The organism is Syntrophotaleaceae bacterium (assembly GCA_041390365.1).
GTDB lineage: Bacteria > Desulfobacterota > Desulfuromonadia > Desulfuromonadales > Syntrophotaleaceae > JAWKQB01.
This window is the reverse complement of the sequence record JAWKQB010000003.1, coordinates 806,556-1,037,241: the sequence shown is the minus strand read 5'-3', so window position 1 is coordinate 1,037,241 and position 230,686 is coordinate 806,556. Positions and strand designations below refer to the sequence as shown.

198 protein-coding genes, 5 tRNA genes and 1 riboswitch (1 of these 204 running past the window's edge) are annotated in these 230,686 nt (G+C 58.7%); of the genes, 78 read left to right on the top strand and 125 right to left on the bottom strand.

Annotation, left to right across the window (positions count from 1 at the left end; genetic code table 11):
- The 5 genes in view from R2940_16980 to R2940_16960 are tightly spaced (each overlapping or abutting the next) and all read left to right on the top strand, a layout consistent with a single transcriptional unit that may run on beyond the window.
- Nucleotides 1–1,160: the 3' portion of a DUF4350 domain-containing protein gene (locus R2940_16980; protein ID MEZ4601485.1), read on the top strand. Its footprint begins 49 nt before the window's first position; only the last 1,160 of its 1,209 coding nucleotides appear in the window; the start codon falls outside the window, past its left edge; it ends in the stop codon at nt 1,158–1,160.
- Nucleotides 1,151–2,110 carry a MoxR family ATPase gene (locus R2940_16975; protein MEZ4601484.1) on the top strand — a complete coding sequence of 320 codons (960 nt, stop codon included), beginning with the start codon at nt 1,151–1,153 and terminating at the stop codon, nt 2,108–2,110. Before R2940_16980 ends, R2940_16975 begins: the two co-directional genes overlap by 10 nt.
- A complete protein-coding gene (locus tag R2940_16970; GenBank protein MEZ4601483.1) occupies nt 2,107–3,432 on the top strand; it encodes a DUF58 domain-containing protein in 1,326 nt (441 codons plus the stop codon). The genes R2940_16975 and R2940_16970 overlap by 4 nt, the downstream gene beginning before the upstream one ends.
- Nucleotides 3,429–4,448, top strand: a complete 1,020-nt coding sequence (locus R2940_16965; protein ID MEZ4601482.1) for a stage II sporulation protein M — start codon at nt 3,429–3,431, stop codon at nt 4,446–4,448. Before R2940_16970 ends, R2940_16965 begins: the two co-directional genes overlap by 4 nt.
- The gene (locus tag R2940_16960; protein MEZ4601481.1) at nt 4,445–5,212 is read left to right on the top strand and encodes an RDD family protein; all 768 of its coding nucleotides are present in this window, start codon (nt 4,445–4,447) and stop codon (nt 5,210–5,212) included. Before R2940_16965 ends, R2940_16960 begins: the two co-directional genes overlap by 4 nt.
- A 236-nt stretch (nt 5,213–5,448) precedes the next feature.
- Here R2940_16960 and R2940_16955 read toward each other — a convergent pair whose 3' ends face one another.
- From R2940_16955 to proC, 3 genes are all read right to left on the bottom strand, one after another.
- Nucleotides 5,449–6,522, bottom strand: a complete 1,074-nt coding sequence (locus R2940_16955; GenBank protein ID MEZ4601480.1) for a phosphatase domain-containing protein — start codon at nt 6,520–6,522, stop codon at nt 5,449–5,451.
- Nucleotides 6,500–7,399 carry a diacylglycerol kinase family lipid kinase gene (locus tag R2940_16950; GenBank protein ID MEZ4601479.1) on the bottom strand — a complete coding sequence of 300 codons (900 nt, stop codon included), beginning with the start codon at nt 7,397–7,399 and terminating at the stop codon, nt 6,500–6,502. The genes R2940_16955 and R2940_16950 overlap by 23 nt, the downstream gene beginning before the upstream one ends.
- 158 nt (nt 7,400–7,557) lie before the next feature.
- On the bottom strand, nt 7,558–8,373 hold the full coding sequence (gene proC, locus R2940_16945; GenBank protein MEZ4601478.1) for a pyrroline-5-carboxylate reductase: 816 nt from the start codon (nt 8,371–8,373) through the stop codon (nt 7,558–7,560).
- A 255-nt stretch (nt 8,374–8,628) separates the two neighbouring features.
- On the opposite strand from proC, the gene R2940_16940 reads away from it, so the two are divergent.
- The 10 genes from R2940_16940 to R2940_16895 all read left to right on the top strand — a co-directional run bounded on the left by R2940_16940 (nt 8,629) and on the right by R2940_16895 (nt 22,076).
- The gene (locus R2940_16940; protein ID MEZ4601477.1) at nt 8,629–9,180 is read left to right on the top strand and encodes an XRE family transcriptional regulator; all 552 of its coding nucleotides are present in this window, start codon (nt 8,629–8,631) and stop codon (nt 9,178–9,180) included.
- Between the two features lie 22 nt (nt 9,181–9,202).
- On the top strand, nt 9,203–10,402 hold the full coding sequence (locus tag R2940_16935) for a saccharopine dehydrogenase family protein (protein MEZ4601476.1): 1,200 nt from the start codon (nt 9,203–9,205) through the stop codon (nt 10,400–10,402).
- Nucleotides 10,403–10,825: 423 nt separating this feature from the next.
- Nucleotides 10,826–11,980 (top strand): carboxynorspermidine decarboxylase, encoded by a 1,155-nt coding sequence (gene nspC, locus R2940_16930; GenBank protein ID MEZ4601475.1) that lies wholly within the window; start codon nt 10,826–10,828, stop codon nt 11,978–11,980.
- 106 nt (nt 11,981–12,086) lie between these two features.
- On the top strand, nt 12,087–13,994 hold the full coding sequence (gene speA, locus R2940_16925) for an arginine decarboxylase (GenBank protein MEZ4601474.1): 1,908 nt from the start codon (nt 12,087–12,089) through the stop codon (nt 13,992–13,994).
- A 135-nt stretch (nt 13,995–14,129) separates the two neighbouring features.
- Nucleotides 14,130–14,783 carry a four helix bundle suffix domain-containing protein gene (locus R2940_16920; GenBank protein MEZ4601473.1) on the top strand — a complete coding sequence of 218 codons (654 nt, stop codon included), beginning with the start codon at nt 14,130–14,132 and terminating at the stop codon, nt 14,781–14,783.
- Between the two features lie 60 nt (nt 14,784–14,843).
- A complete protein-coding gene (locus tag R2940_16915; protein MEZ4601472.1) occupies nt 14,844–16,811 on the top strand; it encodes a hypothetical protein in 1,968 nt (655 codons plus the stop codon).
- Nucleotides 16,812–16,841: 30 nt separating this feature from the next.
- A complete protein-coding gene (locus tag R2940_16910; GenBank protein ID MEZ4601471.1) occupies nt 16,842–18,089 on the top strand; it encodes a hypothetical protein in 1,248 nt (415 codons plus the stop codon).
- Between the two features lie 50 nt (nt 18,090–18,139).
- On the top strand, nt 18,140–18,799 hold the full coding sequence (locus R2940_16905) for a hypothetical protein (GenBank protein MEZ4601470.1): 660 nt from the start codon (nt 18,140–18,142) through the stop codon (nt 18,797–18,799).
- A gap of 13 nt (nt 18,800–18,812) precedes the next feature.
- Nucleotides 18,813–21,365, top strand: coding sequence for a CARDB domain-containing protein (locus tag R2940_16900; protein MEZ4601469.1), 2,553 nt, complete (start codon nt 18,813–18,815; stop codon nt 21,363–21,365).
- 81 nt (nt 21,366–21,446) lie between these two features.
- Complete coding sequence (locus R2940_16895) at nt 21,447–22,076, top strand: hypothetical protein (protein MEZ4601468.1); 630 nt, start codon at nt 21,447–21,449, stop codon at nt 22,074–22,076.
- Nucleotides 22,077–22,139: 63 nt separating this feature from the next.
- Here the strand turns inward: R2940_16895 and R2940_16890 are convergent, their stop codons facing one another.
- The 5 genes from R2940_16890 to aceE form a co-directional block, all read right to left on the bottom strand.
- Nucleotides 22,140–22,832, bottom strand: a complete 693-nt coding sequence (locus R2940_16890) for a hypothetical protein (protein MEZ4601467.1) — start codon at nt 22,830–22,832, stop codon at nt 22,140–22,142.
- Nucleotides 22,833–22,856: 24 nt separating this feature from the next.
- Nucleotides 22,857–23,819, bottom strand: coding sequence for an NADPH:quinone reductase (locus R2940_16885; GenBank protein ID MEZ4601466.1), 963 nt, complete (start codon nt 23,817–23,819; stop codon nt 22,857–22,859).
- Nucleotides 23,816–25,243 (bottom strand): dihydrolipoyl dehydrogenase, encoded by a 1,428-nt coding sequence (lpdA, locus tag R2940_16880; GenBank protein MEZ4601465.1) that lies wholly within the window; start codon nt 25,241–25,243, stop codon nt 23,816–23,818. The genes R2940_16885 and lpdA overlap by 4 nt, the downstream gene beginning before the upstream one ends.
- A gap of 72 nt (nt 25,244–25,315) precedes the next feature.
- Nucleotides 25,316–26,668, bottom strand: coding sequence for a 2-oxo acid dehydrogenase subunit E2 (locus tag R2940_16875; protein ID MEZ4601464.1), 1,353 nt, complete (start codon nt 26,666–26,668; stop codon nt 25,316–25,318).
- A gap of 76 nt (nt 26,669–26,744) precedes the next feature.
- Nucleotides 26,745–29,405, bottom strand: a complete 2,661-nt coding sequence (gene aceE, locus R2940_16870; protein MEZ4601463.1) for a pyruvate dehydrogenase (acetyl-transferring), homodimeric type — start codon at nt 29,403–29,405, stop codon at nt 26,745–26,747.
- A 252-nt stretch (nt 29,406–29,657) separates the two neighbouring features.
- Between aceE and R2940_16865 the strand changes: the two genes are divergently transcribed.
- The 6 genes from R2940_16865 to lipA all read left to right on the top strand — a co-directional run bounded on the left by R2940_16865 (nt 29,658) and on the right by lipA (nt 36,180).
- Complete coding sequence (locus R2940_16865) at nt 29,658–30,935, top strand: aminomethyltransferase family protein (protein ID MEZ4601462.1); 1,278 nt, start codon at nt 29,658–29,660, stop codon at nt 30,933–30,935.
- Nucleotides 30,936–31,017: 82 nt separating this feature from the next.
- The gene (gcvH, locus tag R2940_16860) at nt 31,018–31,413 is read left to right on the top strand and encodes a glycine cleavage system protein GcvH (GenBank protein MEZ4601461.1); all 396 of its coding nucleotides are present in this window, start codon (nt 31,018–31,020) and stop codon (nt 31,411–31,413) included.
- Between the two features lie 3 nt (nt 31,414–31,416).
- Nucleotides 31,417–32,751: an aminomethyl-transferring glycine dehydrogenase subunit GcvPA gene (gene gcvPA / locus R2940_16855; protein MEZ4601460.1), complete on the top strand. Its 1,335-nt coding sequence runs from the start codon at nt 31,417–31,419 to the stop codon at nt 32,749–32,751.
- Nucleotides 32,748–34,205: an aminomethyl-transferring glycine dehydrogenase subunit GcvPB gene (gene gcvPB, locus R2940_16850; protein MEZ4601459.1), complete on the top strand. Its 1,458-nt coding sequence runs from the start codon at nt 32,748–32,750 to the stop codon at nt 34,203–34,205. Before gcvPA ends, gcvPB begins: the two co-directional genes overlap by 4 nt.
- A gap of 273 nt (nt 34,206–34,478) precedes the next feature.
- Nucleotides 34,479–35,267, top strand: a complete 789-nt coding sequence (gene lipB / locus R2940_16845) for a lipoyl(octanoyl) transferase LipB (protein MEZ4601458.1) — start codon at nt 34,479–34,481, stop codon at nt 35,265–35,267.
- Between the two features lie 13 nt (nt 35,268–35,280).
- Complete coding sequence (gene lipA / locus R2940_16840; protein ID MEZ4601457.1) at nt 35,281–36,180, top strand: lipoyl synthase; 900 nt, start codon at nt 35,281–35,283, stop codon at nt 36,178–36,180.
- Here lipA and R2940_16835 read toward each other — a convergent pair.
- From R2940_16835 to R2940_16755, 17 genes are all read right to left on the bottom strand, one after another.
- Nucleotides 36,177–37,652 carry a penicillin-binding transpeptidase domain-containing protein gene (locus tag R2940_16835; protein MEZ4601456.1) on the bottom strand — a complete coding sequence of 492 codons (1,476 nt, stop codon included), beginning with the start codon at nt 37,650–37,652 and terminating at the stop codon, nt 36,177–36,179. The two genes, lipA and R2940_16835, sit on opposite strands and share 4 nt — an antisense overlap.
- Nucleotides 37,653–37,767: 115 nt before the next feature.
- Nucleotides 37,768–40,326 (bottom strand): DUF6701 domain-containing protein, encoded by a 2,559-nt coding sequence (locus R2940_16830; protein MEZ4601455.1) that lies wholly within the window; start codon nt 40,324–40,326, stop codon nt 37,768–37,770.
- A gap of 16 nt (nt 40,327–40,342) precedes the next feature.
- A complete protein-coding gene (locus R2940_16825; protein MEZ4601454.1) occupies nt 40,343–40,741 on the bottom strand; it encodes a pilus assembly protein MshP in 399 nt (132 codons plus the stop codon).
- Nucleotides 40,738–41,568, bottom strand: a complete 831-nt coding sequence (locus tag R2940_16820) for a type II secretion system protein (GenBank protein ID MEZ4601453.1) — start codon at nt 41,566–41,568, stop codon at nt 40,738–40,740. The genes R2940_16825 and R2940_16820 overlap by 4 nt, the downstream gene beginning before the upstream one ends.
- Nucleotides 41,569–41,654: 86 nt before the next feature.
- On the bottom strand, nt 41,655–42,110 hold the full coding sequence (locus tag R2940_16815) for a prepilin-type N-terminal cleavage/methylation domain-containing protein (protein ID MEZ4601452.1): 456 nt from the start codon (nt 42,108–42,110) through the stop codon (nt 41,655–41,657).
- A gap of 5 nt (nt 42,111–42,115) precedes the next feature.
- Nucleotides 42,116–42,586 carry a prepilin-type N-terminal cleavage/methylation domain-containing protein gene (locus R2940_16810; protein ID MEZ4601451.1) on the bottom strand — a complete coding sequence of 157 codons (471 nt, stop codon included), beginning with the start codon at nt 42,584–42,586 and terminating at the stop codon, nt 42,116–42,118.
- A gap of 120 nt (nt 42,587–42,706) precedes the next feature.
- Nucleotides 42,707–43,105 (bottom strand): prepilin-type N-terminal cleavage/methylation domain-containing protein, encoded by a 399-nt coding sequence (locus R2940_16805; GenBank protein MEZ4601450.1) that lies wholly within the window; start codon nt 43,103–43,105, stop codon nt 42,707–42,709.
- A 106-nt stretch (nt 43,106–43,211) separates the two neighbouring features.
- Nucleotides 43,212–43,721, bottom strand: a complete 510-nt coding sequence (locus R2940_16800; GenBank protein MEZ4601449.1) for a hypothetical protein — start codon at nt 43,719–43,721, stop codon at nt 43,212–43,214.
- A gap of 8 nt (nt 43,722–43,729) precedes the next feature.
- Nucleotides 43,730–44,956, bottom strand: coding sequence for a type II secretion system F family protein (locus R2940_16795; protein ID MEZ4601448.1), 1,227 nt, complete (start codon nt 44,954–44,956; stop codon nt 43,730–43,732).
- On the bottom strand, nt 44,928–46,712 hold the full coding sequence (locus R2940_16790) for an ATPase, T2SS/T4P/T4SS family (GenBank protein MEZ4601447.1): 1,785 nt from the start codon (nt 46,710–46,712) through the stop codon (nt 44,928–44,930). The genes R2940_16795 and R2940_16790 overlap by 29 nt, the downstream gene beginning before the upstream one ends.
- The gene (locus R2940_16785) at nt 46,709–48,097 is read right to left on the bottom strand and encodes a tetratricopeptide repeat protein (protein ID MEZ4601446.1); all 1,389 of its coding nucleotides are present in this window, start codon (nt 48,095–48,097) and stop codon (nt 46,709–46,711) included. The genes R2940_16790 and R2940_16785 overlap by 4 nt, the downstream gene beginning before the upstream one ends.
- The gene (locus R2940_16780) at nt 48,094–48,954 is read right to left on the bottom strand and encodes an AAA family ATPase (protein ID MEZ4601445.1); all 861 of its coding nucleotides are present in this window, start codon (nt 48,952–48,954) and stop codon (nt 48,094–48,096) included. Before R2940_16780 ends, R2940_16785 begins: the two co-directional genes overlap by 4 nt.
- A gap of 168 nt (nt 48,955–49,122) precedes the next feature.
- On the bottom strand, nt 49,123–50,826 hold the full coding sequence (mshL, locus tag R2940_16775) for a pilus (MSHA type) biogenesis protein MshL (GenBank protein ID MEZ4601444.1): 1,704 nt from the start codon (nt 50,824–50,826) through the stop codon (nt 49,123–49,125).
- Between the two features lie 24 nt (nt 50,827–50,850).
- The gene (locus R2940_16770; protein ID MEZ4601443.1) at nt 50,851–51,048 is read right to left on the bottom strand and encodes a hypothetical protein; all 198 of its coding nucleotides are present in this window, start codon (nt 51,046–51,048) and stop codon (nt 50,851–50,853) included.
- 160 nt (nt 51,049–51,208) lie between these two features.
- On the bottom strand, nt 51,209–51,883 hold the full coding sequence (gene gspM / locus R2940_16765) for a type II secretion system protein GspM (GenBank protein ID MEZ4601442.1): 675 nt from the start codon (nt 51,881–51,883) through the stop codon (nt 51,209–51,211).
- Nucleotides 51,880–52,485 (bottom strand): hypothetical protein, encoded by a 606-nt coding sequence (locus R2940_16760; GenBank protein ID MEZ4601441.1) that lies wholly within the window; start codon nt 52,483–52,485, stop codon nt 51,880–51,882. Before R2940_16760 ends, gspM begins: the two co-directional genes overlap by 4 nt.
- Nucleotides 52,482–53,270, bottom strand: a complete 789-nt coding sequence (locus tag R2940_16755; GenBank protein ID MEZ4601440.1) for a hypothetical protein — start codon at nt 53,268–53,270, stop codon at nt 52,482–52,484. Before R2940_16755 ends, R2940_16760 begins: the two co-directional genes overlap by 4 nt.
- A 705-nt stretch (nt 53,271–53,975) precedes the next feature.
- Here R2940_16755 and R2940_16750 point away from each other — a divergent pair.
- The 11 genes from R2940_16750 (at nt 53,976) to R2940_16700 (ending at nt 65,744) form a co-directional block, all read left to right on the top strand.
- A complete protein-coding gene (locus R2940_16750; GenBank protein ID MEZ4601439.1) occupies nt 53,976–54,536 on the top strand; it encodes a DUF882 domain-containing protein in 561 nt (186 codons plus the stop codon).
- 403 nt (nt 54,537–54,939) lie between these two features.
- Entirely contained in the window at nt 54,940–56,199 is a 1,260-nt protein-coding gene (locus R2940_16745; protein ID MEZ4601438.1) for a site-specific integrase, read from the top strand.
- Between the two features lie 77 nt (nt 56,200–56,276).
- On the top strand, nt 56,277–56,573 hold the full coding sequence (locus R2940_16740; protein MEZ4601437.1) for a hypothetical protein: 297 nt from the start codon (nt 56,277–56,279) through the stop codon (nt 56,571–56,573).
- A 105-nt stretch (nt 56,574–56,678) separates the two neighbouring features.
- Nucleotides 56,679–57,008: a hypothetical protein gene (locus R2940_16735; GenBank protein ID MEZ4601436.1), complete on the top strand. Its 330-nt coding sequence runs from the start codon at nt 56,679–56,681 to the stop codon at nt 57,006–57,008.
- Nucleotides 57,009–57,290: 282 nt separating this feature from the next.
- Nucleotides 57,291–58,064 carry a hypothetical protein gene (locus R2940_16730; protein MEZ4601435.1) on the top strand — a complete coding sequence of 258 codons (774 nt, stop codon included), beginning with the start codon at nt 57,291–57,293 and terminating at the stop codon, nt 58,062–58,064.
- 138 nt (nt 58,065–58,202) lie between these two features.
- Nucleotides 58,203–58,433 carry a hypothetical protein gene (locus R2940_16725; protein MEZ4601434.1) on the top strand — a complete coding sequence of 77 codons (231 nt, stop codon included), beginning with the start codon at nt 58,203–58,205 and terminating at the stop codon, nt 58,431–58,433.
- Nucleotides 58,434–58,444: 11 nt separating this feature from the next.
- Complete coding sequence (locus R2940_16720) at nt 58,445–58,720, top strand: hypothetical protein (GenBank protein MEZ4601433.1); 276 nt, start codon at nt 58,445–58,447, stop codon at nt 58,718–58,720.
- Nucleotides 58,710–61,154 carry a DUF3987 domain-containing protein gene (locus R2940_16715; GenBank protein ID MEZ4601432.1) on the top strand — a complete coding sequence of 815 codons (2,445 nt, stop codon included), beginning with the start codon at nt 58,710–58,712 and terminating at the stop codon, nt 61,152–61,154. Before R2940_16720 ends, R2940_16715 begins: the two co-directional genes overlap by 11 nt.
- Nucleotides 61,155–61,408: 254 nt before the next feature.
- Entirely contained in the window at nt 61,409–61,567 is a 159-nt protein-coding gene (locus R2940_16710; protein ID MEZ4601431.1) for a hypothetical protein, read from the top strand.
- Nucleotides 61,568–62,257: 690 nt separating this feature from the next.
- A complete protein-coding gene (locus R2940_16705; GenBank protein ID MEZ4601430.1) occupies nt 62,258–64,249 on the top strand; it encodes a hypothetical protein in 1,992 nt (663 codons plus the stop codon).
- Between the two features lie 346 nt (nt 64,250–64,595).
- Nucleotides 64,596–65,744 carry a Fic family protein gene (locus R2940_16700; GenBank protein MEZ4601429.1) on the top strand — a complete coding sequence of 383 codons (1,149 nt, stop codon included), beginning with the start codon at nt 64,596–64,598 and terminating at the stop codon, nt 65,742–65,744.
- A gap of 137 nt (nt 65,745–65,881) precedes the next feature.
- Here the strand turns inward: R2940_16700 and R2940_16695 are convergent.
- The 7 genes from R2940_16695 to radA form a co-directional block, all read right to left on the bottom strand.
- Nucleotides 65,882–65,957: transfer RNA gene (locus tag R2940_16695), tRNA-Ala, on the bottom strand.
- A 35-nt stretch (nt 65,958–65,992) separates the two neighbouring features.
- Nucleotides 65,993–68,314: an ATP-binding protein gene (locus R2940_16690; GenBank protein MEZ4601428.1), complete on the bottom strand. Its 2,322-nt coding sequence runs from the start codon at nt 68,312–68,314 to the stop codon at nt 65,993–65,995.
- Nucleotides 68,315–68,360: 46 nt separating this feature from the next.
- Nucleotides 68,361–68,717 (bottom strand): RNA polymerase-binding protein DksA, encoded by a 357-nt coding sequence (gene dksA / locus R2940_16685; protein ID MEZ4601427.1) that lies wholly within the window; start codon nt 68,715–68,717, stop codon nt 68,361–68,363.
- Between the two features lie 85 nt (nt 68,718–68,802).
- Entirely contained in the window at nt 68,803–69,327 is a 525-nt protein-coding gene (locus R2940_16680) for a hypothetical protein (protein MEZ4601426.1), read from the bottom strand.
- A 67-nt stretch (nt 69,328–69,394) separates the two neighbouring features.
- Nucleotides 69,395–69,877: a cyclic pyranopterin monophosphate synthase MoaC gene (gene moaC / locus R2940_16675; protein MEZ4601425.1), complete on the bottom strand. Its 483-nt coding sequence runs from the start codon at nt 69,875–69,877 to the stop codon at nt 69,395–69,397.
- Between the two features lie 179 nt (nt 69,878–70,056).
- Nucleotides 70,057–71,184 (bottom strand): poly-beta-1,6-N-acetyl-D-glucosamine N-deacetylase PgaB, encoded by a 1,128-nt coding sequence (locus R2940_16670; protein MEZ4601424.1) that lies wholly within the window; start codon nt 71,182–71,184, stop codon nt 70,057–70,059.
- On the bottom strand, nt 71,181–72,533 hold the full coding sequence (radA, locus tag R2940_16665) for a DNA repair protein RadA (GenBank protein ID MEZ4601423.1): 1,353 nt from the start codon (nt 72,531–72,533) through the stop codon (nt 71,181–71,183). The genes R2940_16670 and radA overlap by 4 nt, the downstream gene beginning before the upstream one ends.
- Before the next feature lie 309 nt (nt 72,534–72,842).
- On the opposite strand from radA, the gene R2940_16660 reads away from it, so the two are divergent.
- The 3 genes from R2940_16660 (at nt 72,843) to R2940_16650 (ending at nt 75,979) form a co-directional block, all read left to right on the top strand.
- The gene (locus R2940_16660; GenBank protein ID MEZ4601422.1) at nt 72,843–74,225 is read left to right on the top strand and encodes an FAD-linked oxidase C-terminal domain-containing protein; all 1,383 of its coding nucleotides are present in this window, start codon (nt 72,843–72,845) and stop codon (nt 74,223–74,225) included.
- Between the two features lie 140 nt (nt 74,226–74,365).
- Nucleotides 74,366–75,634, top strand: a complete 1,269-nt coding sequence (locus R2940_16655; protein ID MEZ4601421.1) for a (Fe-S)-binding protein — start codon at nt 74,366–74,368, stop codon at nt 75,632–75,634.
- Nucleotides 75,635–75,664: 30 nt separating this feature from the next.
- Nucleotides 75,665–75,979, top strand: a complete 315-nt coding sequence (locus R2940_16650; protein MEZ4601420.1) for a cytochrome c3 family protein — start codon at nt 75,665–75,667, stop codon at nt 75,977–75,979.
- A gap of 72 nt (nt 75,980–76,051) precedes the next feature.
- Here the strand turns inward: R2940_16650 and moaA are convergent, their stop codons facing one another.
- Nucleotides 76,052–77,032, bottom strand: coding sequence for a GTP 3',8-cyclase MoaA (gene moaA, locus R2940_16645; protein MEZ4601419.1), 981 nt, complete (start codon nt 77,030–77,032; stop codon nt 76,052–76,054).
- Between the two features lie 339 nt (nt 77,033–77,371).
- Between moaA and R2940_16640 the strand changes: the two genes are divergently transcribed.
- Nucleotides 77,372–78,349, top strand: coding sequence for a thiamine biosynthesis protein (locus R2940_16640; protein ID MEZ4601418.1), 978 nt, complete (start codon nt 77,372–77,374; stop codon nt 78,347–78,349).
- Between the two features lie 210 nt (nt 78,350–78,559).
- Here R2940_16640 and groL read toward each other — a convergent pair whose 3' ends face one another.
- Together groL and groES are read right to left on the bottom strand one after the other, a co-directional pair.
- A complete protein-coding gene (gene groL / locus R2940_16635; protein ID MEZ4601417.1) occupies nt 78,560–80,212 on the bottom strand; it encodes a chaperonin GroEL in 1,653 nt (550 codons plus the stop codon).
- A gap of 42 nt (nt 80,213–80,254) precedes the next feature.
- On the bottom strand, nt 80,255–80,542 hold the full coding sequence (groES, locus tag R2940_16630) for a co-chaperone GroES (GenBank protein MEZ4601416.1): 288 nt from the start codon (nt 80,540–80,542) through the stop codon (nt 80,255–80,257).
- 325 nt (nt 80,543–80,867) lie between these two features.
- A riboswitch (ZMP/ZTP riboswitch) is annotated at nt 80,868–80,954 on the top strand.
- A 93-nt stretch (nt 80,955–81,047) separates the two neighbouring features.
- On the opposite strand from groES, the gene R2940_16625 reads away from it, so the two are divergent.
- Together R2940_16625 and R2940_16620 are read left to right on the top strand one after the other, a co-directional pair.
- On the top strand, nt 81,048–82,124 hold the full coding sequence (locus tag R2940_16625) for an alanine--glyoxylate aminotransferase family protein (protein ID MEZ4601415.1): 1,077 nt from the start codon (nt 81,048–81,050) through the stop codon (nt 82,122–82,124).
- A 143-nt stretch (nt 82,125–82,267) separates the two neighbouring features.
- Complete coding sequence (locus R2940_16620; protein ID MEZ4601414.1) at nt 82,268–84,019, top strand: histone deacetylase family protein; 1,752 nt, start codon at nt 82,268–82,270, stop codon at nt 84,017–84,019.
- Between the two features lie 84 nt (nt 84,020–84,103).
- Here R2940_16620 and R2940_16615 read toward each other — a convergent pair whose 3' ends face one another.
- Nucleotides 84,104–85,045 carry a diguanylate cyclase gene (locus R2940_16615; GenBank protein ID MEZ4601413.1) on the bottom strand — a complete coding sequence of 314 codons (942 nt, stop codon included), beginning with the start codon at nt 85,043–85,045 and terminating at the stop codon, nt 84,104–84,106.
- 244 nt (nt 85,046–85,289) lie between these two features.
- Between R2940_16615 and R2940_16610 the strand changes: the two genes are divergently transcribed.
- On the top strand, nt 85,290–85,691 hold the full coding sequence (locus R2940_16610) for a DoxX family protein (protein ID MEZ4601412.1): 402 nt from the start codon (nt 85,290–85,292) through the stop codon (nt 85,689–85,691).
- 293 nt (nt 85,692–85,984) lie between these two features.
- Here the strand turns inward: R2940_16610 and R2940_16605 are convergent, their stop codons facing one another.
- The gene (locus R2940_16605) at nt 85,985–87,448 is read right to left on the bottom strand and encodes a sigma 54-interacting transcriptional regulator (protein MEZ4601411.1); all 1,464 of its coding nucleotides are present in this window, start codon (nt 87,446–87,448) and stop codon (nt 85,985–85,987) included.
- A gap of 267 nt (nt 87,449–87,715) precedes the next feature.
- Here R2940_16605 and R2940_16600 point away from each other — a divergent pair, with 267 nt between their 5' ends.
- The 7 genes from R2940_16600 (at nt 87,716) to R2940_16570 (ending at nt 98,170) form a co-directional block, all read left to right on the top strand.
- Nucleotides 87,716–88,711: an amidohydrolase family protein gene (locus tag R2940_16600; protein ID MEZ4601410.1), complete on the top strand. Its 996-nt coding sequence runs from the start codon at nt 87,716–87,718 to the stop codon at nt 88,709–88,711.
- Between the two features lie 35 nt (nt 88,712–88,746).
- On the top strand, nt 88,747–92,136 hold the full coding sequence (locus R2940_16595) for an acyl-[ACP]--phospholipid O-acyltransferase (protein ID MEZ4601409.1): 3,390 nt from the start codon (nt 88,747–88,749) through the stop codon (nt 92,134–92,136).
- Nucleotides 92,137–92,489: 353 nt separating this feature from the next.
- Nucleotides 92,490–93,095 carry a CDP-alcohol phosphatidyltransferase family protein gene (locus R2940_16590; protein ID MEZ4601408.1) on the top strand — a complete coding sequence of 202 codons (606 nt, stop codon included), beginning with the start codon at nt 92,490–92,492 and terminating at the stop codon, nt 93,093–93,095.
- Nucleotides 93,092–94,090 carry a phosphatidate cytidylyltransferase gene (locus tag R2940_16585; GenBank protein MEZ4601407.1) on the top strand — a complete coding sequence of 333 codons (999 nt, stop codon included), beginning with the start codon at nt 93,092–93,094 and terminating at the stop codon, nt 94,088–94,090. The genes R2940_16590 and R2940_16585 overlap by 4 nt, the downstream gene beginning before the upstream one ends.
- Before the next feature lie 253 nt (nt 94,091–94,343).
- Nucleotides 94,344–94,985, top strand: coding sequence for a lysophospholipid acyltransferase family protein (locus R2940_16580; protein ID MEZ4601406.1), 642 nt, complete (start codon nt 94,344–94,346; stop codon nt 94,983–94,985).
- A gap of 171 nt (nt 94,986–95,156) precedes the next feature.
- Nucleotides 95,157–96,899 carry a bifunctional alpha/beta hydrolase/class I SAM-dependent methyltransferase gene (locus R2940_16575; GenBank protein ID MEZ4601405.1) on the top strand — a complete coding sequence of 581 codons (1,743 nt, stop codon included), beginning with the start codon at nt 95,157–95,159 and terminating at the stop codon, nt 96,897–96,899.
- A complete protein-coding gene (locus R2940_16570; GenBank protein ID MEZ4601404.1) occupies nt 96,854–98,170 on the top strand; it encodes a phosphatase PAP2/dual specificity phosphatase family protein in 1,317 nt (438 codons plus the stop codon). Before R2940_16575 ends, R2940_16570 begins: the two co-directional genes overlap by 46 nt.
- A 141-nt stretch (nt 98,171–98,311) precedes the next feature.
- Here the strand turns inward: R2940_16570 and R2940_16565 are convergent, their stop codons facing one another.
- From R2940_16565 to R2940_16550, 4 genes are all read right to left on the bottom strand, one after another.
- Entirely contained in the window at nt 98,312–98,644 is a 333-nt protein-coding gene (locus R2940_16565; GenBank protein MEZ4601403.1) for a DUF4282 domain-containing protein, read from the bottom strand.
- Between the two features lie 166 nt (nt 98,645–98,810).
- The gene (locus R2940_16560) at nt 98,811–100,262 is read right to left on the bottom strand and encodes a DUF4139 domain-containing protein (GenBank protein ID MEZ4601402.1); all 1,452 of its coding nucleotides are present in this window, start codon (nt 100,260–100,262) and stop codon (nt 98,811–98,813) included.
- A 233-nt stretch (nt 100,263–100,495) separates the two neighbouring features.
- Nucleotides 100,496–102,715 carry a UvrD-helicase domain-containing protein gene (locus R2940_16555; protein MEZ4601401.1) on the bottom strand — a complete coding sequence of 740 codons (2,220 nt, stop codon included), beginning with the start codon at nt 102,713–102,715 and terminating at the stop codon, nt 100,496–100,498.
- A complete protein-coding gene (locus R2940_16550) occupies nt 102,708–104,522 on the bottom strand; it encodes a chloride channel protein (GenBank protein ID MEZ4601400.1) in 1,815 nt (604 codons plus the stop codon). Before R2940_16550 ends, R2940_16555 begins: the two co-directional genes overlap by 8 nt.
- On the opposite strand from R2940_16550, the gene R2940_16545 reads away from it, so the two are divergent.
- Nucleotides 104,503–104,733, top strand: coding sequence for a hypothetical protein (locus tag R2940_16545; GenBank protein ID MEZ4601399.1), 231 nt, complete (start codon nt 104,503–104,505; stop codon nt 104,731–104,733). The genes R2940_16550 and R2940_16545 overlap by 20 nt on opposite strands.
- The gene (locus R2940_16540) at nt 104,730–105,530 is read left to right on the top strand and encodes an NlpC/P60 family protein (protein MEZ4601398.1); all 801 of its coding nucleotides are present in this window, start codon (nt 104,730–104,732) and stop codon (nt 105,528–105,530) included. The genes R2940_16545 and R2940_16540 overlap by 4 nt, the downstream gene beginning before the upstream one ends.
- A gap of 140 nt (nt 105,531–105,670) precedes the next feature.
- Here R2940_16540 and R2940_16535 read toward each other — a convergent pair whose 3' ends face one another.
- The 8 genes from R2940_16535 to R2940_16500 are packed head-to-tail and all read right to left on the bottom strand — an operon-like array spanning nt 105,671 to nt 115,641.
- Nucleotides 105,671–106,426: a hydrogenase gene (locus tag R2940_16535; protein ID MEZ4601397.1), complete on the bottom strand. Its 756-nt coding sequence runs from the start codon at nt 106,424–106,426 to the stop codon at nt 105,671–105,673.
- 13 nt (nt 106,427–106,439) lie between these two features.
- The gene (locus R2940_16530; GenBank protein MEZ4601396.1) at nt 106,440–107,963 is read right to left on the bottom strand and encodes an NADH-quinone oxidoreductase subunit C; all 1,524 of its coding nucleotides are present in this window, start codon (nt 107,961–107,963) and stop codon (nt 106,440–106,442) included.
- Nucleotides 107,960–109,390, bottom strand: coding sequence for a proton-conducting transporter membrane subunit (locus R2940_16525; protein ID MEZ4601395.1), 1,431 nt, complete (start codon nt 109,388–109,390; stop codon nt 107,960–107,962). Before R2940_16525 ends, R2940_16530 begins: the two co-directional genes overlap by 4 nt.
- A gap of 4 nt (nt 109,391–109,394) precedes the next feature.
- Nucleotides 109,395–110,033, bottom strand: coding sequence for a hydrogenase (locus tag R2940_16520; protein MEZ4601394.1), 639 nt, complete (start codon nt 110,031–110,033; stop codon nt 109,395–109,397).
- 34 nt (nt 110,034–110,067) lie between these two features.
- Nucleotides 110,068–110,979, bottom strand: coding sequence for an NADH-quinone oxidoreductase subunit H (locus R2940_16515; GenBank protein ID MEZ4601393.1), 912 nt, complete (start codon nt 110,977–110,979; stop codon nt 110,068–110,070).
- Nucleotides 110,980–110,992: 13 nt separating this feature from the next.
- The gene (locus R2940_16510) at nt 110,993–112,957 is read right to left on the bottom strand and encodes a proton-conducting transporter membrane subunit (GenBank protein ID MEZ4601392.1); all 1,965 of its coding nucleotides are present in this window, start codon (nt 112,955–112,957) and stop codon (nt 110,993–110,995) included.
- Nucleotides 112,954–114,963 (bottom strand): proton-conducting transporter membrane subunit, encoded by a 2,010-nt coding sequence (locus tag R2940_16505; protein MEZ4601391.1) that lies wholly within the window; start codon nt 114,961–114,963, stop codon nt 112,954–112,956. The genes R2940_16510 and R2940_16505 overlap by 4 nt, the downstream gene beginning before the upstream one ends.
- A complete protein-coding gene (locus R2940_16500) occupies nt 114,964–115,641 on the bottom strand; it encodes a PTS sugar transporter subunit IIA (protein ID MEZ4601390.1) in 678 nt (225 codons plus the stop codon). It abuts the gene before it with no gap.
- A gap of 91 nt (nt 115,642–115,732) precedes the next feature.
- Between R2940_16500 and R2940_16495 the strand changes: the two genes are divergently transcribed.
- Nucleotides 115,733–116,800: a septal ring lytic transglycosylase RlpA family protein gene (locus R2940_16495; protein MEZ4601389.1), complete on the top strand. Its 1,068-nt coding sequence runs from the start codon at nt 115,733–115,735 to the stop codon at nt 116,798–116,800.
- A gap of 77 nt (nt 116,801–116,877) precedes the next feature.
- On the opposite strand, the gene R2940_16490 is transcribed toward R2940_16495, so the two are convergent.
- Nucleotides 116,878–118,203 carry a DEAD/DEAH box helicase gene (locus tag R2940_16490; protein MEZ4601388.1) on the bottom strand — a complete coding sequence of 442 codons (1,326 nt, stop codon included), beginning with the start codon at nt 118,201–118,203 and terminating at the stop codon, nt 116,878–116,880.
- A gap of 404 nt (nt 118,204–118,607) precedes the next feature.
- Here R2940_16490 and R2940_16485 point away from each other — a divergent pair, with 404 nt between their 5' ends.
- On the top strand, nt 118,608–119,213 hold the full coding sequence (locus R2940_16485; protein ID MEZ4601387.1) for an NUDIX domain-containing protein: 606 nt from the start codon (nt 118,608–118,610) through the stop codon (nt 119,211–119,213).
- Nucleotides 119,214–119,363: 150 nt separating this feature from the next.
- Here the strand turns inward: R2940_16485 and R2940_16480 are convergent, their stop codons facing one another.
- From R2940_16480 to glmU, 9 genes are all read right to left on the bottom strand, one after another.
- Nucleotides 119,364–119,540, bottom strand: a complete 177-nt coding sequence (locus R2940_16480) for a hypothetical protein (protein MEZ4601386.1) — start codon at nt 119,538–119,540, stop codon at nt 119,364–119,366.
- Between the two features lie 68 nt (nt 119,541–119,608).
- Nucleotides 119,609–120,517: a transporter gene (locus tag R2940_16475; GenBank protein ID MEZ4601385.1), complete on the bottom strand. Its 909-nt coding sequence runs from the start codon at nt 120,515–120,517 to the stop codon at nt 119,609–119,611.
- Between the two features lie 52 nt (nt 120,518–120,569).
- Nucleotides 120,570–121,733 (bottom strand): iron-containing alcohol dehydrogenase, encoded by a 1,164-nt coding sequence (locus tag R2940_16470; protein MEZ4601384.1) that lies wholly within the window; start codon nt 121,731–121,733, stop codon nt 120,570–120,572.
- 401 nt (nt 121,734–122,134) lie between these two features.
- Nucleotides 122,135–122,506: a hypothetical protein gene (locus R2940_16465; GenBank protein MEZ4601383.1), complete on the bottom strand. Its 372-nt coding sequence runs from the start codon at nt 122,504–122,506 to the stop codon at nt 122,135–122,137.
- Nucleotides 122,507–122,970: 464 nt separating this feature from the next.
- Nucleotides 122,971–125,844 (bottom strand): EAL domain-containing protein, encoded by a 2,874-nt coding sequence (locus R2940_16460; protein ID MEZ4601382.1) that lies wholly within the window; start codon nt 125,842–125,844, stop codon nt 122,971–122,973.
- A 407-nt stretch (nt 125,845–126,251) separates the two neighbouring features.
- Nucleotides 126,252–127,127: a hypothetical protein gene (locus tag R2940_16455; GenBank protein ID MEZ4601381.1), complete on the bottom strand. Its 876-nt coding sequence runs from the start codon at nt 127,125–127,127 to the stop codon at nt 126,252–126,254.
- A gap of 122 nt (nt 127,128–127,249) precedes the next feature.
- On the bottom strand, nt 127,250–128,464 hold the full coding sequence (locus tag R2940_16450) for an OmpA family protein (GenBank protein ID MEZ4601380.1): 1,215 nt from the start codon (nt 128,462–128,464) through the stop codon (nt 127,250–127,252).
- Between the two features lie 660 nt (nt 128,465–129,124).
- Nucleotides 129,125–130,954 carry a glutamine--fructose-6-phosphate transaminase (isomerizing) gene (gene glmS / locus R2940_16445; GenBank protein MEZ4601379.1) on the bottom strand — a complete coding sequence of 610 codons (1,830 nt, stop codon included), beginning with the start codon at nt 130,952–130,954 and terminating at the stop codon, nt 129,125–129,127.
- Nucleotides 130,955–131,008: 54 nt separating this feature from the next.
- Nucleotides 131,009–132,400, bottom strand: coding sequence for a bifunctional UDP-N-acetylglucosamine diphosphorylase/glucosamine-1-phosphate N-acetyltransferase GlmU (gene glmU, locus R2940_16440; GenBank protein MEZ4601378.1), 1,392 nt, complete (start codon nt 132,398–132,400; stop codon nt 131,009–131,011).
- A gap of 238 nt (nt 132,401–132,638) precedes the next feature.
- Between glmU and R2940_16435 the strand changes: the two genes are divergently transcribed.
- The gene (locus R2940_16435) at nt 132,639–133,190 is read left to right on the top strand and encodes an MXAN_5187 C-terminal domain-containing protein (protein MEZ4601377.1); all 552 of its coding nucleotides are present in this window, start codon (nt 132,639–132,641) and stop codon (nt 133,188–133,190) included.
- Between the two features lie 97 nt (nt 133,191–133,287).
- On the opposite strand, the gene R2940_16430 is transcribed toward R2940_16435, so the two are convergent.
- The 9 genes from R2940_16430 to R2940_16390 all read right to left on the bottom strand — a co-directional run bounded on the left by R2940_16430 (nt 133,288) and on the right by R2940_16390 (nt 143,799).
- The gene (locus R2940_16430) at nt 133,288–133,566 is read right to left on the bottom strand and encodes a thioredoxin family protein (protein ID MEZ4601376.1); all 279 of its coding nucleotides are present in this window, start codon (nt 133,564–133,566) and stop codon (nt 133,288–133,290) included.
- Between the two features lie 146 nt (nt 133,567–133,712).
- Nucleotides 133,713–134,573, bottom strand: a complete 861-nt coding sequence (locus R2940_16425) for a response regulator (GenBank protein ID MEZ4601375.1) — start codon at nt 134,571–134,573, stop codon at nt 133,713–133,715.
- A gap of 164 nt (nt 134,574–134,737) precedes the next feature.
- Nucleotides 134,738–137,365: an ATP-dependent chaperone ClpB gene (gene clpB / locus R2940_16420; protein ID MEZ4601374.1), complete on the bottom strand. Its 2,628-nt coding sequence runs from the start codon at nt 137,363–137,365 to the stop codon at nt 134,738–134,740.
- A gap of 146 nt (nt 137,366–137,511) precedes the next feature.
- A complete protein-coding gene (locus R2940_16415; GenBank protein MEZ4601373.1) occupies nt 137,512–137,913 on the bottom strand; it encodes an Hsp20/alpha crystallin family protein in 402 nt (133 codons plus the stop codon).
- A 43-nt stretch (nt 137,914–137,956) separates the two neighbouring features.
- On the bottom strand, nt 137,957–138,403 hold the full coding sequence (locus tag R2940_16410; protein ID MEZ4601372.1) for an Hsp20/alpha crystallin family protein: 447 nt from the start codon (nt 138,401–138,403) through the stop codon (nt 137,957–137,959).
- A 189-nt stretch (nt 138,404–138,592) separates the two neighbouring features.
- A complete protein-coding gene (locus R2940_16405) occupies nt 138,593–140,083 on the bottom strand; it encodes a sigma-54 dependent transcriptional regulator (protein ID MEZ4601371.1) in 1,491 nt (496 codons plus the stop codon).
- Nucleotides 140,084–140,240: 157 nt separating this feature from the next.
- A complete protein-coding gene (shc, locus tag R2940_16400) occupies nt 140,241–142,343 on the bottom strand; it encodes a squalene--hopene cyclase (GenBank protein ID MEZ4601370.1) in 2,103 nt (700 codons plus the stop codon).
- A gap of 380 nt (nt 142,344–142,723) precedes the next feature.
- Nucleotides 142,724–143,203: a DUF456 domain-containing protein gene (locus R2940_16395; protein MEZ4601369.1), complete on the bottom strand. Its 480-nt coding sequence runs from the start codon at nt 143,201–143,203 to the stop codon at nt 142,724–142,726.
- Between the two features lie 257 nt (nt 143,204–143,460).
- Nucleotides 143,461–143,799: a hypothetical protein gene (locus tag R2940_16390; GenBank protein ID MEZ4601368.1), complete on the bottom strand. Its 339-nt coding sequence runs from the start codon at nt 143,797–143,799 to the stop codon at nt 143,461–143,463.
- A gap of 401 nt (nt 143,800–144,200) precedes the next feature.
- On the opposite strand from R2940_16390, the gene R2940_16385 reads away from it, so the two are divergent.
- On the top strand, nt 144,201–144,860 hold the full coding sequence (locus R2940_16385) for a tyrosine-type recombinase/integrase (protein ID MEZ4601367.1): 660 nt from the start codon (nt 144,201–144,203) through the stop codon (nt 144,858–144,860).
- Nucleotides 144,861–145,010: 150 nt separating this feature from the next.
- On the opposite strand, the gene R2940_16380 is transcribed toward R2940_16385, so the two are convergent.
- From R2940_16380 to ltrA (R2940_16305), 16 genes are all read right to left on the bottom strand, one after another.
- Nucleotides 145,011–145,226, bottom strand: a complete 216-nt coding sequence (locus R2940_16380; protein MEZ4601366.1) for a hypothetical protein — start codon at nt 145,224–145,226, stop codon at nt 145,011–145,013.
- Nucleotides 145,219–145,419 carry a hypothetical protein gene (locus R2940_16375; protein ID MEZ4601365.1) on the bottom strand — a complete coding sequence of 67 codons (201 nt, stop codon included), beginning with the start codon at nt 145,417–145,419 and terminating at the stop codon, nt 145,219–145,221. Before R2940_16375 ends, R2940_16380 begins: the two co-directional genes overlap by 8 nt.
- Nucleotides 145,420–145,461: 42 nt before the next feature.
- A complete protein-coding gene (locus R2940_16370; GenBank protein MEZ4601364.1) occupies nt 145,462–147,135 on the bottom strand; it encodes an ATP-binding protein in 1,674 nt (557 codons plus the stop codon).
- Nucleotides 147,136–147,189: 54 nt separating this feature from the next.
- Nucleotides 147,190–147,684, bottom strand: a complete 495-nt coding sequence (locus tag R2940_16365) for an ATP-binding protein (GenBank protein ID MEZ4601363.1) — start codon at nt 147,682–147,684, stop codon at nt 147,190–147,192.
- A gap of 51 nt (nt 147,685–147,735) precedes the next feature.
- Nucleotides 147,736–148,032: a hypothetical protein gene (locus R2940_16360; GenBank protein ID MEZ4601362.1), complete on the bottom strand. Its 297-nt coding sequence runs from the start codon at nt 148,030–148,032 to the stop codon at nt 147,736–147,738.
- A gap of 31 nt (nt 148,033–148,063) precedes the next feature.
- The gene (locus R2940_16355) at nt 148,064–150,721 is read right to left on the bottom strand and encodes a DEAD/DEAH box helicase family protein (GenBank protein ID MEZ4601361.1); all 2,658 of its coding nucleotides are present in this window, start codon (nt 150,719–150,721) and stop codon (nt 148,064–148,066) included.
- 1 nt (nt 150,722) lies between these two features.
- Entirely contained in the window at nt 150,723–151,553 is an 831-nt protein-coding gene (locus tag R2940_16350; protein ID MEZ4601360.1) for a hypothetical protein, read from the bottom strand.
- Nucleotides 151,547–152,605: a type IV toxin-antitoxin system AbiEi family antitoxin gene (locus tag R2940_16345; GenBank protein ID MEZ4601359.1), complete on the bottom strand. Its 1,059-nt coding sequence runs from the start codon at nt 152,603–152,605 to the stop codon at nt 151,547–151,549. The genes R2940_16350 and R2940_16345 overlap by 7 nt, the downstream gene beginning before the upstream one ends.
- A gap of 130 nt (nt 152,606–152,735) precedes the next feature.
- Nucleotides 152,736–154,559, bottom strand: coding sequence for a site-specific DNA-methyltransferase (locus R2940_16340; GenBank protein ID MEZ4601358.1), 1,824 nt, complete (start codon nt 154,557–154,559; stop codon nt 152,736–152,738).
- 47 nt (nt 154,560–154,606) lie between these two features.
- The gene (locus R2940_16335; protein ID MEZ4601357.1) at nt 154,607–155,374 is read right to left on the bottom strand and encodes a DUF1829 domain-containing protein; all 768 of its coding nucleotides are present in this window, start codon (nt 155,372–155,374) and stop codon (nt 154,607–154,609) included.
- Nucleotides 155,371–155,814 carry a hypothetical protein gene (locus R2940_16330; GenBank protein ID MEZ4601356.1) on the bottom strand — a complete coding sequence of 148 codons (444 nt, stop codon included), beginning with the start codon at nt 155,812–155,814 and terminating at the stop codon, nt 155,371–155,373. Before R2940_16330 ends, R2940_16335 begins: the two co-directional genes overlap by 4 nt.
- Nucleotides 155,815–155,879: 65 nt before the next feature.
- Nucleotides 155,880–156,851, bottom strand: coding sequence for a toll/interleukin-1 receptor domain-containing protein (locus tag R2940_16325; GenBank protein MEZ4601355.1), 972 nt, complete (start codon nt 156,849–156,851; stop codon nt 155,880–155,882).
- Between the two features lie 49 nt (nt 156,852–156,900).
- The gene (locus R2940_16320) at nt 156,901–157,899 is read right to left on the bottom strand and encodes a DUF4268 domain-containing protein (GenBank protein MEZ4601354.1); all 999 of its coding nucleotides are present in this window, start codon (nt 157,897–157,899) and stop codon (nt 156,901–156,903) included.
- Nucleotides 157,900–157,915: 16 nt separating this feature from the next.
- The gene (locus R2940_16315; protein MEZ4601353.1) at nt 157,916–158,671 is read right to left on the bottom strand and encodes a phage Gp37/Gp68 family protein; all 756 of its coding nucleotides are present in this window, start codon (nt 158,669–158,671) and stop codon (nt 157,916–157,918) included.
- Between the two features lie 3 nt (nt 158,672–158,674).
- Nucleotides 158,675–159,532 (bottom strand): three-Cys-motif partner protein TcmP, encoded by an 858-nt coding sequence (gene tcmP, locus R2940_16310; protein ID MEZ4601352.1) that lies wholly within the window; start codon nt 159,530–159,532, stop codon nt 158,675–158,677.
- A gap of 279 nt (nt 159,533–159,811) precedes the next feature.
- On the bottom strand, nt 159,812–161,215 hold the full coding sequence (gene ltrA / locus R2940_16305; GenBank protein MEZ4601351.1) for a group II intron reverse transcriptase/maturase: 1,404 nt from the start codon (nt 161,213–161,215) through the stop codon (nt 159,812–159,814).
- A 740-nt stretch (nt 161,216–161,955) separates the two neighbouring features.
- Between ltrA (R2940_16305) and R2940_16300 the strand changes: the two genes are divergently transcribed.
- The 9 genes from R2940_16300 to R2940_16260 all read left to right on the top strand — a co-directional run bounded on the left by R2940_16300 (nt 161,956) and on the right by R2940_16260 (nt 168,558).
- Nucleotides 161,956–163,209, top strand: coding sequence for an integrase arm-type DNA-binding domain-containing protein (locus R2940_16300; protein ID MEZ4601350.1), 1,254 nt, complete (start codon nt 161,956–161,958; stop codon nt 163,207–163,209).
- 166 nt (nt 163,210–163,375) lie between these two features.
- A complete protein-coding gene (locus R2940_16295) occupies nt 163,376–164,065 on the top strand; it encodes a hypothetical protein (GenBank protein ID MEZ4601349.1) in 690 nt (229 codons plus the stop codon).
- Nucleotides 164,066–164,256: 191 nt separating this feature from the next.
- Nucleotides 164,257–164,463: a hypothetical protein gene (locus R2940_16290; GenBank protein MEZ4601348.1), complete on the top strand. Its 207-nt coding sequence runs from the start codon at nt 164,257–164,259 to the stop codon at nt 164,461–164,463.
- Complete coding sequence (locus tag R2940_16285; GenBank protein MEZ4601347.1) at nt 164,460–164,642, top strand: hypothetical protein; 183 nt, start codon at nt 164,460–164,462, stop codon at nt 164,640–164,642. Before R2940_16290 ends, R2940_16285 begins: the two co-directional genes overlap by 4 nt.
- Entirely contained in the window at nt 164,635–166,458 is a 1,824-nt protein-coding gene (locus tag R2940_16280; GenBank protein ID MEZ4601346.1) for an AAA family ATPase, read from the top strand. The genes R2940_16285 and R2940_16280 overlap by 8 nt, the downstream gene beginning before the upstream one ends.
- 222 nt (nt 166,459–166,680) lie before the next feature.
- Nucleotides 166,681–167,076: a hypothetical protein gene (locus R2940_16275; GenBank protein MEZ4601345.1), complete on the top strand. Its 396-nt coding sequence runs from the start codon at nt 166,681–166,683 to the stop codon at nt 167,074–167,076.
- Nucleotides 167,077–167,106: 30 nt separating this feature from the next.
- Nucleotides 167,107–167,373 carry a hypothetical protein gene (locus R2940_16270; GenBank protein MEZ4601344.1) on the top strand — a complete coding sequence of 89 codons (267 nt, stop codon included), beginning with the start codon at nt 167,107–167,109 and terminating at the stop codon, nt 167,371–167,373.
- Nucleotides 167,366–167,986, top strand: coding sequence for a hypothetical protein (locus tag R2940_16265; GenBank protein MEZ4601343.1), 621 nt, complete (start codon nt 167,366–167,368; stop codon nt 167,984–167,986). The genes R2940_16270 and R2940_16265 overlap by 8 nt, the downstream gene beginning before the upstream one ends.
- Nucleotides 167,983–168,558 (top strand): hypothetical protein, encoded by a 576-nt coding sequence (locus R2940_16260; protein MEZ4601342.1) that lies wholly within the window; start codon nt 167,983–167,985, stop codon nt 168,556–168,558. The genes R2940_16265 and R2940_16260 overlap by 4 nt, the downstream gene beginning before the upstream one ends.
- A 406-nt stretch (nt 168,559–168,964) precedes the next feature.
- On the opposite strand, the gene R2940_16255 is transcribed toward R2940_16260, so the two are convergent.
- Nucleotides 168,965–169,052: transfer RNA gene (locus R2940_16255), tRNA-Ser, on the bottom strand.
- Between the two features lie 20 nt (nt 169,053–169,072).
- On the bottom strand, nt 169,073–169,612 hold the full coding sequence (tadA, locus tag R2940_16250; protein ID MEZ4601341.1) for a tRNA adenosine(34) deaminase TadA: 540 nt from the start codon (nt 169,610–169,612) through the stop codon (nt 169,073–169,075).
- 196 nt (nt 169,613–169,808) lie between these two features.
- Here tadA and nifJ point away from each other — a divergent pair, with 196 nt between their 5' ends.
- Nucleotides 169,809–173,546 (top strand): pyruvate:ferredoxin (flavodoxin) oxidoreductase, encoded by a 3,738-nt coding sequence (nifJ, locus tag R2940_16245; GenBank protein ID MEZ4601340.1) that lies wholly within the window; start codon nt 169,809–169,811, stop codon nt 173,544–173,546.
- A gap of 41 nt (nt 173,547–173,587) precedes the next feature.
- Here nifJ and R2940_16240 read toward each other — a convergent pair whose 3' ends face one another.
- Complete coding sequence (locus R2940_16240; GenBank protein ID MEZ4601339.1) at nt 173,588–175,936, bottom strand: PAS domain S-box protein; 2,349 nt, start codon at nt 175,934–175,936, stop codon at nt 173,588–173,590.
- Nucleotides 175,937–176,131: 195 nt separating this feature from the next.
- Here R2940_16240 and R2940_16235 point away from each other — a divergent pair, with 195 nt between their 5' ends.
- Entirely contained in the window at nt 176,132–176,338 is a 207-nt protein-coding gene (locus tag R2940_16235) for a hypothetical protein (protein MEZ4601338.1), read from the top strand.
- Nucleotides 176,339–176,431: 93 nt separating this feature from the next.
- Here R2940_16235 and ltrA (R2940_16230) read toward each other — a convergent pair whose 3' ends face one another.
- The 6 genes from ltrA (R2940_16230) to R2940_16205 all read right to left on the bottom strand — a co-directional run bounded on the left by ltrA (R2940_16230) (nt 176,432) and on the right by R2940_16205 (nt 180,936).
- Entirely contained in the window at nt 176,432–177,835 is a 1,404-nt protein-coding gene (gene ltrA, locus R2940_16230) for a group II intron reverse transcriptase/maturase (protein ID MEZ4601337.1), read from the bottom strand.
- 504 nt (nt 177,836–178,339) lie between these two features.
- A tRNA-Arg gene (locus tag R2940_16225) sits at nt 178,340–178,416 on the bottom strand.
- Nucleotides 178,417–178,745: 329 nt separating this feature from the next.
- Nucleotides 178,746–178,839: transfer RNA gene (locus R2940_16220), tRNA-Ser, on the bottom strand.
- 67 nt (nt 178,840–178,906) lie between these two features.
- Nucleotides 178,907–178,992, bottom strand: a tRNA-Ser gene (locus R2940_16215).
- A gap of 15 nt (nt 178,993–179,007) precedes the next feature.
- Nucleotides 179,008–180,285, bottom strand: a complete 1,278-nt coding sequence (gene serS / locus R2940_16210) for a serine--tRNA ligase (protein MEZ4601336.1) — start codon at nt 180,283–180,285, stop codon at nt 179,008–179,010.
- A 78-nt stretch (nt 180,286–180,363) separates the two neighbouring features.
- On the bottom strand, nt 180,364–180,936 hold the full coding sequence (locus tag R2940_16205; protein ID MEZ4601335.1) for an HD domain-containing protein: 573 nt from the start codon (nt 180,934–180,936) through the stop codon (nt 180,364–180,366).
- 203 nt (nt 180,937–181,139) lie between these two features.
- On the opposite strand from R2940_16205, the gene R2940_16200 reads away from it, so the two are divergent.
- The gene (locus tag R2940_16200; GenBank protein ID MEZ4601334.1) at nt 181,140–182,546 is read left to right on the top strand and encodes a class II fumarate hydratase; all 1,407 of its coding nucleotides are present in this window, start codon (nt 181,140–181,142) and stop codon (nt 182,544–182,546) included.
- Between the two features lie 321 nt (nt 182,547–182,867).
- Here the strand turns inward: R2940_16200 and R2940_16195 are convergent, their stop codons facing one another.
- The 15 genes from R2940_16195 to pcnB form a co-directional block, all read right to left on the bottom strand.
- A complete protein-coding gene (locus tag R2940_16195; protein ID MEZ4601333.1) occupies nt 182,868–183,992 on the bottom strand; it encodes an HRDC domain-containing protein in 1,125 nt (374 codons plus the stop codon).
- Nucleotides 183,993–184,121: 129 nt separating this feature from the next.
- Nucleotides 184,122–185,198 (bottom strand): A/G-specific adenine glycosylase, encoded by a 1,077-nt coding sequence (gene mutY, locus R2940_16190; GenBank protein ID MEZ4601332.1) that lies wholly within the window; start codon nt 185,196–185,198, stop codon nt 184,122–184,124.
- Complete coding sequence (hisC, locus tag R2940_16185; protein MEZ4601331.1) at nt 185,195–186,238, bottom strand: histidinol-phosphate transaminase; 1,044 nt, start codon at nt 186,236–186,238, stop codon at nt 185,195–185,197. Before hisC ends, mutY begins: the two co-directional genes overlap by 4 nt.
- 415 nt (nt 186,239–186,653) lie before the next feature.
- On the bottom strand, nt 186,654–187,718 hold the full coding sequence (gene mqnC, locus R2940_16180; protein MEZ4601330.1) for a cyclic dehypoxanthinyl futalosine synthase: 1,065 nt from the start codon (nt 187,716–187,718) through the stop codon (nt 186,654–186,656).
- A 3-nt stretch (nt 187,719–187,721) separates the two neighbouring features.
- Complete coding sequence (gene mqnE / locus R2940_16175) at nt 187,722–188,801, bottom strand: aminofutalosine synthase MqnE (GenBank protein ID MEZ4601329.1); 1,080 nt, start codon at nt 188,799–188,801, stop codon at nt 187,722–187,724.
- A 113-nt stretch (nt 188,802–188,914) separates the two neighbouring features.
- On the bottom strand, nt 188,915–189,514 hold the full coding sequence (locus tag R2940_16170; protein MEZ4601328.1) for a flavin prenyltransferase UbiX: 600 nt from the start codon (nt 189,512–189,514) through the stop codon (nt 188,915–188,917).
- 14 nt (nt 189,515–189,528) lie between these two features.
- Nucleotides 189,529–190,407: a UbiA-like polyprenyltransferase gene (locus tag R2940_16165; protein MEZ4601327.1), complete on the bottom strand. Its 879-nt coding sequence runs from the start codon at nt 190,405–190,407 to the stop codon at nt 189,529–189,531.
- A gap of 171 nt (nt 190,408–190,578) precedes the next feature.
- Entirely contained in the window at nt 190,579–191,118 is a 540-nt protein-coding gene (locus R2940_16160) for a Slp family lipoprotein (protein ID MEZ4601326.1), read from the bottom strand.
- Nucleotides 191,119–191,171: 53 nt separating this feature from the next.
- The gene (locus R2940_16155) at nt 191,172–191,672 is read right to left on the bottom strand and encodes a Slp family lipoprotein (protein MEZ4601325.1); all 501 of its coding nucleotides are present in this window, start codon (nt 191,670–191,672) and stop codon (nt 191,172–191,174) included.
- Nucleotides 191,673–191,710: 38 nt separating this feature from the next.
- On the bottom strand, nt 191,711–192,304 hold the full coding sequence (locus R2940_16150) for a cob(I)yrinic acid a,c-diamide adenosyltransferase (protein MEZ4601324.1): 594 nt from the start codon (nt 192,302–192,304) through the stop codon (nt 191,711–191,713).
- A 96-nt stretch (nt 192,305–192,400) separates the two neighbouring features.
- Nucleotides 192,401–193,780: a UbiD family decarboxylase gene (locus tag R2940_16145; protein ID MEZ4601323.1), complete on the bottom strand. Its 1,380-nt coding sequence runs from the start codon at nt 193,778–193,780 to the stop codon at nt 192,401–192,403.
- Nucleotides 193,781–193,859: 79 nt separating this feature from the next.
- Nucleotides 193,860–195,440, bottom strand: a complete 1,581-nt coding sequence (locus tag R2940_16140) for a hydantoinase B/oxoprolinase family protein (protein MEZ4601322.1) — start codon at nt 195,438–195,440, stop codon at nt 193,860–193,862.
- Nucleotides 195,437–197,419 (bottom strand): hydantoinase/oxoprolinase family protein, encoded by a 1,983-nt coding sequence (locus R2940_16135; protein MEZ4601321.1) that lies wholly within the window; start codon nt 197,417–197,419, stop codon nt 195,437–195,439. Before R2940_16135 ends, R2940_16140 begins: the two co-directional genes overlap by 4 nt.
- A gap of 64 nt (nt 197,420–197,483) precedes the next feature.
- Nucleotides 197,484–198,446: a tetratricopeptide repeat protein gene (locus tag R2940_16130; GenBank protein MEZ4601320.1), complete on the bottom strand. Its 963-nt coding sequence runs from the start codon at nt 198,444–198,446 to the stop codon at nt 197,484–197,486.
- A 79-nt stretch (nt 198,447–198,525) separates the two neighbouring features.
- Nucleotides 198,526–199,809, bottom strand: coding sequence for a polynucleotide adenylyltransferase PcnB (gene pcnB / locus R2940_16125; GenBank protein MEZ4601319.1), 1,284 nt, complete (start codon nt 199,807–199,809; stop codon nt 198,526–198,528).
- On the opposite strand from pcnB, the gene R2940_16120 reads away from it, so the two are divergent.
- The 5 genes from R2940_16120 (at nt 199,810) to R2940_16100 (ending at nt 203,866) form a co-directional block, all read left to right on the top strand.
- On the top strand, nt 199,810–200,049 hold the full coding sequence (locus R2940_16120) for a hypothetical protein (protein ID MEZ4601318.1): 240 nt from the start codon (nt 199,810–199,812) through the stop codon (nt 200,047–200,049).
- A 34-nt stretch (nt 200,050–200,083) separates the two neighbouring features.
- Entirely contained in the window at nt 200,084–201,097 is a 1,014-nt protein-coding gene (locus tag R2940_16115) for an IS1595 family transposase (GenBank protein ID MEZ4601317.1), read from the top strand.
- Between the two features lie 114 nt (nt 201,098–201,211).
- A complete protein-coding gene (miaA, locus tag R2940_16110; protein ID MEZ4601316.1) occupies nt 201,212–202,129 on the top strand; it encodes a tRNA (adenosine(37)-N6)-dimethylallyltransferase MiaA in 918 nt (305 codons plus the stop codon).
- On the top strand, nt 202,126–203,448 hold the full coding sequence (locus R2940_16105; protein MEZ4601315.1) for a glycosyltransferase family 2 protein: 1,323 nt from the start codon (nt 202,126–202,128) through the stop codon (nt 203,446–203,448). The genes miaA and R2940_16105 overlap by 4 nt, the downstream gene beginning before the upstream one ends.
- A 55-nt stretch (nt 203,449–203,503) precedes the next feature.
- Complete coding sequence (locus R2940_16100) at nt 203,504–203,866, top strand: PilZ domain-containing protein (GenBank protein MEZ4601314.1); 363 nt, start codon at nt 203,504–203,506, stop codon at nt 203,864–203,866.
- 10 nt (nt 203,867–203,876) lie between these two features.
- Here R2940_16100 and R2940_16095 read toward each other — a convergent pair whose 3' ends face one another.
- The 16 genes from R2940_16095 to R2940_16020 all read right to left on the bottom strand — a co-directional run bounded on the left by R2940_16095 (nt 203,877) and on the right by R2940_16020 (nt 220,342).
- On the bottom strand, nt 203,877–204,488 hold the full coding sequence (locus R2940_16095) for a TetR family transcriptional regulator (GenBank protein ID MEZ4601313.1): 612 nt from the start codon (nt 204,486–204,488) through the stop codon (nt 203,877–203,879).
- A 74-nt stretch (nt 204,489–204,562) separates the two neighbouring features.
- Nucleotides 204,563–207,697, bottom strand: a complete 3,135-nt coding sequence (locus tag R2940_16090) for a multidrug efflux RND transporter permease subunit (GenBank protein MEZ4601312.1) — start codon at nt 207,695–207,697, stop codon at nt 204,563–204,565.
- A gap of 12 nt (nt 207,698–207,709) precedes the next feature.
- The gene (locus R2940_16085; protein MEZ4601311.1) at nt 207,710–208,864 is read right to left on the bottom strand and encodes an efflux RND transporter periplasmic adaptor subunit; all 1,155 of its coding nucleotides are present in this window, start codon (nt 208,862–208,864) and stop codon (nt 207,710–207,712) included.
- A complete protein-coding gene (locus R2940_16080; protein ID MEZ4601310.1) occupies nt 208,861–210,360 on the bottom strand; it encodes an efflux transporter outer membrane subunit in 1,500 nt (499 codons plus the stop codon). Before R2940_16080 ends, R2940_16085 begins: the two co-directional genes overlap by 4 nt.
- Nucleotides 210,361–210,548: 188 nt before the next feature.
- Nucleotides 210,549–211,577: a cytochrome d ubiquinol oxidase subunit II gene (gene cydB / locus R2940_16075; protein ID MEZ4601309.1), complete on the bottom strand. Its 1,029-nt coding sequence runs from the start codon at nt 211,575–211,577 to the stop codon at nt 210,549–210,551.
- A gap of 1 nt (nt 211,578) precedes the next feature.
- Nucleotides 211,579–212,958, bottom strand: coding sequence for a cytochrome ubiquinol oxidase subunit I (locus tag R2940_16070; protein MEZ4601308.1), 1,380 nt, complete (start codon nt 212,956–212,958; stop codon nt 211,579–211,581).
- Between the two features lie 169 nt (nt 212,959–213,127).
- Entirely contained in the window at nt 213,128–214,105 is a 978-nt protein-coding gene (locus tag R2940_16065; GenBank protein MEZ4601307.1) for a queuosine salvage family protein, read from the bottom strand.
- Nucleotides 214,102–214,266: a zinc ribbon domain-containing protein gene (locus R2940_16060; protein ID MEZ4601306.1), complete on the bottom strand. Its 165-nt coding sequence runs from the start codon at nt 214,264–214,266 to the stop codon at nt 214,102–214,104. Before R2940_16060 ends, R2940_16065 begins: the two co-directional genes overlap by 4 nt.
- Before the next feature lie 154 nt (nt 214,267–214,420).
- Nucleotides 214,421–214,732, bottom strand: coding sequence for a pyrimidine/purine nucleoside phosphorylase (locus tag R2940_16055; GenBank protein ID MEZ4601305.1), 312 nt, complete (start codon nt 214,730–214,732; stop codon nt 214,421–214,423).
- Complete coding sequence (locus R2940_16050; protein ID MEZ4601304.1) at nt 214,729–215,238, bottom strand: CBS domain-containing protein; 510 nt, start codon at nt 215,236–215,238, stop codon at nt 214,729–214,731. Before R2940_16050 ends, R2940_16055 begins: the two co-directional genes overlap by 4 nt.
- 41 nt (nt 215,239–215,279) lie before the next feature.
- Nucleotides 215,280–215,636: a DMT family protein gene (locus tag R2940_16045; protein MEZ4601303.1), complete on the bottom strand. Its 357-nt coding sequence runs from the start codon at nt 215,634–215,636 to the stop codon at nt 215,280–215,282.
- Nucleotides 215,637–215,670: 34 nt separating this feature from the next.
- Nucleotides 215,671–216,093 (bottom strand): universal stress protein, encoded by a 423-nt coding sequence (locus tag R2940_16040; protein ID MEZ4601302.1) that lies wholly within the window; start codon nt 216,091–216,093, stop codon nt 215,671–215,673.
- 28 nt (nt 216,094–216,121) lie between these two features.
- Complete coding sequence (locus R2940_16035; GenBank protein ID MEZ4601301.1) at nt 216,122–217,405, bottom strand: TRAP transporter large permease; 1,284 nt, start codon at nt 217,403–217,405, stop codon at nt 216,122–216,124.
- A 25-nt stretch (nt 217,406–217,430) separates the two neighbouring features.
- On the bottom strand, nt 217,431–217,925 hold the full coding sequence (locus R2940_16030; protein ID MEZ4601300.1) for a TRAP transporter small permease: 495 nt from the start codon (nt 217,923–217,925) through the stop codon (nt 217,431–217,433).
- A gap of 95 nt (nt 217,926–218,020) precedes the next feature.
- Complete coding sequence (locus R2940_16025) at nt 218,021–219,106, bottom strand: TRAP transporter substrate-binding protein (GenBank protein MEZ4601299.1); 1,086 nt, start codon at nt 219,104–219,106, stop codon at nt 218,021–218,023.
- Nucleotides 219,107–219,232: 126 nt separating this feature from the next.
- Nucleotides 219,233–220,342: a TRAP transporter substrate-binding protein gene (locus R2940_16020; GenBank protein ID MEZ4601298.1), complete on the bottom strand. Its 1,110-nt coding sequence runs from the start codon at nt 220,340–220,342 to the stop codon at nt 219,233–219,235.
- A 168-nt stretch (nt 220,343–220,510) separates the two neighbouring features.
- On the opposite strand from R2940_16020, the gene R2940_16015 reads away from it, so the two are divergent.
- The 3 genes from R2940_16015 (at nt 220,511) to R2940_16005 (ending at nt 222,884) form a co-directional block, all read left to right on the top strand.
- Nucleotides 220,511–221,302 carry a TatD family hydrolase gene (locus tag R2940_16015; protein MEZ4601297.1) on the top strand — a complete coding sequence of 264 codons (792 nt, stop codon included), beginning with the start codon at nt 220,511–220,513 and terminating at the stop codon, nt 221,300–221,302.
- A gap of 71 nt (nt 221,303–221,373) precedes the next feature.
- Nucleotides 221,374–222,129, top strand: coding sequence for a tRNA threonylcarbamoyladenosine dehydratase (locus R2940_16010; GenBank protein ID MEZ4601296.1), 756 nt, complete (start codon nt 221,374–221,376; stop codon nt 222,127–222,129).
- Complete coding sequence (locus R2940_16005) at nt 222,126–222,884, top strand: sulfite exporter TauE/SafE family protein (GenBank protein ID MEZ4601295.1); 759 nt, start codon at nt 222,126–222,128, stop codon at nt 222,882–222,884. Before R2940_16010 ends, R2940_16005 begins: the two co-directional genes overlap by 4 nt.
- 44 nt (nt 222,885–222,928) lie before the next feature.
- Here R2940_16005 and R2940_16000 read toward each other — a convergent pair whose 3' ends face one another.
- Nucleotides 222,929–223,147 carry a dodecin family protein gene (locus R2940_16000; GenBank protein ID MEZ4601294.1) on the bottom strand — a complete coding sequence of 73 codons (219 nt, stop codon included), beginning with the start codon at nt 223,145–223,147 and terminating at the stop codon, nt 222,929–222,931.
- Between the two features lie 1,023 nt (nt 223,148–224,170).
- On the opposite strand from R2940_16000, the gene R2940_15995 reads away from it, so the two are divergent.
- The 6 genes from R2940_15995 to R2940_15970 all read left to right on the top strand — a co-directional run bounded on the left by R2940_15995 (nt 224,171) and on the right by R2940_15970 (nt 230,540).
- Nucleotides 224,171–225,406, top strand: coding sequence for a histidine kinase (locus tag R2940_15995; protein MEZ4601293.1), 1,236 nt, complete (start codon nt 224,171–224,173; stop codon nt 225,404–225,406).
- 123 nt (nt 225,407–225,529) lie between these two features.
- Nucleotides 225,530–225,700: a hypothetical protein gene (locus R2940_15990; GenBank protein MEZ4601292.1), complete on the top strand. Its 171-nt coding sequence runs from the start codon at nt 225,530–225,532 to the stop codon at nt 225,698–225,700.
- 171 nt (nt 225,701–225,871) lie between these two features.
- On the top strand, nt 225,872–226,903 hold the full coding sequence (locus R2940_15985; GenBank protein ID MEZ4601291.1) for an SHOCT domain-containing protein: 1,032 nt from the start codon (nt 225,872–225,874) through the stop codon (nt 226,901–226,903).
- 162 nt (nt 226,904–227,065) lie between these two features.
- Complete coding sequence (locus tag R2940_15980; GenBank protein ID MEZ4601290.1) at nt 227,066–228,904, top strand: UbiD family decarboxylase; 1,839 nt, start codon at nt 227,066–227,068, stop codon at nt 228,902–228,904.
- A 188-nt stretch (nt 228,905–229,092) separates the two neighbouring features.
- Nucleotides 229,093–230,022 carry a cysteine synthase family protein gene (locus R2940_15975; protein MEZ4601289.1) on the top strand — a complete coding sequence of 310 codons (930 nt, stop codon included), beginning with the start codon at nt 229,093–229,095 and terminating at the stop codon, nt 230,020–230,022.
- A 98-nt stretch (nt 230,023–230,120) separates the two neighbouring features.
- Nucleotides 230,121–230,540, top strand: coding sequence for a MarR family transcriptional regulator (locus tag R2940_15970; protein ID MEZ4601288.1), 420 nt, complete (start codon nt 230,121–230,123; stop codon nt 230,538–230,540).
- Nucleotides 230,541–230,686: the final 146 nt, after the last annotated feature.

The window sequence follows — 230,686 nt, the reverse complement described above, 5'->3', positions numbered from 1 at the left end:
TCTGCTTCTGCCTCGGGCTCTACAGGCTGATGGCACTGCGGTTCGATGCGGGCGATGTCTTTCCCCCCTATTCGACCCTGCGCAGCGACCCGCTGGGAAGCAAGGTCTTCTATCGCTCCCTGGAACGCTTGGAAGGGGTGACGGTACAACGCCATTACCGGAAACTGAAAGACCTGGAAGGCACGGAACCCTCGACCATCTTTTTTCTCGGACTCAGCCCCGAAGAACTTGAAATCCTTCCCGATACGATTCACGGTCTTCTCGCCAAGGGGCACCGGATCGTCCTCTCGCTCCACCCGGTTCGCCGCCGGCCCGGAGTGGACAAAGAGAATCCGGCCGAGTCAAGCCAACCGGACGGGGATGGAAATGTTCCCGACCGTAAACCGGTGGAGGAGAAAGGTCCGGCCCGACTGGGGGTCCGTCTGGGATTCGCCCCTCTCGCAGAGAAGGGTGGAATGGGAAAGGTTCGAGCTTCCCTCGCGGCGGATGAATACCGGTCCGACCTTCCCGAACATATCCCTGTTCACAGTGAGGTTCGTTTCACCGGGATCGATCGGGATTGGCAGGTTCTCTACCGGGTCGAGGGGGAGGCGGTTCTCATGGAGCGCCACGAGACCGGAGGAGGCAGACTGGTGCTGGTTGCCGACTCCTACCTGTTCAGCAACGAGGCGATGCTTCGTGACCGCCATGCCGCCCTTCTCGCCTGGATCGCCGGGAACGGGCCCTTCGTCTTCGACGAAACCCACCATGGTGTCCGCAGACAACCGGGAGTGATGCTTCTGTTGCGGCAGTATCGCCTGGCTCCTTTTCTCGGCGTATTGCTGGTGCTGGCCGCTCTCTACGTCTGGAAGCGTTCCGTTCCCTTTGCTCCCCGGCTGGCGGCGGTAAAGACGGATGACGATGAGGCTTCGGCAATGGACTATCATGCGGGGCTGACCAACCTTTTGCGCCGCAACCTCACCGACAGGAACATGCTGGCGACCTGCGTCGATGAATGGCAGCACTCCCTGGGGAGGCAGCATCTGAGTGAAACGGAGAAGGATCGCATCCGGTCTGTGGTGGAAAGCGGAAACACTCCGCCGGCTCGGGGACAGGCCGTGGCCGAAGGCTACAGAAAAATCGCCGCAATTCTGGCAGAGAGGAAATGGTTATGGAAATAGAGAAGCTTCAGGAGATTCTGGGGCGCATCAGGGAAGAAACGGCCAAGGTCATCATCGGGCAGGAGGAGGTCGTCGAGCTGGCTTTGGCAACCATCCTTGCGGGACAGCATGCTCTGTTCGAGGGGGTGCCCGGCATCGGCAAGACCCTGCTGGTTCGCACTTTGGCGAGGATTCTCGGCGACGGATTCGGCCGCATTCAGTTCACCCCCGACCTGATGCCGGCCGATATTACCGGAACCCATGTATTCAACCTGAAAACCCAGGAGTTCAGCCTGGTCCAGGGTCCTGTTTTTACCGGATTCCTCCTGGCCGACGAAATCAATCGCGCCCCGGCGAAGACCCAGTCGGCCCTGCTGCAGTCGATGCAGGAGCGCACCGTCAGCATCGACCGCAAAACCTATCGCCTGTCGCCCAACTTCACGGTTTTCGCAACCCAGAACCCGATCGAGTTCGAAGGGACCTACCCCCTGCCCGAAGCGCAGAAGGACAGGTTCATGGTGAAGATCGCCATGCAGGGACCCAGCCTTGAGGAAGAACAACGCCTGGCGCGCTCCATGCTCGGGGAAAAGACTCCCGAGCAGGTTCTGAGCAGCGGAGATGTGCAGCGGCTGATCGATGCCGAGACCCTTCCGGCCATGCGCGCAGCCCTGCGGCAGGTACACATCAAAGACGAACTGGTTGATTACATCGTCAACATCGTTCGCGCCACCCGGAATGATCCCCGCATCCTGGTAGGCGGAGGTCCCCGCGCCACCCAATCCCTGATCCTCGGGGCACGGGCCATGGCGGTTATCGCCGGACGCGATTTCAGCACCCCGGAGGATATCAAGAGGCTGGCGGTCCCCGTTTTGGAACATCGGTTGGTGCTGCGTCCCGAGTACGAGATCGAGGGGCTGACTCCGGACGAAGTTGTCTCTTCGTTGCTGGAGGGGGTCACTGTCCCGCGATGATGGTTCCAGCCAACAGGCTCCTGGCGGTTTTCTCGCTTTCTGCCGTACCCTGCAGTCTGGCCTGGGCCCTGCTGCCTGTTGCCGCCCCCTTTGCCGTGATGATTTGGGGGGGGCTTCTGGCGCTCGCGCTGGTCGATGCCAGGCTGGCCGGCAAATCCCTGAGAGGGGTCGGCGCGGAGATGCCCGAAGAGATCACTCTCACCCACGGCCGGGAGGGTGAATGCCTGTTGGTTTTGACGGGCGGCAGCACCGGAAAGAAGGAGGTGCGCGTCGGTCTCGAGCTGCCGGAACAGATCCACTCATCGTGGGACGACTTTTGGACCATTCTGCCGGAAGAAGGTGCCAGTCGAGCTATCCCGTGGCCGGTGCTGCCGCAGCGAAGGGGACGTTTTTCCGTCGAAAAATGCCATCTCCAGATCCGTTCTTCCCTCGGCTTCTGGCATTGGCAGGAGGTCCGGCACCTGAAGTCGGAGATCAAGGTTTATCCGAACCTGTTCCCGGAGAAGAAACGGCTGGCTGCCCTTTTCCTGAATCGCGGTTCCCTCGGTTTGCACCTGCACCGCCAGGTCGGCAAGGGGCGCGAATTCGAGAAGCTGCGGGAATACCTGCCGGGTGACAGCCTCAACGACATTCATTGGCGGGGGACAGCCAAGCGTGGTCACCTGGTGACTAAGCAGTACCAGATCGAGCGCACCCAGGAGATCTATGTCGTCATCGACTCCTCCCGGCTGAATGCACGCGACAGCGGCAACGGCCAGTCAATGCTCGAGCGCTATATCACTGCCGCCCTGATGCTGAACCTGGTGGCCCGGCAGCAGGGCGATCTTTTCGGGCTGGCTGCCTTCAGCGACCGGGTGCATCAGTTCGTCACGGCCCGATCCGGCCTGGAACATTTTCGAACCTGTCAGGACGCATTGATAAACCTGCAGGCCCGGAGCCACAATCCGGACTATGGTGAACTGGCCGGATTTCTCAGCCTGCGCCTGCGCCGGAGAGCTTTGCTCCTCTTCCTCACCTGTCTCGACGAACCGGCCCTGGCCGAGCGCTTCGAAAAAGAGATGGCCCTGGTCAGCAGGCGTCATCTGCTCCTGGTCAACATGATCAAGCCGTCCGCCGCCACTCCCCTGTTCAGCACTGACGACGTCGACTCCAGCGAGGGTGTCTGCCGGCATCTGGCCGGTCACCTGGTCTGGCAGAGCCTGAGAGAACTCGGCCGCAACCTCAAAATGCAGGGGGTCGACTTCCATCTCCTGGATGAAGAACGGCTCAGTACCGATCTGGTCTCGCAATACATCAATGTCAAGCGGAGGCAGCTGCTTTGATTATCGATCTTGAACGCTTCGTCGGCGAAGAGCGCCCCTTCTGGCGGGAGTTTGAAACCATGCTTGACCTTATCGACAAGGACCCGGGGCAGAAAAGAAGCCTTGAGGAGGTCAAGCGTTTCCACTACCTCTATCAGCGCACCTCTTCAGGGCTGGCGCGTCTGCAGGGCCTCGCCCGGGACGATGAGATCAGGCGCTATCTGGACTCCCTGGTGGCGCGCGCTTTCGGCGAAATCCATGAGGTCAGACACCGTCGGCACCGGCTTTATCCCTTAAAATGGTTTTTCCGCAGTTTCCCGAGCACCTTCCGTCGTCATCGCCATGGTTTCCAGGCTGCGCTGCTGATCACCCTGATCGGCTGCGCATTCGGCGTTTTTGCCCTGGCAATCGATCCGGCCAGCAAAGAGGTGCTGCTCCCCTTCGATCATCTGCTGGGCAACCCTTCGGAGCGGGTTGCCGCCGAGGAGACCAGACTGCCGATACAGATCGGCGAGGGGAAATCGGCCTTTGCCAGCCAGTTGATGACCCACAATACAAGGGTCGCCATCTTCGCCATGTCGCTGGGCATCACTTGGGGCATCGGCACAATGGTCCTCTTGTTCTACAACGGGGTGATACTCGGAGCCGTTTTTTTCGACTATATCCGTGCCGGGGAAACGGAGTTTCTGCTTGGCTGGCTTCTGCCCCACGGTGTCGTGGAGATTCCCGCCATTCTCATTGCCGGCCAGGCCGGACTGGTATTGGCCAGGACTCTATTCGACCGCCAGAGCGGCCTGCCCCTCGGTGAGAGGCTGCGTGGACAAACGCATGATCTGATGACCCTGATCGGGGGAGTGGCGGTATTGCTCGTTTTTGCCGGCCTGGTCGAAAGCTTTTTCTCCCAATACCATGAGCCTGTTCTGCCCTATCCGCTCAAAATCGGTTTCGGCCTGGTCGAGCTGACCGCCCTGTGTCTCCTTTTAGCCCGGGGAGGCAAATCGGCGGACAGAATACAGCTGGGAGGGAACTCTCAATGACCGGAAGCAGGGACACGATCCAGGTTATTCGCACGCCGGAGGGGGTGGCCTTTTCCCTGGTCCTGGCCGGACCGATGGTGCGCTTTCTTGCCTGGCTTATCGACGGCCTTTGCATATGGGGACTGCTCAGTATCGCCGGCGGCTTGCTCAGGGTCCTTTCGGCATTCAGTTCGGAAGCCGGCATGGCCTTCTACATCCTCATCAGCTTCGTCGTTTCGATCGGGTACGCCATCCTCCTGGAGTGGTTCAACCATGGCCAGACTTTCGGGAAAAAAATACTTCGCCTGCGGGTCATGGACCGCAGCGGACTCAAGCTTCAGTTTGGACAGGTGGTGGTTCGCAATCTGTTGCGCACGGTGGACAGCCTGCCCTATTGTTATCTCCTCGGCGGTATCGCCTGCCTGCTAAATCCCAAATTTCAACGCCTCGGGGATCTTGCAGCCCACACCATCGTCGTTCGCAATCCAAAGGTCAGCGTACCCGATATAGACCGGCTGTTCCCCGACAAGTACAATTCCTTTCGCGCCTACCCCCATCTGGTTGCCCGGTTTCGCCAGCAGGTCTCCCCCTCGGACGCCGCCCTCGGACTCGAGGCGCTGATACGCCGCGACCAGCTGGATCCAAAGGCGCGCATCGATCTTTTCGAACAGGTGGCCGGTTTCTACCGAACCATAGTCGCTTTTCCTGCCGAGGCGACCAACGGCCTCAGTGACGAAAGGTATGTGCGCAACCTGGTGGACGTCGTTTATCGTCCCAACCCATAAGTCGATCGGATTTGCACCTTGTTCTCATTGGGTTAGCGCTTAAGGGGAAAGGCCAACCCCCGATTTCGATTTCGATTTGGATCACCCACCCAATAAACCAGCCAGGTGGCAAAATAAGCTTGGTGAATGCATCATTGGGCCAGACTGGTTTTTGCCCTTTCCAAATCGAAATCGCTATCGAAATCGGGATCGGGTTTTTGCCTTTTGCATGCGCCGCGGGCGATTCATGAATCACCCTATCCAGCAATCAATCCCTTCGCCACCAGTTTTTCCCGCAGTGAAAAACCGTTCTCGAACTCGAAATAGGGCACCCCGATACTTGCGTAGTCGGCCGTAAAGGGTTTCGCCTTTTCCCGGGCGACCCGGATGCAGACGGCGGCGACCCGGTGAGGATGACGGCTGGCGATGTCGAAGTAGATCTGCCGGTCGGCCTGCCCGTTGTCGCCGATGAGAAAAAAGGGAAGATCCTTCGTCATCCGAAGGACGGTTTCGATCTTTTCGATCTTGTGGTGGTGTCCCTTACGGATCAGTTTGTTGTTGGCCAGGCCGATTTTCTGCATCAGCAGCGGCCCCTGCGGAAATTTCTGCAGATCCAGAAACTCCGTCCAGAGATGGTAAAGACTCCAACTCGAACTGGTGATGTAGAATACGGGAGAAAGGGCAGAGGTCGAACGGATGATGGCATTGTACAGCTCTGCCATACCGTCCACGGCTGTGCGGGTGGTCGAATTGTTGATGAAGGTGAGCCTGGCGGTCATGAGCAGATCGGTGGCGAAAGTCTCCACGATGGTATCGTCGATATCGCTGATAATGCCCGGAGATCGTCGAGTGGAGGTGGGGATGCTCAGAATTTTGCCGCCCTGCCTGGAAATCTCTCTGTAGCCCGGGATTCGCTGAAGATCGAAATGGACATCCACCCATCCCGGACGGTCGAGTTTTTCCCGTAGCGGGACCTCTTTGCGGAAGTAGCCTATCTCATCGGTAGTTATTGCCACTGACTGGCCCTGAATGGTCGCGGTGAGTAATGCCTTTTCGGCCCGGGCCCGGAGGAAGACCCGGATCATGTTGCGCAGGTTTCTCCACCAGGGATCATCCTTTTTGGATGAACCGATTTCCAGACGTTCGACCACCCGGCCCTGCAGAATGATGGAATCGTCGCAGCCGTAACCGTGAAATGCCGATACATAAAAAGGCCGCAGAACGCCGAAAGCCTGTTTCAGCCGGCGAATGGTTCGGGCCAGGAGCACATCTGCGAAAGGCGGATGCTGAGGGCGGCCATTATAATTTTCATCCGATAAAATTTCTGCCAACGATAACCCTCAAGCGTCTGGAATGAATCGAGTAGCGGATATCTTCAACGTCCCTGTCATGGAGTTCGCCGTCATAATTTATTGCGAGGGGCCGGGAAAATTTCAGGTCAAAGGTCTCGGAGCGAAGCGTCAGCACTGTATCGGAACGGTCCTGTTCACCCTTCAGAATCAGCCTGGAATTTAAAATCTGATCGCCCAAACCCTCCCCCAGATAAAGCACCAGATCGAGTTTTCCATCGGTCAAAAGAGCCCGGGGAGCGACCGGAATTCCTGCAGCCGCATATCTGCCGTTGCCGAGGACCACGTTCAGAGCCAGGGCACTGATTTTGTCCTCGTCGTTCTGCACTTCAACCTGGAAGGCTTCGATCTTTGTGAGGGCCGCAAGCCCGGATTTGAGGTAGGAAAGGGTTTTCCAGCTTTTTTTTTCGTCCTCCTCCAGATTTTTATCGACCTCGCCGCCAAAACCGCAGGCGGATACATTGAAAAACAGGTGTTCCTCACCGCCGGTTCTCAACCGGCCGACGTCGATATCCACCTCCCGCCCGGCATCGATCACTTGAAGGGCAGCATCGATGTCGTTATCGATTCCGAGACTGCGACACAGGTCGTTGCCCGTGCCCAGAGGGAGGATGCCAAGGGTTGCGGAATTTCCCGATTTGAGGATTCCGCTGGCGACCTCGTGGATGGTGCCGTCTCCGCCCGCCGCCAGAATCAACGACCTTCCCTCGGAAGCCGCCTGGCAGGCGAGCTCCGTCCCATGTCCTGCATGATCGGTTTCGGCCAACTGAAAGCCGCGACGTGTCACGGCCTGCATGAGCAGCTCATGTTTTCCGCTGCCGGCAGAAAGGTTGCAAACAACCAGGGGAGCGGCTGTCATATTCTTATCCGAAGTTATTGTCGTTCAACTTCTGTTTTTCGTGATGACTCCTGATTGTCAGTATACGCCATTCGAACAACTCATGGCCTGCTGTCGAAAAAATCCTCCATACCCGGCAGGGACGCCGCAACAAGTCCTCGATCCTTCAACATCTGCAACTATTTCTTCCCCAACTCCCGGGACCGTCTGGCGGCGTTCGAAACGGCACTCATCAGGGCCGAGCGCAGGCCGTTCTCCTCCAGGGCCTTCATGCCGGCGATGGTCGTCCCCCCCGGGGAGCAGACTTTGTCCCGCAAAACCGCCGGATGTTCGCCGCTTTCAATGACCATGCGGGCGGCGCCCAGTACCGTCTGGGCGGCGAGAGCCAGGGCCGCATCCTGGGGCAGGCCTTCCAGAATACCTCCGGCGGCCATGGCTTCGATAACGGTGTAGACATAGGCCGGGCCGGAGCCGGAAAGACCGGTGACCGCATCCATCTGCTCCTCGGCCACCACCCGCACCATGCCGACCGGCTCGAACAGGCGGCGGGCGGCGTCAAGATCGTCCGGGGAGGCGAAGCGTCCGGGGCAGAGGGCGGTGGCACCGCCGGCGACCAGGGCCGGGGTGTTGGGCATGGCCCGCACGATCCGCGGGCTGCCGGAAAAGTGCTTTTCCAGAATCTCGGTCGTTACCCCTGCGGCAATGGAAATCAGCAGCTTGGCATCATTGAAAACGTTGGCCACCTGCGGCAGGACCTGGCCGACAATCTGCGGCTTGATGGCCAGCACCACGAGATCGCAGCGACCGACCACTGCCGAGGCTTCCGATTCGGTCCGCACCCCATACTTTTCTTTCAGCACGTTCCGCCGCGACTCGACGGGTTCGGCAACCAGAATGTTTTCGGCCGGAACCACCCCTTCCCTGGTAAGCCCTTTAATCAGGGCTTCACCCATATTGCCTCCACCGAGGAAACCGATCTTGCTGATGGGCGTCATGAAATAGAGATCCTTTCCCTGAGTTGAAAAGTTTGAACAAGAATTGCTATCATTTGTGTTCATGGAATTCCTATCGGAATTGCCCGCCGATGTCAAGCAGTCAGCGGCCTGGGCGGGAGCGGAATTTTCAGTTGACACCAGCCATTTATGGGAGTATAAACCGGCCCCGTTGACTGAATTTGTTAAACGGATAGTTTAGTTTTGGTAAACATAGCTTCTGACAAAATGTTTACCATTCCTAAACAGGGAGCTAACGTGAAGATAGGTGAAAGACTGAGAAAACTGCGCATGGCCAATTCCCTCACCCAGGAGGAGCTGGCCAGCCGGGCAGACCTGACTAAAGGTTATATTTCTCAGCTGGAAAATGACGGCACCTCCCCCTCCATCAATACCTTGAGGGATATTCTGGATGTTCTGGGGGTTTCCATTTCGGAGTTTTTTGCCGAAACGCGCGAAACCCAGGTCGTATTCGGCAAGGACTCTTTGGTGATTGCCAACGATGAAAACGGCATCCGGGTGGAACTTCTGGTTCCCGGAGCTCAGAACCGGACCATGGACCCGGCACTGGTCACATTGCAGGCCGGGGAAAAAATGGAGGAGCAGTCCTTTCACGAAGGGGAGGAGTTCGGCTTTGTCATCAGCGGAAAGATTGGACTGACCCTTGACGACAAGGATTACATCGTCCGCAGGAATGAGTGCTTTTTCTTTACCTCCGACCGTCGCCACGCGGTCAGAAATGCCGGCAGGGTGCCGGCGAAAATACTCTGGGTGGTGACTCCGCCCACATTCGAATACAAAGGAAAGTGAATCTGAGAAAGGACAGGAGACCATGAGCAAGGTGCTGATCATCGGAGCAGGCGGCGTCGGCCGTGTTGTGGTACATAAATGCGCTCAGGCGAAAGAGGTGTTTACGGACATCACCCTGGCCTCCCGAACCAAGTCCAAATGCGACGCCATCGCCGCGGAGATTCCCGATTTCCCCATCAGGACCGCCCGCGTGGACGCCGACAATGTTCCCGAGCTGGTGGCCCTGATCCGCCAGGAGCAGCCCTCCCTGGTCATTAACGTCGCCCTGCCCTACCAGGACCTGACCATCATGGACGCCTGCCTGGAGACCGGCGTCGACTACCTCGACACCGCCAATTACGAGCCGCTGGACACCGCCAAGTTCGAATACAGCTGGCAGTGGGCCTATCATGACCGGTTCAAGGAAAAGGGTCTGATGGCCCTGCTGGGCAGCGGCTTCGATCCGGGCGTAACCAACGTCTATACCGCCCTGGCGGCGAAAAAGTACCTCGACGAGGTGCAGGAGATCGACATCATCGACGCCAACGCCGGCAGCCACGGCCAGCCCTTCGCCACCAACTTCAACCCGGAGATCAATATCCGCGAGGTGACCGCCCCCTGCCGTCACTGGGAAAACGGCCAGTGGGTCGAGACTGCTCCGCTCAGCACCAAACAGAGCTTCGATTTTCCGGAAGGGATCGGGTCGATGAACATCTACCGCATGTACCACGAGGAGATGGAATCGCTGGTCAAGCACATCCCGACCATCAAGAAGGCCCAGTTCTGGATGACTTTTTCCGACAACTACCTGAAGCATCTGGAGGTGCTGCAGAACGTCGGCATGACCCGCATCGACGAGGTCGAATTCCAGGGACAGAAGATTGTCCCCCTGCAGTTCCTGAAGGCGGTCCTGCCCGACCCCGGCAGCCTCGGCCCCCTCACCAAGGGCCGCACCTGCATCGGCGTCATCGCCCGGGGCATCAAGGACGGCAAGCGCAAGCAGGTCTACATCTACAACATCTGCGACCACGAAGCCTGCTTCCGGGAGGTCAACTCCCAGGCCATCAGCTACACCACCGGCGTTCCGGCCGTGGTCGGCGCGATGATGATGTTGACCGGCCAATGGCGCGGCGAAGGGGTCTACAACATGGAGCAGTTCGATCCCGAACCCTTCCTCGAAACCCTCGGCAAGATGGGCCTGCCGACGGAAGTCATTGACGGCGGGGAGTGGCCGGAGTTGTGAAAAGCAGGGGCTAGGGGCTGGGGGTTAGGGGCTAGTTGAAAACCTGGTTGCTGGTTGCTGGTTGCTGGTTGCTGGTTGCTGGTTGCTGGGAAGGATAGTACAAAACTAGATTGGCTTTAAAGACTTTACTAGCCCCTAGCTACCAACCACTAGCAACTGCCTTTCTCCCCCTGTGACGCAGCCGGAGCGGAGCGGTCGGCGGGCGAAAAAGGCGGAAAAACTGTCTGAGGGAGCGAAGCGACCGAGTTTTTTTCCGCCCGCCCGACGGCTGCTCCGTGGAGGGTACCCGCCGCAGGCGGGCCAGAAGCCGGGGCGCGTTTTTCTGCCCACTCTTTTGACGCGCATCAAAAGAGTGGGTCGTCGTGCGGGGACGAAACCCCGCGATTAAGGTTCAAGGTTTTACAGGTTTAAAGAGGCCAACAGATGACCGGTATCGACATTCCGAAAATCCTGGAGCTCGCCCCCTCCCCATCCTACGTGGTCGACCTCGGCCGCATCCGCCACAACCTGGCGATCCTGGACGAGGTGCAAAAACGGAGCGGGGCGAAGATCCTGATGGCGCTCAAGGCCTTCGCGATGTGGCCGATCTTCCCGCTGATCGGCGAAACCCTGCTTGGGGTCTGCGCCAGTTCGCCCTGGGAGGCACGCCTGGGCCGGGAGGAGTTCCGCCGCGAGGTGCACAGCTTCGCCGCCGCCTTCAAAGAGAGCGATATCGTCGAGTTGCTGGCCATCTCCAACCATCTGGTTTTCAACTCCTTCGCCCAACTGGAGCGCTTCCGGCCTCTCTGGGAAAAGGAACAGGGACGGGTCTCCATCGGCCTGCGGATCAACCCGGAACATTCGGAAGGCCACACTCCCCTCTACGACCCCTGCGCGCCCTGCTCCCGGCTCGGCATTCCCCGCCGGGAGTTCGATGGAAAATCTCTGGCCGGGATCGAGGGCCTGCATTTTCACACCCTGTGCGAGCAGCTTTTCGAACCGCTGGCGCGGACGGCCAAGGTGGTCGAGGAAAAGTTCGGGGAATTTCTGCCGCGCATGAAGTGGCTCAATCTCGGCGGCGGCCATCACATCACACGGGCAGGATACGACATCGACGGCCTGGTGGAACTGATCCGCTACTTCCAGGAGAAATACGGCGTGCAGGTCTACCTCGAGCCGGGCGAAGCCATCGTCATCGGCACCGGCCTGCTGATCGGCGAAGTGCTGGACGTGGTTCACAATCAGATCCCCACCGCCATCCTCGACGTTTCGGCCACCTGTCACATGCCGGATGTGCTGGAAATGCCCTATCGACCGGAGATCTACGGCGGATTCGATCCAGGGGAAAAAGGTTACACCTATCGCCTCGGCGGGCCCTCCTGTCTGGCCGGAGACATCATCGGCGATTGGTCTTTCGAGCAGCCCCTCGCCGCCGGCGACCGGCTGGCCTTTCTTGACATGGCCCACTACACCATGGTCAAGACCACGACCTTCAACGGCATCCAGCACCCCGCCATCTGCACCTTCGAGCCGGAGACGGGGGAGCTCGAGGTGCTGAGAAGGTTTGGTTACGAGGACTTTAAACAGCGGTTGGGATAATTCAATGGGACGCTGATTAACGCAGATGAACGCTGATCAGGCCCAAAGGCAAAGAATGATTCAAGTTCGCTGAACGTTAAACAACCATCCGGAAGTGGTGACATCTATGAAACGTTGGTCGATCAAGGACTCCGCCAAGATATACAACCTGCCCAACTGGGGGGACGATTTCTTCTCCATCAACAAGAAGGGGAACATGTGCGTCCATCCCTCGCCGAGTTCCAAGTACGCCATCGACCTGCGGGCTCTGGTAGACGATTTGATCAAACGCAACATCAAGCCGCCGATCCTGCTCCGTTTCATGGATGTGCTTCAGGGGCGCATCGGCGCCATCAACCGCGCCTTCAAGAATGCCATCGCCGAATACCAGTATCCGGCCGGTTACCAGACCTTCTTCCCGATCAAGGTCAACCAGCAGCGGCAGGTGGTGGAGGCCATCGCCAATTTCGGCAAGAAACATAAAATGGGACTGGAAGTCGGGTCCAAACCGGAACTGGTGGCGGCCATCTCCTTCGCTACCGGAGAAAATCTGCCGATTATCTGCAACGGCTACAAGGACAACGATTTCATCGAAATGGTCCTCTATGCCACCCGCATCGACTACGACATCACCATCGTGGTCGAAAAGCTGTTCGAGCTGGAAAAAATCATCGCCCTTTCAAAAAAATCGGGCATCGTCCCCAAACTCGGCTTCAGGGTCAAGCTTTCCTCAAAAGGGACCGGCAAATGGGCGACCTCCGGCGGCGAGGAGGCCAAATTCGGCCTGAAGATTTCGGAGATTCTGGCTGCAGTCGAGATCCTCAAGGAAAATAATATGCTCGATACGGTGAAGCTGCTGCACTTCCATATCGGCAGCCAAATCACCAAGATCGACAAAATCAAGAACGCCCTGATCGAAGGGACCCGCATCTACGTGGAAATGCGCAAGATGGGGGTCAACCTGCAATTCCTCGACATCGGCGGTGGCATGGGGGTCGACTACGACGGGTCCAAATCGAGCGACTTCTCCAGCGCCAACTACACTATTGACGAATATGCCAACGACGTGGTCTACCAGGTCAAGAACATCTGCGACGAAGCCGGCGTGCCCTGCCCGAACATCATTTCCGAATCAGGACGAGCCACCGTTGCCCACTACTCGGTGCTGGTGACCAACATTCTCAATACCAATACCCAGAACGACCTGCCCGATTTCGACGAAGCCCTGGAGAAAACCGAGAATCTGTCACCGACAGTACAGAAGCTGGTCGACATTTACCAGAGTCTCGATCGCCACTCGCTGCGAGTCGACTACCACGACACCATCCAGCTGATCCAGGAAGCGGTCAGCCTGTTCAACCTCGGTTACCTGAACTTGCACGACCGGGCCCTCGCCGAATGGCTCTGCAGCAGGATCTTCATAAAGATCACCGGCATCGTCGAACGCCTTAAACACGTTCCGGACGAGTTCCAGGAATTCCAGCTGAGCCTGCGTCAGACCTACTTCGCCAACTTCTCGCTGTTCCAGTCGCTACCCGACTCCTGGGCCATCGACCAGCTGTTCCCCATCGTGCCGATCCAGCGCCTTCACCAGAAGCCCGAGGTCATGGCCTCCATCGCCGACATCACATGCGATTCGGACGGCGAAATCACCAGCTTCGTCGGCGAAAACGGCCGCACCGAGTATCTGCCTATTCACACTATTGAGGCGGGCGAGGACTACTACATCGGCTTTTTCCTGATCGGCGCATACCAGGAGATACTCGGCGACATGCACAACCTGTTCGGCGACACCAACGCCGTGCACGTCTCCTTCAACCGCAAGACCAACTACAAGATCGACACCGTCATCAGCGGCGACGCCACTTGGGAAAGCCTCAAGTACGTTCAGTACAAAGGCCCCGAAATCCTCAAGCATGTCCGCGACACACTGGAAAAGGGGGTCGCCTCCCGCAAAATCTCCTTCGAGGAGACGAGCCATTTTCTGGAGTTGCTGGACAAGACCCTGGTCTCCTACACCTACCTAGGGGAATAAAAAGACCTTCAATATTGCCGGAAAAAATGGCCCCGTCTCGCAAGAGGCGGGGTTTTTCATTTAGAAGCCGTTATTTAGGACTTGTTATTGCATAGAAATTTCATTAACCTCGGCATCGCGAAAAAAGGAGGGCAAATGACCGAGCATGAAGAACTGATTCCCAGTCATGGCGGCTACCGTAACCTGAAAAGCTTTCAGATCGCGCAGCTCGTCCATGACGTCACGGTGCGCTTCTGCGACCGCTACATCGACAGATTCAGCCGTACCCGGGACCAGATGGTGCAGGCGGCGCGTAGCGGCGTGCAGAACATCGCCGAAGGGAGTCAGGCCTCGGGCACTTCGAAGAAAACCGAGCTGAAACTAACCAACGTGGCCAGGGCCAGTCTGGAAGAGCTCAAGTTGGATTACGAGGATTTTCTGCGGCAGCGGGGATTGTCGATCTGGCCACGGGAAGACCCGCGACGCAAGGAGCTGATAGCCCGGCGGTGCGCCACTGCCGATGACGTGGCGCAATGGGTGTGGGAAACCAGGAATGGACATGGTGGACAAAGTGGACTTTGTGGACCTGATGGACAGAACGGACAAACCGAGGCGTCCACAACGTCCACAACGTCCACCCAGTCCAACCAGTCCACCTACCCCGAAATCGCCGCCAATGCCGCCCTGACCCTGATAGCCGTTGCCTGCAGCCTGCTCGACCGCCAGATCGCCGCCCAGGCTGCCGCTTTTGAGCAGGAAGGCGGTTTTACCGAAAGGCTCTACCGGGTTCGGAGCAGAGCCCGAAAATAAACTTGCGAGACTTTGCGGAAGTTGTCTGCAATTTTGTTATTCCATGGAGGGTTTGTCTGCATGAAGTATTCAGGGAGAGGTTTTTTCTCAAGCGCCCTGGCTGCGATCCTCATCACGTTGGCGGCGTCAACCTTCGCCACCGCTGAAGAGAATCTGGTCCAGATTTCTCCGCCACAAGGGGTTCCTTCCCGCCTGGTGCTGCCCCTGATGGACGGCACCCGGATTGCCGAGCCGCCAACCACCATCGTCATCGATTTCACCAAGATCGAGGGATCGGCCCAGTGGTCCTCCATGCGCCTTCTGGTGGACGATGTCGATGTCTCGCCGCTGGCGAGCATCGAGTCGGGGGAGATCCGCTACACGCCCCAAACCCCGCTCGATTTCGGCACCCATACTGTCACCCTCGAAAGCATGGACGCCGATGGAGTGATCCTCCCCCCGCGCGTCTGGACCTTCGTCGTTCCCCAGTCGGACTACTTCGACAAGGCTTCCGCCACCATGGTCATCGATGCCGATATCGGCGGCAAGGTGTTCGGCAAGAACGGCAGCGCCGAGCCGGACTGGAAGGTCGGCTCCAGCGTCACTCTGACCTCGCTGGTCGAAAGCGGGGACGTCAAGGTCGCATTCGATGCCAACGGCTGGCTGACCGAGCAGGAGGGGGAAGAGGAGACGGACGACACCTTCAACCTCAACAATTACCTGCTGCGGATCGAATACCTGGGCCAGCGCCTTTCCCTTGGCGATCTGGTGGTGGCGGGCACCGAATTGACCGGCGAAAGCATCGCCCGACGGGGGGCCATGCTGGAACTCAATGCCGACGGCACCCACGCTCAGGCCTTCATGGTGAGCAGCATCCCGGTGACCGGGTTCGACGACATGACCGGCCTGGATCGTTCCGACCAGCGGCTAGTCGGCGGCTCCCTGGGGCAGGATCTGCTCGACAACGGCCGCCTGATCGCCAGGGGAACCGTCATCACCGGCAAGAACGGAGCGCCGGGGGGATACAATACCGCCACCCTGGCCGCCCCTTCCAAAGGCCAGATCTACAGCCTCGCCCTCGCCTCCGCATTGTGGGGAGAGGGTCTGCGCATGAACGGCGAATACAGCTACAGCCGCTATGACGAGGATACGGGCGACGGGGAAGGGTCCGACAGCGGACGGGCATGGACCGTCCGTTTCTCCGGCCGGGCAGGCAGCTACGACTACGGGGGAGGCTACAAATACCTGGGACAGGACTTTCGCAGCATCGCCGATGTCACCGGGGTCAACGACCGCGAGGAATACCTCCTCTACGGCACCAGGACCTTCCGGGAGTCGAGTCTGACAGCCAGCCTGCTGCACAATCGCGATAACGTTGAGAACGACTCCGACCTGCCGGTCGTGCGCAATACCTCTTTGGACCTGTCCTACAATCTGTACCCGGCCGACTGGCCCAGTGTCTTCCTCAACGGCAACTTCACCTTCCAGGACAGTTCGGACGAGCCGGACGAGATCGATCCGATCGAAAACCAGAGCCAATCGCTCACCGCCGGAATTTCCATCGTTCGGGAAAAATGGAATTTGATGCCCAGCTACACCTATACCCGCTTTGCCGACGACTCGCCTGCCGACGCCGACGGCCGCACCCATCAGGCGATCCTCAATTTCGGCTGGCAGCCCGACTACCGGCTTTCGCTGAACCCTTCGGTGTCCTACGGCCGCACCGATACCGGCAGCGACACGGTCACCGAGACGTGGCAGGGCACCCTGGCCGGCACCTATATCATCGGGGAAACCCAGGATCTCTATCTGACCTTTTCCATTCTCGATTCCCGCACCGACGACCACTCGGTGGAGTCGATCAGTTACGACGGCATCTGCCAATACAACTGGCGGCTGGAGCTCCCCTTCCTGGAAAAGGCCCGGAAGGTTCTGTCGCTGCGGGGCCGGTACCATCGCATCGACGATCGGGCCGGCGACGATCTGGAGGAGGATTATTCCCTTTTCCTGCTGCTCAGTGTGGGCGGCCTGTCCCTGTCGCTGATCTGATCGGCTGATACTCATTTTTTGGAGATACCCATGATAGATAAAGGCTCTCTTTCCCTTCAACTGAAGTGCTCGGCAGCTGCTCTTTTCCGCCGCCTGGCCGGCCTGCTGCTTATCCCGCTGCTGCCTGCCGTCGCGGCAGCCCTGACGGTGACCGCCACTCCGCCCTCTGCCAATATCGTTCCCGAAGCAAACAGTTCCGTCCCGGTCTTCTACCGCGCCTTTCAGCTCGATTCACCGCCTTTTCAGGCCACTTCCCCGGCGGGCCGATTCGAAACCGGCGAAGGGACCCTCCTCGGCACCTGGAACCGGAGCCTGACCATCAATCTGGTGAACAATCAGGGGAGTTCGACGGAAAACATCATCGTCCCAGCCAGGGTGATGACCGCCGCCCTTGAACTCGGCCAGAGCCGTATTTTCTTCCGGCGAACCTTCACCCCGTCGATCGTGGACCTGCTCCCGGCCGATTCGGAAGTCGAACTGCAGATCGTGCCTTCTTCCGCGGGGCAGTTCTCCCTGGTGAATATGCTGCTGGAGTTCACCAATCCCCCCGGACAGGACCCGACACGCCCCTCCTCGGGCGGGAGGATCACCGTCCCCCGCAACAGCCGGGGGCTGGGAGCCGTCGCCACCCTGACCTACAACGGAGGCGGCACCCTGCGGGGGCAATGGAAAGTCGACGGTCAGGTTCTCGCCCATGTCACCCGCTACCTGCCGGCCGGAAAGCGGGACATCGCCCTGGCAAGTCCGACCACTCCGGTTTTCCCCACCTATGCCGGCGGACTGCACCGGGTCGAATTCGAGGTGCTCGAGCCCCTTACGGGATTCGACGAGCCGGTCATTTTCTACTATGTGGCCGAGGCGCCCCCGGGCCCGCCCCTCGGCACCCTCGAACTGCTCGATCCCCCGAATCTGACCCGGGTCGAACTGTCTTCGGAAGATTTGCCGACCTTCTCCTGGCAATCGGCGGGAGACGACGTGATCTACCATCTGCAGCTTTACGGACTGGAAAGCGGAATGACTCCCCAGGAGCTCTCCCGCGAGGATTTCAGCGGCCGCAAACCTCTGCTTGCATCGATGACCAGGGAAAATTCCTATACCCTGAGCATTTTCGATGTCGGCCGGATCGTTCCCGGAATGCCTTACGTCTGGCAGGTGCAGGCGTACCGGGGCCAAACGGGAATCGGTGCGAGCCATTACCGCCAAATTTTTTTCCACCCCCCTCAAACCCAACCGGACGAGGAAAAAGCGATGCCGGTCCTTGAGGCACCGACTCAATAAGTCAGGACATCAACAGGTCCAAGGAAAGAGCAGCATCAATGGGAGGTACCATGGGAAAATTTTCTTTGTCTGCAGCGGCAGTTGCAATCTCGATCATGGCGATCATGACGATTCCTCTCGCAACAGAGGCGGCCGACCTGGGTGTCCAACCAGCCGGGCCCCATGTCGTCCCTATCAGTCCCGACCTGCGCCTGTCCTCACTTGCAAGCCGGCCTGACAGCGATCAGGTGGAGCTGAGCGACGGAAAAAGGGTTCGTCTGGGTGAACTGCGGCGCATGGACCAGGCTGCCCGGCGCTTGCGGAGCGCTCCGGCCACGGCCATCGTGCCTGCGCCACTGCGTCACAAGCCTGCTGCCACCGGCAAGCGGGTCGACAGCCCCACCGCCCTTGCCGAGGCGCTCAAATACCCCGACAACGAGACGATAGAGCTGCCCTCCGGGCACAGGCTGACGGTGGGCCAGCTGCGGTTTCTCCAACCCCAGATCGAAAAGCGTCTGGGCCGCTCAATAAATAATCTGAACCAGCGACCCGATCTGTCGGGGCGGGCCACCAGGGTCACCGGGAAGAGTGACTGGAAAGCCTTGCTCAACCAGCCTGATCATACGGTGCTGGAATCGCCCGGCGGCAAACGAATCACTGTCGGCGAGCTGAAGCATGCCATCCGGACCGGAGTGGTGCCCGTTGGTACCAAGCCGGCGAAACGGCGCTGAGGAGGAGGGCGAAATGAAACAGTTCTTCCTGTTCCGATTGTTGCCCCTGTTCCTCGGCCTGGCCGCCCTGAGTGCGGCCGCACCGATCGCCAGGGCCGATGCACTGGACACCTTCATCGGCCTGTACCAGGATATCGAGGATGAGGTCGGGGCCGGCAATCTGCCGATCAGCTCCGCCTATCTTTCGGATTCAAGGGATTACATCCGCTGCATCGCCAGCGGCTCCGACGTCCTGGTCTGCAGCGACCAGTACCACGACACGGGGGCGGGCAAATCCCTCGCCGAAGGGGGACAGATTCCAAGCGGATTCTGGCAGGCACTCGACGCCTATGTCGCCTATAAGCAGGGCGACTACTGGAGCGCCGCCTACCACCTGGGTGCGGCGGCCGTCTGCGCGGCGGTGCAGATCCTGGCCGGCGGCGGCGACGTATGCGCTCTCCTGGAGGAGTTGTACGAGGTCGCCAAGGGTCTCTATGAAGGGGCGGGAGCCGTGCTGTCCTTCCTGGCTGACGTTGGCGAAGCCGCATGGGACGCCATCAGCGGCGCCGGCGAGGCCATCTGCGAGGGCATCGGCTTTTGCGATGACGACGACGGCCCGCCGCTGCACGCCATCCTGCTCAAGATGTTCTACGTCCAGCAGGTAAAAGCCGGAGTGGATGCGCGCGAGAACACTTATGCCCCCAAGGCTTTCGATAACCTGCGCTGGGCAATCGGGGTCCAGGCCAAGGCCTGGGCGAGCGAGATCTATTCGAGCATGCCGGGGGGACTGGCGACCTGGCAATCGCATATAGACAACTCCGTCGCCACCGCGGCCGGGGCCTATACCCAGGCGGTGGATGCCGCCTGGACCGCCGACATCACCAATAAAGTCTGGCCGGAACTGCTGGCGGCGCGGGCCGATTACAAGGTCGATGCGGTAGCCCGTCTGGCCGCGAACAGCTATATTCAGTCCGGCACTTCCCCGCGGGACACCGCTTTCGACCGCTGCAAATCCCACTTTTCCACCTTCGACGAGGTCGATGGCTGGATCTCCCATTTCCCGGAAACGGCGGCCGAACTCCAGATCGGCTCCAATCAGGAGTGGTGCGGCGAGCATTTCGACAGCAACAAGTACAAGTTCGTCGAGGGGTTCACCGACGTCATCAAAGCGAACCTTTGCGTTTCCTCGGGCCAGTCCATCGTCTGCGATGCGCTCGACAAGTTTCGCAAATGCACCGGCCTGCTGGATTATGTCGGCCAGAAGCAGCAGTGCCAGGTCAGCCGGGTCAAGGTAGGCCAGGAGGTGGCGGCCCTGATTCAGGCCTACTTCACTTCCCACGGCTCGACCATTCCCTGTCAGACGATTTCTCCGGCGCTGTCCTTCGCCTTTGGCCCGGGCACCCCGGTCAAGATGGAATGCACCCGACCGACCCAGCAGGTCGCCTGCGACCGCGAATACCAGAAGAGCTTTGCCGACCTTCCCACCAAGGTACTTGAATGTACCCTCAAAAAGACGGCGGATTACGTCGCACTCGAAGGGAAGGTCGCTGACGCGGTCGAGGTTCTGAACAAGGATTCAGAAATCGGCGGTTTGTTTGGTATACCGAGCCCCGATCCGCTTTTGGTCGTGGCCGGCACGGCTGTTGAGGTGCCCCAGCGGGACTGGGGGTTCGGCCCGCCCAGCACGCAGCCAGGTTTCCATGTTTACCCGATCTTCTCCTCCCCGCCAGGCGGCATCGACGGTTTGAGCACGCCCGGGATCTGGTTCGACATGGAATTGCCCAATGCAGCCGACAAACCCGTGCAGAGCAAATTCTCCCGCATCCAGGAGTTGACTGATCCGAGCGGGCCGATCACCAATCCAATAGACGAGATGGCACGTATCTCCCAAGCGGAGAGGATTGCCGTGCAGGCCGACAAGTTGGCTGTCGTCTCAGCGAAGGTGCAGGTCACCAATGGGCTGCAGCAACACCAGCAGCAACAGCAGCAACAGCAACAGGTCATGAGCGGAACACTGCCCCCGAATCAGCAACCTCCCACTTCTCCGGCCCTCGCCGATACCGCCCGGAAACTTACGGCGACGAAGGAGGCCTCCCTTGCGGTAACCCAACAGGGCAGCGCCGACCTGCAGATGGACAACAGACCGGAGATCAACGGCAAAAAAGTGCCGTGGACAGGAACGACGATCCTGGATGCGGCAACTCTGAAACCTGCCGCAGGGGGCCGCTGCCAGGTTCCCATCCGGATGACGGTGAAGAATGCCGGCAGCGCGGCAAGTCCCGCCAGCCAGATCGGTTGGCCTGGTGTGAAAGGGATGACAGCTTTGCCGCCCCTGGCTCCCGGCCAGTCCCACCAAGTGGAGGCCATTCTCGAACTTGATCCCGGGACACACTCCCTGCAGTGGCAACTCGACAGTCTTCAGCAGGTCGGGGAGAGCAACGAGAGCAACAACCGGGCCGCCTTGACGGTCCGGATGACCGGCAGCTGCAGCGCCACCGCCCCGGCCACTCTGCCGACCCGGTCCCCGACCCTTCCGCATCGAACCGGGGCGAAACCTGAGACGAAACCTCTGCTTATTCCAAAATAAACGATTCATGCAGCGCTTTTTTCCCGGTCGGATCATTCCGCCGGCAATGATTCAAACAAACAGGAACCAAGGAGGAAAATAATGAAAAAAATCGTTTCTCTGCTCGGCATGATCACCCTCACCTGCCTGACCGTTCATCCTTCGCTGGCGGAAACTCCCCAGATGCAGGTGAAAGAAAAACCCCAGCTGAATCAGACTTTGAAAAAGCCCCAGGCGGTCAACGAACTCAAGCCGATGCAGAAACCGATCAAGCTCGACCAGGCCGCAAAAATGCGCACAGTCGCCCCCAAACTGGTGTTGCCCGTCCATTTCGAACAATTGGCCAGCCAGTATCATGAGTTGGCCGGCAAGGCCCAGGAGTATGAAGTGGGCGTGGCCATGATGCCCGAGATCCAGAAAGCCTGCGCCGAGAAGTCCTACAGTGTGCAGGATCAGGCGGCGGCAGGCTGCAACGGGAATGAAACGCTCAACCAGTGTATGGAAAAGCTGGTTCGGCACTGCATCGCCAATTACGCGGCCGGTGGAGGAATCAGTTGGGGAGGCATCAACATCGGCGGGACCGAGGTTGCCCCCGGTGGGAGCACGCCGTCCTTCTCGACGGAATCTTTTCGAAAGGCAGCTGAAGAGACCGCCGCCAAGGCTCGGGCTTTGAGTCAGAAACTGCAGCAGTACGCCTCGCAGGCCGATCGGAACGCGGCCGCCTGGAAATAATGGGAAGGACCAGTGTCAGCAAAGCCTCGCTATCAAAAAGCGGGGCTTATGTTCAGCAAATAATCATTCATTCTGAATGTTTGCAAAACCGAGCGAACTTAACTCTTCGGCGAATTCCCTGGATAGTTTCTCCGCACAAAAGTCCTGGGCCGCCCTGATCCCCTGGCGCAGCCGGGATCCATCAGCTGCGGCCCATTCTTCAAGGTTAAAGAATTCCCCGTCGAAAGCCTTGTAATGACATTTCCCCTCCCAGGCCGCCGTTTTAAAAGCTATGGGACCCTTGCCGGCCAGAACCTGTCCGAGGGGGATCATCTTTGCGATAACACCGACCTGAAGTTGGTTCTCAAAAAAATCGGGGGGAAGTCTTCTATAGATCAGCCACCAGTCGGAGTAGAAATACAGTACGAATTCCTCCTGACCAAGAGGCAGACCGCGTGCATCCGCGGACTCCACAATTCGGGTGCACGCCAAACCGGGTGTGAAAGACAGGAAGCTTTCCATCAGGCCGACGACCGGCCATCCCAGATGCAACTCTCTGCTGAAGGTTTCTCCGGCATCCTGCAATCCGAAGAACTTTAACTTATCTTCCGATTTAAGAGTTGTCGGTGAAAAGAGGGCGTAGCGGTCAGGCCGTTCGAGGAAGGCCATGATAATGCTGCCCCTCTGCTGTTCCGGCCCCAGGGTGGAACAGCCGACAGATAACAGAAGCAGCGGGACAAAAAAAAACAAGCCGACTTTACTCAATCTTTTCGCCACAAAAAAACTCCAGCAGATCGACACTCAGGGCACCAGCACGATCTTCCCGTAGGCGCCGGGTTCCATGATTCTTTCGTGGCCTCTGGCCGCTTCGGCGAGGGGCAGTTCCTGGCCGATGACCGGGTTGAGGGTGCCGGTTTCCAAACCTGCGATGAGGGCGGCGTGCATGCGGCGCTGCTCCTCGGGTGAAGCATTGAAAAGGACCATGCCGAGAATGCCGATATTGTTCCGCATGGCGTCGCGGGGATCGATGGTGATGGTGCCGCGGCAGCCGATGACGACCACCCGGCCGCGGGGGGCCATGATCCGGAGGTCGCTGCCGAGATTGACGTTGGCCAGCATTTCCAGCACCACGTCGATGCCATGACCGCAAGTCAGTTCGGTGAGCTGGTCGAGGTATCCCTTGCTGCCGTGATCGAGAACATGATGGGCCCCGTTTTCCAGCACCAGTCTGCGCCCCGGTTCGCTGCCGCCGGTGCCGATGACGATGAGTCCGGCAGCCCGGCCAATCTGGACCGCGGCGGTGCCGACGCCCCCGGTGGCGCCGTGGACCAGCAAAAAATCTCCAGGCCGGGCCTGGGCACGGACAAAGAGGGCATACCAGGCGGTGGCATAGGGGACCCCGAGGGCCGCCCCCTGGGAGAAAGAGATCTTTTCTGGCAGCGGGTGGACCTGCTCTTCCCGGCAGAGAGCGAATTCGGCGTAGGTGCCGCTGAGACTGCCGGCGACATAGACCCGTTCGCCGACCTCTCGGTGCCCGACCCCGGGGCCCACCGCCTCGATAACGCCGGCGGCGTCGAATCCCGGGGTATAGGGGAGATCCCCGGCCAGGGGATAATTGCCGGACCGGATGTAGGTATCGACCGGATTGATCCCGATCGCCTCGATCCGCACCAGAACCTCTTTTTCCTGCGGCGCCGGGGTGGGAACTTCTTCAAGCTTCAGGACATCCGGCCCTCCGGTTTCATGGACCCTGATCGCCTTCATGATTTGTCCTCCTTTTTCTTCCCGGGCGGCATGATGTCGGTGATGGAGCCGTCCACGACTTCCGCTGCCAAGGCGAAAGTTTCCGACAAAGTGGGGTGGGCGTGCACGGTTCTGGCGATATCCTCGGCATCGGCCCCCATCTCCATGGCCAGCACCGCCTCGTGAATCAGTTCACCGGCATTGCTGCCGCAGATGCCGGCGCCGATAATCCGCCCGGTGGCCTTGTCGAACAGCGCCTTGCTGACGCCGAGGGCGGAGCCGGAACTGAGCGCCCGGCCGCTCGCCCCCCAGGGAAATTTTCCCTTGAGGACCTCCAGCCCCTGCTCCTTCGCTTCCTTTTCGGTGATGCCCATCCAGGCGATTTCCGGATAGGTGTAGACCACAGCGGGGATGGCCATCGGCGTGAAGGCCGATTTTTGACCGGCAATGACCTCGGCCGCCACCTTCCCCTGGTGGCTGGCCCGGTGAGCCAGCATCGGCTCTCCCGTTACGTCACCGATGGCGTAAATGTGGGGGATTTCGGTCCGCAGCCGCTCATCGACAGGGATACAGCCCTGATCGTCCAGGGACAGGCCGAGGTTTTCGAGACCCAGATCCTCGGCATTCGGCCGCCGGCCGATGGCCACCAGAACGGCCTCGAATTCCTCCTTCTCCTCCTTTTCCTGCCCGCCGAAACTGACCCGCAGTCCGTTGTCCCGGGGCTCGATCCGGTTCAACCGGGATCCGGTGAGAATCCGGTACCGGTCCTTGAATTTGCGGGCCAGCGGCTGCACCAGATCGACATCGGCCGGAGGCAGAAGTTGGTCCTGCATCTCGACGATGGTGATTTTTGAGCCGAGAAAACGGAAGATCTGCGCCATCTCCAGACCGATGATGCCGCCGCCGACAATCAACAGACGTTGGGGCACGAAGGGCAGGGCCAGGGCGGCGGTGGAATCCCAGATGCGGGCGTCCTCAGGGCTTTCCGGCAGAGTCGCGGGACGGGATCCGGTGGCAATGATGGCGTCGCGGAAGCTGATTTCGATGTCCTCCTTTTCGCCCTCCACCTGTAGGGTGCTCTCATCCTGAAACACCCCCCGGCCGGTGACGCGCCGAATTTTCCGAGCCTTGCACAGCCGGTCCAGCCCTTCGGCCAGCTGTTTGACGATCTGCTCCTTCTTGTTGCGCAGGGTGTTCAGGTCCAGCTCGAAGGGGGGGAAGTCGATGCCGTATTCGGCCGCCTCCTCGGCTTTTTCCGCGACCTCGGCACAGTGCAGCAGGGTCTTAGAGGGGATGCAGCCCACCTGCAGACAAACCCCGCCCAGGGCCCGGTGCTGTTCGACCAGACAGACCGAAAGCCCCAGATCGGCCGCGCGGAAGGCGGCCGTATAGCCGCCCGGGCCCCCGCCAAGAACAACCACATCGAATTCCAGTTTTTCAGCCATGTTGTGCTCCCTGCAAGTGATTGTGATCAGACCGATTGGTCGGATCCGACGGATCGGTCCGATCGAAAATCATCAAAGCATCGTCCGCCGCAGGTCCTCGATGTCCCGCGCCAGGGCCCGGCAGAACCGGGCCGCCTCGGCCCCGTCGATGACCCGGTGGTCGTAGGACAGGGAAAAGGGCAGCGTCAGCCGGGGGACAAACTTTTCGCCGTCCCAGACCGGCTTCTGATAGTAACGGGACAGACCGAGAATCGCCACCTGCGGTGCGTTCACAATGGGGGCGAAGCCGGTGCCGCCGATGCCGCCCAGGCTGGAGATGGTGAAGGATCCACCCTGCATGTCCGCCGGATTAAGTTTGCCTTCCCGCGCCGCGGTGCTCAGCCGTTTCAGATCCCGGGAGATTTCCGTCACCCCCTTGACATCGGCCTCCCGGATGACCGGGACCACCAGTCCCTGGGGCGTGTCCACGGCAATGCCGATATGGTAATAGTGCTTGAGAATGACACTTTTGCCGTCCGCGGCCAGAGAACAGTTGAACAGGGGAAACTCCCTGAGAGTCGCCACCACGGCCTTGACGATCAGGGACAGGGGGCTGAAATGCACCCCTCCCTCTTCGCCTTCTTCATTGAGCTGTTTGCGAAAATCCTCCAGGTCGGAGGCGTCGGCTTCATCGAAATGGGTGACATGGGGAACGGAAACCCAGCTTTTTTGCAGCCGAGGCCCGCTCACCTGTTTTATGCGGGACAGCGGCTGCTCCTCGACCCGACCGTACTTGGAGAAATCTTCCCGGGGGATTTCGGGCAGGGCGAACTGTTCGGCCCCCGCCCCCGCCTGCATGGTCTTTTTCACCAGGGACTGCACATCCTCCCGGAGAATGCGGCCTTTCGGGCCAGAGCCTTCCACACGGGACAGTTCGACACCGAGTTCCCGGGCATAGGCGCGTACCGAGGGGGTCGCGTGAAAAACGCCCCCCGGCTCCTGGCGGGCGACGGGCTGCGACTCTTCGGCCTCCTTCTCCTCAGTTTTTTTCTCTTTGGTCTCCGCTTCAGGTTCTTCTTCGGCTTCTTTTTCCGCCTCCTCGGGCTGCGGCTTTTTTTCCTCGGGCTTTTTCGGCGGTTTCTCTTTTTTCTCCTTTTCCTTTGCCTCCGGAACCTGTTCCGGTTCTTTCGGTTCCTCGTCCTTCTCTTCCTCCTCGACCTCGATCTCGGCGATTAGATCACCGCTTTTCACCTGGTCGTTTTCCTTGACATGCAGCTCCTTGATCACCCCTGCATGGGGCGACGGGATATCCATCACCGCCTTTTCGCTTTCCAGGGCGATCAGGGCATCCTCCTGCTCCACCCGGTCGCCGGAGGAAACATAGATGTCGACGACAATGCTCTCTATATCGCCGAAATCGGGGACGGTGATCTTCTTGATGGCCATAGGGCAGGCTCCTCTCGATAACAGCAAGATCGGACCGATCCGTCGGATTCGACCGATCGGTCCGATAATGAAAAACCTAACGCTCCACCGAGCACCCTGCCTCGGGGTCGATTTCGTATTTCGCGATCGCCTCGCTGACGGTGGAGGCCTCAAGAACCCCCTGGTCGGCCAGCGCCTTCAGAGCGGCGACCGCCACATGTCGACGATCGACCTTGAAAAAATCCCGCAGGACCGGCCGGAAATCACTGCGGCCGAAACCATCGGTGCCGAGCACCGTTATCGGCCGCCCGACCAGCCTTCGGATCTGCTCGCCATAGGCCCGAACGTAGTCGGTGGCGAGAACCGCCGGGCCCTCGTGCCCCTGCAGTTTCTTCTCTACGTGGGACTGTCGGGGCTCCTGGTCGGGATGGAGGCGGTTCCATTCTTCCTGCAGCATGCCGTCCCGGTGCAGCTGGTTGACGCCGAGCACCGACCAGATGTCGGCCTGCACGCCAAAATCCTCCCGCAAGAGGTCGGCGGCGGCGATCACCTCGCGCAGGATCGCCCCGCTGCCCATCAACTGGACCCGGGGAGATCCCTCCTCGCCCTGCCTGAAGAGGTACATTCCCTGGATGATGTCCTCCTCGGCATCCTGCGGCATCGCCGGATGGGAGTAATTTTCGTTGAGCAGGGTGATGTAGTAGAAGATATCCTCCCCCTGCTCGTACATCCGCTGGATGCCATTCTGGATCAGCACCACGAGTTCGTAGGCGAAGGTCGGATCGTAGGCCCGGCAGGTGGGAAAGGCCGATGCGAAAAGCAGGTTCTGCCCGTCCTGATGCTGCAGCCCCTCCCCGTTCAGGGTGGTCCGCCCCGAGGTGGCGCCCATCAAAAAACCGCGGGCCCGTGAATCGGCGGCCGCCCAGAGCAGGTCCCCGATGCGCTGGAAGCCGAACATGGAATAAAAGGCGTAGAAGGGGATCATCGGCAGGCCATGATGGGTATGGGCGGTGCCCGCCGCAATCCAGGACGAGGCCGAGCCCGCTTCGGTGATCCCTTCCTCCAGAATCTGGCCCTTCGGATCTTCCTTGTACCAGGCGAAGGCCTCCGCATCCTGTGGCTCATAGAGCTGGCCGGCGGGGGCATAGATCCCCAATTGCCGGAACAGGCCCTCCATGCCGAAGGTCCGGGCCTCGTCGGGGACGATCGGCACGATCCGCTCGGCAACGCTCTCCTCCCTGGCCAGAGCTCCGAGCAGTCGGACATAAACCATGGTGGTGGAGATCTCCCGGTCCCCGGAGGGGGCGAGGATACTCTCGAAGGCGGACAGAGGCGGAGCGGACAGGGGGATATTGTCGGTCCGCCGGAGCGGCACCGGTCCGCCCTGCGCCTTGCGCCGCTGTTTGATAAAGCGGTCCTCGGGGCTGCCCTCCGGCGGCCGGATGAAGGGCAGGTCTTCCAGCTCCTCATCCTCGAGGGGGACATGGAAGCGGTCGCGGAACACCTTGAGGGCCTCGGGGTCGAGCTTTTTCACCCCATGGGAGGCCATGACCGATTCGGCCCCTTTACCCAGCCCGAACCCCTTGACGGTTTTGACCAGGATGACGGTCGGCTGTCCGGTATGGCGGACAGCCGCGGAGAAGGCGGCATAGACCTTTCGTGGATCGTGTCCGCCGCGGCTCATCTGCCAGAGCTCCTGATCGCTCATATCCTCAACCATGGCCTTGAGCCGGGGATCTTCGCCGAACACCTTTTCCCGGAGGTATTTGGGTCCGCGGGCATGAATCGTCTGAAAATCCCCATCGACCAGGGAGCCCAGCTTCCTCAGCAGCAACCCTTCGGTATCCCGCTGCAGAATCGCGTCCCACTCGGTGCCCCAGATCACCTTGATCACATTCCAGCCGGCGCCTCGGAATCTTCCTTCCAGTTCCTGGATGATCTTGCCGTTGCCCCGCACCGGCCCATCGAGCCGCTGCAGGTTGCAGTTGACGACGAAGATCAGGTTGTCGAGATTTTCCCGCGAGGCCAGGGAGATGGCGCCAAGGGCTTCCGGCTCGTCCGTTTCTCCGTCGCCCAGGAACACCCACACCTTTCGGTCTCCAGCCGGCTTAAGTCCCCGACTGTCGAGATATTTCATAAAGCGGGCCTGGTAGATAGCCATGATGGGACCGAGTCCCATGGAGACGGTGGGGAAACGCCAGAACTGGGGCATCAGCCAGGGATGGGGATAGGATGAGAGTCCCCGCCCCCGGACTTCCTGGCGAAAATTATCCAGATGCTCCTCTTCCAGCCGGCCCTCGACAAAAGCGCGGGCATAGACCCCCGGAGAGCTGTGTCCCTGGAAATAGATCAGGTCGGCACCGTTCTCCGCGTCCGGTCCCCGGAAAAACCAGTTGAACCCGACCTCGTACATGGCCGAAATCGAGCTGTAGGTGGCGATATGCCCCCCCAGCCCCCGATCCCCTTGATTGGCCCGGGCGACCATGGCCATGGCGTTCCAGCGCACATAGGCGGCGACATTCCGTGCCACCAGGGATTCATCGGCCGGCATCCTGTCTGCTGAATCCGGCGGCAGGGTGTTGCTGTAGGAGGTGAGAATCCCGGGAGATGTGGTCACTCCCAGGGCACGCGCTTTCTCGGTTAGGCGACGCAGCAGATAATCCGCTTTCTCCTCGCCCTCGACCTCGATCAGGGCTTCGAGAGACTCCAGCCAGTCACGGGTTTCCGCGGGATCAGGATCTTTGTAATAAGAGCTCATGGGTCTCCTCTGGACGGTCGTTATTCAACGGCGGCATTCGCCTTGCCATTACATAAATTAATCCCTGTTTCTGGACAGGAACCACAGACTGAACATAGGATACCATTTTCCGTCAGGTTTTCGAGGTTTACCGGCTGGGAGATTCACTTTCCGGATCCGGACAATCGTTATCAGGACGAACGCGCCAATTGACATCCTGATCCGGTAACGTATTGTTTTCATAGGAGGAAGAAAACCCGGAGGGATACAACCTTGGTTAGCGACGCCAAAAAAAAGTCCGCCCTTCACGGTTGGCACGTGGCCCACGGCGCCCGCATGGCCGCTTTCGCCGGATACGACATGCCCCTCTGGTACCCGGCCGGCGCCCGGGCCGAGCACCTGGCCCCGATTCTGAACGTCGGCCTCTTCGATACCAGTCACATGGCCGTTCTCCTGGTCAAGGGCGCCGGTGCCCGGCAACTGCTCCAAAAATGCTTCAGCCGGGATCTGGAACGCTGCATCGGCAAGGGGCAGCCTCTGCTTGCGGGACGTTGCACCTACGGCTTTTTTCTGGATGATAGAGGACATGTCATCGACGACGCCATCCTGTACCAGTTGCACGCCGAGGACTACATGCTTGTCGCCAATGCCGGGATGGGCGAAACCCTGGCCGGACACCTGCGGCGGCATGCCGGGGAAGGCGAGACGGACATCAGGGATCTCACCGACCGGGTCGCCAACATGGCGGTTCAGGGACCGGCCTCCGCCCGCCTGGTTAGACGTCTCATCCGGAATCCGGACCAATTTTTCCATCGGCTTGTCTATTTCTCCTTCAAGGGCGGATTGAATGAAAATCCTCCCGACAAGGTGGAAATGCACGACGGAACCCCCCTGATCATTGCACGCACAGGATATACCGGGGAGTTCGGTTTCGAGTTCTTCGTGTCACGGGAGGACTACCCCCGTGTATGGGAAACGGTACTGGCCGCAGGCCTGGAATTTCAAGCACTCCCCTGCGGATTGGCGGCCCGGGATTCGCTGCGGGTCGGCGCCCTGCTCCCCCTGGCCCGCCACGACGTGGGCGACTGGCCCTTCGCCGCCAATCCCTGGCTGTTCGCCCTGCCGTGGGATGACGCCAGAGCAGAATTCACCAAGGCGTTTATCGGCGCGGATGCTCTGCTGAGCCTGCAGAATGTGGAGCCGACATTGCCCTTCGCCGGATTCGATCCCCGCAAAATCGCCATTGGGCCCGACACGCAAGTGACCGATCTGCAGGGCCGGCCGCTCGGCCAGGTGCTCACCTGCGCCACGGACATGGCCATCGACCGTATCGAAGGCCGCATCGTCAGCATCGCCACCCCGGCTGAAAAGGGTCGTCCGGAAAATTTCACTCCCAAAGGCCTGTCCTGCGGCTTTATCAGGGTCAATCGCCCGCTTGAAGCGGGTAAAGAGGTGGAGCTGACCGACGGCAAACGCAGAATCCGGGTCGAGATCCGGGAGGATATCCGGCCCGACCGGACGGCGAGGCGGCCGATGGCGGAAATGCTGTAAGAAATAGGACCTTATAAGACTTATAGGACAAATAGGACCCATAGAACTTTATACAATCTGAACCAACCAGGGAGGATCGCCCATGAAAGAGCCCGAGGAACTCACCCTGCCCGACAACATCCGCTATGCCGAGGACCACGAATGGGCCCTTCTGACCGGTGATACGGCCAGGATCGGCGTCAGCGACTATGCCCAGGACCAGTTGGGGGATATTGTCTACGTGGAGATGCCGAAGATAGGGGCGGCTCTGGCCAAGGGGGATGAATTCGGCTCGCTGGAGAGCGTCAAGGCGGTGTCCGAACTCTATATGCCCGTGAGCGGCGAGGTGATCGCCGTCAATACGATTCTGTCGGATTCCCCGGAAGCGATCAATGACGATCCCTACGGGAGCTGGATCATCGAAGTCAGGCTGGCCGACAGGCACGAGTACGATCAACTCATGTCCAGGGAAGACTACCTGGCCATGCTGAAGGAATAGACAATGCGTTACCTGCCGCATACCGAGGACGAGATTCGGGCGATGCTCGAGGTGATTGGCGTGAAAAGTCTCGACGACCTGTTTCGCGGCATTCCCGAGGATTATCGGCTGCAGGGGGATCTGCCCCTGCCTCCGGCCCTAGACGAATGGCAGCTCGACCGTCATTTCCGCCAACTCGCGGATGCCATGGCCGTCAATCAGAACGTCCAGGTCCTGATCGGCGCCGGCAGTTATCATCACCATATTCCGGAAACCGTCCGCGCTCTGGCCGGACGAGGGGAATTTCTCACCGCCTACACCCCCTATCAGCCGGAAATTTCCCAGGGCACCCTGCAGGGGATCTTCGAATACCAGACCCTCACCGCCCGGCTGCTCGGCCTGGACGTGGCCAATGCCTCCTTGTACGACGGCGCTTCGGCCCTGGCCGAAGCCCTGCTGATGGGATTGAGGATCACCGGGAAAAAGAGGAAGGTGGCCGTGTCCCGGGCGATTCATCCCCACTATCGGCAAGTGGCGAAAACCTATCTCCAGGCCACGGAATTTGAACTGGTGGAGCTTCCCTTCCTGGAAAACGGTTGCACCGACCTCTCCGCCCTGAAGGGAGAGGATGACCTTGCGGCGGTCGCGCTGCAGTCGCCCAACTTTTTCGGGGTCCTGGAGGATCTGGAGGGTGCCGGGGACCTCATTCACGAAGCGGGTGCCCTTCTCATCGCCTGTTTCACCGAACCGCTGGCCTTCGGGCTGTTCAAAAGCCCCGGCCGCTGCGGGGCCGACATCGCCTGCGGCGAAGGTCAGAGCTTCGGCCTGCCCCGGTCCTTTGGCGGGGCGGGGCTAGGCATGCTGGCCTGCCAGGACAAATTCACCCGCAGCCTGCCCGGCCGTCTGGTGGGGGAAACCGTCGATGTCAACGGCAGGCGCGGCTTCGTTCTGACCCTGGCCACCCGCGAACAGCACATCCGCCGAGAAAAAGCGACCTCCAATATCTGCACCAACCAGGGCCTCTGCGCCCTGACCGCCGCCATGTACCTGGCATCACTCGGGGGCAGCGGCCTGCGGGAATTGGCCCGGCTCAATTACGACAAGAGCGAGTATCTCAAGAGCGAACTGCAGCAGGTGGGGGGAAAACTGACTTTCGCCGCCCCGACCTTCAATGAATTCGTCATGGATTTCACAGGCGACTTCCATCCAATCCGCCAACGGCTGATGGACAGGAAAATCGTTGCCGGTCTGGAGCTCGACCGGTTCTATCCGGAACTGACAGGGCATTATCTGTTCTGCGTAACCGAAACAGCGGACAAAGACGTTCTGGATACCGTTGTGCGGGAGGTGAAGGGATGAAGGAACTGCCGGGCAAAAGCGGTCTGGTTCTGAATGAACCCCTGCTGTGGGAAAAGGGCAAAAAGGGGCGCCGGGGCATGAGCATTCCCGCTTCCGACGTCCCCCGCGCCTCTCTGGATGAGAAACTCTTGGGAGAGGGCCCCGACTTCCCCGATCTCAGCGAAGTGGACGTGGTGCGCCACTACACCCGTCTGTCCCAATGGAATTTCGGCATCGACAGCGGCATGTATCCCCTCGGTTCCTGCACCATGAAGTACAACCCGAAGATCAACGAACGGCAGGCGGCCACCCCCGAGCTGGCGGCGGCTCATCCCCTGCTCGACGACAGCCAGGTCCAGGGCGCCTTGCGGCTGATGTTCGAGCTGCAGGAATTCCTTGCCGCCATCACCGGCCTGCCGGGTGTCTCCCTGCAGCCCGCAGCCGGCGCCCAGGGGGAACTGGCCGGTATCCTGATTTTTGCCGCCTGGCACAAAAGCCGCGGTTCCAAACGGTCCAAAATCCTCATCCCCGATACCGCCCACGGCACCAACCCGGCCAGTGCCGCCCTCTGCGGCTATCGTCCGGTGCCGATAAAATCGGGCCCCCAGGGGATCCTCGAACCCAAAGCCGTGGCGGATGCCATGGACGAGGAAACAGCCGGCATTATGCTGACCAACCCCAATACCCTCGGACTGTTCGAAACGCACATCCGGAAGATCGCCGATGTCGTTCACGGCAAGGGCGGACTGGTGTACAATGACGGCGCCAACATGAATGCCGTGATGGGTCTGATCGATCCCGCCCGCTGCGGTGTGGACGTCATGCACCTCAACCTGCACAAGACCTTCTCCACCCCCCATGGCGGCGGCGGTCCCGGAGCCGGGCCGGTCTGCGTTACCGCAGAACTGGCCGAATTCCTGCCCGCTCCCAGAGTGATCCGGGACGGGGAGCTCTACCGCCTGGAAGGAGCCCGGCCGGAGTCGATCGGTCGATTACATGCATTTCACGGCAATTTCAGCGTGCTGGTCAGAGCCTATGCCTACATCCGCACCATGGGCGCTGAAAATCTGAAAAAAGCCAGTCAACTCGCGGTCCTCAACGCCAACTATCTCAAGGAAAGGCTGAGGGGAGTTCTGCATTTGCCCTACGACCGCCCCTGCATGCACGAATGCGTTTTTTCCGATGCATGGCAACGGAAGCACAGGGTGACGACACTGGACATGGCCAAACGGCTCATCGACCTCGGGTTCCACCCCCCGACCATCTACTTTCCATTGGTGGTACCGGGAGCCATCATGATCGAACCGACGGAAACCGAAAGCAGGGACAACCTGGACCTCTTCGTCGAAGCAATGCAACAGATCGTCCGCGAGGCCGAGGAAAACCCCGAACTCCTGCGGCAGGCACCACAAAAAAGCAAACTGGGTCGACTTGACGAAACCACGGCGGCTCGCAGGCCGAGGCTGTGTGGTTAAAGGCGGTCCAGGGTCCAGGGTCCAGGGTCCAGGGTCCAGGGTCCAGGGTCCAGGGTCCAAAAAGATTTTGACTTTTCTTCCCCTGTGACGCAGCCGGAGCGGAGTGGACGGCGGGCGAAAAAGGCGGAAAAACTGTCTGAGGGAGCGCAGCGAGCGAGTTTTTTTCCGCCCGCCCGCCGTCTGCTCCGCGCAGGGAACCCGCCGCAGGCGGGCAAGGAGCGGGGCGCGTTTTTCTGCTTACTCTTTTGACGCGCATCAAAAGAGTAAGGCGTCGTGCGGGGACGCAACCCCGCGGTGTTGTTGCTGGTTGCTGGTTGCTGGTTGCTGGTTAAGCATTACTTTTTCTGCCAACATCTGCACAAAGGTCTTACAGTGTCAGCCCTCTATTGCCACCTGGGCCTGCTAGCGTACCAAGCAGCCCACGACCTTCAAACCTCTCTGGTTCAAAGACGCCGCCGTGGCGAACTGGATCAGGACCTGTTCCTGATCACCGAACACCCCCCGGTCTTCACCCTGGGCCGCCGAGGCACCCGCAATCACCTGCTGGTCTCAGAGGCATTCCTGTCGCATGAGGGAATAAGAGTTGTCCCCATCGAGCGGGGCGGCGACATCACCTATCACGGGCCCGGCCAACTGGTGCTCTATCCGATCATCGACCTGCGGCAGGCCGGACTCTCAGCAACCGGTTACGTCACCAAACTAGAGGAACTGATGCTGCGCATTGCAGCCGACTGGAACATCACAGCCAACCGGGATCCGCGCAATCGCGGCATCTGGGTCGGCGACAAAAAGCTGGGCAGCGTCGGCATCGCCATCCGCCACGGCATTGCCTTCCACGGCCTGGCCCTCAACGTCAACCCTTCCCTGACCCCTTTCGGCTGGATCAACCCCTGCGGCCTGAGCGGTGTGGAGATGACCTCCATCGCCAAAGAAACCGGGCAAGAGGCAACACTGGCGAAGGTGCTGAGCAGGCTGATCCATCATCTGAAAGATATTTTCAACCGCGATTTCAAGGAAACCACAAAGGAACCCTTCGTCCTTGCTGTCCCTGAAGTCCCATAGGTCCTTACGCGCCATGTCCAGACCAGACAAGCAAACGATAAAAACACAAAAACCCAAATGGCTCCGCCGCCGCCTGCCCAGCGGGCCCGAATACGAGAAAATCCGTCGGCTGCTGACAGGCAGGCACCTCATCACCGTCTGCCAGCAGGCCCTCTGCCCGAATCAGTTCGAGTGCTTCGCCGAAGGTACTGCAACCTTCATGATTCTCGGCGACCGCTGCACCCGCCAATGCGGTTTCTGCGCCGTGGGCCATGGTCCCCAGGGTCCGCCCGACCCCACCGAACCGGACCGGGTTGCGGAGGCGGTCGAACTGCTGGACCTGGATTATGCCGTGGTGACCTCGGTAACCCGCGATGATCTGGATGACGGGGGAGCTGCCCTGTTCGCCGCCACCATCCGTGCTATTCACGAACGCCGGCCGCAAACCCTGGTGGAGGTGCTGATTCCCGATCTGCGCGGCCAATGGCTGGCCTTGGCTGCCATTCTCGAAGCCGGTCCCCAGGTGCTCAACCACAACCTGGAAACGGTGCCACGCCTCTATCCCCGGGTTCGTCCGCAGGCCGACTACCTGCGTTCTCTGGAACTTTTGAGCCGGGCACGGGAACTGGCTCCGCACCTGGCGATAAAATCGGGGCTCATGCTGGGATTGGGGGAATCGCTGGAAGAACTGAAGCAGGTCTGGCTCGACCTGAAAGAGGCGGGTTGCGACATTCTCACCATGGGGCAGTATCTGCAGCCCACGGCGGAGCACCTGGAGGTGGAGCGATTCGTACCGCCGGAAGAGTTCGAGGAACTCCGGCTGCAGGCCCTGGCTGCCGGTTTCGCCGCCGTGGCAGCCGGCCCTTTCGTCCGTAGTTCCTATCAGGCGGAGCGGCTTTACCGCAGTGTTTCGAGAAGCTGGAACAGAGGTTAGGTATCCCGCCTGCCGGTCTTCTTTTGGGCCCCCGCAATCATGGCGTCCCTCTCGAAAAAGCGGGTTATGGCCATGCGGGCATACTGCGTGGAACGGGTACCGATATAATCCTGATGGGCGACCATGACAGCGATGGCCAGCTTTTTTCCGCCCTCCTTCTCCTGAGCGAAACCAACGAACCAGTCGAAGCGGACTTCGTGGGTGCTGTTGTCAATGCTGCCGGTTTTGCCGCCGATCTGCAGACGGGACAGAACCTTGTCCCGATCATAGCCTCTGAAAGCCTTGCGTCCGGTACCGGAGCTGATGGTGGTTTCCATCATCTGACCCAATACGACGGAAGCCTGGGCCGACATGACCTGGTGGAGGGCCGCAGTCGGGCGATTGTAGATGGCCTGTCCTTCGCCATCGACAATCTGATCGACCAGGCTGGGCGACACCATGAAACCGCCGTTTAGTACCGCCGTCGCCATCAGGGCTCCATGCAGGGGCGAAATGGTCGTATTGCGGTTGAAGCCGCTGGCAACTTCGGCCCAGTTATAGGGCTGATCGCTGATGGAAAATCGGCTGGCATCGAGGGGCAGTTCGAAATCCAGTGGTTCATTGAAGCCGAAAGCTTCCGCCGATTTTTGCAGCAGGGGTTTGCCCAGGCGCAACTGACCAAGCTTGCCGAACACAGGATTGATCGACTGGGCGAAGGCGTCCTTGAAGGAAACCGTCGTGGTATAGCGATTGACCAGGTCGGTTAGCTGTTTTTTGTAAAGGGTGTGCTTGTAACCGTTGAAACTGAGGGGACTGTCGGCAGTCAAACCGATAGCATCCACCGCAGATGCGGCGGTCACGATCTTGAAGATGCTGGCAGCAGGGAACTCGCTGCGCAGGCAGGGATTGGCTTCCGGATCATTCCTGTCGAAACCGGCCATGGCAAGAACCCGGCCAGTGTCCGCTTCCATCACCACAATCCCGATATAGCGGGAATTTTCCCGGTCCATCTTGCCAAGCAGATAGTTTTGCAGGTCCTCGTCAAGGCTGGTTTGTACCTGCAACATCTGCCGTTCGAGAGGCAGTTGGAAGCTTTTGGCGGGGAGGCCGCCCATCACCGGTATTCCGGCAAGCAGTTGCCGGACAGCCTGTTTTCCCGTCAGATTCTTGGATGACCAGGAAACGGTCGGTGCGGTTTTCTCTTCTGATTCCTTATGAATGGCCGGGGGGGCTTTCTGAATGGCTGATGGAGAGGAAGCCTGTGCCGTCCCTTGCCGATTTTCGGCGGTTTGATCGTCAAAAAACCCATCCAGATTGAAAATACCGACCAGAATCAAACCGACGATCACCACAACGGGCAACTTGAACCGACGCGACCAGGGCATTTTCCTTTCGCCCAGATGATAGTTCTGATAATCCCGCCAGTTGGGACGATTAAGGGAGTTACTTTGCCGGTTGGCTCGCTTGCGCATCTTCCCGAAGCTCCATCTCATGTCCAGATGTTCCCCGCTGCCGGGGTCCGTCAATCGAACCGACAATATAAATCAACCACTATTCTACATGCAAGAGTCAATCCTGCAACTTCCAGGCATTGGCCAACCTCAATAATCAACGATAGGTTTCCCGCCGGTAGATGAGGCTCGGCCGACCCCTGTAGATGCCGAAGGTGGCGCGCCCCGTCGGGTCGTTGTCGTGGCCCCCGATGCCGTCCCAATTATAGCGCAGCCAGGGCAGGGCCGACAGATCGACCTGCACGTCGATGAAACCGTCGTCACTGGGAGGGCTGAAGGTCAGTCCGGCGTCGCCGGAGACCATGGGGCTGAGCAGAGCGGCATTGCTGCTGCCGGTGCCGACGGCAACCGGCTGATCGCCGAAGACAGAAGTGGTGCCGTTGTCAAACGTCAGTTGGGTAAGAGCCAGCGCCGTGCAGCCGTCGTCCAAATTCCGCACGAAGGCACCATCGTCGTAATACTCGGCGCGTAGCGGCATGGGCAGTTGCAGCAGTTCCGAACCGTAGGCGTTCTGCAGCACCAGCCGGCCCCATCGCATGGTCTTGCCGTTGTCGAAGGGGATGCCGTTGCCGGCCGTTGCTGCACCGAAAGTCACGGGATTGGCGGTCGCGGCAATCCCGTCGGCATCCGCCACATTGATCGACAGGCTGATATCGGCCGCGAAGGGATCAACAGGGGAGTTGCGTTCGAAAAATAACCCTCCTCCTGCATTGAAGGTCAAGGTCCCCATGCCGCCGCCTAAATCGGCTATGACCGGATCGTTGGCCGGTATCCCGGAATCATCGAGGTCCCCGGTGGCGGCGGTGTAGGTTTTGTCGATCAAATTGCCGCTGGTGATCTTCCACCAGGAGCCGGAATAGTTCCCTGTTGTATCGCCCTGCTTGTTCCTGGCGATCACGGTAATTTCAGGAACAGTGGTATAGACAAAGGGCTGGCCGACATAGGTAAACCCGCCGGATTCGCAGCCTGTTTCGAACGTCGGACTATTGAGGGAGACGTCGAAATGATCCGGCGTGAATCGGCCGACAATAGTGCTGCCGGTGACATCGATGCCGCTATCCAGATAATTGCCCGCCCGGGCCTCCAAAGTCACCGTGCCGACCTCACTGTAGGAGGCTGTGCCGGTTGCCCGCCCCCCGGTGAAATTCCCGGAGTTCAAAGGACCACCTGTAAAAGTTCCGGGGGCGGGATTGGCCGCCGTTGCGTTGAGAGATGTTGACGCGGCAAAGTTGGGCGTCACGCTGCCGTCTTCGCAAACTCCGCTCACCTCGACGTCGAAATCCTCCCCCGCCCGCCAGTGGGGAGTGCCACTGGAAGTGGTGTTGTTCAGAGGAGCGCCGTCAGCGGTGGCCCTAACCCGCAGGTGGTGGGGGGCCGCGACGAACTCGGGACTGGTGCCGGTCAGGCTCAGACCCTGTTCCTCTCCGCTGCCCTGGAAGCTTGCATTCAGTTGCAGCTTACCGGCATCGGCATAATTGAGTTGCAGGGGACTGACGGCGTTTCCATCGAAGTCCAGAAGCACCTGCCCTGCTCCACTTAAAGGCAGCAGGGTTCCATTGACCCTAAGACGAGTGCTGGAGTTGGTCGGCACAAGGTAGGACGTGGACAACAGCACCGGCTTGTCCTCCTGATTCGCGAAACTTCCATGTCCGATACAGGCTTCGGAATGATCATCCTTGCGCACCGCCTGAATGGTGACGCCGGTCGAATTCGCGCAGGAGGTCAGGGGGCTGACCTGAAAAATGAAGCCGGAGTCGTGAAAAGCAATGGAACAGTCGCTGAGTGCGGTATCGGCATAACAACGCGTGGGATTGGCGGCGACTACGGTAGCAGATGCAATACTCACGACGGCTTCACCCGGGGTATTCCTTCGCAGATAAAGCTCCGGCGATGACCCCGCGAAGGTCACCGAGTTCGTTCCGCCGACCCAGGCACCCGAGGAGGCGGACAGAGAAACCGTTGTTTCGATTTCGGAACTGTTGGAACAATTCTCATCCGCGCACGCTTGCACCGAAATCGACGCCCGTTGACAGGTCAGAGCGTCGGCGGGATGAAAAATCCGAAAGTGATCGATCTGTGCCATCGTCCCTGCATTGGAACGATTGGGGGTTATCTCGTCGGTCGCTCCGGGTTTCTGGAAGGGAGACCAATCCCCGGTACCGTCCGGCAGCCTCTGCGCCCCTTTGATGCCCGGTCCCAAATCCACACGGTTATTCGCCACGGCACTGCATTCGCTTCTCTGGTAGTCGTAACCGTTAATGGAAAGATAGTCGATGACACCGTTGGCAGAATCGCGGATGGTAATGTCCATCCCGTTTATGTCCATTGCCTGTTCCGACGGAAAAAACATAAAGTAAGGATTTCCCCAAAGAGCTTCCCACCATTCGCCGCCTCCGAAACTGTAATTGACGCAGACGTCACGGTTGCCCTGGTGCCGGCAAATACGGGTCGTCCAACCACCTGCCAGAGCGAGTACCAGGCCATTGTCCAAGAGTCTGGTCTCCACAAAAGCGGGACCAGGCCCTTGTCCATCGTAGATTTCGTTGATGACCACGTCCCCCACATAATCCGAACAGACCGCATGGGCCTGGGATGTGGTCAGGAGGAATACCAGCAATCCTCCACAGTACAAAATAACCCTGAGTCTGGCTGTCATTGTTCCCACCCCGATTTCATGGAATCGCCCCCGTCACCCGGGCCTGCAGTTGCCGTGATACGTAATCACCGTTGCCGTAGGCGCCCTGCTCGGCCAGGGCGATGAGTTGAAAAACGGTATAGGTCTGTCCCCCCTCGGTTATGGAGGGACCGGCCTGACAACGAACGGTGACCCTGAAGCCATTAATAGCCAGCGCCGTGGCCGGGTCACAGGAATCGTCGACGAGAGCCCGGTATCCGCCCCATTCCAGGCCGCTGCTGGCCGCATGATAGGCTCGCGCTCCCTGCAGTGCCCAGAGCGTGGTGCGGCTCTGTACGCCGCTCATGGTGACCATGAAGCCGCCCAGCACCGCCAGCACCAGCAGAATGAACAATGCCGTGATGATGGAGAAACCATTTTCGGAGGACAAGGTCATGGCGCATTCTCCACGTGGACCTGGTGCAGCAGGGTGATGGTTTCGCCTTCTTCGGCCAGGGTCAGCCGCAGAGTCACCAGGCCTGACCGTTCCGGCGTACCAGGGTTATAATAAAAATTGCAGGATGTGACGTGGCGGGCCATGATGGCAGGGGAGTTGGTGGGTGAGGCGTTCTGCGCCGCGGCGATAGGGTAGCCGGAGTGGCGCTCCAGGGTACCGGCTCCCTGATTGAACACGTAGCTGACCGGACCATCCACCAGGAAAAATCGCTGAAAGGGGGATGCGAAGGGGAAGCGGGTATCGGGGGCAAACTGAACCGAAGTAGCGTTCCCGCCGGTCACCGTCCGCCGGAAGTTGGCCAGATAGGCATTGCCTGCGTTGCCGGTCGCCGTCAAATTGTAGACGACCAGGGCATGGCCGGGCGTCGGTGGATCGGACAGGGAGCCGAGCACATCAAAGGAATTATCTGCCTGGGTAAAATCCAGAATGTCGTCAGCGGCGGTCCCCCGGGCCCGGTAGCGGCCGCCATCGACGGTGTGCAGCAGCTCAAGGCATCGGCCGTTGGGGGTAATTCGCACGCTGTTGGGCAGGGCCTGCCGGATGTCGCGCTGCATGCGACGCAGGGCGTTGTCGGCAGCATCGGCAAGGGTTGCGCGCCGTGACAGGTCGAGATACCCCTCAATGGGCTTGGTGATGAACATGCCTCCCAGCGCAGCCAGAATGCCGACGATCACCAGCACGACGATCATTTCGACCAAGGTGAACCCGCGTTGGGAGTATGTGCGGAATGAAAGCCGCCGCATCAGAACCTCTGTGTTTTGGCGCATTCGTCATGCCCGAATGATTTTATCGGGCATCCATGACTTTCAAACTTACACCTGGATTCCCGATAAAGGCCTCGGGAATGACATCGTCAATAATTCGTCTTGAAACCGCTCAAGCTCAGGTTGATGCCGCTCGGGTGGCTGACTGTAACCGTCACCCTTTGGCAGTTGGCGGCAGCGATGCCGTTCAGTTCCTCGTTTACAACCGCCACCCTAACCCTATAGTTTTCAAGCCCGCCGATCAGCGTACCACTCTGATCGCGGGCGCCGTTTTCGTCCAAACCGTCATAATCGTCCACATCGTCCTTTAGGGAGCGCTGCATTTCACCATCCGTACCGTCCGGATCGGCGAACGGCTTCAGCAGTATTTCCTCGAGATAGGACTCGGCAATCGCCACCGCCTGGTGCTCCAGCATCGGATCGGCGCTGTGCTGCATGGTGCTATTGATCACCATGAGCACCCCACCCAGGGCAATGGAAACCACCACGATGGAGATGATCAGTTCGATCAGGGTGAAACCCCGGATATTATGGAGACGGGTCATGTTTCTCAATCTACATAGCCGCTCTCGGCGATAATGGAAAAGCTGAGATCATCCACGGTCACGGTCATGCCTGCGCTGGCCCCGCCCCGGGAATCAAAAACGATCTCGGTTACCGGCACCGCCGACAAGGATACTCCGCCAGGCGGTGAGGCGGCAAAGGGACCGGGGTTGCCCGGGCTTGAAACAGCCCGGGTATACGGTCCGCTGATGCAACTGTTGAGCCGCTGAAACAATCCGTACCGTCCGTTATTGCCGACACCGTTGGTGATGCGAAATTCCACAGGGCAGCCGCTCGCCACAGCCAGTTTCTGGCCATAGCGGGCCGCGTTGACTACCTCGTCGAAAAATCCGCGGCTCTTGAAGGCGTCGGTATCGAACAAACGCGGAATCGCAACCGCAGCAAGGATGCCTATCAGAACCAAAGTAACTATCATTTCCACGAGGGTGAATCCATTATTTACTTTATGGAACTTCATTTTCATTCAATCGGCGAAACCGCCCGTGTTGTCAGGATTGTTTAGAAAAGAACCCCCACCTTTTATAGGCGGGGGCTCTTTTACTCACCCACAAAGGCATCTAATTACCGTAAACAATAATTAATTGACCAGTATAAGCGTGTAATTCGCAACGACATCGTCAGAATTATCTGCAGCTGTACCATTATTATCCGTCACAGTGCAAGTAAGAGCCTCACCATCTGCAGCTCCTGTAAAGGCGTTGGTTGATAGAGTGTAGGTTGTTGCATCGAAACCTGTCACCACACCAGAGGCATCGGAGCAATCTCCAGTAATGGCAGTATAGGGTTTGCCGGCCATTTTGGCTGCATAATTCAGAGCAGCTCCCGAAGACAGCCCACCTGCAACGCCTTTTACAGCGGCCTCGCGCGCATCTTCTTTCAAATCAACAAATCTAGGCACGGCAACGGCAGCCAGAACACCCAACACCACGATGACGACTACAAGCTCAATCAAGGTAAAACCACTCTGATTTTTCATGCTTTCTCTCCTTTGTTTTCAATAATTAGTTGTAATAACAAGGCCGTTCCTTCGACGACCGAAGAAAAAACCTCCCGGCAGTTTGAGGCAAACATTTATTTTTTATTTACCTCTTCATCCATCGATATGACTCACAAGCCTCAAGTCCCATTGGAGTTCCACTCTCGCCATTCTCCCGAATACAGAGCCTGATACGAGACCGACCTTCAAGTGGGCTTTTAAAATCATCCGCATTGATCAAAAGATATACGAGTGCTTTCCTGTCTTGTTCAAAATACCAGTGCCCGGGGCTGATTTTATCCGCATCCGCCACATCTATTTCACCCATATACCCGGGCAGGTCCAGCCCCGTCTGCTCCCGCAGAATGCGAACCGGATTACAGTCAGCAAGGAATCCTTGGCCACTTCCATCCCTTGCCAATACACTCGCCAAAAACACTGCCGCCCGCAGATTTTCGATCGTGGCCTGCACATTCAATCTTTCCGCTTCGGCCTGCAGATGCCTTACCTTGTGCAGCAAAACTCCCATCAAAACCAGCAGGATACACGTCAGGACTCCCCACTCGAACAGTCGCAATGTCCAGCGTTGGTGGTGCTGCGGTGATTTGAGCTTCATCACCTCCCTCATCCCCGGCGCATAACGGTCGCCATGTCCCACATGGGCAGGAATACCCCCAGCGCCAGCACCAGGACCATGGCGCCGATGATGATGATCAGGATCGGCTCAATGACGCTGGAGAGGCGGCTGATGTCATACTCAATCTCCCGTTCGTAGAAATCGCCCACCTCCAGCAGCATGGTATCGACCGAGCCCGTCTCCTCGCCCACGGCCAGCATCTGCAGCACCAGGGGGGTGAACATCTCGCTGGACGCGGCGCTGCGGGTCAGGGTGTCGCCGCGCTCGACGCCCCGCCGCAACTTTCCGAGCCGCAGGGACACGAAGCTGTTGCCGACGGCCTGCGCCGTGAGGGCCAGAGACTGAATCAGCGGCACGCCTGCGCCATGGGCCATGGCCAACCCCCGGGAGAACCGGACCAGGGTGGCGCGATGGATAATGCTGCCTACAACCGGAAGGCGAAGTTTGAAGTGGTCCCACTTCAATCGGCCCCCTTCGGTACGCACCCAGGCCCGCCATCCGAAAATCCCCGCAATCAGGGCAACCAGGATCGCCCACCACCAGCTGACGGCGAAATTGGAGATGCCGAGGATGATGCGGGTGGGCAGGGGCAACTGGGCGCCGTACCCCTTGAACAGGTTCTCGAAAGCCGGAATGACAAAGAGCGTAATGACCGAGATGGCCACGGCAATGGCCGCGATCACGAAACTCGGATAGCGCAGGGCAGCTTTGATCTGATCGGCGGTCTGCTTCTCCCGTGTCAGATAGTTGCCCACTTCATCGAACGATTGATCGAGCCTGCCGCTGCTTTCGCCGACCTGGATCATGTTGACCATCAACGGCGGAAAGATGCTGGAGTGGCGCCGCAGAGCACCGGACAGGTCGCGGCCCGATTCCAGGTCCTCCTGGATGGCCACCAGCGTCTCTGCCATGATCGGTTTGCCGGCCGATTCCGCCATCCCCCGCAGGGCACGAAGCATGGGAACGCCGGCCTTGATCAGGCTGTACATCTGGCGGCAGAACAGGATCAGGTCGTCGGCATCGACTTGCCTGCCACCGAACTGCCACTGCCGAACCGAATGGCCGGAAACCTTCCGGGCCTCCTCGGTGATGCGCACTGGGATCGACCCGCCCGCCACAAGCTGGTCAGCCACCGTGGCGGCACTGACCGCTTCCATCGCCCCCTCGACCAGGGCTCCTGCGGCACTACGGGCCTGGTACCGGAACTGGGGCATCCCTCAACTCCTCGTTCATGCGGTAATCGGCCGTCGTCTCCGCAACGGCATCGAATTCCTCGATCTGCCCGGCCAGGCGCATGACCTCTTCCATGCTGGTGAGCCCCTGGCATGCATAGTCGAAAGCTGACATTGTCAGCGGCTTGAATCCTGCCTGGCACCGGGCCATGCGGGCAAAACCGGCGCTGTCATTGCGACGCAGGGCATCGGCCAGGTCGGCATCGATCCGCAGCAGCTCGAAGACCCCGATCCGCCCGTGATAACCGGTATTGTGGCAGCGGTGGCAGCCGGAGCCACGGCGGAACACTTTGGCCAATGCCTGCGGACCGACCACGGCGGTCAGCCAATTGCGCTGCGTGACATCAAGGGGAGCCTCCTCGCTGCAGCCTTCGCAGATGCGGCGCACCAGGCGCTGGGCCAGGATGGCCAGCAGCGAACTGCCGACCACGAAGCCTTCCGCGCCCATGTCCAACAGGCGCAGAGCGGTGCTCACGGCATCGTTGGTGTGCAGGGTGGACAGCACCAGGTGCCCGGTCATGGCGGCGCGCAGTCCGATTTCGGCGGTTTCCTGATCGCGCATCTCCCCGACCATGATGACATCCGGGTCCTGACGCAGGGCGGCCCGCAAAACCCGGGCGAAGGATAGATCGATGCGATTCTGCACCTGGACCTGGTTGATGCGCGGAAGGCGATATTCGACCGGGTCCTCCACGGTAATGATCTTTTTGGTGGAGTCGTTGAGCTCATTGAGAGCCCCATACAGGGTCGTCGTCTTGCCGCTGCCAGTCGGTCCGGTCACCAGCACCAGTCCATGGGGTCGTTGCACCAGGCTGCGGAACTGCCGCAGCATGGACTCGGACATGCCGATCTGGTCCAGCCGGAGCAGACCGCCCGACTGATCGAGCAGACGCATGACCACGGATTCGCCGAACTGCAGAGGCATGGTCGAAAGACGGATATCGACGCTGCGCCCCCTTACCCGGATGTTGAAACGGCCGTCCTGCGGCAGCCGCCGCTCCGAGATGTCGAGACCGCTCATCAGCTTCAACCGTGATACCAGCGCCCCGCCGATGCGCTTTTCCTTCATGACCTGCTCGTGCAGTGACCCGTCGATGCGTTGGCGGATGCGCAGCACCGTTTCGTCAGGTTCAATGTGAATGTCGGAAGCTCCAATCTGTACGGCATCCTCGAACAGGGTATGGAGCAGGCGCACCACCGGAGCGTCCTCGATCCCGCTGTCCGACAGCAGAGACTCCAGGTCGATGCCGCTTTCGCCGAGCTCCTCGCTGAGTTCCCCGGCGATGTGGCTGATTTCATCGGTGCGGCGGTAGATACGGTCGACGATGTCGAGCAGTTCGTCCTCGCCGACCAGGGCCAGGTTGATCGGCTTCTGGAGAATCCTGCGCAACTCGTCAAAGGCGAAAATATCGGTCGGATCGGCCATGCCCACCAGCAGCCCGTCCTTTTCCTGAGCCAGCACCATGGCCCTGAACCGCCGGGCGTGGATCTCCGGCAGCAGGCGCACGGTTTCATCCTTGTACTGGTAATGCCGCAGGTCGATATAGGGAACCTGCAACTGCTGGCCAAGGAACTTGAGGAATCCGGTTTTGCTGAGATAGCCCAGTTCGACAAGGGCATGCCCCAGTTTGCTGCCGGATCGCTTCTGTTCTGTCAAAGCGGTTTGCAGCTGTTCCTCGGTGATGATCTGGTGCCGCACCAGCAACTCGCCGATGCGGATTTTCTTGCGTACGGTCATGATCGTTCCTTGTCCGGCTCCTGTGATGCCTGTTGGCCCAGGACCGCCAGCCGCTGGCGGATAAAATTCCGGAGTCCGTCGGACAACTCTTCACCTGAAAGAGCTTTTTGGTAAGCTTCCATTGCCTTGTCTAATGAATTTGATCTTTCAAATGCAATGCCAAGTCCCATCCACCAGACGCCATTTTTCGGCCTGAAGCCCACCAATGATCGATAAATCTCGGCCGCCTCGTCGTATCGTCCCTGCCGCTGGCTGACAGTTGCCAGCATGGCATAGACGTCAGGCGCCTCAGTCAGGGAAGGACGCGGCTCGCGGATCAACTCCTGCCGGGCCGAGGACAGGGCATCCTCGTCGATCAGAAGGCGGGCCAACCGGAGCCGGTAGGGAAGATGGCCTGGAACCTTTTGCACACCCTCAATCAGCAGAGACTTGATTTCGCTTTGGCGGCCCTGCTGCAACAAAAGGTGGATCAAAGCATCACGGGATCGGACATGCCCCGGATCGATGGCCAGGGCCGCCCTCCAGGCGGTCTCCGCCTCCCGCTGCCGCCCCTGCTGAAAAGCGCTGATGCCGTCCCGGCAGATTATTTCGGACTGTTCCCCGGCCGTGGTCTGAATCGCCTGAAGGATAAATTCCGGTGCTACGGATGTCTCGCTCCGGGGAACATGACCCTGATCAGCATCTGCCGGCTCCACAGGGGTTTCCGCAACGACCGGTTCTGTAACCGGCTCTTGATGGGCGGCGGCAGCATCGGGCCGGATCATGAAGCGCAAAGTCTGCCCCTCTTGCCCAGGGTTCGCCGTCAGACTCAGCTCGTCGTGGCGGCAGATTTCGTCAAAGACGAAAACCAGTCTTGCCCTTCCCTCGCTCTTTTCGTAGGCCACTTTCAGCAGCAGGGGCAATCCGGACGTATCCGGCAGGGCCGGTGGCGCCGTTTCTGCCGGCAGTTCCAGCGCCAGCTGTCTGCCCTGATCATCCCGGATCAATCGGTAGTTCGGCATGTTGGAAAAGACCAGCTCCACCTGAAGCCCTTCTGTATTCCCTGAAAACTGCAGGTTTTCGAGAATGGGCGGTTTTTTTTCAACTTCAGCGGGGACCTGTTCCGGCATTGGAGCAGTCGGCGAAATGGCCGAGGGACCTGAGGAGTTTTCCGGAGGGGCTGCCGTGATTGAACCGATCCTTTCCTCAGCAGGGTGACCAGGCCAAAAAAACCAGATCATGCTGCCACCAACCAGCAGCACCACTATCAGAGCCGCCCAAACAACTTTGCCCCGGCTGCGGCGCGTCTCTACCGAAACCACCCCGCCGGGCAACCCGCTCTCAGCCTCGGTTGCCAAAGGTGTTCGTTTATCCAGCTCCTTGAGCATCTGGTTGATTAGGCTCAAACCGATTCCCCCCAAAATCCCCAAAGGGGCAGACCCAGCCGGTTTCGGCGGGCATCCACAGTATCGGCCACGGCACGGCGGACATGTCTGACCCGAATTTTGTCATTTCCCTGACCGTAAGCCGCCAGCATCGCTTTGTGAGCCAAAATATTGACCAGCCGGGGAATGCCGCGGCTGGCGAACCAGAGCCGGTTCAAAGCGCCCGGAGTAAACGGTCCCTGCCCCTGGTATCCGGCTGCCCGCAGGCGATGATCGATATAGCCCGCGACCTCCTGCCGCCCGAGGGCCGGCAGGCGATAACTGAAAACGATGCGTTGGCGCAGTTGGCGCAGGGCGTAACCAGCCAGACGATCATCCAGCTCCGGCTGACCGAACAGCACGATATGGAGCAGTTTCTGCTTTTCGGTTTCCAGGTTGCTCAGCAGCCGCAGTGCCTCGAGAGTCCGGTCCGGCATGGCCTGAGCCTCGTCGATGCAGAGCGCCACTTTGCGACCATCGGCAACCAGTTCGATCAGTCGCTGCACGATAATCTTCTGCACATGGTGGCAATCCGGTTCCCCGCCCTGTCGGGCACCCACTTCGTCGGCCACCGCCCGGTACAGTACATGAGGTTCCAGCATGGGATTAGGGATGTAGGCCGTGACCCACTTTTCACCCAGACCATTCAGCAAGCTGCGGCAGAGCAAGGTTTTGCCGGTGCCGACCTCGCCGGTGATCTTGATAAAACCTTCCTCGCTCTCCAGGGCGACCAGCAGTACGTTCAGCGCTTCCTGGTAGCCGGGGTGCTCGAAAAGAAAATCTGCGTCCGGTGTCAGGCCGAAGGGTCTGGCTGTCAGTTTGAAATGCTGTCGGTACATGGATCTCCGTTGTTCCCTCGTTGTCAGTGAAGCGATAGCTGAACAGTTGTCGTTGTCGTAAGTCGTGATCGAGAAGATGTTAATTTGATCACGAGCAATTGGCAGAGTGCTCTACCGTGACTACGATTACGACAACGACACGACAACGAAAAGGTACCCCTACCACCGTCAGCGAGCCGGCCGGGCGAATTTTCCGCCACGCCACTCGTTATTGAATTCCCTCCCCAGATGATTGAAACGTTGCCGGGTGGAATTGAGGGTCTGCTCCCAACTTTCCGGTCCCACCACCAGAGGGCGGAGCAGAATCACCAGTTCGCTTTTTCTGGAAATGGACTGCGTGTGGCGGAAAAAGGCGCCGACCCCGGGCAAGCGGCCGAGCAGAGGAACAGCGGCATCCCGTTTCTGCACCTGATCCTTCATCAGTCCTCCGATGACCACGATCTGCCCGCTCTCGGCGGACACGATGCTGTCCGATTCGCGGACCGTACTGAAAGCCAGCGGCAGAGTCTGGGTCTGTCCGGCCACGGTAATGTTTTTTGTCTGATCGGTCACTTCGCTGACCGTGGGATGGATATGCAGGGTGACCCTGCCCCGCGGGTCGATCTGCGGCGTCACGTCGAGGGCAATACCGGAAAAGAAGGGCGTCAGAGTAATTTCCGGAGAGGTCGTGGTAGCGGTTCCGGTGACCGTATCGCTGGAGACGTCGGTGACGAAAAATTCATCGGACCCGACCTTGATCACTGCTTTCTGATTATTCACCGTGGCGATGCGCGGACTGGACAAAACCTGAACATCCCCCTGGGTTTCGAGGAGCTCGATGAAGGCCTGGAAATTTTCGAAATCCAGGGCAGCGCTAAAAATGCCGCCGAAAGCTCCGGAAGCCAGACCGGAGAAAACTGCGGGACCCTCGCTGCCCACGATATCACCCATGCCGTTGTCGGCGAAAATGTCGCCCCGCATCTGAGCGACCGTTACGTCGCCGCTCAGGACAGCCCAGTTGATACCGGCCTGGTAGCCATCCCCCAGTTCCACCTCGAGAATCTTGGCCTCGAGAATCACCTGCCGCTGCAGATTGCCCTGGATGGTAGCCAAATAATGCTCGACTGCCCGCAGTTCGTCGGGCAGGGCACGGACCAGTACCACCCCGGCCTGAGGCTGAATGATGACCCGGCGTCCCTGTTCCTGGCCGACCATGGCGGTCAGAGCAATACTCAATTCGCTCCAGAAATCGGCTACGGTTGCCGTGTCTATCCGGCTACCCGACACCATGGCGGAATCCTCATCGTCCCCCTTTACCACCACGTCGGTACCATAGTATTCATCCTTTTTTCCCGATTCCGACACCTGACCGGAACTGACCCGGGTCTGCGACAGCCCCCGGCGCACCAGATTGAGATAATTGACGTAGAACACCTGGTTTTGCAGAACAGCCGGCATGACCTGGAATCCCGTCCTGGTCAGCTGGTAATGAAAACCGTGCACATCTCGCAGAATATCCATGACTTCGTGGATGGTCACTCCCTTGAGGTAGAGGGAGATGGTCCCGGTAACCGCGGGATGAACCACCATGTTGTAAGGAGTTCCCTCCACCAGTCCCATGAAAAATTCACGGGCGGGAACCTCTCTGGCGGAGACATCGAACCGGGGTTCCTCGTTCAGAGCCGAAGCCGGCTTCTGCTCTCCGGCATCGGAAGGCAACAGAGCCTCGGCCACCTCCTCGGGCAGGGGCGTCGGGGCCGAATGTTCAGCTGTCAGCTGTTGCTCGAATTGCCCAAGGGGCAAATCACCACGCGGTCTTGGTGCACAGCCTGCCGCAATCAGTGTAATTCCGGCGAGGCCGGCCATTATCCGGCATAACAAGATTATGTTCATCCGCATTCCCACGTTTCCTTCGTTTCAGTTCACCGGTTTCGCCGCTCGTTTAACGGCTCCAGCCATCAGCTCCACCTGAATTATCCGATCGCCATGGCGTAGCGACGCCCTTCCGGGCTCCACCGCAACAACCACGGCGCCGTCGATGATTCCTCCCACCCCCAGGGGCTGTCCATTGATGACGGCAACCCGGCGTTGCGGTCCGATCAAGGTGGAGGTCAATGTCCATTTCGTCGTTCTTTGCACCGACCCGGTCAGATCCCCTGATGTCGAAACCGGAGGTCGGGTCGGGTCGGCCAAGGGTGCCTGAGCCAATGCGTGGCCCCCCAATCCGAGGCCTAAAACCAGAAAGGCCAGACATCCTGTAAACCGCCTCTTAAGCCTAAACACCGATCCACCCCCTTCTTTGGCTGAGGGTGTAGACTCTCAGGGAAATTTCCGCCTGGGGATGTTCCGTCACGACAATTTCCAGCTCGTCCCAGAACAGTTTGCGAGGCAGTTGCTCCAGTGCCCGCAAATACTCCACCGCCTGCAGATAGGTTCCGGACAGGACGATGCGCACCGGATGTCGGTAGAGGCTCACCCGGTCGCCATCCTGAACCCCGGCTTCGTTTTCGGACACAGGCAGCAATTCGACCGCGGGCAGGTTTTCGAGACTCACCAGCTTCAACCCCTCCTGACGGTTTAGAAGTCCGCGAAGCACATCGGCCATATCCCGCGGGGAAATGAGGTCGATGGTCAGGTCCCGGAGACGGCCATCGAGATCTTCTATCTCGATCTGCAGCATCTGCTGTCTCGCTCGATACTCCCGATCGGGGTCTTCCTTTGCCCGAGCCTTGATCGCCTCGGCCTGGCTGTTGATTTCGGTGAGGCTGACCTTCAAATCGGAGATTTGCGTTCTGATCCCAGCCCTCTTGACTTCCTGGGGCTTGAAAAACAGGACGTAGCTGAAAAAGATCCCGAGCACCAGAACCGATGACACCAGCAGGATGCGCTCCCGCATGCTGCGTTGATCGAGCCAGAGTGCCCATCGGCTGATCCGCTCCGGTACCTTCATGGTTTCTCCTCCTGTTTGGTCTGCAGCAAAAAATCTATGACTTGGGAGGATTTTTCCGAACGGTTCAACTGCAGATGCTCGAACTCCCGCCCGGTAAAAGCCTGCTGCCGGGTCAGTCCCTGCAGATAAAGCGGCACGTCGCTCGCGCGGGTGGTGCTGCCTTCAAGCAGCAGCTGATCGCCGCCGGCGGCGAGCCGAATGCGGCGCAACCATACAGATGCAAGATCCTGCTGTGCCAGACCCGTCAGATGTTCTGAAAACCCCTGGCTGTTACCCGGCTGGCCGCTGGTCAACATCTGCAGCAGGGCAATTCTGGCCTGCCGGTCGCTCGCCATCTTCTCGATTTTCTGAATCAGCTCAGGATCGGCTACCCGAGGCGGATATCGGAGCTGATAGTCGCTGATGCGTCGAGTGGCGGCGTCCTGACTTTCCCGTAATCCGGCCAGTTCTGATTCGAGTCGGGACAGCCGCCAGGAACTGGCCGCGCCGACGGCCAGGAGCAGCAAGAAAAAAGCCGCAAGCGTCAAAGCCATCATGCCGGAGCAGAAAGGGACTTTTTTTTCGAAGAGCTCCGGCTGATAGAGATTGATCTGCTGTCTCACCCCTCCTCCTCGTTTCTTAAGGCGGCACCTATGGCCAGCAGGCATTGTCCGGCATTGGGTGGCAGAGGATCAGGGCACTCCAGAAACTTCTCCAGGTCCAGGCTGCTCACCTCGATGCCGAGGGAAGCACGCAATCCGGCAAGAAGCGGCTCGGTGTCGAAATCTTGAGGAGCCACGGCAAGAGAAGCGATCGGCGCCTGGGCAAAGCTTCTTTCATAGAAATCGAAAGACCGCTGAATTTCCAGGGCGACAGTCTCAACGGTCCTTTCCAGGAAATCCGGCCGTTCCTGCAAGAGGGAAACGCCGACGGGAAGGTTGCGGGCCAGACACAGTTCTTGGCCCCGAGTGACGATGAGCAGACCGGAATCGGGCCCGAAAAAGAGCAGGCCCGCAGCACGGTCCGTATCGTGGAACAGGCAGGCCAGGTTGCGCAGAACGAGCTCCGGGATGTCGATTGCCTGGACTTTCAAACGGGCATCCGTCATCTGCGCAACCCGCTGCCGTATCAGGTTCCGCTGAGCCACCACAACATAAGCGGTTCGTGCCCTTTCCCGCTGATTGCCACGAGGCACATGAAAAACATCGATGACTGCTTCCTCGAGGGGAAAATCGATCAAGTCGCGAATCTGCCAGCGCAAGGCCTCCCGCAATTCATTGTCGGGCACCTCGGGCGGAACCACCTGCAGCAATTGGTAGCCGCCAAAATCGAGAGCACACACCGCAGGAATCGAAGACCAGCCCCGAGAGCGGCAGAGCTCCTGCAGCCGAGTCTCAATCGCAGTCATTTCCCCAGATGAATAGTCACAAAACGTCAGGCGAGGCTTCGCTCCACCACCCTGCCTCCACACATGGGCAACAGCCAGCCCTGAATCCGTTCGGGAGAAACCGATCGTTTCGCAGCCGGACATAATTTTTTTCGAAAGAAGCTTCAACATTGAAAATTCCGATCCCGAACACCCGGAAGGAAGGTTCCCAGCCTCCTCCTGCCGGGGATTAAATTTCCAGGATTGTAGTGATTTCAGTTACTTTCTTCAAGTTCCTTTTACCTGAAAGTCAAAGTTCCGTCACCATCCGCCAAAGGGCTTTTGATTTTTGTACGTGTTTACCCCGCACCGGCATCCCACCATCAGCCCTTTGCATAATCCAGACCAAGATTAACAAGCTAAAATTTACATTTAATTTCAAAATGTTACGCTTGAATTAAACATTAGGAATGAGACAAATGTCAGTATTTTGACGAAAAAGCAGGGTTGCAGAAAAAAGGAAAATGGCCGGGAAAAAGGGATTGCTAATCTCTTTTTGGAATGCTTCAATGTAAAACTGATTGCTCATGCCGAAGAAAACCTGGAAAAACGAATTCGTTTCTGGTAGCCTCACGTACTATCATTAAAATCGGTGGCATGTATCTTGCTCATCGATTCCGTACCTTTCGCTTCCACTGTACCGACAACTTGAAATAAATCTTCGCCCTTGCCGTTGAGTATTATGCCATGTCCGACAAAAACACTTTCGATCGCCGATTATTTCTGAAACTTGGCCTTGCCTGCGCAGCCACTCTGGCCTTTCCTGTCTCAGGATGGGCACAATTCAAAAATGCCCGGAGCAGGGAAAAAACTCTTTCCTTTTACAATACTCATACCGGCGAAGAACTCAAAAACGTTGTTTTCTGGGCCGATGGACGCTATCTGCCCGAAACGATGAGAGATATCAATTATTTACTGCGGGATTTCCGGAACAATGAAACCGCGGACATCGATCCTCTGCTGTGCGATCAGCTCTTTTCGGTCCGGCAGAAACTGGGGACGGATCGCCCCTTTCACATCATCTCGGGTTATCGCTCCCCTGAGACCAACAGCATGCTGCGCAGCCGTTCGAGTGGCGTAGCCAAGAAAAGCCTGCACCTGGTCGGCCGCGCAGTCGATGTCCGGGTGCCGGGCAGCCACCTGGTCGATCTCAGAAAAGCTGCCCTTGCCCTCGAGGCGGGCGGCGTCGGGTACTATCCCACCTCCAATTTCGTGCATCTGGACACCGGACCGGTAAGGCGGTGGTGAGAGCAGTTCCAGGAGCAGAATCAGGAAAAACAAAAGCCCTTCCCACTTGTGGAAGGGCTTTTTACTTAAACATTGAATATTTGCGGGTGGGGCAATGCAGGATGCTTGCGCAAGCTCCAGCTCTTCGGCGTGACGCTTTCTTACACCTTTGCGAAAACTGGTGGAGCTGAGGAGGATCGAACTCCCGACCTACGCATTGCGAATGCGATAATCTGCATTCCCGCCCCTTCCCTGCATATCAAGTTTATGCTTGAAATTTCGGTATCTTAACTGTAGACTTCTTCCCGTACCATCCCTGTTTAACCCCTCATTTCCTGTAAAATCTTGGCACCTATCTTGGCACCTAAATAAAGGGGAGATTATGGGCCTTCGAGATGGATTGAAACCGACAGGACGGAAAGGCGTGTTCTACAAAGAGCACCCCAATCGTAAGCATGGCGTAAAGCGTGATCGGCTATATGTCCTGCGCTACACCATCGCCGGCAGGACGTATACCGAAACCTTGGGTTGGGCCAGCGAGGGGAAGACGGAGCTGGAGGCGGAGAACAAGATCGTCGAGTACCGGGCGAATCATCGCGCCGGCAGCGGACCCTTTTGTCTGGCCGACGAACGGGAGATTGAGCGCCGAGCCGTTGCTGAGGAGGAAGCCAAGAGCCGCAGGGAAATCACGGTTGAAAAGCTGATCGACCTATTCATCAAGGACCACAGCAAGCGGAAAAAAAGATCCTGGGAAGAGGACGAGCGGGCGCTGCGTAAGGATCTGAAACCCTGGTCCTCCTGGAAAGTCAAGGACGTGACCCGCCGGGACGCCAAGGCGCTGCTCGATGCCATCGACGGGCGAGGAGCTCCGGTGCAGGCATTCAACGTGCTGACCAAGGCCCGGAAGATGTGGAACATGGCGATCAAGTGGGAGTATACCGAAAACAACCCCTTTGCTCTGCTGGACCCGCCGAGGCCCTACACCCCCCGCGAACGCGTTCTTGACGATGCCGAAATCAAGACTTTCTGGACTGCCCTGGAGAGCCGGCAGGGGCTTTCCATGTCCCCCGAGATGAGCCGGGCGCTAAGGCTTATCCTGGTAACGGCACAGCGGCCGGGGGAGGTGATCGGCATGCATTCCCGCGAGATCGACGGGCGATGGTGGACAATCCCGGCCGAGCGCTCGAAGAACAAAAATGCCCACCGGGTATATCTGACGGATCTTGCTCTCTCCCTGATCGGCACAGTTCCAGACTGCGGGTTTATCTTTCCGAGCCCGAAGGATGACGGCCAGCATATGGCGGGGAATGCCCTGGCCTTGTCCCTGCGGAGGAATATTCTTGGAGGGCATGCCGACAAGGTGAAAGGGGCGGAGGGGCGCAACAAGAAGCAGGCGGCACACAAGGCGGAGAATCCGCCCCCCGCTAACCGAATCGGTATTGAACATTTCCGGCCGCACGACCTTCGGCGCTCAGCGGTTACTGGAATGGCGAAACTGCGCATACCTCGTGAGGATCGGGAGCGGGTAGTTAACCACTCTGTGGGCCGGCTGGAGAAGACTTATAATCGTTATGACTTTGATGCTGAAAAGCGGACCGCTCTGATTCGATGGGCTGAGCACTTGGAGCAGATCATTCACGAAAAAGGAGCGGCCAAGGTGGTAAATTTTTCTGATCGGCGATAAGGCAAAGCGGCCCGGAAGGGTGATCGCAACACCCAACCGGGCCTGACCATAACCCTACCTGACAAGGAGGCAAGGCCATGGCTGAAACGACCGTAGCAAAGTCTAAGGAACAGTGCAAGGGCGGTACCCTGCTCCCTCGGAAAGACCGGCGTTCGAAACAACTGACCGTTCCAGAGAGGGACATCCTCATCAAAGTAAGCATGGCGGAAAAAGAGTTCATTTTGGCTATGCGCCAACTCAGCGAATTGGGTCACGCCTACATTATGCAAAAGATCTGCTTGAGAAATTCATGGGAAGAATTCGTTGCAAGGAATAGGGAGGCTAAGGGAGAATGGGTGGCTGGGAAATCCATCCCTTTTGAAGACGATCTGTAGTTTGACCTAGACAACTGCTGTTGGCGCGCCGCGATGTTGCCAGGGCACAGGCGGCATGCTAAAGGCTGAGTGTCACACCGGAATGTGTGGTGGGGAAATGATTAAATGGTAACTGCGGACGAGGTTGAAGCGATCGTGCGCCGGGTGGTGCGTGAAGAAATGGCCTTGTTATTGGAAGCGCTGAAGGAAAAGCCTGCCGTGTTTGTGCAACCGGAAGTGTATAAACCACCCCCCGCTGAGGGTTGGCCTGGTTCATTTCTCATAAGCGACCGTGAGTTGGCAATGGCAGAGCGGCTGTTGCCGGAAGCGGAGCGGAAAATTCTGTACATGCGGGTGATGGCGGCCCGGTTGGCGGCGGCGGGAAACCATGCATCGGCCAACAGGATGAGAAAGAGAGCAGACAACCTTGAACGCCAGTTGCGAGGAAAGACATAATGAAATTCCTTGTTGCCGCGACTGGGTTTATCACCCTGGTTTTTTCCCTGCGCCACCTGCAGAGGGTGAGGAGAAAACGAATGCGGCAGCACATCCACCAAATTCAGTTCACAAGGGTTTTTGAGCCGGAGAAAGATCCTTTCAATCCTTCCGAGAGGATAGAGATTTACCACCACAAAGATTGACTACATACGCGGGATAGTCCGGCCAGACGACAAGCGGGGTTTCCTGGCCCCGTTTCCCGCGATTCTTTCACCAGGGCGCACTGCAGGAGGTGCGGGGATGAATAGAATTTCCTTTCCTCAATCTCGGATAAAGGATTTGCGGCAGCACGTACGGGAACAGCGGAGAATCCAGCAGAAGCACACCAAGTCGCTTGAAACGCTACTGAAGGAATTGGAAGGCAAAGGGATTGATGTTACCAGGATCATAGAAATTCTGGAAGGTGTCAGCATCCACTGTCTTGAGAGCCAAAAAAATTTCAATTATGGAATTACCCGTTTCGACAAAAACGGACCTTTCCCAGAAATCAAAGCTCGGCACAACGAATTCACGAAGGAACAACGTAGGGTTCAGACAGCCCTAAACAGCCTTATTTCCTCTATGGGGCAGGCGCTTCAATGTTATCTACCCGAAAAAGAAGGATATGAGGCTTCCGGGATGATTGAATCGCTCCTGAAATCGGCGCATAACTATTATGCAAAAGCGCTCTTTTTCGGGATGTTCAAGCCGCTGCTTGATCTGGAGTATTTAGATTGCTCATCCCCTTTCGCCGATGATGACAGTCCGGACGATGACCGGATGAGTTATTTTCAATATGTTGTCAGTTGTGATGCTTTCAATCCATACAACTACCTAGGGAGTCGTCCCCTGAAGCGCTCCTCTCACCATTGGAGAGATTGCATTTTGGGGCTTGATAAAGTTTTGCGTCCTGTCCTCGGCTCTAAAATTCAGTCGGCGAGAAAGATTGCCGCCCTACTCCACCACCGCTTTCCCTTGATCTTTACCAGCGAGGAAGTGGCCTTCACAAAGGCAGACAGGTCCCTTCGCCGGTAGATCCCGGCACTTTCCAAATTCAAAATACAAATTCAAAGCGCCGGATTTTCCAGGCGCTTTTTTTATGGCTAGATGGCTCCGCCGACGGCAGGAATCCCTTGGGACGCCAAGGAAACCTTAACCACGACGGAGCCAATTATGACCGAACCTGATATTTTCGACGAAATGGAATCAGCCTGGGGCCGTCCGGCGGTTCCTAGGCCCAAAGCCGGTGAAGCATCGAGCTTCACTATCTCTCCTAAAAGCCTGGCCAACCTTGACAGCCTGGGCCAGGGACCTCCCGACAAGTTCACCGTCAACGGAAAGGTCTGCTACCCCTCGAAGTCCTTCTTTGCGTGGCTGCGCTCCCGCTCTTCGCGGATCAACTGAGGGGGCACGACATGAGACACTTAGAATTCACGACAACAGACATAGAACTGGCGGCGGCGCTGATGGTGGCTTTGAATGCGAAGCCTTCCGAAATCCGTCCCGGCAAGGAGCTAGTCGAATTCACCTTCCCGAAGAACGAAGCGACCGAAAGCGTGATTACGAAATTTGCCGCCGGCAGCTTATTTCAAGAGGTTCGGCGGTTTGCAAGTAACAGAAGCTGGCTTTATCGCCAGGTTCGTGAAGTTGCCCGAACCGGGAAACCATGGGGAGGGGGACATGGACGCTGACTTGTTCGAAGCAGGCCGGACCGCTGCTGAATCTGTCGGTATCCAGTGGCGGCCGGTTCCGGCTGATGGGCGATGGCACAAGGTGCCAGTGGAGGGAAAAGGCTCCTCAAATAGCGCCGGGAGGATCAAGCTTTTCCCCGATGGAGAAGGGGGGCATGTCTGGAATCACGTCTCCGGAGAGCAAACTACCTTCTGGGTCCGAAGTGAAAGCAGGCTTGATCAGGCGGAGCAACTAGCTAGGCGCAAGCGGCTTGAGGAGTTGCGCCGCCAGGCTGTGGCCGAGCGGCAGAGGATGGCCAAAGAGGCGGCGGAGATATCGGCGAAACTGTGGGAGCGTGCCCGCGATGTGGATGCAAAACATGCCTATGTGGTCGCTAAGGGAATCAAGCCTTCTGGAGCAAAGCAGCTACGGGGTTCCCTGCTGATCCCGGTGCGGAACTCTGCCGGTGCTTTGAAGGGGCTGCAGTTCATTGGACCCGATGGAGCAAAGAAGTTCAAAACCGGCACAGAGATTGCCGGCAATTACCACGGAATCGGCAAGCCGAAAGACAAGACGGTTGTAGTTTGCGAAGGGTGGGCGACGGGGTGCACCCTGCACGAAGCGACGGGACATGCCGTTGCTGTTGCTTTCAACGCGGGGAATCTGCTGCCGGTCTGCCAGGCGCTGCGCTCCAAGTATCCGGCTTGGCGGCTGGTGATCGTGGCCGATGACGACCATGCCACCCCCGGCAACCCGGGCATTGCCAAATCGACTGAAGCGGCCAGGGCCGTGGGCGGTCTTCTGGCCGTCCCCGACTTTTCCGGGACGGAGCGAGGCGGCAAAGATACAGATAGCAACGATCTGGCCCGACTCTCCGGAATGGAGGCGGTACGGCTCTGCGTTGAACGAGCCGCCTCCCCCATATCTGAGCCCCCTCCCGACCAAGAAAACACTACAGAGGCCAAGCCTGACAGCGAGGGCGATGGAATCGAACGCCCTTTGCTCTTCGATGAATCCCGCACTCCCGATATTCCCCCTGAACTCTTGCCGTCCTGGTTGGGCGAGTTTGCCGGCGCCGTTGCCCGCAATACCCAAACCCCTCCAGCCATGGCGGTGCTGCTAGGCCTGGCTGCGGTGGCTACGGCCGTGGCAAAGCGCTTTGACGTGGCTCCCCATGACGGCGGCTACTCTGAGCCCCTAAACCTGTGGACGGCAACCGCCCTTCCCCCGGGGAGCAGGAAGACGGCCGTTGTTTCGGCCATGACCGGCCCGCTGATCGAGTGGGAGAAGGAAGAGGCCGAGCGCCTGGGGCCGGAGATTCGGCGGGTAGCGGCTAAGCGCCATGCTTTGGAGAAGCGTAAGGAGAAGCTGGCCAAGGATGCGGCCAACGCCGAAAGCCAGGAGCGGCTTGAGGAGGTATTGCAGAAGATCGAGCGGCTCGAAGGCGAGATTCCCGAGGAGCTGCGCGCTCCCCGGCTCTGGACCGGGGACACCACCCCGGAACGGCTGCAATCGCTTCTTGTGGAACACGGGGAGCGCATGGCCGTTCTGACCGACGAAGGCGGAATCTTTGAAGTCATGGCAGGGCTTTACAGTGGCGGGACGGCAAACCTCGATATTTTCCTTCAGGGGCACGCTGGACGAGCCGTCCGGGTGGATCGGCAAGGGCGGGCTGCTCACCTCGAAGCACCGGCGCTGACTTTCGGCTTGGCGGTGCAGCCGGAGATCCTGGCAGAACTGGCCAGCGGCGGCAAGCGCCGTTTCCGTGGCAACGGCACCCTGGCCCGTTTCCTGTTCGCGGTCCCCCGATCGAACATTGGCAGCCGCGATGTTCGGGCCGTGCATCACATTTCGGCGGACGTTGTGAGGCGCTACCGGGATGGGCTTTTCGACCTGCTTGAGATTCCGCCCAATATGAGCGAGGGGCGCGAGATCCCCCGCCGACTCACCTTGACCCCCCAGGCCCTGGACTCTTGGCATGCCTTTGCCGAGATGATCGAGCGCCGCCAAGGCGAAAACGGCGACTTGGAACCGATTCAGGATTGGTCCGGAAAACTCCCCGGCGCGGCGCTACGAATCGCGGGGGGCTTTCACCTGGTTGAGCATGGCAGCAAGCCGCCGGCGCAGATCGAGGCGGAAACCGTAGAACGGGCTCTGGACCTATGCGCACTGCTGATCGAGCACGCCCGGGCCGCCTTCGGCATGATGGAAAGCGAATCGGCCACGGCCGACGCCAAGGCGATCTTGCGTTGGATCATGGAGGAGCGCATGTGCCGCTTCCGGAAGGGGCTTGCCTATCGCCAGTTCAAGGGAAGGTTTACCGGGAAGCCGGACCGATTCGAGAAGGCTCTTCAGGAGTTGGAGGAGCGGGCCATCATTTCGGCCGCTGGAAAAGAAAAGACCAAAGGGAGAGCCGCCACCGTGTTCATCGTCAATCCGGCGCTCTGGAAGTAACAGAAATGACGGCGACCGACTGGCGACAATACAAGACCCGCTCCCTTAAGGGCTCCAAGGGCTTTAAGGATGAGGTGACAGGGGAAACGGACCCCTTAAAACCCTTAGAGCACTCGCCGTGTTCCCAGCGGGATTTAAGCAAAACTCTATGTAATTCCGGTAACTTAGATAGACATAAGACCTTAAAGCCCTTAAAGCCCGCAAAGGGGGAAATAAAAGAGACGAAAGGAGACGTTTCCGAGCGATTCCGAGTTATGGCGGAGCAGTGGGCGGAGCGTGCAGCAATCAAGGAATTCGATGGCGGGTTCTCCAGGGAGCAGGCCGAAGAGGAGGCCGCCAAAGAATATCAGTTGGGCGCTTTGCTTGAGGATCTGCGAAGGCAAGAGGGGCTCAGGAGTCTGAGCGGAATCTGACCAGGAAAACGGAAAGGGACGGAGTGCAAGTTATTGATTTTATTATATTTTATATAAAAAATATTATTATATACCTTATTTATCTTAAGGTTTTAAGTTTTCCTCCCTGTCTATTTACAACCCTTCTTTCCAGGGTTTTAAGGGCTTTAAGGTTTTAAGTCCAATAAGTACCTAGAATTAAATGGAAAACTTAAAGCCCTACGCAAAAGCACAAGATATTCCACAAGGGCTTTAAGGCACGCGGTAAAGGCATTGCTTTCGAATCGACACTTTAGAGCCCTTAAGGCCCTTAAAGCCTGTTCGGATTGATGAAAAATGCTGACAATTACTAGCATTTTTGTCTGATGGCCCACAGTAGAAGACCCAAAGGGGTTCATCCTGAAGGAGTGGAACCAAGGATGCTGCGGATGATGTCCGGTTGACAGCAGGAAAAACGGTAGTTGTGCCGGCAGAATGGATGGAGCGGGGGAAGGAGGAAAAGAAAATGATGTTTACCAGGTGGTTACTCGACGGCGAGCAGGCAATCAACAGGGGCTGCTGCTATTGCGGCCGCTACGCAAGGAGGGAGGACCATGGCAGGAGTTGAAGGATCTTCAATGTTGGGAAGAGGTACGGCGGCGGACAGTACAACTGATCCGATTGCCCGGGTGATCAAAATTTTGGCACGAATCATTTTTTTTGGAGGTTATCATGGCAGACCCGATAGCGAGGGCCGTTGATGTTTTTGCGAAGCTGAAGGGCATGGATTATCAGGCTAAAGAGGCGGACGCCCGGCGCGAGGACCGGGAGTTTCAACGGCGGATGGCGGAGAATCAGGAGTCGCGAGCGGCCGAGCAGTTTGAGATGAACAAGCGGACGTCAGAGGATAACGCGGCCTGGACCCAGATGGAGCGTAGTCGCCAGGTGGAGGGCTGGCGGGATGAAGATATTGCCGGGGCACGGCAGAAGGCAGACCAAATCCTGCTGGAATTTACAGGGCAGATGAAGGCCTCCGGCAAGGATGAATGGGGGGCGGAGGAGGTGCAAGCGCTTTTGACCCGCCTGGAACCGGTGAAGCACGGGTTGCGAAAGAAGCTGTCCGATCTCTACCACCTGCCGACTGTGACGGCACGGCGGGAAGCGACGGAGAATATCTTTAAGCAGCTCCATACCGGTACTTTTGATCATGACGACCTTTTGAAAAACGCCAATATTGCCTTTGAACCTGAGCTGGACGCCCGCGGGCAGAAGTACGGGGCGCAGAAGGTGCGCTTCAACCGGTTGGTACCATCGCCGCAAGGGGACGGCTTTATGGCGGAATTGGAGATTACCAAAGCTGATGGGTCGGTCTACCGCGCTCCGGCTACGGTCAATAGTGGCACGGTGGAGGATGGTGATAATGAAGTGAAAAATTTCCGCATGGAGGAGGTGTTCCCCTACCTGGTGGGGCAGCTGCAGACCCTGCAGGGGGCCGAGGCTTATCTGAAGTCGCGGGGACTGATCCAGGAGACGAAACGCAAGGTAAAGGAAGGCGGCTCGGATAATGCCGGCCGCTACCTCTACGACGAAAACAGCGGCGAGGTGTTGGGTCAGATTCATGGACCTATGGGTGGCATGGCTAGCGGAGGTAGGGGCGGCAGTGGCGGCGGGGTGAAGTCGCATTTGTATGATGAGCTACACCAGATGGCGCTGCGTTTGATGATTACCGATTACGGAATCGATGACGGGGATTTCGGATTAGATGCGATGGGTAATCAGCGGGTAGATGAAGACCGCTATCTGAACAAGCTGCCGAAGGCGGCCCAGAAGCGCTATCTGCGAGCGATCCAAGAGGGTGAACGGCTGATGGTGGAGGAGGGCCTGTCGCCGATCCTGGCGATACAGCAGGCCTTTGGTTCGATCGAGGGGCCGGAGGTGTTTGACCCGATGGTTTTGAAGAAGGCGGAAGAGATCGCCCGCAAGGAGGCGGCCAACAAGGCAGGTTGGTTTTCGTCGGATGGATCGGATTTTGCCCAGTCGGGCGGCACGCGGGAAGGGTTTATCGCGGAGAGGACCCAGTATTGGGCGCGCAAGCTGTCGGGAAAGGAAGGACGGACGGCCGGAAATGGTGGCGGCGGAACGGCCTTTTCCCGCCTGCCGGGGGGAGAACAGGCCGAGGCGAGCGCGACGAAGGTGGTAAAGGCGCTGAAGTCTATTCCCGATGAGGCGGCCCGGGTGAAGGAGGCGAAGCTGTTTTTGGCCAGTGATGCTCCAGAGGATGTGAAAGAGCAGGTGCGCTACCAGTATTGGGCGCAGGAAGTGCGGAGCAAGGCGGCCGAGGCGAGCGCGGCGCGCAAGGCTGAATATCTGGAGGGGCTGGCAAAGGAGGCGACTCCGCACAAGGTGCAGGGGCAGATTTATACCGGGATGAACCGGGCCATGGATCAGAGCGGTTTTGACCGCAACTGGCAGTTGAAGATGGTGGGCAAGGGGCTAGCGGCGGTGTGGAAAATTACGCCTGCGCAGTTGCTTGGGGCGCAGGTTGCGGGGGTCTGGGAGGATTTCCGTCAGTGGGCAACACATCGCTATCAGCGGCCGGACGCGGCGCAGGACCCGCAGGTGTTGGCGGAGTATGCCAAGGAAAATCCGGAGCGCGCGCGGCAGATCGAGCAAGAGGCGGTGCGGGTGGCGCAGGCAGGCAATAGCAGCGGCATGGCAAGGTAGAGCAACTTTCCAGATTCAAGGCCATTTACTTGTTTTTGGAGCGGCACGTGGCAACTGTCGACAAAAAACCCTTCCAGTCACTGCGGGAGGGTTTTTTTTCAGCGTCATGGGAAACATCTTGCGGCTACACAAAGGCCTGACCAGGGAGAGCATGAAAGGGGAAAATATTTCCTGGTCGTGGTATTTGGCGCGCTAAAGGGGTTTTAAAGGGTACTTTAAACGCGGCTCTATAGGTTAAAGAAAAACGGCTTTTATTTTAACTCACTTCGTGTAGAATAAAGGCCGCCATAATAGCGGACCTGATTATCCTGGAAAAAAGAAACTTCCCCCTGGGAGCAGGAGAAAAATGGATACAAATAAATTTGGTCCCCAAAAATCGGGTGAGCTTTACCCCATTCAGGGGGTGTCTGGAGCTACTCATGCATTTATTCCTGCCAAATTACCAATTAATTGGAAGTGGCCGGAAAAACTTTGGCCTCTTTTGGTAGAGGCAAGAACAGCTCTGGCAAGTCTTGACGGGGTAGGCAAGCATCTTCCTAACCCCCAGCTATTGCTAAGACCTTTGCAAAATAGGGAGGCTCTCCGGTCATCGAGTCTGGAGGGCACTTATTCAACGCCTGAGCAGCAGTTGCTTTTCCAGATTGATCCTCAGTATCCAAAATCAGAGGCAGACCCGGTAAACGCCCAAAGGGAAATTTTCAATTACGGAAAAGCCCTTAGATTAAGATTCGAGGCTCACGATGACCTCCCCTTGTCGCAAAGATTGATTCGAGAGCTTCATAAAATCCTTCTTGATGGCGTAAGAGGATCTGATAGTGAGCCTGGGGAATTTAGAAGAGTCCAAGTTCAAATTGGGCGGCCGCCAAGATTTGTTCCTCCGCCCCATCATTTTTTGAAAGACTTACTGGATGATTTTGAAAAATACCTTCATTCCGAGAAGCAATATGACCCACTGGTTGAATCTTTTATTTCTCACTATCAGTTTGAAACAATTCATCCATTTAGAGATGGAAATGGAAGGGTCGGTCGCTTGTTGCTTTCTCTGACAATTGCTGAGTGGTGTAATCTTTCCAGCCAGTGGCTTTACATGAGTTCCTATTATGATTCTAACAAAGATGAATATATTGACAGACTTTTTAATGTTAGCAGTAAAGGTGACTGGAAAGGATGGATAGAATTTTGTTTAAAAGGGGTAGTTGAAACAGCAAAAGACACAGAAGGAAGATGTGACAAACTACTGAAACTAGGTCATTCTTACAAGGAAAGAATAAATGAAGTTGGTGGTAGCTATAGGCTTCAAATGATACTCGACGATTTATTCATATCGCCCGTTGTCACAATACCATGGATAGCAAAAAAACATGATGTCACCTATCCAACTGCAAAATCCGATGTTGATAAATTGTTATCAGCAGGAATTCTTATTGAATTTTCGGATGCTCCGCAAAAAACATTCTACTCTCCGGAAATAGTCCAAATTACTTATCAGGAGTAATTGCAAGGGCCTTTTCTTTTTCCGGCCCAAGGAGGACGAAAAAAAATCTTGGCACCTATCTTGGCACCTCAAGACCAAATTAGGTCCAAAAACAGCAACACGCACTCCGGAAAAATTCCGTAAGTACCTGTTTTTATTGGTGGAGCTGAGGAGGATCGAACTCCCGACCTACGCATTGCGAACGCGTCGCTCTCCCGGCTGAGCTACAGCCCCACATCGGGGAGAATATACGAGGAAAACGGGGGCTGTCAACGAAAAGGAAGGGCCTTGGGAACTCCATCGACGGCCAGACGCACGATGAACAGGGCGCCCTTTTCCCGGTTCTGCACCTCTATGTCACCGTAATGATGCTCAATGATCCGGTGGACGATGGAGAGGCCAAGCCCGGTGCCGCTTTCGCGGGTGGTGAAAAAAGGGTTGAAGATGTTCCGCATGACTTCGGGGGAAATCCCGCCTCCGGTATCCTCGACCTCCACGGCAACCGCCTGATCGCCCCTCAGGAAGGTCGGGTAGGCACGAATGGTCAATCGGCCCCCTGAGATCATGACCTGACGGGCGTTGGCCATCAGGTTCACGAGCACCTGACGCAGCTTCTGTTCGTCCCCGCGAACGACAGGCAGGTTTTCGGCAATTTCGCAGACCACTTGGACTCCCGCCCGCTGCAGGGCGTCCTCCTCCAGGGTCAGTGCCTCTTCGATGATTGCTTCAATCTGGCACTCGCCGATACAGAGCATCTGTTTGCGCGAAAAGGCGAGGATATTCGTGAGCATCTCCTCCATACGGCGGACTTCCCGGACGATGATGGCACTGTACTCCTTTTCACTGCTCCCTTCCGCCCCGATCTTTGCCAGACGCTGAGCGAAGCCGCCAATGGCCACGAGCGGATTTCGCAGTTCATGGGTCACGGAAGCAGCCGTCTCTCCCAGAGCGGCCATTTTTTCTCCCTGAATCATCCGCTCCTGGGTCTCCCGCAAGTCGCGGTGGGACTCTTCGAGACGATGCAAAAGCAGGCAGTTTTCCATGGCCTGCGCTGCCTGATTGGCAAACAGCTCCAAAAAATGCCGGCGCTCCTGATGAATTTCGGTGCCGCTTCTGGGGTTGTCGACCACCAGTACGCCGAGAACCCTCTTGCGCCCGAGCAAAGGGGCACAGGCACAGGGTGCCAGGCCGAGGACCCGGGTCAGTTCCTCAAATGAAGTCGTTTCCGACTGGGGTGTCGGCACGAATACAACCCGCTTCTCCTGCACAGCTTTGGCCAGGGGATTGTCTGACGGGTCGAGGGGCAGGCGCTGCTTCATCACCTGACGGCAGAAGGGAGCCTGCCGTTGAGCCTCCCGGGCCGTTTCGCCGACCTCCGGCCGCTCCCAGGCCAGAAGCGCCTGATCGATCGGCAGAATCACCGGTGCCGTCTCCCGGGTTACTCCGAGCATGCCCTGCAATATTCCGCTTCGTTCATTGACCATGAAAAGCATGGCTCTTTCGAAACCCGGCCCTCCCTCAACCGTCGCCGCCGAAAGGATCAGATGGATCAGTTCATCAAGCCGCAGAGTGCTGTGAATGGCACGGGAAATCCGGTAGAGAAGGGACGTTTCTTCCAGCTTGCGCAGGTTTTCCGCCGAGAGGGCCTTGAGTTCCTCCAGGGCCGCCACCCTTTCCATTGACAGCGGGAGCAACTCGGCAACTGCCATCAGCACCTCGTGATGAGGACCGGGAGAGCTTTGTGTCTTTTCAGCCTGTTCTCCGAAAACCGTCATAACCCCCCAGAGATCCTTTCCAAGGACGAGAGGGAGGACCCTGACCTCCGGCCCCGACCATTCGGCAAGAAGATCTTCGCAGATCTCTTCCTGCGCGGATGAGGCGGCCCCGTTCTCCAGAACCCTGAAGGCCAGCTGTTCCTCCAGTTCCAGCATGCGGGTTTCCCAGACGGCCCAATGGCCCGCAATATGGAAAACGGGTGCCGAATGCACGGTTCCACCAACCAGCGGCCTCAGAAAAACGCCGCCCAGCGATAGCCGTGTCTGGAGCAGGAAAGAGGCCGCCTGCAGCAGTCTGTTCATCGTTCGGGCCTGGTTGATTTTGCGCGCCAGTTCCGCGAGCAGGGAAAGCGGACCTGCTGTACGAGCCCAGTCGGGTTCGCGCCTCATCCGCCACTGCATCGACCTGTTGTGCATAAGCAGGGTTACGGCGCCAACCAGGGCCTCAAATTGGGGAGAGCAGGGGAAGTCAGGGGGAAGGGACAGGGAGAGGACGGTAGAACCTCGCCCCGTTTCACCGGCGGCACATTGGACCTGGCAGCCGTTTCGAACCACCGAACCCGGCGAAGCCATGGCCATGGGGTCGACAGCACGCCCGGCGAATTGACTGGGATTAAAAAGGACGGGCCCGGCAGCGGGAATAACCTGCGACACCGGACCCTCGAAACTGTCCATGAGGAGCAGCACCACCTCGTCGACGGGAAGCGCCTCTTGCAGAAAAGCCAGAGCCTTTTGGAAAACTCGGGGAAAATCTTCTTGCTCCCGGTTGACGATTCCGACAACCTCGCACAAAACCTTGTGCCAGTCCAGCGTCATGGCAACCTTTCACCGCGGGGTCCAGAACGATCGGCAACCGGAAATTTCAGCCTATCTTCTCCTTGCGCTCCTGCTCGGTTTTGCACTCGATACAGAGAGTCGTCACCGGCCGGGCATGAAGCCGGGCTTCACCGATCGGCTCTTCACAGCACTCGCAAGTACCGAACTCTCCATTTTCGATTCGTTCAAGAGCGCTTCGAATCTTCATGATCAAACGGCGTTCCCGATCCCGGATGCGCAACTCGAAGTTGCGATCGGACTCCAAGGATGCCCGATCGGTGGGATCGGGGAAATTCCCGTTTTCATCGGTCATTTCCGAAACGGTTTTGTCGGCATCCTTTAGCAACGCTTCCAGTTGGGACTCAAGTATCGCCTTGAATTCTTCAATTTTTGCCTGGTCCATACTGCTGCTCCCTTGCTCATTTTGGAACTGTAAATCTAAATGAAAACCATCTTCAAGTCAACTAAATTGGGGGCCCGCAATCGCCTCAAAAATGTCCTGTCAACTGCTGCCAGAGTATGAGCAGGGAAAACAGCAGCGCGACCCAGCAGAAGAAGACATGACCATTATAACGAGGCGGATCCCCGGCCAGGCGAAGTGCCTCTTCCGCAACAGCCTCTTTTGGAGCACGGTTGACGAGGGCGGCTAACAGTGCCGGAAAACGTTCATAAGCATTGGAGATCAACAAAAATCTGTCGTCTACCCAGAGGGTAGTGAAAACCCGCTTCCGCATGACAACGGCCTCCAGGGCGGTGAGGTCGGAAAAACGGAGGATCCTGCGCCGAAACCACCGAAAAGCCGTTATCGACTCCTGATCCAGCACGATTCGACGAAAAAGGTTCTCCGTAAAAAGTCCGGCAAGGAGCAGAACTATCACACCTATTGCGATAAGCCTCCCAGGAGCCTGATTCCGGACGATACCGATACCCAGCATGCTCGCCTGAGACACCAGCAGCAAACCCAAAGGTACCTGGAATGCCCGCCGTATGCCAAAGGTCGATTTCTCCGCCATTTTTTACTCCTTGCAGCAGCTATGCAATTTAAAGGCCAAGTCTAGTCGTCACCATCGCCGAGGCCATTCAGTCCTGCCGTACAAAGGAGCCGCTTTTACCGCCGTGCTTTTCCATCAGACGGACTTCGCTGATCACCATTGCCTTGTCCACCGCCTTGCACATATCGTATATGGTGAGAGCAGCGCCGGCAACGGCGGTCAAAGCCTCCATCTCCACCCCGGTCTGTCCGGTGACCCGGACCCTGGCCTCGATTTCAATCCGCCCTTCTCCCGTGTGGGCAAAAAATTCGATGGAGATGGATGTCAGCAGCAACGGATGACACAAGGGGATCAGGTCAGGTGTTTTTTTGGCTGCCATGATGCCGGCTAGACGGGCAACGGCAAGCACGTCGCCTTTGGACATGTCCCCCTCGAGAATGCGCTGCAAGGTCGCTTCCTGCATCCTCACCTCTCCCCGGGCAACGGCCACCCGATGGGTCGGGGCCTTGTCCCCCACCTCTACCATTACAGCTTTTCCCTCTTCGTCAAAATGGGTCAGTTTATCGCTCATCATTGCTCCTTAAAGAAACTATTGCCCGATTACGATTATGACAACGACAATCATTACGCTACCGCTTCACGGACAACGAAAAAATTCTCACCACGCTCCAAGCACCACTTGGTATAAAACGCAACCTAGACTGTTGAATAGTCTGAAATCAGCCGCTTCGAGAACGGCGTCCGATCGAATCAGGGCCTGACATAGGGAAACCAGGCCTTGCTGAACGGTTGCCGCCCAAGCTTACCGGAGACTTCATCCCGCTCCTTTGACACAATCGGCTGCAGATTCTCGAAATCGACTGCCTGCAACTTGACCAGCAACCGCTCCGGGCGGCCAAGAAGGCCGGCGCCCTCTGCAGCCAGACGACCCGCCAGCCGCATGGCCTCATCGATGGACACCCCAAGCTCCCGGGCCATCTGGCGATGATACAGCATCAATCCCAGGTAATCAAAGTCGCATTTGCGAACCTCGGCGAAATCGAGGGAAAACCAGGCCAGGGCCCCCTCCGGGTTGGACAGAACTTCATAGGGAAGATTGATGACAAGCTTCAGGTCCGGGTTGATCTGTCGAACAGCTTCGCGCAGGGAAGTCGCCAAATTCAGCAGGGTTCGACCTTTCCACCGGGCCCAGAGGCGAAAAGCTGCGGAATAGGCGCCCACCCGTACCCGGCCTTCGGCATCCCGCCTCAGATTCCGATAAAAATCCTTTGGGTCCGGCAGTTGACCGGAATGATTGAGATAGGCCGAAAGGCCCGCTGCGGAAAATCCCTCGGTATGTCGCAGAACCAGATCGTCCTGGAGCAGGATTCCATCCAGATCATAACGGGCCAGATCCTCGAAGAGGGCCCGGAGCCGATTCCGGACTTCCGGGTGAAAGGGATCGAGCTTTTCCGTGGCAGTGACCGACCCCTGGGCGAGTTCATATCGGCGGCCGTGCAGATCCCGGGAACCGGTCAACGGGGTCGACAAAGTGTTTGCCCAGGCATACACCCTGAGTCCGGCGGCTCGGGCCAGAGGAATCAGCGGGGTCAGGATGTCGGCGACCACGGGGGCTTCCCGGGTTTTAAAGTAGACTCCGGCATCGGCCCCGGGTTGAATGAAGGGATAGAACCGGTCGCCGCGATTGTGAAACACGCGCACGACCAGGGTATCGAATCCCTGCTCCCGCATTCTTTGAAACTCCTGGCTCAGCTCTGCCTCGGTTTTGCAGGGAAGCCAGGATACCTGGGCGGCATACAATGGTTCGGTAGCGTCCGCAATGCCGGCCATCGGCAGCAGGAAAAGCATCAAACCCAGGACAATGCCAGCCGTCTTCAATCGAAAATCTCCTCGAGGGCATGACCGGCGCTGGCGACGCCGATCAGCCGCATGCCGGACGGAGCTTCCAGATTCTTCAGATTTCCCGCAGGCAGATAGCATCGGTTGAAACCTAGCCGCGCCGCCTCCCGGATGCGCAGCTCCGGGCGGGAAACGGCTCTGACCTCCCCGGTCAGGCCGACTTCGCCGAAAAGAATGATGCCGGCGGCAACCGGACGGTTGAGGTGGCTGGAGGCCAGGGCGGCCACGATCCCCAGATCGACGGCCGGTTCATCCAGTCGAACGCCACCGGCTACGTTGAGAAAGATGTCCTGGGACAGCAGGGAAAGCCCGACCTTCTTTTCCAGTACGGCCACCAGCAGCGAAACCCGATTATGGTCGATGCCGATGGCGGTGCGCCGGGGAGTGCCGAAGGAGGTCGAAGCGACCAGTGCCTGCAGTTCCACAAGGATCGGCCGGCTTCCTTCCAGGGACGGCACGACGACGCTTCCGGCGGACCCCTCCGGTCGTTCGGCCAGGAAGAGTTCCGAGGGATTGGACACCTCCGCCAAACCAGACTCCTTCATCTCGAAGACACCGATTTCATTGGTGGAGCCGAACCGGTTCTTGACCGCGCGCAGAATGCGGTAGGGATGGCCGGGATCTCCCTCGAAATAGAGAACTGTGTCGACCATGTGCTCCAGCATGCGGGGGCCTGCTATGGCGCCCCCCTTGGTGACGTGGCCGGTGATAAAGGTCGAAATGCCGCTGCCTTTGGCCAGCTGCATCAGCCGGCCGGCGCATTCCCGCACCTGAGCGACACTGCCCGGGGCCGATTCGAGGGCCGAAGTAAAGATGGTCTGAATGGAGTCGACGACCAGGAAAGCCGGCTGCAGCTCCCTGACCCTTTCGAGAATGGCTTCCAGGGAAGTTTCCGGGCAGACGTACAAATCGGGAGCGGATGCCCCCAGGCGCTCGCCCCGCAGCTTGACCTGGCGGGCGGATTCCTCGGCGGTGATATACAGAGCCAGTCCGCCCACGGCCAGCCGGTTGGCCGCCTGCAGCAGCAGCGTCGACTTACCGATGCCGGGGTCCCCGCCGATCAGGACCAGACTGCCCGGAACCACACCGCCGCCGAGGACCCGATCGAGTTCGCCGATGCCGCATCGGTGCCGCTCCTCGGCCTGCCCCTGCACTTCATGAATGCGCTGCGCCTTTGCAGGGGGAGGAAGCAAACGATTCTTGTCGCCGGCAACCGCCCTGGACTCTTCAGTCAGGGTATTCCACTGATCGCAGTCCGGACACCGCCCAAGCCATTTGGGGCTCTGGTACCCGCACTGCTGGCAGACAAAAATGGACCTGTTTTTCAACGCGACCTCCCCGAAAATTCCAAAAGGGGATTTTAGGCCATCCCCCCCACCCTGTCAATGAAACCGTGCCGGGCCACCTGACAGTTTCCGCAGAAAACTCGCGGGGGTAGACGGGATAGCGGTTCTTCTGTTAAGATTCCTGATCCTGGAAATCAGTTTTTCGGTATCGGTTACGCACACCCAATCGGGGGCGGGGTCGCTATCGGTATCGGAATAGCGCCTTTTCGCCCAGTTCGCCAGACACAGCGACACCGATACCGACGCCGAAACCGATTCCCCCCATACTATAAGGACAGAAAATTACCGCTTATGGAACCTCGCCTCATCAGGATTCTGAAGGATATCGTCGGGCCCGGACACGTCTCCACCGACAAGGCAGATCGCATCTGTTATTCCTACGACGCAACCCAGCAGGAATACCTGCCCGATGCCGTGGTCTTTCCGGCGAATGCTCAAGAGATCAGCCTGGTCATGAAAATGGCCAACGCCGAAAAGATTCCGGTCTATCCGCGCGGTGCCGGCAGCGGTTTTACGGGCGGCAGCCTGCCGATCAGAGGGGGCATCGCCCTCGTCCTGACCCGGCTCAATGCGATTTTGCGGATCGACGAAGACAATCTGATCGCCGAAGTGGAACCGGGCGTCATCACATGGAAATTTCAACAGGCCGTGGAGGAAAAGGGGCTGTTCTATCCGCCCGATCCCGCCAGCCTCAAGTTCAGCACCCTCGGCGGCAACGTCGCCGAATGTGCCGGCGGTCCCCGCTGCGTGAAATACGGGGTGACCAAGGATTACGTGCTCGGTTTGGAGGCGGTCACACCCCAGGGCGACATCATCCGGACCGGGGGGCAGACCATGAAGGGAGTTGTAGGCTACGATCTGACCAAGCTGCTGGTGGGCAGTGAGGGGACGCTCGGCATCATCACCCGGATTATCCTCAAGCTTCTGCCCCTGCCGGCCGCCAAAAAGACCATGCTGGTCGCCTTCGACTCCATCGACGGGGCGGCCCGGGCGGTGAGCGCCATCGTGCGCGGCAAGATCATCCCCACCACCCTCGAGTTCATGGACGCAACCACCATCCAGTGCGTCCGCCAGGCCACCGATCTGGCCATCCCCGAGAAAGCCCGGGCCATTCTGATCATCGAGGTGGATGGCGACCGGGACCTCATCGAGCGGCAGGCGGAAAAAATTCTGGACATCGTTTCCCCCCTCGGCGTCCTGGAAACCCGGGTGGCCGGCAACAGCAAGGAAAGCGAGGAGATCTGGCAGGTGCGCCGCAGCGTCTCGCCCAGCCTGCGCAAGGTCAATCCCGACAAGTTCAACGAGGACATCTGTGTGCCCCGCAGTCGTTTGCCGGAAATGATCCGTATCATCGAAGGGATCTCGAAGGAACTGCAGATTCCCATCGTCAACTTCGGCCATGCCGGTGACGGCAACATCCACGTTAACATCATGGTCGACCGGGCGGTTCCCGGGCACCAGGAGAAAGCCGAGGAGGCCATCGAAAGGATCTTCGCCGCCACCCTCGAACTCGGGGGGACCATGAGCGGGGAGCACGGAGTCGGCGTCACCAAGGCCCCCTACATCCCCATGGAACTCGACCCGGCAGCCGTTGCCTACATGAAAGCCATCAAGCGCACCCTCGACCCGAACAATATTCTCAACCCGGGGAAGATTTTCCTGGAAGAAAAATAGCGACCATTATTTATCCGCCTTTATCCGAAGTTATCTGCGTTCGATTCAGCATTTCAAAACCATTACCGAACGCAGATAAAGGCGGATGCACGCAGATAAAACCGGATAAAAACAATCTTTACGAGAATGATTTTATAGAGATGAATCGGCACAAAAAGCTTGAAGAGTACCGGGACCAGATCCGGCAGTGCGTCAAATGCGGGACCTGTCGTGCCCACTGCCCTGTCTTCAGTGAGGAGAATCGCGAAGCAACCGTCGCCCGGGGCAAGGTCGCCCTGGCCGAGGCGCTGCTCGATGGCGAACTTGGACCGGACGGTAAATTGGGAGAAAGCATTTCCAAATGCCTGCTGTGCGGCAAATGCGTGCAGAACTGCCCGAACCAGGTTCCGGTCGACGACATCATGCTGGCAGCACGCCGGGAGATCGCAAAACGCAAGGGTCTGAGCCTGTTCGGACGGGGAATCTCTACGGTGCTGAAAAGGCCTCTGCTGATGAAGCTTCTGGCCCGGGCCGGCGCTCTTTTTTCCCCTCTGCTGTTCAAAAAGATACAACGTCAGAGTGGCTTGCGGCTCCGGTTTCCCGCCCCCTTCATTACCCGGGACCGCTCCCTGCCCGAATTTACCGGGAAACCATTCCGGGATCGCCATCCCGAATTCCTGGCCGGCGCTCCCGACCGGCCGCTGGTGACCTTCTTTACCGGCTGTATGATCAACCACATCTATCCGGAGATCGGAGAAAGCGCCCTGCAGGCCCTTCGCCATCTCGGCATGAATGTCCTGATCCCGAAAGATCAGGGCTGCTGCGGCCTGCCGGCGCTCTGTTCCGGAGACGGAGCAACGGCGGAAAAACTCGCCTTGCGAAACCTGTCCGCCTTAACCCATCACCAGCCGGATCATATCGTCACCGCCTGCGCTTCCTGCCTCAGCGGCCTGACCAAATATATGCGGGAACATGGGGGGGAGTTCGAGCAACTGGCCGAAAAGGTCATCGACATCAATGTCTTTCTCGTCCACCAGGGACTTCCCGATGCTTTGCAGTCCCTGCCGGTACCGTTGCAAACCCGGCGGGTGACCTTTCACACCCCCTGCCACCTCCGCAACCACGGAATTCTCGCTGAGCCTAGAGCCTTGCTTCAGGCCGTGCCGGGAATCGAACTGGTGGAGATGACCGAAGCTGATAGCTGCTGCGGGCTTGGCGGCACCTTTTCGGTTTATCATTACGAAACCAGCAAAAAAATCGGCAGCCGCAAAGCAGAAGCGATTCGAAACAGCGGTGCGGAGCTGGTCGCTACAGCCTGCCCCGGCTGCATCATGCAGCTGCAGGATACGCTCAACCATGCCGGGCTGCAGCAAAGAGCCGTTCATGTTCTGGAACTGGTCGGCAGAGCAATTTCAGGAGACAACGCCTGAGCCCGCGTGACTCAACAAGGGGGATAGTCCATGAAGTTATTCCAGGTTGTCTTTTTACTGAGCACGGTTCTGGCAGCTCCTGCTTTTGCCGTTCTGCCTGGCCAGAGCCTCACTTATGAAGGCGGGGGCGCCGGCCCGGTCACCTTCAGCGGGACCGATCACCGGCAGCCTTGTTCAACCTGCCACAACAGGGATCTGTTTCCCAGGATGTTGAAGGGGGCAAAACCAATCACCATGCAGGCTCTTTACGCAGGTCAGCTCTGCGGGTCCTGTCATAACGGAGAGCAGGCTTTTGCAAGTCAAGGCAATTGCGCCCGTTGCCATGAAGGGTACAAGGATAAATAGCCGCCAGACCGGAAGCAAAAACGACAACGGAGCGCCTGAGCGCTCCGTTGTATTCCAACTTTAAGGAATCCCTTATCCACCGATGCCGTGCATGCGACGGCCTCCCTGCCGGAACTCCTTTTCACCGATATGGTGTCGCTGCGGCTTGATGCAGGCCGCTTCGCGCAAAAGCCGTTCGATTTCCTCATCTGAAGAGGAACTGCGCAAGGCCTCCCGCAGATCGATCTCCTCACTCGAAAAAAGACAAGGCCGGATGCGGCCGTCAGCCGTAATCCTCATCCGGTTGCATTCACCGCAGAAATGGTCGGAAATGGCGGGAATTACGCCGACCCGGCCCGGGCTGTCGGGAAAATGGAACAGGCGTGCCGGACCGGCCGGCCCCTGCCGGAGAAGGGGAACCAGTTTCCCGATCTTGCCCAGCTCCTCGAGAATGGACTTTGCCGGAAACATGTGCTCCGGAGTGAAATCGAGCCCGGAACTGACCGGCATGAATTCAATGAACCGGATCTCCCAGGGATGTTCCAGCGCGAGACGGCCGAAGTCGACGATCTCGTCATGATTGATGCCTTTCAGCGGCACCATGTTGATCTTGAGATGGGTCAGCCCCACCGCGTCGGCAGCTTCGATCCCGTCCAGTACCTTTTGCAGACCGGGCCGCCGGGTGATCAGCTGAAAACGGTCCTCCCGGAGAGAATCAAGGCTCACGTTGACGCGGGACAGACCGGCCTTGCGAAGATCGAAGGCCATGTCCGCCAGCAGCACTCCGTTTGTGGTCATGGTGATCTCCGGTCCCGTCGGCAGCGCCGCGAGTTCCCGGATGAAGTCGACGATGCCGCGGCGAACCAGGGGCTCCCCTCCGGTAATACGGATCTTTTTCACGCCGAGACGGGTTGCCACCGAAGCGATTCTGAGCATCTCCTCGTAGGTCAGGACTTCGCCATGTTCTATCGGCTCGACCCCTTCCGCGGGCATGCAGTATCGGCAACGAAGATTGCATCGGTCAGTGATGGAAAGACGGAGATATTCGATTTTACGCCCGAAACTATCTTTCAAGGTAAGGCCTCCAGTTATGCGTTTGCCCGGGTACGAAACCGTCCTCCCCCAACCTGCAGTTGGCAGTAACAGCGTTCTATCCCAGGCGGGCATAACTTACCATTTTTGTCGTATTCAGGGCAACTATCTTTATCCAAAAAAGGAGGGTTCCTGAATCGAAATCGAAACGTTATCGGGTTCAAGAAATTTCGGACTTACCCCAAAAGCTGAAAGGGGAAATTCAGCACCGGTTTCGATAGCGATTTCGATTTGGATATCAGATAAGGGACGTGGTACTTTCGATGGCCAAAACCGTTGGCGACCAGGCCGACAAATTAGACGTTTTTTTGGAGGATAATGATGAGTAAAGCCTTGGGCCTTTTGTCCGGAGGTCTCGACAGCATTCTCGCCGCCATGGTTCTTAAGAAACAGGGTGTCGATGTGACCGGCATCGTTTACGTGACCCCTTTCTTCGGGGCGGAACGGGCGCGCAAAGCCTCCCGGCAGATAGACATCCCGCTTATCGTCAGGGACATCAGCGAGATTCACCTCGAAATGCTGAAAAATCCCCGCTATGGTTACGGCAGGAACCTGAATCCCTGCATCGACTGCCATGCCATGATGTTCCGCATTGCCGGAGAATTGGTCCGCCAGGGTGATTTCGACTTTCTTTTTTCGGGAGAAGTCCTTGGCCAGAGACCCATGAGCCAGAATCTCAATGCCTTGCAGGCTGTCGCCAAACATTCCGGCTGCGGCGATTTCATCCTGCGCCCTCTGAGTGCAAGGCTGCTGCCGGTGACTGCCATGGAGGAAAAAGGTTTGGTCGACCGGGAGCAACTGCTGAACATTCAGGGACGCACACGGCGCCGGCAGGAGGAACTGGCCCGACAGTGGGGGCTGGCCGATGTTCCCAGTTCGGGGGGAGGGTGCCTGCTCACCGAAAAATCCTTTACCGCACGCCTGCAGGATCTGCTGAATCACCACCCGGACTGCACCCCGAAGGATGTGGAGCTGCTCAAGCTCGGTCGTCAGTACCGTCTCTCTTCACGAGCCAAATTAACCCTCGGCAGAAACCGGGAAACCAACGAAGCGATAAAAAACCTTGCCGATGACAACCACCTGCTCCTCCGTGCTGAATTGTATAGCGGCCCTCTCGGCCTGATCAGCGGCCATCCTGACAAAGATGATCTGCGGCAGGCAGCCGCCATTGTCGCCGCCTACGGCAAGGGGAAGGATTGTCCCACGGTACGGGTGCTGCTGGTGGGGAAGGAGGCACCGGAAGTCTTCGAAGTGGCACCGATGGATCGGGAAAAAATCGAGGAATTGATCGTGCCCTGAGAGAATTGTCCTAGGGCGATATCCCTAGGGGCGAACCGATCTGTTCGCCCTGCCCCGGGGAGCGTAACCTTATTTACCTTTCGACCCCGATTTCGATTTCGATTTGGAAAAAACAATAGCAAATTAACCAGGACATTTATTAATAAGAAAGCCCCCCGGACGGATCCGGAGGGCTTTTTTGCATTCAGAAGCGAACAGCGGAGGGCGAAATTACATCATGCCGCCCATGCCGCCCATTCCTCCCATGCCGCCCATGCCACCGGGCATGCCGCCCATGCCTTCATCCTTCTTCGGCACTTCGGCAACGCAGGCTTCGGTGGTCAGCATCAGGCCGGCCACGGAAGAAGCGTTCTGCAGGGCACTGCGCACCACCTTGGTCGGGTCGATGATGCCGGCTTCAATCATGTCGCAGTACTCGTCGGTGGCGGCGTCGAAACCGAAGGAATCTTTCTCGCCAACCACTCTGTTGACTACGATGGAACCTTCGGCGCCCGCATTCGCCGCAATCTGCCGCAGAGGCTCTTCAAGGGCGCGCTTGACGATATTCAGGCCGAACATCTGCTCGCCCTGGAGGTTGAGGCTTTCAAGGGCCTTGATGCAGCGAATCAGAGCGACTCCGCCGCCAGGCACGATGCCTTCTTCGACAGCTGCACGGGTAGCATGCAGGGCGTCCTCGACGCGGGCCTTCTTCTCCTTCATTTCGGTTTCGGTGGCGGCGCCGACCTTGACCACGGCGACCCCGCCGACCAGCTTGGCCAGGCGCTCCTGCAGCTTTTCCTTGTCGTAGTCGCTGCTGGTCTCCTCGATCTGGGCCCGGATCTGCTTGACCCGGCCCTGAATATCGGCTTCGCTGCCGCCGCCGTCGATGATGGTGGTGTTTTCCTTGTCGATGACGATGCGTTTGGCGTAACCGAGCATGTCGAGGGTGGCGTTCTCCAGCTTGAAGCCGAGCTCCTCGGCGATCACCTTGCCGCCGGTGAGAATGGCGATGTCTTCGAGCATGGCCTTGCGGCGGTCGCCGAAGCCGGGAGCCTTGACCGCGGCCACGTTGAGGGTGCCGCGCAGCTTGTTGACCACCAGGGTAGCCAGAGCTTCGCCTTCGATATCTTCGGAGATGAGCAGAATCGGACGGCCCTGTTTGGCGACGGCTTCAAGGATGCCGACCATGTCGCGCATGTTGCTGATCTTCTTGTCGTGGATCAGGATCAGCGCGTCTTCCATGACCGCTTCCATCCGCTCGGGATCGGTCACGAAGTAAGGGGACAGGTAGCCGCGATCGAACTGCATCCCTTCGACGGTCTCGAGGGTGGTTTCCATCGCCTTGGCTTCCTCGACGGTGATAACGCCTTCCTTGCCGACCTTCTCCATGGCCTCGGCGATGATGTTGCCGATGGTGGCATCGCTGTTGGCGGAAATGGTGCCGACCTGGGCGATCTCCTTGTGGTCCTTGATCGGCTTTGACAGGCTTTTCAGGTTGGCGACGGCCGCTTCAACAGCTTTGTCGATGCCGCGTTTGATTTCCATCGGGTTGTGACCGGCGGAAACCAGCTTGACGCCTTCGCGGTAGATGGCCTGGGCCAGCACGGTGGCGGTGGTGGTGCCGTCACCGGCGACATCGGAGGTCTTGGACGCGACTTCCTTGACCAGCTGGGCGCCCATGTTCTCGAACTTGCCTTCCACTTCGATCTCCTTGGCAACGGTCACGCCGTCCTTGGTGATCAGCGGGGCGCCGAAGGATTTTTCGATGACCACATTGCGGCCTTTGGGGCCGAGGGTTACCTTGACGGCGTTGGCCAGCTGGTTAACACCATCCAGGATGTGCTTACGGGCGTCCTGCCCGAATTTGATTTCTTTAGCAGCCATGGTTCACTATCTCCTTTGAATCGAAATTGAGAGGGTTGTCGGTTATTCGAGCACGCCGAGGATATCGTCCTCGCGCATGATCTGGTATTCCTTCCCGTCGACCTTGATCTCGCTGCCGGCGTATTTGCCGAACAGTACCCGATCACCAACCTTGATATCCATGGGCAGCACCTTGCCGTCCTCGGTCACCTTGCCCTTGCCAACGGCCTTGACAATTCCCTGCTGAGGTTTTTCCTTGGCGGAATCGGGAATGATGAGTCCGCCGGCCGTCTTGGCCTCTTCTTCAACCCTCTCAACAATAATGCGGTCACGCAACGGTCTGATGTTCATGTCAAATCTCCTTTCTCGCTTTGCCAATAAAATAGGATGCCGGGTTTCGACCCGTTATCGGTTGCCTTTCTCTGCAGGCCAAACAAAAAAAGCTTAAGTTCCGAATCGATGCGAACCAAGCCCTGAAACGGGTGCCGAGATATTAGCACTCGTCAGGAAGGAGTGCTAACAAGCAGAGCTAAATATAATCAGCCCCTTTTCAATGTCAAGGCTTTTATCGGGAATTTTTTTGCCGTTAAAGATTCCTGAGGTTTTTACCGGTTCAGGAGATTTTCTTGACAGGGAATCGAAAGGTATGGTAGTTGATCTGCGAATCGAAAATTTGGCGGTCTTCTGCGACTGGCGTTAAGGTGGGGCACCACCGTGGAGCAGAAATCAACGACCGAGACAGCCGTACGCCTGGGCCCCCTTCTTGAAAGAGGCCAGGCGTTTTTTCTTTCCTGGCTCCGCAAACGATCTCTCTCGGAATTTTTATCAAAACCAGATTTTTTAAGGAGCAGACACCATGAGCAAGAAACTCTTTATTCCCGGACCTGTTGAAGTGAGCCAGGATGTGCTCGAGGCGATGGCCACCCCGATGATCGGCCATCGCATGAAGGAATACGCGGTTCTCCATAAAGAAGTGGTCGACGATCTGAAAAAACTGCTCAACGCCCCCGGTCCGGTTTTCCTTTCCACCTCCAGCGCCTTCGGGGTTATGGAGGGGGCCGTACGTAATCTGGTGCAGAAGCGGTGCGCCTGCTTCGCCAACGGCGCTTTCAGTAAAAAGTGGTACGAGGTAACCTTGCGTTGCGGCCTGGAGGCCGACCTCTTTTCCGCCGACTGGGGAAAACCCGTCACCGCCGAAATGGTCGACCAGGCCCTGGCCACCGGTAAATACGATGCCATGACCGTGGTACACAACGAAACCTCCACCGGCGTCATGTCTCCCCTGGAGGAGATCGCCGCGGTGATGAAGAAATACCCCAAAGTCTCCTTCATCGTCGACACCGTCTCTTCCATGAGCGCCGTCCCCATCGACGTCACCGCCCTCGGCATCGATGTCTGCCTGGCCGGGGTTCAGAAAGCTTTCGGCCTGCCGCCGGGTCTGGCAGTCTTTTCCGTCACCCGCAAGGCCCTCGACAAGGCCCGCACCACTCCCAATCGCGGCTACTATTTCGATTTCGAGGAATTCGAAACAAACGACGAAAAGAACAACACTCCCAGCACCCCTTGCATCAGCCAGATCTACGCTTTGCGTCATCAGTTGAAGAAGATGTTCGCCGAAGGGCTGGAAAACCGCTATGCCCGCCATCGGCAGATGGCTGAGGCGACCCGCTCCTGGCTGACCAAGCAGGGCTTCGGACTCTATGCGGCCGAGGGCGCCCGTTCCAACACCCTCACCACCGGAACCAACGATGGCAGCACCGACCTGGAAAAACTCAAGAAGCTGGTTGGCGAGCGGGGCTACGCCATGGATAACGGCTACGGCAAGATCAAGAACCAGACGTTCCGCATTCCTCACATGGGGGACTTTACCATGGCGGACATGGAAGACTATTTTACCCTGCTCGAAGAGCTGCTGCCGCAGGCCCGCAGCTGATTTAAAAACCTCCTGAAAACCAGACCACCACCATGCAATGATATACCTCCAGGCCCCCGCAAGGGGGCCATTTTTTTCACAAACCGCGCTATAATGAATTCATCACCTCTTTCAAGCCGGCATCCAAGCCGCACCTGCCGACCATGTTCCGCATCCGCCGCATTTATGATGATCTGTTGCCGATCAACCGGACGGCCATCGACCACGTGCGCCAGATCCTTCGGAGCCAGTTTCCCGACCTGTCCGCCCGGGACATCGACAAACTGCCCGGCCAGCTGAAAAATCCTCTCAAACACGGCTTTCGGGCCATTCTCTATGTGGCCGACGATCAGCGCGGGCGGGTACAGGGTTTCGCCCTGCTGCTGCACGAACCGCAACTTCGGTTCGGCTACCTGGAATACATCTCCAGCGCGAAGCAGATGACCGGTCGAGGCATCGGCGGCGCCCTCTATCGGCGTTTACGCGAGGAGGCCCGGACCCTGGGTTTGCTGGGACTCTTCTTCGAGTGTCTGCCCGACGATCCTCAGTTATGCCGCGATCCAGCGATACTCAGGCAGAACCGCGCCCGGCTGCGCTTCTATGAGCGGTTCGGCGCTAGGCCCATCACCGGGACGGGTTACGAAACGCCCGTCAAACCGGGACAGGACAATCCCCCGTATCTGGTCTTCGATGATCTCGGAGTAAAGCAGGTTTTGCCGGCCGATCAGGCCCGGGAAATCGTCCGCACCATACTGGAACGGAAGTACCGTCACATTTGTCCGCCGGAATACGTGCAGATGGTGGTGGACTCCTTTACCGACGATCCGGTGAAGCTGAGACCGTTCCGCTACCTTTCGACGGGAACGGAAACGGCGGCGACTCCCGATCCCATCCCCGCCGATCAGCGCATCGCCCTGGTGGTGCACGATCAACACGCCATACATCATGTCCGGGAGCGAGGTTATGTGGAGGCTCCCGCGCGGATCGAAGCGGTCATGGAACACCTCGCCCCCTCCGGATTGTTTGCCCCGGTACCGATCAGACACTTTTCCGAGAGGCATGTGACCGCGGTGCACGACGCAGCCTTTGTCCGCTATCTCAAAACCGTATCGGCCCGTCTGCCGGAGGACGAAGCGGTTTACCCCTATGTCTTTCCGGTGCGCAACGCCAGCCGGCCTCCCAAGGAACGGGCCATCCGTGCCGGCTACTACTGCATCGACACCTTTACGCCCCTGACCCGCAACAGCTGGCCCGCCGCCAGCCGGGCGGTGGACTGCGCCCTGACCGCCGCCGGACAGATCGTCTCCGGACAGCGGCTCGCCTACGCTCTGGTGCGGCCGCCGGGACATCACGCGGAGAGAAGCTTCTTCGGAGGGTTCTGCTACCTCAACAGCAGCGCCGTAGCTGCCCACTATCTCAGTCGTTTGGGCAAGGTGGCGGTCCTCGACATCGACTATCATCACGGCAACGGCACCCAGGAGATCTTCTACCAGCGGCCCGACGTGCTGACCGTCTCGGTCCACGGCCATCCCTCCTTTGCCTATCCCTATTTCAGCGGATTTGACGACGAGCGGGGCAGCGAATCGGGCCGGGGTTACAATCTCAACCTGCCTTTGCCGGAGAAGCTGACGGCGGAGCGCTATCGATCGACCCTTCAGCAGGCGCTGCGCCGCATCAAGCGGTTCAGGCCCGGCTTTATCGTAGTGCCTCTCGGCTTCGACACAGGCCAGGGAGACCCGACCGGCACCTGGCCTCTGCGCAACGAGGATTTCCACCGCAACGGTCGACTGATCGGGGAGCTGGGCCTGCCGGTTCTGGTGGTCCAGGAGGGCGGGTATGATACAGGTCAGATGGGCGGATACGCTCTGCACTTTTTCACCGGCCTTCGGGAGGGCGCTTTTCTATCGCCCCATTAAAAGCCGCAGGGGACCGTGCTGAAGCCCTCCCTATGGAAAAACAACGAAAACGCACAACCCGAGGTGACGTGCCGTCGGCTGGTTTCAATGCGTCAAGCCGGACCGCTGACCCCCGCCCTTCGAATGGATTTCCACCCGGTTGCGTCCTTTCTCTTTTGCCATATAGAGCGCCTTGTCTGCAGCCTGGACCAGAGACAAGGCGTCGATCTTAATGCCCTTTTCTGCCACCGCGACCCCGAGGCTGACGGTGACGGAAACAATACCTTCCGGTGTGTCGACCTTGCTGCCGCCGATGTTCTTTCGAAGCCTTTCCGCAAGAGCCATCGCACATTCCCTGCCGCAGTCGGGTAAAATCACCAGAAACTCCTCCCCGCCGTAGCGGCCGATGGCGTCGTAGGGACGCATATGGGAATGCATCCTGTCTGCCGTCGCCATCAAAACCACATCTCCGGCCAGGTGACCGTAGGTGTCATTGATCTTTTTGAAATGGTCGAGATCCGCCATGATGGCGCTGACCTCGTGGCCTTCACGCTCGGCCCTGGCCAGTTCCTGATGAAGTATGCCGAGAATCTCCTCATGGTTCCAGAGACCGGTCAACGAGTCGTGACTGGCCTTCACCCGAAGAAACTCCCGTGCGCTTAACAACTCGCTCTGCAACTCGATGATCCGCCGCCCCGCTCGCAGGCGCACCTTGAGTTCGTTCTGCTTGAAAGGTTTGACAATATAGTCATCGGCGCCCGATTCCATGCCGGTCACAAGATCTTCCTCCCGATGCTGTGCCGTCAGAAGCATCAGGTAGATATAAGGTTCCGGGAGTTCCGCTCTGACCCGGCGACAGATCTCCACCCCTTCAAGCCCCGGCATTTTCCAGTCGAGAATGGCCATGCGCGGGGGATCCTCGCCTTTCAATATCCGCCACGCTTCCTCACCGTCCACGGCGGGAATCACCTGGTACCCCCATCTGCTCAAAATTTCTATGAGAAGGCGCAGCAGAACAGGATCGTCTTCGGCAACGAGTATCTTCATTTTCCTGCTGTTCGAATCCTTTCTCAAAGCCCTGCCCCAAAGTGAAAGGGTCAGAGAAAACAGGGTCAGGAGCGTTTTCCTGGTTTATCGGTCGGCGCTTTTTCCTAATCTACCACAGGTTGGGCCGGCAACAAGCCGAACCGCGAATCACTCCGCATCCCGAACGTCGGTTTCGAAATGGAAAAAACCCGATATAATGAGAACCATAGACTGTTATACCAATTGACCAACAGGAGAAAACACAATGCGCGAAACTCACTCCTTCATGGCAAGAAACGCCCCCTGGACCCTAAGTCTTCTCAGAATCGTGACGGCCCTGCTCTTCATGCAGCACGGCGCGCAGAAACTTTTCGGCATCCCGGCGCCACCATCAATGGAAATCACCCTTTTCTCGCTGATTGGCCTGGCCGGAGTTCTCGAATTGTTCGGAGGAGGCCTGGTTCTGTTGGGTCTTTTCACCCGGCCTGTAGCCTTTGTGCTGTCAGGCCTGATGGCCGTGGCCTATTTCATGGCCCACGCTCCCCGGGGATTCTGGCCTTTACTTAACAACGGGGAACTGGCGGTACTGTACTGCTTTGTGTTCCTTTATCTCTCATTCGCCGGACCCGGCCCCCTGAGTGTGGACCGGTTGAGAGGCGCCAGCTGAATTTCAAAACTGCTCCGTCAAACGACGGCGGGCGGCATCCTCCCTACTGCCGCCCGCCGTTGTGGCTTTCTCTTGATGATTTTTCCAAATCGAAATCGCTATCCAAATCGAAATCGGGTGTTAGCCTTTTCGATTTGGCGATGTTCGATTTGGGGCACTTTCTGCAATACAAAACCCTCGGTATCCAAACCAAAATCAAAGGCCAAAATCCGATCCCGATTTCTATTTCGATTTGGATGAAACCCTGTCAAAACGGTATCAAGTGATATGGATTTTGCGAAGTGCAATACTCGTCAGAAAGACCGATCGGCAAGATGTTTCTTGACCGTTCTTCGGTCAAGGCCGGTCCGGCGGGCGACCTGCTCGATGGTTCCATAGCGCTGAAAAAGCAGCTCACAATAGGCGGCCAAAAGCTGGCGGGCGGTCAACTCTCCTTTCTCTGCAAAAAAGGAATGGATCGCCGGAACGGTTGGGGCCGCCGATTCCCCCTGGTAACTCCCCGAAACAAGAATCCGCCGGACGGCCTGTTCCAGCTCCCGCACATTGCCCGGCCAATGGTAATCGAGTCCGACGGAATCCAGCAGGGCGGCGATGACGAAACCCTCAAGCTCCTCCCCCTCCGACCCGAGCATGCGGCGAAGCACGGTCCGCACCAGCACGTCCAGCTCCCGGGGGTCCTCTTCCAGACGCTGTCGCAAGCTGGGAAGGACGATAATGTCGGAACAGAGGCGGTAGTAGAAGTCGTCGCGAAACTGTCCATCCCGGCGCATCTCCTCGAGAGGCCGGTTGGTGGCGGCGATCACCCGGCCGTGAAACCGCTTCCGTTCGTGACTGCCGACGGGATGGAAGGTACGTTCCTGCAGCACCTGCAGCAGCTTGATCTGCACCGGCAGGGAAAGATCGCCGATCTCATCCAGAAAGATGCAGCCGTGGGCGGGACAGCGGGAAAACACCCCTTCATAGTCGCCGATGGCGCCGGTAAAGGACCCTTTACGGTGACCGAAAAGTTCCGATTCGATCAGGGTTTCAGGATACTGGGAGAGGTTGAGGGGCAAGAAATTGCGGGTAAAACTCTCGGCGAAACAATCTTTCTGCTCGTCATAGGGGATAAAACCGGAACGGCCGATGGCCGCCGCGGCGGCACCCTTGCCGGTACCCGTCTCCCCCAGCAGGAGGGTCGAAAAATCTTCCATCCGGTTCCACAGCAGCTTTTCGTAGCGCTCTATATCGCTGGTGAAGATGCTGTTCCAGAGCCGACGGCGCAGGTTGCGCATGGATGGGGAAAGACCGGCCAGGGTCTGGTCGATGAAATACCAGGCCCGGCGGATCTGATAGAAAATAGCAAGATATCGCCGGGATTCTTCCTCGTCGAAACCGGCCGCCGACAGCCGGGAAAGCACTTCCCGGGCGAATGAGGCTTTGCACGGTTTGTCTCCCTCCGCGATCTGCCGTCGAATGAAGTCGTCGAAGGGATTCCGGAACTGGTGAAAGATTTCAAACAGGAAGGCATGCCGCAGAATGTCCCGGTCCTCGGCATCATAAAGCCGCAGATCGGCAGGTCCGAGGCGCCGCAGAACCTCCCCTGCCCGGACAACGGCCCGGTCAAAAAGCTGTTCCCGCCCAAGGCTCGAATTCTCCCCGGAAATCTGCCGGTCCAGCTCCTCCCGTTCGGGGCCGAAGGGGTTGGCGAAAGCGGCGCGGTTGATCAGTTCAAAGGTCCGACGGTCCTCGACCGTCAATTTTCGTTGACGATTCATACACAAAATGTGCATCGTGTATGCATTTTTTGTCAACAGGTTTTATTTGCCACGGATGGATCTGCCGCCGAAAAGAAAATTATCTTTTTAATTCAGCAAAATTTATCCTTGGCTCGAAATTGGCACGGCTCCTGCGAAGAAAGCAGTAGTCAATTAATCGTACTCGTACTCAGTCCCGAAGGGACGGTACTCGTACTCGAAGCCTGAAAAGCCGAGTACGAGTACGAGTACGATTACGCATATTAAAGAAAAAAACGAGAGGGGTTTATGCAGGACAAAGTCATCGACATCCACTGCCACACCGCCGGTATCGGCGCCGGCAACAGCGGCTGCCGGATCTCCGCCAAGATGCGCGGCAGCTGGAAATTCCGCTACTACCTCAAGGCGTTCGGCGTCACCTCCAATGAGTTGGAGAATGAAGGGGATATGCTGGTATTGCGCCGCATGTCGCAGCAGCTCGCCGAATCGAGCTCGGTTCATCAGGCGGTCGTTTTCGCCCTGGACGGCGCCGTCGACAGCAGCGGGCAATTCGACGAAAACCTCACCGAACTGTATATCCCCGATACTTTCGTCGAGCAGGCCTGCCGGCAGTATCCCAACCTGCTCTTCGGCGCCAGCGTCAACCCCTACCGTCCCGACGCTCTCGATCGCCTCGAGCGGGCGGTTGCCCGCGGAGCGGTGCTGTTGAAATGGCTGCCTTCGATTCAGGGCATCGACCCTTCGGACAATTCGCTGACCCCCTTTTACCGGCGCCTGGCGGAACTGGGTCTGCCGTTGCTCAGCCATACGGGCGAGGAGGAATCCTTCACCCGGGCCGACAACACCCTGGCCGATCCGGAGAAACTGCGACTGCCCCTGGAACAGGGGGTGACCGTTATCGCCGCCCATTGCGCCAGCAACGGCCGCAACGGCGTGGAGCGCAACTTCGACCGTTTCCTGGCGCTGATGAAAAAGTTCCCCAACCTGCACGGCGACATTTCCGCCCTGACCCAGATCAACCGCCTCGGCCATCTGCAGCGCATCCTGCGCTACGAGCAGTACCACGACCGGCTGCATTACGGCACCGACATGCCCCTGCCCCGCACCGGACTGACCTCCCCCTGGTTTCAGCTGGGCCGACTGCCCTTCGGCACCATCCGGCGGCTGGCCGCACTGCGCAATCCCTGGGACCAGGACCTGCAGCTGAAACTGGCCCTCGGGCTTCCGGTCCGGGTGCTCGGCAATACTCCCCGCCTGCTGCGCCGGGCCAACCAGGACCTGTGACGCCCCCAAGACCGAAATCTCCCAATGAGGTCATCATGGCTGACATCGACATTCCGCACCTGACTTCCGGCTTCCGCCGTCTCAATGTCATTCAGGCCCTCGGGGCCCTGAACGACAACCTGATCAAGCTGATCATCGTGTTCTTCCTGATCGGCCCGACGGGCATCGATCAGGCGGGCGCGGTGGCGGCCCAGGCAAGCGCCGCCTTCATCATCCCCTTCCTGCTGTTCTCGGCGCTGGCCGGATCACTGGCCGACCATTTCCCGAAAAACCGCATCATTCTCTGGGTAAAAGGGTCTGAGATCGGCATCGCCCTTGTTGCCGTCAGCGGAGCCTGGCTGCACAGTCCGGTCCTCTTGTACCTCGCCATTTTCCTGCTCGGCTGCCACAGTGCGGTCATGGCTCCGGCGAAATACGGCGTAGTTCCCGAGATGGTCGGCCGGGAAGCCCTGTCCCGCGCCAACAGCCTGCTGGAGATGTTCACCTTCCTGGCCATTGTCAGCGGTACGGCTCTGGCGCCCTTCCTTGCGCAACTGTCCGGGGGACGCTACGGCATCGCCCTGCTGGCCGGAGTCGTCCTCGCGCTGGCGGGTTTCGTGACCGCCTGCACCCTGCCGTCGACACCGGTGCCCGACACCGGCCGCCCCCTCACCGCATCGCCGGCAGCCTACTGGCGCACCCTGCGAAGCCTGCGGGAGGACAACTATCTGCTCCTGGCCGTCATCGGTGCCGCCTATTTCCTGTTCGTCGGCGCGTTCTGCCAGCTCAACCTCCTGCAGTACGGCAAGGATATTTTCGATTTCAGTCAGGAACAGAGCGGATACCTTTTCGTGCCCGCCGCCATCGGCATCGGTCTCGGCTCCTGGCTGGCCGGGCGACTCTCCGGCTGCAACGTCGAATTCGGCGTGGTGCCGATCGGTGCCGCGGGGCTGGCGGTGGCGTCTTTCGCCCTGCACGCCGTCCCGCCCTACCTCCCGGCGGTGCTGATCATAGTGGCCCTGTTCGGCATCAGCGCAGGCCTGTTCATCGTGCCCCTGCAGGCCTTCATCCAGCTCCGCGCTCCGGCCAACCGCCGCGGTGAAATCCTGGCCGCATCCAGCTTTCTCAGCTGGGTCGGCGCCCTGGCGGCCTCGGGCCTGCTCTGGCTGGTGTCCAAGTCCCTTGGCATGTCCGCCGGCGCCGCCTTCAGTCTGCTCGGCATCATCACCCTGATACTGGCCGGCCTGACCCTCTGGCTGCTGCCCGATTTCCTGATCCGGTTCATCGCCCTGGTGATCATGCGGATCGGCTACCGGCTCACCCTTATCGGGGAAAGGAACGTGCCGGTCGAAGGGGGAGCCCTGCTGATCGCCAACCACGTCTCCTGGGTCGACGCCCTGCTGCTGGTCGCCACCCAGCAGAGGCGCATCCGTTTCGTCATGGATCGCAGCATCTACCGCACCCCCTTCCTCAAGTGGATCTTCCGCCTGATGAAAGTGATTCCCGTATCGGCCAAAGACGGCCGCAAAGGCCTGGTGGAGTTCATCAACAACTCCCGCCGGGCGCTCGACGACGGCTACATGGTCTGCATCTTCGCCGAGGGGGAGATCACCCGCAACGGCATGCTCAATGAATTCAAGGGTGGCTTCGAGCGGATCGTCAAGGGCAGCGACCACCCGATCATTCCGATCTACATCGGCGGCGCCTGGGGCAGCATCCTCTCCTACGCCCACGGCAAACTGCTGGCCCGCTTTCCCGTGAAGCTGCCCTATCCGGTCACCATCGCTTTCGGCGAGCCTCTGCCGGCCGGCAGCAGCGCCCACGACGTGCGCCGGGCGGTGATGGAGCTGTCCGCCGCCTGGTTCGACTCCCGCAAGCCCCAGCGCCGCAGCCTGGGCGAGCTGTTTGTGGAGACCGCCCGGCAGAACTGGCGGCGCCGGGCGATCGCCGATACGGCTGGGCGCGATCTAACCTACGGTCAAACCCTGATCGCGGCCCGGATTCTGGCGAAGGGGCTGGCCGCCGTGACCGGCGATGCGCGCATGGCCGGGGTCTGCCTGCCCCCCTCGGCGGCCGGGGCGCTGGTCAACCTGGCCCTGAACCTCAACGGCACGGTGCCCGTCAACCTCAACTACACCGCATCGGCAGAGGGCATCCGCTCGGCCCTCGACCGCTGCGAGATCCGAACCACCGTCACCTCGAAGCTGTTCCTGGAAAAACTCGGCACCCTGCCGGAACTGTCCGGCAGGGTCTTCGTCGAGGATCTGCTGGCCGGAATCGCCACGGGCGAAAAACTGCGCGCCTTCTGCGTCGCCCGCTGGCTGCCGACCCGGTTCTGGGCCCGACCGAAAGGGTTCAGGGCCGACAGCCTGGCGACGGTCATCTTCTCGTCCGGCAGCACCGGGGAGCCGAAGGGGGTGATGCTGTCGCACCACAACATCCTCTCCAACCTCGAGGCGTTGCGCATCGTCTTCCGCGTAAACCGCAGGGACAACATCTGCTCGGCCCTGCCCTTTTTCCATTCCCTCGGCTTCACCGGCACCCTGTGGCTGCCGCTGCTGTCCGGCTTTTCTGCCGCCTACCACAGCAATCCCCTGGATGGGGAGACCATCGCGCGTCTGGTCCGGGAGCAGCGCTCGACCCTGCTGATCGCCACCCCGACCTTCCTCATGGCCTATCTGCGCCGCGCCAAAGAGGAGGATTTCGCCTCCCTGCGGCTGGTCATGACCGGGGCGGAGAAACTCAAGAGCAAACTGGCCGACAGTTTCGAGAAGAAATTCGGCATCCGCCCCCTGGAAGGCTACGGCGCCACCGAACTCTCGCCGGTCATCAGCCTGTCGGTCCCCGACGTGGAGATCGACGGCATCCGTCAGACCGGCTCCAGGGAAGGCAGCGTCGGCCTGCCTGTCCCCGGCGTCGCCGTCAAGATCGTCGACCCGGACAGCTTCGAACTTAAGAGGGAGGACGAGACTGGACTGATCCTGGTCAAGGGCCCCAACCTCATGCTCGGATACCTGGGAAATCCGGAAAAGACCGCCGAAGCGATCCGCGACGGCTGGTACGTGACCGGCGACATCGGCCGTCTGGACAAAAGCGGCTTCCTGCACATCACCGACCGCCTCGCCCGCTTCAGCAAGATCGGCGGCGAAATGATCCCCCACGGCGCGGTGGAAGACGCCCTGCACGCCGCCCTGGGCCAAACCGGCGTACTGGCAGTAACCGGCATCCCCGACGAAAAGCGGGGCGAAAAACTGGTGGTGGTCCACACCCCGGAAGCCGGCGACGCCCCCACCCTGCACAGCCTGCTGACCGAATCCGACCTGCCCAACCTCTGGAAGCCGGGCAAGGATTGTTTCGTTCAGGTCGACACTCTGCCGCTGCTGGGCACTGGAAAGCTTGATCTGAGAGGGGTTAGGGAGACGGCGATGGCGGCGATGCAGGGGTAGGGCAGGTTTCAGGGTTCAAGGTCCAAGGTTCAAGGTTCAAGGTTCAAGGTCCAAAAGATTTTGACTCTCTTTCCCCTGTGACGCAGCCGGAGCGGAGTGGATGGCGGGCGAAAAAGGCGGAAAAACTGTCTGAGGGAGCGTAGCGAGCGAGTTTTTTCCGCCCGCCCGACGTCTGCTTCGCGGAGGGTACCCGCCGCAGGCGGGCAAGGAGCGGGGCGCGTTTTTCTGCTTACTCTTTTGACGCGCATCAAAAGAGTAAGGCGTCGTGTGGGGGCGCAACCCCACGGTGTTATCAAGGGTGCGGGGACAAAACCCCGCGATGTAAAAGATCCAACAACAGAATGAGATGAGACATGACCATCTACCAACTCAAACCAGCCTTCCAAAACCTCCTCCGCCCCCTCTGCCAAACCCTGGCAGACCGCGGCACCACCGCCAACCAGGTCACCCTGGCGGCCCTGCAGCTGTCCCTGGCAACCGGCGTGATCATCTGGCTCAGCGGCGGCGCCCAATGGGCCCTCTGCCTGCTGCCGATCGTGCTGTTCCTGCGCATGGCCCTGAACGCTATCGACGGCATGCTGGCCCGGGAACACCACATGAAATCCAACCTGGGCGCGATCCTCAACGAACTTGGCGACGTCCTCTCCGACACCGCTCTTTACCTGCCGCTGGCGACGGTTCCGGGCATGAACCGGACCCTGATGGTACTGACCGTCATCCTGGCCATTATCAGCGAGATGACCGGAGTGCTCGCCCTGCTCGTCGGGGCGGAACGGCGTTACGACGGCCCGATGGGCAAAAGCGACCGCGCCTTCGCCTTCGGCGTGCTGGCACTTTTGCTTGCGGCCGGGGTTCCCGCCGGCCTCTGGCTGCACATCGCGTTGTTCGCCATTTTCGTTCTTCTGCTGCTGACCATCTTCAATCGGGCCAAACGCGCATTGGCGGAGGGGGAGGCATGATTCCGTCGCTTTTCCTGTCGGCATCGGGCATGGTCACGAACCAGGGCGGACACGCGGGTCCGCCCCTACAGATGTCCGGCGTCCATTGGTTCATGGTGGCCGTCCTGGCGCTGTTGGTCGTCAGCACCGCCGCCATCCTGATCCTGAAAAAATTGCGCCCTCAGAAGGACCACTCCGAACTGGTGCTGCGAATCAGAACCTGGTGGCTGATCGTCGCCCTGCTGTTCGGCGCACTGCTCCTGTCTAAAGGCGCCGCCATCATCTTCTTCGGCCTGATCTCCTATCTGGCCTTCAAGGAATTCATCACCCTGATCCCCACCCGCCGCGCCGACCATCGGGTGCTGTTCTGGGCTTACCTGGCCATTCCGCTGCAATATTTCTGGGCCTACATCGAATGGTACGGGATGTTCATCATCTTCATCCCGATCTACATGTTCCTGTTGCTGCCGATGCGCATGCTGCTGCGGGGGCAGACGGAAGGCTTCCTCAAGGCGGCCGGCACCCTGCAGTGGGGATTGATGACCACCGTGCTCAGCCTGAGCCACCTGGGTTACCTGCTGGTGCTCCCCATGAACGGAGAGGGGAAAGCGGCGGGAGCGGGACTGGTGCTGTTTCTGATCAGCCTGACGGAACTGAACGACATCGCCCAGTACCTCTGGGGCAAGAGCCTCGGCCGCGCCAGGGTCGTGCCCACGGTCAGCCCCAACAAGACCTGGGCAGGCCTGATCGGCGGCATTGCCACCACCGCCATCCTGGCCTGCCTTCTCGCCCCGTTGCTGACCCCCATACCGGCTCTGCAGGCCCTGCCGGTGGGAGCCCTGATCGCCGTCGCGGGATTTTTCGGCGACATCTGCATCTCGGCGGTCAAACGGGACATCGGCATCAAGGACTCAAGCACCCTGCTCCCCGGCCACGGCGGCATCCTCGACCGTGTCGACAGCCTGACCTTCACCGCCCCGCTGTTTTTTCATTATGTTTATTACTTTTACTTCTGAATGCGTGAGGAGTGAGGAGTGAGGAGTGAGGAGTGAGGAGTGAGGCGATTTTGGTTTTTCAGATTCTGCCTGTCAACCCCCCTGTGACGCAGCCGGAACGGAGTGGACGGCGGGCGAAAAAGGCGGGCAAGGAGCGGGGCGCGTTTTTCTGCTTACTCGCGCGGGGACGCAACCCCGCGGTGTTGGGGTTCGTCGCGCAAGGGACGAACCCCCGCGGTTTCACAGGTTTTATAATGCTTTCAGGAATATAACAATGACCAACATCCTGCGCCACATCTGGCACCTCTGCATCATCCGCCCCCTGATCCTCTTCGCCCTGGGCGTCAACATCCGCAACCGCGAGGGTTTGTACAAAGCCGCGCCGGCGATCATCGTCGCCAACCACAACAGCCACCTGGACACCATGGTCCTAACCTCGCTTTTCCCCTTGCGGCTGCTGAAAAAATTCCGCCCCGTAGCCGCCGATGACTACTTCCTCAAAAACCGATGGCTGGCCTGGTTCGCCCTGAACATCATCGGCATCATCCCCCTGCAGCGCCAGGTCCGCAGCGGCAAGAGCGATCCCTTGGCCGGTTGCTCAAAAGCGATCGAGTCGGGCGATATCCTGCTGCTGTTTCCGGAAGGAACCCGGGGTGAACCGGAACGGCTGGCCGCCTTCAAATCAGGCGTGGCGCATCTGGCCCAACGCCATCCAGAAGTGCCGGTCATTCCTGTCTTCATGCAGGGGCTTGGCAAGGCCCTGCCCCGGGGGGAATGCATCCTGGTTCCCATCGTCTGCGACCTGGTCGTCGGCGAGTCGATCTTCTGGACCGGATCGCGGGGGGAGTTCATGAAGCAGCTGGAAAAACGCATGCAGGAGCTGGCCCGGCAGGTTCAGCGGACCATATTGGAATAACCTTTTTTGAAAAGCGCCTCGTGCCCGTTCGCTTTGCTCACTCAAGCACGCAAAGAGCGCCAAGAAAACCTGTAAATTCTGCTTTTCCTTTGCGCCCTTTGCGCCTTTGCGCGAGAACAGATTTTCGGTTTTGGTTTTGAAAAATTCGCACATTTCCCGAAGGAGGGCAGCATGGAAGACTGGACGACATCGGAAGGAACGTTCCTCAGCTGGGACGATACCAGCCTGTTTTACCGCAGCTGGAAACCCGCTATGACCAGCGACAGGGCCGTGATCATCATCCACCGCGGCCACGAGCATTCCGGACGGGTGGCCTCTCAGGTCGAGGGCCTCGGCCTGACCGGCTTCTGGGCCTTCTCCTGGGACAACCGGGGCCACGGCCAGTCGCCGGGGGAACGGGGCCATGCCGACAGCTATTACCACCTGGTCAGGGATCTGGACGCCTTCGTCCGCCATGTTTCGGAACAATACGGGATCCCCGTCGAAAACATCGCCGTGGTGGCAAACAGCGTCGGCGCGGTGACGGCGAGTGCCTGGGTGCACGACTACGCTCCCCGCATCCGCGCCCTGGTCCTGGCCGCACCGGCCTTCCGTATCCGCCTCTATGTGCCGCTGGCGATCCCCCTGCTCCGGCTGCTGCTCAAGATCAAAGGCAAGGCTTTCGTCAGCAGCTATGTCAAGTCGAAGATGCTGACCCATGATGCCGAGGCAGCCTTCGACTACGATGCGGACAGGCTGATTACCAAGGAAATCGCCGTCAACATCCTGCTCGAGATGCACGATACGGCAACCCGCATCATCGAGGACGCCGCCGCCATCACCACTCCGACCCTGGTCCTTTCGGCGGGCTCCGACTGGGTGGTAAAGAACGCGGCGCAGAGGCAATTCTACCGCCGGCTCGGCTCGACCAAGAAACGGATGGAGGCCTATCCGGGGTTTTTTCACGCCCTCCTGAATGAAAAGGAGCGACAACGGCCGCTGACCCACGCCCGGGAATTCATCCTCGAAGCCTTCGACCGCGAGATCGACCGCTCGGCCCTGCTCGAAGCCGACCGGGGCGGTCCGACCCGGACTGAATACGACCTGCTGCGGCAGTCCACAACCTGGCCTTCGGCCCTCTTCTACGCTATTCAGAAACTGGGGATGCAAACCATCGGCAGAATGAGCGACGGGATCCGCCTCGGCTGGAGAACCGGCTTCGACTCCGGCCAGTCCCTCGACTATGTTTATGAGAACCGGCCCCGCGGGCTGGGGTTCCCGGGGAAATTCCTCGACCGGAATTACCTGAACGCCATCGGCTGGAAGGGCATCCGCCACCGCCGCGAGAATCTGGAGAAGCTTTTGACCGAAACTATCGAGCGGATCTCCGCCTCGGGCGAACCGGTAAGTCTGCTCGACGTTGCCACAGGATGCGGCCGTTATGTGCTCAACGTCCTCAAGGTCAACGGTCATCGGGAGATCAGCGCCCTGCTGCGGGATTTCACCCCGGCCAACCTCGATCAGGGACGGGCGCTCGCGGCGGAGATGGGGCTGGAGAACGTGCGCTTCGAACAGGGGGACGCCTTCGATCCCGATTCGATCCGTGCCGTGGGACCCCGGCCCAATCTGGCCATCGTATCGGGACTGTACGAACTGTTCCCCGACAACGGCATGGTCTGCGCCTCCTTGAAAGGGATCGCCGACGTCATGGAACCGGGTGGCTACCTGCTCTACACCGGCCAGCCCTGGCACCCACAGGTGGACATGATCGCCCGGGTTCTCAGCAACCGTGACGGAGATCCCTGGATCATGCGCCGCCGTTCCCAGGCCGAGATGGACGAACTGGTGAGGGCAGTCGGTTTCGAAAAAATCGCAATGGAGGTCGACCAATGGGGCATTTTCACCGTCTCCGTCGCCCGACGCGCGGCGAACTGATCTACGCGGCGCTGCTCTCTGCGGCCACCTCGCTGCTGTTCATCGCGGTCTATGGCGGCTGTTCCTGGCTCACCTCGCTGCGCAGCGACGTCGGCACCTGGGTTTACGGCTGGGAGCGGATGATCCCCTTCGTTCCGGTGATGATCATCCCTTACATGTCGATCGACCTGTTCTTCATCGCCGCGCCCTTCGTCTGCGCCGACCGGGCGGAAAGAAACCTGCTTGCCAAACGGATCGTTTTCGCCATCCTGGCCGCCGGGGCCTTCTTCCTGCTGATGCCCCTGCAATTCGCCTGGCCGCGGCCGGTGCCTCAGGGCTGGACGGGACCGATCTTCACCTTCCTGCACGGTTTCGATCGCCCGTACAACATGTTTCCGTCGCTGCACATCGCCCTGCGCACCCTCCTGGCCGACACCTACGCCCGCCACACCCGGGGCTCCCTGCAGTGGCTGGTTCACCTCTGGTTCAGCCTGATCGGCTTCTCGACCGTTCTCACCTGGCAGCATCACATCATCGACGTCGCCGGCGGCTTTGTCCTCGCCCTGTTCTGCTTCTATCTGATCCGCGAACCTGTCGCCGCAACTCCTGCCAGGAATTATCGGGCAGGCTCCTGTTACGCCTGCGGTGGTGCTGCCCTGATCCTGTCCGCCCTCGCTCTCAAGGGCTGGTGGTTGCTCCTGCTCTGGCCCGCCTTCGCCCTTCTCCTGGTGAGTGCCGCCTATTTCGGTTTGATCGCCGACGTTTTTCACAAGACGGACGGCCGCCTGCCCTTGAGCACCCTTTTTCTTCTGGCCCCTGTACTCCTCGGGCATCGGCTCTCCCTGCTCTATTACCAGCGCCGGGCGGACCCCTGGAACCAGATCCTGCCCGATCTCTGGATGGGCCGCAGGCTTGATGAAAAGGAGGCGCAAAAAACTCTGCAACTCGGGGTCACGGCGGTCCTCGACCTAACCTCGGAATTTTCCGAACCCCAGGCCTTCCGGTCGGTGCGCTACCTGAACCTGCCGGTTCTCGACCTGACCGCCCCTAGCCCGGGACAATTGTCCGCGGCTCTCGAGTTTATAAACTCGGAAAAAGCAAAAGGGATCGTTTACGTCCACTGCAAGATCGGTTATTCGAGGAGCGCCGCCGTGGTCGGCAGCTGGCTCCTTGCAGCAGGGTTGGCGGGATCGGTTGATGAAGCGACCACGATCCTGCTGCGGGCCAGGCCCTCCCTGATCGTGCGACCTGAAGCCCGGATGGCAATAGCCTCAAACCTCGCCCCATCCTGACGAAAACGACATTGCCGAGATCATCCGAAAATACTGCTACAAGATTTTTGGCTTATCTCTGAAATGTCGAAGGCCGGCCCCAAAGTTATGGAGCCGGCCTTTTTGTCTGTGTCGACGAAATTCCTGTGCGAACCCTTAATGCTATGCCAGATCGTCGGCGGCAGGTGCTTCCGGCTTCTGCAGTTTGACCAGGTCGGAGGTGTTTTCGGCGATGCGGAACAGGACGATGAGCAGCTCCAGATAGATGCGAACCGCCAGAATGGCCAGCACCACAGCGATGGGAGACAGAATGAGGCTGAGAATACCAGTTCCGAACCCATTGCCGAAACCGGAGATGATCATGCTCAGGCCCATGATGACGGCGCATGCAATGCCCAAAATATAGAGCACCTTGATGAGGCGGGTAGTCACGAATTCAGAAAAAGAAAAATCCAGGAAACTGCCCAAAATGCCTTCCCAAAAACCTTTGTCCATCACAAACCTCCCTGAAATAGAGAAAAAACCACTTGCCTGCGCATCGACAGGAGTCTATGCCGGCCACTAATAAGATTTCAATAATAATTTCTTTAGAAGCCCCTTGGCCCCCGAATGCCCTGATCCCTCTAAATATCTTTCCTGCCTCTGCCGCACAGGAAGCAGGTCAATACTTCACCCGCGTCCGGTAGGTCAGCTGGGCCTCCCCTTCGGCCGGGACCCTGATCTTCCAGACGGCCGTACGGGCATTTTTCTTCTCATGCGGCAGGTTTTCCTGGACGATCTGCCAGTCTCCGGGCATCGGTTCTTCAACGATGACAGTCACCGGCTCGGATTTGGCATTTTTCAGTTCGATGCGATAAGCGCTTTCGATCAGGGTTTCCTTTTCGCCCCCGGCCAGCTTCTTGTAATCGGTCTGCACCCTCCTGGCGTTGACATCGAAGGCCTCGCCCAGACGGAGACGGACTGCTTCGTTTTTCGCGGTATGCTCGATCCTGTCCTCGCCGACGAACTGGGCGTTGCCGCGGCTGTCCTGCTTGTAGACGCGAATGACCCCTTTCGGCAGCGGCACGCCAAGGCCGGATTTCTCACGATTATTGAACTCCAGATAAACCGCCGGATGAAGCTTCTCACCTAGGTCGCCATGACGCCCCCGGTAATAATATTCCCCGCCGCGCAGCACATACTCCTTGGCCGCCGGCACTCCCGCCGCCGTGAGCAGGGCCACCTGCTTGACCTGGTTCTGCCTGATGGTGGTCGGGCGATCGAGGGTGTAGAGATGATAATCGAGCAGTGTCTCCTCGGCCATTTTGGGGGCTTCGGCCATCGCCATCATGGAGCGGGCCTCGAAATCCATGACTGGAGGTCCGGCGACCCGGTGCACATTCCCCGCCACCAGCTGCAGCCGCGCATCCCGGAATTCGGCGCCACTCTGGTTCGACAGGGTGACCCAGCCGTAAAGATCGAGCCGGTCATCTGCGGGATTCAGCTCGGCCACATAGTCGGCCTCCCAGGAGAGCCCGGTGGTCAGATAGCTCAGCTCGAGTTCCCGCTCGCCGGCCCGATCGCTGGCCAGCTGCACCACCAGGGTCGGCCGGTCCCGCAAATTCTCCGGCACGGCCGGAAACACCAGCCGGCCGGGGACTCCGGTCTCGATCCTGTCGCCCATGCGCAGCACCACCCCGCCGTTGGCGGCCAGGACTTCGGCCTGCTCGCGGCTCTCGGCACCGGTCTGCGGGTGAACCCGCACTACCTCGACGCTCCGGCCAACGTATTTTTCCAGCAGTTTTGCAGGCGTCAGCAGGTCGAAATCGAAGCTCTGTTCGATGACCTGCAGGGTTTTCCCGTCCCCGGATGCCTGCAGCAGAGCCGTCTCCGGCATCATGCCGCCGCTGACCTCCCGCAGCGCCAGCAGGCTCTCTCCCTTGGGCAGAGCGATCCGCCGCAGATCCCTGACCAGCGCCAGATTGTCGTTGTAGATGGTCACCGCCACCTGCTTCTGATCCTGCAGCGTGCTGCGCACTTCCGGCAGATCCTGCCGGGCATGAACAACCCCGGCCGTAAAGCAGCCGGCCAAAATCAGAAGAATCCCCAGAACATTTCGGTACGTTCCCTTCATTCCAGCCTCCATGATGGATGGAAAAACCTTTCTGGTTATGCACCTGGCCCGACTTGCATCCGAATTATTCGTACTCGTCCTCGAGCCCCTCGCACATCCGCATCGGCGCCGATGACCTGTTTGCCTGCATTGAAACGATAGGAACAAGAAGACGTTTAATTCCGAGCACGCGTACGAGCACCGCCCCTTCGGGGACTGAGTACGAGTACGACTATGTGGGACCATCTGAAACCTCACGCCGGCTCCAGCCCGGCGAACTTGAGCAGCAGCTTTTTTATGCCGACGGTACGGAAGTAGACGAAGACCTTCTGCTGGTCGCCGCTCCCTTCCAGGCGCCGGACCGTGCCGATACCGAACTTGGCATGCCGCACCTGCTGGCCGATGCGCGGGAGCCCCCCTTCCGCCTCGGGAACCATCCGCACCTCTTCCTCGAAAACATCCTCCTGCTCTTCGAAAAGCTCCGGCTCGAACTGCTCGAAGACGGAGGCCAGGTTGTGAGTGGCGGCATGCCGCAAGGTCGGCTGTTCGCCACCGGAGAGCAGATGGCGGGGAATTTCCCCCAGGAAACGGCTTGGGGGATTATACTGAAAATCGCCGTAGATCCTCCTCCTTCGGGCATGGCTGAGATAAAGCTTGTCCATCGCCCGGGTCATACCCACATAGCAGAGCCGCCGCTCCTCCTCGAGAGAGTCCCCCTCCTGTAAAGTACGACCATGGGGAAAAAGCCCCTCCTCCATGCCGGTCAGAAAAACCACGGGGAATTCAAGGCCCTTGGCTGCATGCAGGGTCATCAGCGTGACCCGGTCGAGGTTGCCATCGTAGGCATCGAGATCGGTCACCAGGGACACCTGTTCGAGGAATTCCTCCAGGGTTTTCTCCGTCCCCTGGTGCTCCTCCATGCCGGCCAGCAGCTGCTCCAGATTTTCCAGGCGACCCTGGGCCTCTTCCCGATCCGACTGCAGCAGAGCCGAATGAGCCGCCTCCCGCAGCATCGGCCCGTAACCACTCTCCTCGATCAGGGTGGCCGTCAGTTCAGGGAACGGCAGCTGATCCACTTTGTAACGGAGGGTATGCATCATCTCGGCGAAAGCAGCCACCTTGGCGGCAGCGGCCCCTTTGAGCAGGCCTCGCTCCAGAGCCAGATCGCAGGCCGGCAGAAAACCTCCGGCTTCTTCTTCAAGGACGATGATCTGCTCCACGGTTTTCGCACCGATGCCCCGGGCCGGCACATTGACGATGCGGCGGGCGGAAAGGGAGTCGGCGGGATTGACCAGCACCCGCAGATAGGCCAGCACGTCCTTGACCTCCATGCGGGCATAAAACTTCACCCCACCCACCATGACATAGCGCAGGCCCTCTCTCACCAGGGCCTCCTCCAGGGCGCGGGACTGGGCATTGGTGCGGTAGAACACCGCAGCGTCCCGCAGATGGCGGCCGTTGCGCCGCAGACGGACGATCTCCGCAGCCACGAAGCGGGCCTCCTCCAGGTCGTCGCCGCAATCCTTGAGAGTGATTTTGTCGCCGGCCGGGTTTTCCGTCCACAGGGTCTTGCCCTTGCGTCCGACGTTGCGCGCCACCACTCCCCCCGCCGCCTCCAGAATGGTGGCTGTGGACCGGTAGTTCTGCTCCAGTCGTATGATCCGGGTTCCGGGGAAATCCCTCTCGAAGCCCAGGATGTTGCCGACCTCCGCTCCCCGCCAGGCGTAAATGGACTGGTCGTCGTCCCCGACCACGCACAGGTTGCCGTGGGCCCCGGCGAGCAGCTTCACCAGGCGATACTGGACCTGGTTGGTGTCCTGGAACTCGTCCACCAGCAGATGCCGGAAGCGTTCGCTGTATTTGGCGAGAACTGCCGGATGGTCCTCGAAGAGCTGCAGGGTGACCAGCAGCAGATCCCCGAAATCGAGGGCGTTGGCCTGCTTGAGGCGCTTCTGGTAAAGCGCATAGACCCGCCCGATCAGGTCTCCGTAGTAATCGCCCCGGTCGACCTGCTCCGGGCGCAGCCCCTTGTTCTTGGCGCCGTCGATGGCACCGGCTGCCGAGCGGGCCTGCAGGGTCTTCTCCGGAATGTTCAATTCCTTGAGAATGTCCTTGAGCAGGCGCTGCTGATCCTGATCGTCGTAGATGGTGAAATGGGAGGAAAACCCCAGATGCCCGATCTCCTGCCGCAGGATGCGCACGCAGGCGGCATGAAAGGTGCTGACCCAGGGCAGTTCGGAAGAGCCGAGCAGGCGCTGCAGCCGCTCGCGCATCTCGCCGGCGGCCTTGTTGGTGAAGGTCACCGCCAGAATCTGCCAGGGGGGTATCTGACCTTGGCGAATGAGCCAAGCGATGCGATGGGTCAGGGTCCGGGTCTTGCCCGATCCGGCGCCGGCGAGGATCAGCAGGGGTCCCTGCTGATGCAAAACCGCCTCGCGCTGCATGCCGTTCAGGGATTTCAACAGATCATTCATCGCTTTCATCCTCGAGCGAGCGCACCATCAGGACCCGGTTGTAGGCCGAGACCATATCCCGGCGGGAGATGATGCCGAGCAGCTTCTGGCCGCTTTCCTTGTCCACCACCGGCAACTGCTCGATATTCCGGTAGCCGATCTTGCGCATGGCGGAATCGAGGTTATCGTCCTCGAAAACGGTGATGACCTTCAGGGTCGCCAGCTCCTTGACCACCACCAGATCGAGCAGGTCCCGCTCGAAAACCACCCCTGCGAAATCCTGCACGGAAATGATCCCGGTCAGATCCCCGTTGCGATTGACCAGAGGGAAATTGGCATGCCGGGTGCTGACCATGAACTCGTTGAACTGGCGCAGGGTCATGTTTTCGGGAACCGATTCAGGGTCGCGGGTCATGACGTCCCCCACCTTGAGCGACTTCATGATGTTCCGCTCCTTGCCCGCCTCCAGATCGATGCCGGCCCGGGACAACTCCACCGTGTCGAGGCTGTCCGACTTGTAGTGGCGGCAGATGGCGGTGCTGATGACGCAGGAGAGCATGATGGGGATGATGACATCGTAGGAGCCGGTCATCTCGAACAGCAGGAAGATGGCGGTAATCGGCGCGTGCATGGCGGCGCTGAGAAAAGCGCCCATGCCGACCAGGGCATAGGTTCCTGTCAGATTGACCGTGTTGGGAAAAAGCCAGGCCAGAAATTTGCCGAAGGCCCCTCCGGTGACCGCACCGATGAACAGGGCCGGGGCGAACAGTCCCCCCGGCATGCCGGAGCCCAGGGTGATGGACGTCGCCACCGTTTTCGCGATCACCAGTGCGGCGAGTACCCACAACAGGCCCTCTCCCCGCAAGACCACCGACTCCATGAACTCATAGCCGTTGCCGAAAACCTGGGGAAAGGCGATGCCGATAATCCCGACCAGCGCTCCTCCCAGCAGCGGTTTGACCAGCCGGGGAAGCTTGAGAGCGGCGAACCGGTCGACAATCCGGTAATGAAAATCGATGAACAGCACCGCCAGCCCGCCGATCAGGATGCCGAGAATCGCGTAGAAAGCCAGTTCCCAGGGGTGAGCCAGGGGATAGACATCGACCCGCAGAGCGGGAAGATCGCCCAGTAGGGCGCGGGAGATGACAGTACTGATGCCGCTGGAGATGACGATGGCGGTAAAACTAGTGAGTTCAAAGGCCGAAAGCAGCACGATTTCGTGGGCGAAAAAAACCCCGGCAATCGGTGCGTTGAAGGTCGCCGCGATCCCGGCGGCCACCCCGCAGGCCACCATCACCTTGAGCCGGTTGCCGCTCATTTTGAAGGTCTGCCCGATCTGACTGCCGATGGCGCCCCCGATCTGAGCGATCGGGCCTTCCTGTCCGGCGGATCCCCCCGTCCCAAGGGTGATGGCGCAGGCCAGCCCACGGGTGAACATCAGCCGTCCCGGAATCTTCGCCCCTTTGAGATTGACCCGTTCGAGAAAGTCGGGAATACCGCTTTTCATATCCTTGGGAAAAAAGATCCAGAGGGGGATCAGCAGCAGGGCGCCGGTCATCGGGAACAGCACCGACCAGAAGCGGGACAAGCTCCACTGCTCCAAGGAAATGGCAAAAAACTCCGAACCCTGTTCGATGACCAGCCAATGAATCAGGTCAATGGCTTTGCGAAAAGCGTAGTTGCCAAGTCCTGCGGCGATACCGATACCGACCGCCACCAGGGCCATGAAGGTATTTTCGGTCATGCCGAGCCGGGGGAAAAGGGCGGCGGCCCGTCGTCGAAACCAGGAGGAGAGGGAGGCAGGGGACATGTGCGGCATTGTCATCATCAGACTTTCTGCGGGAGATTTCCAGGGCGAAAAACAATTTTCGATTCTAAAAGGTCTCGCCGGGCAAATCAACCGCAAATCCGGAATTTGCATATCCCGCCGGAAAGTGGCAACCCTTCTCTCCCTTTGGGCAGCGTCGCGGACTGATCCATTTCCAATCCTCAGGCTTTTTGTGCTACCCTTCTTTTCATTTACCCAGGAGTTCCGATGACCCGGACCGCCGGAATCGCCCGACTGTTGACCCTGCTGATGCTGGCAGCCCTCGTGGGCTGCGCCCCTTTTCTGCGCAAACCGGTTTACGATTATTCAGATTACCAGGACCCCTTGGGTGAAGTCATAGGAGCTCAGACGGATGTTCCCCTTGAATCCATGGGCTATTCCACCCAGGTCGGCGCCTTCGGCAATCTGGAGAATGCCGTGCGCCTGGAACAGCTGCTTCAGCAGCGGGGGATCGAGGCCTATTATTTCCGCCATGAATCCGGTCTGTTCAAGGTCAGGTTCGGCAATCACCCTTCCTACCAGATGGCCCGCAGCGAGGCCGAGCGGTTGCAGACCCAGGGTTTGATCGATGCCTTCTTCATTGTCATTCCGGAAGATTACGCGGCCGCCCGGATCCGCAAGACCGGTCGAGGCGACCTGCGGGAGGAATTGGTCAGAACCGCCCACCGTTTTCTCGGGGTTCCTTATCAATGGGGCGGAACCGACAGCCAGGGAGGATTCGACTGCAGCGGCCTGACCATGGTCTGCTACCGCCTCAACGGCCTCAACCTGCCGCGGGTGTCCCGCAACCAGTTTCAGGCCGGGCGCTGGGTTCCAAAAGATAAACTGCAGAAAGGGGACCTGGTATTCTTCGCCACCCGGGGCGGTAACCGGGTCAGTCACGTCGGCATGTATATCGGCGGCGGCCGCTTCATCCACGCCCCCCGCACCGGCGACAAGGTCCGGATCGAAAAACTGTCCAACTCCTTCTTCACCAAAACCTACATGGGCGGCCGCAGCTATCTTTAGATCTACCCTCCAAATCGAAATCGAAATCGGGATCGAAATCGGCCTTTGACCTTAAGTTCGAGACAGCTCCTCGCATCCCAAAAGAAAAGGCCCGCGATCGCGGGCCTTGAAGCTCTCCGTGTTTTACCGGGAGAAACCATTCACAGCCGCCCGAGCAGCCGCAGCAGCCCATCGAGGGCGGTATAGGGATGGGGCGGACAGCCGGGGATGTAGAGGTCGACCGGCAGCAGATCGCCGATGCCTTTGTTGACTTCAGGGCTGGTCAAAAAAGGCCCGCCGCCGATGGCGCAGGCGCCGGAGGCGATGACCAGCTTCGGTTCCGGCACCGCGGCGTAGGTGTCGAGCAGGGCACTCTTCATGTTCTCACTGACCGGACCGGTCACAATGATGCCGTCGGCATGACGCGGGGAGGCGACGAACTGGATGCCGAAGCGGCCGAGGTCGAAAGCCAGGGTTCCGAGCACGTTGAGATCGGCTTCACAGGCGTTGCAGCCCCCCGCCGAAACCTGGCGCAGCTTCAGTGAGCGTCCGAACAGCTTCTGCATCCGCTTGTCCAAAGCCTCGGCCAGAATGGCTTCGCCACCGTCGACCACCAGTTCCTCTCGCCGCCGCGCTGCCAGGCGCCAGTCGCGGGAAAAGGTCAGGGCCCCATGGGAACAGGCGGCCGCACACTCGGCGCAGAACAGGCACAGCCCCATATCCAGCCGCAATCGACCATCTTCCTTGTCTAGCGCTCCATAGGGGCAGACGGCAATGCAACTGCGGCATGCTTCGGGGCAAAGTTCGGGTTTCAGATCCGGCCGGCCGCGAAACCGCTCCGGCAATACCGGGTCCTGACGGGGATATTTGCCGGTCCGGTGACCCTGGCGCAGCCGTTCAACGATGATTTTCAACATGCCCTGTTTCTCCTTACAGGTCGAAGCCGCAATACGACAGGTTGAAGCTTTTGTTGCAAAGCGGGAAGTCGGAAATCTGTTCCCCCCTCAAAGCCATGGCCAGCCCGCTCCAGTTGCGGAAGGACGGATCGACGATCTTGTAGCGGAGGGGCTGGCCTTGCCGGTCGGTCAGAACAACATGAACCACCTCGCCCCGCCAGCCCTCCACCAGGGAAACCGCCAGGCTCTCGGGAGCGGTTGGCGGCAGCGGCCGCAGCAGCTCTCCGGACGGCAGTTTTTGCAGGGCTTTTCTGACCCACTCCAGCGAATGACGAATTTCGCGGCGGCGAACGTTTGCGCGGGCGTAGACATCACCGGTCTCTTCCACAACCGTTCGGTCAAAAACACCTGTGTAGGCACCCGCAGGATGATTCAGACGGGAGTCGATGGCAAGGCCGCAGGCCTTGGCCGCAACACCGACCAGGCCGAGGCTCCGGGCATCGGCCTGGCTCACCCGGCCTGTCCCTTCCAGACGGGCAAGTGCAGAGGGGGTTTCGAAAAACAGGTCGATGGCCCCAAGGGTGTTGCGCGCGACCGGTTCAAAGCGCTCCAGCAGGCGAGCGGCCAGATCGGAAGGAACATCGTATGCCACCCCGCCCGGTCTTACCAGACCGCGGCCGAACCGGTTGCCGCAGAGTTCGGCGGTGAAGTTGAGGTAGTCACCGCGTAAACGACCGCAGTAGGCCGACGTTGGCAGAAACCCGACATCTCCGGACAGTGCTCCGATATCCCCTACATGATTGGCCAAACGTTCCAGCTCCAACGCCAGGGCCCGCACGGCCTGAGCACGGGGCGAAGGTTGCATGCCGGCCAGAACTTCCTGGATCTGGCAGTAGGCTGTTGCATGGCCGATGGTGGTATCGCCGGCAACGGTCTCCACTTGATGCATCGCCGCCGCGGAACCGGGGGATAGAAGGATTTCGAGCCCGCGGTGCTGGTAGCCGAGGGAGATTTCGAGATGCATCACCTGCTCACCATGGCACTGAAACCGGAAATGTCCCGGTTCGATGACACCGGCATGCACCGGCCCCACCGCCACCTCGTGCACCTCCTCCCCCTCCACCCGATAATAGTTCATGTCGCCTGGAACCGGCCGGTTCCGGGGATCGCGACCCCAGGCGTCACGATCGGTCCAGCTTCGTTGGAACCGCACGGGCTTGAACCAGGGATGGCCCTCGGGAACGACTCCGTACTGTTCGGCAATTTCCCTCTCGAACAGATGGAGCTGAGGACAGCAGGGGGTCAGAGAGCGGAAGCTGCGGCCGATCCTGGTGCGCAGCAGATGCAGCAGCCCCTCGCGATCACAGACGATAACGGCGAACAGGTCGAGAAGATCTCTTTCCACCGGTGCGGCGAAATAGGCGGCAATCCGCCCCTCGGCTTCAAGCTGGGCAAGGAGCCTGCAGGAAAACTCCTCGAATGCGAGGACCGGCAGGGCAGCCAGCGGGGTTGTTCCGGGGTTTTTCAGGGTCCCCATCGTATCGATCCGGCTCGTCATGGCTTGCTCTCCAGCAGGGAAGCGGCCTCCTGCAAAAGTCTGGTCAGCGGGGCGGGAAGATAAAGGCCGAGCACAAGCACCGCCAGCAGCAACACCAGGGGAGGCGTCACCAGCAGCAGCCGATCCCTGGCATGCAGATCCGGCTCGGTCGGCTCCCCCTGAGTTGCACTGAGAACCGTAGCCCCCATGCCGATGAACACCATGGCCAGCAGGAGCAGGAAAACCACACCCACCGCCATCCGGCCCGATTCGAAGATCCCTCGAAGGATGGTAAACTCGCTCAGGAAAGGCCCGAAGGGGGGGGATCCGGTTATGGCCAGGAAGCCGGCCAGAAAAAGGCCTCCCGATACCGGCAGCGCGGTTGCCGCACCACGCACTTCGGAAAGATGCTTGCTGGCAAAGGCTCGCTGAATGTTACCCGCCGAAAGAAACAGACAACCCTTGGTCAAAGCATTATTGATCAGGTGCAGCAGGGTGCCGAAGGTGGCCAAGCCGCCGATGCCGACCCCGATAGCCAGGATTCCCATGTGCTCAACCGAGGAATAGGCCAGCATCCGCTTGATGTCGGGCTGGCGCACCATGAACACCGCCGCCAGCAGCAGAGAGAGCAGTCCCAGCCCAAGCATGGCCTGGCGGGCCATGGAGAGATCGCCGGCGGCGGCCATGATCTGCATCCCCCGCAGTATCGCCAGAAAGGCGACGCTGGTCAGCCCGCCGGCCAGAAGCGCACCGACCATGCCCGATGCTTCACCATAGGCATCGGGTTTCCAGGTGTGCAGCGGGGCCAGCCCCATTTTGGTGCCGAAACCCACCAGCAGGAAAACAAAACCCGCGTGGAGCCAGGGCCGGGCCAGGGTCGGTCCCTCGGCCAGAAGACTGTCGAGTTGCAGGCTGACATCCGCCCCGCCGCCGAGGGCCGCATAGGCAATGAACATCAGGCCGAGCATCGCCAGGGCGATGCCGACCGAGCAGATCAGCAGATATTTCCAGGTGGCCTCGATGGACAGGCGGTTTCGGTTGTAGTAGATCAGAGGAGCGCTGGCAATAGTCGTCGCTTCAACGGCAATCCAGAGCACCCCGAGGTGACGGGCCGTCACCGCCAGGGTCATTGCGGAAAGAAAAACGAGCAGACAGGGCACGATGGCCCGGTTGCCCCGATCCCGGCGCATTTTCAGATATTCGACAGAGTAGAGAGCGCAGGCGAGAAACAGAACGCTGGTCACCAGGAGCACCAGGACCGAAAGGGCGTCGAGCCCGACCCAGGTACCGGCCGGCGCCGCCGGTTCGCGACGGCTGCAGAGCAGGATGGCCAGGCTAAGATGCGTTCCGCCGGCCGCCGGCAGCAACCAGGAGCGGGCCTGGTACCAGGGGGTGACAAGAGCCAGAGCGGCAAAGGCCAGGGGGATGAGGATCAGCAGGGCAAACATGGCGTTATTCCTTGAGGGCCGAGAGGTATTCGGTATTCAGGGTTGAAAATTCCTGGTTGATCTGGTTCATGACGATCCCCATGACGAAAACGCCGACCAGCAGGTCGAGCAGGACCCCGGCCTCGACCATCAGAGGCATTGCTTCGGAAAGCAGCACTCCGAAGATGAAGATGCCGTTTTCCAGAACCAGGTAGCCCAGCACCTGGGTAATGGCCTTGCGACGGGTCATCAGCAGCAGAAAACCGGCAAAGAGCGTGGCCAGGGCGGTGGGGATGAAAAGTCCGCCACGATGCCCCTCGACCAGCGGCAGGGAATCGGCAAAGATGAAGGCGCCGGCAGTCACCAGGGCACCGAGGATCATCGTCGGCACGAACCCGATCAACGGCTCGACCTCCTTGCGGATCTTCACCTCACGGATGGCTTTGAGCAGCAGCCAGGGGATGAACAACCCCTTGAGAAGGAAGGCGCCGACCGCCAGCAGCAGGGCATGACCGGAAAACCCGTGCGCCGTGACCGGCAGCAGAGCCAGCAGCGCCCCCTGCAATGCGACGGCCCGGATGCACGCCGCCAACCGGGAACTCCCGAGGCAGAAGAAGTTGAGCAGAATGACCAGCAGCAGACAGAAATTACTTAGACCGTACATGGAATCACATCTCCGATAATGGTTCCCGTCACACTCAGCGCAGCACCAGCACCAGTGCAAAGGCTGAAATCAGGGTGGTGCCGATCAGAAGTTGGGGGATCCGTACCAGCCGCAGGCGGGCCATTACCGATTCAACGACCCCGATCAGAACAGCCAGGAGCAGCATGCCTCCCAGGAAAATCAATGCATCGAGCCTCATGAAACCGGTCTGCCAGGGGAGCACCAGGCGCACCACCAGGGCGCCCATGACCATCAGTTTTAGAGCGGCGCCATAGAGAATCATCCCCAGAGCAGGCCCGCTGTGATCGAGAACCATGACCTCATGGATCATGGTCAGTTCCAGGTGGGTGTTGGGGTCATCGAAGGGGATGCGGGAATTCTCCACCAGCAGTACCACGATCAGACAGACGACGATCAGCCCCAGTGAAGCAGCCGCCGGTCCCCAGGCGGCAGCCAGATGGGGTCCCAGCAACTGGTCCAGGGACAAACTGCCAGCCAGGCGGGCAAGTACGATCAAGGCGAACAGCAGGGTCGGTTCGGCCAGGCAGGAGAAGGTGACTTCCCGGGCCGCCCCCATCCCCTCAAAGCTGGAACCCGTGTCCAGAGCCGCAGCCGCGGTGAAAAAACGCGACAGAGCGAAAAGATAAACGAAAAGGATCAGATCTCCCTCGAAGGATATCGGGGCTCGCAAAGCGCCGAAGGGGATCAGCAGGGACGCAAGTACGGGCACCACCAGCCCGACGACAGGTCCGGCAAGAAAAACCCAGGTTGTGGTACGGCTGAAGACAAACCCCTTGCGCCACAGCTTGGCCAAATCCCGGTATGGCTGCAGCAGGGGTGCCCCGATTCGGCCGGCAAACAGTGCCTTGGTCTTGGTGATCACCCCCTGCAGCATGGGAGCGAACAGGAGCAGCAGAGCCAAATGAAGAACTATTCGGACGATCATTACCGGAACCTCGTCAAATTCTGATCAGAAGCAGAAATACAACCGTCAGTGCCACGTAGAGCAGATAACGTGCTGTCTTGCCGTTTTGGACCCGGGATCGGAGCCAGACAAAGGCCTGCCCTGCCAACCGGAAGCCGGGGAACAGCCCCCGGTCCAGCACCGTGTCCGGAGTCTGACTGTGAAAACCGTTGACTCTCGGAAAAATTCCATCGACCCTGTCGCCGCTGCGCTCGGTCCAGAGCCCGAACCGGAACAGTCGGACCAGGCCGTCGGCGAAAGATGAGGCGGTATATTGCATGCGAACCGTCGGCTGGGCATACCCGCATCCCCAGGTGGCGCTCTCCTCAGCTCCCTTTCGGCTCAGGATACCGAGCCAGAATCCGACCAGCACCAGTGCCGCCAGCAGAATCAGTCCCATCACGCCGATCATCGGCACAGGCGCGAGGGGGGCAGTCAGAGCCACCGTTGAGAGAGCCGGATTCCAGGACCTGACCGCATTTTCAAGCAGCCCTGCAACGGTGCTGGGAAAAAGGCCGATCCAGGTACAGGCCGCCAGCAGCGGCGCCATCGCCAGGAGCATGGAGAACGTCGATTCATGGGCCGTTGAGGCTTCCATGGTTCGCGCTTCGCCAAGAAAGGTTATACCGAAAACCTTGACGAAGCAGGCCAGGGCCAGGCCGCCGATCAGGGCAAGCGCCGGAGCGACCAGGACGGCCAGCACAACCATCAGTTCTTTACTCTCAAGGGCTGCAAAAGAGCCGAGATAGATCAGCCATTCGCTGACGAAGCCGTTGAGCGGGGGCAGACCGCAGATGGCCACGGCACCGCCCAGAAAAAACAGTGCGGTCAGTGGCTGGCGTCGCAAAATCCCGCCGTATCGATCGATCTCCCGGGTACCGACGGCATGTATAACCGAGCCGGCACTCAAAAAAAGCAGCGACTTGAACAGACCATGATTGACGACATGCAGCAGCGCACCCGCCATCCCCAGGAGGGTCAAAGCCGGCAGGTCATAGCTGCGGCCCAGCAGGGCCAGTCCCAGGCCGAGGGCGATGATGCCGATGTTCTCCACGCTGTGATAGGCGAGCAGGCGCTTGATATCGTGCTGGGCCAGGGCAAAAACCACTCCGAAAATGCCGGAAAGCACGCCAAGCATCAGCACCGTCCAACCCCACCAGGGAGGAATGACAGCAAAAAAGGATGTTAATCGCACCAGGCCGTAAATGCCGGTTTTGATCATCACCCCGGAAAGCAGGGCTGAAGCGTGACTCGGGGCAGCGGCGTGAGCGCCCGGCAGCCAGATGTGGAGCGGAATCAAACCGGCCTTGAGACCGAAACCGAACAAACCGAACAAAAAAACCGCCGACCCCTGGAACGGCACTGAACCGGCCACCGGGAAACCGAAGGCGCCCGCACCCTGGTCCAGCAGGACGAACATGGCGAAAAGCGCCAAAGTTCCGGTATGGGTTGCCGCAAGATAAACATAGCCGGCCCGACGGGCCTCAGCTTTGTCCTCCTCGGTGGTTACCAGGAAAAACCCGGAGAGGGCCATTATTTCCCAGGCCAGCAGAAACAGCAGACCGTTGCGGGCGGTCAGCAGCGTAATCATGGCTGCGCTGATCAGACCATAAAAGAGCCGCAGCCTGCGACCGTTGTCGGGGTGCTTTCTTTGTGGCCAATAGCCGAAACCGTACAGCGCGCCGCAGCCTACGACAAGAAAGAGGGGCAACAGAAAAAGCATGGACAGTCCGTCCAGACTCAGCACCAGTGCCCCACCCGGAATCGACCAGGGAAACTCAAGGGTGGTCTCCCCTGCCCTGTGCAGACCTTTCAGAACACCGGCCAATCCTGCCCCGACCCCGGCCAGAACCAGCAGCCCTGACAAGATTTCGCCCCCGCTGCGGCTACGGGCCAGAAACAGCCCGGGAACCCCTGACAGGGCTATCAGCAGTGTACTGATGACGATCCAGGATATCATCCCAGCCTCCACCCCCTCCCCTCAAGCACGCTCCAGGCGATCAGGAGTGCGCAGGCGGCGAAAATATACAACAGGTAAATGGGGAGTTTCCCCTGTTGCAGCCAGCGCAGCCGTACGATCCGGTCGGCGAAGCGCCGAAAAAACGGTTGGAACATCCGATCCAGAATCGGATCCAGTGAATCGAACACGAGACGACCCGCAGCCGGAAACAATCCCTCGGGCGCCGTGGATACCGGTTTTGAACGCAAGGGCGCAGGCACCAGGTGATTCTGTGTCAGTTCGGCATAACTGCCGGCCGTATAGGCCATGCGCGCTGAGGGGAAGGAGAAACCACACCCCCAGGTGCCAGACCGCCCCGCAGGCCGCATCCGGCACAACCATAACAGCAGTCCGAAAACCAGGGCCAGACCGAGCAGGATGACCAGGGCAGCCAGACCGAGATTGGCCACAACCCTCAAATGGGCGGCAAGCTCCCCGACTCCTGCTCCAGTCAGGGCAACGAGGGGCGCGGTCAGTAACCGGACTGCAGCCTGCGGTGCAAGGCCGACCGCCAAACAGCCCAGGAGCAGAACCTTCATCGGCAGAGACATCGCAGTCGGTGCTTCATGGGCTGCTGCTGCCCGGTCTGAACGGGGCTCTCCGAGCAGGGCCACCCCGGCCAGGCGGGTGAAAACCACAACTGCAAGTGCACCGGTAACCGCAAGCAGGACCGCCAGCACCAGCGGCAGCAGGCCTGCAAACCCGTCGCCCGCCAAGCCTGTGCGTAAGAGTCCGAGATAGATCAGCCATTCGCCGACAAGACCATTGAGAGGCGGAAGGGCGGCGATGGCCAAACTTCCGCCCACCAGAAGCCCTCCGGTAACAGGCATACGCCGCAGCAATCCGCCCATACGGTTCATATCGCGGGTGCCTGCCCCATGCGACAGGCTTCCGGCACCGAGAAACATCAATCCTTTGAACAGGGCATGGTTCCAGACATGCAACAGAGCTCCAGCAAAACCGAGCATGGCGATCCCTTCCTGGTGCCGAGCCAGGCCATACATGCCGGCTCCGATACCGACAAAGATGATGCCGACGTTTTCCACTGTTGAATAAGCCAGACAGCGCTTGATATCGGACTGGACCGCGGCCAAAAGGATACCGTAAAGCGCTCCAAGAATCCCAAGAAAGGCCACCGACAGACCCAGCCAGGCAGGCGGCAGGGGGAGCAGTGTTGATATTCGCAAAATACCGTAAATACCCGTTTTCACCATAGCTCCCGACATCAGCGCCGATACGTGACTTGGAGCGGCGGGATGGGCATCGGGAAGCCAGACATGCAGGGGGAACAGGCCGGCCTTAGTGCCGAAACCAACAAGGCAGAGCAGGAAAAGCAGCAGGGCGAATCCGGGTGAGACGCCTCCAAGCCGGACAAAATCGGCGAATTGCAAGCTACCGCAGAAATTTCCGGCCAGCAGAAAAAGAGCGAAAAGAAAGGCGCTTCCCAAATGGCAGGCAATCAGATAGATCCAGGCAGCCCGGACGACCTCCGTCCGGCGATTTTCATAAGCCACCAGAAAAAAGCTGGCCAGCGACATCAATTCCCAGACCGCCAGGAACAGCAGACCATTGGCGGCCGTCAAAACCAGGGCCATAGATACCACCAGGCCACAATAGAAAAACCAGTGGGGTCCGAGGTTACGGGACTCCTCTTCCTCGGCGAGATAAGACGTACCAAAAACAGCACACAGGGCGGCCAGCAGAAAAACCGGCAACAAAAAGCAGGCGCTCAGGGGATCGAGGGCCAAGGCCATGTCGCCTTCGGGGAGGGGCCCAGGTATCGATAAATGCAGCGTGCTACCGCTTGTAAGCACATGCAGCGCCTCGGTCAGGCCGAGGAAAGAACCGATCAGGGTGCAACCGGCCGCCCATCGGGAGGCCGCTCGGGAGACCCGGCCGGCCAGCAATGCTCCGATTCCGCCGGCCATGATTATGGCCAAACCAACCAAAAACAGTTCGGGAGACATCTAGCGAGCCAACCTTTCTTCAGCCTTGCGTAGTGAGGAGAACAAGGTTTCCCGGCTTTCCTGGGTATCCAGAGCCTGGCGGAAAGACTGGTCTTTTAGGAGGTATCCCAACCGCGAGAGCATATGAAGATGAGACCGTACAGTAGGTGAAATCAGGGTGAAGAGCGTCTGCACCGGCCGGCCGTCAAGAGACCGGAAATCGACAGGACGTTCCAGAAAGCAGAGGGTCACCGTTGGGCGGGTGACGTGCAGCAGTACCGGATTTCTGGGATGAGGGATGGCTATCCCCTCGCCAATTCCGGTTGACGCAAGCTTTTCCCGGGCAATCAGTACCCGGCGCAGGTATTCCCGATCGACCTCCTCAGGGAGCCGCAGATGAGCAACGACATCGGTGAGAACGTCTTCCCGAGTTTGGCCCTCGATACGATAAAAGACCCCACCCGCTTCCATAGCCTCGGTAAGGGTCGGCAAGGGGGTGCTGTCACCCTCCGGATCGGCAAGGGCCTCCGGTGAAATGCCCATACGTCGGGATGTTGCCCATTCGAGCAGCTCGGCGCGGGTAAAACGATAGGTTTCATGGACTTTGTAGGCGGGAATAATCTCCTGTTTGATCCAACGATAAATCGTCTTTTCAGAAACAGAGAGAATCCGGGCCGCATCTTTAACCGAAAGGTTCATCTATCCCCCGAGCATGTCATGTTTGCCTGTCATTTGGACATTTGTGGACACTACGGCAACTTCGGGTCAGATGTCAATAGGCTGTAAGACGATGCCTGAAAAAAGACCAGGACGCCAATGCACCGAGGCGGGAGGACCGGTCCAGGGACTGATTTCTGCTTTTCATTATCGTCGGTTGCGGTTATTATTGAGCGGCAACCTTCTAGAAGGAAAAACAATGAAATTTCTTTTACTGCCATTTTTCCTGTCACTGTTCCTTGTCGGTGGGTGCCTGCCGAGTTCGGATCACGGTTCCATTGCCATCAGGAGCGAATTCGATCCGGCCTCTGTCCATTTTCCGGAACCTGCTGACACCGCAAAAAGCGGCACTTCTTTAGAAAATCCCAGGTTCAGCTGTTTGGTTGAAAGTCATGGGGAAATCTGGATGAAACCCTATGAGCTTAATGGCCGCTTCTTCCAGCCGATAGCCAACTGTACGGGTTTTGTGCAGGAAGGGATCGCGAGCTGGTACGGGTCTGAGTTTCATGGCAAGAAAACTTCCAATGGGGAAGTTTACGATATGGACGAGCTCACCGCAGCTCACAAAACCCTGCCCCTCGGGATTCACATCCGGGTAACCAATCTCGAAAACGGAAAAAAGCTGCTTTTACGGATCAATGACCGGGGACCCTACGTGAAGGATCGAGTTCTTGACCTGTCTCGTGCCGCGGCCAGAATGTTGGGCTATTATGACCGAGGGACCGCTTCCGTCCGGATCGAGGCGCTCGGCTATATAATGAAAACGGGGAACGAAGGCCAAAAGTCGACCCGACCATTACCCCTCGGCGCTTCCAGTCCTCCCTATGATCCTTTGGAAACGATCGCGGGATCGGGACCGAGAGCCGGCGAATTCCGGGCGCAGGAGGTAAATCCAAGGTATTTAATTCAGGTTGGGGCCTTTGAAAGCCGTGCTGCAGCAGGATTACTGCTTTCTCGGGTGAGATTGGGGTTTCCTGATGCGATTATGGAGAACTCGATGGTAGAAGGAAGGAATTTTTACTGTGTCCGCCTCAAGAATTTTTCCAGCCGCCCCGAGGCTGAAAACGCCAGGCTGAGACTTGCGTCCATGGGGTTCCCCAATTCCCTCATTGTTCTTGAAGGCTTTACGAAAAGGGCTTGATACTGAAAAATCGACAATAAAAAAGAGGGCTCGCCGTTTCGCTGAGCCCTCTTTTTTATTGTCCTGATTCCGGAAAATCACCTGCTTCGGTATTCAATGGCAGGTGACCCGCCAACCTTCCTTCCAGGCCTGCCGGTTTTACCTTTGGCAGCTCCGGATCGTTCCTGTTTCCAGCCGCTCTTGCCGGCACTGTTGGGCTTTTTCCCAAACTTTTTTGGTCCTGCCCCGACCCGGCGGCCCGATTTTTCCGAGCGAAGTTCCAGGTTGCGGGTCGGTTCGAGGCCGGAGATGACCTCGCGGGGCAATTCGCGGCCGATGTAGCGCTGAATCTTCTTCAGAGCCTCCAGATCCTCGCCGGAAACGAAGGATATGGCGATGCCGGCCGCCCCGGCCCTGCCGGTCCGGCCGATGCGGTGGACATAGTCCTCGGCAAATTTCGGCAGATCGAAATTGATGACATGGCTGATGCCGGCCACATCGAGACCGCGGGCGGCGACGTCGGTGGCCACCAGCAGGCGGATGCGCCCGCTGCGCAGATCCCGGATCGTACGGTTGCGCGCCCCCTGGGACATGTCCCCGTGCAGGGCCGCGGTACGGTGCCCCTGCAAGGAAAGCTCGCGGGCCAGGGTGTCGGCATTGCGCTTGGTGGCGGAAAAGATGATTGCCTGACGCAGCTCGGCATCGGCCGCCAGATGGTGCAGCAGGCGCTGCTTGTGCTGAAGGTTGTCGGCCACGTGGAGGCGATGCTCGATGTTCTCGGCCGTGATCTTTTCCTGGGCGACGGCAATGCGCACCGGGTCCTTGAGCAGTCCCATGGCCAGTTCGGTCATGGCCCGGTCCATGGTCGCGGTAAACAGCAGGGTCTGCCGGCCGGCGGGGGTGGCGGCGGTGATCTTCTCCACATCCTCCTTGAAGCCCATGTCGAGCATCCGGTCGGCCTCGTCCAGCACCAGCACCTCCACCCGGGACAGGTCGATGCTGCCCCGGTCCAGGTGATCGATCAGGCGACCGGGGGTCGCGACCACCAGGTCGAGGGGCTTGCCCAGGGCCTGGAACTGCCCCTGATAAGACATCCCTCCCAGCAGTGAAGCACTGGTAAACTTCAGGAAACGGCCGAAGCTGCGGGTGGCGTCGAGGACCTGGCCGGCCAGCTCACGGGTCGGCGCCAGCACCAGGACCCGCGGAGCGCCCTTGCCGTTTTTGCCCCGCTGCTGCAGCCGTTCCAGGGCCGGCAGCATGAAAGCGGCGGTTTTGCCGGTGCCGGTCTGGGCGGTGGCGATCAGGTCCCTGCCGGCCAGCGCCGGAGGGATCGCCTGCGCCTGGATCGGCGTCGGAGCGGTGAAACCGCAAACGGACAGGGCCTTGTTGAGGGGAGCGGAGAGATTGAGTTCTGCAAAAGTCATAAATATTCCTTGCCCTGATTGTCCGGACGCACTCGCCCATGGGAAAAGGATGTCTTCTCCCTGACAATTCGAACGGATACAGGACTGATGGGGCATGTGAACGGCGGGGACAAACAGTGTCTCCGGCAAAGACGGTCACAGCACAACAGGTCGGGCATGAACGCCTGTCGCCAACCTGAAAAGCTGCAGCAATTTTGGATGCAGGGGGGTCAGAGATCGATGAAGGGCGCCGAGAAAGCGATAAACCGTTCGTCAGCGTAGGTTCTCATCGGGGAGCGTTGAAGCCGATCGACGCATATTACAGATATTTTCCGGAAAAACAAGTTTTTTCGTAACGGACGAGTATGATATTTTGCCAATCGTCGTTTTCGGAAACGACCCGGCCGCCGCAGTCAGGAGGAAAAGTGAAAAAATTTGATCTGTTTGGCATAGAAGATTTCGAAATCCTGGAAAACCACAAAAGTTACAGTGGATTCTTCCGAATCCGCACCCTCGGCCTCCGACACCGACTTTTCAACGGCGGCTGGAGCCCGCCCTTGACAAGGGAACTGGCCGAGCGCGGGCATGCGGCGGGAGTTTTGCTCTACGACCCGGACAGGGACGCGGTCGTGCTTCTGGAGCAGTTCAGGGTCGGGGCGTTGACGGATGAACTGGGACCCTGGATGCTGGAAATTGTAGCCGGGATGGTCAAGGAAGGGGAATCGGCAACGGACGTCGCCCTGCGGGAATGCCTGGAAGAGGCCGGGCGGGCACCGGAGCGGCTGATCCCGATCTGCCGTTGCTATCTGAGTCCGGGGGGCTGTTCGGAACAGATCGAACTCTTCTTCGCCGAGATCGATTCGACCGGTATGGACGGCATGGTGCACGGCGTGGAGGAGGAAGGCGAGGACATCATGGTCCGGGTCCTGCCGACAGGAGATGCCTTCGCCGCCCTCGACGAAGGCCGCATCATCAACGCCTCCACGATCATCGCCCTGCAGTGGCTGAGATTCAAACTGAGAAGTTACTGAAACAACTCCCCATCGCCGACATTTCGGCCTGTTCAAACTTTTGCAGGAAAAATGTCCTCCTTGAAAACCTGATTTCAAGGAGGACAAATATGGATCTACCTGTTTTCCCCTCGCTGAAAGAGAAAACACCCCTCATCGGCTCTCGCCCAATCATCTTTGCTGCTGGTTCTCCTTGTATTTTTGGGCCTCTTCCAAGGTAAATTCGGCACCACACGACGGACAGATCAGGGACTCGCCTTTTTTAAGATGGCGTGGTCCGTTGCAGGCAGCCAGGGCCACGATGGCTGCTATCAGGGCCAGCACTGCAAGATACCCGATTCTTCTCATCGAAAACTCCTTTGAATGATCTCTCGTTCGGCAATCCTGTAAGTGAAATAATACTGTTTTTAAATCAATCAGAAGAAATAGGCGAACCGTACCTGGATGGCTTTGGTTTCGACTCCGCTTTTGACCCCGAAATCGTCCCGGTACTGCAGCAACAGCTGGTAATGGTCACCGATGCCAAAGGCGGAGGTGAACATGAGCGCATGGTTGTCCTGGTCGTCATTCTGGTCGATGCCATCAACTTCCGTTTCCCCGCCGTTAGAGTAGAAATAGCTCAAACCGATCCACCAGCGCGGACTGATGTCATAACTCAGATGGACTTCTGCGCCGAAAAGTGCATCCTGTTCCAGGGTCACTGTGTCCGTCCCGGTCCAGAAATCGTCGTTGTCGCCGAAGATGGTCACATTACCGATCAGATCCAGGTAGAACTTGCCGAAGCCCTTGATCATGCCGAGTTCGTTTTTCAATGCCCATCGGTTGGAGCCCAGATTGAGCGCCCGCTTCTTGTCGTATTCACCGATCGGCACGGTGACATAGGGCGTCCATCCCAGCCAGAGCTTGTCTTCCGGCCGATTGATGAACCAGGTGGTCATGAGCACAACAGGGTCGGCGATGCCTTGGGTCGAGGTATCGGAAATCAGATCCCCGTCGAGCTCGGCCTCCCCGGCGATGATCAGGCACTGGGGATCAATGACGAAAGGTCCGAGTGTCGTGTAATAAACCGGACGAAAAATGACGATATTCTGGCTGAGATTGAAATCGTCGGAAATAACTTCATCGTCAATTTTGAAACGGTGTCCTGAAATATGCTGCAGATAGGTGACGAACAGAAAAGTTTTGGGCGGCAAGGGAATATAATCCCGAGGATCCGCACCCCATGAGGGACCGCCAAAGGACAGTCCCAGCAACAACATCACGACCGCGCCAAGCCTCTTCATCAAGGTTGCCTCCATTCCCGTCCCGACTGAAAACCTTCTCATGGCAGCAATCCTGGCGGGGCGCCCCCTGTGGAAGCCCCGCCGAACGGAAGAGTTACATCGCCTTCTTATAAAGATCGATCATATCCTTCACGGTTGTGACCCGCGGGTTGGTGGGGGTGCAGACCTCCTTCATGGCCCATTCGGCCATGTTGGGGATATCTGATTCCTTCATGCCCAACTCGGCAAGCCCGGAGGGGATGCCGATATCGGCCGACAGGGTGCGGATGGCCGCTATTCCCTTGAGCGCGGCTTCACGAACGGTCAAGCCGTCGATCTTTTCCCCCATGGCTTTGGCAACATCCGCATACCTTTCCAGGCAGGCGTTCATATTGAATTCGCAGACCAGCGGCAGGAAGATGGCATTGCAGACGCCGTGGGGCAGGCCGATAAAGCTGCCGGGCTGATGGGCGAGAGAGTGGGCAATGCCGAGACCCGCACTGGAAAAGGCTTCTCCAGCGAGATACTCCGCATACGCCATGCCGGTCCGTGCCTCAATATCCTGGCCGAAAGCGACCGCCTTGCGCAGATACTGGGAGATCAGCTCGACAGCCTTGAGGGCCAGTGCATCGGCTTTCGGGTTGTGGCCGATGGAAACATAGGCCTCCACCGCGTGTGTGAGAGCATCCATGCCCGTTGCGGCAGTGAGAGCAGGGGGCATGCCGGTCATCAGTTCGGGGTCATCGATCGCCACGTTGACCGAGACATTGATGCTCCAGACCACCATTTTTACGTTGTTGCCCGTGTTGGTGATGACCGCCGCAGGCGTTACCTCGCTTCCCGTACCGGCCGTAGTGTTGATGGCGATGAAGGGGGGCATCGGCTTGGTGACCGTGTCGAAGCCTTTGTAATCATGGATTTTCCCGCCATTGGTCACAACGATCCCGATCGCCTTGCCGCAGTCGTGGGAGCTGCCACCGCCGAGGGATACGATGGCGTCGCAGCCGTTTTCCTGGTAGACCTTCACCCCCCCGGCCACATTCAGATCGGTCGGGTTGGGTTCGGCACCAGGATAAATGAGCGCCTGAAGTCCTGCCTCTTCGATGTTCTTCTTGATCTGGTCCGCCACGCCGATTTTTTCCAGCCCCTTATCGGTGACGATCAGAGCCTTTTTGCCACCGAACTTTTTCAAGTAATCACCCGTGGTTTTTGAGGCTCCACACCCTATCAGCGATATAGGGGGCATCAGAAATCTGGCTACGGTCAACGGCATTGACATGATTTCCTCCTTCCGGGTAGCGGTTGGTATGTCCCGTCAAGCGGGAGCGATGGATCATTGCACGGAAACGGTTTCCGTCGACAATAAGCAGGGCAGTTATTGTGCCAAGGCGTCATCCCGGGAAAAACCAATGACATTTCGGAATGTTAAGAAATGAAAGAGGAAACGGACGGCATGCTGGGGGGTGAAAGGATTTGGGCAACCAAGTTTCTAATCAGGGCGAGCGGAAGCAGGCAGGCGAGAAGAAAATGAAAAAATCATGTTGAAATGACATGGTTTTTCACTTCTGCATTACCCTGGAAAAAGCCAAAAGCAAGAATTCTTGCACAAGCAAGCAATGTTGCAGATCGTGCAGAGGGAGATATGTCGGGACTCGTAGAATCAGGTGGCGCGGAAATTTTTCAACTTCCCGAAGATTGTACCGTCAGGCGGTAATGTTTGAAATCTCCGCCCAGGTTGGAAAACAATTTCAGGGCCTGCTCCCTCTGGTCTTCGCTGGCCTCTTTATATTCGACAAGAAAGTCCTTGAGCGTTTGGGTCTCGACCTCGGACATTCGATAGATTTTGCTCATGACGACACTGTTCCAGATCTTCCATTTCCAATCCAGGTTTTTTCCCTTCATGGCCTGAAAAACCTTTTTGGCGATGGCGGGCAAAGGCCAACGCGAATGCTGCAGGCCGGCCGAGGAAATATCCTCAAAAGCCTCCAGGATCAGCTGAATTTCTGTCTGGGTGAAATTGGATGCGCAAAAGAGTTTCTGTTGTTCAGTCATTTTTTTATCGCATATAACAAGTGTGACTTTGCCCGCTCGCTCTGCCATGCTTCGGCTGGTCAATATTTTATTCCCGATAACCCTTCAAGACGATTTTGCAACTATCATACCTGAGGATAATGCCCGAACTTTATGTCTCTTCCTGCCGATGCTCTGGTACCCGTAATCAATGCCGCCTGCAAGAAAAAGAGCCGTCGCGCAGGGGTGTAAATGCTTAAAGATCGGGTTCGATCAGATGCCTGGACAGATCGATTAGGCGTGCCGAAAAGTCCTATTTATTGTCTTACCATGCCAAAACTTTGACTATGGGTCGACTTAACATCAAGGTGGAGGAAGCGTCGACAATGGCCGAATGGGGATCGCCGAAAAACTCCTGTGAGACCAGCGCCTCTTCCGTAAATGGCCGGCCAGCGAGGCCACCGGGCGCCAGACAGTTGGCGGTGCAGGAGGCCATATCATGGAGATCAGGCAATTCGATCGTTTTCGAACATCTCCTGTATCACTGCCAGAGGCTTTGGTCTGCAGTAGAAAAACCCCTGAGCCAGGTCGCATCCCTGCTCTGCCAAAAACCGTTCCTGGTCGGCATTTTCCACGCCCTCGGCAATGACTTGCATGCCGAGGTTCTGTGCCATATGAATAATGGCGGAGGCCAGGATCGCATCCTGTTCGTCCCGGCAGATGTGTTCTATGAAGGAGCGATCGATTTTCAGTTTGTCTATGCGGAATCGGCTGAGGTAGCTCAGGCTGGAATACCCGGTACCGAAATCATCCAGGGCCAGTCCGACTCCGATCCCTTTGATATTATTCATGACCTCCTCGACCGTTGTCTGTTTTTCCAGGAATATGCTTTCCGTCACCTCCAGGGTCAGATTACCGGGGGACAGATTGTGTTCTGTGAGCAGGTTTCTCACAAAGATCGCAAAATCCTCCTGGAAAAGCTGGCGAGCGGAGACATTAACAGAAACCGGCAGGATCGGCATCCCCTTTTCCCTCCAATCCGCCATCTCCCTGCAGGCCGTTTGCAGGACCCACTCCCCCAAAAGGAGGATGAGGTTCGACTGCTCGGCGACGGGGATAAACCTGCAGGGAGAGATCATCCCTTTTTCGGGATGCGGCCAGCGCAGCAGGGCCTCCATTCCGACCATGCGCTTTTCCGCCATCTGCCAGATGGGCTGGTAGTGCAATTCCAGATGCCCGTCCTGCAGGGCCTTGCGCAGCTCCCTCTCGAGCTCGAGACGAGTCTGCACCCTCTGGCTGATTTCCTCATGAAAAAACTGGATATTGTTGCGGCCTGAATCCTTGGCAAAATACATGGCGGCATCGGCATGTTTGAAGAGGGTGGCCAGGTCCCGGCCGTCCTCGGGGAAAACAGCGACTCCCATACTGGCCGAAACTGAATGGACATGGTTTTCAAGCAAGTATGCCGATGTAAAACAGGCCATGACCTTCCTGACAAGTGTTTTAACCGCGTCGGCTTCCTTCAGATCGGTAAACAGGATGAGGAATTCGTCGCCTCCCATCCGGCACACCAGGTCGGTAGCCCGTACGGAGTCGGTAAGCCGCTTGGCCACTTCACAGAGCAGACGATCGCCGGCCTGATGTCCATGCAGGTCGTTGACTGCCTTGAAGCTATCCAGATCAAGCAGGCAAATGGCAAGGCATTTTTGGGCACGCAGGGCGTGCTTTGCCTCCTGCTCAAACCGCTCGGCGAAAAGCAGGCGATTCGCTAATCCGGTCAGCTGATCATGATGGGCGAGATAGGAAATTTCCCTTTGCGATTTCTTCTGCTCGGTTATGAAACGGGCCTGCTGAACATTCTGATAGGCCGAATTGGACAACTGCCTGGCCACCGAATACAGGGCTTGTGCGACCCTCTCGAACTGGTTGCGGGACATGGAAGGCACTTCTCGAAAGGCCTCGACGGTGGCGGTTTCATCCGCCCCTATTTCCCGGGCATAAGTGCGAATCTGTTCTTCATCATGGGTGACATCCCGAACCTGACCGACCAGCCAGTTGGCGATGTGGCGTCCCCCTACGGAGAGAGCCGAGCCCGCCTCCCACAATAGGGCCCCTTGGCACTTGTGTATGGTCGGACCCGGGTTGGAGGGCTGTCCCAACAGGGCATTGGAGCGCCAGCAGATGGCTCGGCCCTTGGCTGTTTTGCAGATAATGTCTTTGCACAGGCGGCAGAAGTTGCTCGGTGCCGTAATGGGAGTGCCGTCGGGGTGGGTGATGATGGAGGCAACGCCGGCAGCATGGGCGAAATCGTCCTGCAACTGCTGGATCTCCTTCACACTGAACAGATCCTCGAAGGTGACTCCGGTGGTATCGTCCAGTGGTCGCGTCAGCGCAACGATTCGCTTTTCCAGTGCTTCTTCGGCCTGCTTGCGGGCGGTGTTGTCGCGACTGACTCCGATGATACCGATCAACTCCCCGTCCGGGCCCCAGTAGGGGGTTTTCAGGGTATCCAGGAGCACCCGGCGCCCGTCCGGGTAGTTGACCCATTCCTCATTCTGGCGATGAGAGCGCAGCTCCAGCATGCGCCTGTCGTTCTCCCGGAAAAACTCCGCAAGCTCCTTGTCGAACAGGTCGAAGTCCGTTTTTCCGACAATCTCTTCCTTCGGCCTTCCGACAAATTCGGCGAATTGGGGATTGCAGCCCAGATAGATGCCCTGGGTATCCTTGAAGAAGATCAGGTCGGGAATGGAGTCCAGCAGGGAGGTGATGAGGCTGTTCTGGCGATGAATCTCCTGCTCGGCCCGCCTGGACTCGGTGATGTCGGTAAACACCGTGGCAAAGCATAGTTCTCCCAGGGGATAGGCGTGAACCAGGAAATATCTGCCCAGCAGCTCGGAATATTCTTCAAAGCTGATCGATTGTCTGGTAAGAACCACCCTCCCGTAGGTCTCCAGGGTATGTGTCTTCTCGATACCCGGCAGGACTTCGGTAACGCGTCGGCCAAGTATGTCGACGACTTTCAGTCCGGTATGGGTCTCGAAAGCTGGATTGGCGCTGAGGAAAACATAGTCCTCCGGCCTGCCGTCCCTGTCCAGGATCATTTCGTGGACCGCAATGGCCGAAATGCTGTGTTCGATCAGAAGCCTGTATCTCTTTTCACTTTCAAGCAGTTGCCGACTTCGCAGAGAGAGGGCGCGTTGGTTCCAGACAAAAAAAACGAACAGGCCGACGGCCGTTATGACAAGAAAAATCGTCGTAAAACTCACGGGAGAGGTCGCCAGGAAGACCAGCAACAGTATCGCCGCGAGTGCGGCATATAAAAAAACCCTCCAGGAGTCAAAACCGGAAAAAACATCATCCTTAACGTTCGTTTTTTTCATGTTCTGCCTTTTCCTTCTAATGAAGCTTGCATCCTATACCGGACGATAATTTTTTTCCAGGCATTATTCGATTAACTCATTGCTTTAAAAGAGTTTTCACTTACTTCTCCTAAAAAACGAAGCCTCTTATCTGAAAGACAGCAAAAAGGCCCGACCAGTTTCAGGCGGGCCTTTTATTTTTGTTTGTCATGCCGGAGGAATTAGCCTGCGTATCTCACCTGCGTGAAAGATCGAACTCGATTTCCGCTCTGGCTTCTTCGTCAATTTCCGGTTTATACAATCGCATCTTCCTTTTCCCGCTCAGATTCTTGTCCTTTGGGGTTCCGGCAAATGTTCCCCAATCCATAAAGTTGGTTGAAGGGGCCGGATTGAGATCCCCAATCGGCTCTCTCCTCCTTTATAAACTTTTAGTTTGTAACCATCTTTTTCAAAGCATCCCAGTCTATCTGTTGGATAATCCCCGGGGTCCGGTCGGGATCAGCTTGAATTTTGACGACGATGGTCTGTACCACGGTATGGGGGAGTGATTTATTGAAGGTGGTCTCCATATAATTTCCATTTAATCTCCAGCCCCTGCCTAGAAAAACAAAGGTCGTCCCTTCACTCCATCCGTTAGCTGGATCATAAACCCCTGCGCTGCGGTAAGTCAGGCCTCCGGCGATAGACGCCGCCGGTTTGAAATCCTCTTCATATATACCTTCGGAGGTCACATTGGCGTTGAGGACAATCTTTACCTCGACATCATGAGGCGCCATTTTGATAAGAACAGCCTCCATTTCCTTGTCGAGTCGGGCGTTGATGGCCTGCATTTTCTGGCTGAGGGCCTCCATCTCCATGTTAATGCGGTTCGCCTCGGCGTTGTTTTTTTGCTCTAAGGCTTGCCCATACTGAGCGATAAGCTCATTACTCTGAGCATTTAATGCTTTCAATTCAGGATCGGGAGCGGTATGTTTCGCCAATTCCAGCTGCAATTTGTCTTCTGCCTCGTAGATGGCGTTGGTATTCTTCCATGCAATGCGATAATAAATTTGGAACGGGTATTTTTCCGAGCCGACCCCTACTCTCTCCAATTCCTTGATTTGGGTGGTGTCGTTCGTCTGGGTCCAACCCACCGGCCCCGAGGGAACGGCTTGCGCTAAAGTTTTGATCACGGAATTGTGAAAATTCTTTTCACCCTGGCTTGCCGGACGTTCATTGCCGTCGGCGACAACCATAGGGACCCATAAACCGAGCAGCGCGAGCAATAAGAATATTTTTAAATTTTTTACCGGTTTCATTTGCATACCGCCTCCCCTTTCAATCCGTCCGAGGGCCCTGTTGGCAAACCGGATGGCAAAATCACTGTCCGTCCGCCTGTGCGGCCCACCCCGGACGCTTCCCTAATGCCTCGCTTGTACTCCCCTTCCTATTCGCGGACCAGTTCCACCCGCCGGTTCTGGGCGCGCCCCAACTCGGTGGTGTTGTCGGCTACTGGTTGTGATTCGCCGAAACCGGCCGTTTTGAGCCTCGCCGCATCGATACCGGCGCCCACCAGGTACAACTTGACCGCCACGGCCCGCTTCAAGGAAAGGTTCTGGTTCTGGACCTCCGAGCCGATGGCATCGGTATGCCCTTCGACAGTCAGGACCCAATCGGGTTCATTTTTCAACACCGCCAGGACTTCGTCCAGCACGGGTTTGGACTCGGGGCGGATGTTGGCTGAATTGAAATCGAATAGAATCCCATATAGCCGGGCGCGCTTCTCGGAACCGAGTTTCTTCTCCAGTTCACCGCCCACCGACCCGGCCCAGTGGGGGCACCCGCCCACAACGGCGCTCACCTTCTTGCCATCCCAGTTTCCGGAAGGCGCACCCTTTTCACTTCCCTCACGCCAGTAATATCCTTTGAACGATTTGCCGTCAGGTGCAAAAACCATCACCGCCGGACCGTAGTTTTCGCCTTCACGCCAGGTCAGCTTCATCACACGGCCCTCGATGGCCCCCTCCATGAGACCTTCGCCATATTCGTAGCAGCCAGAAAGGGCCGTCCCCTGCTGCAGGACATGGAACTGGGAATAGCTGCTGTCGTAAGTACCTGAAATTTTGTCCTGAAATTTGGGAACCGGTTTTTCACCAAAACCGCGGAAGGCGAACAGTTCGGTATACTCCTCGCTGCCGTAATTGTTATGGATGGTCAGCCGCACCCAGCGTGCCGGCTCTTTGTGAGTGGCCGGGAAAATCTGTGCGTCGGCCTTTTCGGCCAAGGTAGCCTTCAGTACCGGTTTGAAACCACCCTGGACTGAGGTTGCGGAGACCTCCACGAGAATGTCTTTGGCGCCGGACTTTTCCGTATCGATTGCGGCCGTATCGAACTCGAACCGTTCGAGTGTCGCCGCTTCCGGCATTTCGAAGACAAAAACATTACCGTTGATCTTGCCGCTTTCACACGCCCAACCGGTCTCGGAGCTCTCGTCCAGCATACTCTCGGGTTCCCACCCTCCATACGAAGAAGGAACTTTCACCGGCAACGCCCCTTCCTGCAGCGAAAGCAGGTTGACCTGATCGGCACCAGCCGCGCATACACCAGAAAAAAAACTGAAAAACAGGAACATACCGCAATACACCCAGCAGACGATTCGCATAACGATTCCCTCTCTTCTCAGACTCCCATATCCAGATGCTTCACAAACGCCCGTGTCAGGATCGTCCGGCGAAATTGCGCCGTAAATCCTGGATCAAGTTTAATATAAACCTCATTGCTGAAATGAGCGGCCACCTCTCCACCCGCAAAATCCGGCTTATGAAGGCCGGAGCCGGAATCCAGGTCAATGAGGAGCAACTGCCCCGAGCCCAATGGAGCTCCAAGAGTTGCCGCTCATAATCCTTGAGGAGACCTTACAGATACCTACCTTGCAGAGGGGCTTTACCGGCGTCTGATGACGTGTCATCACCGGGCCGGCCGCACGTTCCCTGATCCGGAACACTTTCCGCGGCATCGTCTCCGGTAGCGGAATGCAATCCACTGCATCCAGCCGATTCATGGATATCCGTCATCCAACCTCCAGCTGAGACCGGAATTGAATAGTAACGAGAAATCAGGCTTTGCTCAAAATAACGGCTTAATTATAGCGTGTCAATAGTAAGAAATCGCAGGAAGAGGGGTTGGAAGTTGGCTCGCCGTCTAGATATTTTCCCTGAGCCGATTTGTCAAATTTTTGCACAAGCTTTTCAGCAAAAAGGCCCGACCTGTTTCCAGGCGGGCCTTTGTTGTTTCTTTCTTCGGGCGGGTCTGAGACCCGCCCCTACTCCACGGTCACGCTCTTGGCCAGGTTGCGCGGCTGGTCGACGTCGGTGCCCTTGAGCACCGCCACATGGTACGCCAGCAGCTGCAGTGGAACTGCGGTCAGAATCGGGGCCAGTTCGTCGTCAACCTCGGGAATGGAAACGAGGGCGTCGACATTGCCGAGCAGGCTTTCCTCGCCCCTGGTGGCCAGGGCGATGACCCGCCCGCTGCGGGCCCGTACCTCCTCCATGTTGGACACGACCTTTTCCAGCACACAGTTGTGAGTACAGATGAACACCACCGGAAGATCCTCGTCGATGAGGGCGATCGGGCCGTGCTTCATCTCGCCGGCGGGATAGCCTTCGGCGTGGATGTAGGAAATCTCCTTCAGCTTGAGGGCACCTTCCAGAGCGATGGGATACTGATTGCCACGGCCGAGATAGAGGAAATCCCGGGCCCCCATGAAGGTTTTGGCGATCTTCTCGATCTCGCCGTCCTGCTCGAGCACTTCTTCCAGTTTACGCGGCAGGGTCAGCAGGCCGCCGGTCAGCTCCCGGCAGCGATCGGCATCGATCACCTGGCGGGCCCGCCCGAGGCGCAGGGCGAACAGGAAAAGCGCGACCAGCTGGGTGGTGAACGCCTTGGTGGAAGCGACGCCGATCTCGGGACCGGCATGGGTGTAGACCACTCCATCGCTTTCCCGGGCAATGGAGGATTCAACGACGTTGCAGATGGCCACGGTCCGGCCCCCCTTGCCCCGGGCTTCGCGTAAGGCGGCCAGGGTGTCCGCCGTCTCGCCGCTCTGGCTGATGAGAAGGGTCAGGGTGCGATCGGTGACCAGCGGATCCCGATAGCGGTATTCGCTGGCGATGTCGACTTCCACCGGAACCCGGGCCAGCTTTTCGATCAGAAACTTTCCGACCAGCCCGGCATGCCAGGAGGTGCCGCAGGCCACGATATAGATCCGTTCAAGGGCGCAGAAGTCCTCGTCGGTCAGGTTGAGCCCTTCGAGGTAGACATCCCCTTGTTCGTCCAGGATCCGACCAGCGAGGGTATCGGCAATCGCCCGGGGCTGTTCGTAGATCTCCTTCAGCATGAAATGCCGGTAGCCGCCTTTTTCAGCCATCAAGGGGCTCCATGTGATGAATTTAGGGGTTTTCTCCCGGACATGTCCCTGCAGGTCGGTGAACCGCATGGTGCTGTCGGTAAAAATGACGATTTCCCCTTCATCCAGAAAGATCATTTCCCGGGTATGGGAGAGCATGGCGGGAATATCGGAAGCGACGAAGAATTCTCCCGCCCCCTGCCCGACCACCAGGGGAGATCCCAACCGGGCGGCGATCAGTTTTCCCGGATCCTGCTCGCAGAGGATGGCGACGGCATAGGCACCCCGCACCTCGGCCAGGGCACGGCGCACCGCAACCTCGAAATCTCCGCACTCTTCAAGATGATGATCGACCAGGTGGGCAATGATTTCGGTGTCGGTCTCGGAGCTGAAGACATGCCCCTGCAGAGTCAGGCGATTTTTGAGCTCCAGATAGTTTTCAATGATGCCGTTGTGCACCACCGCCACGGACCCGGCATAGTGAGGGTGGGCATTGGTTTCGGAAGGGCGCCCGTGGGTTGCCCAGCGGGTGTGTCCGATTCCGTGCACACCATGCAGGGGATTTGTGAGCAACAGGTTCTCCAGTTCGGCCAGTTTGCCCTTGGCCCGGCGAATTTCGATTTTGCCGCCGTTGAGAATGGCGATTCCGGCCGAATCGTAACCCCTATATTCAAGTTTGCGAAGACCATCAATGATGATGGATGTCGCCTCCTGTTGGCCGATATAACCTACGATACCGCACATGGCATTAACCCTTCCTGTCCATCAAATGGGTTTTGAACCCAAAAAATTGGCGCCTTATTCGGCTTTTTTCTTTTCCTGACGGCGCAGTCGCCATCCTTCGATATTTTTCTGCGGCGCCCGGGAAAGAGCCAGGCTATCCTCGGGGACGTCCTTCGTAATGGTCGATCCGGCACCGATGAGGCTGTTACGGCCGATTTTCACCGGTGCCACGAACTGGGTGTCACTGCCGACGAAGACGTCATCCCCGATCACGGTCTTGTGTTTGTTGACCCCGTCATAGTTGCAGGTGATGGTGCCGCAGCCGATGTTGACCCTGGCGCCCAGTTCGGCATCCCCGATATAGGTCAGATGACTGGCCTTGGATCCTTCTCCGATCAGCGCCTTTTTGGTTTCGACGAAATTACCGATCTTGTTGTGCCCCGCCAGAACGGTTCCCGGCCGCAGATGAGCCATGGGACCGACATCGGAATGATCGCCGACCCGGGATCCTTCCAGAACGGAACCAGACTTGATGCGAACGTCATCCCCGATGACACAGTCGCGGATGACGACATGGGGTTCGATGACGCAGTTGCGACCGATGGATGTATCGCCGCTGAGACAGACGCCGGGGTAGATCATGGTATCGGCCCCGATCCGGACCCGATCCTCGATATAGGCGGCTCTGGGATCGATCAGGGTGACCCCGTTGCGCATCAGCGCCTCGTTGACGCGCAGTCGCATGACCTCCTCGGCCTTTGCCAGCTGAATCCGGTCGTTGATCCCCATGGCCTCCTCCATGTCTGGCATAACCAGGGCCTGCACCTTTCTGCCCCTTGCGCGCATGGCCTGCAGCACGTCGGTCAGGTAGTATTCCCCCTGGGCATTGTCGCACTCCAGGCGTTCGAGAGCTTCAAACACCAGGGGCGCCTCGAAGGTATAAATACCGGTATTGATTTCTCTGATGGCCTTCTGCTCCTCGGTCGCGTCCCGTTCCTCGACGATGCCGGTGACCTCACCATCCTCTCGCAGAATCCGTCCGTACCCGAAAGGCTCGGCTGCTTCCGCCGTCAGTACCGTGGCCGCCGTTCCCTGCTCCTGATGATACCTCACCAGCCGGGAAAGCGTCTCCTCCTTCAGCAAGGGGACATCCCCGCACAGCAGCAGCACCGTTCCCGAAAAACCCTTGAGTCTTTCCTTCGCACACAGCAATGCATGACCCGTTCCAAGTTGTTCGGGCTGCAGCGCAAATTGAACAGTTTCATTCGTCAGGCAACCCTGCACATCCTCTGCCCCATGCCCTACGACCAGAACGGTAGGATCGCACCCCAATGTCCGGGCAAGGCGAACCGGATAGCTTACCACCGGCCTGCCGTTGACCTGGTGCACGACTTTTGGGCGCTCCGACTTCATCCGCGTCCCTTTGCCGGCGGCCAGAATGACTGCAGCGAGTTTGTGCTGTTCCATGGGACTCCCCTCTTTAAGCTGAAATTCATGCGCTCATCAGGCCCGCCCGAGAGCTGCTGCCCGGCGCCATCATTGGCCCATACTTACCCACCAAAAACATCCACCGGATTATGGCGAAAAGCCCTGGTTGGGTCAAGGCTGATAAAAAAGGTACAACCTTCGCCGCCTGCTCGGATTAAATTGATCTTTACAAATAAAGCAGGATCTGAGTAATAATAGCTTATTCTTGGAGGCGCGCATGCAGGAGCGGAAAACCATTCTGAAGGAACTGGATCTGATCGCGCAGCAGTTGCGGGAGCTGGAAATCCAGTATGAAAAATATTTTGCGGGAGAGGAGAAGCGCGCCCCGCTGAAAGGCCGGGACAACCTCTATCGGAGGCTGCGCCGCATTGCCAACCGGCGCATCATCCAGACAGACCTGCGATTCCGCTACGAAAGCCTGTCGGCCCGCTTTTTTTCCTATGCGACCCACTGGGACCGGATCATGCGACTGATGGACGAGGGACGATACAGTCGCCATCTGGCCAAGGCCGGTCCTGCTCGGGTTGCTTCCGATCAGCAGAAACCGCAGGATGAAGTCGAAACCGTCTACCAGCAGCTGTTGCAGGCTCACGCCGAATGCGCTCTTGCCGAACCTCTTCCCGACAGGCAAAAATTTTCAGCATTTCTGGACAGGCAACGGGAAGCTCTCAAAGACAAGTATGGGGGCAAGGAGATTGAGTTTCGGGTGGTCAGCGAAAACGGCAAACCCAAAATCAAGGTAAAAGCTAAAAGCGGCTCGAACGGATAGACAGATATCGCACAGAAACAAGAGGGGCACTGGAATCGGCCTGCCAACGCAGACCTTTTCCCAGCGCCCCTTTTTTACAGTTGCGCCGATGCCAGGATCAGACGACAACTTCTTTCACTCTTTTGACATATCGTGGTCTTTCACAGATAAACTTTTTGATTTCCACGACATCAGGGACCCTTCCGGCGATCCGAAGCAGATCGTCGACCATGAGTGCCGGAGAGACATACACCCGATTGTCGATCATTTTGCGCAAATCCCGGTACAGATGCACCTCCGCTTTCACGCCCATCTCCGAAACCGCTTCGCGAACGTTGTCGAGAGTGCGCTCACAACTTCCGTTGGAATCCGGTTTGCAAATGATGTCTATGCGCATCGCAACTCCTTCCCAAAGCCATAACGGCTTCTAAATTAATTATGACTGTTTTTGTAACATTATACCGTTTACGGCAGGGATGGCAATCATTTTTTGCCTGAAAACGGATTTATCACAACCTTATTTTCTAAACCTTCACTGAGTACTCAGGCCCAGGTGATCTTTTCCTTGCCGTAGGCCAGTTTCAGAGCACGTTTAACCCGGGCCAGCAGGCGAACGGAGTTGGCCGGTTTCGCGACGAAATCGAAGAATCCGGCGTCCAGAAGGCGAACTTCCTCTTCAGCGGATGATTTGTCTGAAAGGGCAATGACGGGGATATCTCGAATGACACTGTTGGCCTGCAGCAGACGAAACAGCTCGAATCCGTCCATACCGCCAGGCCCGCTGATTGCGGTATCGAGAAGAATCAGATGGGGAGGTTCCCTAAGTATGCTGCCCAGAGCAAGGGAGGGGCAGGAAAAGTGGATACTCCGTATCCCTTCCTTTTTCAGTTTGGCCTGGAAGGAGCCGAGCCAGAGTTCCTGATCATCCACCAGCATGACCGTCGGATCGGCTTTGTCTTTCGGAAGAGTGACTTTCTGATAATGCTTGCTGATCGCATCCCGTACCTCCGCCGGAGTCGTGAGATAGGGAATGACCCTCATGCCCGTCTTAAAGGAAACGGTGTCGAGAGTTTCCAGGTCGAGGGGATTGGTTATGGCCAGGTGGAGGGATTTCCCCTCGACTTTCAAGGGGAAAATCCCCCTGTTCTGAGCGGTCTGGTAATCGATAAGGCCGAGAACGTCCTCGGTGAAGGGATGCTTGCTGATATTGCTGACCGTTTTGCAGTTGAATTGTTTCGCCAGAATGAGCACCACATCCCGATCGCTGATGATGCCCATCTCCTCCAGCACCTCGCCGAGTCTCTTTCCGGTCGCCTTCTGCTTTTCCAGTGCTTTTTCCAGTGTGGCCTCGTTCAGCACCTGAGCATCCATCAATATTTCGCCAAATCGCTTGCGCCGTTGCATCTTCACCTTCCGAAAGGAAATCAGTCGACGGAGTCAATCCGGGGCAATGCTAACATAAAAAAGGATCAATATTCAAAAACAAATTCCCCGAAGCCGGTCGAATTTTTGAGGTTTTCGACAAAAAACGGCTCCGGGGATCATCCTTATTGTGCGCATCGGCTCTGTTACCGTTCAACCGTCTCCCCATGGCTTTCGGAAGGCGTTTCGGAGTGGACGACAAGTCCATCGGCTCCGGCATCCACAGTGATGGCGGAACCTTCCCTGATTTCACCACCGATGAGCGAACGGCCGATCCGGGTTTCCAGTTCGTGCTGCAGATATCGCTTCAGAGGCCGGGCACCGTAAACGGGATCATAAGCCTCCCTGGCAATGAGGTCCCGGGCATTGTCGGTGATCGCCAGGCTGATTCGCCGTGTGGCCAGCCGTTTGCGCAGGTCGAGCACCTGCAGATCGATGATGGCCTTGATCTCTTCCCGGGTCAGCGGCTTGAACAGAACGATATCGTCCACCCGGTTGAGAAATTCCGGACGGAAATGGCGACGCAGTTCCCCCATCACCGCCTTGGAAGCACTTTCGGCGATTTCGCCCTGATCGTTCAACCCGGTCAGCAGATACTGGGAACCGATGTTGGAGGTGAGAATAATGACCGTGTTCTTGAAATCGACGGTCCTCCCCTGGGCGTCGGTCACCCGTCCGTCATCGAGGATCTGCAGCAGCACGTTGAAGACATCCTGATGGGCCTTTTCGATCTCGTCGAAGAGGATGACCGAGTAGGGTTTCCGCCGCACCGCTTCTGTCAGCTGACCGCCCTCCTCATAGCCGACGTAGCCGGGAGGAGCGCCGATCAGACGGCTGACAGTATGTTTCTCCATGTATTCCGACATGTCGATGCGGACCATGTTGTCTTCACTGTCGAACAGGGCTTCCGCCAGGGTGCGGGCCAGTTCGGTCTTGCCCACCCCGGTAGGGCCGAGGAAGATGAAGGAACCGATCGGACGGCGCGGGTCTTTGATCCCGGCGCGGGCGCGGATAACGGCATCGGCCACCAGCCTCACCGCCTCATCCTGGCCAATCACGCGACGGTGCAGCACCTGGTCGAGTTTGAGCAGCTTTTCCCGCTCTCCCTCAACCAGCCGAGTGACGGGAATTCCGGTCCAGCGGGAAACGATGTCGGCGATCTCCTCTTCGGTCACTTCCTCCCGCAGCAACCGGCTGCCCTGCTGATCCGACTCAAGGTGCACTTCCTCTTCCCTGAGGGTCTTTTCCAGCTCCGGCAGCCGGCCGTGCCGCAATTCGGCGGCCCGGTTCAGATCGTAATTACGCTCGGCGACGGATATTTCCTGCCGCACCCGCTCGATCTCCTCCCGCAATCCCTGCACCTTCCGGATGCCCTCTTTTTCCGAATCCCATTGGGCCTTGAGGGCATCCGCCTGATGCTTGAGGTCCGCCAGTTCCTTTCGCAGGCTTTCCAGCCGTTCCAGGCTGGCTCGGTCCTTTTCCTTTTTCAGAGCAGCCTCTTCGATTTCAAGCTGCATCACCCGGCGGGTGACTTCATCGAGTTCGCTGGGAAGCGAGTCGATCTCCGTGCGGATCATGGCGCAGGCTTCATCCACGAGGTCGATGGCCTTGTCGGGCAGGAAGCGATCGCTGATATACCGATGGCTCAGGGTCGCCGCTGCCACCAAAGAGTTGTCCTGAATCCGGACGCCGTGGAACACCTCGAAGCGTTCCTTGAGCCCGCGCAGGATACTGATGGTATCCTCCACGGTCGGCTGATCAACCAGTACCGGCTGAAACCGCCGCTCCAGCGCGGCATCCTTTTCAATATACTTGCGGTATTCATCCAGGGTGGTGGCGCCGATGCAGTGCAGTTCGCCCCGGGCCAGCATCGGCTTGAGCATGTTGCCGGCGTCCATCGACCCCTCGGCCTTGCCGGCCCCGACGATGGTATGCAGTTCGTCGATAAACAGCAGAATCCGCCCCTCGGCCGCCTTGATCTCGTTCAGTACCGCCTTGAGCCGTTCCTCGAACTCGCCCCGATACTTGGCACCGGCAACAAGTGAGCCCATGTCGAGGGCGAAAATGGTCTTGTTGCGCAGCCCTTCGGGCACGTCTCCGCGCACGATACGATGGGCCAGACCTTCGACGATCGCCGTTTTGCCGACCCCCGGCTCACCGATCAGAACCGGATTATTTTTGGTTTTCCTGGACAGGATGCGAACCACGCGCCGAATTTCCGAATCGCGGCCGATAACCGGGTCTAGGCGCCCTTTCTGAACTTCCTGGACCAAATCCCGGCCATACTTTTCGAGAGCTTCATAAGTGCTCTCGGGATCGGCACTGGTCACCCTCTGATGTCCGCGCACCTCGTTAAGGACCCCCAGGAGCCGGTCTCGGGTTATATTGAACTGCCGGAACAGCTTTCCGGAAGCTGTTACCTCCCCTTCCTGCGACAGCGCCAGCAGGAGATGTTCGACGGAGATGTATTCATCCCGCAGATGCCGGGCTTCCTCCTCCGCCTGCAACAAGAGCCGGTTGAATCGCTGGGTGACATAGATCTTGCCGGCTTCTACGCCTGGCCCGGAAACGCTGGGACGCCGGTCGAGCTCCTTGCTGACTGCAGTGGCAAAGTTGGCCGGGGGGACGTCCATTTTCTGCAGCAGCCTGGGCACAAGTCCTCCCTCCTGCTCAAGCAGGGCGAGGAGGAGGTGTTCGCCATCGACCTCGGCATGCCCGCGTTTCAACGCAACATTCTGGGCAGCCTGAATGGCTTCCTGGGTTTTCTGAGTCATCTTGTTCGCATCCATAGCGCTTCCCTATCCTTTTCCGGGAGGATCCGTCCTTCCCGATCTTTACATTCAACCTTTTACAGCACTCCTCGTCTCCTTCCCCCCTCGCCGTCTTCGAAAAGAGGCTTGGGGGGGGCGTCCGAGAGGCATCAGGAGGTGGAGATTTCGATCCGCCTGGGTTTGGCTTTTTCCGCCCTCGGCAGGGTCAGTGTCAAGACGCCGTTTTTGAATTCGGCACCAGCTTTGGATGGATCTACGGTGTCCGGAATCCGAAATTGGCGATAGTAGGGCCCTGCTGCGAATTCACCAATGAGCCTTTCCCCCTGCTCCTGTTCTGCAACCTGGCCTTGTATGGTGAGAATTCCTTTTTCGACGTGGATGTTCACCGCCTCTTTGGGCATGCCCGGCAGATCCGCCGTGAATACAAGGGCCTCTTCCGTTTCATAGATATCAACGGCCGGGCTGAGGTAACTGTTGCGGGGGCGCGTTTCTTCCCGCCCGCTCGCATCTTTATCCCTGTTGTTTACGAATGCCGTATTCCTCTCTGTCATGATGTGCTCCTTTATTCCCTATTTCATTCAGTTAAGTTTTAACTCAAAGGGCTTTCACCTCGATCCGCCTGGGTTTGGCGGCCTCCGCCTTGGGCAGGGTGATGTGAAGAATCCCCTCGCGATATTCTGCGGTAACTTTGTCCGTATCGATATCCACCGGCAGTTCGATGGTACGGAGGAATTTTCCGCCACCCCGTTCCTTACGATGCCATGTGGCGCCTTCGACGACTTCCTCCTTGCGTTCCCCTGACAGGGTCAGGGTATTGGTCTGAACAGTCATCTCCAGATCGTCCACCGCAACCCCGGGCAGCAAGGCCGATACCTTGAACGTATCACCGACATCGACCAGGTTGATACGGGGGGCTCGTTGAAACTCCGGTCCCGGCATAAAAGTCTGATCAAAAAACTTTCTGGCACCGAAGCCTCTCAAAACCTCATCGATCTGACGTTGAACCTTGTCGAATTCCCTGAAAAGATCCCAGTTGGCCATTTTTCATCCTCCTTTGTTAGTTTCCCGCTGCATACGCCTTTTTACATATCAAGCAGTATACCAAACCTGATAAATAAAATTTTAAAGCGATATCAATGAGTTGGATGATTGGCCGAAACAGATGGGACAGCTTGCGACGTCTCAAAAGTGTATCTTGGCTGCACTTGCGACGTCGCTTTTGGAAAATAATCAGAGTTCCAGGTCCTGCCGGGACAAGCCGAGCTTTTTCAGATATCTGTAGAGAGAGGCACGATGCACTCCCAACATGCGGGCGGCGGAGCTCAGATTGCCCTGCGCCGCGCGAAAAGCCCTTTTGATTTCATCGTGGGACAGACAGAGAGGAATCGTTGATCGCCGCCGCCGAGCGGGCACCGGGGAGAACTCGGCCTCCAGCACCTGACCCTGCCCGTTCAGATTCCGCTGGTCTTCAGCCAGGGGCCAGGACATGACCAATGCCGGGCCGGGATTGATCCGTGAGGGGTAGCGTTCCCAGGACCCCGGCTCGAAATCCTGCCGTTCCAGTATCCACTCACGAAAGGCCCTCCCTCCGATAACATCGGACCGGGTTTCGACAAAAACCCGCTCCAGAACATTACGCAGCTCCCGGACATTGCCGGGCCATAAATAGGCCTGAAGGAGTTCGATGGCTTCCGGGGTCAATCGGTATATGCGGCGATTGTATTTTCGACTGAACATGCGCAGAAAATGATCCACAAGGGCAGGAATATCCTCGGGACGCTCCCTGAGGGGAGGCAGGTGAATGCGCAGCACCGACAACCGATGGTAAAGGTCCGCGCGGAACCGCCCCTGCCCGACGGCTTTTTCCAACTGCAGATTGGTGGCGGCCACGATGCGCACGTCGACCCGGGTTTCATGTTCGGCCCCGATACGCTCTACAGTCCCCTCCTCCAGCACACGCAGCAACTTGGCCTGGGTGTGCATCGGCATATCGCCGATTTCGTCAAGAAAAAGGGTGCCGCCGTCGGCCCGCTCGAAGCGTCCCTGATGCCTGCGCAATGCTCCGGTAAAAGCCCCCTTTTCATGTCCGAACAACTCCGATTCGAGCAGTTCCTCGGAAATAGCCGAACAGTTCACTGCCACGAAAGGTCCGTCATTGCGCAGGCTGCGGTCGTGCAGGCCCCGGGCCACAAGCTCCTTGCCGGTACCGGTTTCGCCGGTGACAACAACAGCGGCATCGGAGGGAGCATACAGGGAAATCTTGCGGAAAACTTCGCGAATAGCCGGACTGATGCCCACCATTCCAAATTGGGCCACCGGTTCCTCTTCTGCAGCCGGCGGCCGGCTGAAATTGAAGGCCACTACCCGCTTACGCAGATCTTCGGTGAGGCCTCCGGGAACCACCTCGGCGCACAGTACCAGGGAATCCCCGAAACGTACACGGATGTCATTGAGGGCCTGGTCCCGGTCGGCGACCTCTCGGGCCAGATCCTCCAAGGGGGGAACCGTTTCGGGGAACAGGCTGGCCAAAAACCTGCCCCGGGAATCGTCGGGTGATATGTTCAGCCATTCGGCCAGCCCCCCTGACACATTGAGCACTTGCCATTTTGCACCGACAGGCCCGACGACAATCAGATCGGGAGCTTTGACCGGCAGTCCGCCCGCCTGAATTTCGCTGGGCAACCGTAATTGCTGTTTCTGTTCGCTGTCTTTCGATCCCATGCTTTTCCTGAAATAAACTTTTTGCTGTCAATTTAACGCCTAATCCTGATTTCTTCAACGTTTGAAGGGCTCTTTCTTTCGAGTCCCGTTAAAAAAACAAAACCGCCGGCATTCCAGATGCGCGGCGGCTTTGCTTCCTGTGAAAATGGCGGGAATGTCATCCGGCCAGGGTCTTCCTGGCAAAATTGCCGATAAGGTTTTCCTGGGGAACGGGGTTAATCCCCCTTTTCTGGTCACTGTCGGACTTACCGCCCCGATCTGAATGCTTTCGGGCCCTCGCCATGGCAAGCAAGGGAAAGTAATGACGATACATGTTGTAATTGATCATGAACCCTCGAGCCAGCTCGACTCCCTGGGAGAGACCCGCACCAGGCTTTTTCAGATTGGTACGCTCTCCCACTCCGTAACCCGGGAAACCGGTTCCCGTGTAGTGAGGTTCGTCCCATGTACCGTTCTCCTGCCGGCTCAGGAGAAACCCGATTCCACGACGGATAAACTCATCGCAATCGTGGGAGCCGACAGCCAGCAGTCCAAGAAGAGCCCAGGCGGTCTGGGAGGCCGTGCTCTTTCCCTCGCCTCGCAGATGATCATCCATGTAGGAGGCACAGGTTTCTCCCCAGCCCCCATCGGCATTCTGGTGCCGAATCAGCCAATCGACCGCCCTGCGAACATAGGGTGCGGTCATATCCTCTCCGATGGCCCGCAAGGCAGGCAACACCGCGGCCGTGCCGTAGATGTGGTTGACACCCCAACGGCCAAACCAGCTTCCTCGGGGCTCCTGCTCCCGCTTGATATAGGCCAAAGCCCTGACAATGACCGGATCACCCATGTCACGGCCAAGGGCTGCCAGAGCCTCAACAACATGGGCGGTCACGTCGACACTCGGAGGATCGAGCATTTCACCAAAATCGGCAAAGGGGATTTTGGTCACAATGATGCTGTTGTTGTCGCGGTCAAAGGCACCCCAGCCGCCATTGGACGACTGCATGCCGAGGAGCCACTCCTCGCCCCGGCGCAGGGCCGTCTCGATGCGGGCCGGATTATCGGAAAAGCGGCGGGCCGTACTCAGCACCAGCAGGGCAAGCGCGGTGTCATCGACATCAGGGAAATGGGTGTTGGCCCGCTCGAAAGCCCAGCCTCCCGGGCGAACCCCTTTAACCTTGACCTGCCAGTCGCCTCCGGTGGTAATCTGTTTGGCGAGAATCCACTCCAGGGCCGTCTCCATCATCGGCGCTTTCTGCTGATCCCGCCCGCATTCGTACAAGGCCAACAGGGAGAAGAGGGTGTCCCAAATCGGGGACTCGCTGCACTGGAGGTAGGTTCCGCCATTCTTTTCGTAGGCCCAGGGCGGATTGAAGGCATTCAGGCCGTTGCTGACCACCGGATGATCAAGGGCATACCCCTCGACATGCAGGGCGAGCAAAGAATAGATGAGAGGCGGCTGGATGCCGCCCCATCCGCCATCGTAATCCTGATGGCGGACGATCCATTCGAGGCACAATCGAACCGCCCTTTCCCTCCCGAACCGGGCGGGCAATTTGTTATACCTTTTGAGCATCCAGTCCACGAGCAGGAAAAACTTTTCCGCCAGCCCTTGCCGGTCGTCGGGCAGGCTGTAATCGGCCTTTTCACGCCCTCCCGGAAACAGCTCATCGAGCCGGCGGCCGGCAGGCAGGGGCCGCACCGGCTGCCTGATGGACAGGATGGAAAGAGGAACCAGCGTGGCGCGGGCCCAGCTGGCAAAATCGTAGATATTGAGGGGACACCAGGAGGGCAGGTAGATGATTTCCGGCGCCAGAGCAGGAGTTCTTTCCCACGGCCATTCCCCGATCAGAGCCAGCCAGTAACGGGTAAAAACCCTGACGTTTTTCAGGCCACCGTGATCGAAAATCCATTTTCGAGCCTTGCTCAGAGGCTCGCTATCAGGATCGAAGCCGGCAGCCCGCAGTGCGGCATAGCATTCAACGGTGGCGTTGATGTCTCCGGCAGGAGCATTGTAGTAAACTTCCCAGGATCCGTCGGCCCGCTGTTCATTCAGAATGGCACGAACGACACCCTCGAACTTGGGATCATCCTTGACGCCCAGAAAATGCATGGCCAGAATCCATTCCGCCTCAATACAGGAATTGGACTCCAGCCTGCCCACCCAGAAACCCTCCGGCTCCCGGTGACGAGACAACCAGTCAATGGCACTCTCGATACCGGCCTCCAGTCTGGTCTCGGCATTGAGATCTTTCTTAAACTGCCGAATGACGTTCAAGGAAGAACCTCCTGTTTTATGTGCAAATAAAGAATTATAAAGGTTATTGATCTGCTTGAAACAGAGGCAGGAGGCCGTAATTGAACACGCCCTGCCGCCAATCCTGGCCGTCTTCCCGACGGATTCCCTCGTCTCAAAAAACCGACACTTCCAGCACCCTTATGGATGCCGGGCATTGATTGTTGAAACAGAATTTTTAACAAATAGTACAAAGATTATATTTTGTCAACAATCCCCATATGTTATGGTCGGATACTATAAACCCTGGCCGGGCTTCCGTCAATCTCCCCCTGAGGACTGCCCGGCCGTCGATAGATATGCATTCCTGAAGGACAAACAATGGCGGACCCCGGGCCCGCATGCCTGCGGGTAGTTCGGCATCAGAACAGCCGGACCGCCAGGAAAAGACCAATCATGGCGAAGGCCAGAGCCATCTTGGCAGCGGTCCCCACAGCCAAGCCGATGAGCGCTCCGATACCGGCCCGACTCGCCGTCCGCAGATCGTTGCGGGCAGTCAATTCACCAGCCATGGCGCCAATGAAAGGACCCAGCAGCAGCCCCGGCAGACCGAAAAAAATGCCAGCAACCGCCCCAATGGCGGCCCCGATCATGGCCCTGTTAGAAGATCCGTAATGCCTGGCGCCAAACATTCCTGCAATAAAATCGGCCAGAACTGCCAACAGGGCCATGACGCCAAGAAGGGTCAGCGTACGCCATCCAACAAAGGCAAAATCCTCGGCCCAGGCAGCGCATAACAGCCCGAAAAACAGCAACGGAGGTCCTGGCAGAGCTGGCAGCACCATGCCGGCAATACCCGACAGAACCAAGAGGATGGCCAATGACCAGAGGAGAAATTCCACCAGAAAGCTCCTTTAAAACGGTCCGGCCGGCTGCAGCTTGCGCACTCCAATTTCTTTCTCTGAACCGGACACGGCAAATTATACCTTGATCGGGAGAGCATTCATCTGATTGGCCAAGCAGAAAAGCTTCAAACGGCAGGGCAGTCAATATGCAGGCTCAGGCAAGATTCAGAGAGGAGGGCCTTGCCGTCGTGCAAAGCCATTATTTTAACAGAAGAACCAGAAAGGGCAGGAAGGAAAGGTGATTATAAAAAATACTAGTGTTTGCTGCCGGTAACCTTTTTTCCGTCTGGATTCCGGATATCGTAATCGGCAGCCTGCAGGCTGACTCCATAGATTCGCCGGAGTGTTTTTTTTATGGTCTCCAGCACCGCATCGAATTCCTGATGATTCTTAGCTTCACCGCGAATCACCCTGTCCTTCAACCCATTATCCCGTTGGACAAAGTGCGCCCACTCGATAATCCCGTCCGTTTTCTTTTTTGCAAGCACTTTGTAAATCCCCACCTGAGGAATCTGCTCGCTGACCCACCCACCCAACATCTCCTCGCCTTTCTCAATACGCATCACGGCCGCCCGGGAGAGGTCATGGCTCATGAATTTCTCCTTTCGCTGTCCTTTTTCACAACTCATTGATATGCATAAGGTGGGCCACTTTGTTCGTATCCGGTCATCAGACACAACCATCAAACTCGCCAGGAATAGAGACTACTTCAAATTTCGCCACAGTTGACCTCACCATTCCAAATACGCCCAATTTGAGCAAAAAAAGGCCCAGCCGTTTCCGACTGAGCCCTTTTTCAATCTATTAAGTCAGCGCTCGCTCCGCTTCGAATCCCACTGGAACTCTCAGCGTAAATTTCGAGGATATCGCCGAGATCATCGGCAAGATCTTCAAGCGCGGCAAGATCGTCCAGGCCAATCGCACCCTGGCGTCCTGCAGTCGGCTGTTCAACTGGGCCCTGTCGCAAGGACTGGTCCTCTACAATCCTTGCGCCATGATGCGCAAGTACGAGGAGAAACCCCGCGACCGCGTCCTGACCGAACCGGAGCAGAAAGATGCGTCGCCCGAAAAACCGCGCCATGTGGAGATCCAGACGCTGTGGAAGCAACTGACCGAACAGGAAGAACAGGCCGAGGCCAGAATCCTGCTGCTGTGCATCCTGACGGGTGCCAGGCCGGGTGAGATCTGCAACATGCGCTGGGAGGATATCAACGGCAGTTGGTGGACGCTCAGCGAGGAGGTGACGAAGACCGACGTGACCCTCGACTGCTACCTGACCGAAACGGCGCTCGGCATCCTTGGAACGCCGGGGGAGACGGGTTTCATATTCACCCTGGCCTCGGACCCAGACCGGGCCCTGCCGGAAAACCGCTTGTCCAGGTTCGTCAGAAAGCAGCACCAGTATTTCGGCCTGGAGAAGTGGCAGCCTCGCGACCTGCGCCGAACCTTCACCACCCTGTCGAAGGGGCTTGGCTACTCCGACCTGATTATCAACAAGGCCCAGGCCCGCAAGGACAGATCCGTGATCCGCACCCACTACGACAAAAGGCGCTACTACGACGAGCTGCGGCAGTTGTATGAGGCGGTGGAGCGGGAGATTCTGCGCATCATTGGCCAGGCGGGGGAAACAGCGAAGGTCATACAGCTGCGCTAGGCGTTGCTCGGTGACACCGGACTCGTCTGGCCACGCTCCGCGCCAGGCCGGCCATATCAAATAGTTGTTACTATGATCGAAAAGACATTTTTACCCCATGCGGGCTTCAGTCAGGTTCACGGCAGGCTCTTCCGGCATGGTGTTATTTTCTCACTCCGACTCCCCCGCCCCTTCCAGCACCTGTCTGCCCTTGTCAGTCAGGCGGTAGCGCTGTTTGCTGCTGCGCGGCTTGTCCGAGATGGTCATTTCGACGAGCCCCTCCTCCAGCGAAGGATTCAGCACTTGGTCCCTGAACTTGGTGCGGTCTGCCCTTCCGGCAATCGCCATGATATCCGCTATTGCTTTACTTTCAAGGCAGTTACGCATGATCTCGACTTAGTTCCAACTTGGTGCCCAACTTGGTGCCCAACTTGGTCCCGACCACCCCCGCAAGCCCCTGGTCCGCCCGCTCGTTCACCGGCCGGCGGATCAGAAAGGATGTGAGGTCCTCGTTGGTCTCGAACTCGGGCGACTGCGGGCCGTTCGGCGGTTGCCCTCCCCGCCATAAGCCTTGCGCCATGGCGTATAAATTGGCGCATAAATACACGCCAGGGCGCATAAGTTATAATTTGCGCTTATAGATTCTAGCCTTAAGCGCCCCTTCGGGCTGTATCTTGCCGTTACTCTCCAGTTTTTTCAGTAGCTTATAGGCCTGATCCTTTGTCAGATGGCAAAGTTCCATTACATCGGCGCGCTTAATGCCGCCATGCTTATCAATAAAGCTGAGCACCATCTGTTCCTGTTGGATGGCATCAAACCCGGCCTGGCGAATATAATCGGCCTTCTGGCCAGCTTGTCGGTACACCTTGGCGCTGAGGGTATAGCTGCGGCCTCTGCCTACTCCGTGAGCTTCCACCAGCCCGGCTTCCACCAATTTTTCCAACATAGATCGGGCTTCGGTATCGGTTTTCTGCACACTGGGAGCCAAATCCCGAGTGGTCAGGCGCCGCTCTTCCTTGAGCCGAGCCAGCAGAATCAGGCTTTCAACGGGCATGGCGCGGCCAGTTTGGCTTTCCCTGGTCAGGATCATCTCCAGAAAGGCGATATCCGGCTCGGCATTGCTGATATAGAGACTAACGGTATAGGCATCCGAGCGGCTGTAGTTCGGTGTGGGGCGGCCATAGCGGAGCAAACCCTCAAAAATGCGGTCAATCCCCCTCCCGGTGCGCTCCGCCAACCCAAGCCGTTTGACGATGTCCGCAAGCAGGGGATTCCTCGGTCTGGGCGGGGTAACCAACAGATTGTCCAGGGTAACGCCTTCCACAAAGCCACCGGGGTTGCTGATGGTCATACCATCGTCGTCCAGGCGTACGTGTACAGCGCCCAAACGGCTAAAGTCGCGGTGCACCAGCGCGTTGACGAAAGCTTCGCGAAAAGCTCGGCGATCGTAGTTGGGTACGGGCACCCGGAAAAGTCCGGACTGCACTTCCTGCTCAATCACGCGAGAGCGGAACAACAACTCTACCTCTTCGAAAGTTTGCAGTAAGGGTTTGCGGAAGAATTCATTGACCTTGACGTCGGTCCCCTCCAGTACCTGAAAGGCGACTTCGTACGCTGGCAAATGACGGCGCAACAGTGCTTCGTTGCCCAGCAACAGCAATCCGGCTAAGGTCGGACACCGTTTCCCGTTAAATTCGATGACCAATCCCAGCGCGCCGTCCAGTTCGCTATCGGCCAATGGCAGCAAGGACTGGTCACCCCCGTACTTGCGGATCACTTCGCGTATGCGATGTCGTTCGAGCGGGTTCAGCTGCTCCGCCGCAACCTCCACGATTGGTTGGGCGGAGGGATCCAGAAGGCCCAGACTGGATTGACGCTGAGTGAACTCGTGTGGGTAAAAGGGCACAGCCTCCGGCCGCCCATCGGCCAGCAGGCGGCGACGTTGCAGCAGCCCTTCTGATGTGGAGACCAACTGGCGCGACTTGGTTACATGGATATGAGCAATGGGCAGGCCATGCAATTCTACCCGCTCCACAACCACGGACAAAGGTGGATTGGTGCGGTTGGCAATGAAGGCGGCAAGGCCTCGTGTGTCCCGGTGCGACTCGTGGAGCCCCGTGATGGTCCCATCATCCTCCACGCCTAGCAGCAAATCCCCACCCTCGGTGTTGGCCAGAGCCACGACCGCCGCAATCAAATCACGATCCGACAGGCATTTGAGGTCGCTTTTGAACTCGACCTGGAGATTCTCGCCGCTTGTAAGAAGCTCCTTCAATTGACGAATGTCCATGTCCATATCAACTATATTTCCCATCTGCCTGCCGCAAGGCGAACTGGTTGTAGCCGGTCGTTAGGGGACGGTGGCCGCCAGGCTGAGCAGTTCCCGCTCGGCCTCGCCCCTCGCCTCAATGGTGCTGGCGTAGCGGCGGATGTAGTAGTGGTAGGTCTTGTACTTCGCAGTGACGGCCTGCGGCGCCTTATAGGGCCGGTTCTGCCCGCCGGGTGCCCACAGGACGATCAGCTTCTTGCCGCCGTACTCCTCGACGCTGAGGATCGGGAAATAAGGGGGCTGGATCAAGTTGCAGCAGCCGAGCAGCTCCTGCTGGATCTTGTCCAGAAGATCGTCGGAAAGCCCGATGGGTGGAAAGATCGGCCGGCCGGAGGCATCGCAGTCCTGTCCGATGACGACATAGCCGCCGCCAAGGTTTTCAAAATCATTGGCAAAGGCGCACAGGGTCCGGATGATCGGATCGGGGTTCCAGCCGGCCTTGTATTCGATGCGTTCGCCTTCGACGGTGCGCTGGCGTAGCAGGTCGTCGAGGTTGAGCGGCAGTTTGCTGTTCATCGGTGGTCCTTGGAGCTATCGAAGCAGAGGTTCATAGTTTCTTTGAGCGGGTCAGAGCCAAGCCGCTCGACCTGGCCGGAATGCCATCCACAGAGAAACCCACCTCATGCAACGAAAAATATGACGGCGATGTGACTGTGTCGGAATCTTCGAGAGCAGTTCTCCCACAGCGGCGCCGGCTGCCACGACAAACCCGCAGAAAAACGCGAAGGGGGTGGTCAATAACATGGCGATGATCAGCCCGACGAAAATCGAGGCAAGCGGGTCTTGACCGCTGAGAATGAGGGCGGAAGCGGTCAGGCAACAAAGAGCCGATAAAATGATTACCCCTGGCAGGTTTTCTCTCATTCCTTGCCTCCATTCGGACTATCTAGCGCCCTTACACAACCCTGGCCTTGGCCAGCTCCTGCGCCCACGAATCTTCCATGAGCATGGTAAAGGTCATCTGCTGCGGCGCCTCCCCCAGGTCGAGTTCCCCGGCGCGGATGGCCGTGTCGGCGTATCCGGTCAGCAGCTCGAACAGCTTTTTCTTGTACTCGGTATCGTCGTTCCCCTTGAGGTGTTCGCCCTTGGTCTCCAGGACGGAAAAACGGTACTTGCCGCCCTCGGTTCCGTGCAGACAGGCGAGAAGGTCGGGATAGACCCGCTGCCGCTGCCACCCCTGCAGGCTGTAGGAGCGCTGGTTCACCGCGACGCGGTGCCACCAGTAGACCGACTCCCGGGTGTCGAGGTACCAAGCCGTCTCCTTCTCCAGGGCGTTGAAGTCGCGCTGGTAGACCTTCTCGAACATGCTCTTTTCCAGCGACCCGCCGTCCTTGCGATAGAGTTCCCGATCCTCCTCTGCGACTTCGATCTCCAAGGTCTTGGCCAGCGACCAGTTGAGATCGGGATTCTTCGAGGCGACCAGGCGCAGGGAGATGTCGCCCGCTTCCAGCTTCCGGCGGAAGAGGGCTTCCGCGGCCTGATAGACCTGTTCGCGCAGGTCGACCTTCATCGTCTGCACCAGATCGAGACGGTTGGCGTAGAGCCGGGCCTCGGAGACACCCCGCTGCCGCAGGGTCTCCAGCGTCTCCTCGAGGATGCGCATCCCCTGCCAGGGGTTCGGAATCACCTCGAGGAGCTGCCGCACCAAAAAGGCGACATCGAGCCCCTCATCTGGGATGGCTTCCAGTTCCTCCTGAGAGAACTGCATGACCGCCTGGCTGTCTTCCTTCCCCCTCTTCTCGATATTGACGCGGGCGATGGTGCGCCGCAGCTTCTCCTCGGCATCGACGTTCATGCTGCCGGCCTGGATGAAGCGGAAGGACTCCCAATTGAGCGCTCCCAGGATGTCCCGGTCGTAATCGAGCGACCGGTATCCCTCGGTGGCACCGTCGTCGCGGTGCAGCACACGAGGCAGAAAGATCGTCGGCAGGCGCCTGAAGGCCTCCCGGCGCTGGAGGGTTTCCCGGCGGGTGATGCGCTTGGCGCCGCCGGCACCGTCCGCCGCCTTCACGCTGGAGGCGAGATCGGCCATTCCCTCGTCTTCGAGCCCCTTTCGCACCCCGTTCACCGCCTCCCGTACGTCCTGGTCGAAGGTGAACACGTAGCACTCATCGAGAGGGGCGCGGTGGGTCAGTTGCGCATGGGGCTGGCGCAGCACGCGGCCGATCATCTGGGTCAGGGCGGTGTTGGCGGTGGTCTTGGAGAGGATCGCCAGCACGTAGGCGAAAGGGCAGTCCCATCCTTCGCGCAGGGCGTCCTTGGTGATGATGTAGCGCACCTGGCAGGAATCGAGCAGCAGGTCCTCGTCGCCCAACTCGTCGCTTTCCGAGGTCTTGAGGCGGATTTCCTCCTCCTTCGCCCCCAGCTTCTCCAGCAGGTACTCTCGGGCATCCTGGGCGTGCACGAATCCGGAATCGCGCTGCTCCTTGCCGGTGCGCTCCACCCGCACCAGCAGAATCGGGCGGATGTAGCGGCCACTTTCGGCCTGACACTGCGCCGCCTCTTTCGTCAGCTCCTCCAGCTTGGCGTGGGCCAGCGTCAGGGTGTGCTTCCAGCCTCCCTTGTCCTCGTTGATGACGTTGATGGGGAGCTTGATCATCTCCTCGTCCTTGAGGTCGCCGCCGGGAACGTTCACCAGTACATTCGACTGGTGTTTGCCGCCCGTGTTCGGCGTGGCCGAAAGCTCCACCAGAAAGCGGGGATTGAAGCCGCACAGGGTCTCTCGGGCGGTGTCCGAATAGGCCTTGTGCCCCTCGTCGATGACCACCACCGGCCGCACCAGCCGCAGCACGTTGCCCAGGCTCATCTTGATGGAGAGGGAGCCGGGGACGATGCCGTCCATCCAGCCCATTTCGGCCAAATCGTTGATGTCCAAGTTGCGCACGGTCTCCAGCAGTTGCCGGTTCGCCCCGCTGTCGTCCTCCGGCGGGAAAAAGGATGTGAACCGGCCGCTGTCGCGGAACATGCGCAGGGTCTCCTTCGACTGCCTCGCTGCCGAGGGGAGCATCAACAGCATCACGCAGAGCTGTCCTTCCACATCCCGCGCGGTGAAGGCGTCCCCCTTCTCCAGCAGTTTCACCCGGCCGCCGGAAGCGCGCTCCAGGATCTGGCGGTAGGGGTGTTCGCGGTTGGCGAGGTGCTTCCAGGTCTGGCGGTAGATGGCGTCCGAGGGGACCACCCAGAGCACGAAGCCGGTCTGGCGCTTGAAGTAGTCGGTCTGGATGCGCTCCAGCGTGCAGGCCGCCAGCAGGGTCTTGCCGCCGCCGGTGGGGACCTTGAGGCAGATGTTGGGGATGGAGCGGTCCAGCCCGTCGTGGCGGGCGAGCCAGGGGGCGACGAATGCGTTGCCGTCCTTGTCGCGCAGATAGGGGAGCAGCCGCTCCTTGTTCAGGTGGTCCCAGGCCTTCTGGCACGGGTCGCCGATGTCGATGTCGAGCCCCTGCTCGGCGATGAGCGCCTTGGCCTTCTCGACCTTTTCGGTCTGTTCGGCCAGGGTCGCCAGGTAGCGATCGATCTTGTGCAGGACGCCCTGCTGATATTCCTTCAGTTCCATGTCAGCCTTTGAATCCCAACATCGTCAGCAACGCATTGACCCGCTCAAAAGCATCACGAGTGATTCGCTCCACTTCATCAGGGTCGTCCTCTGCTTCGAAGGCTGCTACAAATTTCGGCCCGATGGACTTGATGTCGGCAAAGTGTTTGGCAATCTTCGCCAATCCTTCCTGCACCAGGCCGTGGGATAAGTGGGGTCTGAATTCATCTGCCAGCGCGCCGATTCCTCCCGGATAGACGAGTGTGCAGTAGTAGATGTCCCAAGCATCCTTTTCCTTCAAGCGCTCATCCAGAGCCATCCCCTTCATGACGAAAAACGGTACGATGGACGCAACGCGGATGGTCACGCGATCCAGTCCGCCACCCGGGATTTCCCCTTCCAGCGACACCTCTTCCGCCATGGAAAAAGCGATGTCGCATCCCCGAACCTTACGGACCTTGACCCCCTGCACCACCTGATGCCGGCGGCCTTTGCCGGTCCCTTCGTACTCTCCCGACAGCAGGTCCAGCTGCACTTTGATCGTCCTCTCGCCCATCGGTACATCACGGAAGAAGATAAAAGGCTGTCGGCCCTCCTCCTGGTAATAACCGCGGGAAAGGAGCAGTTCCTCAATCCGCCTGTACCCGTCATGGATTTTCAAGTGATCGAGGGCAAGATCGATATCGGTGCTCCCCACATGCGGCAGGAACGCTTGAGGGAACAGCAATTCCGGCACCCAACCCCCGATGAGAACGATATCGTCTCGATATTCGCCGAGCAGGTGGGTCAGCTCGATCAGGACCGCCTTGGCCGCTTCCACCGCTTCGGCGGTATAGTCCCTGCGGGTTACCATGACTTGCGGATCACCTCGTTCAACAGCACTTCAGCGGCTTCTTCGCCCCGGCCTTTGATGTCGAGAAGGTCGAGATACACCTGGACCGGCATTGCCACCTCGATCCCATCGATTGACCGGCGCCCATACAGGACACCTGCGTCATAAGGGCTGATAAGCGTGACATTCGCGCCGCTGGCCACCCCCTTCAAGGACAGCAGGTCGGCAACCTCATCAATGCTGCCACCGACGTATGCCATGGTCCGTTGGTAACGCACGGCCGGGGCATAGCGGGTCGATGCGGAAAAACCCGTCAGGGCATAGGGGATCTCCCGCTGCCGGCAAAGCTCAGCCAGGTCAGCCTCGATCTCCGCGACGGACTTCAGGGTGTAATAGTTTCTGGTTGTATTCCTTCTGAAACGGTAGTTTCCCGCCCATTCGGCCAGAAGTTGCGCCGGGCTGCCAAGCAGCAGCCCCTCTTCGGTACCGGCCAGCCACTCGCGGTCTTCCAGCAGCTTCTTGACATTGGAGACCTGACCGAGACTGACTTCGGCCTCCTCTGCAAGGGCCTTAACGCGCCAGGTTTTTTTCGGATCGCTCAGCAGCACGCGCAGAATCCGCTCCGCCTTGGGCGAATAGAGGGTGCGCAGGTCCCGTTTTTCGGCAAAGGGATTCGGCCTGCCTTCCTGCTCGATGTACACCTGGTCGAACGCCAACCGACAGTTCCCTGCAAGGTCGAGGTAGCCGATTTCTTCTTCCGTGCAGATTTCGGCTGCTCGGGAAGAGATGTACGGGGCGGCAAAGACACAGTACACGTCGGGGTCATATTCCCGATAGCGGAGAAGCTGGTTGGCTGCCGCCCGAACCATTCTCGGCTGCCCGTTGCTCTTCACTTCGATAACAATCCGCTGCCGCTTCCGTGCAATACTTACCGTAGCCAGAAGGTCAGCCCTGATATTCCCGGCAGAGGGTTCCTGCTCCAGTGATTCAAGTTGAATAAAGGGGACCCGTTGCAGGGAGGATTTGAGAGCTTCCCCCACTTTTTCCTGAATTTCGCTTTCGGCGGATTTCATTGAATGGATACCTTTCAGCATTTGCTGAAATGAACTTTATGATGAAAATCATTCCAAGGTCAAGTCATCATTTCATCAAAATCGCCGATTTCAACATATGCTGAAATGCCGAATTCGAGTGAAACCGGCGTTAATCCCCCAGAATCCGATGCACCGCGTAGGGCAACTGGCAGAACTCGATGCGCTTGGCGGTCAGCTCCTTCTGGCTCATGAACTTGGCCACGGCGAAGACCACGGCCCGCTTGCCGCCCTTGTTCCCCTTGGCGATGGCCTCGACCCGCTCGGCGTTCAGCGCCGCCTCGTTGGATCGCAGCCAGGCGGTGTCGGGCTGGTAGAAGAGGTGGATGCGGAAGAGGTCGGTCTCGCCGATGAAGCCGTCGGCCGAGGGCTTGCCGACCTTCTCCAGCGACCTTCCGGTGGCGGTGTAGAAGACGTAGCGGGCCAGGGACTCGAAGCCAGGCAGGCCCTTGCCGGTGAGCAGGCTTTCGATCTCGATCGGTTCGCCCAGGGTGCAGAAGGTGAAGCTGCCGCCCAGTCCCGGCGTCCTCTCCTCGATCTTCCGCTCGCCGGTGACGGTGAGCACGCCGTCCTTGATCTCCTTCTTCACCTTGTCGAAGGCCGCTCCGGCGGTCTTTTCGACGTGCTCCACTTGGAGAAGAATCTTCTGGGACTGCTTGGAGAAATTGCTCCAGGTGAGCTTCTCGCTGAAGAGCTCTTCGCGCTGGGTGCCGGTGAAGGCATAGCCGTTGATCACACGTCGCACCCGTTCGGCGGTCAGGGTGTCTGCGTAGTCTTCGCACTCGACGAGGATGAAGCGGCGGTTGCCGCCGTCCTTCTGGTTGGCGGCGAGGACGGCGTGGGCGGTGGTGCCGGAGCCGGCGAAGGAGTCGAGGATGATGGAATCGGGCTCGCTGAAAATCTGCAACACACGTTCGACGAGCTTGACGGGTTTGGGCGTAATGAAAACATCGGCCGTATTCTCGAAACTCATGATCTGCTTGAGTTCCTTCTTGGCCTGATCGGTGTGGCCGACGTCGGAATAGAACCAGATGGTCTGGGGGACCCGGCCCTCTTGAATTTCACTCAAAAACCGCTTCAATTGTGGAATCGAATTCTTGTCGTTGCCCCACCAAATGCGATTGTCTCTATCAAGGTCCCAAAACTTCCCTTCACTGATCGTCCAATATCTCCCCTTCGGAGGTCCGTCGATATAGCGACCACCAGGGCATTTGATCGGGTACAGCCCTTCGCTGTAAGGATTCCGAGCCGACAGGTCGCTGGTTTTCCATGGGCCGCGCGGATCGTTGTCCGGATTTTTGTAACGGCTCTCCTGTTCTTCGGTGCGGTCGAGAGAACCGATCTCCAGTTCATTTTTGCTCTTGGCGTAAATCAGGACGTAATCGTGGTCGCTTGAGAAAAATTCGGCAGTGTTCTTCGGCGAATAGTTCTTCTGCCAAAGGCAGGTTGCGATGAAGTTCTCCTCCCCGAAGACCTCGTCCAAAAAACCGCGCATCCGGTGAATTTCGTTGTCGTCCAAGGTAATGACGATGGCGCCCCTATCCGAAAGCAGGTCCCGTAAAAGATTCAACCGCGGCCACATCATACACAGCCACTTGTCGTGCCGCTCCAGATCTTCCTTGTCCACTGGGTTGGCCGACCTCTTAAGCCACTCCTTCATCAGCGGCGAGCGCACGTTGTCGTTGTAGCACCAGCCCTCGTTGCCGGTGTTGTAGGGCGGATCAATGAAGATGCAGTCGATCTTTCCGGCGTGGGTGGGCAGCAGTGCCTTGAGGGCCTCCAGGTTGTCACCGTGGATGATCAGGTTGTCGTCCAGCGATGGTTTCTGGCCCGGGCCGGGAAGGGATTTGTCGGCAACCACCTTCAGTTCGCGGAAGGGGACGCTCAGGTGGTGGGAATAGACGAATTGCTTTCCCTTGAATTCGAGGGTGGGCATTAGAAACTCCAGAAAGGACTGTCTGATATGGTGATTAGGACATTTGGCTATGCGGCCAAATCTTCTCTCGCCTGTTCACGCTCGGACCAGAGTATTGGCTGCAGATCATAATTCCTCAAAGCATCAACAACCGCTTGTGAAACAGTTGCATTCGAATCATTCAGAAAAGCATACAATTGGGAGTTTGCAGAGCGGGTTTCTTTGGTGTCTAGCCATTTAAACACTAGGGCTTCTGCAGAATCTTTCTTTGGATTGCTTACTGCTTGGACAATGCGCTCAGGCTGTTTACGTGATTTTGGTATAACAAAATCAAACATATGATCATAGCCACTTTTACCAGTAAATTTAACATTGGGAGTATATCGAATATCTGCTAAGTCTAGCCAACTTACAACGTCTTCATAAAATAAGCTTGCAACATACGGTGAGGACAGATAAAAAAGATCATTAACCGCAAGCATCGCTTGAATGATATTATGCTTTTTAAGCGGGAAATTTTCCGACGTTGCATGAACAAGCAATTGTTCTTTGTCCAGTTGAACACCAAATCCAGCCAACGTCATTTTAAGCAATTCTTGCCGTTTCGGAGTATCTAACGGGCATCCTGCGCTTACCAGATCGTTGACAATATATCCATCATCTGTAAGCAAATATCCGTTCTCTTCCTTGCGAACATATATCTGCAAACAATCGTTGTGACGGTCCAAATGTGGAGTGGTCATTTCTACCCAATCCCGATTCACCTGCTTGAGGATGGTTTTATCCGATAGCCAACGGGTATATTCCTTAATCAAGTTTTGGATTTCATCGATCATGAGAACAACCCTTGTCGAATGTCTGGCTTAGTTGTGATATGGCAAAAATCCATGAATTCGGCCACTGTCTGCCAAGTGTTTTCTGGATCGGTAAAATGACTTGGCAATGGTGCTGCCCATTTATCCCCGTATCCCTCACGATAAAGGTGCAGGTGTGGGCATGGCACCTCTTCGCCATCGGGATTACGGTGTGGCGGGCCGCAAACATCAACACGCGCAAGGATTACTGCTTTCCTCGCCCGACTTTGCAGCGTGCTCTTTTTCAATTCTATCCGGCCTCGGGTGATATCAAGACTAAATTCTTCGCGTCGGTCTTCGGAGTGCAGCGGGATACGTAAGGCCCCACCAAGGTCAGGGAAGTCGAACACTACATTGCCAAAATAGTGCTTCTCCAACTCCAATAGCGCGTCACCTTCTTGTTGCGTCAAAAGTATGCTCATTTCCCCTCTCTACCCCAGGATTCATCTTACTCGCCACTCTGGAGATGATCGTGTTATTTGGATGGTTACCGCTGCAAAGGCGCAACAAAAAGCCCCCAAAAATATTCAGCCGCCCCCTCCTGCGTCAGCATCTGGTCCCTGCCCCACCCTAGGTGCGCCATGCCCAATGGCTTCAGAAACAAGGCATATCCATCGTTTTCGACATTCATGGCCTCGTTGAAACTGCTGTCATCCATATAATCATGGAGACCGCCGTTGCCCCGGTATGCAATTCCACCCACAACCCCCCGGCGACTTCCGTGCCATATCTTGCAGCCACACTTTTGCTTCCCCTTCCGGTAGATCTTGGCGGTGAAATGATTGGCATCGATGCGCCGGAAATCGGTCTCGATATCCGGGTTTCGCCTCTCCAACTCCTGGAGCGACCCCTCAAAGAAGTTGGCAATGAATTCATAGGACTCGGCCAGGAACTTGTCGAAATCTCGATCCGAGAATTCCTTCCTGATCCGCAAGTTGCTCGACCGCGGCTTTGCCGCCTCTTTAAGGGCTGGTTGAGCCTCGGTCATAACGGCAGCCGGCTGCATCGGCGCTTTCTCCTGCCCCATCTGCCTCAGTGCCATCTTGATGTCCGCGACCACCAGAACAAAAGCATCATCCAGGGTCGGAAACCGCGTGACCGGCTTGCCATCCGGAGGGGTCGCCAGCAACTTGCCGAAGGGAGCGTCTTGCCAGTCGCAGGGTCGCAGGATAACGGGGATGACCCTCGCCTCGCCGGCTGCGTGCCGCTCCATGGCCCGCTTCATCTCAACATCGTAGCAATAATCCGAAGCCAAAAAGTCAGAGCTCACCAACAGTAAGATCACGTCTGCGATTTCGAGATTCTGACTGATTTTATGTGCAAGTTCTGCCCCCGCAACAATCCGACGGTCATGCCAGGCCTCGATAAACCCCTGCCGCCGGATGGTGGACAAGTGTTTTTCGAGCTCATCCCTGAGCGCTTCATCCCGATGCGAATAGGAGAAGAAGATCTTGGCCATTTTATATGGTTCCCCTAATGTGCTTTAGAAAAGAATCAAGCGATCAGAATTATTGCTGAAGAGCAGGCAATACAAGGTTCCTGATACGCGGCCGGAAAACGGAATTCAATTTTTCCAGGTTCGACTTAAGCCATTGATGTTGATCATCCCATTTGGCCCTGTCTTGTAGATTGGCATCTTTCCTAATGTAAACTCGGCAACTTTTTGCGGTTTCCGGGTTGTACCAGATGAGGTTGTCACCGAACTCTCTCTCGATCTCCGCCTTCTGCTCCTGGAGTGCCACGAAATAGGCCTTCGCCTCGGAATGGTAGACACAGAATTCTGCACGAATTTCACCGGTATCATAGGACTGGCTATCGGTATTGTATGCCGACGCAACAGCCGCCAGTTGAAACCCCGCCCTGCCGAGCGCAATATTCATCCAATTCTGCGGAAGAGGCTTGGTCGGCCTGATGATTGAGCCCTTATCTTTAATGAAGTTTCGGAAGCTCTCCCAATACTCTCTCTGCAATATTTTCGTTTCAGTCAGGCCCTCGGACTGAATCCTTTCCCTTGCCTCACCGACCTGTTTTGACCAGTCGTTGGGTTTGGATATGATATTGAATTTGGGCGCAAAGGGGGAGTCCCCGATTTGCCAAAGCTCCACTTCCAATCCGAAAAAATTGAATCGCCTGTCGGTAATTTCATTGAGCCAGTCCAACGCAGCTCGATGTTCTTCGCTGAATCGTTCGGCAATCCAGACGATAGTCACGGCACTCAGCCCCGCGGCATAGGTCAATAGTTGGCCAAGATGACAATGGTCCGTTCGCTCCAATTGATTTTCAACCAGAACCCAGTTGTCAGTCGCCGTGTCCTTGCATAGGATGTCGGCACGAAAGGGACCAACCTCCTTCTCCTGGGCTTCGAGCTCCAGGTCAAGGCCAATGGTTGCGCCTAATAAGGCAATGTTCTCTCCTTGAGCAAGCCAGGGCGTAAAATCACCTGCTTCAGATCTCCAGCATTCCCTCAGGTTTACCTTCTCCAGTTTTCCCAATAGCAACTTGTTCATTGGTATCCTCCCGGCTTCACTTGCCAACCATCGCCCCGACCTCGGGAACCCCATCCCAAGTACGCCCCTCCAGCATCCGCCCATTCCTCTTCTTCGCCCGCTTCCTGCCGTCAGCCCCCCATCCTCCCCACTGCTTAAAGAAGAAAGCCGCGTGCTGCTCCTCGCACTGACGCTTGATGTTGAGGACCCATTCCGGCTTCATTGGCCGGGCCTTCGGTCCAGACTCGCCCCCGACGATGACCCAGTGGATGCCGCTCAGGTCGAGCGCGCCGAGATCTTCCAGCAGCGGCTCGGCGGAAACGAACCGGACACGCGCCGGCACCCGGCGCAGCCAGTCGAGACGCGGAACGCCATGCCGGCGATCTTCCACGGTCGTGCCCAACCAAGCGTTGCTCGGCGCGGGGCCAAAGTCGGCGAAAAAAGCCGCCAACCGCTCGGCCCGCTTGGTGAGGATTTGAAAGGTGTGCTGCGGCGCCTGTGCGATCACCCGAAACACCTCGCGAACGTAATCGTCGGGAATCTCCTCGTGGAACAGGTCGCTCATGGAGTTGACGAAATAGATCGTCGAGCGCTTGCGGCGCAGTGGTTCTTCGAGCCTTTCGGGCAGTAGAGTGAGGGCGAAGCCGTTATCGTACCCCTTCACTCCCATCGCCTGCAGCCTCCTGGCCATGACCTCGGCATAGCAATGGGCACACCCGGGCGATACCTTTGTGCACCCTACAGCCGGGTTCCAGGTCTGTTCGGTCCATTCGATTTTTGAATTTGCGGCCATATTTCAGAATTCAAAGGCAAGTTGATCGTCGCTATATTTCTTTACCTGCTGCCAGAACTTCCTGGCCAGGTTGTGGCGGCTATAAAATCCGAACCGGTACATCGTAGAATTCTTCTCGTTCCGAATGGAAACCGTCTCCTGCGGCTCGGTCGGTTGATATCCCAAAGAGACCATTTGCTCCCCGTAGTATCTGGTCAGGAACAAATCAGCGCTCTCTCCTTTGCGTTTCGCCCCTTCCCAAGCCTCACGCCAATCGGGAGAACCAAGGAAATCCTCCAACTTGGATTGCGGCTGTTCCACATACCGCTGGATGTTTCGTTGGGCATCCGTCCCGGTTGGAATCAGGACCAGAAAATCGAAAAACCGATTGGAAAGCCGCCTGATCGTATCAAATTTCAAGTTGTCCAGATTATAGGGGTCGGCGAAACAAAACCCAAGGACCTTAAAGCCGCGATGGGGAACCGGCATCTCCGACAGAACTCTGTCCAAAAGCCAGTTTGCATTGCCGTGCAAGAATCGAACATCAGCCTGATTAAACTCACGGCCAACCCGCTCTCTCAGAGCATCGAGCTTTTCCTCATCCAACTCACAGAAAATGTATTGGTTGAAAGGGACTGGGATATCCAGGGTCAGCAATGGGGATGCGGGTACGATCTCATTGGTTCCTCGCAGCCGGGAACGGCCGGCGCCGGCGAAGAGGTCAACATAGACAAGGTGGTCCCACTTGCTCCTCATAGAAGCAGTGAACATACTCGCATAGTTTTGAACCAGCCGATATTTCTTCTCCGCCCACAATCCAACGTCCGGGGTGATCAGACCATCATCCTCCAGAGTCGGCAAATGTTGCACCTCGATTCCCATCGCCCCTCCTTGCTGCTTGGCATCAGCTTCAACATCAAATAGTCGCTCTCCCCCTTTTCACCTGCTCTGGAAAATTAGAAAAAAACATGACAGTCATCATAGCTGCAGCAGCTTGTATTTCCAAGAAGAGAATAAATTGCATCTCATTTCAGCCTCTACCACTCGGCCGCGCCAGAATACGTCACACCCATTTGCCGTATAGCACAAAATCGGGTAGGAGGCGGGGTCACCCCCGCCGTCCTCCCACACCACCGTGCGTACGGTTCCGTACACGGCGGTTCACAAAGCACTCTGAAAGCGTCTGAGACTGTCTACCAAGCAGATCAGCCCCAGTTTATCGAAGAAGGATTTTCGAAACGCATCGTGCATGTGCGAGGCTCCTGCATTCCACCAGGGGCCTCGCCCGTTTTGAGCCGACCTCCATGCTCTGAGTTCCGACAATCCCCGCCGCATCAAATTCCTGGCCCGCGTAAAAGAGCGCTTCCACTGCCGCCACAGAATGCAGCGTAGTTTCCGCCTGACCCAGCTATCCAGTTCTTCGAAGATGCCTTTGACTTCCGCCAGCCGAAAGTAGGCGATCCATCCCCGCAGTTTCGGGGTGGACTCTTCGATGACCCGTTTGAGGCTGTGTCCCCTTCCCCGACGAAAGAGCTCTCTGAGGTTGGCCTTGAACCGTTTCACAGAGCCTTCAGCCACCTTGAGCCGCGGTTTCTTGTGAAAGGTCATCCTGTAACCCAGAAAGGTTCTCTCCCAGGGGCGGCCAACGGCGCTTTTGACGCGGTTGACCTTGAGTTTCAGCCGCTGTTCGAGAAACTGGATCAGCGAAGCCATGACCCGCTCCGCCGATTGCCGACTGCGCACGTAAATGTTGCAATCATCGGCATAACGGCAGAAGGCGTGGCCGCGCCTCTCCAGTTCCTTGTCGAACTCGTCAAGCAGGATGTTCGACAACAGCGGCGAGAGCGGGCCGCCTTGCGGCGTCCCTTCCACCCGTGGCGAGACGATCCCCCCTTCGAGCACTCCGGCCCTCAGGTATCTGCGGATCAGTCGCAGTACACGGGGGTCTTTGACCTTGCGGGCCACTCGTGCCATAAGCACGTCGTGTCCGACCCGGTCGAAGAACTTCTCCAGGTCGATATCGACCACCCACCGCCGCCCTTCGGCCACATGCCTGCGGGCTGCTTGTACCGCCTGGTGGGCGCTCCGTCCGGGCCGAAACCCGTAGGAGCTATCGGAGAATCCGGTATCGAACAGCCGCATCAGCTCCTGATGCAGCGCCTGCTGAATGAGCCGGTCCAGCACCGTGGGAATGCCGAGCATGCGCACCCCGCCGCCGGGCTTGGGTATCTCGACCTTCCGCACCGGTTGGGGCTGGTAGCTTCCGTTCAGCAGGTCCTCCTTGATGCGCGGCCATTCCTTGACCAGGTAGCCTTTCAGCTCACCCACCTGCATCCCGTCGATGCCGGGGGCTCCCTTGTTGCCAACCACCCGGTCGTAGGCCGCCATCATGTTGCCGCGACTGACAACCTCTTCCATCAGCCGCGTCTCCGCTTCCGTCCAGGACGGTTCCCGGCATGCCGTGACGTTTGACGCACCTGTGCCATACTCTTGCGACTTCCGGTCGCTACCCTCGGGCGCGGCCCCTGATATCTCAACCAGGGCTTCTGCTTCTTCGATCGTCATCGAAATTCGAGTCTCCTGAATGGCGCCTCGTGTTCGGCCCTTCACCGGGATGGTCAACCCCGGCTACTATGGCCTCTGCTGACTTCTGCCGACCCGTCCCGACGCCTCTCGACGCCGGTAGCACGAGGCAGATCGGCAGATCTCCCAGGGTAATGCGCGTGACCTTCCTCCCATATACCCGCCGCATCTACAGCCCCACCCTCCCGGATGGCTATGGGGCTTTGAAGATGTTGGCCTTCTCGCCCGGATGGAACTGCCTCGTATGCGATTTCTGTTCGTCGGGCCGGGAGTTTGCCTGCGGCTTCCTTCAGATCCCACCTCGCGGTGGACACCCTTGCCGTTCGGCTAGTGGTTCCCGCCATCAGGGTCCACAGGGGACTTACACCCCCAAGTCATCCGGTTATCACCACAACAACCGGAACAGCGCCAGTCAAGGCGCTACGCGCCATGCCTGGCGCACCAACAAAAGGCCCAGCCGCTAACGACTGAGCCCTGTGTTTATATGGGGGGGTGGGATTCGAACCCACGGTACCTTGCGGTACAACAGATTTCGAGTCTGCTGTATGGCTATTTCTTCATTTTTCATCACGTTTCCGAGTGTTGCTTTTATCCTTGACATATCAGAGATTTAGCCCATAATGCTGTTAAATACTGTTGCACGATATTTCAGTTAGTCACGGGTTCAAAGGTAGCACGAAAGGTAGCACGAGCAGCCGTGCTACCTTTGACGACGACAGCAGATGGAAAATCTTTTGTACCAGGGGGAGGCCATGGCGACCAAACATCCCAAGCAGAAATTCTCCGACACATTCATCAAAGGTCTTAAGCCGGAGGATCGCCCCTACATTGTTCGGGAAGATGCGCCCCGGGGCGAAGGTGGCTTTTGCCTCCGGGTCATGAAGTCCGGCGCAAAGACTTGGCAGATGGTCTACTCCTTTGAGGGGTCCCGCAAATGGCTTAGCCTTGGCGAATATCCGGCCCTTACCCTCAGCAAGGCGAGGGAAGCCTTTCGCGAAAAAAGGAAAATCCTCGCCGCCGGCAAGGACCCGGGCGAAGTGACCCGGGCAAGGCAGCAGGAGCGCAGGGACGCCTGGACCGTGGGCAAACTGGCCGATGAGTTTTTAGAGAAATACGCCAAGGTGAGAAAGCGCCCCCGGTCGGCCCGGGAGGACGAGCTGAACCTTGCCCGCGACGTTCGCCCCGCCTGGGGGAAGAAGAAGGCCCGGGACATTCGGCGGGGGGACGTCGTGTCCCTCCTCGATGAGATTGTCAATCGCGGCTCCGGAGTTCAGGCCAATCGGACCTTGGCGACTGTTCGCAAGATGTTTGCCTGGGGTCTGGAGCGCGAGGTGGTGGAGTTCAACCCGGCCGCCGGTATCGGCAAGCCCGCAGCCGAAACGCCGAAGGAGCGAGCCCTGAGCGTGGAGGAGGTCAAGGCCATTTTGCAGGATATGGACGGCCGCCAAGACGTGCCCGAGGGGGTCAAGAAGGCCCTGAAGCTGGTTCTCTTGACCGGGCTTCGTCCGGGGGAAGTCGTCGCCGCAAAATGGGACCAGCTTGACGGGGAGTGGCTGGACCTTCCCGGAACCAGCACAAAGAACAAACGCCCGCACCGCGCTTACCTATCCACCTTGGCCCGTCAGGTTGCCGGCGATCCTGGCGAAGGGCTCCTAGTCACCAAGGACGACGGCTCCCCGATCCCCGTCTATAGCCTGTCCTTCTGGATTCGTCGCTGTGGTCACTTCGGGGCCGCGTCTTGGTCTCCTCATGATTTGCGGCGGACCTGCACGACCCGTCTGGCGGAAATGGGGACCGCCCCCCACGTCATTCAGAGGATTTTGAACCATGCCCAAACGGGCGTCACCGGCAGGGTCTACGACCGACACACCTATGCAGCGGAAATTAGCCGCGCCCTTGAGTCCTGGGGGCGGAAGCTGGAGGGCCTCCTTACCGGAAAGCAGCCGGACAATGTAATTCCTATCTCCAGAGGGTAAGGAGGAGTGACGCATGAAATTTACCGACTACACCGCCGAGGATTGCGAGGACTGCCCCCTGCCGGACTGTGACGAGGGCGATCCTAGATGCCCCGTGCTGCAAAAAAGGCTGGCGAAGAAGGGGCAACCCCCGGTGGAGATGCAGACCTGTTCCCGGCGGGGCCGCATGGACAAACGCCCGCCCCCTGAGTACGATGATTTCGATGATTTCATCTACCAAGAGAGGCGCTTTCAAATGGCTTTTCAATCCATGGCCCTTGCCAAAAAGACCGAAGACGCCCAAAGCCGGGCACGTCTTTGGACCATTGTTCAATTTAACTCAGGCATGATCGACGAAGCAGAATTGAAAGAGAGGTTTCCTGGTGAGGCTGGGCCTTTCCTGGAGAGCATGGCAAAAGATCGAGAAGAGATGGTTCATCCTGCGATGATTCAGACTTGGACCTTCGAAATCGACCTGCTTGCCGACCGAAAATCCCTCCAGGCCGACCTAGATGCAGCAAAAAAGCAATTCGATTATTTTTGTGAGAAAGTGCTAGAAGCCCGTGAAAAGCTGGGAAAACTTTCCACAAAGGACGGCAGCTTGAGTTTGGACGACATTACCGATTATCCCGCTTATTCCTTCCGAAAAAAAACCTATCGACACTGCCCTTTTGACGAGTGGCGAAAGGGAATTGACGTCTGGTGGTTGAGCCGGATCGAGGGCTTAAACAATGCCGAGATTCAGCGGGACCACTACCTTAGAATTTTCCGAACTGTGAAAGAGAGCGGAGAGGCCCAAAAGGAGGTTTCGAAGCTTGTTAAAAAGATAGACAAGCTTGTTCTAAAAGCGGCATCGAGCACCACCCACCCCCTCTGAAATCCATTTCCCAGTTCACTGAAAATCGGCCGGCAACTTACACGTTGTCGGCCTTTCTGTTTTCTCTATTCCGATTTTCATATGTCCATTTCGGGCCAAGCTTAACCGCTGAAACCCACATGGCTTGCAGCAGAAACCTCCTGTAACTTGGCTGCAACACAACGCAAAAGCCAATCACAGGAGGTTTTCTTATGACCGAAAAGCAAAACTCTGACAGGAATCTTCGGATGGACGAGGTGAGGACAGAGAAACTGGGAGGCATCTCCAGGGTTACGTTCTGGCGACTGCGCCAACGGCCAGACTTCCCGGCTGCAATCGAAATATCTCCAGGGCTCAAGCTTTTCAAAGAGTCTGAGATTGACGCCTTTATTGATCGCCAAAAACGGACGCGGGTATGACAACCGGGGCAGAAAGACCCAGAATCGGGACCGCCCTCCGCGCCTTCCTCAGTCGGTACCTGGAGGACCTGCGGGCCTTCGATAAGAGCCGCGGCGACCGGCTTACCCGGCAGATGATCGAGTGTGCCGAGTTCATCTTGACTGAGGGCGACCGGCAGAAAGGGGCGAACCATGATTGAACACTTCCGCGAAGCCATGGACGCGGCCGGAATTTCTCCCCCGCCGGAAATTCATGCAGACGGGGCACGGCACCGGTTCCATGTGCCGGGAGACTCGCCAGGGAAGAAAAACGGCTGGTATATCCTCTATCCAGACGGATTGCCCGCCGGGGTTTTTGGTACGTGGAAAGAAGGCGGTCCCGGAGACTGGCACAACTGGACCGCAAAGCCTGAGAATACCCTTTCCCCCGCCGAGAAAGCCGCGTACAGGGCAAGAATGGAAGCCGCACGGGCCGAACGGGATCGAATGCAAGCCGAAATCCAGGCCGAGGCCCGCAAGCGAGCAGCCGAAATCTGGAAAGCGGCCGAACCCGCCCCGGCGGATCACCCCTATTTGTTCAAGAAGGGCATCGAGTCGCACGGGGTCCGAATGTCAAAGGGAAGTCTGGTTGTTCCCCTGCGGGATTGCGACGGCACCTTGCAAGGGCTTCAGTTCATCACCCCGGATGGCGGCAAGAAGTACCTGACCGGAACCCGGAAGGCCGGGGCCTATTTCGCCATGGGAGGAAGGCCCGCCGGGGTCCTCTATCTCTGTGAAGGTTTCGCCACCGGGGCGAGTATTCACCAGGCAACCGGGGGAGCCGTGGCCGTCGCCTTCGATGCCGGGAACCTTCGCCCGGTAGCTGAGGCCCTGCGGGATAAGTTCCCCGGCCTGCGGATTGTCGTTTGTGCCGACAATGACCAATGGACCGAAGGGAACCCGGGAGCCAGCAAGGCCCGGGAGGCGGCCGAAGTGGTTGGGGGCCTGCTGGCCCTGCCGACCTTCCAGGAGACTACCGAGCATCCGACCGACTTCAACGACTTGCACCGCCTTGAGGGGCTGGAGGAGGCCCGGCGACAGATTGAGTTGGCAGCCAGAGAGGACGTAACACCGAAACCGGCCCGCCTGAAGGTGGTGGATATTGTCGAACTCCTCAGCCTGCAATTTCCCCCCCGTGAAAACCTACTTTCCCCTTGGCTGCCGCAGCAGGGGCTTTGCATGGTCTTTGCTCCCCGGGGCATCGGCAAGACCCATTTTTCCCTTGGCGTCTCCTACGCAGTTGCCAGCGGCGGCACCTTTCTAAATTGGACGGCCTCCCGCCCGCGGGGCGTTCTCTTCCTGGACGGTGAAATGCCCGGGGTGGTCCTTCAAGAGCGCATGGCCCGGATCGCCACCAGCAGCGACAAGGAGCCGGCCGCCCCCCTGCGGATCATCACCCCCGATCTTCAGCCGAGGGGGATGATTAACCTTTCCGATCCCGTGGACCAGGCCGCCCTTGACCCTTTCCTTGATGGCATTGATTTGATCGTAGTGGACAACCTCTCCACGCTCTGCCGCAGCGGTAAGGAGGCCGAGGGGGAAAGCTGGTTGCCGGTCCAGCAATGGGCACTCCAACAGCGGGCCGCTGGCCGCTCCGTCCTGTTCATCCACCACAGCGGAAAGAATGGCGAGCAGCGGGGCACCTCCCGCCGGGAGGACGTGCTTGACACCGTGATTGCCCTTCGGCGGCCCGGCGACTACACCCCGGACAGGGGAGCCTCCTTTGAGGTCCATTTCGAGAAGGCCCGAGGCATTTACGGCGAGGAGACCAAGCCCTTTGAGGCGACTCTTATCACGGATAGCGACGGCCGGCAGACGTGGGCCATGAAGGAGTTGGAGGCGTCCACGGCGGAGAAGGTGGCAAGACTCATGGCCGAGGGCGTCCCTCAGGCGGAGATTGGCGAGATGCTGGGCATCACCAAGGGGGCCGTCTCCAAAGCGAAAAAGCGAGCGCAGGAAATGGGGCTGTTGATATGAGTTTCCCAGTTTCCCCCCCTACACAAGGAAACCGGGAAACTTTCTTTCTAAGTAGTTATTTTATAGCAGGAAAAGCGGTTTCCCTGGTGGGAAACTGGCAGGAAACCAGGGCGGATTAAAGACCCCCTCTTTCAGCGAGTTTCCTAGTTTCCTTGCCTATAGAGGGAAACCGGGAAACTTTTCCGAGAAGCGGGAAACCGTCAGGGAAACGGGAAGGAAACCATGAGCGTTAAAGCCTTGGCAGAGCGGGTTTTACAGGGAAACCGGCAAGGAAACCGTGAGGAAACCAAGAGTTTCCTAATCCCTGAAAACAGGATACCGGAAACGGCACCCCGGGAAACTCGCCCCTGCGGTCTCACCTTGGCGGACCCGCAAGCCGATCTTAGGGACTGCGGCAAGGTTCAAGGGCACCAGGCCGCCGACACCCGCACCGCCGACCGGCTTACCCCCGCCGAGCGGTCCCGCTGGTGCTTAGACCATGAACTGACCCGGCCCGGGCATCTTTGCCGAAAAAAGAAGGACCTGGAGGGCTGCTCCCTGTGGCAGGCGGTCAAAAGCAGGCAGACCCTCCCGATGATTGCGGATTTTATCCCCCCCGGAGGCATCTTTCTAAAGTAGACCAAATTAGACGCGAAAGGAGAAAGCACCATGGCACGTGGACACAAGACAGGAGGCCGGCAAAAAGGCACCCCGAACAGGATGACGGCGAGCGTCAAGGAGGCCCTGGAGGAGGCTTTCGAACGACTGGGAGGCGTTGAGGTTCTGGCGAAGTGGGCAGAGGAAAACCCCGGCGAATTTTTCCGGCTTTGGGTGAAGATCCTCCCCCGGGATTTCAACGCCGTTGTGGAATGCCGGCCCTCGCTTGAAGATTTGATTTGTGGCACCGGCTTGGCGGGAGGGCAGGCCAATGAATGATGCAGCAATCATGTTTCCAAGCATGGCCGAACAGGAGCCCCCCGGCAAGGGACCGGGCTTTCTGACAAACCCTCCAAACCCGGACCCGGGGACGGCCGGGACGGAATCCCAAGCGGCGGAACCTGCGAGCCCTGCCGAGATGATGTATCGCGAAGGTGGCGATCCCCCAGCAGACGGCAATTACGGGGACGCCCTGGGAGGGTTCTTTGACCAGCGGGAGCGGGAGGCCCGATACAACCAGCAGGCGGAGCTAGTGGGAGAGCTGGCAGAAGCGCGGCAGGCCGTCCAAGAGGCTTTAGCTTCCTACCAGATAGGGAAAACCGGCGCTCAAGAGTTGCTTTGCCTGGCCGACGATTATGGGCGGTCGCCAAGGAGCGCCGAGGCGTTGGAGGTATTGACCGCCAGTTGTCGGGAGGAGTTTGAAAAAACCTATGGCGAGCAGCTTCCCCACGTTATGGCGGGGGCATGGCGAGTCTTTACCGAACTTCAGGCGAAAATCCCCTCCATTTCTGAATATGTGGAGGCGGGCATGGGCTCCGATCCTCGATTTATTCGGGCTTTGATTCAAGCGGCCAAAACCAGAGGCTACGTTCAGAAAGGAAAAAAACAATGACGGGCACAATGAAGGAAGCCATGACCAGCTTCGAGGCGGCAAAAACAGAGGTCGAAGCAATCCGGGGCAAGGTGGTTGCTTCTCGGAAAATTTCGGCTCACTACCGGCAGCAGCTCCAGCAGCAGTTCGAGGGGCTGGGCGAGAAAAGGCAGCGGAAAAAGGATTTACTGGAAGGGCAGGAAGGAGCCGGGCCTGAAGCCGTGGAAAAGCTGTCAACGGAGATTTCGGACCTGGAACGCAAGGTCTCCGGCTTAAAGGAGCTGGTCGATGCCTCCGAGGCAGGGGCGCGGCGGAGCCAAGAGAAGCTGTATCGTGCCCGCCAGGGGGTTTTGCGCCGCCGGGAGCGGGCCATGTTCCGGCTTATCGCAGCAGAGAAAATCGCACAGCTCAAGCCGCACCTGACCGCCCTCAAACAAGCCTTCGTGGCGTGGCAGCTTGCGGGGGGAACCAGCGACTTTCAGCTCTTCGTCGAGGAGGCCCTTGGACTGCGCGGCTTCCTCTTCAATGCACGAAACGAGGTGGCCGAGGTCGAGGCGAAACTTCGGGACGAGTTCAACGCTCATCGCCCCTGATGCGGCCGCTGAAAAGACTGGAATGGAATTGAGGCCGGGGGCTGTCCCCTGGCCTTTTTCCTTGGCAATTATGTTAAACTACCTCGAAGGAGGAACGACGGATGACCAAAACGAAAGTGACCAGACTTTACCCGGTCGGAGAAGAAACGATTTTGGATGGGTCAAAACCGCCCGAGAGCGGGACACATACCCCGCTGGCAGAGTATCGGCCATCACCGCCTGAGAAGGCGGAACACCCCGACTTAAAACCAAACACTTGACCGCCCCTCGGTTGACCGCCAAGGGGTTTTTCTTTTTCAGGAGAGGAAAGGGGGCACCGAGGGTCCAAAGGTAGCACGAAGGGTAGCACGACCAGCGAGAGAAGAACAAAGGGCTTAACCGAAACCGGCTAAGCCCTTGTTTTTACTGGCGGAGGGGGTGGGATTCGAACCCACGGTACCTTGCGGTACAACAGATTTCGAGTCTGTCACCTTCGACCTCTCGGACACCCCTCCAAAGGTCTTTTTTACTTCTTTTATGATTGCTGTTTCTTTTGGGCCCGCAGCTCCCGAAAGAAACCGCTCAGCATTTCGCTGCACTCCTCGCTTAGCACACCCTCTACGACCTCTACCCGGTGATTGAATCGTTCATCCCGGGAAAAATCGTAGATGGAACCGGCGGCTCCGGCTCGAGGATCTCGACAAGCGTAAACCAGACGCGGTATTCTCGCCAGGATGATGGCGCCCATGCACATGACGCAGGGTTCCAAGGTCACATAGATAGTGCAGTCGAGAAGCCGCCAGGAACTGAGGGTCGCCGCGGCCTCGCGGATGGCAATCATCTCGGCGTGAGTGGTCGGGTCGTTGCTCGACTCCCGCAGATTGTGCCCCCGGCCGATAATGCGGCCGCCGTGAACCATCACAGCTCCGATGGGAACTTCCCCCAATGCGGCGGCGCTCCGGGCTTCTTCCATGGCCGCTGCCATGAAGACCTGATCCTGGTTGTCGATCGGTTCCACCCTTGCCGTTTCCCTCTTTTCACGCATATACGCCCAACGGCAGAGACCTTTTACCATGATCCCATGCTAAAAACAAGAGAGGATGTGCCCTGATTCAGGAGAAACGGCCATTCCGTTTGACATCCTTCCATCCCCACATAAACTTCTTAGAACCATCTAAAAAACCATTTGAAAATCAATTGCATTGCCGCTTCAGGGGACCGATCTCCAGCCTGCATCCTTCAATCAAGTCAGAGAGAAAGGAGTTTCAGGAATGGCCGGAAAGATGAAGACCATGGACGGCAATACGGCGGCGGCCTACGTAGCCTATGCTCTGAGCGAGGTAGCCGCCATCTATCCCATCACCCCCTCCTCGAACATGGGCGAGGCCGCCGACGAGTGGGCAGCGGAGGGGAAGCGGAACATTTTCGGGCAGGTTATCGACGTCCGTCAGCTTCAGTCCGAGGCGGGCGCTGCTGGAGCCGTCCACGGCAGCCTCGCCGCCGGGGCCCTGACCACCACCTTTACCGCTTCCCAGGGGCTGCTGCTGATGCTGCCGAACATGTACAAGATCGCCGGGGAGTGCCTGCCCGGAGTTTTTCATGTTTCGGCGCGGGCGCTGGCGGCCCAGGCCCTGTCCATCTTCGGCGATCATCAGGACGTGATGGCTGCCCGACCGACCGGCTTTGCCCTGCTCTGCTCCTGTTCGGTGCAGGAATGCATGGATCTGGCCCTTGTGGCGCATCTCGCAGCCATCGAGGGGCAGTTGCCCTTTCTGCACTTTTTCGACGGGTTCCGCACTTCACACGAATTGCAGAAGATTGCGGTGATCGATTACGAGGACATGGCCAGGCTGGTCCATTGCGAAAAGCTCACCGCATTCCGGCGCCAGGCGATGAACCCCGAGCACCCGGAACTCCGTGGTACGGCGCAGAACCCGGACATCTACTTCCAGAACAGGGAGCGGATCAACCCTCTGTACCAGGCCCTGCCCGGCATTGTTGCGGCCAACATGAAAAAGGTGTCCGATCTGACCGGCCGCACCTATCAGTTATTCGACTACAGCGGGCATCCCGAAGCGGAGCGGGTGATGATCGCCATGGGATCGGGCTGCGAAACGATCGAGGAGGTGGTCCGTCACCTCAACACATCCGGCGAAAAGCTGGGTGTGGTAAAGGTCCGCCTCTACCGCCCCTTCGACGCCCGGGCGCTGCTGGAGGTGATCCCTCCATCGGCCCGGAAGATCACCGTGCTGGACCGTACCAAGGAGCCCGGGTCTCTGGGAGAACCCCTTTACACCGATGTCTGCACCGCTTTTGTCGAGCGGGGCGGTGAGCTGCCGGAGCTCTTCGCCGGCCGCTACGGGCTCGGTTCCAAGGAGTTTCGGCCGGTCCATGTGAAAGCCGTTTTCGACAACATGTCCGGTTCCAAACGAAAATTCACCGTGGGCATCAACGACGACGTGAGCGGCCTGTCCATCCCCGTCGGCGACCCCCTGGCCACGACCCCGGAGGGAACCATCCAGTGCAAGTTCTGGGGGATGGGTGCGGACGGCACCGTCGGCGCAAACAAGGCTGCCATCAAGATCATCGGCGACAACACCGACCTGTTCGCCCAGGCCTACTTCGCCTACGATTCCAAAAAGTCCGGCGGCATCACCGTCTCCCACCTCCGGTTCGGCAGGCAGCCGATCCAGTCCACCTATCTGGTCGACGATGCCGACTTCATCGCCTGCCATCAGAACTCCTACGTGCAGATCTACGATCTTCTCGACGGCATCAAGGAGAGCGGCACCTTTCTCCTCAACTCCCCCTGGAGCACGGCGGAGGAGATGGAAGCCAACCTGCCCGCGGCCATGCGGCGCAAAATTGCGGAAAAACGGCTCAAGCTGTTCAATGTCGACGCCATCAGGATCGCTACTGAAGCAGGACTGGGCGGCCGCATCAACATGATCATGCAGACGGCCTTCTTCAAGCTGTCAAAGGTCATCCCCTTCGACCGGGCGGTCGAACTGCTCAAGGATTTCATTCAATCGGAGTATGGCCGCAAGGGCGAAAAAATCGTGAAGATGAACAACGACGCCGTAGACAGGGCGATCGGCAGCCTGGTGGAAATCTCCTGGCCCGACTCCTGGCAGGAATCTTCCGACGAGCGGGGTCTGGACTTTCGTCTGCAGCAGGAGATGCCGGACTACGTCCGCGAGGTGATCTTCCCGATTCTGCGCCAGAAGGGGGACGACATCCCCGTCTCCGCCTTCGTGCCGAGTGGCGCCTTCCCCATGTCCACTTCGCAGTACGAAAAGCGGGGCGTGGCGATCAATGTTCCCGAGTGGATCAAGGAAAACTGCATTCAGTGCAACCAGTGCTCGCTGATCTGCCCGCACGGCACCATCCGCCCCTTTTTGGCTACCGACGAAGAGATGAAATCCGCCCCGGAAACCTTTGAAACCCTGCCGGCCACGGGCAAGGAGCTGAAGGGGCTGAACTACCGTATTCAGGTCTACCCGCTGGACTGCATGGGCTGCGGCAACTGCGCCGACATCTGTCCGGCCAAAAAACCGGCTTTGGTCATGAAGCCCTTCGTCACCCAGACAGACCAGGATACGAACCGGGCCTTCGCCGAAAAGATCGGTTACAAGGGCCACCTGATGAAGCGCGAAACCCTCAAGGGGAGCCAGTTCCAGCAGCCGCTGCTGGAATTTCACGGCGCCTGCTCCGGCTGCGGGGAGAGTCCTTACGTCAAGCTCATAACCCAGCTCTTCGGCGAGCGGATGATCATCGCCAACGCCACCGGCTGCACCTCCATCTGGGGCGCCTCGGCCCCCACCGCCCCCTACCGCACCAACCATGAAGGCCAGGGGCCGGCGTGGAACAACTCTCTGTTCGAGGATACCGCCGAGCTGGGCTACGGTTTTGTGCTGGCCATCTCCCAACGCCGCCGGCAACTTGCCAATCTGATGACCAGGGCTCTGGAAGGACAGGTTGAGGATCATCTGCGGGAAGCCATGGCCGGCTGGCTGGAGCATCGGGACGACCCGACCCGCTCCCGGGAGTACGGTGATCGTCTCAAGGAACTTCTGCCCAGGGAAGACGACCCGCTACTGAAGGAGATCGCCACCTTTGCCGACCTCTTTACCAAAAAATCGATCTGGGCCTTCGGCGGGGACGGCTGGGCTTACGACATCGGTTTCGGCGGCCTGGACCATGTCCTGTCCACCGACGAGAACATCAATCTTCTGGTTCTCGACACCGAACTCTACTCCAACACCGGCGGCCAGTGCTCCAAGGCGACCCCCCTCGGTTCCATCGCCAAGTTCGCCGCGGCAGGCAAAGGCAGCGCCAAAAAGGATCTCGGTCGCATGGCCATGACCTACGGCAGCGCCTATGTGACCTCCATTTCCATGGGGGCGGACAAGAACCATACCATCAAGGCGCTGCTGGAAGCCGAGGCCTACCCCGGACCTTCCCTGATTCTGGCCTATGCCACCTGCATCAACCAGGGGCTGCGCAAGGGCATGAGCAAGTCGATCGAGGAGATGAATCTTGCGGTCAAGTCGGGCTACTGGCCCCTCTACCGGTACAATCCACAGTTGCGGGCCGAGGGAAAAAATCCCTTCATTTACGAATCCAAGGAACCGGACGGCTCTTTGCAGGATTTCCTTTCCGGAGAGGTGCGCTATGCGGCCCTGGAAAGAACGTTCCCGGATCGGTCGAAAGAGCTGAGATCCAGGCTGGAAAGGGAGATAATGGAGCGGCATGAGATCTACCGCAACATGGCCGACTGGCGGCCCTATCAGGGGGACACTCCTCCCGAGGGAGGGCGGGACCGGACCCATGTCCCCGCGGCGGCAGGAGCCACCGAGGAACCGGCGGACATCTGCGTCACCGCAACCAGCGATGCCCGTTACAGCCGCCCCAATTCACCGGAGGATACCTGTGATGACGGCCGGGCCGGCATCGACAAAGACATGGACGACGACAAGGACCATATAGGCCCCGGCGGCAAGGGCTGAAAACAGCACGAATTGCCCCGGACCATCCGGTCCGGGGCTTTTTATCCTTTTGCGGCCATCGACAGACATTTGGCGATAACGGCAAGAAGGTGAGAACCCCGCACCGGTTTGCTGACAAAATCATCCATCCCTGCCGCAGTACACTCTCTACGCAGCTTGTGACCGGCATGGGCGGTCAGGGCGATAATGCAAGGATGGTCGCCGGTCCCCTTGTCCAGTTCCCGAATCCGCCGGGCGGCTTCCAGGCCGCCCAGACGCGGCATCTGCAGATCCATCAGGACGACTGCAAAAGAACCTTCCCGGCACTTTTCCACCACCTCAATTCCGTCTTCCGCCACCTCCACCGTCCAACCCGCATCAGACAGCATCAACACGATCATCTCCCGGACCAGGGGGTCGTCTTCGGCCAGCAACAGGCGCCCGCCCCACGTCTTTCTTTCCAGCGGCGAGAAGGCATCAGGTTTTGGCGGAGAGGGTGGCAACTGCTGCGGATTCAGGGGGAGGCAGAAGGAAAATATGCTGCCGATGCCCGGCCGGCTCTCGACCGTCAATTCTCCTCCCATCATGGAAACAAGATCTCGGCTAATGGCGAGACCCAATCCCGTGCCTCCGAAACGACGAGTATTGGAAACGTCGGCCTGGGTAAAGGGTTCAAAAATCAATCTCTGCTTGTCGGGTGTAACCCCTATGCCGGTGTCACGAACAGATAACCGGATACGGCTGTCGCCTTCACGCATCGCCGAGATCTTGACTTCCCCCTTATCGGTAAACTTCACGGCATTGCCAACCAGATTGACCATAACCTGGATCAGCCGGTTGGGATCGCCCACCAGCGTTTCCGGCAGCCTGGGGTCGATGGTCAGATAGAGATCGAGTCCCTTGCGGCCGGCGGGCAGCCGGAACATCTCCACAATCTGCCGCAGGCACTCGCGCAGACTGAAAGAAGACAAACAGAGGGAGATTTTTCCCTCTTCGATCCGGCAAAAATCGAGCAGATCCTCGATGATGGATAAAAGATTTTGTCCGCCTTTCTCGGCCAGATCCAACAACAACCTCTGCGCCTCGGTCGGTTCGCTATCAAGCAATAGCTCCAGAGATCCGAGAATGACGGTCAGGGGCGTCCGCAACTCGTGGCCCATGTTCGTCAGAAATGCACTCTTGACCCGGTTGGCCTCTTCCGCAGTTTCCTTGGCCTGCTCCAGCATCTTTTCGTAGGCCACGCGTTCCGTGACATCGGTGCCGATATGAGCGGCTCCCAGCAGCTCTCCATTCGAGCTTCTCACAGGGCTGAAACGCAAATCGTAAATGCGGCCTTCGCCATCGCCATCCTGAATCCGGGCGGAAACGCTGAAGGCTTCCCCCATGAGAGCCCGCTGCCAAAGGGGCTGGACCTGAGCAAGCACTTCAGGATGACCGGAGAGCAGTTCGGGCAGGGATTGTTGCAGATGCGGGGCGACGTCATGGCGTTGCTTCAAAATTGCAACAAATGCCCGGTTGAAGCAGAGCAGGCGCAAGTCCTGATCGACAGCGGCAATCAGGTCGGGACTGCCGTCGATCAGGAACTGCAGGAGTTCTCGCGTCTGCAGGAGAAGTTTTTCTCCCTGCCGCAAGGCTTCCTCGGCCTGCCTCTGTTCGGAAAGGTCCTTTATCTGGGCAAGAATGACCGCCTCTCCGCGCAGAGTGACTTTGCGCAGATAAACTTCGGCCATAAAAGAGGATCCATTCCCGGCCCGCCGGCTTGGCCATTGCACAAGCTGCGGTTCTCCCGCTGCCGTTCGCTCCCAGATCGCTCTCGCCTTCCGCGCCAACTCGATTGCACCATCTGCCGTAACATCGTCGATGGTCAGGCTCAAGGCTTTTTCCCGACTGATGTTGTGGAGGCGCAAAAACGGCTCATTGACGTCCAGAATCCGGCCGTCGACGGTGTTCAGGACGATAGCGTCGCGGGCACTGTTGAAAACCATTCGCAACATCTCTTCCGATTCCCGGAGAGCCCGCTCGGCTTCCTGATGCCCGCGCAGATCATGAATGCAGCCGCCGAACTGGTTGTGTCCGGCCTGGGAGAAGTGGTTGACGGAGATCGCAACCGGAATCTCACGGCCGTCCGCATGCCGGTGCGCGGTCTCGAAAAACAGAGACCCCTTTTCCTGCACCTCCTCCCAGATCTCCTGCCACTGCTCAAATGAAAAACGGGCATCGACCTCGACCAGGCGGAGGGAGAGCAGTTCTTCCCGGGTGCGACCGAAATGAACGCAGGTGCCTTCATTGACGAAGGTAAAACGAAATCCGTCTTCAGGATCGCAAGTATAAAAAGGATCGGGACAGCGCAACGCCACGCTTTTCATAAACGAAAGTGCTCTCTCCCGCAGATCGGCACTCAGGTCTTCCAAATCTCCACTCCGGAATTTGAAATTTCCTCAAATTTTAGCACATCTAAATCAGCGCAATCCTTTGGAGAACAAGAAACTTATCTTTGAGCCGCCAAAGCCCTCGAGCAGTCTCCTTGCAATACCCCCTTCCGTTGATAAGATAGGCTTAACGTCATAAGTGAAACGAAACCCGGAATTCGAAAGGGGGATAAACTTATGGAAAGGGCGCCATTAAAGGACAAGGATTACGATCTGGTCAGCACCATTTATCACGCCTCTCAGGGATATGAAAACTGCCGGAAGTATGCCGAGGACGCCCAGAAAGAGGGAGATTCGGAGGCCGCCCAGTTTTTCAACGACGTGTGCGATCAAAATGAGAAACTGGTTCAGCATGGCAAGGAACTGCTGAAGAAAAGGATCTGAGCAAACTTCGAAGCAAAAAAAAATCGGGTAGGAGGCGGGGTCACCCCCGCCGTCCTCCCACACCACCGTGCGTACGGTTCCGTACACGGCGGTTCACAAAGCACTCTGAAAGCGTCTGAGACTGTCTACCAAGCAGATCAGCCCCAGTTTATCGAAGAAGGATTTTCGAAACGCATCGTGCATGTGCGAGGCTCCTGCATTCCACCAGGGGCCTCGCCCGTTTTGAGCCGACCTCCATGCTCTGAGTTCCGACAATCCCCGCCGCATCAAATTCCTGGCCCGCGTAAAAGAGCGCTTCCACTGCCGCCACAGAATGCAGCGTAGTTTCCGCCTGACCCAGCTATCCAGTTCTTCGAAGATGCCTTTGACTTCCGCCAGCCGAAAGTAGGCGATCCATCCCCGCAGTTTCGGGGTGGACTCTTCGATGACCCGTTTGAGGCTGTGTCCCCTTCCCCGACGAAAGAGCTCTCTGAGGTTGGCCTTGAACCGTTTCACAGAGCCTTCAGCCACCTTGAGCCGCGGTTTCTTGTGAAAGGTCATCCTGTAACCCAGAAAGGTTCTCTCCCAGGGGCGGCCAACGGCGCTTTTGACGCGGTTGACCTTGAGTTTCAGCCGCTGTTCGAGAAACTGGATCAGCGAAGCCATGACCCGCTCCGCCGATTGCCGACTGCGCACGTAAATGTTGCAATCATCGGCATAACGGCAGAAGGCGTGGCCGCGCCTCTCCAGTTCCTTGTCGAACTCGTCAAGCAGGATGTTCGACAACAGCGGCGAGAGCGGGCCGCCTTGCGGCGTCCCTTCCACCCGTGGCGAGACGATCCCCCCTTCGAGCACTCCGGCCCTCAGGTATCTGCGGATCAGTCGCAGTACACGGGGGTCTTTGACCTTGCGGGCCACTCGTGCCATAAGCACGTCGTGTCCGACCCGGTCGAAGAACTTCTCCAGGTCGATATCGACCACCCACCGCCGCCCTTCGGCCACATGCCTGCGGGCTGCTTGTACCGCCTGGTGGGCGCTCCGTCCGGGCCGAAACCCGTAGGAGCTATCGGAGAATCCGGTATCGAACAGCCGCATCAGCTCCTGATGCAGCGCCTGCTGAATGAGCCGGTCCAGCACCGTGGGAATGCCGAGCATGCGCACCCCGCCGCCGGGCTTGGGTATCTCGACCTTCCGCACCGGTTGGGGCTGGTAGCTTCCGTTCAGCAGGTCCTCCTTGATGCGCGGCCATTCCTTGACCAGGTAGCCTTTCAGCTCACCCACCTGCATCCCGTCGATGCCGGGGGCTCCCTTGTTGCCAACCACCCGGTCGTAGGCCGCCATCATGTTGCCGCGACTGACAACCTCTTCCATCAGCCGCGTCTCCGCTTCCGTCCAGGACGGTTCCCGGCATGCCGTGACGTTTGACGCACCTGTGCCATACTCTTGCGACTTCCGGTCGCTACCCTCGGGCGCGGCCCCTGATATCTCAACCAGGGCTTCTGCTTCTTCGATCGTCATCGAAATTCGAGTCTCCTGAATGGCGCCTCGTGTTCGGCCCTTCACCGGGATGGTCAACCCCGGCTACTATGGCCTCTGCTGACTTCTGCCGACCCGTCCCGACGCCTCTCGACGCCGGTAGCACGAGGCAGATCGGCAGATCTCCCAGGGTAATGCGCGTGACCTTCCCATATACCCGCCGCATCTACAGCCCCACCCTCCCGGATGGCTATGGGGCTTTGAAGATTATGGCCTTCTCGCCCGGATGGAACTGCCTCGTATGCGATTTCTGTTCGTCGGGCCGGGAGTTTGCCTGCGGCTTCCTTCAGATTCCACCTCGCGGTGGACACCCTTGCCGTTCGGCTAGTGGTTCCCGCCATCAGGGTCCACAGGGGACTTACACCCCCAAGTCATCCGGTCATCACCACAACAACCGGAACAGCGCCAGTCAAGGCGCTACGCGCCATGCCTGGCGCACCATAAAAAGGCCTTAGCTCCGAAAGGGGCTAAGGCCTTGATTTTAAATGGCGCGCCGCGAGAGATTCGAACTCCCGGCCTTCTGATCCGTAGTCAGACGCTCTATCCAGCTGAGCTAGCGGCGCGTATGCGAGACCGCAATTTATCGCCGATTTCGGCGTTTATGTCAAACCTTTTTTCTTTTTCTGTTCAAGAAGATTTCAAATCGAATGGCGGAGAGGGAGGCAGTGGGGGTGTCAGCGCTCGCTCCGCTTCGAATCCCTCTGGGACCCGTTCTGCTTAATTTAAATGGCGGAGAGGGAGGGATTCGCCTACTCTGTCGCCGACATCACGTCGGCTCCGGCGCAGGCCCCCCTCCGCTCGCTGACGCGGGCATCCCTGCCCGCTTTTCTGACATTAAGTCAGCGCTCGCTCCGCTTCGAATCCCTCTGGGACCCGTTCTGCTTAATTTAAATGGCGGAGAGGGAGGGATTCGAACCCTCGGTACAGGTTTACCCCGTACACTCGCTTAGCAGGCGAGCGCCTTCAGCCGACTCGGCCACCTCTCCGTACGATATTCTCTTGTATTGAAACTTCCGCGTCGAATCCTACATGACCACCGCGGCTGTATTGAGCTGGCGGAGGAGGTAGGATTCGAACCCACGGTGCTTTCGCACAACGGTTTTCAAGACCGCCGCCTTAAGCCACTCGGCCACTCCTCCGCAACCTTGATTCGGTCAGCCCCTGGCGGAGATCTTTTCCAGGCCGCCCATGTAGGGACGCAGCACCTCGGGAATGACGACAGTGCCGTCTTCCTGCTGGTAGTTTTCCAGTATGGCGACCAGTGTTCTGCCGACGGCAAGACCGGAACCGTTCAGGGTATGCACCAGCTCCGGCTTTCCTTTGGCTTCACGGCGGAAGCGGATCGCGGCCCGCCGCGCCTGGAAGTCCCGGAAGTTGGAACAGGAGGAGATCTCCCGGTAGGCCTGCTGACCCGGCAGCCAGACTTCGATGTCGAAGGTCCGGGCAGCCGAGAAACCGATATCGCCGGTACACAGATCGACGACCCGATAGGGCAGGTTCAGCTGACGCAGCACCTGCTCGGCATCGTCGAGCAGTTTATCCAGCTCCCGGTCCGACTCTTCAGGCAGAACGAATTTGACCAGCTCCACCTTGTTGAACTGGTGCTGGCGGATCAAGCCCCGCGTATCGCGGCCGTGGGAGCCCGCTTCCTTGCGGAAACAGGGGGTGTAGGCCGTGTAGCGGATGGGCAATTCCGCCGCCGCGAGGATTTCGTCACGGTGAATGTTGGTCACCGGCACCTCGGCGGTCGGAATCAGGAAAAAGTCCGGATCATCCAGATGAAAAAGATCGCTTTCGAACTTGGGGAGCTGTCCCGTCCCCGTCATGGTGTCCCTGTTTACCATAAAGGGCGGCAAAATTTCAATATATTTGTGGCTGCCGGTATGCAGGTCGAGCATGAAGTTGATCAGGGCCCGCTCCAGCCGCGCACCCGGCCCCTGCATCAGCGAGAATCGTGCTCCGGCCAGCTTTCCGGCCCGTTCGAAATCGAGGATGCCGAGATTTTCGCCAATCTCCCAATGGGGTTTTGGTTCGAACTCGAAACGGCGCGGTTCACCCCAGGTGCGCACCTCGCGGTTGTCCTCCTCACCGGCGCCGATGGGGCAATCCTCGTGGGGCAGGTTGGGCAGAATTAGCAGCAGATCCTGCAACCGGACCTCGACCTCCTTGAGTTCCTCGTCGAGATCCTTGATGCGTTTGGAGACCTCCTGCATGCGGGCGATCTCGTCCTGCACCTGGCTCTTGTCTTTCGTCTTGCCGATCAGGGCCGAAACCTTGTTGCGCTCGGCCTTGAGGGACTCCGATTCACCGAGCAGCGTCCGACGACGACCATCGAGTTCGGCGAAGGGACCGAGATCCACCTCTCCCCCGCGGGTGGCGAGACGCTCGCGGACCTGTTCCAGATTATCACGCAGATATTTGACGTCAAACATGGCATTATCCCTCTGTTTCGGCCGATATAGCGGGGATTACTTCTAGCACTTCTTTTCGCGGCAGTCAACCATAGGAACTCATCGACTCCCCTTCACCCACCATTCCTGGTCCCCGTTGAACCACCAGAGGCTGGAATCGGTTTCCCAGATGCTTTCCGCCAGTTTCCTTGCGGTATCGGTCTTCAGGCGTCTGACGGAAAAAGGATACCACTCATCGGCGTAGCGGTTGCCGAGATCCTTGTATTCCTTCAGGGCCAGAATCATCTCCAACTGGTCGGCGTCGTGGGCCAGCTGCGATTCCAGGCTCTGCTGGGCGGAAAATTCCTCGATGGTTTCCCGGTATTCGTCGCCGAAAGGGAGGGTCTCGGCCAAATCTTCAACCACCCTGTTGTCGTCGACGGCAACATATTTTTTGTTGACGTAATTGAGATCGCCGGTACGGGCTTCGGGAATATCGTGAAACAGGCAGAGGCGAAGAACCCGTCCGACATCGGCTGTCCCATCCAGGCGGGCCAGGGTGTAGCCGATGATCGCCGTGCGGAAGGAGTGTTCGGCCACCGATTCCGCCCCCGACCCGAGAAACTGAAAACCGGTCCGGGGCGTCCGTTTCAGCATGCCGACCTCGAAAAAGAAATTCGCCAGATTCTTCATGTTGCTTTCAACTCCATTTCGTTGTCGCTGCCGCTTCACTGAAAACGATTTCCACCATAGCGACATTGACAGGCAAACACTGTTTGTCTATCCTTTGCGCTCCTGTTGAAGAAAAATCGATTCAGATTATATTTATTTGCGGACACATTTCAGGTTGTTTCCACCAGTGCCCCGATCGTCCGCCCTTCCCTTTGGAGTGGAAAATGACTACGAAACGCATCGAAAAAGATTCCATGGGCGAAATGGCCGTGCCGGCCGAAGCTCTGTACGGGGCGCAGACCGCCCGGGCCCTGCAGAACTTCCCCATATCCGGCCTGCGTTTTTCCCGTCCTTTTCTGTATGCCCTTGGCCTGATCAAGCAGCAGTCGGCACTGGTCAACCGCGAACTGGGCCTGCTCGATGAAAAAAGGGCCGCCGCCATTGCCGAGGCGGCCGGCGAAGTCGCGAAAGGCGCCATCGACAGTCATTTCGTGCTGGACATCTTTCAGACCGGGTCGGGCACCAGCAGCAACATGAACGCCAATGAGGTCATCGCCAACCGGGCCTCCCAGCTCCTGGGAGAAGGCATCGGCTCCGGCGCCGTCCACCCCAACGATCACGTCAACCTGGGGCAGTCGAGCAATGACGTGATCCCCGCGGCGATACACATCGCCGGGGTCCGCGAGGTCCGCCATACTTTGATTCCGGCCCTGTTCAACCTGCTCGAGGCTTTCGGCGAAAAGGCCGGTGAGTTCGATGACATCGTCAAGATCGGCCGCACCCATCTACAGGATGCCACTCCGGTCCGTCTCGGCCAGGTCTTTTCCGGCTATTCGCGCCAGATCGCCCTGGCGATCCGCTGCATCGAGGAAGCGGAGAAAGGGCTGCTGGAACTGCCGTTGGGCGGCACCGCCGTCGGCACTGGCTTGAACACCCATCCGGAATTTTCCAAACGGGTCATAAACGCCATTGCCGAAGCGACCGGAGCCGATTTCCACGAAGCGACCAACCATTTCGAGGCACAGGCCGCCAAGGATGCGGTGGTCGGCATGAGCGGCGCCCTGAAACGGGCCGCCTGCGCGCTGTTCAAAATCGCCAACGACATCCGCTTTCTCGGCAGCGGCCCGCGCTGCGGCCTGGGCGAACTGATTCTGCCGCCCGTCCAGCCGGGCAGTTCGATCATGCCGGGCAAGGTCAACCCGGTCATGGCCGAAAGCCTGATGCAGGTCTGCGCCCAGGTGATCGGCAACGACGCCGCAATTACCGTAGGCGGCCTGTCGGGGAACTTCGAGCTCAACGTGATGATGCCGGTCATGGCCCACAACCTGCTCACATCCATCACCTTCCTCGCCGGCGCCGTCACCCAGTTCACCAACCGCTGCGTTGCAGGACTCAAAGCCGACCGGGAGCGCTGCGAATCGCTGGTGGAGGAAAGCCTGGCCATGTGCACGGCCCTGGCCCCGGTCATCGGCTACGACCGGGCCGCGCACATCGCCAAGGAGGCCTACACCTCCGGCCGGACCGTACGCCAGGTGGCCCTGGAACAAAAGGTGCTGCCGGAAGAGGAACTGAACCGCCTGCTCGACCCCCGCCCCATGACGGAGCCGGGGGTTCCGGGCAAAACGAGGTAGGGCAGGTTTCAAGGTCCAAGGTCCAAGGTCCAAGGTCCAAGGTCCAAAAAGATTTTGACTTCCTTCCCCTGTGACGCAGCCGGAGCGGAGTGGACGGCGGGCGAAAAAGGCGGAAAAACTGTTTGAGGGAGCGCAGCGAGCGAGTTTTTTTCCGCCCGCCCGACGTCTGCTCCGCGCAGGGAACCCGCCGCAGGCGGGCAAGGAGCCGGGGCGCGCTTTTTTGCCTACTTTTTTACCGCGCAGTAAAAAAGTAGGTCGTCGCGCGGGGGCGAAACCCCGCGGTCTTGCGGTCTTACTCAGAGAAACCCACAATCCCGCGAGTTACCCTTGCAGCACCTGCAGAATCCCCTCCCCCAACTCCCGCCGCTGCCAATCCTTCATCCCGGAAACCTTCTCCAGATCCGACAGTCCACGCGGCTGAGTGCGAGCGATCTCTTCGAGCAGATTATTATTGATCAGTACCCCAGGGTCGATCTCGAGCTCCGCCGCCTTTTCGGTCCGCCATTTCTTCAGCAGCGCCACCCTCTCCTCCGCTTCCGGATCCCGCACCCGCGGCTCACCCCGGGGGTAGACCGGAAGCCGCTCCGCCGGCAGACTTTTGCCTGTCTCGATCGCCTGAAGAAAAGCCGGGCCGTAGCGTGCGGAGAGTTTGGGCGGCAGCCCTTCGATGCCGACCAGGGCTTTCAGGGTCACCGGCATAATTCGGGCCAGTTCCAGCAAGGCGGCATTGCCCACGACCTTGAAAGGCGGACAGTCCCGCCGTCTGGCCTCCCCATCCCGCCACTGAAGAAGAGTTTCCAGCACGCCCAACTGGCGCCGATCCAGGGTCCCCGCCTTCTTGAAACGGAGAAAGAGGGGACCCTCCTGCTCACTGTGCCGCACCTGCTCCAACAGAGCAAATTCCTCCCGGGCCCAATCGAGGCGCCCCTTTTCCACCAGTTTATCTTCCAGGATACGGGCCAGGGTATGCAGATGCCGGGTGTCTTCCGCAGCGTACAGGATCATCCCCTCTTCCAGAGGCCTTTGGGACCAGTCGGCCCGCTGATAGCGCTTGTCGAGTTCCACGCCCAGGTATTTCCGCAGCATGTCGGCCAGACCGATCTTTTCTTCCCCCAGCAGTTGGGACGCGATCATGGTATCGAAAAGGCCGCGGATCTCCAGCCGGAAATCCCGGTAGAGGCAGCGGATGTCGTAATCGGCGGCGTGGAAGATCTTGCGGATGGAGGGGTCGGATAGCGCCGGGGCGAAAGGGGAAAGGTCCGAGGCTTTCAGGGGATCGACCAGCACGGTTTCAGCAGGGGTGGAAAACTGCAGCAGACAGACCTTGTCCTGATAGGAATGCAGTGAATCCGCCTCGAGATCCACGGCGATAACGATTTCCTGCTGCAATCGCTCTGCGAACCGGGCAACGGCGGTGTTATCGACCAGAATTGGAGGTAAAGACATTGTTTCTCCAGGTAAAAAATAAAAAATCTTTGGCTTTGCACCTGTACCAGTAAGGGCCGATCGTTGTCGTTGTCGTAATCGTAGTCGCCAAAGTTATCGATTCTGATTACGACAACGACAACCGTTCCGCTACCGCTTCACTGACAACGAAAAGATTTTCTCGAGAACGGGTAAAACTTTCTTATGAGCGCCGTGCAGTGGCAATTTTTCCAATTCCGCTGCCGACAGCCATTCCTCTTCATGCCTTTCAGTCACCCGTTCACACTCCACCCTTGCCCGGAACAGTTCCACTTCAACCCTGAAATGACTGTAGGCGTGACGAATGGTTCCCGCAGCCTCCAGGCACCCGCGCAGATCGAAACTTGCCAGCAATTTCTCCGCAATTGTATGGGGTGGGGAATCGGCAGGAACATCCCGGCTCGGAAACTCCCAGAGTCCGCCGAGCATGCCGTTCAACGGACGTTGCCTGACCAGGAAACGTCCGTTCATCTCCAGCACCAGAGCCGCCTGCCGCACCAGGGGCACGGTCTTTTTCGTCTGCTTCGCCGGCAGCTGCTCCACCAGGTCGAGGGCATGCGCCCGGCACAGTTTCGCCAGCGGGCAGGCCGTGCAGTCGGGACTTCGCGGAGTGCACACGGTGGCCCCGAGATCCATGATCGCCTGGGCGTAATCGTGCGGACGGTCCTCCGGCGTCAGTTCCTCGGCCCGCTGCCAGAGCCGCTTTTCCACGGCGGGACTGCGCGGCGGTTCGGTGATGGCGTCCAGGCGGATCAGCACTCTGCGGACATTTCCGTCCAGAATCGGCGCCTTGCGGTCGAAGGCAATGGACAGGATCGCGCCGGCAGTGGAACGGCCGATGCCCGGCAGCTCCATCAGCCTTTCCAGGTCATCGGGGAAAAAGCCGCTGAACTTATCCACAACAGCCCGGGCGGCGGCGTGCAGATTGCGGGCACGGGAATAGTAGCCAAGACCGGCCCAGAGAGCGATCACCTCGTCGATGGACGCTTGCGCCAACTCCCCGACAGAGGGAAATCGGTCAAGGAAGCGTTGGTAATAGGGAATGACCGCTGCAACGGTCGTCTGCTGCAACATGATCTCCGACAGCCAGATCCGGTAGGGATCGCGGGTGTTGCGCCAGGGGAGATCCCTGCCCTCCCGGCCGTACCAGGCCAGCAGAAGGTCGGATATTGGCCCCGCTTCGCTCACCCGATCTCCTGCAGAGCCGCCAGGGTCTTCTCCATCTCCTCAGGGGTGCCGATGGAGATTCGCAGGCCGTGGTTCAGGAGCGGATCCCCGAAATGCCTTACCAGGATGTGGCGTTCGAAGAGAGCATCATAAACCCGTTTGCCGTTGCGATCGGGCGGCGTGGCGAAAACGAAGTTGCCGCAGGAGGGGATGACCTCGTAATCCAGCACCCGCAGCTCGGTGCTGAACCACTCCCGGGTTTCCCGGATTCTTCGAATGCACTCCTGAAAATACTCCTGGTCGTGCAGAGCTGCCGCTGCCGCCGCCTGGGCCAGACGATCCAGGTTGTAATGGTCGCGGATCTTGTTGAGGGCGGCGATAATGGGCGGCCGGGCGATGGCAAGGCCCAACCGCATCCCGGCCAGTGAATAACTTTTGGACAGGGTGCGGGTGACCGCAACGTTTTCGCAGCGGCGAACCAGCTCCAGGGAGTTGTCATCGGAAAAATCGACGTAGGCTTCGTCCACCACCAGCAGGCCCCTGACCCGCCCGGCCAGTTCTTCGATAAAGGACTGGGGAAAGCAGAACCCCAAAGGCGCGTTGGGATTGGTCAGGAAGAACAGCCTTCCTTCATATCTCTCCGGAAAATCCTGCAGAGTCCAGCCTTTGCCGAGGCCGAAGGTTTTCACTTTCGCCCCCTGCACCGCCGCCAAGGTACCGTAATAGGAATAGGACGGGTGAACGTAGGCAATCTCATCCCCCTCCGCGGCGCAGGCCCGGATCAGGTTGTTCAGCACCTCGTCCGATCCGTTGGCCATGATGACCCAGTCCGGGGCGAAGCCGTAGAGCCGGGCAGCCTCATCCCGCGCCGCCCCGCTGGCGGCATCAGGGTACTTTCGAAGATCCCCGCCGACCTCGGCCAGAATCGCCTCGATCACCTTCGGCGACGGAGGATAGGGGTTTTCGTTGGTGTTGAGCTTGATCCAGGCCTTTTCGTCCCGGGGCTGAAACCCGGGAACATACCCGGCCATCGCGGCAATGTTTTTACGCAGAAAAGGCATGCGGCCTCCGATTGAATTGAATGACATTTGCAGAGAAACAGTATAGGAAATCGCGGCAGGGTGCAAGGGGGGAGAGCCGGGTCCAAGGTCCAAGGTCCAAGGTCCAAGGTCCAAGGTCCAAGGTCCAAGGTCCAAGGTCCAAGGTCCAAGGTCCAAAAAGATTTTGACTCTCTTTCCCCTGTGACGCAGCCGGAGAGGAGTGGACGGCGGGCGAAAAAGGCGGAAAAACTGTTTGAGGGAGCAAAGCGACCGAGTTTTTTTCCGCCCGCCCGACGTCTGCTCCGCGGAGGGGACCCGCCGCAGGCGGGCAAGGAGCCGGGGCGCGCTTTTTTGCCTACTTTTTTACCGCGCAGTAAAAAAGTAGGTCGTCGCGCGGGGGCGAAACCCCGCGGTTTAAGGTTAGACCTTAAGTCCGCTAATACTCCTCCAAAACCCGATACCCCGTATCCCGCCGCGCCGGCACAAATCCAGCCCCCCGAATCAGACGGACAATCTCCCCCCGGGACAGCCGAAAAGTAGCCCCCGCAGCAGCCACGACATTCTCCTCCAGCATGGTGCCGCCCATGTCATTAGCGCCGAAAAACAGCGCGGTCTGGGCCACCGCCGCCCCCTGGGTGACCCAGCTGGCCTGCAGATGGGGAATGTTGTCCAGCACCAGCCGGGAAACCGCCACCACCTTGAGGTACTCCACCGCCGTTGCCCCACCGCCCCCCAGTTCGGTGTTGCCCGGCTGAAAGGTCCAGGGGATGAAAGCGGTAAAGCCCCCGTCGGATGGCTGCAGGTCCCGCAGACGGAACAGATGCTCGACGATATCCTCAGTCCCCTCGCCGAAACCGAAAACCATGGTTGCCGTGGTCGGCAGCCCCTGCCGATGGGCCTCGGCCATCACTTCCGCCCATTGTCGCCAGCCGATCTTTTCAGGAGAGATGCGCCGGCGGACCTCGTCGACCAGCAGCTCCGCACCCCCGCCCGGCAGGGAACCCAATCCCGCTAGGCGCAGGCGCCGCAGGCATTCCGCTACCTCCAACCCGGAATTCTGGGCGATATGAACAATCTCGGCCGGAGAGAGGGAGTGTATCCTGATGTCCGGGAACCACTCGCGGATGCCGCGAAACAGCTCTTCGAACCAGTCGACGGTGAGGTCTGGATGGAGTCCCCCCTGCATGAGCAGCTGCGTCCCGCCCTGGTCGGCCAGCTCTCCGACTTTGGCCAGGATCTCATCGTGGGAGAGCAGATAACCCTCGGTAGAGCCGGGAGATCGGTAAAAAGCGCAGAACCGGCAGCCGGAAAGGCAGATGTTGGTGTAGTTGACGTTGCGGTCGACGACAAAGGTCACCCGTCCCTGGGGGTGCAGACGTCGCCGCACATTGTCGGCGAGACGACCGACCGCCAACAGGTCGCCCTCCTCCAGGAGCCAAAGGGCTTCTTCCCGCTCCAGTCGTTTTCCGCCACTTATCTTTTCGGCAATCGACAGCAGCATCCGTCAATTCACCCCGATTTCAACATAGAGGCTGTCCCGCTCCACGGGCTGCCGCCCAGCCCGGCGGATCAGGTTCATCAGCTCCTCCCCGCTCAGCGCCTGGGGCGACTCGGCTCCCGCCGCATGGCCGATCCGTTCCTCCACCACCGTTCCATCCAGATCATTAACGCCGAAGGCCAGTGAGACCTGCGCCAACTTGACGCCGAGCATGACCCAGTAAGCCTTGACATGACGGAATTTGTCGAGATAGAGGCGGCTGACGGCCAGGGTTTTGAGAATCTCCACCCCGGTCGGCCCCTTCACACCCGGCAGGCCGGCGTTGTCGTCCTGGAAAGGCAGGGGGATGAAAGCCATGAAACCGCCGGTTTCGTCCTGAAGCTGACGCAGGCGGCGCAGATGGTCGATGCGGTCCTCCCAGGATTCCAGGTGGCCGAAGAGCATGGTGGCGTTGGATCGCAGGCCGGACCGGTGGACCTCAGCCATGACCTCCAGCCAGCGTTCGCCGGATATCTTTTCGGGACAGATCTTTGCCCTCACCCCTTCAGCGAAAATTTCAGCACCGCCGCCGGGCAGGGAGTCGAGCCCTGCGTCCCGAAGATTTTGCAGCAGCGCTGGCAGCGGCAGCCCGGAAAGGCGGTGCAGGTGATCGATCTCCACGGCGGTGAAAGCCTTGATATGCACCCCGGGCGCCCGGCGTCGCACCTCCCGCAGCAGATCCAGATAATAGGCAAGAGGTCTCTCCGGGTGCAGTCCTCCCACCATGTGTACTTCGGTCGCACCCGCCGCTGCAGCGACCGCCGCCCGCTCGCCGGCCTCCTCGGGGGACAGCAGAAAAGCCCCGCTCTCTTCCTCATCCCGCCGGAAAGCGCAGAAGGCGCAGCGATTGACGCAGATGTTGCCGTAATTGATGTGCCGGTTGCGGTTGAAATAGACCCGGTCCCCGTTCTGCCGCCGGTTGGCCAAAGCCGACAGTTCGCCCAGCGCCAGCAGGTCATCGCACCGGGCCAAGGCCAGCGCGTCGTCTTCGCTCAGACGTTGGTTGTTCTCGATCTTTTTTTTAAAATATGCCAGGAAACTTTCCATTGAAATCCGCTATGAGGAAAGAAGCTGCTCCGCGGTCGCGGAGTGGCCAGGTATGGTCAACACCGCGGGGTTGCGCCCCAAGGGAATTAAGGTCAAAAACAAAAGCAATAAATTCACCGATCATCCCACCGCCGATAGAGCTGATGGTCAATCCCCAGATTGTCCAACACCTTCCCCACCACAAAATCGACCAGGTCTTCCATTTTCTGCGGCCGGTGATAAAAAGCCGGCATGGCCGGAACGATCCGCGCCCCCGCCCGGGACAGGCGGAGCAGGTTTTCCAGATGGATCTGGTTGAAGGGGGTTTCCCGCGGCACCAGCAGCAACGGCCGATTCTCTTTCAGTGCAACGTCGGCCACCCTTTCGATCAGGTTGCCGCTCATGCCTCCGGCGATGCGGGCCGCGGTGCCCATGGAGCAGGGGGCGACGATGGCCGCGTCGGCAGCCGAGGACCCGCTGGACACCGGCGCGAGCAGGTCCCGTTCGTCGTAATGCTCAAGGGACCGGCTGCCGTCGAAATAGTCCCGCATCAACTGGCGCCGCTGGGATGTGGTGCCCTCCCACTCCAGGCCGGTCTCGTAGCGGAGCACATCCAGACCGCTGGAGGTCAGCAAAAGGACTACCTGGCGGCCGGCGCGCAGCAGTTCCTCGACGATCCGCAGTCCGTATACGGCTCCGGAGGCTCCCGTGATGGCGACGACAATCTTTTCCATGTTCATTCCTTGAATCAACGTCCGACCAGAACATCCAGCAGTGAAAAAGTGAAAAAACAGAGGCTGATATAGCCGTTCATGGCGAAAAAGGCGGTATCGAGCCTGCTCAGATCATCCGCCCTGATCAGGCGATGCTCATACAAGAGCAGGCCCCCGACCACTCCGACTCCGGCCAGATAAACGATCCCGAAGGGAGAAATGAAACCGAGCAGCAGCAGCAGCAGAACCATCGCCAGGTGCAGCAGTCTGGCCATCACAAGGGCATTCGCCGCGCCGAAGCGGGCCGGGATGGAATAGAGACCGTAGCTTCGGTCGAAGTCCTCGTCCTGCAGGGCATAGAGAATATCGAAACCGGCCACCCAGACAAGAACAGCCGTTCCGAGCACCAGCGGCGGCCAGTCGAGATTGCCGCGCAGGGCGATCCAGGCTCCCACGGGAGCGGCTGCCAGACAGAGCCCGAGAATCAGATGGGAACCGGCGGTGAAGCGCTTGCAGAAGGGGTAGAGTATGAACAGTCCGATCAGGATCGGGGAGAGAAAGAAACAGAGAGGATTCAGTTGCCAGGCGGCCAGCATCAGCAGGGAGAAGGACAGAACCACCAGCAGCCAGGCCTCGGGGGCTGTCACCTGACCGGAAGGCAGATGGCGGTTGGCAGTGCGGGGATTGTCGCGATCGATCTGGATATCGATCAACCGGTTGATGGCCATTGCCCCCGAACGGGCCCCGACCAGCGCCGCGCAGATCCACCCCAGCCGACCCCAGGATGGCCAGGCGCCCTCCTCCAGCACGACCAGCAAAACGCCGGTAAGGGCAAAGGGAAAAGCGAAAACGGTGTGGGAAAATTTGATCATCTCCAGCACCGTTCGGGTCTTGCGATATAAAGCGTTTTGCATCAAGCGCTCAACTTCCTCCCTGGTCGACAAAAATCAACAAATGAAAAGAAATACCCTTTCGTTGTCGTTGTCGAAATCGTTGTCGTCATCGGATTTCCCTTTAAGATCGATTTTGACGACAACGACAACCGTTCCGCTAACGCTTCACTGACAACGCAAGCAACCTTCAACCTACCACCAGTAAGGGTACCGGTGCCAGTAGGGATAGCGCCAGTAGAAGGGATCATAGTAGTAGGGATAGTAGGGATAATAGTAATCCCGATAGGTTCTTTCGGGCACGAGAACCAGTTCCTCGATCTCGAAGACCGGGTAGGTGTAATTCGCTTTCTGCAGGGGTTTCACCTCGGTCCCGGTCAGGGTACCGGTCATGGTGACCAATCGGCCCGATTCATAGACACTCGGATCGAGCAGGCGGCTGGTTTTGGCCAGAAAACGCCCCATCGGTTCATCCGGATTTTCAGGGTTGTCCTGATCGTCCAAGGTATATTTCAGGATTTCGAGAGTCGTTCCTTCATTACTCACGTTATTCTCGAGAATCATGCCGCCCAGAATAAGGGTTTTGCCTACATGCCGGTCCGGATTGGCCTTGATCTGTGGATAATCGACTGCATAGTTGACCCGGGAGAGGGCATCTTCGGACAGAACTGAACCGCATCCCGCAAGAAGCGCCGCCATAATCAACAGACCGAAAAAAGTAAGGAGGTTTTTCATGTCTGACTCCTGTGGTTGCCGGGTGTGCTTTGCAAAAAAGGGAACATCCCCTTTCAAAAGATTCGATACGGATAGTGATACCCGTAGGGATAATGGGGCGGCCGCGGCCAGGACACAATATCCTTGATTTCGAACTGCATCGGCCGATAAATCTTATCGTCATTCTGCTCGGTCGCCAGTCCCCGATAGGTGGCGATCAGGGTCGCCATATGACCTCTGCCAAAATCCTCGGGGGTCAGAACCCGGTCTGTCCTGGCCAAAAATTCCTCCCCATCTTCGATAACCCGCTCGGGCCGCCCTTGGCTATCCAGGGTATAAGGCTTTATCTTCAGAGTGGAGCCTTCCCGAGCCACGGCAAAATCGGTGACAAATCCTCCCAGAAGAACCGATTGCCCGACATGCTGGGAAGGGGCCCGAACGAACTCATGATACCCTTCGGGGATATCTATGGTGGAGAGGGCTTGATCCGTAAAAACATGGCGGCTGCAGCCGAAAGCCAGAGCAGCCATGGTCACAAGCACCAAGGTCGCTGGCAGATTTTTTATTCGGTTCATGGCTGGGCCCCTTTCCTGGCATGTTTCTATACCTGCCTTCAGTAATCGATCCCCGGTTGGGGTTCGATATCCTTGCGATAGGCATGTTTGATCTCCCGAACCTCGCTGACCGTATCCGCCAGTTCGATGACCCGAGGGTGGGCATCCCGTCCGGTGAGAATCAGGTGCATCAGGGGAGGCTTGTCCTGCAGAATCTCGAGAACCTGTTCGGGATCGACCAGTTTGAGCTTCAGAGCGTTGTTGATTTCGTCCAGGATCAGAATGTCAAAATTCCCCGACGCCATCTTCTCCTTCACCAGCCGTATCGCCTCCTGCGCATTGGCCCGGTGCTCCTCAAAAGGATAGGGGTTGCCCTGAATGCCGCAGAAGCCCTTGCCGGTCGAGATCAGCTCAACCTTATCGAGCTGTCTGACACCGTCCCATTCTCCGGCATACAGGTCACCCTTCATGAACTGCACAATACACGTCCTCAAACCGTGTCCGCAGGCACGGACGGCCATTCCGAGTGCCGAAGTGGTTTTTCCCTTGCCGTTTCCGGTGATGACCACGATCAGACCCCGGGGCTTTTCGGGATGCAGCCGGTCGACTCTGATCGGCTTTGAAGCCTCTGTCACCTGCGCCTTTTTTGCCATAGTGTCTGAATTCCTGTTGGTTCCATTAAATTATAAACCATTTGCCGGAACAAATCTCAAGTGGGCCCGGAGACCCTCTATACCGCCTCGCAATGGTCAGGCCGGATCGATTCCGTATTCCCGCCACCTTTGAGCAAGCAGGTCCAGCATCGATCTTCCGGAAACGACGGGACGGTCTCCCAAGCCGGTGGCGTCGATGGCCAAACGGCCCTGGTCAACAAGTATTCCCTTTTCCGCACTGAACCTGTTAACCGCTTTCCAGAAACAGGTTTTGAAATCCTGCACGTCGGTTTCGGCATCGAAGACGACCAGCAGCTTGGATTTTTCCAGTGGTCCTTTGGCCCAGAGCCTGTGAACCAGTTCGGAAAACCCCGCAGGGGTCTGCCTGTTTGATGAGAGCAGGGTTGCGCCATGGAATATGGTATCGCAGGGCTGATTGATATCGACGATATCCGGAAAATCGTACTGCAGCAGGGCCAGGGTGAGTTTTTCGCCGAGTTTGGCCAGGTAACCGCTTTCCATTGGCGGCGGTCCGGTGACAATGGCGGGATACAACGGATTTTGCCGATGACTGAGAGACGTGATCCGCAGAACCGGAGCCGGCTTCGCATGATCGTAAATTCCGGTGTGGTTGCCGAAGCCCCCTTCAAGAGAGGTCTCTCCGGGGTAGATCACCCCCTCGATGACGAACTCGGCCCTGGCCGGAACCTCCAGATCATTGGTCAGGCAGGTGACCGTTTCCAGGGACCGGCCACGCAGGAACCCGGCCAGGGAGAGCTCCTCGACCCCTTCAGGCAGGGAAACCCCGGCCGCAAAAATGGCGGCGGGATCCCCGCCCAGGACGATGGAGACCGGCATCGGTTTTTCCAGCAGCTGCCATGCAGCATAGTGACGGGCTCCTCCCGATCCGGGCAGCCAGTGCAGGATCGCGCTCCGGCTGTCCAGAATCCGCACCCGGTACATGCCGCAGTTGCTCTGGCCGGTTTTCGGATCGCTGGTAAAAACCAGCGGCTGGGTCAGAAATCGGCCGCCATCACCGGGCCAGGATTTCAGTGCCGGCAACCGGCCCAGATCGGGATCGGAGAGCACCACCTCCTGGCAGGCCCCTGCGGCCATTCGCCGCGGCTGCCACTGCTCTTCGGCCATTGACCAGAAAAGCCAGTCGCTGGCCAGGCCTCCGTCGAACTTTTTCAATTCATCCGCAAAGCGTGATCTCAGCTCTTCCGGCTCTTCCAGACCGACGGCCCAGGCGGCCCGCTTCAGGGATCCGAAAAGATTGGTCGCCACAGGAATGTCATGGCCCTGCACATTTTCGAAAAGCAGGGCCGGTCGCGGGCCCACAGTTTTGCAGACCCGATCGGTCACGGCTGCAATCTCCTCGACCGGATCAACTTCCACGGCTATACGCCGCAACTCGCCCCGTTCCTCGAGAAGTTTCAAGAAGTCCCGCAAATCCGTTACGCTTTGAGGAGTCATATCAATACCGCCTGTCCTGTAGGTTGCAGTTCACAGCAATCAAGCCATGGGACCGATAAGCCACAATAGGTCCCATAGGTCACGTGTTTTCCTCTAATCCCCATCCACCGCCGCCCGGGGTTTCGATGATCAGCCGGTCGCCCGGGCGGCCTTCCATTGTGATCTTGCCTGGCAGCTCCCGGCATTCGCCGGCTCTGATCAGGGCGTTGCGCCCCGGCCTGCCAGGCCGACCTCCTGCAAGGCCGAAGGGGGGCCGCAGGCGGCGCTCGCTGATCAGGGTGATGCGTGCCTCTGCGCAGAGTTCGATCTCGCGGATCACCCCGTCGCCGCCGCCATGGCGCCCCATGCCGCCGGAACCCTCCCGCAGGGCATACCGCCGGACCCTCATGGGATATGCATGCTCCAGGGCCTCCACCGGCGTATTGAGGGTGTTGGTCATGTGGGTCTGAATGCCGCTCGCCCCATTCCCGGCCGGCCCTCCCCCGGCTCCGCCGGCAATTGTCTCGTAATAAGCGAACAGCCGGTTGTGGCGGGGATCGTTGCCGCCGATGGTGAGATTGTTCATACTGCCGCAGCTGGCGGCGGGAATTCTGTCCGGGAGGGCCTGCGCCAGGGCGCCGAGCAGCACATCGACGATCCGTTGCGAGGTCTCGACGTTGCCCCCCGCCACTGCCGCAGGAAAAGTGCAGTCAACCACCGTTCCCGGTCGGGTTTTCAGCGAAATGGGGCGCATGGCCCCGGCGCTGCCCGGCATCTCCTCGGGAGCCAGCAGGCGGAAGACATAGAAGACGGCCGACAGGGTAATGGCCCGCACGGCGTTGAGACAGCCCTTCACCTGAAGAGCGCTACCGGAAAAATCGACGACGGCCGAGGAACCGCAAATTGTCAGCTCGCATCGAATCGGCACCGGCTCCGACCCGGCACCATCGTCATCGAGAACGTCCTGGTAACGATAGCGGCCGTCGGGAATGGCAGCGATCACCTCGCGCATCATTTTTTCGCCGTACAGGAGCAGGGCATCGCTATAGCGGCAGGTTGCGGCCAGGCCATACCCCTCCACGATTTCCCGCAAGCGCCGCTCGCCGACCCGATTGGCGGCTATCTGGGCATTGAGATCCCCTTCCCGTTCCACCGGAGTGCGGACGTTGGCCAGAACCAGCGCCAAAAGTTCACGGTCAATCTGCCCCCGACGCACGATCTTGACCGGCGGCACGCGAACCCCTTCCTGAAAAATTTCCGAGGAAAGGGGCAGCGAACCCGCGCTCATGCCGCCGACATCGGCATGATGGGCGCGATTGGCCAGAAAGAAAGCCGGGTTGACGCCATCGAAAAAGACCGGCGTCACAAGGGTCATGTCCGGCAGGTGGGTACCGCCACGATAGGGATCGTTGAGCAGAATCATGTCCCCCGGCTCCAGGTCACCCCGCCGCACCGCCTCCGCTACGGACAAGGGCATGGAGCCGAGATGAACCGGTATGTGGGCCGCCTGGGCGATCATCTCGCCGTTGGCGTCAAACAGGGCACAGGAAAAATCCCGCCGCTCCTTGATATTGGGGGAAAAACCGGTACGCATCAGGACCGCGCCCATCTCCTCGGTGAGGGAGGTGAAGCGGTTCTTCATCACTTCCAGGCGGATGGGGTCGATAACTGTTGGATTCATTCCCCGCACCTTTCCAGCAGCAGGTTGCCCCGCTGATCCACCCGCACCTGCCAGCCGATGCCGATGAGATGGGTTGCGGTCTCTTCCACCACCAGCGCCGGTCCGGAAAACCTCGACCCGCAGGGGAGTTCGGCCCGTTCGTAAATCGGGCAGCGCCGCTCCTCGCCGTCGATCACCAGAGATTCGACGGCCGCCGGCCTCACCTCGCCGGCGGTGCAGAGACCCAGGGTCAGATCGGGCCGCGGGCCACGGCCGATGGCGCGCAGCCGCAGGGTTACAAGTTCCAGTTCCCGGTTTTCGTCGCGATATCCGTACAGCTGCTCATACCGGTCGTGAAAGGTGCGGTGAAACGCGGTCGAGAGTGGTACCGTCAACTCGAAGGACTGTCCCCGGTAGCGCATGTCGACGGACTGCTCCAGATGCAGAGCATCCCCCTCGATCCCCTCGGCGGCCATTTCGTCCGTCGCCTGTCGGATAAGTGGGAGATAGAGCTCCTCAAGCTCCCCCCGGCCGATGTCCCCCGGCCTCAGAATGGAGCGGGAGTAATCACGAATCGCATCGGATAGCACCAGGCCTACGGCCGAAAGCAGTCCGGGATGAGAGGGGATCAGAATGCGCCGCATTCCCAGCATTTCGGCCAGGGCGCAGGCATGCAGGCCCCCGGCGCCGCCGAAAGGCAACAGGGTGAAATCGCGGGGATCGTGACCCCTGGCCACGGACACCACCCGCAGAGCCCCGGCCATGGCCGCTTCGGCCACCTCGATGATCCCTTCGGCAAGCCGCCGGGGGACCAATCCTGCTTCCGCAGCCAGTTTTTCCAGGGCTGCCCGGCAGCTTTCCCCATCCAGAGGCATGCGTCCGCCAAGAAACCGGTCGGCCCTCAGGCGCCCGAGATAGAGGTTGGCATCGGTCACCGTCACTTCGCAACCTCTCCCATAGCACACCGGCCCCGGGTCGGCGCCCGCGCTTTCCGGCCCCACCCGCAGCGCTCCGCCGGCATCGATCCGGGCGATGGAACCGCCTCCGGCACCAACAGTGTGGATATCGATCATCGGCACTTTGACCGGCCAGCCGGCGATCACGGTCTCCGAGGTCAGGGGGATGTCACTGTCGCAGAGTCCGACATCGGTGCTGGTGCCGCCCATGTCGAAGGTGATGATGCGGTCGCAGCCGGCCGCCCGGGCCGTGGCGAAAGCCCCCACCATCCCTCCGGCCGGCCCGGACAGGATCGTGCGAACCGCCTCGCTCCCCGCAGTGCCGGCCATGATGGCGCCGCCGTTGCTCTGCATGATGCGTAAGGGTCTTTGCTCGAGACCGGCAAGCAGCTTGTCGAGATAACGGGACATGACCGGCGACACCGCGGCATTGACGGCCGTGGTCGAAGCCCGTTCGAATTCCCGGTACTCCGGCAGCACCTTGTGGGAAGCGGACACCTGGCATCCGGCCGTCTCCAGGGCTTGCTGCAGGCGCATTTCGTGGGCGCCGTTGGCATAGGCGTGCAGCAGACACAGGGCCACCGAGCGGCACCCTGTCTTTCGAATCTGCTCCACCACACGCGCCACTTCAGCTTCCTCCAGAGGGAGCTCCACGGTTCCGTCCGCCAGCACCCGCTCCTGAACCTCCACTACCCGTGCCGAAGGGACCAGAACCTGCCGGCGGCGGGGATGCAGGGCGTAAAGATCGGGCCGGTTCTGGCGCCCGATCTGGAGCAGATCTCGAAAACCCGCTGTGATCACCAGGGCCACCTCGGCGCCTTTGCCTTCGAGCAGGGCGTTGGTGGCCACCGTCGATCCATGAAAGACAAGTGCCCCTTTTTGCCCCAGCAGATGGAGAAGACCCTGCAGCACCGCCCGGGAGGGATCGTCAGGAGTGGACGGCAGCTTATGGGTGCGCACCGTTTCGCCGTCCACCAGAACCAGGTCGGTAAAGGTTCCGCCGGTATCGGCTCCGATGAGTCGCAGAGGTGGTTGCTGGGTCATTCTATAAGTCTTTCGGGGTTATCAGATATCCCCTCTCCCTGAGCGAGAGGGAGCATAGAGCTTATCAGCCTTTTTCCCTCGGCAGTTTTTCCTGTTCTTCCAGCAAACGATGCAGAGAGAGAACGTCCGGATTTTTCGGCTGTATGGCAAAAGCCTCATCCAGGGCATGGCGCGCTTCGGCAAGCCGCCCCTGCTGAAGTTGGCATTCGGCCAGCCGCAGCCAGCTGTCCAGGTCCTTCGGGTTGATCTCGAGGGCCTCCCCATAGGCGGCGATGGCGCCTTCCAGGTCAAGGGCCCGGCGCCGGGTTTCGCCAAGCATATAGCGAGCGGGCGCGAACCGGGGGCTGTGCTCGATCGCCTGAGAGAAAGCCTCAGCGGCCGCCTCCAGACGCAATTCCCGATACAGGGCCATGCCGAGTTCGAAAAGCGCCGCCGTATAGGCCGGACTGGCCGCCACGACGCGGCGAAACTGGTCGATGGCCTGATCTGTCTCCCCCTGCTGGGAATAAACCATGCCGAGTATGAACAGCGCCCTTGTATATTTGGGATTGAGACGGATGGCCTGATTGAGCGCCGCACTGGCCTCATTCAGATCGGAACGCCGAAGATGAGTCAGACCGAGTCGGTAGTGAGTTTCGGCGCTTCCGGGGTTGATTTTCAATGCGCGGGTAAAGCTGTCGACGCTGCCGGTCAGATCCCCCAGGCCGTACTGGGCCATGCCCATCTTGAACAGGACTCTGAAAGGCTCCTCGGTACCGTTCAGCGACTGTCGGAAAGCGGCTATGGCCTCCACCAGATCCCCGCGATCGTACAGGGCCATCCCCCGATAGTAATGGCCGATGCTGAAATCGGGACAACGCGCCACTGTCTCGTCCCACAACGCCAGAGCCTCCTCGATCCTTCCCCGATGATACTGGTCCAGGGCCCGTTCATGCAGCCCTTCGCTATCGGACTTCAAACGGCTGCCGCACTGGTCACAGAATCGGGCCTGCGCGGAAACTGGTGCCTGGCATTGATGACACTGCATGTTTTCCTCTCTTTGGGCTCTAACCGCAAGGGGCAAAAAGGACGGCAAGGATTTCGAAACCGGGTTCCCTAATTATACCTCAGGTCTTGCCTTCCGGTTTTCCTCGGGGTTTACGCCGGGGCCGGCGCGGCCGCCGGCGCCGCGGCTTCTGCTCCTTGGCCGGCGATGCGGCTTTGTCCATGGCCTGGCGCCAGTCAGCTGCCAGATCCTGATTAACGCCCAGTGCATCACTCCATAGACTGAAAAGCTCGATTGAGATGGGGGTGAAGGGGTGAGCCAGAAAGCGTTGCTCGCCCCGCCGGTTGCGTCCTCGTTCCAATCGGAAAAACCCGATCAGAAGTTCGCGGGCCTGGTGTCGAATGGCATTGGCAATGCGGAAATAACCGCAATGGGGGATCAGCAGGAGATTGGCAATGCGGATTGCCTCACCGACGGTTTCCGCTTCATAAATCTGACAGGCATGACGGAACCTGGCCAGAAAAAGGGCCGCCAGAGCGAAATGCTCCTCGATCTCCCTGCCCGCCGCGGTTCGTCGATCGATCCACTCGAGCAGCGCAAAAGTTTCCGGTTCCCCTTCGAACCCGGCCAGAAGATGGGGCAGGAGCCCCTTGGACTGTGCCCTGCTGAGCACCGGTCCCGCTACCTGATGCCGGAACAGCTCCATCAGCTCTTCGCGGATGCGGGCCGGAGCGGCCTCGGCGATCAGGGGTGCCCGCAGAAAGATCGCTTCCCGTATCGTCTCATCCAAAGAAAAATTCAGGCGCGCGGAAAACTCCAGGGCCCGCAGCATGCGCACCGGGTCTTCGGTAAACCTCACCAGCGGGTCTCCGATGACCTTCAGCCGGCCCTCCCGGAGATCCCTCAAACCACCCACATAGTCGATGATCGAGAAATCGGCAATATTGTAGAACAGGCCGTTGATGGTGAAATCGCGCCGTGAAGCATCTTCCCGGGGAGTACCAAAAACGTTTTCAACCACCAGATAGTGTTCTTCGGGGTTTTCCGGCAGTTCGTCCGCATGGGGTTGGCGGCGAAAGGTCGCGACCTCCACCACATAATTATCGGCAAACCGGATATGCGCCAGACGGAAACGCCGACCGATCAGGAAGCAGTTGCGAAACAGGCTCTTGACCTGTTCGGGAGTGGCATCGGTGGCAACGTCGAAATCCTTGGGCTGTCGGCCGAGCAGCAGATCACGCACACTGCCCCCGACCAGATAGGCCTGGAATCCGTGGCGATGCAGCCGGTAGAGAACCTTGAGCACGCGATCGTCGATCTGCTGACGGGAAATGGGATGTTCGGCACGGGGCACGACCAGGGGGTGCTCGGCTACAAAAGAAATATCTGAATCGGGTATCGTCATGTGCGGCAAGGGCAACAACTTTCGGCGCCGGAAGGTACCGGCGAAAAAAAATTCATTGAAATACTGGAATTTATCAAAGCTATCCGGCAAAAGGAAGCTGCAATCGGTTCTTCAGAACTGAATGTTGAACCCGGGATCAAAACAACCTATATTGTAGCCATTAATGCAGCCTTCGATACATCTTTTTTTATCGGCTCTATAACCCAAAAAAAGGTTGTGACATATTCTGTCGCATGCTGATGTTACCCTTTCTTCCAACAAGGGAGGAAGGGATATGAATGTTGAAGAGTTACGGCGTCAGTTCCCGGATGAAGAAAGTTGCCGGGCATTCTTTGAATCCGTGATCTGGCCTGACGGACCTATTTGCCCCCATTGCCATGGGGATCAAGCCTGGAAGCTCCGCAGCCCCAAAACCCGGGCAGGTCTTTACGAATGTGCCGAATGCGGCAAGCAGTTTACGGTCACGACCAAGACGCCTTTCCACGGGACCAAGCTGAGCTTATGGCTGTGGTTGCAGGCGATGTATTCTTTGATCTTCTCCAGCAAAGGGGCCTCATCGGTATTTATTGCCAAGTGGCTGGGGATATCCCAGAAATCCGCCTGGAAGATGCTGCACGCGTTGCGTACGGTCATGGCCGTCCATCAAGCTGCTCTGCCTAAATTGCAGGGCATTGTCGAGTTGGATGAGAAATACTTGGGTGGCAAACCCCGTTATCGGTCAGGCGTCAAACATAAGCGCGGCCGTGGAACCCAAAAGAGCTGTATTGCTGTTGCGGTACAACGTCACGGGCCGGTGCGGGCCACACCTGTTGCCGGTGACAGTGTCTCTGTGCTGCAACCCCTCATCCAGAGAGTTGTCAGCGACCAGGCCCATCTGATGAGCGATGAACTCCATGCGTATCGCATCATCGGACGGGATTTTGCGGCCCATGATACCGTCAGCCATGGTCAGAAAGAATTTGCTCGTGGTCTCGTACACAACAACACCGCCGAGTCGTACAATGCTCTCTTGGAACGAGCCAAGCAGGGCGTTTACCACTGGATGAGCAAGGGCCATCTGCCTCTTTACATCTCTGAGGCGGCTTGGCGCTGGAACCAACGCGTCCCGGTGACAAAAACCATTCAACGCGGGAAAAACCGGGGCCGTATTCAAACGGTGATGAAGCCTTTGCCTCTCCTTGAGCAGTTCAAGGCGCTGTTACGGTTTGCCCCGAGTTGTCAGATCCGCAGAACCAAAAATTCCGGTATTCGCCTTCTTCCAGGGGCCATACCTTTGTTTGGGTTATAGTTCCGTTTTTTATAAAAAAAAACGGTATTTTTCGGTATTGGTCCTGAAAGCAAAATCGGGCAAAAATTCGGCCCGACATGGACGGCGACCCCGACAACCAACTTTGAGAACCTGATGGCCTGCAATCTTCTCGTCATTCTTGGACCGACCGCTTCCGGAAAAACCCGGCTTGCCGTGGCCGCCGCCCGGCTGTTCGACGGAGAAATTATCTCGGCCGATTCCCGCCAGGTGTTCCGCGGCATGGATATCGGCACCGGCAAGGATCTCGCCGAATACGAAGAGATTCCCTGCCACCTGATCGACATCGTCGAGGCCGGAACCGAATTCAGCGTTTTCGACTTTCAGGAACGCTTCATCACCGCCTTCGAGGATATCCTTTCCCGCGGCCGACTGCCGGTGCTCGCCGGCGGCACCGGCCTTTACCTGGATGCGGCCCTGCGCCGCTATCGGCTGGTCAAAGTGCCGGAAAACCCGATTCTGCGTGCAGCACTCAGCGCCCTGGACCTGGCGTCCCTGCGCCAGCGCCTGCTGGACCTGCGCCCCGACCAGCACAACACCACCGATATGGAGGACCGCTCGCGCCTGGTGCGCGCCATCGAAATCGCCGAAGGGGAAGACAAAGCCGAGCCCCTTCCCTTGCCGGCCATGGAACCGCTGGTTTTCGGCGTCCACTGGGAGCGTCCGATCCTGCGCGGACGGATCACCGATCGACTTCGAAGGCGGATGGACGAAGGGCTGATTGAAGAGGTGGCCGCCCTTCACCAACAGGGCATCCCTTGGGAAGCCCTGGAATTTTACGGACTCGAATACCGCTTCATGGCCCATCACCTGCAGGGACGCCTGACCCGCAACGACATGTTCCAGAAACTGAACAGCGCCATCCACCAGTTTGCCAAAAGGCAGGAGACCTGGTTCCGCCGCATGGAGCGTCAGGGTATCGAGATTCACTGGCTGAGCGGAAGCGGCGATCCGCTGGCCGAGCTGCTGCAGATTGCCAAGAACAAGGGGTTGGCCCCGAAGGGAAAACCGTGACAAGCCCGCCGCCCGAGGTAGCCCGCTACCTTGCCCGCAGGGCCGTTTCCGGGCCCTGGCGCATCGACCACAACGACCGGGAGGATTTTCGCACCGTAGTGGTCATTCCAGCTCTTGCGGAAAGCGCCACCCTGCCCGGCACTCTGGCCACGCTGGCTTGCAACCCGCCGGAACGTCTGTCAGAAACCCTCGTGCTGGTGGTGGTCAACCATCGAACCGACAGCGCCCCCGCGGATAAAGCCGACAATCTCCGCACCCTGCGGATGCTGACCGCCGGCAGCGAAACTCCTCCCGAACTGCAACTCGCCTGGGTTAATGCGGCAAGCGGGGAACGGGAACTTGCGGAAAAGGACGGCGGGGTGGGACTGGCCCGCAAAATCGGTTTCGACCTCGCCCTTTCGCGCCTGGACTACTCGCGCCCGAACCCACTGCTGGTCTCCCTCGACGCCGACACCCTGGTCGGGCCCGATTACCTGGATGCGCTGCGCAATCATTTCCACAATGCGGCGGCGGGAGGGGCGGTCCTCCCTTTCTGCCATCGGCCGGGCCATGATCCCGCTCAGGAAAAAGCCATTGCCCGCTACGAACTCTTCCTGCGCGCCCATGTGCTCGGCCTGCAGACGGCGAAATCGCCCTACGCCTTTCACACCATCGGCAGTACCATGGCCTGCCGGGCCTCGGCCTATGTTGCGGCCGGCGGCATGAACCGGCGCCGGGCCGGCGAGGATTTCTATTTTCTCCAACAGCTGGCCAAAACCGCCGGTGTCGTTCAGGTCTCCGGCAGCGTGGTTCATCCGTCAGGACGCCCCTCGGCGAGGACCCCTTTCGGCACCGGCCGCAGTGTCGAGGCACAGCTGCAGGAGGGGGCGAAGGCAATTCTCTTCTACCCTTTTGCCTGCTACCGTCTGCTGGGGCAGTGGCTGCGTCTGGTCGCGAGCCATGTCGAGTCGAATGAACAGAGGCTGACGGCGATGGCCTTTCAACTCCACGAAGGCTTGTTCGAATTTCTGGAGCGGGAAAGCTTTCCGACGGTCTGGAAACGTTTAGTGGTCAACCATCCCCGACCGGACGGCCGGCTCAAGGCCTTCCACGACTGGTTCGATGGATTGAAAACCACCCGCCTGATTCACCATCTCTGTACTTCTGCCTGGCCCCGCTGTCATCCCGAGCAGGCGCTGCCGCCGCTGCTGGCCGCCGCCGGTCTCAAGCCGACAGAGGACCCGCGCGAGCAACTCTCACTGCTGCGCCGTCTGCAGGGAGTCGAGCCGGAGCGATGTGCCGATGACTTTCCTGCACGGAATGTTTGCCTGAAGGGATAAAATGTTGTATTTTGACTAAAAATTGGCGGCGTTAAAACCTTCTGAGGATTTCGTAATGAACCAGGATTCGGGACAGGGAACCAGCCAGAAGCGAAAAAATCTGCGGGCGCCGATGATTGCCCTGAACATCATCGCCGAGGACGGCAACCGGACCTTTTTCGGATATATCAAGAACATCAGCCGCGGCGGCCTGTTCATCGCCTCGGTCAATCCCCGCGAACTGGGCAGCCGGTTCAACCTGGAAATTTCCCTTCCCCAGCCGATCAATCGTACCGTGCAGACCCATGTCGAAGTGGTCTGGACCCGCCGGTTCAGCCCCAAATCGCCCTACGAACCCGGCATGGGCCTCCGCTTTCTCGACATGCCCGAAGATGTCGCCCTGCTCATCGACGAGTGGGTCAGGGAGCAGAATGGCTAACAGGCCCCAATCAGGGCAACAGGCCGTCCAGATAATCCTTCAGCAACCCACCGCCCTCGTCCACCAGCGGGAACAATCCCGTGTCCATGAACCAGTTGTCCAGAATCCCCACGAACAGGCAGCGAAATCCCAGAGCGGCCCGGGCGCAATCGACTTCAACACGCACCTTTCCGGCTCGCTGCAGACGGGTCATATTCTCCTGGTCCCTCTGCTGCAGGCGCTGCAGCTTGTCTCGGTACTTCAGCAACAGCGGCTGCAGTTCCTCCGTGAATTCGGCGCGGTAGAGCACGATTTCGAAATAGCGCCGAAACTGCTCGCTCCCCTCGATATGGCGAAACAGCCGCAGGGCTCCCTGCCGCAGATCGTCCAGTGATTCGACCGGCCAGAGCAGCAGGTCCTCCAGCCGAATTCCGGCCGACTGCTCGATTTCATCCTTCAGCCCCAGAAACAGGTCCACCTTGTCCTTGAAATGCCAGTAGATGGCGCCCCGGGTCACACCCGCCCTGCGGGCGATCTGTTCCAGGGTGGTTCGGGAGTAGCCCTTTTCGTGAAACAGCTCCAGGGCGGAGTGGAGAATTCCGAGACGGGTCTGTTCGGTTTCTTCCCGGGTTTTACGCGCCATGCAATTCTCCTTAGCAAAATCTCCGGATCGGAATCGCCATTGAAAAATTTTCAACAGACCGATTTCGATTCAAGCTATTCCAGATGCCCTTTTCTGTCCAACCATTTCGCCCTCAGCTTTTCGCTGGCGCCCTGGATCAGCAGATAGAAGACCGGCACGAAAAACACCAGCAGCAGTGTGGCCGCGGTCATGCCGCCGAAGACGGCGGTGCCCAGCGCCTGCCGGCTGGCGGCCCCGGCTCCCGATGCGATCATCAGCGGCAGCACGCCGAGGATGAAGGTCAGGGCGGTCATCAGGATCGGGCGGAAGCGGAGCCGGGCCGCCTCCAGAGCGGCGTCGCGGATGCTCATCCCGTCCTCCCGCAAAGCCTTGGCGAATTCCACGATCAGGATCGAGGTTTTCGAGGCCAGGGCGATCAGCAGAACGATGCCGATCTGGGTATACACATTGACATCCATGCCCCGCATCATCGCGGCCGCGACCGTCCCGAGCAGGGCCAGGGGCACGGACAGAATGACCGCCAGGGGAATCGACCAGCTTTCGTACTGGGCGCAGAGGACCAGGTAGACGAAAACCACAGCCAGGGCGAAGATGAACAGCGCCTGATTGGATGTCGTCTTTTCCTGATAGGACATGCCGGTCCACTCGAACCCGAAGGACTTCGGCAGCCTGGTCGCCGCAAGATTTTCCATCAGGGCCAGAGCCTCGCCGGAACTGTGCCCCGGGGCGGCCTGGCCGTTGATGGTGGCCGAAGGGTACATGTTGTAACGCTTGACGAGCTGCGGCCCCACCGCCTCGCGGACCGAAACCACCGATCCCAGGGGGATCATCTGGCCGCGGCCATTGCGCACCTCGAGCCGTCGGATGTCCTCCGGCGTGCTGCGAAAGGCGCTGTCGGCCTGCACCTTGACCTGGTAGGTCCGGCCGAACCTGTTGAAATCGTTGACGTAGACCGATCCGAGACTGGCCTGCAGGGTATCGAAAATTCCGGTGAGGGGGATGTCCAGAGTCTTGGCCTGGGTGCGGTCGACATCGGCATAGAGCTGAGGAACCGTGGCCCGGAACGTGGTGTAGACCCGCTGCAGCTTCGATTGGGAATTGGCGTCCTGGATCACCTCCTGGGCCACCTGCTGCAGGCTGTCCATGCCGACGCCGGCGCGATCCTGCAACTCCATCAGGAAGCCCCCGGCAAAACCGAGCCCGCGGATGGCCGGGGGTACGAAAGGAAAGATCTGCGCGTCCTGGATCTGGCCGAACTCCTGCCACATCCTTCCGATCAGCGCCTCCTGGCTGAGATGGGGTGCGGTGCGCTTCTCCCAGGGGTCGAACACCACCCACAGGGTCGCCATGTTGGAACTGGAAGCCATGTCGACCAGGGAAAATCCGACGATGGACACCCAGTTGCCGATCCCCTCCATGCCGGCCAGTCGGCGATTGAGTTCCTCCACCACCTCGGAGGTGCGCTCAATGGAGGCGGCATCGGGCAGCTGAATGCTGACGAAGGCATAGCCCTGGTCTTCGGCGGGCACGAACCCGGTGGGCAGACTCACAAATCCCCAGAAGGCGGCGCCGGCCACCACCGCGAACAGCACCAGGGACAGGACGGTTCTTCGCACCAGCACACCCAACCCTCGCGCGTAAATATTCCGGGTCTTGTCGAAGGTCCAGTTGAAGAGTCGGAAGATCCCGCGGTGGCTGACCCTGGTCGGCCGCAGCAGAATCGCACATAAAGCGGGGCTGAGGGTCAGGGCGTTGATGGAACTGAACACCGTGGCGGTGGCGATGGTCAGTGCGAACTGGCGATAGAGCTGGCCGGTAATGCCGCCGAGAAAGGCGGTGGGCACGAAGACCGCCAGCAGAACCAAAGTGGTGGCGATGACCGGCCCGGTGACCTCGTTCATGGCCCGGATGGTCGCCTCTTTCGGCGAGAGCCCCAGTTCATCCACATTGCGGGCGGCGTTTTCCACCACCACGATGGCGTCGTCGACCACGATGCCGATGGCGAGCACGATCCCGAACAGGGACAGCAGGTTGATACTGACCCCGAGGGAAGCCATGACGGCAAAGGTACCGATCAGGGAGACCGGGATGGTCAGGGCGGGTATCAGGGTCGCCCGCCAGTCCTGCAGGAAGATGAAGATGGTCAGAAAGACCAGGACGACCGCCACCAGCAGGGTTTCCACCACCTCGGCGATGGCCTTGTCGACGAAGTTGGTGGTATCGAAAGGCACATGGTACTGCATCCCCTCCGGGAAGTTTTTGGACAGTTCCTTCATCCGGTCGTGGACCTTGAAGGCGACGTCAAGGGCATTGGCGCCGGGCAGTTGATAGATCCCCAGGGCCACGGCCGGCTTGCCGTTGAACTGGGAGCTGTCGCCGTAGTCCCGGGCGCCCAGCTCGATGCGGGCGATATCGCGGACCCGGGTCAGGCGGCCCCCTTCGGCGGTCTTGACGATGATCTCGCCGAACTGCTCGGCGGTCTGCAGGCGGCCGAGGGTGGTGACGGTGTAGCGGAACTGCTGCCCCGCCGGGATCGGATCCTGGCCGATCATGCCGGCCGCGACCTGCACGTTCTGCTCCCGCAGGGCCGAAACAACGTCGCCGGTGGTCAGATTCCGCGCCTTGAGCCGTTCCGGATCGAGCCAGATGCGCATGCTGTAATCACGGGCGCCGAAGATGCGTACGTCGCCGACCCCGTCGATGCGGGCCAGTTCGTCCTTGATCCGGAGACTGGCGTAATTGCTCAGGTACAGGGTGTCGTACCGCTCGTCCGGCGAAAACAGCGAGGCGATCAGCAGAATGTTGGTGGACTGCTTCTTGGTGGAGATGCCGAGGCGCTTGACCTCTTCGGGCAGGCTCGGTTCGGCGATGGCCACGCGGTTCTGCACCAGCACGGCGGCCATGTCGAGATCGGTGCCGACCTCGAAGGTCACGGTCAGGGAGTAGGTGCCGCTGTTGGAGCAGGTGCTGGACATGTAGAGCATCCCCTCCACCCCGTTGACCTGCTCCTCGATGGGCTGGGCCACGGTCTCCGCCAGTACGGTGGCGTTGGCGCCGGGATAGTTGGCGGTGACCTGTACCGTGGGCGGGGAAATCTCCGGATACTGGGCAATCGGCAGGGTACGCACCGCCACAAGACCGGCGATGACGATGACGATGGAGATGACGCAGGCGAAGATCGGTCGATTGATGAAGAAACGGCTGAACATCCTTGATCTCCCTTATCCGGCCTGAGGTGCCTTGGTTTGGGCGGAGGCAGCGGCCTTCTCAGGCGCGATGGGATTGACCGTGATGCCCGGACGCGCCCGTTGCAGACCGTTGACGATAACCCGGTCCGAGGCCGAAATGCCCGATTCGATCACCCGCAGATCGTCGACCTGGGGCCCCACCTTGACCGGCCGATACTCGACGGTATCGGTCTTGTCGACCGACAAAAGATAGTAGCCCTGCTGATCGATGCCCAGCGCCCGTTCCGGCACCAGCAGGGCATTTTCTGCCGTGCCTGTGGGGATCTGCACGCGGGCGAACAGTCCCGGCAGCAGAGCACCGTCCTTATTCGGGAAGACGCCGCGGACCTGAATGGTGCCGGTTTCAGGATCCACCCGGTTGTCGGTGAAATCGACCCGGCCCTCCCAGGGATAGCCGACATCGTTCGACAGGCCGAGGAAAACCGGCGTCTTGCCGTTGCCGTTGGTCGGGTTCGGTTTGGCGGAATCGCCATTCCTGAATTTCAGAAGGTCCCGCTCATTGACATTGAAGTAGACGTAGCTGGGCTCGACATTGACGATGGTCGCCAGCAGGGTTTTCTCTGCGGCGCCCACCAGGTTGCCGACATCCACCAGCCGCCGTCCGATACGGCCGTTGATCGGGGCGAAGATCCGGGTATAGGACAGGTCGAGCCGGGCGGTCTCGATGGCCGCCTTGGCCGCCTCGATAGCGGCCAGCGCCTGATCGCGAATGGCTCTCGCCTCGAGCACCTCGACTTCGCTGACGGCCTGGTCCTGCAGGGCGCTCTCCTTGCGCTGAAGGGTCGACTCGGCCAGGTGCAGTTCCGCCCGCCGGGTCGCCAGTAGGGCGGTCGCTTCATCCAACCGGGCCTGATAGGGCCGGGGATCGATCTCGAACAGCAGGTCCCCCTTTTTGACCAGATCGGCATCCCTGAAATGGATGCTCTCCAGATAGCCTTCCACCCGGGCCCGGATCTCCACCGATTCCACCGCCTCGGTCTGACCCGTATACCGGGCATAAAAGGTGACGGGTTTTTGAACCGGCGGCGCGACGGTCACCGTCGGCGGAGGCGGCGCCACGAAGGCGTTCTGGTCCCGACATCCGGAAAGCAGGACAAGCAGCAGGAGCGGAAGCAGCAGACGATTCATCGGGAAACCTCCTCTTTTCGGATTTCGGCAATTTCGGGGGTCGAACCATTCGGGTCCCAGCCACCGCCCAGGGTGCGATAGACTTCTACCAGATTGATTACGGTATCGCCCCGGGCTGCAGCCAGCTGGCTCTCGTTGTCGAACACCACCCGCTGAGCATCGAGGACATTCTGAAAATCGACCAGGCCGTCCTTGTACAATCGGGTGGCCAGCCGCAGGGAGCGCCGGGCCGCCTCCACCGAGCGCTCCAGGGCGGCCAGGCGGTGGCGCTGCTCGAGGTATTGCGTCAGCGCGTTTTCAGCCTCGTTGAGGGCCACGAGCACGGTCTGCTCGTACTGGTAGAGAGCCTGCTCGGCGAGGGCGTCCTGAACCTGGATCTGACTGCGCACCCGGCCGCCGTCGAACATCAGCCAACGCACCGAAGGCCCGAAACCGAAGGCCCTGCTGGACCCCTGAAACAGATCGCCGGCGTCAAAGGATTCAAAGGCGAAGGTTCCATTCAGGGACAGACGGGGATACAGGTCGGCAGTGGCCACGCCGATGCGGGCGGTCTGAGCGGCGAGCAACCGTTCGGCGCGGCGGATGTCGGGCCGCTGCCGCAGCAGGTTGGCCGGCACGCCCACGGCAACCTCTTGCGGCGGAACCGGAATGTCCTCCGGACGGCTCAATTCCTCGAACAGGGTTCCCGGGAGCTTGCCCAGAAGTACACCCATGGTATTGATGGAGCGGGTCAGGGCGATGCGCAAAGGGGGCACCTCGGCCTGGGAGGCGGACAGCACCTGCTCGGCCTGGGCCACATCGAGACCGGTGGCCAGTCCGTTGCGGAAACGGGACCGGGTCAGCTTCAGGATCTCCTGCTGGGATCGGATATTGCCCTCGGCCGCAGCCAGGCGGGCTTGAAAGGTGCGGAGGTCGAAATAGGTGAACGCCACCTCGGCATAGAGAGACACCAGCACATCGCCCCGGTCCTCCTCGCTGGCCTGATATTCCGCTCTGGCAGACTCCACCTGCCGGCTGATACGCCCGAACAAATCGATCTCCCAGGAGGCATCCAGGCCGACACCGTGAAAAGTTTCCGTCGATCCGTCCGCCCTCAGAAGATTTTCGCTCTCGCGCTGTCGGGATAAGTCGCCCCGGGCATCGGCTTCGGGGAAATACTCGCCCCTGGCGACACCGAGACGTGCCCGGGCCTCCCGCACGCGGGCCACAGCCCGGCGCAGATCGAGATTGTCCCTAGCGGCTTCGGCGATCAACCGGTTAAGCAGCGGATCATCAAAGACCGTCCACCAGTCGCGGGCCACGGTCCGGTCAGGAACCAGGGCCGGATCGGACACCTGCCGCCAGGTTTGCGGAACCGCTGTTTCGGGCCGCGCATAGTCGGGACCGACCGCGCATCCTGACACCAGAAAAACAACCAGCAAACCGCCCAGAAACCCCTGGACTGAAAGATAGTTCCGTCGCCTCCCGCGCCTTGCCTGCCGCTCTCGATCCATCATCTTTCCACTCCGGGATTAAAATGAAAACGGCAACAAACATACACGAATGTATTTAAAAATCCAAGGGCTATTTCCGGTCCAAAAAAAACAGGGGCGATTCCATTTCGCCCCTGCATTCGGTATCGGTATCGGTATTGGGGGTCGACGTCGGATTCCGACCCCGACCCCGACGCCAAACAGGATCTCTCTCAGTATCCGCCTCCCATGCCGACTTCCGCCTCCTCCCCCACCGGCTCCCGGAAGATCCGATAGACCCAGATCTTGTAGGCGATGACGATCGGCACGAAGACCGCCGCCACCCAGGTCATGATGCCCAGGGTGTAGGGACTGGAGGAGGAATTGGTGATCGTCAGACTGTAGGCCGGATCGATCGATGAGGGGATCAGGTTGGGGAAAAGACCGATGACCCCGGTAGCGACAACCAGCACGATCGTCGCGCAGGACGCAGCGAAGGACTGCAGCAGTTTGCCGCGCCCCAACAGCAGACGCACCGCCACCAACTCCAGGGCTGCCAGCAGCGGCACGGCCCAGAGGGCAGGCTGAGCCATGAAGTTGTCGTACAGCCGGGTGGCCGGTGCTGTATAGGCGAGGAAAGCAACCGCGACGACCAGCAGGAAAGGCCACAATTTCTTTGCAATACTTTCCGCCCGTTCCTTGAGTTCCCCGCCGGTTTTGACGGTCAGGTACAGGGCGCCATGCTGCAGAAAAAGCAGCACGAACAGCACCCCTGTCAATAGGCCGTAGGGGTTGAGCAATCCCAGCAGGGAGCCGTGGTAACCGGCGGCATCCATCGGCAGACCCTGGAAGATGTTGCCGAAGGCGACGCCGAAGAGCAGAGCGATCACCAGGCTGGACACAGGGATGGCCAGATCCCAGCCTTTTTTCCAGGAGGGAGAGTCCTGCAGGCCGCGGAATTCGAAGGAGACGCCCCGGATGATCAGAGCGAACAGCAACAGCAGCAGCGGAGCGTACAGGTAGCTGAACATCAGCGCGTAGGTGGTGGGGAAAGCGGCAAAGGTCGCGCCGCCTGCGGTGATCAGCCAGACCTCGTTGCCGTCCCACACCGGCCCGAAGGTGCGGATGACCTGTTGCCGCTGGATTTCATTGCGGGCGACCAGGGGGTGGAGCATTGCGGCGCCGAGAGTGAAGCCGTCGAGCATGAAGTAGATGGCCCAGAGCAGGCCCCAAAGAACGAACCAGATCAACTGAAGCATCATCTCACACCTCCTGGGGCCGGGCATCTCCGGCAGGCTGCGGGGGAACGGACGGACGGGCGGGAAGTTCCGCCGCCGGCTGCGGCCCCTTGACGGCCACCCTGGCCAGCAGATAGAAATCGAGCGCTCCGAGGGCCCCATACAGCAGGGTGAATCCCGCCAGGGAGCCCATCACCTGCCCCACCGCCAGGTTTCCGGACACCGCGTCGCTGGTGCGCAGCAGGCCGAATACGATCCAGGGCTGCCGGCCGACTTCGGCCGCCAGCCAGCCGAGCTGGTTGGCAAGATAGGGGAGCGGGATGGAGAAGAGCAGCAGGCGCAGCAGCCAGGGATTTTTCTCCAAATTGCCGAAACGCGATACCACCACGGCTGCAGCGGAGAAAAGCACGAACAGGACCCCGAGCCCGACCATGCCGCGAAAGCCGACGAAGGTCAGGCGAACCGGGGGCCGGTCCTCGGGGGCAAATTCGTTCAGACCTTTGACCTCGGCGTCGGGATCCTTGTGGGCCAGGTAGCTCAGCAGGCCGGGGATGGGCAGAGCCTCGACCAGGTTTCTTTCATTGGCCGGATCAGGCCAGAGCAGCAGATTCAGCGGAGCGCGTTTCTGGGTCTCCCAGGTGGATTCGAGAGCCGCGAACTTGGAGGGCTGATACTTGGCCACCACCGTCGCCTGCAGGTCGCCGCTGACCATGACGAGCAGGGCGGCCACCAGGGTAAAGGGCGCCGCCATGCGGAAGGAGCGGCGAAAGAAGTCGGCATGGGACCTGCGCAGCAGATGCCAGGCGCTCACTCCCAGGACGAAGAATCCGGCCAGCAGGTAGGCCGAGACCACCGTATGGAAAAACTTGGCCAGGCCGTAGGGATTGAAGAGCATGGCCGCAAAATCGACCATTTCAGCCCGGCCGTTGCGCAGGACGTAGCCGACCGGGTTCTGCATCCAGCCGTTGGCCAGTAATATCCAGAGGGCCGAGAGGTTGGATCCGAGCGCCACCATCCAGATGGAGAAACAGTGCACCTTTTTCGAAACCTTGCCCCAGCCGAAGATCCAGAGGCCGATGAAAACGGACTCGAGGAAGAAGGCGGCCGTCGCCTCGATGGCCAGCGGGGCTCCGAAGATGTCGCCGACATAGCGGGAGTATTCCGCCCAGTTCATCCCGAACTGGAACTCCAGGGTAATGCCGGTCACCACCCCGAGGGCGAAATTGATCAGGAACAGCTTGCCCCAGAATTTGGTCATGCGCAGATAGAGCTCATCCCCGGTACGCACATAACGGGTCTCCATCCAGGCCACCAGTACGACCAGACCCAGAGTCAAGGGCACGAACAGAAAGTGAAACATGGTGGTAGCGGCGAACTGCAGGCGGCTTAACAGAACAACATCCATGGAATCCTCCCAGGCAGGAATAAAGGGCTCAAGACACCAGGAAACTTGGCCATTTCAGCCTCTCGCCGTTTCCGGTGGAGAGGTCCTTCGATGAACCAGACCAACTTTAACAAAAAAAGTCATATTTTAGAAAACAATTTTTCGCTGCCCTCTCATACGACCGGCTGCCTCAATAAAAAACGGTTTTGGTCCTGTGCCGGGGACGTCTGCGATAGGACAGCTGCTGACCCCGATTCCACAGCAACTGATCCAGCCCCATGGCGGTCACGTCGTGACCCCGCCGTCGCAGTTCCTCCGTCAGCAGTTCCACGGCGTGTACAGCGCAGGCGCGCAGTTCGACCTCCTCGGGAGAGCCTGCGGAAATCAGTGTTCCGGCATCGATGGCGGCTGCGAGATCTTCTTGATAGTTCAGCAACCCGTCGTAGCGCAGAACGTGGGGCACCAGATTGTCGGCAAACAGGGTCAGGTCGGGCAGGTCGGCAAAGCATCCCCAAGTGCGGCCGGCAAATGCGATGGCCAGATCCGCCACTGTCAACTGGGCCCGTTTGTAGAAGGGAACCCGCAGCCCACGGTAATCCGCCTCGTCCCGATACATCGGCATGGCCGCCAGCAAATCCACCAGACCGGCGGCCCGGCCTTCGGCCTCCTCGACCAGGGCAACCGGATCGCCGCAGAAATGGTCCCGAAGATAACGGCCGAGGTCGTTCAGGGACGCGGCGAAGAGCCCCATCAGCTCCACCGCCGCCGGATTGCGGGGGTCCTGCCCGAACAGCTCCAGACACTCTCCAGTCGTAAGCCGGGACAGAAAAGCTGCCGAACAGGGGCCCTGATGCTGAAACCGCCGGGTCAGGGCCTCAGCCATGGTGAAGTAACCCGAGCGGCCGGAGGGCAGGCCCAGTTCTGCAAAATAGCCGGAACCGAAATTGACGGCATCGAGGATCAGAAAAAAGGCCAGGGTATCCCGGTCCTGGCCAAGGTAGTGGCAGGCCGGATCGATTTGCGGATGAAGAGCCTGTTCCAGCGGGAGGGATGAGGCGTAGCGGGGTATCTGCTCGAAATCAACGGTCACATAAATGGAGCGTTGGGCAACTCGCCGGCAGGCATGGCGAATCTCCTCGAACAGGCCTCGATGAATGAAACGGCTCAACTTTTGCGGCTGGTCCGAACGTTGATCCGGGAGATCACCTGGGTCACCTTGTCGCTTTGGCAGGCCGGGCATCGGACATCACCCTTGTCGTACTCGGCGAAGCTCAGCTTGAGGGAAAACGCCAGTCCGCAATCCTCACAGCGAAAATCGTACATCGGCATGGGACACCTCGTGGATTTTTTAGTCCAGGAAATATCGTATCTGTTTTCAGCGGTTTGGCAACGGGACGAAAATGGATTCGCAGGGGCAGGTCTCAGACCTGCCCTTGGCTTTTCGTTCAAGGAAATGAGAGGGCGGGTCTGAGACCCGCCCCTACTACAGGAACGAACAGCAGTAGTCGGCAACGCTCTTGACCCGAACAGTAAATTTGGATTGACCGGGCACCTCGAACGCCTCTCCTCCCACACAGGTTCGCCATTCGCTCGTCCCATCCAGAAGAAATTCGAGCTCGCCGGAAAGGATTTCCATAAGCTCAGGGGCACCGGTGTTGAAGGTGTACTCTCCCGGCAGCATGACTCCGAGGGTCTTCTCGGTGCCGTCGGCAAAACGGATGGTCCGGCTGCTGACCTGGCCGTCAAAATAGATGTTCGCTTTTTTTACCACCGTAACATTCTTGAATTCCGTCATGATTGTTCCTCTCCAGGGTTTTCCCGATTATCCTCGTCGCTTGCCGATCCATACTTTTTCCGAGTCTTCAATCGCATGCGGCAGACGTTGCACAAGACATCGTCCGTTTCCACAAAGGCGTTCAGCATGTCCTTCCATGTCACCACCCCTTCGATGGCGCCCTCCCTCGACACAATCGGCAGGCAGGATACTCTGTTTTCCAGCATCAGCCCAACCCCCTCGACGATGCTCATGTCGCTGCTTCCGGTTACCAGGTTCCGCGACATGATCTGATGGGCCTTTCGTTCAAGGGTGGCGGCGTCCCGGGCCTGCTCGGCCAGGGTGTGGACGAAGGGGCTCATGGCCTTGAGCACGTCCCGGTCGGAAATAACGCCCACCAGTCGGCCTTTATCGACAACCAGCAGATGGTGAAATTTGACGTGGGCGAAAATGCCGTTGATCAGGCGGATGGAATCATCCATCTCGACGGTAACCACCTTGCGCGTCATGATCGAACCGAGGTCCATTTTCCTTGGCTCCTTGTTTCCAGGCATGAACTCGAAACCATTCATCCTGCAAAGAGTTTCGCCCGGAACAGAAAAAACACCGCGCCCAGCAGACAGAATCCCGCCCACAGGTAATCCAGGCTCAACCTCTCCTTCAGGTACAGAACCGAAAAGGGCACGAAAACCGTCAGGGTCACCACCTCCTGCAGCAGTTTCAACTGCCCGACATTCATGACCTGATGGCCGATCCGGTTGGCGGGAACCTGCAGCAGATATTCAAACAGGGCGATCCCCCAGCTTAGCATGGCCGCCAGAACCCAGGGCCGGTGGGAAAGGTTGCGCAGGTGCCCGTACCAGGCAAAGGTCATGAAGACGTTGCTGGAGAGCAGAAGCAGAGTGACCGTCAGATAGCGGCCCATACAGTCTCCGCAGAGGGATGCCGCCCGCCCGGCATCAGAAAAGCAGCACCGGACATTTGACCCGGTGCAGGGCATAGTTGGCCACGCTGCCGAACAGGACATCCCGGATTTCCCCCGCATACCTGCGGCCGATCACGAACAACCCGAAGTGCTCCTCGTTGGAGATTCGCGGAATGATTTCCCGGGGGGAACCAATTTCGAGCCGGGATTCGGCCGTCAGGCCCGCTTCCCGCAGTTCGCCTGCCCGTTTCTCGAGGAATTCACCGGCTGTCTTGACCGCCTGCTCCCGAATCATCTCCAGCTGGAAATCGGGGATCATGCGATAGGCGAGTTTTTCAAGATCGACCACATGCAGCAGCACCAGGTGTCCCGGCGGAAGGAAAGCACTGTTTTGCTTCAGCTTTTCGATCGTCGCGCGACTGGTTTCCGACATATCCACCGGTACAAGAATCTTCATTGGGCCCTCTTCTGACAACGAAAAGAATCTAACCGTAAATCATCCTCGGCAGCCACAGGACCAGATCCGACCAGTAGGTCAGAAGCATCAGCAGGCCGATCTGAATCAGCAGAAATGGGATAACCGACTTGGTCACATAGATCAGATCCCGATCCGCCACTGCCCCTGAGATATAGAGGCTGACCCCCAGGGGCGGGGTGCAGTAACCGATGCCCAGGTTCAGGGTCATGAGCAGGCCGAAATGCAGGGTGTCGATGCCGAAGCGGGAGAGCAGGGGCAGGAAAATCGGCGTAAGGATCAGGGTCGCGGAAATGATGTCCATGAACATGCCGACCACCAGCAGAACGATGTTGACCGCCAGCAGAAAAACCCAGGGACTGCTGATGCTGGAGACGACCGCCTTGGCGCTCTGATCCGGGATCTGCTGAAAGGTCAGATATTCGCCAAAAACCGAGGCCCCGGCGACGATCACAAGCAGCGTGGCGGAGGTGACGGCGGAAGAGACGATGACCTTCTTCACATCCCGCAGACGCATGTCCTTGTGAATGCAGATTTCGACGAAAAAGGCGTAGAAACAGGCCACCACGGCCGCCTCGTTGGCAGTGAAAAGGCCGGAATAGATGCCGCCGAAAATGAGCACCGGCAACAGCAGGGCCCAGACGCTTTCCCGCAGTACCGCCAGCAGTTCCCGAAAGGAGGGGCGGGGCGTGGTATTCACCGATTGCTTCCGGCAGAAAAACCAGGCGTAGAAGGACATGGCGACCATGATCAGGATGCCGGGAACGAAACCGGTCAAAAACAAAGCCTCCAGGGAATCGTTGGACACCATGGCGTAAAGGATCATGGAGATGGAGGGGGGGATGACGACCCCGAGCACCGGGGCTGTGGTCATGATGCCGACGCTGAAGGAATGATCGTAATTGTGCTTGATCAGGGCCGGGATCATAAAGCCCCCGATCGCCACCACCGTGGCCACCGTCGAGCCGGAAATGGCGCCGAAAAAGCCGCAGGCCAGCACTCCTGCGATGGCAAGGCCGCCGGGCAGGAAACCGACCAGGGCGTTGGCGGTCTTGATCAGCTTTTCGACGATGCTGCCGGTGGTCATGATGTTGCCGCACAGCACGAAGAACAGGACCACGATCAGGGCGAACTTGTCCATGCTGCGATAGAGCACCTCGATGACGATCTGCGGATCGATGCCGGCCAGGATCAGGCCGGCAAAGCCGGTAAAAAACAGCGCCATGAAGACGGGAACGGTGGTGGCAAGGGCACCAAGCAGCAGGGCCAAGACTATGAGATGACTTGTGTCCATCGAAATCGGGCTTTCAGAAAAGGATTCACTTGACCGGCGCGCCGCGCCAGTCCTCCACCATAACCATGACGGTGCGCAGCACGAGCATGCCGCCCATCACCACCAGTACGGCATAGAAATACCATTCGGGGATGTTGAGAGTGGCCGATCGGGCATAGGGATCGGCATAGCTGGCCGCGGTCATGGTCCAGCCGTAGCGGATCATCAGCAAGGCGAAAAGAATCACGGCGAGATGACTGATCAGGGTCAGAGGCTTTTTCAGGATCGGAACCATCTGCGGAAGGGCATCGATGCGGATCAGGGCGCGGGACCGGACGGCCGCGCTGCAGCCGATGTAGGTGGAGAAAAAAATGACTTTCTTCACCACTTCATCCGACCAGTAGAGGCTGATCGGGGTCAGCTTGCGCAGGACCACATTCGCCATGGCTGCCACAAGCGCCAGGGACACGGTCAAAAAAAGGGACCAGTCCTCGACGAAACCGAGAATCCGGTCCACCCATTTAAACGCTTTTTTTATCATTGAGCAGGACCATCGGACTAAGGGGAAAACCGGCAATGAGTTGCGGGGCGATTTTTTCAGTCATCGCCCCGCAACTTCTGCATTAAAGGATTGTTTCACTCTCCCAGCTTCTGCCGGACCAGTTGCAGATATTCGGCGCCGATGCGCTTTTCCCAGCTCTCGTAAACCGGCGCGCTGCGTTCGATCAGCACCTCGCGATGCCCTTCGCCGAGGGGCAGGAAGGTCACGCCCTGAGCCTGGGCGGCGGCAATCTGCTCCTGCTGCTGCCGGCGGGTACGCTCGCGGGTGTCGGCACTCTCCTCCTTGATCACCTGGAGTAATATCTCCTGGAGATCGGCAGGAAGTTTATCGAACCACGTCTTGTTCATCAGATGAACGAACAGCCCCTGGGCATAGTCGACCTGGGTGAAATAGCGGGCGATTTCAAATTTGCGCGTGATGTTGCAGACGATGGGGGTATGATCGAGACCGTCGATGACTCCGGTCTGCAGCGCCTGCGGCACATCGCCCCAGGGCATGACCGTGAACTTGAGCCCCCAGCTTTTATAGATGTCGGTGTTGACCGGCGCTTCGGCGATGCGGAAATTGACTTTCGCAGCCTCTTCAAGGGTCTGCACCGGCGCCTTAGATGCCCAGCCGTAGGGGCCGTAACCGGTCACGTCGACGACCATAACCCCCTGGTCGATGGCACTCTCGCTGAAAGGACCGAAGAGTTCCGGGTCATTGCGGAACGTGTCGAGTTTGTCGAAACTGTCCACCACGAAAGGCAGGTTGACCACGCCCAGCATGTCGGCGACATTGGCTGCGGCGACCGAAGAGCAGAGCACCCCTTGAACGGCTCCGATCTTGAGCTTGCTGAGCACGGCCCTCTCCTCCCCAAGCTGGGAAAGAGGTCGGAAATCCACGTACAGGCGACCGCTGGAGCGCTCCCAGACCTTGTCGCGGATGCGGTAGCCGACCGCCACCCCTTCAATAGCCGGGTGCGACACATTGGAAAGCAGATAGGTATACTCGGCGCCGCTCGGATCGAAGGCCGGCTGCCAGGCCGCCAGCGGGTCCTCCTGTTTGACCTCCTGTTTGGCAGGCGCCTCGGCCTCTTCAACGGGAGCCTTTTCTCCCGGACATCCCGCCAGAAGTCCCACCAGCATCGGCATCAGGAACAGTGTCTTCCAAAAACGCATTTTTTCCTCCCTTTTTTTCGATGACATCCGGTCAAAAGCCGGACCCGTCGCCGCAAACTCCTCATTAACCGTTCCGGCGAGGATAGCTGCGGGGTCTGTTCCGGGTCAAGCGCAAAGAACCAATCCTCAGATTTCAACCCCCTCCAAAGAGTTTCGTACCTTGTCCGCATAATCTTTGCCAATCTTCTCCGCCCAGAATTCATACACCGGTCCGGACCGTTCGATCAGCTTCTGACGATCGGCGGGAGACAATTCGTAAAACTCCACCCCGCGGCTTTGGGCCGCGGCAATCTCCCTCTCCTGCTGTTCCCGGGTCAAGGCCCGCGCCCGGGCGCTTTCCTCCTCGATCACCTGCAGCAGGACGGCCTGCAGATCGGCGGGAAGCTGATCGAGCCACTTTTTGCTCAACATATGGATATAGAGGCCCTGCGCGTAGTCGAGGCGGGTAAAGTATTTGGCGAAGTCGAACTTTTTGGTGATGCTGCAGACGATCGGAGTATGATCGAGGCCGGTGACGACGCCGGTCTGCAAAGCCTGAGGCACGTCGGGCCAGGGCATGACGGTGAATTTCAGGCCCCAGGCCTTGTACGTGTCCACGTTGACCGGGGCCTGGGCCACCCGGAAGTTCACTTTCAGTGCGTCATCGATGGTTTTGACCGGAACCTTGGTGGCCCAGCCGTAGGTGCCATAGCCGGTAAAGTCGACAGCCAGAACTCCCTGGTCGAGGGCGGCGTCGCGGAATTCGTTGAACAGCTCAGGATCATTGCGGAACGTCTCCAGCTTTTCGAAGCTGTCGATGACGAAGGGCAGGTTGACGATGCCCAACCTGTCGGAAACGTTCACCGCCGCCACCGAGGAACAGAGCATCCCCTGTACGGCACCGAGCTTGAGCTTGCTGATAACGTCCCGCTCACCGCCCAGCTGTGCCATCGGCCGGAAGTCGACATAGAGGCGTCCGCCGGACCGCTCCCAAACCTTGTCCCGAATATGATAGCCGACGGCAATCCCTTCGATGGCGGGATGGTCGACATTGGACAGGATGTAGGTAAACTCGGCGCCGCTCGGATCGAAAGCGGGCTGCCAGTCCGCCAGGGGATCACGGGGTGCTTCCTCCGGCGTTGCCGTAACCGCCTTTTCCGCCGGCTTGGGAGCCTCCTCCCGTTGACAGCCGATACCGACAACAGCAAAAGCCAAACAACACAACCCGGCAAAACAGATCAACCAACCCCTTTTCATGTCCCCCCCCTGGCTGTTGAAAACATTATCCTGTCCGCTGCGACAACCGCCGTTTTATAATCCACGGATCATAAGGCAGGCGCACGACGGCGTCAAGCAGAAGCTCCGCAAAACAAGGTCTCGACCTGACCTCTTTGCAGCCTCGTCGGCCTGTGTTAGCATGGCTCCATGACTCTACCCCTCAACTCTCTGTTCGATACTCACATCCACCTCGACCTGCTGCCTCCCGGATTCGATGACCAGGAAGAGATGAAGCTGGCAGAGCATATCGGGGTCGGCCGGTTTGTCGTTCCGGGAGTCGAACCTTCGGGCTGGGAGCGGCTCCTTGCGGTCGCGTCTTCGATCCGGGGCGGGCTGGCCGCACCGGGGATTCATCCTCTCGCGGCCCGGCAGTGGGAGAAGTCAAAACCGGAACTGCGTCGCCTGCTGACGGAAAAGAGGGTGGCGGCCGTCGGCGAAATCGGGCTCGACGGCGCCCTCGAATCCCCCGCCCAGATTCAGGAACAGGCCTTCCGCGGCCAACTGAGGCTGGCCAGGGACTTCGGTCTGCCGGTTCTGCTTCATTGCCGGAAAGCCACCGGCAAATTGCTGGAGATTTTGAAACAGGAGGGGGCTGATGAGATGGGCGGCATCTGGCACAACTTTTCCGGCAGCCCGGAGACGGCCCGCGCCGCGATCTCGCTGAATTTCGCCCTCGCCTTCGGCGGGATCGTGACCTGGCCGGAAGCCCGCCGCGCTCCCGAAACCCTGAAAGAAATTCCGGCGGAATGGATCGTGCTGGAAAGCGACGCCCCGGACATGACGCCCCACCCCCATCGGGGGGAGCCGAACCGGCCGCTTTACCTGGGTCTCGTGGCGGAAAAAGTCGCCGCTTTGCGCGGCTGGAGCCTGGAAGAAACCGCCGCCATCACGACTGCCAACGCCTGTCGGGTGTTGCGGTTGGAAAGCCTTAAATCGTAATACGCCTTACGGAGTACGGGTGTTACCCTTCGCCCCTCACTCCTCACACCTCACGCTTTTTAAGGTGCCCCATGCAACATCACCGTTTTGAACGTCTCGAACTGCTGGTCGGCACCGATGGTCTGCAGCGCCTGCAGCAAGCCTCCGTGGCCGTGATCGGTGTCGGCGGGGTCGGCAGCTATGCCGCCGAGGCGCTCGCCCGGGCCAGCATCGGCCGCCTGACCCTGGTCGATTTCGACACCATCGTCCCCAGCAATATCAACCGTCAGATTCACGCCCTGGAGCCGACCGTCGGCAAGGCCAAGGTCAAGGTCATGGCCGAAAGGTGCCTGGCCATCAATCCGGAAGGGGATTTCCGCCCGCTGCAGGTTTTCTACAGCGCCGACACCGACGAGGAGCTTCTCTCCGGGGGGTTCGACTATCTGCTCGACTGCATCGACAGCATCACCGCCAAGCTGTACCTCATCGAAAGCTGCCGGAAACGCGGCATCCCTGTCATCTCGGCCATGGGGGCCGCCAACAAGCTCGATCCGACCCTGATCCGGGTCGCCGATCTGGCCGACACCCAGAAATGCCGCATGGCCCGCATCATTCGCAAGGAGCTGGGCCGCCGCGGCATCCGGGACAAAGTCCGGGTCGTCTATTCCCTCGAGGAGTTCCGTCCCCTCGCGGCCGATCCGGCTTCCGATACCGCTGCCCCGGAAGAAGCCGCAGGATCGGGCAGACAGCGGGTCACGCTCGGCAGCTCCTCCTATATTCCCCCCATCTTCGGCCTGACCATGGCCGGGGAGGTCATTCGCGAGATTCTCCGGGAGTCGGCGCCATGAGCGAAATTGCCATCGGCAAGGCCGCCCTGCTGGTGCTGGCGGGCGGGGTTGGAGGATTTTTCAACGTACTGGCCGGCGGCGGCTCCCTGATCACTCTTCCGCTGCTGATCTTTCTGGGCCTGCCGGCCACCATGGCCAACGGCACCAATCGCGTCGCCATCCTGGTGCAGAATATTTTTGCCGTCGGAGGCTTTCGCCGCAAGGGGATCATGCCGCTGAAACTGGCTCTGCTCTGTGCGGCCCCGGCTTTGGCCGGCAGCTATCTCGGCGCCAACCTCGCCCTCACCATCGACGACCTGCTCTTCAAGCGGATTCTCGCCGGGATCATGATCGGCGTTCTGCTGTTCACCGCGCTCGATCCGATGAAGTCCTGGCGTCGGCCGGATATGGAGTACACCCCTTTTCGCATCCTGGTGTTGCTGGTCTGCTTCTTTGCTGTCGGTATCTACGGGGGCTTCGTGCAGGCGGGGGTCGGCTTCCTGATTATCGCTGCTCTGCTGCTGCAGGGACTCGACCTGGTGACCATCAATGCCGTCAAGGTCTTCGTGGTCGCCCTTTTCACCCTTGTCGCACTGACGGTGTTCATCCTCCACGACCAGGTCGACTACACCCTCGGCCTGGCCCTGGCGGCGGGCAATGCCACCGGAGGCTGGATCGCAACGCACCTGGCGGTGAAAAAGGGGCACGACTGGATCAGGAAAATAGTCTCCCTGACCATTCTGGTTTTCGCCCTTAAACTGCTTCTAGGGGGCTAAGGGGTTCGGTCTCAAACTCCTCACCCCTCACTCCTCACCCAAAATCACTTCAATTCGAAAGCGACCTTGAGCAGCACCTGATATTCGCCCACGTTCCCCTCCGAGGCCACGTGACCCCGGATTTCCTGCACTTCGAACCAGGAGACCTTTTCCAGTGTCTTGTGGGCCTTGGCCAATGCGTTTTCAATAGCCTGCTCGATGCTTTTTTTGGAAATCCCGATCACTTCAACCTTTTTGTAAACCCTTTCTTCTCCATAGGTCATGGCCGTCTCCTTTTCTCAGCAACCCTGTTCATACGATTCGCCTGTAAACAGACTATCATCCCGGAAATCCGTGTAAAGCCCGGCTCAGAGATCAACAGGCATAAAAGGATGATGGAATACCATTCTATTTCAAGCAAAACACACCCCGGGATGAAAACGTTTTCTAATTTTTTTTGCACATATCTTTTCAATTGGTTGCATCCTGTGATTGTCGGTCTATAATCAACCAGGTTTTTTTAATTGAACGAGGAGCGATGGTGCGGGTCTGATGCAAAACATCATTTGAGAAACAGGGGCCCCCAACAGGCAAAAGCGATGGGAGACTCCCGTCCCTCAGTGCAGTTCATTTTAATCGCAGACCTTTTCTAAGGGAAAAAATGGCCAAGCTGACAGACCATGCAGAATAAAAAATATGAAAAATCAGGAAGTTTGCAAATGGAATCAGGAGCCGATTTGATTGAAGTCGCTGACAGACGGCAAAAAGAGCTGTTCTAAAATAGGTCCAAGTGGAATCTTTTGGAACAGTTTGTCTCTAATGTGGACTTGCAATGAAAAGAAAATTGCCGAAATATTTTTTAAAAACGCGGCAAATACAGGCTTCTCAGGGCTCTTCCTGATCTGGCACTGAAATTGCGCTCAGCAAAACGGCTGTTTATTTTTAAAATGAATGAAAAACAGGCAGTTTTCCATTCAAGGGGAAAGGAGGTGAGCCGGACCGACAGGATCAGTAAGTCCGTTCCAAGACAAGTTCAAGGGACCATCCGGCTGGTCATGAACCGGACCCCGTAGCCGAGATTGCACACCGCCCGCGCAGGAATTCATTCGTCGCAGGACCACCGTACCCGGGAAGATACCGACACTGAAAACGGTCTCTTCTGGTGGCCAAGGGCGGCGGTTGCGTATCGGCAGGCCGAAAGATGGAGGTTATTTTTGGGCCGGATCCCGTAAAAGGGATCGCTGGGTGACATCACACCCGTTTTTTTCGACAACCGTTCGAATCTATGCAATCAGGAGGCAAAACAGATGAGATTTTCCAAAATTTCCGTACTGGCCGTTCTGGCGGCCGTAATGTTCTTCGCGTCCAACGCATCCGCTGCCGTAGTCATCGGCGGCTCCGACGGCTGGTCCTTCAGCACTGATGGTATGGTTAACCTGTTCATGGTTTACCAGAACTCCGACGATATTCCCGACGGTGTCAATCCCTTCTACGCCACTGACGAAGATGGTCTGCGCATCAAAAACGGCTTCCTGCCGAACATCCTGGCCTTCAACATCAAGGCCCCGACCATGAACGGCATCGACCTCGGTGCCCGCTTCGGCTTCTACCCCTCCCCCTCTCACGACAACCGCAAAAACGAGAGGTTCGACAGCCAGATCGACATGCGTGAAATGTTCTTCACTGCTGACGGCAACTTCGGTCAGATCATGGTCGGTAAAGGCCTCAGCCTGTTCCTCGGCCAGAACCTGCTCACCGAGCAGACCCTGATGGGCGCCGGCACCCTCGGCAGCACCTTCGGCCTCAGCGCCGCCGCTGGTGTTACCCTCGGTCGCATCGGCTATGGCTACCTGTACCCCAACTTCAATGCCCAGTTCCGCTACACCACCCCCGACATGGGCGGCTTCAAAGTGGCCGTTGGCCTTTTTGACCCCAGCGAAATCCTGGGTGTTCTTGATGGCGTTGGCGCAACCGAAACCAAACTGCCCCGCGTAGAAGCTGAAGTATCCTATGCTGGCACCTTGGGCGGCGACACCAAATTCAAAGCTTACGCCAACGGCATGTGGCAGGAAGCTGATTTCACCGACGATCAAGCCGATGCTCTTGGCAAAGACGACGTTACTGCCTGGGGCATCAGCGGCGGTTTCGTGGTCGGCATGGGTGGCTTCGAACTGGTCGGCTCCGCCTTCACTGGCGAGGCCCTCGGCACCGCCTTGATGCTGGATCTCGACTCCCTTGACGCCGAAGGCGAAGAGCGGGAAACCTGGGGCTATGTCGCCCAGCTGACCTACACCCTGGCTAACGAAGGCAAGACCAAGTTCGGCGTGAGCTACGGCGCCAACGAATTCGACGAAACCGACGCGGACGAAGCCGCTGCGCTTTCCTTTATCGAATCCCAGGCCATGCTGACTTTCATGGCCACCCATGACATCACCCCCAACCTCAAGATCGTTGGCGAGATCAGCTTTCTCGAGCATGAGTGGCAAAATGGTGATGACTGGAATGCCGAGCAGTTCAACATCGGCACCTTCTTCATCTGGTAAAATTTGTTAATTTGGTGCGGGTATTTGCATGCACAGTTACAGATGCTATCATGAGAGAAGGATGAATTTTTTCTTCCCTCGGTTTCGCTATCAACCTATCAAAAAAACGAAAGGACCATGATCATGCGAAAAGCTATAGCTCTTGCAAATGTGCTGCTCCTTCTGGCAGTGGTCAGCTGTGCCCCCGCCCAGAAGACATATCCCGAGGATCAATTGATCAAATGCACAACCTGTGGAGTGGAATTTACTCTGCAGGAAGGCCTGGATGCCTATGAGGCAGCTCACAATCATTAGAGCCGCCTGGCGATGACATCAGCGGGCCGGCCATGCCGGCCCGTTTTTTTATGGCTTTTCTCCCTCACGGCGCAGTCCCGCACAGAGAAATTGTTTGACCTTCACCCCCTTCAAAACGTAATATTTTTCTGCAATTGTCCCACACATTCAATCTGGCAGGAGGAGCAAGCAATGAGGCAAAAAAACGTTAAAAGTGATTGCAGAACAACTTTGCGGCGCCTGGCGTTCGCAGCCCTGGCGTTGGTGATCCTCACCGGCTGCAGCGGCTCTTTCCTTGCCGGCAACAAAGAAGACCCGAGCAACTATATCTGGAAACATCGGGATCAGTACGTACGCGTTGAAAAACAGGATCGCCTTACGGACACAACTCCGCCCAATGATCATCCCGTAACAATCCCCGCACAACAGATCGAGAACATTCTCGGTTCTCTCGATGCTGAATATGTTGAAAAAGGGAAACTATTACCCATTTTCACCTCAAAAGAGGTGGTCATTCTTTCCGAGGCGATCAGCACCGGCCTTGCAACTGCAAAGACCAGGGAAGATGTCACCTTCGCCATCGCCGGAGTCCACAGAGATTTTATTTCATTCAACAGCGATCGCCAATACGTGACTGGTCGGGTCTTCTTTGTAGATGGAAAACTTAACCTCATAATCGGTGATCTCCATAAACCTTATATCGACAATGTTGAGCGTCGGTTATATCCACTGGAACCCGGAACCCGCATGTATAAAGCGCCTGATCCCAGAAAACCGGCACCCGTGGCGTGGAAACCGGTTCCCATGGCCGGCCTGGAAACCCCAACCATTGCTGGGGTGGAGCGGCCGGACTGGATGGTGTTGAACACCGACCCACAGCTTTGGAAAACGGCTGTCGCCCAAAAAAAAGAGGCCAAGGAAACAGCCAAAGAGGCTTTCCGCGAAGCCAGCGAAGTACGAGAAACCAGTGCCCAGCTTGAAGCCGAACAGCAGCAGTTGCGCTCCGAAATTCAGGAGATGAAACAGACCATCGAGCAGATGAAACAGGCTCCGCCCGCTGCCGCTCCCACGGCCGCCCCATCGGTGGCACCTGCCGCACCTGTGTCCGGTGATATGAAAAAGATCGAGGACCGCCTTGAAATTCTGCAAAGAATCCGGGAGAAGGGCTGGATCACGGAACAGGAGTACCAGGCCAAGAAAAAGGAAATTCTCGACAGTTTCTGATCGGCGTTGAAGGATCAGTTTCGAGCAAGGGAAAGGGGGCGGATGCCCCCTTTTCTGTTACCATCGCAAATAATGCAAACCTCGTAGGGGCGGACCTATGTGTCCGCCCTGCCGTGAAGGGCAGACACATAGGTCTGCCCCTACATTAAGGAATCAACCCGAATGGGCTACCGCAATCTCGCCGAATGCGTCCGGGATCTGGAACGGACCGTCCAACTGATCCGCATCGACGACGAACTGGACGCCGATCTGGAGATCGCCGCGGTGCAGCGCCGGGTCTGTCAGGCCGGTGGTCCCGCCCTCCTGTTCACCCGGGTTCGGAACTGCTCCTTCCCCATGCTCGGCAACCTGTTCGGCACCCTCGACCGGACCCGCTTCCTGTTTCGGGATACCTGGCCGACAATTCAGCAGCTTTTTGCCCTCAAAGCCGACCCCCTTCGGTTGCTGAAAACCCCCGCCCTCTGGCCCGGCGCCCTGCTCGGCGCCCTGAATCTGCTGCCCCGCAAGGTGAGCGGTGGGCCTATCCTGCGACACAGGACCACCATCGACAAACTCCCGCAGCTCAAGTCCTGGCCCGAGGACGGCGGCCCCTTCATCACACTGCCCCTGGTTTATTCGGAAAGCGTCTCCCGGCCGGGCATCCGCCATTCCAATCTCGGCATGTACCGGGTGCAGCTCGCCGGCAACAGCTATCGACCAGGCGAGGAGGTCGGCCTTCACTACCAGTTGCACCGGGGCATCGGAGTCCACCATACCGAGGCATTGAAAGAGGGTCGCCCCTTTAGGGTCAACATCTTCGTCGGCGGCCCCCCGGCTTTGACCATGGCGGCCGTGATGCCGTTGCCGGAAGGGATGCCCGAACTCTGCTTCGCCGGACTCCTCGGCGGCCGCATCTCCATGATCTCCCGTCCGGAACGGCTCCCGATCCCGGCCGAGGCCGATTTCTGCATTACCGGAACGGTGATTCCGGGCAAAACCCTTCCGGAGGGGCCCTTCGGCGACCATCTCGGCTACTACAGCCTGCAGCATGACTTCCCGGTGCTGGCTGTGGAGGAGGTTTTCCACCGTTCCGGCGCCATCTGGCCCTTCACCAGCGTCGGCCGCCCGCCCCAGGAGGACAGCGTTTTCGGCGCCTTCATCCACGAGCTGACCGGCCCGGTCATCCCCACGCTGGTGCCGGGGGTTTCGGCGATCCATGCCGTCGACGCCGCCGGAGTGCATCCCCTGCTGCTGGCCATCGGCAGCGAAAGGTACACCCCCTTCGCCGAAAACCCGGCGCCGCAGGAACTGCTGACCCAGGCCAGCGCCCTGCTCGGCACCGGCCAGCTTTCCCTGGCCAAATACCTGTTCATCGTCAACGGCAGCGATGATCCGGCCCTTCGCGTCGAGGACATCCCCGCTTTCTTCCACCACCTGCTGGAACGGGTCGACTGGCGGCGCGATCTCCATTTTCAGACCCGCACCACCATCGACACTCTCGACTATTCCGGCAGCGGCTTCCAGCAGGGCTCCAAGCTGGTGATTGCTGCCGCCGGTCCCAGACTTCGGGATCTGCCCTCCGCCCTGCCCACGGACCTGTCCCTGCCCGCCGGTTTCGGCCAACCCCGCCTGGCTCTTCCCGGCATCCTCCTGATCGAAGGCCCGCCTGCCGATTCGCTCCGCGGACAAGCGGATGAGGCGCTGGAGCGATTCTGCACTTCCCTGGCGCCGGAGGCCGCCGTCAACCGGTTCCCCCTGGTCGTTCTGGTGGACGACAGCGATTTCTGCGCCCGGACCCTGAACAATTTTCTCTGGGTCACCTTCACCCGCTCCGACCCCGCGGTCGACATCGACGGAATCGGTTCAGCGACGGTCAGCAAGCACTGGGGATGTACCGGCTCCCTGGTCATCGACGCCCGCTCCAAAACCCACCACGCCCCGCCTCTGGTCGACGATCCCGAAGTGGAAAAACGGGTTGATGCCCTTGGCGCACGGGGAGGGCCGTTACACGGAATTATTTAGTGGGGCTCTTGACCCCGAAAACGGTGGCAGAAACCACCGGCCGGAGAACTAAGGACCTGGGCGGGTCTTAGACCCGCCCCTACCTCCTCACTTTAAAATTCCCCGTTGTATTCTCCCAACCACTTCGGTAAAATACCGCGGCTTTCATCATCAGGACCGGGAAATCCCTTTGTTACAAGGATCCGCACGTGAAGATCATTAATGAAAAACTCAGCCTGTGGGGAGCCATCGGCAACACTCCGCTGGTGGAAATCAGCCAGTTGCACGACAACCCGAAGGTGCGCATCCTGGCCAAGCTGGAAGGGAACAACCCGGGGGGGTCGGTCAAGGACAGGCCTGCCCTCTTCATGCTGCAGAAGGCCGAAGAAACCGGTGCTCTGAGGCCGGGGAAAACGATCCTGGAGCCGACCTCGGGGAATACAGGCATCGCCCTGGCCATGATTGGCGCCGCCAAGGGCTATCGGGTGAAGCTGATCATGCCCGGCTGCGTCAGTCTGGAGCGGCGGGCCGTGCTCGAAGCCTACGGCGCGGAGGTGCTTCTCTCCCCGGCCGAGCAGGGAACTGATGGCGCCATCCGCATGGCCCACCGCATTCTGCAGAAAAATCCTGACATCTATTACATGCCCAACCAGTACGCCAACGAAAACAACCCCTTGTCCCACTACTACACCACAGGACCGGAAATCATGGCCCAGACCGGGGGCAAGATCGATGTATTCGTCGCCGGCATGGGCACCAGCGGGACCCTGATGGGTATGGCCCTGTTCCTCAAGGAGCAGAATCCGGCCATCCGCGTGGTCGGAGTCGAACCCACCCTCGGCCATAAGGTCCAGGGTTTGAAGAACATGCAGGAAGCCATTGTGCCCGCCATCTACAACCCTGCCAGACTCGATGAAAAGCTGGTGATCGATGACGACACGGCGTTCGAAACCACCCGCCAGCTGGCTATACGGGAAGGGGTTTTTGCCGGCATGTCCAGCGGCGCAGCCGTGGCGGGAGCGCTTCGTGTCGCGCGGACGATGGAGCGAGGAACCATTGTCACCCTGCTGCCCGACCGGGGCGACCGTTACCTGAGTACAACCCTGTTCCGCTCCACCTGCGCCGCCTGTCCTCCTTAACAATTCGGAATCCGAAGGCTGAAAGCCACTGTTGTCTGGTAAGCATAGTTTGTTCGGTTAACTAACATAAACCTGCCCGGAATAAAGGATTTTTAGTCATGGACAACAAACAGCGACTGATGGACATCATCGAACACGTCAGCCGGGCACTGGTCAATGCCAAAGTTCAGAAACTAAAAAAAATCGGCGGCGCAGAAATCAATCTGACCCAGTTTCAGTACATCAACGTCATCAAGCAGAATGACGAAGTGACCTTCACGGGTCTTGCAGAGGCGCTGAATCTCAGCAAACCCGCCGTGACCTCCATCGTGAACAAGCTGATCGAACAGGGTTACGTCTACAAGTGCCAATCGGCGAACGACCGGAGGGTTTATTACATTCACTTGACAGCCGAGGGCAAACAGGTCGCCGAGGCTTATGAGGCAGCCAGCCGTGAATATGTTGAGGGCGTTCATCAACGGCTGACCGCGGAGGAATTTGCCCGCATGGTGCAACTCATGGAAAAAGGTCTGCATTGAAAAGAGCCCTTTTCCGAGGCGGTTTTTTTCGGGAATCGAGTCTGCTTGATAAGGAATCATGGATGCCCGATAGAATCATTCGGGCATGACGAATCGAATTAGATTCCATAATAGCTTCACAAACAATTGAATTCACAAATTTTGCG

Bases quoted from the DNA above. Each gene is read 5' to 3' on its own strand.
- R2940_16975 (MEZ4601484.1), top strand. From the start codon at position 1,151: ATGGAAATAGAGAAGCTTCAGGAGATTCTGGGGCGCATCAGGGAAGAA.
- R2940_16970 (MEZ4601483.1), top strand. From the start codon at position 2,107: ATGATGGTTCCAGCCAACAGGCTCCTGGCGGTTTTCTCGCTTTCTGCC.
- R2940_16960 (MEZ4601481.1), top strand. From the start codon at position 4,445: ATGACCGGAAGCAGGGACACGATCCAGGTTATTCGCACGCCGGAGGGG.
- R2940_16950 (MEZ4601479.1), bottom strand. From the start codon at position 7,399: ATGACAGCCGCTCCCCTGGTTGTTTGCAACCTTTCTGCCGGCAGCGGA.
- proC (MEZ4601478.1), bottom strand. From the start codon at position 8,373: ATGACGCCCATCAGCAAGATCGGTTTCCTCGGTGGAGGCAATATGGGT.
- R2940_16935 (MEZ4601476.1), top strand. From the start codon at position 9,203: ATGAGCAAGGTGCTGATCATCGGAGCAGGCGGCGTCGGCCGTGTTGTG.
- nspC (MEZ4601475.1), top strand. From the start codon at position 10,826: ATGACCGGTATCGACATTCCGAAAATCCTGGAGCTCGCCCCCTCCCCA.
- speA (MEZ4601474.1), top strand. From the start codon at position 12,087: ATGAAACGTTGGTCGATCAAGGACTCCGCCAAGATATACAACCTGCCC.
- R2940_16920 (MEZ4601473.1), top strand. From the start codon at position 14,130: ATGACCGAGCATGAAGAACTGATTCCCAGTCATGGCGGCTACCGTAAC.
- R2940_16915 (MEZ4601472.1), top strand. From the start codon at position 14,844: ATGAAGTATTCAGGGAGAGGTTTTTTCTCAAGCGCCCTGGCTGCGATC.
- R2940_16910 (MEZ4601471.1), top strand. From the start codon at position 16,842: ATGATAGATAAAGGCTCTCTTTCCCTTCAACTGAAGTGCTCGGCAGCT.
- R2940_16905 (MEZ4601470.1), top strand. From the start codon at position 18,140: ATGGGAAAATTTTCTTTGTCTGCAGCGGCAGTTGCAATCTCGATCATG.
- R2940_16900 (MEZ4601469.1), top strand. From the start codon at position 18,813: ATGAAACAGTTCTTCCTGTTCCGATTGTTGCCCCTGTTCCTCGGCCTG.
- R2940_16895 (MEZ4601468.1), top strand. From the start codon at position 21,447: ATGAAAAAAATCGTTTCTCTGCTCGGCATGATCACCCTCACCTGCCTG.
- R2940_16885 (MEZ4601466.1), bottom strand. From the start codon at position 23,819: ATGAAGGCGATCAGGGTCCATGAAACCGGAGGGCCGGATGTCCTGAAG.
- lpdA (MEZ4601465.1), bottom strand. From the start codon at position 25,243: ATGGCTGAAAAACTGGAATTCGATGTGGTTGTTCTTGGCGGGGGCCCG.
- R2940_16875 (MEZ4601464.1), bottom strand. From the start codon at position 26,668: ATGGCCATCAAGAAGATCACCGTCCCCGATTTCGGCGATATAGAGAGC.
- aceE (MEZ4601463.1), bottom strand. From the start codon at position 29,405: ATGAGCTCTTATTACAAAGATCCTGATCCCGCGGAAACCCGTGACTGG.
- gcvH (MEZ4601461.1), top strand. From the start codon at position 31,018: ATGAAAGAGCCCGAGGAACTCACCCTGCCCGACAACATCCGCTATGCC.
- gcvPA (MEZ4601460.1), top strand. From the start codon at position 31,417: ATGCGTTACCTGCCGCATACCGAGGACGAGATTCGGGCGATGCTCGAG.
- gcvPB (MEZ4601459.1), top strand. From the start codon at position 32,748: ATGAAGGAACTGCCGGGCAAAAGCGGTCTGGTTCTGAATGAACCCCTG.
- lipA (MEZ4601457.1), top strand. From the start codon at position 35,281: ATGTCCAGACCAGACAAGCAAACGATAAAAACACAAAAACCCAAATGG.
- R2940_16835 (MEZ4601456.1), bottom strand. From the start codon at position 37,652: ATGAGATGGAGCTTCGGGAAGATGCGCAAGCGAGCCAACCGGCAAAGT.
- R2940_16830 (MEZ4601455.1), bottom strand. From the start codon at position 40,326: ATGACAGCCAGACTCAGGGTTATTTTGTACTGTGGAGGATTGCTGGTA.
- R2940_16825 (MEZ4601454.1), bottom strand. From the start codon at position 40,741: ATGACCTTGTCCTCCGAAAATGGTTTCTCCATCATCACGGCATTGTTC.
- R2940_16820 (MEZ4601453.1), bottom strand. From the start codon at position 41,568: ATGCGCCAAAACACAGAGGTTCTGATGCGGCGGCTTTCATTCCGCACA.
- R2940_16815 (MEZ4601452.1), bottom strand. From the start codon at position 42,110: ATGACCCGTCTCCATAATATCCGGGGTTTCACCCTGATCGAACTGATC.
- R2940_16810 (MEZ4601451.1), bottom strand. From the start codon at position 42,586: ATGAAGTTCCATAAAGTAAATAATGGATTCACCCTCGTGGAAATGATA.
- R2940_16805 (MEZ4601450.1), bottom strand. From the start codon at position 43,105: ATGAAAAATCAGAGTGGTTTTACCTTGATTGAGCTTGTAGTCGTCATC.
- R2940_16800 (MEZ4601449.1), bottom strand. From the start codon at position 43,721: ATGAAGCTCAAATCACCGCAGCACCACCAACGCTGGACATTGCGACTG.
- R2940_16795 (MEZ4601448.1), bottom strand. From the start codon at position 44,956: ATGCCCCAGTTCCGGTACCAGGCCCGTAGTGCCGCAGGAGCCCTGGTC.
- R2940_16790 (MEZ4601447.1), bottom strand. From the start codon at position 46,712: ATGACCGTACGCAAGAAAATCCGCATCGGCGAGTTGCTGGTGCGGCAC.
- R2940_16780 (MEZ4601445.1), bottom strand. From the start codon at position 48,954: ATGTACCGACAGCATTTCAAACTGACAGCCAGACCCTTCGGCCTGACA.
- mshL (MEZ4601444.1), bottom strand. From the start codon at position 50,826: ATGAACATAATCTTGTTATGCCGGATAATGGCCGGCCTCGCCGGAATT.
- gspM (MEZ4601442.1), bottom strand. From the start codon at position 51,883: ATGAAGGTACCGGAGCGGATCAGCCGATGGGCACTCTGGCTCGATCAA.
- R2940_16755 (MEZ4601440.1), bottom strand. From the start codon at position 53,270: ATGACTGCGATTGAGACTCGGCTGCAGGAGCTCTGCCGCTCTCGGGGC.
- R2940_16750 (MEZ4601439.1), top strand. From the start codon at position 53,976: ATGTCCGACAAAAACACTTTCGATCGCCGATTATTTCTGAAACTTGGC.
- R2940_16740 (MEZ4601437.1), top strand. From the start codon at position 56,277: ATGGCTGAAACGACCGTAGCAAAGTCTAAGGAACAGTGCAAGGGCGGT.
- R2940_16735 (MEZ4601436.1), top strand. From the start codon at position 56,679: ATGGTAACTGCGGACGAGGTTGAAGCGATCGTGCGCCGGGTGGTGCGT.
- R2940_16730 (MEZ4601435.1), top strand. From the start codon at position 57,291: ATGAATAGAATTTCCTTTCCTCAATCTCGGATAAAGGATTTGCGGCAG.
- R2940_16725 (MEZ4601434.1), top strand. From the start codon at position 58,203: ATGACCGAACCTGATATTTTCGACGAAATGGAATCAGCCTGGGGCCGT.
- R2940_16720 (MEZ4601433.1), top strand. From the start codon at position 58,445: ATGAGACACTTAGAATTCACGACAACAGACATAGAACTGGCGGCGGCG.
- R2940_16715 (MEZ4601432.1), top strand. From the start codon at position 58,710: ATGGACGCTGACTTGTTCGAAGCAGGCCGGACCGCTGCTGAATCTGTC.
- R2940_16710 (MEZ4601431.1), top strand. From the start codon at position 61,409: ATGGCGGAGCAGTGGGCGGAGCGTGCAGCAATCAAGGAATTCGATGGC.
- R2940_16705 (MEZ4601430.1), top strand. From the start codon at position 62,258: ATGGCAGACCCGATAGCGAGGGCCGTTGATGTTTTTGCGAAGCTGAAG.
- R2940_16700 (MEZ4601429.1), top strand. From the start codon at position 64,596: ATGGATACAAATAAATTTGGTCCCCAAAAATCGGGTGAGCTTTACCCC.
- R2940_16690 (MEZ4601428.1), bottom strand. From the start codon at position 68,314: ATGACGCTGGACTGGCACAAGGTTTTGTGCGAGGTTGTCGGAATCGTC.
- dksA (MEZ4601427.1), bottom strand. From the start codon at position 68,717: ATGGACCAGGCAAAAATTGAAGAATTCAAGGCGATACTTGAGTCCCAA.
- R2940_16680 (MEZ4601426.1), bottom strand. From the start codon at position 69,327: ATGGCGGAGAAATCGACCTTTGGCATACGGCGGGCATTCCAGGTACCT.
- moaC (MEZ4601425.1), bottom strand. From the start codon at position 69,877: ATGAGCGATAAACTGACCCATTTTGACGAAGAGGGAAAAGCTGTAATG.
- R2940_16660 (MEZ4601422.1), top strand. From the start codon at position 72,843: ATGGAACCTCGCCTCATCAGGATTCTGAAGGATATCGTCGGGCCCGGA.
- R2940_16655 (MEZ4601421.1), top strand. From the start codon at position 74,366: ATGAATCGGCACAAAAAGCTTGAAGAGTACCGGGACCAGATCCGGCAG.
- R2940_16650 (MEZ4601420.1), top strand. From the start codon at position 75,665: ATGAAGTTATTCCAGGTTGTCTTTTTACTGAGCACGGTTCTGGCAGCT.
- R2940_16640 (MEZ4601418.1), top strand. From the start codon at position 77,372: ATGAGTAAAGCCTTGGGCCTTTTGTCCGGAGGTCTCGACAGCATTCTC.
- groL (MEZ4601417.1), bottom strand. From the start codon at position 80,212: ATGGCTGCTAAAGAAATCAAATTCGGGCAGGACGCCCGTAAGCACATC.
- groES (MEZ4601416.1), bottom strand. From the start codon at position 80,542: ATGAACATCAGACCGTTGCGTGACCGCATTATTGTTGAGAGGGTTGAA.
- R2940_16625 (MEZ4601415.1), top strand. From the start codon at position 81,048: ATGAGCAAGAAACTCTTTATTCCCGGACCTGTTGAAGTGAGCCAGGAT.
- R2940_16620 (MEZ4601414.1), top strand. From the start codon at position 82,268: ATGTTCCGCATCCGCCGCATTTATGATGATCTGTTGCCGATCAACCGG.
- R2940_16615 (MEZ4601413.1), bottom strand. From the start codon at position 85,045: ATGAAGATACTCGTTGCCGAAGACGATCCTGTTCTGCTGCGCCTTCTC.
- R2940_16610 (MEZ4601412.1), top strand. From the start codon at position 85,290: ATGCGCGAAACTCACTCCTTCATGGCAAGAAACGCCCCCTGGACCCTA.
- R2940_16605 (MEZ4601411.1), bottom strand. From the start codon at position 87,448: ATGAATCGTCAACGAAAATTGACGGTCGAGGACCGTCGGACCTTTGAA.
- R2940_16600 (MEZ4601410.1), top strand. From the start codon at position 87,716: ATGCAGGACAAAGTCATCGACATCCACTGCCACACCGCCGGTATCGGC.
- R2940_16595 (MEZ4601409.1), top strand. From the start codon at position 88,747: ATGGCTGACATCGACATTCCGCACCTGACTTCCGGCTTCCGCCGTCTC.
- R2940_16590 (MEZ4601408.1), top strand. From the start codon at position 92,490: ATGACCATCTACCAACTCAAACCAGCCTTCCAAAACCTCCTCCGCCCC.
- R2940_16585 (MEZ4601407.1), top strand. From the start codon at position 93,092: ATGATTCCGTCGCTTTTCCTGTCGGCATCGGGCATGGTCACGAACCAG.
- R2940_16580 (MEZ4601406.1), top strand. From the start codon at position 94,344: ATGACCAACATCCTGCGCCACATCTGGCACCTCTGCATCATCCGCCCC.
- R2940_16575 (MEZ4601405.1), top strand. From the start codon at position 95,157: ATGGAAGACTGGACGACATCGGAAGGAACGTTCCTCAGCTGGGACGAT.
- R2940_16570 (MEZ4601404.1), top strand. From the start codon at position 96,854: ATGGGGCATTTTCACCGTCTCCGTCGCCCGACGCGCGGCGAACTGATC.
- R2940_16565 (MEZ4601403.1), bottom strand. From the start codon at position 98,644: ATGGACAAAGGTTTTTGGGAAGGCATTTTGGGCAGTTTCCTGGATTTT.
- R2940_16560 (MEZ4601402.1), bottom strand. From the start codon at position 100,262: ATGAAGGGAACGTACCGAAATGTTCTGGGGATTCTTCTGATTTTGGCC.
- R2940_16555 (MEZ4601401.1), bottom strand. From the start codon at position 102,715: ATGAATGATCTGTTGAAATCCCTGAACGGCATGCAGCGCGAGGCGGTT.
- R2940_16545 (MEZ4601399.1), top strand. From the start codon at position 104,503: ATGTGCGGCATTGTCATCATCAGACTTTCTGCGGGAGATTTCCAGGGC.
- R2940_16550 (MEZ4601400.1), bottom strand. From the start codon at position 104,522: ATGATGACAATGCCGCACATGTCCCCTGCCTCCCTCTCCTCCTGGTTT.
- R2940_16540 (MEZ4601398.1), top strand. From the start codon at position 104,730: ATGACCCGGACCGCCGGAATCGCCCGACTGTTGACCCTGCTGATGCTG.
- R2940_16535 (MEZ4601397.1), bottom strand. From the start codon at position 106,426: ATGTTGAAAATCATCGTTGAACGGCTGCGCCAGGGTCACCGGACCGGC.
- R2940_16530 (MEZ4601396.1), bottom strand. From the start codon at position 107,963: ATGACGAGCCGGATCGATACGATGGGGACCCTGAAAAACCCCGGAACA.
- R2940_16525 (MEZ4601395.1), bottom strand. From the start codon at position 109,390: ATGTTTGCCCTGCTGATCCTCATCCCCCTGGCCTTTGCCGCTCTGGCT.
- R2940_16520 (MEZ4601394.1), bottom strand. From the start codon at position 110,033: ATGTACGGTCTAAGTAATTTCTGTCTGCTGCTGGTCATTCTGCTCAAC.
- R2940_16515 (MEZ4601393.1), bottom strand. From the start codon at position 110,979: ATGATCGTCCGAATAGTTCTTCATTTGGCTCTGCTGCTCCTGTTCGCT.
- R2940_16510 (MEZ4601392.1), bottom strand. From the start codon at position 112,957: ATGATATCCTGGATCGTCATCAGTACACTGCTGATAGCCCTGTCAGGG.
- R2940_16505 (MEZ4601391.1), bottom strand. From the start codon at position 114,963: ATGTCTCCCGAACTGTTTTTGGTTGGTTTGGCCATAATCATGGCCGGC.
- R2940_16500 (MEZ4601390.1), bottom strand. From the start codon at position 115,641: ATGAACCTTTCGGTTAAAGATGCGGCCCGGATTCTCTCTGTTTCTGAA.
- R2940_16495 (MEZ4601389.1), top strand. From the start codon at position 115,733: ATGCCTGAAAAAAGACCAGGACGCCAATGCACCGAGGCGGGAGGACCG.
- R2940_16490 (MEZ4601388.1), bottom strand. From the start codon at position 118,203: ATGACTTTTGCAGAACTCAATCTCTCCGCTCCCCTCAACAAGGCCCTG.
- R2940_16480 (MEZ4601386.1), bottom strand. From the start codon at position 119,540: ATGAGAAGAATCGGGTATCTTGCAGTGCTGGCCCTGATAGCAGCCATC.
- R2940_16475 (MEZ4601385.1), bottom strand. From the start codon at position 120,517: ATGAGAAGGTTTTCAGTCGGGACGGGAATGGAGGCAACCTTGATGAAG.
- R2940_16470 (MEZ4601384.1), bottom strand. From the start codon at position 121,733: ATGTCAATGCCGTTGACCGTAGCCAGATTTCTGATGCCCCCTATATCG.
- R2940_16465 (MEZ4601383.1), bottom strand. From the start codon at position 122,506: ATGACTGAACAACAGAAACTCTTTTGCGCATCCAATTTCACCCAGACA.
- R2940_16460 (MEZ4601382.1), bottom strand. From the start codon at position 125,844: ATGAAAAAAACGAACGTTAAGGATGATGTTTTTTCCGGTTTTGACTCC.
- R2940_16455 (MEZ4601381.1), bottom strand. From the start codon at position 127,127: ATGCAAATGAAACCGGTAAAAAATTTAAAAATATTCTTATTGCTCGCG.
- R2940_16450 (MEZ4601380.1), bottom strand. From the start codon at position 128,464: ATGCGAATCGTCTGCTGGGTGTATTGCGGTATGTTCCTGTTTTTCAGT.
- glmS (MEZ4601379.1), bottom strand. From the start codon at position 130,954: ATGTGCGGTATCGTAGGTTATATCGGCCAACAGGAGGCGACATCCATC.
- glmU (MEZ4601378.1), bottom strand. From the start codon at position 132,400: ATGGAACAGCACAAACTCGCTGCAGTCATTCTGGCCGCCGGCAAAGGG.
- R2940_16435 (MEZ4601377.1), top strand. From the start codon at position 132,639: ATGCAGGAGCGGAAAACCATTCTGAAGGAACTGGATCTGATCGCGCAG.
- R2940_16430 (MEZ4601376.1), bottom strand. From the start codon at position 133,566: ATGCGCATAGACATCATTTGCAAACCGGATTCCAACGGAAGTTGTGAG.
- R2940_16425 (MEZ4601375.1), bottom strand. From the start codon at position 134,573: ATGCAACGGCGCAAGCGATTTGGCGAAATATTGATGGATGCTCAGGTG.
- clpB (MEZ4601374.1), bottom strand. From the start codon at position 137,365: ATGACTCAGAAAACCCAGGAAGCCATTCAGGCTGCCCAGAATGTTGCG.
- R2940_16415 (MEZ4601373.1), bottom strand. From the start codon at position 137,913: ATGACAGAGAGGAATACGGCATTCGTAAACAACAGGGATAAAGATGCG.
- R2940_16410 (MEZ4601372.1), bottom strand. From the start codon at position 138,403: ATGGCCAACTGGGATCTTTTCAGGGAATTCGACAAGGTTCAACGTCAG.
- R2940_16405 (MEZ4601371.1), bottom strand. From the start codon at position 140,083: ATGGGATCGAAAGACAGCGAACAGAAACAGCAATTACGGTTGCCCAGC.
- R2940_16390 (MEZ4601368.1), bottom strand. From the start codon at position 143,799: ATGAGCCATGACCTCTCCCGGGCGGCCGTGATGCGTATTGAGAAAGGC.
- R2940_16385 (MEZ4601367.1), top strand. From the start codon at position 144,201: ATGATGCGCAAGTACGAGGAGAAACCCCGCGACCGCGTCCTGACCGAA.
- R2940_16380 (MEZ4601366.1), bottom strand. From the start codon at position 145,226: ATGCGTAACTGCCTTGAAAGTAAAGCAATAGCGGATATCATGGCGATT.
- R2940_16375 (MEZ4601365.1), bottom strand. From the start codon at position 145,419: ATGGCGCAAGGCTTATGGCGGGGAGGGCAACCGCCGAACGGCCCGCAG.
- R2940_16370 (MEZ4601364.1), bottom strand. From the start codon at position 147,135: ATGGACATGGACATTCGTCAATTGAAGGAGCTTCTTACAAGCGGCGAG.
- R2940_16365 (MEZ4601363.1), bottom strand. From the start codon at position 147,684: ATGAACAGCAAACTGCCGCTCAACCTCGACGACCTGCTACGCCAGCGC.
- R2940_16360 (MEZ4601362.1), bottom strand. From the start codon at position 148,032: ATGAGAGAAAACCTGCCAGGGGTAATCATTTTATCGGCTCTTTGTTGC.
- R2940_16355 (MEZ4601361.1), bottom strand. From the start codon at position 150,721: ATGGAACTGAAGGAATATCAGCAGGGCGTCCTGCACAAGATCGATCGC.
- R2940_16350 (MEZ4601360.1), bottom strand. From the start codon at position 151,553: ATGGTAACCCGCAGGGACTATACCGCCGAAGCGGTGGAAGCGGCCAAG.
- R2940_16345 (MEZ4601359.1), bottom strand. From the start codon at position 152,605: ATGAAATCCGCCGAAAGCGAAATTCAGGAAAAAGTGGGGGAAGCTCTC.
- R2940_16340 (MEZ4601358.1), bottom strand. From the start codon at position 154,559: ATGCCCACCCTCGAATTCAAGGGAAAGCAATTCGTCTATTCCCACCAC.
- R2940_16335 (MEZ4601357.1), bottom strand. From the start codon at position 155,374: ATGATCGATGAAATCCAAAACTTGATTAAGGAATATACCCGTTGGCTA.
- R2940_16330 (MEZ4601356.1), bottom strand. From the start codon at position 155,814: ATGAGCATACTTTTGACGCAACAAGAAGGTGACGCGCTATTGGAGTTG.
- R2940_16325 (MEZ4601355.1), bottom strand. From the start codon at position 156,851: ATGGCCAAGATCTTCTTCTCCTATTCGCATCGGGATGAAGCGCTCAGG.
- R2940_16320 (MEZ4601354.1), bottom strand. From the start codon at position 157,899: ATGAACAAGTTGCTATTGGGAAAACTGGAGAAGGTAAACCTGAGGGAA.
- R2940_16315 (MEZ4601353.1), bottom strand. From the start codon at position 158,671: ATGGCCGCAAATTCAAAAATCGAATGGACCGAACAGACCTGGAACCCG.
- tcmP (MEZ4601352.1), bottom strand. From the start codon at position 159,532: ATGGGAATCGAGGTGCAACATTTGCCGACTCTGGAGGATGATGGTCTG.
- ltrA (MEZ4601351.1), bottom strand. From the start codon at position 161,215: ATGACGATCGAAGAAGCAGAAGCCCTGGTTGAGATATCAGGGGCCGCG.
- R2940_16300 (MEZ4601350.1), top strand. From the start codon at position 161,956: ATGGAAAATCTTTTGTACCAGGGGGAGGCCATGGCGACCAAACATCCC.
- R2940_16295 (MEZ4601349.1), top strand. From the start codon at position 163,376: ATGGACAAACGCCCGCCCCCTGAGTACGATGATTTCGATGATTTCATC.
- R2940_16290 (MEZ4601348.1), top strand. From the start codon at position 164,257: ATGACCGAAAAGCAAAACTCTGACAGGAATCTTCGGATGGACGAGGTG.
- R2940_16285 (MEZ4601347.1), top strand. From the start codon at position 164,460: ATGACAACCGGGGCAGAAAGACCCAGAATCGGGACCGCCCTCCGCGCC.
- R2940_16280 (MEZ4601346.1), top strand. From the start codon at position 164,635: ATGATTGAACACTTCCGCGAAGCCATGGACGCGGCCGGAATTTCTCCC.
- R2940_16275 (MEZ4601345.1), top strand. From the start codon at position 166,681: ATGAGCGTTAAAGCCTTGGCAGAGCGGGTTTTACAGGGAAACCGGCAA.
- R2940_16270 (MEZ4601344.1), top strand. From the start codon at position 167,107: ATGGCACGTGGACACAAGACAGGAGGCCGGCAAAAAGGCACCCCGAAC.
- R2940_16265 (MEZ4601343.1), top strand. From the start codon at position 167,366: ATGAATGATGCAGCAATCATGTTTCCAAGCATGGCCGAACAGGAGCCC.
- R2940_16260 (MEZ4601342.1), top strand. From the start codon at position 167,983: ATGACGGGCACAATGAAGGAAGCCATGACCAGCTTCGAGGCGGCAAAA.
- tadA (MEZ4601341.1), bottom strand. From the start codon at position 169,612: ATGGTAAAAGGTCTCTGCCGTTGGGCGTATATGCGTGAAAAGAGGGAA.
- nifJ (MEZ4601340.1), top strand. From the start codon at position 169,809: ATGGCCGGAAAGATGAAGACCATGGACGGCAATACGGCGGCGGCCTAC.
- R2940_16235 (MEZ4601338.1), top strand. From the start codon at position 176,132: ATGGAAAGGGCGCCATTAAAGGACAAGGATTACGATCTGGTCAGCACC.
- ltrA (MEZ4601337.1), bottom strand. From the start codon at position 177,835: ATGACGATCGAAGAAGCAGAAGCCCTGGTTGAGATATCAGGGGCCGCG.
- serS (MEZ4601336.1), bottom strand. From the start codon at position 180,285: ATGTTTGACGTCAAATATCTGCGTGATAATCTGGAACAGGTCCGCGAG.
- R2940_16205 (MEZ4601335.1), bottom strand. From the start codon at position 180,936: ATGAAGAATCTGGCGAATTTCTTTTTCGAGGTCGGCATGCTGAAACGG.
- R2940_16200 (MEZ4601334.1), top strand. From the start codon at position 181,140: ATGACTACGAAACGCATCGAAAAAGATTCCATGGGCGAAATGGCCGTG.
- R2940_16195 (MEZ4601333.1), bottom strand. From the start codon at position 183,992: ATGTCTTTACCTCCAATTCTGGTCGATAACACCGCCGTTGCCCGGTTC.
- hisC (MEZ4601331.1), bottom strand. From the start codon at position 186,238: ATGCCTTTTCTGCGTAAAAACATTGCCGCGATGGCCGGGTATGTTCCC.
- mqnC (MEZ4601330.1), bottom strand. From the start codon at position 187,718: ATGCTGCTGTCGATTGCCGAAAAGATAAGTGGCGGAAAACGACTGGAG.
- mqnE (MEZ4601329.1), bottom strand. From the start codon at position 188,801: ATGGAAAGTTTCCTGGCATATTTTAAAAAAAAGATCGAGAACAACCAA.
- R2940_16170 (MEZ4601328.1), bottom strand. From the start codon at position 189,514: ATGGAAAAGATTGTCGTCGCCATCACGGGAGCCTCCGGAGCCGTATAC.
- R2940_16165 (MEZ4601327.1), bottom strand. From the start codon at position 190,407: ATGCAAAACGCTTTATATCGCAAGACCCGAACGGTGCTGGAGATGATC.
- R2940_16160 (MEZ4601326.1), bottom strand. From the start codon at position 191,118: ATGAAAAACCTCCTTACTTTTTTCGGTCTGTTGATTATGGCGGCGCTT.
- R2940_16155 (MEZ4601325.1), bottom strand. From the start codon at position 191,672: ATGAACCGAATAAAAAATCTGCCAGCGACCTTGGTGCTTGTGACCATG.
- R2940_16150 (MEZ4601324.1), bottom strand. From the start codon at position 192,304: ATGGCAAAAAAGGCGCAGGTGACAGAGGCTTCAAAGCCGATCAGAGTC.
- R2940_16145 (MEZ4601323.1), bottom strand. From the start codon at position 193,780: ATGACTCCTCAAAGCGTAACGGATTTGCGGGACTTCTTGAAACTTCTC.
- R2940_16140 (MEZ4601322.1), bottom strand. From the start codon at position 195,440: ATGAATCCAACAGTTATCGACCCCATCCGCCTGGAAGTGATGAAGAAC.
- R2940_16135 (MEZ4601321.1), bottom strand. From the start codon at position 197,419: ATGACCCAGCAACCACCTCTGCGACTCATCGGAGCCGATACCGGCGGA.
- R2940_16130 (MEZ4601320.1), bottom strand. From the start codon at position 198,446: ATGCAGTGTCATCAATGCCAGGCACCAGTTTCCGCGCAGGCCCGATTC.
- pcnB (MEZ4601319.1), bottom strand. From the start codon at position 199,809: ATGACGATACCCGATTCAGATATTTCTTTTGTAGCCGAGCACCCCCTG.
- R2940_16115 (MEZ4601317.1), top strand. From the start codon at position 200,084: ATGAATGTTGAAGAGTTACGGCGTCAGTTCCCGGATGAAGAAAGTTGC.
- miaA (MEZ4601316.1), top strand. From the start codon at position 201,212: ATGGCCTGCAATCTTCTCGTCATTCTTGGACCGACCGCTTCCGGAAAA.
- R2940_16100 (MEZ4601314.1), top strand. From the start codon at position 203,504: ATGAACCAGGATTCGGGACAGGGAACCAGCCAGAAGCGAAAAAATCTG.
- R2940_16095 (MEZ4601313.1), bottom strand. From the start codon at position 204,488: ATGGCGCGTAAAACCCGGGAAGAAACCGAACAGACCCGTCTCGGAATT.
- R2940_16090 (MEZ4601312.1), bottom strand. From the start codon at position 207,697: ATGTTCAGCCGTTTCTTCATCAATCGACCGATCTTCGCCTGCGTCATC.
- R2940_16085 (MEZ4601311.1), bottom strand. From the start codon at position 208,864: ATGAATCGTCTGCTGCTTCCGCTCCTGCTGCTTGTCCTGCTTTCCGGA.
- R2940_16080 (MEZ4601310.1), bottom strand. From the start codon at position 210,360: ATGATGGATCGAGAGCGGCAGGCAAGGCGCGGGAGGCGACGGAACTAT.
- cydB (MEZ4601309.1), bottom strand. From the start codon at position 211,577: ATGATGCTTCAGTTGATCTGGTTCGTTCTTTGGGGCCTGCTCTGGGCC.
- R2940_16070 (MEZ4601308.1), bottom strand. From the start codon at position 212,958: ATGGATGTTGTTCTGTTAAGCCGCCTGCAGTTCGCCGCTACCACCATG.
- R2940_16060 (MEZ4601306.1), bottom strand. From the start codon at position 214,266: ATGCCGATGTACGATTTTCGCTGTGAGGATTGCGGACTGGCGTTTTCC.
- R2940_16055 (MEZ4601305.1), bottom strand. From the start codon at position 214,732: ATGACGGAATTCAAGAATGTTACGGTGGTAAAAAAAGCGAACATCTAT.
- R2940_16050 (MEZ4601304.1), bottom strand. From the start codon at position 215,238: ATGGACCTCGGTTCGATCATGACGCGCAAGGTGGTTACCGTCGAGATG.
- R2940_16045 (MEZ4601303.1), bottom strand. From the start codon at position 215,636: ATGGGCCGCTATCTGACGGTCACTCTGCTTCTGCTCTCCAGCAACGTC.
- R2940_16040 (MEZ4601302.1), bottom strand. From the start codon at position 216,093: ATGAAGATTCTTGTACCGGTGGATATGTCGGAAACCAGTCGCGCGACG.
- R2940_16035 (MEZ4601301.1), bottom strand. From the start codon at position 217,405: ATGGACACAAGTCATCTCATAGTCTTGGCCCTGCTGCTTGGTGCCCTT.
- R2940_16030 (MEZ4601300.1), bottom strand. From the start codon at position 217,925: ATGATAAAAAAAGCGTTTAAATGGGTGGACCGGATTCTCGGTTTCGTC.
- R2940_16025 (MEZ4601299.1), bottom strand. From the start codon at position 219,106: ATGCGTTTTTGGAAGACACTGTTCCTGATGCCGATGCTGGTGGGACTT.
- R2940_16020 (MEZ4601298.1), bottom strand. From the start codon at position 220,342: ATGAAAAGGGGTTGGTTGATCTGTTTTGCCGGGTTGTGTTGTTTGGCT.
- R2940_16015 (MEZ4601297.1), top strand. From the start codon at position 220,511: ATGACTCTACCCCTCAACTCTCTGTTCGATACTCACATCCACCTCGAC.
- R2940_16010 (MEZ4601296.1), top strand. From the start codon at position 221,374: ATGCAACATCACCGTTTTGAACGTCTCGAACTGCTGGTCGGCACCGAT.
- R2940_16005 (MEZ4601295.1), top strand. From the start codon at position 222,126: ATGAGCGAAATTGCCATCGGCAAGGCCGCCCTGCTGGTGCTGGCGGGC.
- R2940_16000 (MEZ4601294.1), bottom strand. From the start codon at position 223,147: ATGACCTATGGAGAAGAAAGGGTTTACAAAAAGGTTGAAGTGATCGGG.
- R2940_15995 (MEZ4601293.1), top strand. From the start codon at position 224,171: ATGAGATTTTCCAAAATTTCCGTACTGGCCGTTCTGGCGGCCGTAATG.
- R2940_15990 (MEZ4601292.1), top strand. From the start codon at position 225,530: ATGCGAAAAGCTATAGCTCTTGCAAATGTGCTGCTCCTTCTGGCAGTG.
- R2940_15985 (MEZ4601291.1), top strand. From the start codon at position 225,872: ATGAGGCAAAAAAACGTTAAAAGTGATTGCAGAACAACTTTGCGGCGC.
- R2940_15980 (MEZ4601290.1), top strand. From the start codon at position 227,066: ATGGGCTACCGCAATCTCGCCGAATGCGTCCGGGATCTGGAACGGACC.
- R2940_15970 (MEZ4601288.1), top strand. From the start codon at position 230,121: ATGGACAACAAACAGCGACTGATGGACATCATCGAACACGTCAGCCGG.